Annotated in this window: 143 protein-coding genes, 2 tRNA genes, 4 pseudogenes and 1 riboswitch (1 of these 150 running past the window's edge); of the genes and pseudogenes, 59 read left to right on the top strand and 90 right to left on the bottom strand. The window is 70.0% G+C overall.

Going from position 1 to position 170156, the window contains the following annotated elements; all coding sequences use genetic code 11:
* Nucleotides 1-351: 351 nt before the first annotated feature.
* Nucleotides 352-1359, bottom strand: coding sequence for a stage II sporulation protein M (locus ACIPC1_RS29685; RefSeq protein ID WP_402522344.1), 1008 nt, complete (start codon nt 1357-1359; stop codon nt 352-354).
* A gap of 119 nt (nt 1360-1478) precedes the next feature.
* Here ACIPC1_RS29685 and ACIPC1_RS29680 point away from each other — a divergent pair, with 119 nt between their 5' ends.
* Nucleotides 1479-2486, top strand: coding sequence for an RDD family protein (locus ACIPC1_RS29680; protein ID WP_402522341.1), 1008 nt, complete (start codon nt 1479-1481; stop codon nt 2484-2486).
* A gap of 21 nt (nt 2487-2507) precedes the next feature.
* Here the strand turns inward: ACIPC1_RS29680 and ACIPC1_RS29675 are convergent, their stop codons facing one another.
* The 9 genes from ACIPC1_RS29675 to ACIPC1_RS29635 form a co-directional block, all read right to left on the bottom strand.
* The gene (locus tag ACIPC1_RS29675) at nt 2508-3122 is read right to left on the bottom strand and encodes a hypothetical protein (RefSeq protein ID WP_384383063.1); all 615 of its coding nucleotides are present in this window, start codon (nt 3120-3122) and stop codon (nt 2508-2510) included.
* A gap of 100 nt (nt 3123-3222) precedes the next feature.
* Nucleotides 3223-4680, bottom strand: coding sequence for an adenosylhomocysteinase (gene ahcY, locus ACIPC1_RS29670; RefSeq protein WP_402522337.1), 1458 nt, complete (start codon nt 4678-4680; stop codon nt 3223-3225).
* A 378-nt stretch (nt 4681-5058) separates the two neighbouring features.
* Complete coding sequence (locus ACIPC1_RS29665) at nt 5059-6036, bottom strand: cation diffusion facilitator family transporter (protein ID WP_402522334.1); 978 nt, start codon at nt 6034-6036, stop codon at nt 5059-5061.
* Nucleotides 6037-6148: 112 nt separating this feature from the next.
* Complete coding sequence (manA, locus tag ACIPC1_RS29660) at nt 6149-7300, bottom strand: mannose-6-phosphate isomerase, class I (protein WP_402522331.1); 1152 nt, start codon at nt 7298-7300, stop codon at nt 6149-6151.
* Nucleotides 7301-7389: 89 nt separating this feature from the next.
* The gene (locus ACIPC1_RS29655) at nt 7390-8517 is read right to left on the bottom strand and encodes an SIS domain-containing protein (protein ID WP_402522328.1); all 1128 of its coding nucleotides are present in this window, start codon (nt 8515-8517) and stop codon (nt 7390-7392) included.
* A gap of 30 nt (nt 8518-8547) precedes the next feature.
* Complete coding sequence (locus ACIPC1_RS29650) at nt 8548-8718, bottom strand: Trm112 family protein (protein WP_365442229.1); 171 nt, start codon at nt 8716-8718, stop codon at nt 8548-8550.
* Nucleotides 8719-8973: 255 nt separating this feature from the next.
* A complete protein-coding gene (locus tag ACIPC1_RS29645) occupies nt 8974-10338 on the bottom strand; it encodes a phosphomannomutase/phosphoglucomutase (RefSeq protein WP_402522324.1) in 1365 nt (454 codons plus the stop codon).
* 217 nt (nt 10339-10555) lie between these two features.
* Complete coding sequence (locus ACIPC1_RS29640) at nt 10556-12172, bottom strand: L-lactate permease (protein WP_402522322.1); 1617 nt, start codon at nt 12170-12172, stop codon at nt 10556-10558.
* Between the two features lie 182 nt (nt 12173-12354).
* The gene (locus ACIPC1_RS29635; protein WP_402522421.1) at nt 12355-12783 is read right to left on the bottom strand and encodes a DUF3499 domain-containing protein; all 429 of its coding nucleotides are present in this window, start codon (nt 12781-12783) and stop codon (nt 12355-12357) included.
* Nucleotides 12784-13238: 455 nt separating this feature from the next.
* Between ACIPC1_RS29635 and ACIPC1_RS29630 the strand changes: the two genes are divergently transcribed.
* Nucleotides 13239-13688, top strand: a complete 450-nt coding sequence (locus ACIPC1_RS29630) for a metallopeptidase family protein (RefSeq protein ID WP_402522419.1) — start codon at nt 13239-13241, stop codon at nt 13686-13688.
* 54 nt (nt 13689-13742) lie between these two features.
* On the opposite strand, the gene ACIPC1_RS29625 is transcribed toward ACIPC1_RS29630, so the two are convergent.
* The 3 genes from ACIPC1_RS29625 to ACIPC1_RS29615 all read right to left on the bottom strand — a co-directional run bounded on the left by ACIPC1_RS29625 (nt 13743) and on the right by ACIPC1_RS29615 (nt 19464).
* Nucleotides 13743-15227, bottom strand: a complete 1485-nt coding sequence (locus tag ACIPC1_RS29625) for a DUF5719 family protein (RefSeq protein WP_402522320.1) — start codon at nt 15225-15227, stop codon at nt 13743-13745.
* On the bottom strand, nt 15224-18907 hold the full coding sequence (locus tag ACIPC1_RS29620; RefSeq protein WP_402522318.1) for a glycosyltransferase: 3684 nt from the start codon (nt 18905-18907) through the stop codon (nt 15224-15226). The genes ACIPC1_RS29625 and ACIPC1_RS29620 overlap by 4 nt, the downstream gene beginning before the upstream one ends.
* Nucleotides 18908-19200: 293 nt before the next feature.
* Nucleotides 19201-19464, bottom strand: coding sequence for a WhiB family transcriptional regulator (locus tag ACIPC1_RS29615; RefSeq protein ID WP_003975777.1), 264 nt, complete (start codon nt 19462-19464; stop codon nt 19201-19203).
* 690 nt (nt 19465-20154) lie between these two features.
* On the opposite strand from ACIPC1_RS29615, the gene ACIPC1_RS29610 reads away from it, so the two are divergent.
* The 4 genes from ACIPC1_RS29610 to ACIPC1_RS29595 all read left to right on the top strand — a co-directional run bounded on the left by ACIPC1_RS29610 (nt 20155) and on the right by ACIPC1_RS29595 (nt 24172).
* Entirely contained in the window at nt 20155-20682 is a 528-nt protein-coding gene (locus ACIPC1_RS29610; protein WP_384383054.1) for a cysteine dioxygenase, read from the top strand.
* A 42-nt stretch (nt 20683-20724) separates the two neighbouring features.
* The gene (gene cofD, locus ACIPC1_RS29605) at nt 20725-21684 is read left to right on the top strand and encodes a 2-phospho-L-lactate transferase (RefSeq protein ID WP_384383053.1); all 960 of its coding nucleotides are present in this window, start codon (nt 20725-20727) and stop codon (nt 21682-21684) included.
* 65 nt (nt 21685-21749) lie between these two features.
* The gene (locus ACIPC1_RS29600) at nt 21750-23063 is read left to right on the top strand and encodes a coenzyme F420-0:L-glutamate ligase (protein WP_402522315.1); all 1314 of its coding nucleotides are present in this window, start codon (nt 21750-21752) and stop codon (nt 23061-23063) included.
* A gap of 107 nt (nt 23064-23170) precedes the next feature.
* Nucleotides 23171-24172, top strand: a complete 1002-nt coding sequence (locus ACIPC1_RS29595) for a DNA-3-methyladenine glycosylase family protein (RefSeq protein WP_402522313.1) — start codon at nt 23171-23173, stop codon at nt 24170-24172.
* 156 nt (nt 24173-24328) lie between these two features.
* Here ACIPC1_RS29595 and ACIPC1_RS29590 read toward each other — a convergent pair whose 3' ends face one another.
* Nucleotides 24329-25411, bottom strand: a complete 1083-nt coding sequence (locus ACIPC1_RS29590; RefSeq protein WP_402522311.1) for a sugar phosphate nucleotidyltransferase — start codon at nt 25409-25411, stop codon at nt 24329-24331.
* A 120-nt stretch (nt 25412-25531) separates the two neighbouring features.
* Complete coding sequence (locus tag ACIPC1_RS29585; protein ID WP_402522309.1) at nt 25532-26947, bottom strand: N-acetylmuramoyl-L-alanine amidase; 1416 nt, start codon at nt 26945-26947, stop codon at nt 25532-25534.
* Between the two features lie 139 nt (nt 26948-27086).
* On the opposite strand from ACIPC1_RS29585, the gene ACIPC1_RS29580 reads away from it, so the two are divergent.
* The 4 genes from ACIPC1_RS29580 (at nt 27087) to ACIPC1_RS29565 (ending at nt 33229) form a co-directional block, all read left to right on the top strand.
* Nucleotides 27087-27842 (top strand): TIGR03089 family protein, encoded by a 756-nt coding sequence (locus tag ACIPC1_RS29580; protein WP_402522307.1) that lies wholly within the window; start codon nt 27087-27089, stop codon nt 27840-27842.
* Between the two features lie 157 nt (nt 27843-27999).
* Nucleotides 28000-29325 (top strand): LCP family protein, encoded by a 1326-nt coding sequence (locus tag ACIPC1_RS29575; RefSeq protein ID WP_402522305.1) that lies wholly within the window; start codon nt 28000-28002, stop codon nt 29323-29325.
* A gap of 250 nt (nt 29326-29575) precedes the next feature.
* A complete protein-coding gene (locus ACIPC1_RS29570; protein WP_402522303.1) occupies nt 29576-31327 on the top strand; it encodes an LCP family protein in 1752 nt (583 codons plus the stop codon).
* A 357-nt stretch (nt 31328-31684) separates the two neighbouring features.
* Nucleotides 31685-33229, top strand: a complete 1545-nt coding sequence (locus tag ACIPC1_RS29565; protein ID WP_402522416.1) for an LCP family protein — start codon at nt 31685-31687, stop codon at nt 33227-33229.
* 64 nt (nt 33230-33293) lie between these two features.
* On the opposite strand, the gene ACIPC1_RS29560 is transcribed toward ACIPC1_RS29565, so the two are convergent.
* Nucleotides 33294-34322, bottom strand: coding sequence for a glycosyltransferase family 2 protein (locus ACIPC1_RS29560; RefSeq protein ID WP_384383045.1), 1029 nt, complete (start codon nt 34320-34322; stop codon nt 33294-33296).
* A 215-nt stretch (nt 34323-34537) separates the two neighbouring features.
* Between ACIPC1_RS29560 and ACIPC1_RS29555 the strand changes: the two genes are divergently transcribed.
* Nucleotides 34538-35899 (top strand): LCP family protein, encoded by a 1362-nt coding sequence (locus tag ACIPC1_RS29555; RefSeq protein ID WP_402522300.1) that lies wholly within the window; start codon nt 34538-34540, stop codon nt 35897-35899.
* A gap of 17 nt (nt 35900-35916) precedes the next feature.
* Here ACIPC1_RS29555 and ACIPC1_RS29550 read toward each other — a convergent pair whose 3' ends face one another.
* Nucleotides 35917-36465, bottom strand: a complete 549-nt coding sequence (locus ACIPC1_RS29550; protein WP_402522298.1) for an acyl-CoA thioesterase — start codon at nt 36463-36465, stop codon at nt 35917-35919.
* A gap of 119 nt (nt 36466-36584) precedes the next feature.
* Between ACIPC1_RS29550 and ACIPC1_RS29545 the strand changes: the two genes are divergently transcribed.
* Complete coding sequence (locus ACIPC1_RS29545; protein WP_402522295.1) at nt 36585-37859, top strand: LCP family protein; 1275 nt, start codon at nt 36585-36587, stop codon at nt 37857-37859.
* Between the two features lie 72 nt (nt 37860-37931).
* Here the strand turns inward: ACIPC1_RS29545 and ACIPC1_RS29540 are convergent, their stop codons facing one another.
* Entirely contained in the window at nt 37932-39089 is a 1158-nt protein-coding gene (locus ACIPC1_RS29540; protein WP_402522293.1) for an acyl-CoA dehydrogenase family protein, read from the bottom strand.
* A 207-nt stretch (nt 39090-39296) separates the two neighbouring features.
* On the opposite strand from ACIPC1_RS29540, the gene ACIPC1_RS29535 reads away from it, so the two are divergent.
* Nucleotides 39297-40640, top strand: coding sequence for a UDP-glucose dehydrogenase family protein (locus ACIPC1_RS29535; RefSeq protein ID WP_402522291.1), 1344 nt, complete (start codon nt 39297-39299; stop codon nt 40638-40640).
* A gap of 140 nt (nt 40641-40780) precedes the next feature.
* Here ACIPC1_RS29535 and ACIPC1_RS29530 read toward each other — a convergent pair whose 3' ends face one another.
* Nucleotides 40781-41281 carry a CGNR zinc finger domain-containing protein gene (locus ACIPC1_RS29530; RefSeq protein WP_402522289.1) on the bottom strand — a complete coding sequence of 167 codons (501 nt, stop codon included), beginning with the start codon at nt 41279-41281 and terminating at the stop codon, nt 40781-40783.
* Between the two features lie 82 nt (nt 41282-41363).
* Between ACIPC1_RS29530 and ACIPC1_RS29525 the strand changes: the two genes are divergently transcribed.
* Nucleotides 41364-41723 carry a VOC family protein gene (locus ACIPC1_RS29525; RefSeq protein ID WP_402522287.1) on the top strand — a complete coding sequence of 120 codons (360 nt, stop codon included), beginning with the start codon at nt 41364-41366 and terminating at the stop codon, nt 41721-41723.
* Between the two features lie 24 nt (nt 41724-41747).
* Nucleotides 41748-42137: a VOC family protein gene (locus ACIPC1_RS29520; RefSeq protein ID WP_402522285.1), complete on the top strand. Its 390-nt coding sequence runs from the start codon at nt 41748-41750 to the stop codon at nt 42135-42137.
* A gap of 6 nt (nt 42138-42143) precedes the next feature.
* Here the strand turns inward: ACIPC1_RS29520 and ACIPC1_RS29515 are convergent, their stop codons facing one another.
* The 4 genes from ACIPC1_RS29515 to ACIPC1_RS29500 all read right to left on the bottom strand — a co-directional run bounded on the left by ACIPC1_RS29515 (nt 42144) and on the right by ACIPC1_RS29500 (nt 46292).
* Nucleotides 42144-43310, bottom strand: a complete 1167-nt coding sequence (locus ACIPC1_RS29515; RefSeq protein ID WP_402522283.1) for a dipeptidase — start codon at nt 43308-43310, stop codon at nt 42144-42146.
* A 125-nt stretch (nt 43311-43435) separates the two neighbouring features.
* A complete protein-coding gene (locus ACIPC1_RS29510; protein ID WP_384383076.1) occupies nt 43436-44620 on the bottom strand; it encodes a dipeptidase in 1185 nt (394 codons plus the stop codon).
* Between the two features lie 5 nt (nt 44621-44625).
* Nucleotides 44626-45156, bottom strand: a complete 531-nt coding sequence (gene purE / locus ACIPC1_RS29505) for a 5-(carboxyamino)imidazole ribonucleotide mutase (RefSeq protein ID WP_402522281.1) — start codon at nt 45154-45156, stop codon at nt 44626-44628.
* On the bottom strand, nt 45153-46292 hold the full coding sequence (locus tag ACIPC1_RS29500; RefSeq protein WP_402522279.1) for a 5-(carboxyamino)imidazole ribonucleotide synthase: 1140 nt from the start codon (nt 46290-46292) through the stop codon (nt 45153-45155). Before ACIPC1_RS29500 ends, purE begins: the two co-directional genes overlap by 4 nt.
* A gap of 196 nt (nt 46293-46488) precedes the next feature.
* Between ACIPC1_RS29500 and ACIPC1_RS29495 the strand changes: the two genes are divergently transcribed.
* Nucleotides 46489-47031: a GtrA family protein gene (locus ACIPC1_RS29495; RefSeq protein ID WP_402522277.1), complete on the top strand. Its 543-nt coding sequence runs from the start codon at nt 46489-46491 to the stop codon at nt 47029-47031.
* Between the two features lie 29 nt (nt 47032-47060).
* Here the strand turns inward: ACIPC1_RS29495 and ACIPC1_RS29490 are convergent, their stop codons facing one another.
* Together ACIPC1_RS29490 and ACIPC1_RS29485 are read right to left on the bottom strand one after the other, a co-directional pair.
* Complete coding sequence (locus tag ACIPC1_RS29490) at nt 47061-48338, bottom strand: ATP-binding protein (RefSeq protein ID WP_402522275.1); 1278 nt, start codon at nt 48336-48338, stop codon at nt 47061-47063.
* Between the two features lie 200 nt (nt 48339-48538).
* Nucleotides 48539-49216, bottom strand: coding sequence for a response regulator transcription factor (locus tag ACIPC1_RS29485; RefSeq protein ID WP_037748267.1), 678 nt, complete (start codon nt 49214-49216; stop codon nt 48539-48541).
* Between the two features lie 490 nt (nt 49217-49706).
* Here ACIPC1_RS29485 and ACIPC1_RS29480 point away from each other — a divergent pair, with 490 nt between their 5' ends.
* Nucleotides 49707-51203 (top strand): oligopeptide:H+ symporter, encoded by a 1497-nt coding sequence (locus tag ACIPC1_RS29480; RefSeq protein ID WP_402522271.1) that lies wholly within the window; start codon nt 49707-49709, stop codon nt 51201-51203.
* A gap of 92 nt (nt 51204-51295) precedes the next feature.
* On the opposite strand, the gene ACIPC1_RS29475 is transcribed toward ACIPC1_RS29480, so the two are convergent.
* The 6 genes from ACIPC1_RS29475 to ACIPC1_RS29450 form a co-directional block, all read right to left on the bottom strand.
* Nucleotides 51296-52555 (bottom strand): hypothetical protein, encoded by a 1260-nt coding sequence (locus tag ACIPC1_RS29475; protein WP_402522414.1) that lies wholly within the window; start codon nt 52553-52555, stop codon nt 51296-51298.
* A 62-nt stretch (nt 52556-52617) separates the two neighbouring features.
* Complete coding sequence (locus ACIPC1_RS29470) at nt 52618-53709, bottom strand: hypothetical protein (RefSeq protein ID WP_402522412.1); 1092 nt, start codon at nt 53707-53709, stop codon at nt 52618-52620.
* Nucleotides 53710-53735: 26 nt separating this feature from the next.
* Nucleotides 53736-54791, bottom strand: a complete 1056-nt coding sequence (locus ACIPC1_RS29465) for a hypothetical protein (RefSeq protein WP_402522269.1) — start codon at nt 54789-54791, stop codon at nt 53736-53738.
* Nucleotides 54792-54902: 111 nt separating this feature from the next.
* On the bottom strand, nt 54903-55607 hold the full coding sequence (locus ACIPC1_RS29460; RefSeq protein WP_402522267.1) for an LPXTG cell wall anchor domain-containing protein: 705 nt from the start codon (nt 55605-55607) through the stop codon (nt 54903-54905).
* Nucleotides 55608-55810: 203 nt separating this feature from the next.
* A complete protein-coding gene (locus tag ACIPC1_RS29455; RefSeq protein ID WP_402522265.1) occupies nt 55811-56374 on the bottom strand; it encodes an ATP-binding protein in 564 nt (187 codons plus the stop codon).
* A 289-nt stretch (nt 56375-56663) separates the two neighbouring features.
* Complete coding sequence (locus ACIPC1_RS29450) at nt 56664-57032, bottom strand: STAS domain-containing protein (protein ID WP_385741189.1); 369 nt, start codon at nt 57030-57032, stop codon at nt 56664-56666.
* Between the two features lie 238 nt (nt 57033-57270).
* Between ACIPC1_RS29450 and ACIPC1_RS29445 the strand changes: the two genes are divergently transcribed.
* Nucleotides 57271-58167, top strand: coding sequence for an RNA polymerase sigma factor SigF (locus ACIPC1_RS29445; protein ID WP_402522262.1), 897 nt, complete (start codon nt 57271-57273; stop codon nt 58165-58167).
* Between the two features lie 381 nt (nt 58168-58548).
* Complete coding sequence (locus ACIPC1_RS29440) at nt 58549-60066, top strand: RICIN domain-containing protein (protein WP_402522260.1); 1518 nt, start codon at nt 58549-58551, stop codon at nt 60064-60066.
* 13 nt (nt 60067-60079) lie between these two features.
* Here the strand turns inward: ACIPC1_RS29440 and hutI are convergent, their stop codons facing one another.
* From hutI to hutU, 4 genes are all read right to left on the bottom strand, one after another.
* Nucleotides 60080-61285 (bottom strand): imidazolonepropionase, encoded by a 1206-nt coding sequence (gene hutI / locus ACIPC1_RS29435; RefSeq protein WP_402522258.1) that lies wholly within the window; start codon nt 61283-61285, stop codon nt 60080-60082.
* Between the two features lie 38 nt (nt 61286-61323).
* Entirely contained in the window at nt 61324-62658 is a 1335-nt protein-coding gene (locus ACIPC1_RS29430) for a formimidoylglutamate deiminase (RefSeq protein ID WP_402522256.1), read from the bottom strand.
* Complete coding sequence (locus tag ACIPC1_RS29425; RefSeq protein ID WP_402522408.1) at nt 62655-63857, bottom strand: allantoate amidohydrolase; 1203 nt, start codon at nt 63855-63857, stop codon at nt 62655-62657. The genes ACIPC1_RS29430 and ACIPC1_RS29425 overlap by 4 nt, the downstream gene beginning before the upstream one ends.
* 200 nt (nt 63858-64057) lie before the next feature.
* Complete coding sequence (gene hutU, locus ACIPC1_RS29420; RefSeq protein WP_402522253.1) at nt 64058-65737, bottom strand: urocanate hydratase; 1680 nt, start codon at nt 65735-65737, stop codon at nt 64058-64060.
* Nucleotides 65738-66136: 399 nt separating this feature from the next.
* Here hutU and ACIPC1_RS29415 point away from each other — a divergent pair, with 399 nt between their 5' ends.
* The 4 genes from ACIPC1_RS29415 to ACIPC1_RS29400 all read left to right on the top strand — a co-directional run bounded on the left by ACIPC1_RS29415 (nt 66137) and on the right by ACIPC1_RS29400 (nt 69301).
* Nucleotides 66137-67453, top strand: coding sequence for a diaminopimelate decarboxylase (locus ACIPC1_RS29415; RefSeq protein WP_402522406.1), 1317 nt, complete (start codon nt 66137-66139; stop codon nt 67451-67453).
* A gap of 359 nt (nt 67454-67812) precedes the next feature.
* Entirely contained in the window at nt 67813-68238 is a 426-nt protein-coding gene (locus ACIPC1_RS29410; protein ID WP_402522250.1) for a hypothetical protein, read from the top strand.
* The gene (locus tag ACIPC1_RS29405; protein ID WP_402522248.1) at nt 68238-68561 is read left to right on the top strand and encodes an AzlD domain-containing protein; all 324 of its coding nucleotides are present in this window, start codon (nt 68238-68240) and stop codon (nt 68559-68561) included. Before ACIPC1_RS29410 ends, ACIPC1_RS29405 begins: the two co-directional genes overlap by 1 nt.
* A 155-nt stretch (nt 68562-68716) precedes the next feature.
* Nucleotides 68717-69301 carry an O-methyltransferase gene (locus tag ACIPC1_RS29400; protein ID WP_402522246.1) on the top strand — a complete coding sequence of 195 codons (585 nt, stop codon included), beginning with the start codon at nt 68717-68719 and terminating at the stop codon, nt 69299-69301.
* 117 nt (nt 69302-69418) lie between these two features.
* Here the strand turns inward: ACIPC1_RS29400 and ACIPC1_RS29395 are convergent, their stop codons facing one another.
* The 5 genes and pseudogenes from ACIPC1_RS29395 to ACIPC1_RS29375 form a co-directional block, all read right to left on the bottom strand.
* On the bottom strand, nt 69419-70219 hold the full coding sequence (locus ACIPC1_RS29395) for a class I SAM-dependent methyltransferase (RefSeq protein ID WP_402522244.1): 801 nt from the start codon (nt 70217-70219) through the stop codon (nt 69419-69421).
* Between the two features lie 139 nt (nt 70220-70358).
* A pseudogene (locus ACIPC1_RS29390) lies at nt 70359-70670 on the bottom strand (Tn3 family transposase); the annotation flags it as partial.
* Between the two features lie 33 nt (nt 70671-70703).
* Nucleotides 70704-71273 (bottom strand): hypothetical protein, encoded by a 570-nt coding sequence (locus ACIPC1_RS29385; protein ID WP_402522242.1) that lies wholly within the window; start codon nt 71271-71273, stop codon nt 70704-70706.
* A 127-nt stretch (nt 71274-71400) separates the two neighbouring features.
* Nucleotides 71401-72240 (bottom strand): MurR/RpiR family transcriptional regulator, encoded by an 840-nt coding sequence (locus tag ACIPC1_RS29380; RefSeq protein ID WP_402522239.1) that lies wholly within the window; start codon nt 72238-72240, stop codon nt 71401-71403.
* Between the two features lie 101 nt (nt 72241-72341).
* A complete protein-coding gene (locus tag ACIPC1_RS29375; RefSeq protein WP_402522235.1) occupies nt 72342-73991 on the bottom strand; it encodes an aromatic amino acid ammonia-lyase in 1650 nt (549 codons plus the stop codon).
* 164 nt (nt 73992-74155) lie between these two features.
* On the opposite strand from ACIPC1_RS29375, the pseudogene ACIPC1_RS29370 reads away from it, so the two are divergent.
* Both ACIPC1_RS29370 and ACIPC1_RS29365 read left to right on the top strand, forming a co-directional pair.
* Nucleotides 74156-74291: pseudogene (locus ACIPC1_RS29370) on the top strand (ABC transporter ATP-binding protein); the annotation flags it as partial.
* A 118-nt stretch (nt 74292-74409) separates the two neighbouring features.
* Nucleotides 74410-74847, top strand: coding sequence for a hypothetical protein (locus tag ACIPC1_RS29365; RefSeq protein ID WP_402522233.1), 438 nt, complete (start codon nt 74410-74412; stop codon nt 74845-74847).
* 465 nt (nt 74848-75312) lie between these two features.
* Here the strand turns inward: ACIPC1_RS29365 and ACIPC1_RS29360 are convergent, their stop codons facing one another.
* Nucleotides 75313-76707: a cystathionine beta-synthase gene (locus ACIPC1_RS29360; protein ID WP_402522230.1), complete on the bottom strand. Its 1395-nt coding sequence runs from the start codon at nt 76705-76707 to the stop codon at nt 75313-75315.
* Between the two features lie 143 nt (nt 76708-76850).
* On the opposite strand from ACIPC1_RS29360, the gene ACIPC1_RS29355 reads away from it, so the two are divergent.
* The 3 genes from ACIPC1_RS29355 to ACIPC1_RS29345 all read left to right on the top strand — a co-directional run bounded on the left by ACIPC1_RS29355 (nt 76851) and on the right by ACIPC1_RS29345 (nt 80521).
* Nucleotides 76851-77873, top strand: coding sequence for an SGNH/GDSL hydrolase family protein (locus ACIPC1_RS29355; protein ID WP_384383015.1), 1023 nt, complete (start codon nt 76851-76853; stop codon nt 77871-77873).
* Nucleotides 77874-78223: 350 nt separating this feature from the next.
* On the top strand, nt 78224-79444 hold the full coding sequence (locus ACIPC1_RS29350) for an acetyl-CoA C-acetyltransferase (protein ID WP_384383014.1): 1221 nt from the start codon (nt 78224-78226) through the stop codon (nt 79442-79444).
* Nucleotides 79445-79738: 294 nt separating this feature from the next.
* The gene (locus ACIPC1_RS29345; RefSeq protein ID WP_402522403.1) at nt 79739-80521 is read left to right on the top strand and encodes a hypothetical protein; all 783 of its coding nucleotides are present in this window, start codon (nt 79739-79741) and stop codon (nt 80519-80521) included.
* A 110-nt stretch (nt 80522-80631) separates the two neighbouring features.
* Here ACIPC1_RS29345 and ACIPC1_RS29340 read toward each other — a convergent pair whose 3' ends face one another.
* Nucleotides 80632-80943 carry a hypothetical protein gene (locus ACIPC1_RS29340; RefSeq protein WP_402522226.1) on the bottom strand — a complete coding sequence of 104 codons (312 nt, stop codon included), beginning with the start codon at nt 80941-80943 and terminating at the stop codon, nt 80632-80634.
* A gap of 104 nt (nt 80944-81047) precedes the next feature.
* Here ACIPC1_RS29340 and ACIPC1_RS29335 point away from each other — a divergent pair, with 104 nt between their 5' ends.
* Nucleotides 81048-81278 carry a DUF4287 domain-containing protein gene (locus tag ACIPC1_RS29335; RefSeq protein ID WP_148008763.1) on the top strand — a complete coding sequence of 77 codons (231 nt, stop codon included), beginning with the start codon at nt 81048-81050 and terminating at the stop codon, nt 81276-81278.
* Between the two features lie 108 nt (nt 81279-81386).
* Here the strand turns inward: ACIPC1_RS29335 and ACIPC1_RS29330 are convergent, their stop codons facing one another.
* From ACIPC1_RS29330 to ACIPC1_RS29320, 3 genes are all read right to left on the bottom strand, one after another.
* Nucleotides 81387-82271, bottom strand: coding sequence for a Bax inhibitor-1/YccA family protein (locus tag ACIPC1_RS29330; RefSeq protein WP_402522224.1), 885 nt, complete (start codon nt 82269-82271; stop codon nt 81387-81389).
* Nucleotides 82272-82479: 208 nt separating this feature from the next.
* Nucleotides 82480-83655: a 4-hydroxybenzoate 3-monooxygenase gene (locus ACIPC1_RS29325; protein WP_402522222.1), complete on the bottom strand. Its 1176-nt coding sequence runs from the start codon at nt 83653-83655 to the stop codon at nt 82480-82482.
* Between the two features lie 197 nt (nt 83656-83852).
* Nucleotides 83853-83935, bottom strand: a tRNA-Leu gene (locus tag ACIPC1_RS29320).
* A 412-nt stretch (nt 83936-84347) separates the two neighbouring features.
* Between ACIPC1_RS29320 and ACIPC1_RS29315 the strand changes: the two genes are divergently transcribed.
* Nucleotides 84348-85118, top strand: a complete 771-nt coding sequence (locus ACIPC1_RS29315; RefSeq protein ID WP_402522400.1) for an ABC transporter ATP-binding protein — start codon at nt 84348-84350, stop codon at nt 85116-85118.
* Nucleotides 85119-85269: 151 nt separating this feature from the next.
* The gene (locus tag ACIPC1_RS29310) at nt 85270-87798 is read left to right on the top strand and encodes an ABC transporter permease (protein WP_402522220.1); all 2529 of its coding nucleotides are present in this window, start codon (nt 85270-85272) and stop codon (nt 87796-87798) included.
* 99 nt (nt 87799-87897) lie between these two features.
* Here the strand turns inward: ACIPC1_RS29310 and ACIPC1_RS29305 are convergent, their stop codons facing one another.
* The 8 genes from ACIPC1_RS29305 to ACIPC1_RS29270 form a co-directional block, all read right to left on the bottom strand.
* Nucleotides 87898-89187, bottom strand: a complete 1290-nt coding sequence (locus ACIPC1_RS29305) for a class I SAM-dependent methyltransferase (RefSeq protein ID WP_402522218.1) — start codon at nt 89185-89187, stop codon at nt 87898-87900.
* A gap of 272 nt (nt 89188-89459) precedes the next feature.
* On the bottom strand, nt 89460-90860 hold the full coding sequence (locus tag ACIPC1_RS29300; protein ID WP_402522215.1) for an NAD(P)/FAD-dependent oxidoreductase: 1401 nt from the start codon (nt 90858-90860) through the stop codon (nt 89460-89462).
* A 475-nt stretch (nt 90861-91335) separates the two neighbouring features.
* On the bottom strand, nt 91336-92289 hold the full coding sequence (locus ACIPC1_RS29295) for an exopolyphosphatase (RefSeq protein WP_402522213.1): 954 nt from the start codon (nt 92287-92289) through the stop codon (nt 91336-91338).
* Nucleotides 92286-92861 (bottom strand): DUF501 domain-containing protein, encoded by a 576-nt coding sequence (locus ACIPC1_RS29290; protein ID WP_402522210.1) that lies wholly within the window; start codon nt 92859-92861, stop codon nt 92286-92288. The genes ACIPC1_RS29295 and ACIPC1_RS29290 overlap by 4 nt, the downstream gene beginning before the upstream one ends.
* A 138-nt stretch (nt 92862-92999) precedes the next feature.
* A complete protein-coding gene (locus tag ACIPC1_RS29285; RefSeq protein WP_402522208.1) occupies nt 93000-93476 on the bottom strand; it encodes a septum formation initiator family protein in 477 nt (158 codons plus the stop codon).
* A 107-nt stretch (nt 93477-93583) separates the two neighbouring features.
* Nucleotides 93584-94870: a phosphopyruvate hydratase gene (gene eno / locus ACIPC1_RS29280; protein ID WP_402522206.1), complete on the bottom strand. Its 1287-nt coding sequence runs from the start codon at nt 94868-94870 to the stop codon at nt 93584-93586.
* 363 nt (nt 94871-95233) lie between these two features.
* A complete protein-coding gene (locus ACIPC1_RS29275) occupies nt 95234-95935 on the bottom strand; it encodes a transglycosylase family protein (protein WP_402522204.1) in 702 nt (233 codons plus the stop codon).
* 4 nt (nt 95936-95939) lie between these two features.
* Nucleotides 95940-96104: riboswitch (cyclic di-AMP (ydaO/yuaA leader) on the bottom strand.
* 195 nt (nt 96105-96299) lie between these two features.
* Nucleotides 96300-97244: a transglycosylase family protein gene (locus ACIPC1_RS29270; protein WP_402522202.1), complete on the bottom strand. Its 945-nt coding sequence runs from the start codon at nt 97242-97244 to the stop codon at nt 96300-96302.
* A gap of 580 nt (nt 97245-97824) precedes the next feature.
* Here ACIPC1_RS29270 and ACIPC1_RS29265 point away from each other — a divergent pair.
* Nucleotides 97825-99081, top strand: a complete 1257-nt coding sequence (locus ACIPC1_RS29265; protein ID WP_402522200.1) for a cytochrome P450 — start codon at nt 97825-97827, stop codon at nt 99079-99081.
* 196 nt (nt 99082-99277) lie between these two features.
* Nucleotides 99278-100489: a globin domain-containing protein gene (locus ACIPC1_RS29260; protein WP_402522198.1), complete on the top strand. Its 1212-nt coding sequence runs from the start codon at nt 99278-99280 to the stop codon at nt 100487-100489.
* 353 nt (nt 100490-100842) lie between these two features.
* On the opposite strand, the gene ACIPC1_RS29255 is transcribed toward ACIPC1_RS29260, so the two are convergent.
* The 8 genes and pseudogenes from ACIPC1_RS29255 to ACIPC1_RS29220 all read right to left on the bottom strand — a co-directional run bounded on the left by ACIPC1_RS29255 (nt 100843) and on the right by ACIPC1_RS29220 (nt 109093).
* Entirely contained in the window at nt 100843-101853 is a 1011-nt protein-coding gene (locus ACIPC1_RS29255) for a nucleoside triphosphate pyrophosphohydrolase (protein ID WP_402522397.1), read from the bottom strand.
* Nucleotides 101854-102089: 236 nt separating this feature from the next.
* Nucleotides 102090-102746 (bottom strand): SurA N-terminal domain-containing protein, encoded by a 657-nt coding sequence (locus ACIPC1_RS29250; RefSeq protein ID WP_402522196.1) that lies wholly within the window; start codon nt 102744-102746, stop codon nt 102090-102092.
* Nucleotides 102747-103052: 306 nt separating this feature from the next.
* Entirely contained in the window at nt 103053-103880 is an 828-nt protein-coding gene (locus tag ACIPC1_RS29245) for a glycoside hydrolase domain-containing protein (RefSeq protein ID WP_402522193.1), read from the bottom strand.
* Nucleotides 103881-104107: 227 nt separating this feature from the next.
* The gene (locus ACIPC1_RS29240; protein WP_402522395.1) at nt 104108-105619 is read right to left on the bottom strand and encodes a protein kinase; all 1512 of its coding nucleotides are present in this window, start codon (nt 105617-105619) and stop codon (nt 104108-104110) included.
* A gap of 17 nt (nt 105620-105636) precedes the next feature.
* Nucleotides 105637-106248, bottom strand: coding sequence for a hypothetical protein (locus ACIPC1_RS29235; protein WP_402522191.1), 612 nt, complete (start codon nt 106246-106248; stop codon nt 105637-105639).
* Between the two features lie 296 nt (nt 106249-106544).
* A pseudogene (locus tag ACIPC1_RS29230) lies at nt 106545-106881 on the bottom strand (SAM-dependent methyltransferase); the annotation flags it as partial.
* Between the two features lie 303 nt (nt 106882-107184).
* Nucleotides 107185-107919, bottom strand: a complete 735-nt coding sequence (locus ACIPC1_RS29225) for an HNH endonuclease family protein (RefSeq protein ID WP_402522188.1) — start codon at nt 107917-107919, stop codon at nt 107185-107187.
* 244 nt (nt 107920-108163) lie between these two features.
* A complete protein-coding gene (locus tag ACIPC1_RS29220) occupies nt 108164-109093 on the bottom strand; it encodes a hypothetical protein (protein WP_402522186.1) in 930 nt (309 codons plus the stop codon).
* 194 nt (nt 109094-109287) lie between these two features.
* On the opposite strand from ACIPC1_RS29220, the gene ACIPC1_RS29215 reads away from it, so the two are divergent.
* A complete protein-coding gene (locus ACIPC1_RS29215; RefSeq protein WP_402522393.1) occupies nt 109288-109866 on the top strand; it encodes a TetR/AcrR family transcriptional regulator in 579 nt (192 codons plus the stop codon).
* A gap of 158 nt (nt 109867-110024) precedes the next feature.
* On the opposite strand, the gene mfd is transcribed toward ACIPC1_RS29215, so the two are convergent.
* The 3 genes from mfd to ACIPC1_RS29200 all read right to left on the bottom strand — a co-directional run bounded on the left by mfd (nt 110025) and on the right by ACIPC1_RS29200 (nt 117303).
* On the bottom strand, nt 110025-113555 hold the full coding sequence (mfd, locus tag ACIPC1_RS29210) for a transcription-repair coupling factor (RefSeq protein WP_402522184.1): 3531 nt from the start codon (nt 113553-113555) through the stop codon (nt 110025-110027).
* 383 nt (nt 113556-113938) lie between these two features.
* Nucleotides 113939-116518, bottom strand: coding sequence for an ABC transporter permease (locus ACIPC1_RS29205; protein WP_402522182.1), 2580 nt, complete (start codon nt 116516-116518; stop codon nt 113939-113941).
* Nucleotides 116515-117303 (bottom strand): ABC transporter ATP-binding protein, encoded by a 789-nt coding sequence (locus ACIPC1_RS29200; RefSeq protein ID WP_402522180.1) that lies wholly within the window; start codon nt 117301-117303, stop codon nt 116515-116517. Before ACIPC1_RS29200 ends, ACIPC1_RS29205 begins: the two co-directional genes overlap by 4 nt.
* 503 nt (nt 117304-117806) lie before the next feature.
* Here ACIPC1_RS29200 and ACIPC1_RS29195 point away from each other — a divergent pair.
* A complete protein-coding gene (locus ACIPC1_RS29195) occupies nt 117807-119381 on the top strand; it encodes an MDR family MFS transporter (RefSeq protein ID WP_402522178.1) in 1575 nt (524 codons plus the stop codon).
* Here the strand turns inward: ACIPC1_RS29195 and ACIPC1_RS29190 are convergent.
* The gene (locus ACIPC1_RS29190; RefSeq protein WP_402522176.1) at nt 119344-119958 is read right to left on the bottom strand and encodes a hypothetical protein; all 615 of its coding nucleotides are present in this window, start codon (nt 119956-119958) and stop codon (nt 119344-119346) included. The two genes, ACIPC1_RS29195 and ACIPC1_RS29190, sit on opposite strands and share 38 nt — an antisense overlap.
* A gap of 88 nt (nt 119959-120046) precedes the next feature.
* Between ACIPC1_RS29190 and ACIPC1_RS29185 the strand changes: the two genes are divergently transcribed.
* The 3 genes from ACIPC1_RS29185 (at nt 120047) to ACIPC1_RS29175 (ending at nt 122589) form a co-directional block, all read left to right on the top strand.
* Nucleotides 120047-120277, top strand: a complete 231-nt coding sequence (locus ACIPC1_RS29185; protein ID WP_402522174.1) for a hypothetical protein — start codon at nt 120047-120049, stop codon at nt 120275-120277.
* Between the two features lie 171 nt (nt 120278-120448).
* Nucleotides 120449-120952 carry a DUF485 domain-containing protein gene (locus ACIPC1_RS29180; protein WP_402522172.1) on the top strand — a complete coding sequence of 168 codons (504 nt, stop codon included), beginning with the start codon at nt 120449-120451 and terminating at the stop codon, nt 120950-120952.
* Complete coding sequence (locus tag ACIPC1_RS29175; protein ID WP_402522170.1) at nt 120949-122589, top strand: cation acetate symporter; 1641 nt, start codon at nt 120949-120951, stop codon at nt 122587-122589. The genes ACIPC1_RS29180 and ACIPC1_RS29175 overlap by 4 nt, the downstream gene beginning before the upstream one ends.
* A gap of 145 nt (nt 122590-122734) precedes the next feature.
* Here the strand turns inward: ACIPC1_RS29175 and ACIPC1_RS29170 are convergent, their stop codons facing one another.
* The 4 genes from ACIPC1_RS29170 to ACIPC1_RS29155 all read right to left on the bottom strand — a co-directional run bounded on the left by ACIPC1_RS29170 (nt 122735) and on the right by ACIPC1_RS29155 (nt 128698).
* The gene (locus ACIPC1_RS29170; RefSeq protein WP_402522167.1) at nt 122735-123622 is read right to left on the bottom strand and encodes a cellulose-binding protein; all 888 of its coding nucleotides are present in this window, start codon (nt 123620-123622) and stop codon (nt 122735-122737) included.
* Between the two features lie 134 nt (nt 123623-123756).
* Nucleotides 123757-124767 (bottom strand): LCP family protein, encoded by a 1011-nt coding sequence (locus ACIPC1_RS29165; RefSeq protein WP_402522165.1) that lies wholly within the window; start codon nt 124765-124767, stop codon nt 123757-123759.
* 69 nt (nt 124768-124836) lie between these two features.
* Complete coding sequence (locus ACIPC1_RS29160) at nt 124837-127686, bottom strand: SUKH-4 family immunity protein (protein WP_402522163.1); 2850 nt, start codon at nt 127684-127686, stop codon at nt 124837-124839.
* A 7-nt stretch (nt 127687-127693) separates the two neighbouring features.
* Complete coding sequence (locus tag ACIPC1_RS29155) at nt 127694-128698, bottom strand: SMI1/KNR4 family protein (RefSeq protein WP_402522161.1); 1005 nt, start codon at nt 128696-128698, stop codon at nt 127694-127696.
* A gap of 227 nt (nt 128699-128925) precedes the next feature.
* Here ACIPC1_RS29155 and ACIPC1_RS29150 point away from each other — a divergent pair, with 227 nt between their 5' ends.
* Both ACIPC1_RS29150 and ACIPC1_RS29145 read left to right on the top strand, forming a co-directional pair.
* On the top strand, nt 128926-129429 hold the full coding sequence (locus ACIPC1_RS29150) for a YwqJ-related putative deaminase (protein ID WP_402522159.1): 504 nt from the start codon (nt 128926-128928) through the stop codon (nt 129427-129429).
* Nucleotides 129430-129533: 104 nt separating this feature from the next.
* Nucleotides 129534-130028 (top strand): SUKH-3 domain-containing protein, encoded by a 495-nt coding sequence (locus ACIPC1_RS29145; RefSeq protein ID WP_402522157.1) that lies wholly within the window; start codon nt 129534-129536, stop codon nt 130026-130028.
* 406 nt (nt 130029-130434) lie between these two features.
* On the opposite strand, the gene ACIPC1_RS29140 is transcribed toward ACIPC1_RS29145, so the two are convergent.
* Nucleotides 130435-131751, bottom strand: coding sequence for a sensor histidine kinase (locus ACIPC1_RS29140; RefSeq protein WP_384393872.1), 1317 nt, complete (start codon nt 131749-131751; stop codon nt 130435-130437).
* A 167-nt stretch (nt 131752-131918) separates the two neighbouring features.
* Here ACIPC1_RS29140 and ACIPC1_RS29135 point away from each other — a divergent pair, with 167 nt between their 5' ends.
* The 7 genes from ACIPC1_RS29135 (at nt 131919) to ACIPC1_RS29105 (ending at nt 137818) form a co-directional block, all read left to right on the top strand.
* The gene (locus tag ACIPC1_RS29135; RefSeq protein ID WP_402522155.1) at nt 131919-132794 is read left to right on the top strand and encodes a helix-turn-helix domain-containing protein; all 876 of its coding nucleotides are present in this window, start codon (nt 131919-131921) and stop codon (nt 132792-132794) included.
* A gap of 11 nt (nt 132795-132805) precedes the next feature.
* A tRNA-Gln gene (locus ACIPC1_RS29130) sits at nt 132806-132876 on the top strand.
* Nucleotides 132877-132994: 118 nt separating this feature from the next.
* Nucleotides 132995-134443 carry a bifunctional UDP-N-acetylglucosamine diphosphorylase/glucosamine-1-phosphate N-acetyltransferase GlmU gene (gene glmU / locus ACIPC1_RS29125; RefSeq protein ID WP_384393866.1) on the top strand — a complete coding sequence of 483 codons (1449 nt, stop codon included), beginning with the start codon at nt 132995-132997 and terminating at the stop codon, nt 134441-134443.
* Between the two features lie 213 nt (nt 134444-134656).
* Nucleotides 134657-135631, top strand: a complete 975-nt coding sequence (locus tag ACIPC1_RS29120; protein WP_384393864.1) for a ribose-phosphate diphosphokinase — start codon at nt 134657-134659, stop codon at nt 135629-135631.
* A 208-nt stretch (nt 135632-135839) separates the two neighbouring features.
* Nucleotides 135840-136421, top strand: coding sequence for a 50S ribosomal protein L25/general stress protein Ctc (locus tag ACIPC1_RS29115; RefSeq protein ID WP_402522151.1), 582 nt, complete (start codon nt 135840-135842; stop codon nt 136419-136421).
* 94 nt (nt 136422-136515) lie between these two features.
* The gene (pth, locus tag ACIPC1_RS29110) at nt 136516-137136 is read left to right on the top strand and encodes an aminoacyl-tRNA hydrolase (RefSeq protein ID WP_402522147.1); all 621 of its coding nucleotides are present in this window, start codon (nt 136516-136518) and stop codon (nt 137134-137136) included.
* Between the two features lie 172 nt (nt 137137-137308).
* The gene (locus ACIPC1_RS29105) at nt 137309-137818 is read left to right on the top strand and encodes a hypothetical protein (protein WP_402522145.1); all 510 of its coding nucleotides are present in this window, start codon (nt 137309-137311) and stop codon (nt 137816-137818) included.
* A gap of 59 nt (nt 137819-137877) precedes the next feature.
* Here ACIPC1_RS29105 and ppc read toward each other — a convergent pair whose 3' ends face one another.
* Nucleotides 137878-140610 (bottom strand): phosphoenolpyruvate carboxylase, encoded by a 2733-nt coding sequence (gene ppc / locus ACIPC1_RS29100; protein WP_402522143.1) that lies wholly within the window; start codon nt 140608-140610, stop codon nt 137878-137880.
* Nucleotides 140611-141035: 425 nt separating this feature from the next.
* Between ppc and ACIPC1_RS29095 the strand changes: the two genes are divergently transcribed.
* The 3 genes and pseudogenes from ACIPC1_RS29095 (at nt 141036) to ACIPC1_RS29085 (ending at nt 143445) form a co-directional block, all read left to right on the top strand.
* The gene (locus ACIPC1_RS29095) at nt 141036-142049 is read left to right on the top strand and encodes an acyl-CoA desaturase (protein WP_402522141.1); all 1014 of its coding nucleotides are present in this window, start codon (nt 141036-141038) and stop codon (nt 142047-142049) included.
* Complete coding sequence (locus ACIPC1_RS29090; protein ID WP_384385965.1) at nt 142046-142726, top strand: TetR family transcriptional regulator; 681 nt, start codon at nt 142046-142048, stop codon at nt 142724-142726. The genes ACIPC1_RS29095 and ACIPC1_RS29090 overlap by 4 nt, the downstream gene beginning before the upstream one ends.
* Before the next feature lie 102 nt (nt 142727-142828).
* Nucleotides 142829-143445 (top strand): annotated as a pseudogene (locus ACIPC1_RS29085) (Uma2 family endonuclease).
* Between the two features lie 31 nt (nt 143446-143476).
* On the opposite strand, the gene ACIPC1_RS29080 reads toward ACIPC1_RS29085, so the two are convergent.
* Nucleotides 143477-143839: a VOC family protein gene (locus tag ACIPC1_RS29080; protein ID WP_402522138.1), complete on the bottom strand. Its 363-nt coding sequence runs from the start codon at nt 143837-143839 to the stop codon at nt 143477-143479.
* Nucleotides 143839-144654, bottom strand: a complete 816-nt coding sequence (locus ACIPC1_RS29075) for a trans-aconitate 2-methyltransferase (protein ID WP_402522136.1) — start codon at nt 144652-144654, stop codon at nt 143839-143841. The genes ACIPC1_RS29080 and ACIPC1_RS29075 overlap by 1 nt, the downstream gene beginning before the upstream one ends.
* Nucleotides 144655-144772: 118 nt before the next feature.
* On the opposite strand from ACIPC1_RS29075, the gene ACIPC1_RS29070 reads away from it, so the two are divergent.
* Nucleotides 144773-145270, top strand: a complete 498-nt coding sequence (locus tag ACIPC1_RS29070) for a MarR family transcriptional regulator (protein ID WP_365445071.1) — start codon at nt 144773-144775, stop codon at nt 145268-145270.
* Here the strand turns inward: ACIPC1_RS29070 and ACIPC1_RS29065 are convergent.
* Entirely contained in the window at nt 145229-145996 is a 768-nt protein-coding gene (locus ACIPC1_RS29065; protein ID WP_402522133.1) for a LuxR C-terminal-related transcriptional regulator, read from the bottom strand. The genes ACIPC1_RS29070 and ACIPC1_RS29065 overlap by 42 nt on opposite strands.
* 256 nt (nt 145997-146252) lie before the next feature.
* On the opposite strand from ACIPC1_RS29065, the gene ACIPC1_RS29060 reads away from it, so the two are divergent.
* Together ACIPC1_RS29060 and ACIPC1_RS29055 are read left to right on the top strand one after the other, a co-directional pair.
* Complete coding sequence (locus ACIPC1_RS29060; protein ID WP_402522130.1) at nt 146253-146708, top strand: GNAT family N-acetyltransferase; 456 nt, start codon at nt 146253-146255, stop codon at nt 146706-146708.
* 98 nt (nt 146709-146806) lie between these two features.
* Nucleotides 146807-147544 carry an SAM-dependent methyltransferase gene (locus ACIPC1_RS29055; RefSeq protein WP_402522128.1) on the top strand — a complete coding sequence of 246 codons (738 nt, stop codon included), beginning with the start codon at nt 146807-146809 and terminating at the stop codon, nt 147542-147544.
* 96 nt (nt 147545-147640) lie between these two features.
* Here ACIPC1_RS29055 and galK read toward each other — a convergent pair whose 3' ends face one another.
* From galK to galT, 3 genes are read right to left on the bottom strand one after another with little or no spacing between them, the layout of a single operon-like run.
* Nucleotides 147641-148795: a galactokinase gene (gene galK, locus ACIPC1_RS29050; protein ID WP_402522126.1), complete on the bottom strand. Its 1155-nt coding sequence runs from the start codon at nt 148793-148795 to the stop codon at nt 147641-147643.
* On the bottom strand, nt 148796-149764 hold the full coding sequence (gene galE / locus ACIPC1_RS29045) for a UDP-glucose 4-epimerase GalE (RefSeq protein ID WP_402522124.1): 969 nt from the start codon (nt 149762-149764) through the stop codon (nt 148796-148798).
* The gene (gene galT / locus ACIPC1_RS29040; RefSeq protein WP_402522122.1) at nt 149761-150849 is read right to left on the bottom strand and encodes a galactose-1-phosphate uridylyltransferase; all 1089 of its coding nucleotides are present in this window, start codon (nt 150847-150849) and stop codon (nt 149761-149763) included. The genes galE and galT overlap by 4 nt, the downstream gene beginning before the upstream one ends.
* A 224-nt stretch (nt 150850-151073) precedes the next feature.
* Between galT and ACIPC1_RS29035 the strand changes: the two genes are divergently transcribed.
* A complete protein-coding gene (locus ACIPC1_RS29035; protein WP_402522119.1) occupies nt 151074-152774 on the top strand; it encodes a sodium:solute symporter family protein in 1701 nt (566 codons plus the stop codon).
* A 53-nt stretch (nt 152775-152827) separates the two neighbouring features.
* Nucleotides 152828-153181, top strand: a complete 354-nt coding sequence (locus tag ACIPC1_RS29030; RefSeq protein WP_402522116.1) for a hypothetical protein — start codon at nt 152828-152830, stop codon at nt 153179-153181.
* A gap of 78 nt (nt 153182-153259) precedes the next feature.
* Here ACIPC1_RS29030 and ACIPC1_RS29025 read toward each other — a convergent pair whose 3' ends face one another.
* Complete coding sequence (locus ACIPC1_RS29025) at nt 153260-153670, bottom strand: ATP-binding protein (protein ID WP_402522113.1); 411 nt, start codon at nt 153668-153670, stop codon at nt 153260-153262.
* A 248-nt stretch (nt 153671-153918) separates the two neighbouring features.
* On the opposite strand from ACIPC1_RS29025, the gene ACIPC1_RS29020 reads away from it, so the two are divergent.
* Genes ACIPC1_RS29020 through ACIPC1_RS29010 form a run of 3 tightly spaced genes read left to right on the top strand, consistent with a single transcriptional unit; the run spans nt 153919 to nt 155593 of the window.
* Nucleotides 153919-154770, top strand: coding sequence for a helix-turn-helix domain-containing protein (locus ACIPC1_RS29020; RefSeq protein ID WP_402522111.1), 852 nt, complete (start codon nt 153919-153921; stop codon nt 154768-154770).
* Nucleotides 154771-154779: 9 nt separating this feature from the next.
* Nucleotides 154780-154986, top strand: coding sequence for a DUF397 domain-containing protein (locus tag ACIPC1_RS29015; protein ID WP_402522109.1), 207 nt, complete (start codon nt 154780-154782; stop codon nt 154984-154986).
* Nucleotides 154987-155029: 43 nt separating this feature from the next.
* Nucleotides 155030-155593 (top strand): cysteine hydrolase family protein, encoded by a 564-nt coding sequence (locus ACIPC1_RS29010; RefSeq protein ID WP_402522107.1) that lies wholly within the window; start codon nt 155030-155032, stop codon nt 155591-155593.
* A gap of 19 nt (nt 155594-155612) precedes the next feature.
* Here the strand turns inward: ACIPC1_RS29010 and ACIPC1_RS29005 are convergent, their stop codons facing one another.
* Nucleotides 155613-156050, bottom strand: a complete 438-nt coding sequence (locus ACIPC1_RS29005) for a glutaredoxin domain-containing protein (protein ID WP_402522390.1) — start codon at nt 156048-156050, stop codon at nt 155613-155615.
* 188 nt (nt 156051-156238) lie between these two features.
* Here ACIPC1_RS29005 and ACIPC1_RS29000 point away from each other — a divergent pair, with 188 nt between their 5' ends.
* Nucleotides 156239-156634 (top strand): hypothetical protein, encoded by a 396-nt coding sequence (locus ACIPC1_RS29000; RefSeq protein WP_402522105.1) that lies wholly within the window; start codon nt 156239-156241, stop codon nt 156632-156634.
* Nucleotides 156635-156642: 8 nt separating this feature from the next.
* Here ACIPC1_RS29000 and ACIPC1_RS28995 read toward each other — a convergent pair whose 3' ends face one another.
* The 11 genes from ACIPC1_RS28995 to rsmI all read right to left on the bottom strand — a co-directional run.
* Nucleotides 156643-157347: a LuxR C-terminal-related transcriptional regulator gene (locus ACIPC1_RS28995; RefSeq protein WP_402522103.1), complete on the bottom strand. Its 705-nt coding sequence runs from the start codon at nt 157345-157347 to the stop codon at nt 156643-156645.
* Nucleotides 157348-157516: 169 nt separating this feature from the next.
* Nucleotides 157517-159406: a PQQ-binding-like beta-propeller repeat protein gene (locus ACIPC1_RS28990; RefSeq protein ID WP_402522101.1), complete on the bottom strand. Its 1890-nt coding sequence runs from the start codon at nt 159404-159406 to the stop codon at nt 157517-157519.
* A gap of 73 nt (nt 159407-159479) precedes the next feature.
* Nucleotides 159480-161453 carry a PQQ-binding-like beta-propeller repeat protein gene (locus ACIPC1_RS28985; protein ID WP_402522099.1) on the bottom strand — a complete coding sequence of 658 codons (1974 nt, stop codon included), beginning with the start codon at nt 161451-161453 and terminating at the stop codon, nt 159480-159482.
* A 265-nt stretch (nt 161454-161718) separates the two neighbouring features.
* On the bottom strand, nt 161719-163527 hold the full coding sequence (locus tag ACIPC1_RS28980; protein WP_402522097.1) for an ABC-F family ATP-binding cassette domain-containing protein: 1809 nt from the start codon (nt 163525-163527) through the stop codon (nt 161719-161721).
* Between the two features lie 69 nt (nt 163528-163596).
* A complete protein-coding gene (locus tag ACIPC1_RS28975) occupies nt 163597-164655 on the bottom strand; it encodes a peptidoglycan recognition family protein (protein ID WP_402522095.1) in 1059 nt (352 codons plus the stop codon).
* Between the two features lie 241 nt (nt 164656-164896).
* Nucleotides 164897-165796: a 4-(cytidine 5'-diphospho)-2-C-methyl-D-erythritol kinase gene (locus tag ACIPC1_RS28970; protein WP_402522387.1), complete on the bottom strand. Its 900-nt coding sequence runs from the start codon at nt 165794-165796 to the stop codon at nt 164897-164899.
* Nucleotides 165797-165798: 2 nt separating this feature from the next.
* Nucleotides 165799-166752 carry a 16S rRNA (adenine(1518)-N(6)/adenine(1519)-N(6))-dimethyltransferase RsmA gene (rsmA, locus tag ACIPC1_RS28965; protein ID WP_402522093.1) on the bottom strand — a complete coding sequence of 318 codons (954 nt, stop codon included), beginning with the start codon at nt 166750-166752 and terminating at the stop codon, nt 165799-165801.
* A 158-nt stretch (nt 166753-166910) separates the two neighbouring features.
* Entirely contained in the window at nt 166911-168239 is a 1329-nt protein-coding gene (locus ACIPC1_RS28960) for a ubiquitin-like domain-containing protein (RefSeq protein WP_402522091.1), read from the bottom strand.
* 140 nt (nt 168240-168379) lie between these two features.
* Nucleotides 168380-169252 carry a TatD family hydrolase gene (locus ACIPC1_RS28955; protein WP_402522089.1) on the bottom strand — a complete coding sequence of 291 codons (873 nt, stop codon included), beginning with the start codon at nt 169250-169252 and terminating at the stop codon, nt 168380-168382.
* 62 nt (nt 169253-169314) lie between these two features.
* The gene (locus ACIPC1_RS28950) at nt 169315-169743 is read right to left on the bottom strand and encodes a hypothetical protein (protein ID WP_402522087.1); all 429 of its coding nucleotides are present in this window, start codon (nt 169741-169743) and stop codon (nt 169315-169317) included.
* A 301-nt stretch (nt 169744-170044) separates the two neighbouring features.
* On the bottom strand, nt 170045-170156 hold the 3' portion of the coding sequence (rsmI, locus tag ACIPC1_RS28945; protein WP_402522085.1) for a 16S rRNA (cytidine(1402)-2'-O)-methyltransferase. It continues 746 nt past the right edge of the window; only the last 112 of its 858 coding nucleotides appear in the window; the start codon falls outside the window, past its right edge; its stop codon occupies nt 170045-170047.

The following is a 170156-nucleotide window of genomic DNA, read 5'->3' as shown; positions in this document are numbered from 1 at the left end:
TCTCAGGCTTTCCTCCGGGCGTTTCCCTTCGGTCTTGCGTTTCCGACTCTATCAGACCGTTTCCGGATCCGATTTCCTCGGTGCTTTCCAGGTTTCCGCTTTCGCGTTTCCCTTTCCGGCAGTTCCGACTTTATCAGAAGTTTTGGGCCGGATTAACCGGCATCCATTTCTGAATCATCGGGAGGGGCCTCTCGGAAATCGATGTTTCCAGAAGCAGGCAGACCCTAGACGGCTGCCGCTGGACTTGTCCAGTTCTAGGCAACTGTTCGAATCTACCTCCCCGTTCGTTCCGTGTCAACGGCTTTTTCGGGGCGAAGAGGAGACTAGCAGGTCAGCGAAGGTGGTCGCACATCAGGCAGCTGTCGGGACGGTGGCACTGCGCTCTGTCTCGTCGACGTCACCGGTTTCACCGGCCCGTGCCGCACGACCGCCCAGTACAAAGACGTACGCGAGGAAGGCCAGTTCAGCGGCGATTCCGATGCCGATGCGGGCCCAGGTGGGGAGGCCGGACGGCGTGACAAAGCCTTCAATGGCGCCTGAGACAAAGAGGATCAGGGCCAGGCCGATGGCCATACCCAGGGCGGCTCGGCCCTCTTCGGCGAGTGCCGTGCTGCGGGGACGAGGGCCAGGGTCGATCAGCGTCCAACCCAGTCGGAGGCCTGTGCCCGCGGCGACGAAGACGGCCGTCAGTTCCAGGAGCCCGTGCGGGAGGACAAGGCCCAGGAAGGTGTCGAGGCGGCCGGCCGAGGACATCAGGCCTATGCCGACGCCCAGGTTGAGCATGTTCTGGAACAGGATCCAGATGACCGGGAGACCCAGGAAGATGCCCAGGACCAGGCACATCGCGGCGGCCTGGGCGTTGTTCGTCCACACCTGGGCCGCGAAGGACGCGGCGGGATGGCTGGAGTAGTAGGTCTCGTACTGGCCGCCGGGACGGGTGAGTTCGCGCAGTTCGCTGGGGGCCGCGATCGAGGACTGGACCTCGGGGTGCGTACCGATCCACCACCCCAGGAGGGCCGCGATCACGGTGGACAGGAGAGCCGTGGGAACCCACCAGTGGCGCGAGCGGTAGACCGCGGCCGGGAAGCCGTGCGTCAGGAAGCGTGTGACATCACGCCAGGAGGCGCGGCGCGTGCCTGTCACGGCACTACGCGCGCGTGCCACCAGTTGGCTGAGGCGCCCCGTCAGCTGAGGGTCGGGGGCGCTTGACTGGATCAGGGAGAGATGGGTGGCGGTGCGTTGGTACAGGGCGACGAGTTCGTCCGCCTCCGCTCCGGTCAAGCGGCGTTGGCGGCGGATCAGTGCGTCGAGCCGGTCCCACTCGGCGCGGTGGGCGGACACGAAGACGTCGAGGTCCATCTGGTTTGCTGCTCCTCGGCTACTCGTCGTGAGTGTCAGCTTGTCGTACTGCGACGCGATGTGCCCTCAGCTTGGCAGACTGGACATTCGCAAGGCAGGCCAGGGGAAGGACGGCGAGCGTGAGTGAGCTAGTGACGGGCGAGGCGGTGGCGCTGGAGTTGCGCCCCGCGAAGCTCCCGAGCCGGACGCTGGCCGTCCTGCTGGATCTGATCGTGGCGACGATCGTCTATGTCGTCGTGACCATCGGCTTGGTGGCTTCGACGGGTGGACTGGACGAAGCTGCGCAGGTCGCGCTCTCGATCGCGTGCTTCCTTCTCGTTCTGGTGGGCGGGCCGATTGCCGTGGAGACCCTCAGCCACGGCCGTTCGCTCGGGAAGCTGGCGTTCGGGCTGCGGGTGGTGCGGGACGACGGTGGGCCCATCCGGTTCAGGCATGCGCTGGTTCGTGGTGCCGTCGGTGTGGTCGAGCTTCTGATGACGTTCGGGATCATCGCGTGCATCGCCTCTCTCGTGTCGGCGCGCGGGCGGCGGCTGGGTGACGTGTTCGCGGGGACCCTTGTCGTGCGGGAAAGGATCCCGGCCGGCCGTACGCTTTTCGTGCCTCCACCGCCGCCCTGGCTGACGGGTCGATTCGCCGCGCTTGATCTGTCCGCGGTTCCGGACGGTTTGTGGCTGGCCATCCGGCAGTACCTGACGCGGATGCGGCAGTTGGATCCGCAGGTCGGTGGGGCGATGGCGGAGCGGCTCGCCATGGATCTGGCCGCCCGTACGGGGACTCCGGCGCCGCCCGGAGTTCCACCGGCCGCATATCTGGCGGCCGTGGTGCAGGAGCGGCAGGCACGGGAGGTCCGGCGGTCCTTCGGTGGCGGGCCTGCCGTGGCTCTGTACGGCGGCCCGGGTGGACCGACGATCGGGATGCCGGGCGGGGTCGGACCTGCTCCCGTGCGACCGGGCACCTACCCCTATCCGTCGGTCGCTCCAGGAACTCCGTCCCCTCTCGCGACGCAACAGCAGTCGCCGCCACCGCCGCCGCCGGGTATGGCACCGCAGCCCGTTCCGCCACCGCCTGCCGCACCGCGGCACGACCAGGGCGGCCGCCCTTCTACCGGCTTCGCACCGCCCGCCTAGGTCCTGTCTGTCTGCACCTCGTCAGGTGAATACCGACGGGGGTGATTCGAGATGTTCCAGTTCGATGCCGGGTGCCGCGAGCACCACGTCTCCCGCGATGTGTACGGCGTGCTGCTCACCGGTGTCCAGGGCTGTGACCTGGTATTCGTCCACGGTGAGGGGGCCGTTGTCAGTGGCGTGTGTTTCTCTCGAGATCAAGGCCCAGGACTGGTCGAGGGTGCGTGGGGCCAGCACGGGGTCGGTGAAGGCGACGAGGCGTACGCGGGTCGCGGAGGCGGACGGGGCGAGGCGAAGGAGGCGGGCGGTGGCGACGAGGAACGCGGGAGAGGGGCCGGTGAAGGCGTGGGCGCGGACATTGCCTTCGGTGGCCTGCGTGCCTGCGGGATCGGTGCGGACCCAGGTGACGCCGTCGAGCGCGGCGCCGCGGACCTGCCAGCTCGCGGCGTTCAGTTCAAGACGGATGGGGCGGCCGAGGTCGTCGAGGGCGAGGTCGACGGAGCCTGCGTGGTCGCCGGAGGGGGTGGTGAGTTGGGAGACATAGCGCCAGCCGGAGGGGCCGGGCGCGCAGTGGAAGTGTTCCTCAGCCAGGGGGGTGTGATCGTGCGGATCATGGAGCGAATAACGGCCGCGGGGCATGGGAGTTCAGGTCCTCATCGGGGACAGGCCCCCGCCGCGGGGGCGAGGGCCTGCTGACATCCGTACGCCGAGCGGTGGTACCGCTGCTCGGCGGGGGAGCTCAGTAGCGGTAGTGGTCCGACTTGTACGGGCCCTCGACCTCGATACCGAGGTACGCGGCCTGCTCGGGGCGGAGCGTCGTCAGCTTCACGCCGAGCGCGTCGAGGTGGAGACGGGCGACCTTCTCGTCCAGGTGCTTGGGCAGCACGTACACGTCGGTCGGGTACTCCTCGGGCTTGGTGAACAGCTCGATCTGGGCCAGCGTCTGGTCCGCGAACGAGTTGGACATCACGAAGGAGGGGTGACCGGTGGCGTTGCCCAGGTTCAGCAGGCGGCCCTCGGAGAGGACGATGAGAACCTTGCCGTCGGGGAACGTCCAGGTGTGGACCTGCGGCTTGACCTCGTCCTTGACGATGCCCTCGATCTTCGCCAGGCCGGCCATGTCGATCTCGTTGTCGAAGTGGCCGATGTTGCCCACGATCGCCTGGTGCTTCATCTTGACCATGTCGGCGGCCATGATGATGTCCTTGTTGCCGGTCGTGGTGACGAAGATGTCGGCCTTGTCGACGACCTCGTCGAGGGTCGTGACCTGGAAGCCGTCCATCGCCGCCTGCAGCGCGCAGATCGGGTCGATCTCGGTGATGATCACGCGGGCGCCCTGGCCGCGCAGGGACTCCGCGCAACCCTTGCCCACGTCGCCGTAGCCGAAGACGACCGCGGTCTTACCACCGATGAGGACGTCGGTGGCGCGGTTGATGCCGTCGATCAGGGAGTGGCGGCAGCCGTACTTGTTGTCGAACTTCGACTTGGTGACGGCGTCGTTCACGTTGATCGCCGGGAACAGGAGGGTGCCGTCGCGGTGCATCTCGTAGAGACGGTGGACACCGGTCGTGGTCTCCTCGGTCACGCCGCGGATCTCCGAGGCGACCTGAGTCCACTTCTGCGAGCCCTCGGTGATGGTGCGGGTGAGGAGCTCGAGAACGACGCGGTGCTCGTCGGACTCGGCGGTGTCGAGGGAGGGGACCTTGCCGTCCTTCTCGAACTGGACGCCGTTGTGGACGAGCATGGTGGCGTCACCACCGTCGTCCAGGATCATGTTCGGGCCGCCGGTGGGGGTGTTCGGCCAGGTCAGGGCCTGCTCCGTGCACCACCAGTACTCCTCCAGGGTCTCGCCCTTCCAGGCGAAGACCGGGACGCCCTGCGGGTTCTCGGGCGTGCCGTTCGGGCCGACCGCGATGGCGGCGGCGGCGTGGTCCTGGGTGGAGAAGATGTTGCAGGAGGCCCAGCGGACCTCGGCGCCGAGGGCGACCAGGGTCTCGATGAGGACGGCGGTCTGCACCGTCATGTGCAGGGAGCCGGTGACGCGGGCGCCCGCGAGGGGCTGTGCCTCGGCGTACTCCTTGCGGATCGACATCAGGCCGGGCATCTCGTGCTCGGCGAGGGTGATCTCCTTGCGGCCGAAGGCGGCCAGGGAGAGGTCGGCGACTTTGAAGTCCTGTCGGTTGTCGACAGTCGTCATGTCGAGCTGCTCCTCGGGTTCGGGATTGGGGCGAGGTGGTACGGCTGGTCTGCGCGGCGGCGGGCATACGCGTGCCCCGCTGGGCACAGGAGTGCCCGGTGCGCGCAACGCAGTCCGTCGGAGGCCCTCTCTCCCTCGGCCGGTCCGCGATGGGACCGACCGACCGCCATCAGCAGCGACGTCTGGCTCAACCACCAAGCTACACCGGTGACCCCGGCCCTCCCCAGTCCGCGTACGACCGGGAAAGGCATGATCCGGCTGTGCCAACCGTGGCCGGTGCAGGTCAGAGGTATGGGTGAGGTCTGACGGGGCTCGCAGATCCGACGGAAAGGGGCCCACCTGTACTTCCGGCGGGCCCCAGGGACGTACGAGTGGAGATCAGTGCTCGGTGGGGTGTGCCGGGCCGCCCGGTGTTGCTTCTGGGTTCGGGCCCTTCGCCGCGTCGGCCTCGTTGTAGATGTCGGGCTCCAGGTAGATGACGCGGGCGATCGGGACCGCTTCCCGGATGCGGGACTCGGCGGCGTTGATCGCGGTGGCCACCTCGGCGGCGGTGTCGTCGTGCTGGACGGCGATCTTGGCGGCGACCAGGAGTTCCTCCGGGCCGAGGTGGAGGGTGCGCATGTGGATGATGCCGGTGACCGTGTTGCCGTCGACGATGGCTGCCTCGATCTTCTTGACCTCTTCGAGGCCCGCGGACTCGCCGAGGAGGAGGGACTTGGTCTCCACGGCGAGGACCAGCGCGATCAGGATGAGCAGGATGCCGATGCAGAGCGTGCCGATGCCGTCCCAGACGCCGTCGCCGGTGGCCAGGGCGATACTCACACCGACCAGCGCCAGGACCAGGCCCACCAGCGCGCCGAGGTCCTCCAGGAGCACGACCGGCAGTTCCGGAGCCTTGGCGTGGCGGATGAACTCCTTCCACGACTTCTGGCCGCGCAGGGGGTTGGACTCCTTGATGGCCGTCCGGAAGGAGAAGGACTCCGCGATGATCGCGAAGACGAGGACGCCCACCGGCCAGTACCAGGCCTCGATCTCGTGCGGGTGCTTGATCTTCTCGTAGCCCTCGTAGATCGCGAACATGCCGCCGACCGAGAAGAGCACGATCGAGACGAGGAAGGCGTAGATGTAGCGCTCGCGGCCGTAGCCGAAGGGGTGCTGCGGGGTTGCCTCGCGCTTGGCCTTCTTGCCGCCGAGCAGGAGCAGGCCCTGGTTGCCGGAGTCGGCGAGCGAGTGCACGGACTCGGCGAGCATCGATGACGAACCGCTGAAGAGGAACGCCACGAACTTCGCTACCGCGATCGCGAGATTGGCGCCGAGTGCCGCCACGATCGCCTTGGTGCCGCCTGAAGCGCTCATGTGCTCCTGCTGTCCCTTCGTACGCCGTCCAGGGCTTTGCCTGCCTTTTGCCAGTGGGCCATTGTTGCAGCCTGCTCCGACAACGGCGCGTCAGGCCGCCACAGTGGTCACATCAGGCCACTACTGTCGCGCGGAAAATCGTGCCAGGGCCGGACACTTCGGCCTTTTCGCCCGCCGGTACGAAGACGGACTGGCCGGGGGCGAGCGTGCTGCCGTCCGCTCGTACGGAACCGGCCGTGCACAGCAGGATCTGCGGGGTCGCGGCGGTGAGGTCGTGTGGGGCCGCGTCCTGGGGCAGGACATAGCGGGAGAGGCGGAACTCGTCGATGGGGGTCTCGTAGACCTCCTCGCCGTCGGGGGACGCCTCCGGGCGCAGTACGCCGGGGTCGCTCGCCTCGAAGCGGACGACGCGCAGGAGTTCGGGGACGTCGACGTGCTTGGGGGTCAGGCCGCAGCGCAGGACGTTGTCGCTGTTGGCCATGATCTCGACGCCCAGGCCGTTCAGGTACGCGTGCGGTACTCCCGCGCCGAGGAACAGGGCCTCGCCGGGCTGGAGTTGGACGTAGTTGAGGAGCATCGCGGCGATGACGCCGGGGTCGCCCGGGTAGTGGTGGGCGATCTCGGCGTACGGGGCGTAGGAGCCGCCGAGGCGGGCGCAGGCGGCCGCGGCCTCGGTGACCGTGTGGGCCAGGTCGTCGCGGTCGGCAGAGAGCAGCGCCGTGAGGACCTCGCGCAGGGCGGCCTCTTCGGGGTGGGCGCGCAGCAGGTCGACGTACGGCTTGAGGGAGTCGACATCCAGGCCCGCGAGCAGTTCGGCGGCCTCGGCGGGGGCGCGGAAACCGCACAGGCCGTCGAACTCGGTGAGGGCGCAGATCAGTTCGGGCTTGTGGTTGGCGTCCTTGTAGTTGCGGTGCGGGGCGTCGATGGGAATGCCGCGGCGTTCCTCGTCCTCGTAACCCTCTTGCGCCTGTTCGAGGTTGGGGTGGACCTGGAGGGAGAGGGGGGCTCCCGCGGCGAGGATCTTCAGCAGGAACGGCAGGCGGGGGCCGAACTTGGCGACGGCCGCGCGGCCGAGTTCCTTCTCGGGGTCCTCGTCGATGACCTCGGTGAGCGGACCGCGTTCGGTGCGCGAGGGTGCGCCCGGGTGGGCGCCCATCCACATCTCCGCCTGCGGTTCACCGGTCGGCGCCACGCCGAGCAGCCGCGGGATGGCGGTGGTCGAACCCCAGGCGTAGGGGCGGATGGTGTTGTCGAGGCGGTCCATGGTGTGTGCTTTTCTCCGTACGTACGCTGCTCAGCGGGCGTTTCTCACCACGCGGAGGTCCGGTGCGGGCTACCCCGTGTGCGTCAAGGTCAGGCGCCTGAGGCGAGCGCCAGGTAAACGGCGGCGAAATCCGTGATGGCGATCAGCTCGGCGAGGGTCTCGAGTTCGCCGCCCTCCTCGGGTTCGATTTCGCTGATCGCGGTGTCGTGGCTGAGGGCGAGTTCGCGGGCGGCCGGGGCGGCGGTGAGGCCGCCTGTCGGGCGGTCGCGCAGGAGCACCACGCGCGCGTGGATGGCCTGTTGCTCCTCCACGCGGTCGCGGAAGAAGTCGTCGGGGTCCGCGCCGGCGGCCAGCGCGCCGGCCAGCAGCGCGGTGTGCGCGGCGAGCGCCTCCGGCAACTCGGCGGTGAGCGCGGGGCGTCCGGCCAACTCGGCGAGCGCAGCGGCGAAGCGGCGGCCCGCCGGGCCCGCGGACGTGCCCTCGGTCCAGATCACTGGGAGCGCCTCGGCGAGTTCGGCGGCGAGGGTCTTGGCGGGGTTGCTGTAGGTCGCGATCGTCGGGCCGCAGCGCTCGGCGATACGGTCGAGGCGGTCGGCGACCTTCTGGACGGCCTCCGGGGGCGCGGTGAGCAGGCCGGTGCGGTCGAGGAGTACGAGCAGCGGGGTGAGCAGCGCCCACAGGACGCCGGGGGCGGACGCGGCCGCGACCTCCTCCCGCTCGTACGGGGTGGTTGCCAGCGGTACGAACAGGCCGTGCGCGCCGTCCACCGACTCGGGCAGCGGGGAGTGGGCGGGGGCCACGGCGGCGACGGTGCAGCCGCGCCGGTAGGCCTGTTCGATCAGGAGTGAGAGGCCGGGCTCATAGCCGTCCGGGGTGGCGATCAGGAGCAGGTCCACGGGGCCCGCCCAGCCGGGGAGCTCCCAGCGCAGGGCGCCCGCGTCCGCGGCGACGCCGGTCGGGCTCAGCCGGGTGACCGGGCAGCCGGCTCCGGCGAGGGTGCCGAGCAGGTCGGCGACACAGGTGGCGGCGGTGCCTGGGCCCGCGATCAGGACGGCGCGGGGGCGGCCGTCCGGTTTGAGCTCCGGGATGCCTGCCTCGGCGGCGTGCCGGGCGGCGGTGCGCACATGGGCGCCTGCCTCGGCGGCGCCCCTGAGGAGGCCGCGGCGGTCCGCCTGGGCCAGTGCCTCGGGAGCGTCGAACAGCGATTCGTCGAGCATGGGCGGCAGCCTCCGATCGCCGGGTCGTCGTTACGCGGGGCGGCGGGCCTCGTCGACGAGCAGTACGGGGATGCCGTCCCGGACGGGGTACGCGAGGCCGCAGTCGTTGCTCGTGCAGACCAGCTCGCTCTCCTGCTCCTTGAGCGGGGCGTGGCAGGCCGGGCAGGCGAGGATCTCCAGGAGGCCGGCTTCGAGCGGCATGGGGTGTCCTTCCGAACGGGTGGATGCGGCCTGGTCAGGGTACCGCTGTGGGCGGGGGCGCGGCGCTGGCCTGTGGGGGGGGCGCTGGGCCTGGTCGACGGGTGTGGGGCGCCGGCCGGGTGGGGATGGGGGTTTCGGGTTTCTCGCCCCCTCCGCCCCTACCCGACCCTTGTAGCTGGGGGCTGCCGCCCCCAGACCCCCGCTTCGCGCTGAACGCGCTCGTCCTCAAACGCCGGACGGGCTGAACGACCATTGTCAGCCCCTGATGATCTCCAGCACCTCGTCCCGTACCTTCGCCATCGTCGCCTCGTCGCGTGCCTCTGTGTTGAGGCGGAGCAGTGGCTCGGTGTTGGAGGGGCGGACGTTGAACCACCAGTCGGCGGCGGTGATCGTGAGGCCGTCGAGTTCGTCGAGGGTGATGTCCTCGCGGCCCTCGTAGGTGGCTCTGATCGCGGCGAGGCGGGCCTTCTGGTCGTCGACCGTGGAGTTGATCTCGCCGGAGGCGGCGTAACGGTCGTATTCGGCGACGAGCCGGGAGAGCGGAGCGTCCTGGCCACCGAGCGCGGCGAGGACGTGGAGGGCGGCCAGCATGCCTGTGTCCGCGTTCCAGAAGTCGCGGAAGTAGTAGTGCGCGGAGTGCTCGCCGCCGAAGATCGCACCGGACGTGGCCATCTCGGCCTTGATGAAGGAGTGGCCGACGCGGGTGCGGACGGGGATGCCGCCGTGCTCCCGTACGACCTCGGGCACCGACCAGGAGGTGATGAGGTTGTGGATGACCGTGCCGCCGGGGTGCTTGGCGAGCTCGCGGGCGGCCACCAGGGCCGTGATCGCGGAGGGCGGGACCGGGTCGCCCTGTTCGTCGACGACGAAGCAGCGGTCGGCGTCGCCGTCGAAGGCGATGCCGAGGTCGGCGCCCTCCTCGCGTACCCGCTTCTGGAGGTCGACGATGTTCGCCGGGTCGAGCGGGTTCGCCTCGTGGTTCGGGAAGGTGCCGTCCAGCTCGAAGTACATCGGCACCAGGTCGAGGGGCAGTCCGTCGAAGACTGTCGGGACGGTGTGCCCGCCCATGCCGTTGCCCGCGTCGACGACGACCTTCAGGGGGCGGATGGAGGCCAGGTCGACAAGGCCGCGGAGGTACGCCGCGTAGTCCTTCAACGTGTCACGCTGTGTGATCGTTCCCGGTGTGACGTCCGAGGGGGCCGGGGGGCCCGAGTCGAGCCAGGACTCGACGAGTTCGCGGATCTCGGAGAGGCCGGTGTCCTGTCCGACCGGGGTCGCGCCCGCCCGGCACATCTTGATGCCGTTGTACTGGGCGGGGTTGTGCGAGGCCGTGAACATGGCGCCCGGCAGGCCGAACGCGCCCGACGCGTAGTAGAGCTGGTCGGTCGAGCACAGCCCGATCTCGGTGACGTCGACACCGCGCGCCGCCGCACCGCGCGCGAAGGCGCGTGACAGACCGGGCGACGAGGGCCGCATGTCGTGCCCGATCACGATCGCCTCCGCGCCGGTCACCTGGACGAAGGCCGCCCCGAACAGCTCGGCCAGCGGCTCGTCCCACTGGTCGGGGACCACACCGCGTACGTCGTACGCCTTCACGAGCTGCGACAGATCAGCAGTCACGGCCAACCCTCCAGAAGTCCACTTAGGTCGCCTCAAACTACCTGTACGGACTGACAGTCCGGTGTGCTGCGGCTCAGCGGATGCGCATCCGTCACCTGGGGGCTTCTTTCGTCACCTGTGGGGACTCGTCCGTCACCTGGTGGTAACGCACCGCGTCACGGCAGCTCTCGTTCCGTCACGACAGCCGCCGTCGTTCCCGCAGGTGACCCTCGTTCTGTCAGGGCAGCATCCAACCCAGGACCGGCGTGCTCTGCCCCGCCACGATCAGGCACATGATCAGCAGCAGCCCGAGACTCCACGGCAGCACCTTGCGCAGCAGGTCGCCCTCGCGGCCCGCGAGTCCGACCGCCGCGCAGGCGATGGTCAGGTTCTGTGGCGAGATCATCTTGCCGAGGACGCCGCCCGAGCTGTTGCCGGCGGCGAGCAGTTCGGGAGACAGCCCCGACTCCCTGGCCGCGCTCACCTGGAGAGCACCGAAAAGGGCGTTCGCCGAGGTGTCGGAGCCGGACACGGCCACGCCGAACCAGCCCAGGACCGGTGACAGGAAGGCGAGTCCCGCGCCGGCCGCCGCTACGAAGTGGCCGATCGTGGCGGCCTGCCCGGAGAGGTTCATGACATAGGCGAGCGCCAGTACGGACGTCACGGTGAGGATCGCGAACCTCAACTCGTGCACGGTCGCGGCCCATTCCTTGACCGCCACGCGCGCGTGCACCCCGAGTACGGCGGCCGTGCACAGCCCCGCGAGCAGGACGAGCGTGCCGCCGGTCGACACCAGGGGCAGCGTGAAGACATTGCCGCCGACCGGTTCGCCGTCCGGATTGACCACGTCCAGGAAGGGCCAGTCGAAGACACGGGTCGCGCCGGCCAGCCAGTCCTTCACAACAGGGATCTGGGCGATGGAGAAGATGACCACGATCAGCGCGTACGGGGCGTAGGCGCGCACGACTTCGGGCCGCGGGTCCTCCTCGTCCAGGTCCTCGCTCCGTACGCCGGTCAGAACCGCCACCCGTACGGGCTCGGCGGCCGGCCTGCGCGCCCCCGGTACGGCGACGAGGGCGCCCGCGCCCACCAAGGCGGCCCCGATGTCGGCGAGTTGCGCGGAGACGTAGTTGGAGGCGGCGAACTGGGCGACGGCGAAGGCGGTTCCGCACACGAGGGCGGGCACCCAGGTCTCGCGCAGCCCGCGCCGCCCGTCGACCAGGAAGACGAGGACGAGCGGTACGACCAGGGCCAGCAGTGGCGTCTGGCGGCCTACTACGGAGGCGACGGAATCCAGGGGCAGGCCGGTGACTTGGGCGAGCGTGACGACCGGGGTGCCCATCGCGCCGAAGGCGACCGGAGCGGTGTTGGCGACGAGCGCGACCACCGCCGCGCGCACCGGGTCGAAGCCGAGCGCGACCAGCATCACCGAGCAGATCGCGACCGGGGCGCCGAAGCCCGCGAGAGCTTCCAGGAGGGCGCCGAAGCAGAACGCGATCACGAGCGCCTGGATGCGCGGGTCGTCGGACAGGCGCCCGAAGGAGCGGCGGAGGATGTCGAAGTGCTGGGTGCGGACCGTCATCCGGTACACCCACAGGGCGTTGACGACGATCCACAGGATGGGGAAGAGGCCGAAGACGGCCCCCTGAGCGGCGCTGGAGAGCGTCTGGCCGACCGGCATGCCGTACGCGAGCCCGGCAACCAGCGTGGCGGCCAGCAGGCCGATCAGTCCGGCCTGGTGGGCCTTCATGCGGACGCCGCCGAGCAGGATCAGGACGATGACGAGGGGCAGGGTCGCGACGAGGGCGGACAGGCCGAGTGAACCGGCCACGGGTTCCAATTCCTGGATGTACACGGGCACCTCCTCCGATTCCGCGATACGGAAAGCGGTTTCTCACGGGCGGAGGAATGGTCGTGTCCGCGACAAGTGCGCGTCAAGACCTCTGCACCGCCGGGTGAAACGTGCACGGAACGTGCACCGAGGGGAAGTCGCTCTCAGGGATAGGGGGTTCGGCCAGGCGAACAGGAGCGAGGAGCTCAGGAGTCGGGCGAGCGCAGCACCCGCAGATGGCCGCGGCGCGCGACCTCCATCGGGTCCACCGTGCGTGCGTTGCCGCCACCGGCCCCCGCGGCGCGCTGCTGCGGACGGGCTGCCTCGCGTACCGCGTTGGCAAGCGCTTCCAGGTCGTCACCGGTGGGGCGGGAGGGAGCGGAAGAGTCGGCGAGCCGGACAACCTCCCAGCCGCGCGGCGCGGTGAGGCGCGCGGAGTGCTCCGCACACAGGTCGTAGCAGTGGGGTTCGGCGTAGGTGGCGAGCGGGCCGAGGACCGCGGTCGAGTCGGCGTAGACGTACGTCAGCGTCGCGACGGCGGGGCGGCCGCAGGCGGTGCGCGAACAGCGACGTACAGGGCTCACGACGTTGGACGGTACCGCACTCCTGAGCGGGCCGCGACGACTCTCTCCCAGGTCACCCCACCGTGTCGTGCCGTGAGAACGCCCACATGGGCCTCCGTGCACCCGGCCCTGACCTGGGGCGACATCGGGCGCCGCGATGCCGAACAGACCTGAAACCGATTACCACTTGGTGCAAAACATGTCAATTGCCATGCCAGGGGCGGTCTTGGAGGATACGGAATCGAGCCAACCTTGGCTGGAACGATCATCCGGCGACATCAGGAGTGGTCACCGCGCATCATCCGGAACGGCCACGCGCACCATCCACAACGACGACGCATGACATCCGGAACGGCACGCGTGACATCCGGAACGGCCGCACCTGGCGTCCGGAACAGCCACGCGTCGCGTCCGGCACGTCACGGACCGGGATCCCGAGCGGCCGCGGGCAAGATCCCCGCGCCGCCGGAGGTCCGCCGCGTGGGGGTCGGGCGCACGCCTCTGACGAGGACTACTCTTCGTCAGTGATGGACAACCCCGTACCGCCCCGCGCCGCCGCACCCGGGCCCCGCCGTCGTGATCGCCATGGCAGGGGCATGCGTGGCCCCGTCGCGCCTCCCCAGGTGCCGCTCGCCGCGAGCCGTGCCGAGGCGTTCGCCGACCTGGTGCAGGACTCCGTGGAGCGGCTGGAGCGGCGCTGGCCGCAGCTCGCCGACATCGATTTCGTCGTCCTTGAGGTGCCCCGCCTGGAGGGCTCGGGAGACGGCTGGGCCGACGAGTCGGTGCCCCTGGGCGGCACGATCCCCGAGCGCGAGGGCCACCCCGCGCGCGTGGTCGTCTACCGGCGCCCCGTCGAGATCCGCACCAAGGGCCGTGACGAGCGTGCCGCCCTGGTGCACGAGGTCGTCGTGGAGCAGGTCGCGGAGGTGCTGGGGCTCACTCCGGAGACCGTGGATCCGCGGTACGGCGAGGACTGACTCCCCGGCGACCGGGTGCCACGCGCGCGCGGCACCCGCTTTTCTCCGGCCGGCCTACTTCTGCAGTACCGAGAGATCCTGTTCGGCCTCCGGGACCGCCACCGTTCCGTGGTCGTCCGGAAGGGTCTGGATGGTGAAGCCCGGGATGCCGTTCACGCCGGCGGTGAGCATCCGGGAGGCGTAGACGGAGCCTCCGGAGACCGGCTCGACGGTCAGCGCGTACGTCCCCTTGAGGCCGCTCGGGACCGGCGCCTCGATGTTCTGCGTCGTGCCGCCCTTGATGGTGAACGTCTTCGTCACCGCCGTACCACCCTCGCTGCCCGCGGACGCCGTGACCTTGACCTCGGCGGCTTCGCCCGGGGCGGTCAGGGCGAGGGTGGAGGCCTTGGAGGTGTTGTCGGCGACCGTCGCGCGCGTGCCCACCGGGCTGGTCGCCGGGATGAACGCGGTCTCCTGCTTGTCGCCCTTGCCGCGTACGACCTGCAAGGCGGCGACGACCGGGACCGAGGTGCCGGTGGGGGTGAGCACCAGGGAGCCCGCTTCGCCGCGCGTCAGGTCGCCGAGGTCGGCGGTGGCGGTCATGCCGGACTTCACGTGCAGGGTCTCGTTGCCCGCGGGCGTGATCAGGCCCGTGGGCGAGGCGAGGCGCACCTTCAGGTCGGCGTCGGTGGCGCCGGGCGCGAAGGCGACCAGTCGCACCTCCGTGGCGTCCTTCGGGATGCCGGGCAGCACGAGGCTGCCCGCGGGGTCGGTGGAGGCGGCCAGCCAGTCGCCGCCGATCTTGTCGTCCAGGGCCTGCACGGCGGCGCCGACGCGACCGCTGCGGACCGTGACGTGCACGGTGAGGTCCGCCTGCGGGTCGCCCGTCAGCGTGTTCAGGAGGAGCGCGTCGCTGGAGTGCGGCTGGACCGTGATGCCCTCGCCCAGCGTGGACTTGAGGGCGCCGTCCTTGCCGTACAGCTCGATGTCGACGACGGCGGCGGAGTCGTCCGGGTTGGTCAAGTGCACATAGTCGGTGCGGTCGTCGGCGGTGCTGGCGCCCGGGAACCAGAACTCGGTGTCCGGAGCGGTGCAGTTGGTGCCGAGCAGGCCGCGGCCGGTGCCCGCGGCGACCTGCGTGGTCTCCTGGACGGTCCAGCCGGGCGCGAACCTGCCCTCGGCGGTGCCGACCAGGGCGGGCGCCTCGGCACCGGAGTTGTCGCCGGTGGCCGGCTTGCCGGGCTCCTTGACCTCCAGGACCGGCTTTTCGGCCTTGTCGTCGGCGCCGCCGTCCGCCGATTCCTCGGTCGCGACCTGCAGTTCGGCCTTACCGCTGTCGCCCGTGCCCTCGGAGACGGGCGTGAAGGACGTGTACGCCGTCTCCGCGAGGTCGGAGGTGCTGGGCTGCGGGCAGAGCAGGCTGGTGCGCTCGACGGGCAGCAGCGCGGCCGCCTTCACGGCGGTGTCGTCCGACGCGTCCGGCACGCTGAGCACGGCGAAGCCGGTGACGGCGGCCAGCGCGGTCGTGCCGACGATCAGGGACAGGGTGGTGCGGTTCACTGCTGGCTCCCGTCGAGACGCTCACTGTCAGGGCCGTACGGCGGCTGCGGGGGCATCTGAGGCTGCGGGGGCTGCGCCGACGGGTCGTACGCGGGGTCGTAGCCCTGGCCGTTCGCGTCGTAGCCCTGGTTGTACGTCTGGTCGTACTGCGTCTGGCCGCCGTATGCGTACGGGTCGTACTGGCCGCTCTGGTAGGGGTCCGCCTGGTAGGGCTGCTCGTACGTGCCGGTCTGGTACTGCTGCTGGCCTTGGTACTGCTCGGCGCCGTAGGTGCCGTACTCGGCGGGCGCGTAGCTCGGGGTGTCCCACTCGCCGTACGCCTGCTGCTGCGGGACCGCGGCCGGCTCCAGTGGGACCTCCTCCTCCGGAGGAGGCAGGGTGCCGTCGTCCTGTGCGGTCTGCTCGGCCTCCGCCTCCGCCTGGGCGCGCAGACGGCGGGCGCGGCGGCCGTCACCCGTGACGTCCTGGGCGAGGACCTCCTCCTCTTCGGGGAGGTCGTCGTCGACGTCACGGCGGCGCCCGGGCAGGGCCATCACCACGAGGACGACGGCGAGGGCGCCCTGCGCCCACAGCCATGCGGTGTGGCTCAGCGGGGCCTCGAAGGTGACATCCAGCTTGCCGCCGCCGGTGGGCAGTTCGAAGCCCTGCGCCCAGCCGTCGACCGTGGTGCGGGTGAGCGGCTTGCCGTCCAGGGTCGCCGTCCAGCCCTCGTCGGCCGTGTCGGCGAGGCGCAGGATGCGGCCGTCGGCGCCGGCGGGGATGGTGGTGTGCAGTTCGACGGGTCCGGCGGCGATGGACAGCGGGTCGCCGGTCTTGGGGACGATGGCGGCGCGCGAGACCTGCCGGTCCACGCGCCACAGGGCGCTGCCGTCCCTCTGGCTGAGCCGGCTCAGGCCGGGCGTGGCGTCCAGGACGCTGGTCATTTCACGGGGCGCGCCCTTGTGGACGAGGACATAGCGCACGGCGAAGTCGCCGAGTTCGTCGGCCTGGTCGGCGCCGGAGCCGGCCACCAGGTTGGCGACGACCTTGTCCAGCTGCTCGTTCTCACCTTCCGCCGCCGCGAGTTCGGCGTCGCCGAGGCGGGCGCCGGAGCCGCGGACCAGGGTGTAGCCGACCTCGGCGGTCGACCTGCTGTCGAGGACGAGGGTGCGTGCCTGGTCGCGGGTGCCGCTCTCCTCGGCGACGAAGGCGGGCACCTGCACCGGGTCGCGGCGCTCCAGAGGCCCGTCGGCGCCGCCGATCATCCAGCCGGCCGCGACGAGCAGTGGCCCCGCGGCGGCGGTGAACGCGATCAGCACCGCCACCGGCTGGCGCCAGCCGAAGCTCTGTTCGGCCACGCGTGAGCGTGCCCCGTCGGCGCCGACCGCGGCGGCTGCGAGCAGCGCGAGGCCGTAGACGAGGGTCGCCGGGCCGGCCCAGGCGGAGCTGTTGGACAGTGCGGCGAAGACCATCGCCACCAGGGCGACGGCCCAGGCCGCCCAGATCCCCGCCTGGCGCTCGGTGCGCAGCAGGGCGGCCAGCGCGGCCAGGACGACGCCGATGAGCATCAGCCCACTGACGGTCCCGGGGCCGCCGGGGCTGGCGCCGAGCAGGTCGAGCGCGGACGCAGCGCCGGACCCGTACTCCAGACCGGCCTCCTTGAAGAAGCCGAACGGGAGCAGCGTCAGTGACCAGGGGGCGAGGACCAGCAGCGGGGTGCCGAGCTGGGCCAGGAAACGCAGTCCGTGGGTGGGGATCTCGTTCCTGCGCACTACGAGGAGTGCGATTCCCAGAACCAGCGCGATGGGCCACACGATCGGCGTGAAGGCCGTGGTGAACGTCAGCAGCAGGGCGTACGCCCAGGTGGCGCGCCAGCTGCCGCGCGCACCGGAGGAGTTCGTCAGCCCGCTTGCGGCGATGCCCGCGCGCGCGAGGAGCGGCAGCAGGATCGCGAGGACGGAGGTGCCGATGTGGCCGCTCGCGAGCGCGCCCGTGGCGGCGGGCAGGAAGGCGTACACGATGGACGCCCAGGCGCGCAGCAGGCGGGACTCGACGAGCGGCCGTGAGGCGAAGTACGCGGTGAAACCGGCCAGCGGTACGGAGGCCACCAGGAGCACGGTGACCGCGAGCCCGGTGGAGCCGAAGAGCAGCGAGGACAGCATCGCGACGAGCGCCAGATACGGCGGAGCCGTCTGTGTCCCGCCCGCGCCCACCGCGTGCCAGCCGTCGAGATAGCGCGACCAGAGCTCGGAGGCGTCGCCGGGTGCGGGCAGCAGCGCGCCGCCCGCGAGCGCCCCGCCGCCGACCAGCGCGCGGCAGGCGATGAGCGAGACGAAGAGCAGTACGACGAAGAGCACGGGTCCGGGCTTGCGCACGACGCGCTTGACCCGGCCGAACTGCTCGACCTCCAGGAAGTCGGCGTCGTCTCCGCCGGGCCCGGACTCGACCGCGCCGCCGTGCCGTCCGGCGCCGGTGGTGGCCTCGGGGTCGGAGCTGCCCACGAGGCTGCTCGCGGCCTGCTCGATGGTGGCCCGCACGGTGGCGCCCGGCGGCGGGAACAGCGGGCGCAGCTCGTCCTTGTCGACCTGCGGGCGGCCGCGCGTGCGGCGGCCCGCGAGGATCCGCTCGGGGCGCAGCAGCGTCCCGAGGAGCCCGCGGATCTCGTCGACGGCCTGTCCCGGGACCTTGCCGACGAGATACGCGACCGTGCGCAGCAGGGTGCCCAGGACCAGCCGGAACAGGATCCAGGGCAGCTCCGCGGTACGGGCGTTGACGAGGAGGGTGTAGGTGGCGCCCGCCTTGTCGACCTTGTGCGGGGAGGCGGCGGTGCGGCCCACGCAGTCGACGGTGCGGCGCTCGCGGGAGGAGGCCTCGGCATGTCGTACGACCGCTTCGGGGGCGACGAGGACGTTGTGCCCCGCGGACCGGGCCCGCCAGCACAGGTCGACGTCGTCACGCATCAGGGGCAGCCGGCGGTCGAAGCCGCCGAGTTCCTCGAAGACATCGCGCCGGATCAGCATTCCGGCGGTGGACACGGACAGCACCGGGTGTACGTGGTCGTGCTGGCCCTGGTCCTGCTCGCGGCGGTCCAGGCCGGTCCAGCGGCGGCCGGAGTGGGCGATGGTGACGCCGACTTCGAGGAGCGCCCGGCGGTCGTACCAGCCGCGGAGCTTGGGCCCGAGCACGGCGACTTCCTTGCCGAGCTCCGACTCGTTCTCCACGACCCGCAGCAGTTGCGACAGGGCGTCCGGCTCCGGTGCGCAGTCGTCGTGCAGCAGCCAGAGCCACTGTTCGGGCTCGCCGTACGGGAGCTCCGGCATGTCGTACGCGTCGTCGCGCCAGGTGCGGGTGACGGGGTCCCAGCCGCTGGGGCGCTTCAGGTAGGGCAGGTCGTCCGGGGTGAGCACACCGGCCGTGCGGGTGGCCTCCTCGACGGCCTGGCCGAAGCCGGTGCGCCGGGCGAGGTGCACCACGCGGTCGGCGCCGAGCGCCTCGGTGAGCAGCTGGGCGGAGTCGTCCGCGCTGCCGGTGTCGGCCGCCACCGCGTTCTGCACGGGGCGCTCCTGGCCGAGCAGCCCGGCGAGCGCCTCGGGCAGCCAGCGGGCGCCGTCATGGGAGACCAGCACCGCGGTCACCACGTGGCGCGGGAACTCAGGAGTGGCAGCGTCGTGTTGGCCTGCCGTATGGCTGTGCACGGACATCGAGGTACGGGCCCCGGTTCGATGGACTGCGGTGGACGCCTGTGCCCGCGGGGAGCAGTGGGACGTCTCGGACGGAGGCCCACACTAACGGCTGGGCAACACAGCGGCCCGCCGCCTGTGGATAACCCACCTGCGACGGGCCGTTCGTTACGTCTCGGTACGTAGGGATGTGCGCCTTCTGGCCGGACAAGGGCCCTCTTCAGGCAGCGTCGTTCACGCCTGGACGGCGGCCCTCTTCAGGCAGCGTCGTTCACGCTCGGACGGCAGCCTTCTTCAAGCAGCGTCGTCCAGGCTTAAACGGCAGCCTTCTTCAGGCGGCGACGTTCACGCTCGGACAGGCCGCCCCAGATGCCGAACCGTTCGTCGTTGGCGAGCGCGTATTCGAGGCACTCGGAACGGACCTCACAGGCGAGGCAGACCTTCTTGGCCTCGCGGGTGGAGCCGCCCTTCTCGGGAAAGAAGGACTCGGGGTCGGTCTGGGCGCACAGCGCGCGCTCCTGCCAGCCGAGTTCCTCGTCCGCGTCGTCGACCAGCAGTTGCTGCACCAGCTCGGTCATGTGCGCCCCTCGTCTGTCTTTCGCGTCCCCGTGATGCTGCCGTTACCGATTTCGGCTGAACGACACGAGTGAAATTACAAGTGTGCCGATCCGGGCCAGTCAAGCCGAGATCTGCTATTGGGCCCCTTATTCACTCTGCGGAACCAAGGCTATGCGGAAAGTGTTCAAATCGGCATAAACCCTGACGGCCGAAGGTGCCCAGGCCGGACCCCCGCCCCCTTCAGAGGGGAGGACGCCCAGGAGTTCGATCTCGTTCCGACGCGAACAACGAAGCGAACCGGATCACATTCGAATCACGGGCCCGCGGCGAGGATTGTGCGCCCGGTTGTGCGCCATGTGTCCGGGGCGGCTCCTGAACAAACCTTTCGCCTCACAGATGAACCGGATGTGGTGAAACATCTCCCACATGGCGGGCCCGAAGTTGACAGTCGAGGTGTGAACCGATGTGCTTGTGGGCATGCTCGCGAACTTGGCGCTCACCTCGACCCGCACTGCCGGGTCCCACGGTGCTGTCCCCGCTCGCTGTAGCTGTTGTTGCTGTTCCAGCTGTTGAGCCGTACCGCGCTCCAGCCGGCGCTCCGTAGCGGAGCGACCCCCCGCCCGCACCCGGGCGACACCCCCCGTCCGTGACCCGGGCGGAAATGGTCCGCGACACCCCAGCACTCTCCCGCCGAGGAACCACCGCACCCCATGAACAGCGACAGCGACCTCCAGATCGCCGGCGACATCCTCGAAGTACCGCATCTGCTCCAGCCGCCGCCCGAACACCCGTCCACCGTGGCCGAGTTCGCCGGCCTGGCGCGCTCCATCGCCGCCGACCGCTCCCAGTGGGAGCACCTCGTCCGGTACGACGCCACCTCGCGCTGGTACCACCGGCTCAGCACCGGGCCCGGCTACGAGGTGTGGCTGCTCTCCTGGGTGCCCGGACAGGGCAGTGGGCTGCACGACCACGGCGGCTCCTCCGGCGTACTGACCGTCCTGGACGGCACGCTGACCGAGCGCACGGAACGCGGCACGCGCGCGTTGGGCACCCGTTCGCAGCGGGTGTTCGCGCCCGGTTACGTCCACGAGGTCGTCAACGACTCCCTCGAACCGGCGGTGAGCCTGCACGTGTACTACCCGGGCCTGACCGAGATGCCGATGCACGCCGCCCGGTGCGCGGTCGCCGAACTCTCGGGTCCGCCCGCAGCCGAGTCTCGTACGGCTGAGGTCTCGTAACCGCCTGCCGTGTTGTCGTACCCGCCTGCAAGACTGATTCCCATGCGCATTGTGGTTCTGGCAGGCGGTATCGGTGGTGCCCGGTTCCTGCGTGGTCTCAAGCAGACCGCGCCGGACGCCGACATCACGGTCATCGGCAACACGGGGGACGACATCCACCTTTTCGGGCTGAAGGTCTGTCCTGACCTCGACACGGTGATGTACACCCTCGGCGGCGGCATCAACGAGGAGCAGGGCTGGGGTCGGGACAACGAGACCTTCCACCTGAAGGAGGAGCTCGGGGCGTACGGGGTCGAGCCCGAGTGGTTCGGGCTCGGCGACCGGGACTTCGCGACGCACATCGTGCGGACGCAGATGCTCGGGGCGGGCTTCCCGCTCAGTGCCGTCACCGAGGCGCTGTGCGACAGGTGGAAACCGGGCGTCCGCCTCATCCCGATGTCCGACGACCGTATCGAGACCCATGTCGCCGTCGACATCGACGGTGAGCGCAAGGCCATTCACTTCCAGGAGTACTGGGTGCGGCTGCGGGCCTCCGTGCCGGCCGAGGCCATCGTGCCGGTCGGCGCCGAGCAGGCCAAGCCGGCGCCCGGGGTGCTCGAAGCCATCGCCGAGGCGGACGTCATCCTCTTCCCGCCGTCCAACCCCGTCGTCTCCGTCGGCACGATCCTCGCCGTGCCCGGCATCCGGGAGGCGATCGCCGACGCGGGCGTTCCCGTGGTCGGCCTCTCCCCCATCGTCGGTGACGCGCCCGTACGCGGCATGGCCGACAAGGTGCTGGCGGCGGTGGGCGTCGAGTCCACGGCCGCCGCGGTCGCCGAGCACTACGGCTCGGGGCTCCTGGACGGCTGGCTCGTCGACACGGTGGACGCCTCCGCCGTGGAGCGGGTGGAAAGTGCCGGGATCCGCTGCCGGGCCGTGCCGCTGATGATGTCCGACCTCGACGCGACGGCGCAGATGGCGCGTGAGGCGCTGACGCTGGCGGAGGAGGTGCGGGCATCTTGAGCAGCACAGGGCTCCCTCCTGGGGAGGGGTTCGCGGGTGGTGAAGGTTCGGAGGGGTCCGCTGGGGTGGGTGCCTCCGGTGCCACACCCGGCTATCGGGTCTGGGCGTTGACCGGGCTTCCCGAGGTTCGCGAGGGCGATGACCTTGCCAAGTTCATCGCCTCGGCCGAGCCGGGGCTCGTCGACGGTGATGTGCTCCTCGTCACATCCAAGATCGTGTCCAAGGCGGAGGGACGGATCGTCGAGGCCGCCGACCGTGAGGCCGCCATCGACGCGGAGACCGTCCGGGTCGTGGCGCGCCGCGGAGCGCTGCGGATCGTCGAGAACCGGCAGGGGCTGGTGATGGCCGCCGCCGGGGTCGACGCCTCCAACACCCCTGCCGGAACCGTGCTGTTGCTCCCCGCGGACCCCGACGCCTCCGCACGCACGATTCGGGACGGGCTGCGGGACGCCCTCGGCGTGGACCTCGGTGTCGTGATCACCGACACCTTCGGGCGGCCCTGGCGCACCGGGCTCACCGATGTCGCCATCGGGGCCGCGGGCGTCCGGGTCCTCGACGATCTGCGCGGCGGCACGGACGCGCACGGCAATCCGCTGAGCGCGACCATCGTCGCCACCGCCGACGAGCTGGCCGCCGCCGGTGACCTGGTCAAGGGCAAGTCCGCCGGGCTGCCCGTCGCCGTGGTGCGCGGGCTGCCGCACGTGGTGTCCAAGGACGACGGGGAGGGAGCGCGGGCGATGGTACGGGGCGGGCGCGACGACATGTTCCGGCTCGGCACCTCGGAGGCCGTACGGGAGGCGGTGACCCAGCGGCGTACCGTACGGGCCTTCACCGACGAGCCCGTCGACCCCGGTGCCGTACGACGGGCCGTGGCCGCGGCCGTCACGGCGCCCGCGCCGCATCACACCACTCCCTGGCGATTCGTTCTCCTGGAGTCCGAGGAGTCCAGGACGCGACTGCTCGACGCCATGCGGGACGCGTGGATCGCGGATCTGCGGGGCGACCGGAAGGCCGAGGAGTCCATCGCCAAACGGGTGCGCCGCGGGGATGTGCTGCGCAACGCGCCGTACCTCGTCGTGCCGTGTCTGGTGATGGACGGGGCTCATGCGTACGGCGACATACGGCGGGACGGTGCCGAGCGCGAGATGTTCGTGGTCGCCGCCGGAGCGGGCGTACAGAACTTCCTCGTCGCGCTCGCCGGGGAGCGGCTCGGCTCCGCCTGGGTGTCGTCGACGATGTTCTGCCGGGATGTCGTACGAGAGGTGCTGGGGCTGCCGGAGGGGTGGGACCCGATGGGGGCGGTGGCCGTGGGGCACGCGGCGGCGGAGCCCAGGGCGCGGCCCGAGCGGGACGCCGGGGAGTTCATCGAGGTGCGGTGACCCGTACGTTCGGGGCGGGCGGAGCGCCTACTCTCGTACGGCATCCAGAGCATCCCGAGTTTCCCGAGCATCTCCAGGACCCCCCAAGACCTCATAGGACCTCATTCGTGGCCGGACGCTTCGCTCCTCGGCCGACGCGCACGACTGTGCGCGGCGGGCATGTCGTGGTGCCCGGTGGCGTGCCGCGGCCCGCGGCCGCACCCGGGCGCACGCGTATCTGGACGCCGCCCTGGCCTCTCGACCTCGGGCTCGTGCTCGGCCCGCTGCGGCGCGGACCGGGCGATCCCACCTTCCGTACGACGCCGGACGGGTCCGTGTGGCGGGCCTGCCGGACGCCCGCCGGGCCCGGGACGCTGCGGGTCGCGCTGCGCGGCGGGGTGGTTCACGGCGAGGCGTGGGGAGCGGGGGGCGAGTGGTTGCTCGACCGGCTCCCGGAGTTGCTCGGGGCGCTGGACGATCCGGAGGCCTTCGAACCGCGGCACCGGCTGGTCGCGGTCACCCGGCATCGGCGGCCGGGGTTGCGGCTGGCCCGTACCGGGCTGGTGCTGGAGTCGCTGATTCCGTCCGTGCTGGAGCAGAAGGTCACCACGGATGAGGCGTACCGGGCCTGGCGGTTGCTCGTACGGAAGTACGGGGAGCCGGCGCCGGGGCCCGCGCCGGAGCGGATGTACGTCATGCCGGCGGCGCGGACCTGGGCGTTGATTCCCTCCTGGGAGTGGCATCGGGCCGGGGTCGACAACAAGCGGGCTTCTACGATTCTTCGGGCCGTACGGGTTGCCGCGCGGCTTGAGGAGGCGGTGCTGTTCGACCCCGTGCGGGCGCAGGCTCGGCTGGAGTTGGTGTCCGGGGTGGGGCCGTGGACGTCTGCGGAGGTGGTGCAGCGCAGTCATGGGGCGGCGGATTCCGTCACCGTCGGGGATCTTCATCTGCCCGGCATCGTGGGGTACGCCCTGACCGGCGATCGTGACGCGGACGACTCCGTGATGCTGGCGTTGCTGGCGCCCTATGCGGGGCAGCGGCATCGGGCGGCTCGGCTGATTCTGTTGTCCGGGCGGGCACCGGCTCGGCGTGTGCCGAAGATGCCTCGGGGGGATATCGGACGGCTCTGAGCGGGGCGCGGGGCGGGCCGAGTGCTTTTCGCCCCGTCCGCCCCTGCCCGTCCCTTGTTCCTGGGGGCTGCCGCCCTCAGACCCCCGCTGTCGTCCTGAACGGCCTCGTCCTCAAACGCCGGACGGGCTGAAAATCTCCAGACCCGGCCGCCGGTGCTACTGGTCCGACGAGAAGCGGATCGAGCCCCCCGGGATCCTGGCGTCGCACCACACCCGTACACCCTCGCGGAGTTCGTTGTCCGGGCCGATCTCCGCGCCGTCGCCGATGACCGTGCCGGTGAGGATCGAGCGTTCGCCGATGCGGGCGCGGGCGCCGATGAGGGAGTCGGTGATGACGGCGCCGGGTTCTACGACGGCGTCGGAGAGGATCGTGCTGCCCGTGATGCGGGCGCCCTCGCCGATGTGCGCGCCCTCGCCGACGACCGTGCCGCCGGTCAGCTTGGCGTCCGGGGCGACGGTGGCGGTGGGGAGGACGAGGCGGTCGCCGCAGCGGCCCGGGACTGCCGGGGAGGGGGCGCGGCCGAGAACCAGGTCCGCCGAGCCCCGTACGAAGGCCTGCGGGGTGCCCAGGTCGAGCCAGTAGGTGGAGTCGACCATGCCCTGGAGGTGGGCTCCGGTGGCGAGGAGTTCGGGGAAGGTCTCGCGCTCCACCGAGACGGGGCGGCCCTCGGGGATCGTGTCGATGACCGAGCGGCGGAAGACGTACGCCCCCGCGTTGATCTGGTCGGTGACGATCTCCTCGGGGGTCTGGGGTTTCTCCAGGAAGGCGGTCACACGGCCGGTGGCGTCCGTGGGGACCAGGCCGAACGCGCGCGGGTCCTCGACACGGGTGAGGTGGAGGGAGACGTCCGCACCCGTCGTCTCGTGGGTGCGGACCAGGGCAGAGATGTCCAGCCCGGTCAGGATGTCGCCGTTGAAGATCAGGACCGGGTCGTCGGGGCCCGAGTCCAGACGGGAGGCCACGTTGCGGATGGCGCCGCCGGTGCCCAGTGGCTCCTCCTCGGTGACGTACTCGAGGTGGAGGCCGAGCGAGGAGCCGTCGCCGAAGTAGGGCTCGAAGACCTCGGCCAGGTAGGAGGTCGCCAGGACGACGTGTTCGACGCCCGCCGCCCTCGCCCGCGCCAGCTGGTGGGTGAGGAACGGGACCCCGGCCGCCGGAACCATCGGCTTGGGGGTGTGCACCGTGAGCGGGCGCAGTCTGGTGCCTCTGCCGCCGACCAGGAGGATCGCTTCTGTCACCTGTCGTCTCTGCTTCCTGCCGGGACCGGCCGAAGTGTGTTTCGGCCGGCCAGTGTATGCAGACCGTTCGATGGCGCTTTCGACTGCCGGCGGTGCGGTCCTCCCGTGCTGCCGGCCGTTCTACCTGCCCTGATACTTGGCCGCCGCCTTACGGGCCGTGCCGAGTTTGCTGTACAGCTGCCGGCCCGGGCACTCCGTGCTGAACCCGTCCCGATGGCCGGAGATCACGTTCAGTCGTACGTTCTTTCCTTTTTTGTAGAGATTGCCACCGCCGGACTTCAGATATGTCTTTCCGCGCGGATTGACCCCGAAGAGGCCGAGCTTCCATGCCGTGAGCTTCGCGATGGCGGTGACGGCGGATGCGGACGGCTTGCTCTTGCCGAAGCTGCCGAGGACGGCGATCCCCATGCTGTCGGTGTTGAAACCGAGAGTGTGTGCGCCCGTGACGGCCTTCGCCACGCCCCCGGCGCGGCCTTCGTAGATGTTTCCGCACTTGTCGACGAGGAAGTTGTAGCCGATGTCCCGCCAGCCGCTGCTCACTACGTGGTAGCGGTAGATACTGCGGATGACCGAAGGGACCTGCGAGCAGCTGTAGTTGTTGCCCGAGGCGGTGTGGTGCACGAAGGCGGCCTTGACCTTCTTCGAGTAGACGAAACCGCGCTCGCGCAGCTTCTCGTTCGCGCCCCAGCCCTTGCGCGTGATGATGCGCGGACGCGGGCCGATGTACGGCTTCACGCGCTGCTCACCCGGGCGCTCGGCGAGGAGTTCGCGCTCTGTCTCCTGCTGGGAGAGCGCGGGGATCACGTTCGGGGCGAGCTCGGGGATCTCGGTGGCGCTCGTGGGGTCGAGGCGGCCGGTGTCGACAGCGGCGTACCCGGCGTACGCGGCGGAGAGTGCGCCGGCTCGTGGGGCGCGCACCTGTGCGCCGGAGCGCGAAAGCCCCGGTTGTGCGTCGGTGTGGGGGGCGTCCGGCTGCGCGCCCACGGATGCGGCGTCGGCGCCGGGCGCGACAAGTTCGAGACGCAGCCCCCTGGGGAGCGGCGAATCGCCCGCTGTCGTCGCGCGCTCGTCCACCTCCGCCTGGACGCGCACCTCGACGCCGTCCGAGTCGCCCACCCACAGCGGCGCCGTGGATCCGCGCACCCGGCCCGAATCACCTTCGGCGGTGTCCGGGTCGGCCGCGTGTTCGTGGTTGTGCGTCTCGACGTCCTGCCAGCCCGACCAGTTGCCGGTGGCGGCGGCCCGGGTACGGACCTCGACTCGGCCGTGCAGTTCGCTGTCCGGATTGTCCCAGACGATGCCGACGAGCGAGAAGGGCCGTACGTCGCGTCGGGTGAGCCCTTGTTCGGGGGCGGCGGAGCCGAGGGCGCGCTCGCCGGTGAGCGGGACGAGCGGCAGCGACTGGGTACTGCCGGGGGCGGCGAGTTCGGACGTCACCGCCGATGGGCCGGCCTGCGCCGGAGCGGACAGGGCCAGCGGCAGGGCGAGAGCGGCCGCACAGGTGACGCTGACCGAGGAAGCAAGGAATCCATGCATGCCCCTGATCCTGGACATAGTCATACATATCTGTCTATCCGGGAATTGACGGACCGTCGGGCGTCACTCGTCCGAACCGGTGGCCCGGCAGGCCGGACCCGCACCCGCCGCACACCCTCACCCGCGTACCCTTGCCCGCGTGAACGCCACCGACCGCACCCCCGCCGACCTGCTGCGATCCGCGCTCGCCACGGATCCCGCGCGCCCCCTGGTGACCTTCTACGACGACGCCACGGGCGAACGGATCGAATTGTCCGTGGCCACCTTCGCCAATTGGGTGGCCAAGACCGCCAACCTGCTCCAGAACGAGCTGTCCGCCGAGCCCGGCGACCGGGTCGCGCTGCTGCTGCCCGCGCACTGGCAGACGGCGGTCTGGCTGCTGGCGTGCTCCTCGACAGGTGTCGTCGCCGATGTCGGGGGCGACCCGGCCGCGGCGGACCACGTCGTCGCCGGACCCGGCGAGTTCGAGGCCGGCCTCGCCTGCTCCGGCGACCGGATCGCACTGTCGCTCGCACCGCTGGGCCGGCGCTTCCCGACGCCACCCGCCGGGTACGCCGACTACGCCGTCGAGGTGCCGACGCAGGGGGACCGTTTCCAGCCGTACGCGCCCGTGGACCCGGAGGTGCCCGCGCTGATTGTCGCCGGGGCGGAGTACACGAGTGCGGAGCTCGTCGAGCGGGCGCGTGCTGATGCGCCCGCGCTCGGGCTCACGGGGCCCGGGTCCCGGATCCTGTCCGCGCTGCCGTACGACACCTGGGAGGGGCTCAGCGCCGGGCTGTACGCGGCGCTCGCGACCGGCGGGTCCGTGGTGCTGTGCCGTCATCTGGAGCAGTTGGGCGAGGATGCGCTGGCCAAGCGGATCGAGAGCGAGAGGGTTTCGGCGACGGCTCGGTGACGCCGTCGGTTGCCTACGGGCCGCCTGTGGCTGGTCGCCCGGTTCCCGCCCCCCGGGGTCATCCGTTCGGCCCATCAGCGCCCCGCCCCCACCCCCGCCCCACGCCATGGTCGTAGGAGCAGGACACGCTCGTACGCCATGAGGGGTGGACCCAGACGTGACCGACACCGCGGGCACGCCCTCCGGGGCGCCTGAGCAGACGGCCACTCCCGGCGCCCTGGGTCCCGGACTCGGCTCCACCCCCACCGGCGCCGGTGTCATACGTCGCCGCAGGCGCTGGCTGCGTCATACCGCGATCGGTGTCGCGGTCGTGCTGCTCGGGGCCGCGGGGACGGGCTGGGCGGCGTACGAGAAGCTGAACGGGAACATCACGGCGGACAACGACGCCGCGACCGAGCTCGCCCGGTACGAGAAGGAACGGCCCACCGCTCTGGTGCGCGGCGCGCAGAACATCCTGTTGATCGGGTCGGACTCGCGGGCCGGGGACGGCAACGCGCAGTACGGGCGGGACTCCGGCACCGAGCGGTCCGACACCACGATCCTGCTGCACCTCGCCGCGGACCGGCGCAGCGCGACCGCCGTCTCCCTCCCCCGCGACCTGATGGTGGACGTACCCGGTTGCCGCCGCCCGGACGGCACCCGCACCGAGCCGATGTTCGTGATGTTCAACTACGCCTTCCAGGCAGGTGGTTCGGCCTGCACGATCCGTACCGTCGAGAAGCTCACCAACATCCGCGTCGATCACCACATGGTCGTCGACTTCAACGGTTTCAAGGACATGGTCGACGCGGTCGACGGCGTCCGGGTGTGCCTGAAGGAGCCGATCGACGACAAGGAAGCCATGCTCAAGCTGCCCGCGGGCAAGGTGACGCTCAACGGCGAACAGGCCCTCGGTTACGTCCGCGCCCGCAAGAGCATCGGCGACGGCAGCGACACCGACCGGATGGACCGGCAGCAGGGCTTCCTCGGCGCGCTCGTCAACAAGGTGCGGAGCAACGACGTCCTGCTCAATCCCACGAAGCTCTATCCCGTGCTCGACGCGGCCACCTCCTCACTCACCACGGACCCGGCGCTGGCAAGCCTGCGCGGGCTGTACGACCTCGTGCGCGGGATGCGCGACATCCCCACGGAACGGGTGCAGTTCCTGACGGTCCCCCGGACGTCGTACGTCTACAACGCCAATCGCGACCAGCTCGTGAAGCCCGAGGCGGAGAAGCTCTTCACGCGGCTGCGGGCGGACGCGCCGGTGGCGGTCGCGAAGGATCTTCCGGAGGATTCAGCTGATTCCGCCGCAAAAAGCTCGTACGAGAGCGGGCGTGAGAGCAACGGCGAGGGCGACGGCGAGAGCCATGACGCGGACGCCTTCGATTACTCGTACGGGGACGGAAAACCAGGCGGAAAGGGACCCGGCGGAGCCCCGCGGACTCCCGACCCGGCGCCGACTTTCCGGGGGAACACGGCGGCCGAGGACGCGTGCGGGTAAAGCCCACGTCAAGGCAGGGAACAGTTGAGCTTAGAACTCTTTGAGAAATAGGGCGGATTGCCCAGTTGTAGGCAGGTGGAATTTCTCACTGTCGTCGCTTGACGCTGAACTGGGCGGATAGTGTGAGCGATCCGGTGCACCCGGCCTTCAGGTCTGTCCTGCGGTCGTGCACTGCTGGACCGAGTGACCGAGCGCCTTTATGTAGGGGGAAATAAGGCGCCGCGTGGCCCCGACGGAGGACTCAAGAACCGTGGACGCGCAAGGCCGTGGGCGGGCGGACGATATCGACCCCGCAGACCAGTGGGTACTCAACCCGAACACCGGCGACTACGAACTGCGACTGCGGCCTTCCGCACCGCAATCACCAGTCCCCGGTCCTCGCAGATCCGCCCGTGGCGCGGGTGCCGTCCCGACGGACAACCGCAGCGCACCGGTCCGGGAGCCCGGTGATGCGCCCGGCGGCGTTCCCGACACCGATGTGCCAGGGCCGCGCAGGCGCCGCGGTGCGCCTGCCGAGCCGCCTCCGGGGCGACGGCGGGGGCGTACCAAGCCGAAGAAGTCGAAGGCGAAGAAGATACTGCTGTGGACCGGCGGCACGATGGCCCTCGTGCTGGTCGCCACTTCCGCCGCGGGGTACTTCTACCTCAAGCACCTTGAGGGCAACGTCCAGACGACGGACGTCGGCAGCGCGGGCGCGAGCGGCTTCAGCAAGGACGAGGCCTTCAACATCCTCATCATCGGTACGGACAAGCGCACCGGCGAGGGCAACGAGGACTACGGAGACGCGGGCAGCGTCGGGCACGCCGACACCAACATCCTGCTGCACGTCTCCAAGGACCGCACGAACGCGACCGCGTTGAGTATTCCGCGCGACCTGATCGTCGATGTTCCGGACTGCCCGACCGTGCAGTCCGACGGCTCCACCAAGGTCATCTCGGGCACGACCGATGTCCGCTTCAACACCAGCCTCGGTCAGGACGGCCGGGACCCGGGCTGCACGATGCGCACGGTCAAGGAAGTCACCGGCATCACGGTCGACCACTTCATGATGGCCGACTTCAACGCCGTCAAGACGCTGACCACCGCGGTGGACGGCGTCGAGGTCTGTCTCGCCAAGGACGTCGACGACCCCGACTCACATCTCAAGCTCTCCGCCGGCAAGCACACGATCGAGGGTGAGACGGCGCTCGCCTTCCTGCGCACCCGGCACGCCTTCGGCAACTCGGGCGACCTCGACCGCATCAAGGTGCAGCAGCAGTTCCTGGCCTCGCTGATGCGCAAGATGGCCTCCAGCGACACCCTCACCAACCCGACCAAGCTGCTGAGTCTGGCCGAGGCGGCCACCAAGGCGCTGACCGTGGACACCGGTATCGGCAAGGTCAGCACGCTCAAGGACGTGGCCCTGGAGCTGAAGAAGGTGCCGACGAAGAACATCACCTTCCTCACGACGCCGGTCATCGACAACCCCGCCGAGAAGACCCCGGTAACGGTCGTCGTCCATCCGAACGATGCTCAGCCGGTCTTCGACATGATCAAGGACGACGTGTCGTTCACCGAGGTGGCGGCGCAGAAGAAGGAGGAGGCGGCCTCGGTCGCCGCCCGGCTCAAAGGCACCCAGTCCGCGGCCGCCGACGTCCGGGTCAACATCTACAACGGCGGCGCCCCCGCCGGCTCCGCACAGGAAACACTTAACTGGCTACAGAATGATGAGGGCGTGCTCAAGTCCAGCCAGCTCGGCAACGCCGAGGCGACGCTCAGCAAGACGACCCTCGAGTACTCGCCCGACCAGGCCGATCAGGCACGCAAACTGGCCGATCTCATGGGGTTGTCCGGCTCGGCGATGAAGCCTGGAAAGAGCGAGACGAACGACCAGGGTCTGCCCGCGATCGTGCTGACCCTGGGCAAGGACTTCAAGGGCGCGGGGGTGTCCATGACCGCTCCGACAACGGCGCCGGACACGGTCGAGAAGTCCACCGCGGACAAAACAGTGTGCGCCAGCTGATGACCTAACGGGTCCGTCAAGCGTCCAACAGGACGAGAGCGCGTCCGACTTGGGCGCGAGAAACGTTCAACTGGGCGCGGGACGGACCCGTTTGTCAGGCGCAGGGTGGGGAGGGGCAGGGAGATGGCGCGAAGTGGTGTGCGCGGAGAGGGAACACGCTCGAGCGGCCGGGGGGCCGGTGAGCACGGCTGGGACGACAGCCTGTACGACGGGAGCGGCGAGCCCGCTCAGGGGGCGGACGGCGACTCCGGTGAGCGCGCCGACAGTGCTCCGGTTCCGGGAACCGACGGTCGGACGGCCGAGGACACGATGGCCCTCACGCCGCAGGGAACCGACGGTCGGACGGCCGAGGACACGATGGCCCTCACGCCGCAGGGGATCGGCCTCGGCGACGGCGGACGTGGGGGCACGGCACGTCCGCGCCGCAGACGCCGGGTACTTCGCTGGTCGGCGATGGTCCTGGCGGTCCTGATACTTGGCACCGCGGGTGCCGGTTATCTCTACTACCAGCACCTGAACGACAACATCAAGAAGGACGACCTGAACATCGGCGACGCGAAGGACCGCGCCGCCGAGTCCGAGGCGAACGCGGCCGGCCAGACGCCGCTGAACATCCTGCTGATCGGTTCGGACGCCCGGGACACCGAGGAGAACCAGGAACTCGGCGGCGCGAAGGAGACGTTCGGCGGCACTCCGCTCGCGGACGTCCAGATGCTGTTGCACCTCTCCGCCGACCGCACCAACATGTCGGTGGTCAGCATGCCGCGGGACACGCTGCTGGACATCCCCAAGTGCACCGACCCGGACGACGGCAAGGTGTACGCGGCGAGCACCGTTCCCACCATGACCAACCAGACGCTCGGCCGCGGCGGTCCCGGCTGCACGGTGGCCACCTGGGAGAAGCTGACCGACATCCACATCGACCACTTCATGCAGATCGACTTCTCGGGTGTGGTCTCGATGGCGGACGCGATCGGCGGCGTCCCGGTCTGCGTGGACGCCAACATCGAGTCCAGGGACAGCCAGGGCCACGGCTCCGGGCTGAAGCTGGAGGAGGGCACCACGTACGTCAAGGGCGAGCAGGCCCTGGAGTGGCTGCGCACCCGCTACGGCTTCGAGGACGGCAGTGACCTGGCGCGCGCCAAGGCCCAGCACCAGTACATGAACTCGATGGTGCGCGAGCTGCGGGACAACGCCACGGTCTCCAACCCGACGAAGCTGCGCAGTCTCGCCGAGACGGCCACCAAGGCGCTGACCGTCGACAAGGGCCTCGGCACCGTGAAGGAGCTCTACGACCTCAGCAACGAGCTGCGGAAGGTCGAGCCGAAGCGGATCACGATGACCACCATGCCGAATCGATACGTCGGTGCGCGCGTGGAGCCCACGGACGACGCGGACAAGCTGTTCCGCCTGGTGCGCGAGGACATCGCGCTCGACGGCCAGGACAAGGAGAAGACGGCCGTCGAGGAGACTTCCTCGGATCCGGCCGCCGCGGACGACAAGATCGGCGTGGCCGTGCTGAACGGCACGCGGACGTCCACGCAGTCGCCGGTCAGCGGGCGCGCGAGTGAGGTGAGCGAGCTGCTGGTCGGCAAGGGCTTCACCCAGGCCTCGGCGGAGCAGACGGAAGCGACCGCCGAGGACAAGACGCTGATCCGCTATCCGAGCGCCGACCTGGAGGGTGACGCCCAGCGGGTCGCCAAGTCCCTGGGGATTCCGGTGAGTTCGGTGGAGAAGTCGACGAGCGTCTCGGGCGTCACGCTCGTGGTCGGCGCCGACTGGCGCGAGGGCACGACGTACAAGGCCGAGGCGGAGGACAACACGACGCCGGACACCGCGGAGGCCCTCAACGGCGCCGACGACAAGGCCTGTATGCACGTGAACCCGAACTACACCTGGTAGAGCACGAGTTGGGCCCCTCTCGACGAGACCTGTCGAGAGGGGCCCAACGCGTACGCCCATGGCCTCAGTTGGAGCTGAGCACCGCCGGACGCCGGGACGCGATGACCTTCTTCGCCAGCGACTTCGGGCTGGTGAGGAAACCCCAGCCCCACGACATGTGCATCGTCGCGAGGGCGAGCGGGATCTGGAGCCGCGCCTTCAGCGGCAGCCCCTTGCCCGTGAGCAGCGAGCCGAGCGCGATGGCCGCGAGGTAGCCGCCGGGGATCACGAACCCCCAGGGCGTCAGCGCCGCACCCACCACGACACCCGCCACGATCGCGCACACCGCGGTCGGCGGGGCGAGGTAGCGCAGGTTGATGGAGCCCTCGTGGAAGCGGGCGACGACATGGCGCCAGCGCCCGTAGTCCTTGTACTGCTTGGCGAGGGCGCGCATGGAGGGCCTCGGGCGGTAGGACACCCGCAGCTCGGGCGAGAACCAGATGAGGCCGCCCGCCTCCCTGATCCGGAAGTTCAGCTCCCAGTCCTGGGCGCGGATGAACTCCTCGTTGTAGCCGCCCTGTTGCTCCAGCGCCTCGCGCCGGAAGACACCGAGGTACACGGTCTCGGCGGGGCCGGCCTCACCACCCGTGTGGAAGACCGCGTTGCCCACCCCGATCTTCGAGGTCATCGCGGCGGCGACCGCGTGCTCCCAGTCGTTCTCGCCCTCGGCGTGCATGATCCCGCCGACGTTCTGCGCACCGGTCTCCGCCAGCAGGCGTACGGCCGTCGCGATGTAGTTGGGCGAGAGCATCCCGTGTCCGTCGACGCGTACGACGATGGGGTGGCTGGACGCCTTGATCGCGGCGTTCAGCGCGGCGGGGGTGCGACCGGCCGGGTTCGGCACGGTGTGCACGCGTGGATCCTCACGGACGAGCTCGGCGGCGATCTCCTCCGTACGGTCGGAGGACGGACCGATGGCGAGCACCACCTCCATCTCGCCGTCGTACTCCTGCGCCAGGATCGCTTGGACGGACCCGCGCAGATGCCGCTCCTCGTCGAGGACGGGCATGATCACAGAAACGGCGGGAGACCGCACGTCAGACTTCTCGCTCATCGGACGTCACGTTACCGCGAATGGGGGACACGGTCGCGCGCCGCCCTCCCTCCGAGCCGGGCCACAGATCGTATGGGCCTACGGTGCTCACGGATCCCACGGCCGGCCCTCGCGGAGGTGTTCCCCCCTTGCCCACGCCGCCCCGCTCTCCCGCACGCCCGCCAAGCCGTCGCCCGCAGCGTCCCCCCGTACGGCGCAAGAAGCCGCGTTGGGCCATGCGGGCGGTGACCACGCTCTCGGTGGTGGTGCTCGCCGCGGCGGGTATCGGGCACGCGGTGGTCACCGGGCTGGACGCGGACATCGCCCGGGTCGACCCCTTCAAGGACATGAAGAACCGTCCCGAGGCGGGCCACGGCATGAACGTGCTGCTGGTCGGCACCGACGGCCGGGACAACATCACGGAGGCGGAGCGGCGCAAGTACCGCCTGGGCGGCGCGCCTTGTCACTGCACCGACACCATCATGATCGTGCACATCTCGGAGGACCGGGAGCGGGCCAGTGTCGTGAGCCTGCCGCGCGACTCGTACGCCGAGGCGCCCGCGCACACCGACCAGACCACCGGCAAGAAGCACGGCGCGCACCCCATCAAGATCAATGCGGCGTACGCCGAGGGCGGTCCGCAGCTGACCGTGCGCACGGTCGAGAGCATGACCCACGTGAAGATCGACCACTATCTGGAGGTCGACTTCACCAGCTTCATGAAGACGGTGGACGAGCTCGGCGGCGTGGAGATCTGCACCGTGAAGCCGCTGAAGGACTCCTACACCGGACTCGACCTCCCCGCGGGCTCGCACCGGCTGACCGGCGGGCAGGCGCTCCAGTACGTCCGCTCCCGGCATGTCGACGGGGCCTCCGACCTCGGCCGGATGCAGCGCCAGCAGCAGTTCCTTGCGGCGCTGATCTCGCGGGCCACCTCCTCCGGGGTCCTGCTGAACCCGATGAAGTTCCGCGACGTCACCCGGGCCGTGCTCGGCTCGGTCCGCGCGGACAAGGGGTTCGGCACCGACGAACTGCTCGATCTCGGGCGGGCGATGCGGGACTTCTCGCCCTCCTCCTCCGAGTTCACGACCGTGCCGATCGGGCAGATGGGATACGTCGTCAAGGACGTCGGATCGACCCTGAAGTGGGACCCCGCCAAGTCGACGAAGCTCTTCCAGGCCCTGCGCGACGACAAGCCGCTCGCGGTGCACAAGCCGCGCAGCAACGCCCTGCGCGTCGACGTGGCGCCGCAGCAGATCCGTGTCCAGGTCGAGAACGGGACGGCCACGGCGGGCCTCGGCAAGCGCGTCGACAGCGCACTCGCCGCCACCGGCTTCCGTACGACCCACCAGCCCGTCAGCGCGAAGGACCGCACCCTGAAGCGCACCGTCGTCTGGTACGACCCCCGCTGGGACCGCTCGGCGAAATCCCTCGCCGCCGCCCTGCCCGGCAGTGAACTGCGCGCGGTCAAGGGGCGGGGGCCGCTGCTGAAGGTGACCGCGGGGGCGGACTTCAAGGAGGTACGGAAGGTGCGGGCCGACGATCCGCATCAAGGGGAGTTCGGGGTGACCACGGGCGATGAGGTGATCTGTCCGTAGTCCGTCGCCGACGAGGGTTACTCGTCCAGACCCTCCGCCGCACGCTGCTCGCGCAGCTCCATGATCGCGCGGCGCCGGGCCAGCCGGTGGGTGCGGCGGATCTGGGCCTCCTGGTAGCGGCGTTCGTCGCGCTCGGTCTCCGGGAGCACCGGCGGTACCCGGCGCGGCTTGCCGTCGGCGTCGACGGCGGCGAAGACAAGGTAGGCCGTGCCGACCTGCTGGGCCGGGGTGGACTCGTTCCAGCGCTCGGCCAGGACGCGGACGCCGACCTCCATGGACGTACGGCCGGTCCAGTTCACCTGGGCCTTCACGTGGACCAGGTCGCCCACGCGGACCGGTTCCAGGAAGGCCATCTCGTCCATGGAGGCGGTGACGGCGGGTCCGCCGGAGTGCCGTCCGGCCACCGCACCGGCCGCGTCGTCCACCAGTTTCATGATCACGCCACCGTGCACCGTGCCCAGAAGGTTGGTGTCGTTGTGGCCCATGATGTGGCTGAGGGTGGTCCGGGACGCGGAGGTCGGCTTGCCCGGAATATCGGATTCCGGGGTGGTGGCCTGGTCTGTCATGGCGTCCACCTTATGCCGGGGCCGCACAAAGTCCGCTTTGCATCAGATCTGCAACAGGCCTGGCATGAATCTGCTCACTCTCTTGTATGGCGCCCGGTGCGGCACTGCACACTGGCCGCATGAACGATTGGCCCGACGAGAACCGCAACGACCGTTACGGACGCGGCAGCGCCGGCTCGCAGCCCGAGAGCGCGCGCGTCATGCGGCAGGTCCGCCGTGGCCAGCCGGGCCCCGGTCAGTCCGCGCCCCCGTACAGCGGGGTCCCCCAGCAGCCGACGTACGTCGACGGGCAGGGGTACGGCGACCAGTACGACAACAGCGGCTACAACTCGGGCCATGTCTACGGGACGCCGCACGGCGGCGGTCCGCAGGATCCCGGCGGGCCGGGCGGCGGACGAGGTCCGCGCCGGGCGCCGAACTGGGGCCGCCGGATCAAGTGGACCGCCATCACGCTGGTCACGCTGCTCGTCGTGGTCTCCGTCAGCACGTACTTCTGGGCCGACTCCAAGCTCCACCGTGACGTGGATCTCTCCAAGGTCATCGACCGCCCCGAGGCGGGCCAGGGCACGAACTACCTGATCGTCGGTTCCGACAGCCGCGAGGGCATGACCGAGGCGGAGAAGAAGGATCTGCACACCGGCTCCGCCGAGGGCAAGCGCACGGACTCGATGATGATCCTGCACACCGGTGGCAACGGCTCCACGCTGGTCTCGCTGCCGCGTGACTCCAACGTCGAGATCCCGACCTTCGTGGGCTCCGAGTCGGGCAAGACGTACGAAGGCACGGGCCGCGAGGTGAAGCTCAACGCGGCGTACGCGGAGGACGGGCCCGAACTGCTGGTGCGCACCGTCGAGTTCAACACCGGTCTGCGCATCGACCACTACGTCGAGATCGGCTTCGCGGGCTTCGCGGACATCGTCGACTCGGTCGGCGGCGTGGAGATCGAGATCCCCAAGGGCGGCATGAAGGACACCAAGTCCGGCGCCGACTTCGAGGCGGGCAAGCAGACCCTCAACGGCGAGCAGGCCCTCGCGTTCGTCCGTACCCGCTACGCCCTCGCGGGCAGCGACCTGGACCGTACGAAGAACCAGCAGAAGTTCCTCTCGGCGCTGGCCAACCAGGTCGCGACGCCGGGCACCGTGCTGAACCCCTTCAAGCTTTACCCGACCATGGGCGCCGGCCTCGACAGCCTCATCGTCGACAAGGACATGAGCCTGTTCGACCTCGCCGACATGTTCTGGGCCATGAAGAGCGTCAGCGGCGGCGACGGCACGTCCATGAACATGCCGATCTCCGGCTCCACCGGCAGCAACCTCGTCTGGGACAAGGCGAAGGTCAAGACGCTCGTGGACGAGCTGAAGAACGACGAGAAGGTGACGGTGACGGGCGACTGAGCCCGGCCTCGCGGCGAAACCGGTGAAGGGCACCCCATGGGCATGGGGTGCCCTTCACCGGTTCCCGGCGCCCTACGGCAGGTTGCGGGCCATCACGATCCGCTGGACCTGGTTCGTGCCCTCGTAGATCTGGGTGATCTTCGCGTCGCGCATCATGCGCTCGACCGGGTAGTCGCGGGTGTAGCCGTAGCCGCCCAGCAACTGCACCGCGTCCGTGGTGACTTCCATCGCCACGTCCGAGGCGAAGCACTTGGCCGCCGCGCCCTGGAAGGTGAGGTCCTTGTCGCCGCGCTCCGACTTCGCAGCCGCCGCGTAAGTCAGCTGGCGGGCGGCCTCGATCTTCATGGCCATGTCGGCGAGCATGAACTGGATGCCCTGGAACTCGGCGATCGCCTTGCCGAACTGCTTGCGCTCCTGGACGTAGCCCTTGGCGTAGTCCAGGGCGCCCTGGGCGATGCCGAGGGCCTGGGCGGCGATCGTGACGCGGGTGTGGTCCAGGGTCTTCATGGCGGTGGCGAAGCCGGTGCCCTCCTCGCCGATCATGCGGTCGGCGGGGATGCGGACGTTGTCGAGGTAGACCTCGCGGGTCGGGGAGCCCTTGATGCCGAGCTTCTTCTCCGGGGCACCGAAGGAGACGCCCTCGTCGGACTTCTCGACCACGAAGGCGCTGATGCCCTTCGAGCGCTTCGTCGGGTCCGTGACCGCCATCACCGTGTAGTACTCGGACTCACCGGCGTTGGTGATCCAGCGCTTCACGCCGTTCAGGACGTAGAAGTCGCCGTCGCGGACCGCCTTCGTCTTCATGCCGGCCGCGTCCGAGCCGGCGTCCGGCTCGGAGAGGGCGTACGAGAACATCGCGTCGCCCTTGGCGAGCGGGCCCAGGTACTTCTTCTTGAGGTCCTCGGAGCCGGAGAGGATCACGGGGAGCGAGCCCAGCTTGTTGACCGCCGGGATCAGCGAGGAGGACGCGCAGACGCGGGCCACCTCCTCGATCACGATCACCGTGGCCAGCGCGTCCGCGCCCGCGCCGCCGTACGACTCGGGTACGTGCACCGCGTGCAGATCGGAGGCGACCAGGGCGTCCAGCGCCTCCTGCGGGAAACGGGCTTCCTCGTCCACCGCGGCCGCGAACGGTGCGATCTTCGCCTCGGCCAGCGAACGGATCGCGTCACGGAGCATGTCGTGCTCCTCGGACGGGCGGTACAGGTCGAAATCAGCCGATCCGGCCAAGGTCTCTCACGCTCCAAGGATGCGAATAAGGGTGCTGAACACTGTGACGGTGACGCTAACTACCGTTAAGTAACCCAAATTTTAGGGGCCTGCCCACCCCAGGGATACGTGAGCTTGGCGACAGAGGGAAAGTTGCCCGTTGAGGAGCCGTCGCATGCCCCCGTTATGCTCGGGCGCGCATCCCCCCTCGCACCCCAGGAGCACCCCATGGCCCTCAAGATCACCGTGATCGGCACCGGCTATCTCGGCGCCACGCACGCCGCCGCCATGGCCGAGCTCGGCTTCGAGGTGCTCGGGCTCGATGTCGTCCCCGAGAAGATCGAGATGCTCAAGCGGGGCGAGGTCCCGATGTACGAACCGGGTCTTGAAGAGCTGCTGCGCAAGCATGTCGCCGGGATCGAGGGGTCCAGCGGGCGGCTGCGTTTCACCATGGACTGGGCCGAGGTCGGGGAGTTCGGCGACGTCCACTTCGTCTGCGTGAACACACCGCAGAAGCACGGCGAGTACGCGTGCGACATGAGTTACGTCGATGCCGCCTTCGAGTCGCTCGCCCCGCACCTGCACGGCCCCGCCCTCGTCGTCGGCAAGTCCACCGTGCCCGTCGGCTCCGCGGCGCGGCTGGCCGCCCGGCTCGCGGAGCTCGCGCCCGCCGGTGAGGACGCCGAGCTCGCGTGGAACCCGGAGTTCCTGCGCGAGGGCTTCGCCGTCGGCGACACCCTGCACCCCGACCGCATCGTCGTGGGCGTACGCAGTGAGCGGGCCGAGAAGCTGCTGCGCGAGGTGTACACGACGCCGGTCGCCGCGGGGTCGCCGTTCGTGGTGACCGACTTCCCGACCGCCGAGCTGGTGAAGACCTCCGCGAACTCCTTCCTCGCGACCAAGATCTCCTTCATCAACGCCATGGCCGAGGTGTGCGAGGCGGCCGACGGCGACGTGGCCAAGCTGGCCGAGGCCATCGGGCACGACGACCGGATCGGGAAGAAGTTCCTGCGGGCCGGGATCGGCTTCGGCGGCGGATGCCTGCCGAAGGACATCCGCGCCTTCATGGCGCGCGCCGGTGAGCTGGGCGCCGACCAGGCGCTGACCTTCCTGCGCGAGATCGACTCCATCAACATGCGCCAGCGCGGGCAGATGGTGGAGCTCACGCGGCAGGCGCTCGGCGGCGGTTCGTTCCTGGGGAAGCGGGTCGCCGTGCTCGGTGCCTCCTTCAAGCCCGACTCGGACGACGTACGGGACTCGCCCGCGCTGAACGTCGCCGGGCAGATCCACCTCCAGGGCGGCCAGGTCACCGTCTACGACCCGAAGGGCATGGACAACGCGCGCCGGCTCTTCCCGACGCTCGGATACGCCGACTCCGCCATAGCTGCCGTACGCGGCGCGGATGTCGTACTACACCTGACCGAGTGGCGCGAGTTCCGCGAGCTGGACCCGGCGGTGCTCGGCGAGGCCGTCACGACGCGGCTCGTCCTGGACGGGCGCAACGCCCTCGACCCGGAGGTGTGGCGGCGGGCCGGGTGGACCTACCGGGCGATGGGGCGACCCACCGCGTAGTCATTCAAGGACGCCGATCCGGCCGAGGCTCAGTCGGCCGGATCGGCGTCGTCGTATATTCTCCACCGTCCCGCCCCTGGGCGTGGCCGGACGGGCTACTTCGCGCGGTACCGGCGCATCTTCGCGCGTGGCCGGACGGGCTACTTCGCGCGGTACCGGCGCATCTTCGCGCGTGCCCCGCAGACCGACATCGAGCACCAGCGGCCGCGGCCCGCCGGGGAGCGGTCGTAGTAGGCCCAGTGGCAGGTCGGGGCCTCGCAGGCCTTCAGGCGCGGCCAGGTGCCCTCGACGAGTGCCTCCGCGATCGCCGCCGCGACGCGGGAGGCGAGCGGGGTCGGATGGGCGGGGCTCAGGGCCGCGGAGCCGTCCGCGGCGGAGACGGTGACGAGCAGCGGGGCCGTCGCGAGCAGTTCGTCGAGCGGCGTCACCGCGCGGTGCGGGGGGTGGCCCGCATGGGCCAGGCATACGGCGCGCAGGGACTCCCGCAGCTCGCGGGCCGCCGCCAGCTCATGGTCCGCGATGCCGAAGTGGGCGCGTCCCTCGGCCGTGTCCAGCTTGTCGGTGCCCGACTCCAGGTCGACCGTGTTCACCAGGGCCTCCACCAGGGCCAGGCCCCCCGGTGCCGACGCTCTCTCACTCATGCTTGCGACGTTACCTCCAATGCGGGAGTATGCAGTAACCGTTACTGGTTGACCGCATCTATGGGTAACCCTGGAGGAAGTCATGGCTCTCGCCGAACTCGGTGTCGTCGTCCTGGACTGTCCCGACCCCCGCGCCCTGGCCGGGTTCTACGCCGAGGTGCTCGGCGGCACGGTCCGGGGCGAGGGGGACTGGGTCGACCTGGAGCTGCCCGGAGGACAGTCACTGGCATTCCAGGCCGCCCCCGGACACGTACCGCCGAAGTGGCCCGCGGGTGACGACTCGCAGCAGTTCCATCTGGACCTGACGGTGAGCGACCTGGACGCGGCCGAGAAGGGGGTGCTGGCGCTCGGGGCGCGGGTACTCGACGCGGAGGACCGGTCGCGCGGGTGGCGTGTGTACGCCGATCCGGCGGGGCACCCGTTCTGCCTCTGCGCCTGTTGAGACCGAAGGAAATAGGAGATAGCTGTGGAACCTGTCGCACGTTTGCGTTCCGTCGTACTCGACTGTCCTGACCCGCGCGCGCTCGCCGAGTTCTACGCGCGCGTGGTGGGAGGCACACCGCAGGGCGGGGACGACGACTGGGTTGTCCTACAGGTCCCGGACGGGCCGCGGCTCGCGTTCCAGCGGGCCCCCGGGTTCGTCCCGCCCGAGTGGCCGCGGGCCGACCGCAACTCACAGCAGTTCCATCTCGACCTCGACGCCGGAAGCACCTGGGAGGCCGTCGAAGCGGCCGAGAAGAAGGTGTTCGCCCTCGGCGCCCGGTCGTTGCACCAGGAGGACAAGGAGGACTTCCGGGTGTACGCGGATCCGGCGGGGCATCCGTTCTGCCTCTGCCGGATCGAGCATCCGCAGTAGGAGGACTCAGCCGTCGAGTTCCGCGATCTTCGCCGAGGACGGCTCGCGGCGCTGCTGGGCCGCGCGGGCGGTGAAGTCCGCGCTGCGCAGGACGCGTTGGACGTTGCCCCAGGTGAGCAGGGCGAGGTCGGTCTCGGTCCAGCCGCGGGTGAGGAGTTCGGCGATCAGGTGCGGGTAGCAGGACGCGTCGGCGAGGTCCTGCGGGTGGGCGGCTCCGGAGTCGTACGTCCCCGAGAGGCCGACGCACTCCGCGCCCGCGAGCGCGCGGACGTGTTCGAGGTGGTCGGCGACGTCCCGTACGGAGGGGCCGGTCTGCTCGGCGGTGAGCGGGACGAGGCACAGGCCCTTGGCGGTGCCCAGCTCGGTGAGGACGTCGTCGGGCAGGTTGGCCGGGTGGGGGCGCAGCGCGCGGGCCGCGGAGCGGGTGAACAGGACCGGGGCCTTGGAGGCCGCGAGGGCGCGGCTGATCGTGGCCTCCGAGGTGCCGGAGAGGTCGGCGAGCACGCCGAGGCGGTTCATCTCGCGGAGCACCTCCTCGCCGAACCGGGTCAGGCCCGTCCCGCTCGCCCAGGTCGTGCCGGAGAGGGTGAGGACGCGCAGGCCCAGCGCGTGCAGGTTGCGCAGGATGCCGAGCGAGTCGCCGAGCGCGCTCGCGCCGGCGGGCCCCAGGACGACGGCGACGCGGCCGCAGTGGTGGGCGTCGGTGATCTCGGCCGCGGTGTGGGCCATGCGCAGGCCCTCGGGGTGGGCCTGGACCACCGTCTGCACCAGGTCGAGCTGTTCCAGGGTCGCGCCGACGGCACGGTCCCCGGCGAGTCCCTCGGGCAGGTGCAGCGACCAGAACAGGGCGCCCACGTGCCCTTCCCGCATCCGCGGCACATCCGTGTCCACGGCGCTCTCGCCCAGCTCCAGGTCGAACCAGGGCAGGTGGCGCAGCGCCCAGGGCAGACCGCTGTAGCCGTCGGCGACGGGGTGGCCGGCGAGGAAGGCGTGCGCCCGCTCCAACGACTCGGCGCCGGCCTCCAGAAGGGCGCCTGCCTCCAGGACGGCGTCGGCCTCCAGGATGGTCTCCGTGGTGTCCAGTGGCAGCGGCTCGGACTCCGGCCAGACAGTCGGCCGGTCCAGCTCGCCCACCTCAGCGGTCGTGTGCAGTTCGTCCTGCAGGTCTGCCATGACGGGGCTCCGTTGGGTGGACGGGTGATCGCAGTACCGTCACCGTTGCACGGAGGCCCGGGGGCTTCCTGGTGGGTGGGGCGTTTGGGGGTACGCCCCACCCGGTACGGCCACCAGGAGGTGCCTCAGCCGTCCAGCTGCTCCAGCGTCGCGTTCGACGGTCCCCGCCGTGCCTGGAGGTCGCGGGCCACGTCCTCGGCCGCGCCCAGCACCCGTACCGCGTTCCGCCAGGTCAGCTTGGCCAGGTCGGCGCGGGACCAGCCACGGACGTACAGCTCGGCGATGAGGTTCGGGTAGCCCGACACGTCGTTCAGGCCGTCCGGGGTGAACGCCGTGCCGTCGTAGTCGCCGCCGATGCCGAGGTGGTCGATGCCGGCGACCTCGCGCATGTGGTCCAGGTGGTCCGCGACCGTCGACACCGTGGCGATCGGGCGGGGGTTGGACTCCTCGAAGACACGGTGGACCTTCATGCCCTCGGGGGTCGTGTCGAGGTGGTGGAAGCCGTTGGCGCGCAGGTTCTCGTCGGCCGCGGCCGTCCAGTCGACCGCCGCCTGGAGGACGAACTTCGGTACGAACGTCACCATCGCCACTCCCCCGTTGGCGGGCAGCCGCTCCAGGACGTCGTCCGGGATGTTGCGCGGGTGGTCGCAGACCGCGCGGGAGGAGGAGTGCGAGAAGATCACCGGCGCGGCGGTCGTGTCGAGCGCGTCGCGCATGGTCGTCGCGGCCACGTGGGAGAGGTCCACGAGCATGCCCTCGCGGTTCATCTCCCGTACGACCTCACGGCCGAAGGCCGACAGGCCGCCGACGGCGGGGTGGTCGGTCGCCGAGTCCGCCCAGGCGATGTTGTCGTTGTGGGTGAGGGTCATGTAGCGCACGCCGAGCGCGTACAAGCCCCGCAGCGTGCCGAGGGAGTTGTCGATCGAGTGGCCGCCCTCGGCGCCCATCAACGATGCGATACGTCCCGCACTCCGCGCCGCCTCCATGTCGGCGGCGGTCAACGCGGCCCGCAGGGCGGACGGGTGACGGTCGATCAGCTGCCGTACACAGTCGATCTGTTCGAGTGTCGCGGTGACCGCTCCCGGCAGGTCCGAGCGGACGTACACCGACCAGAACTGGGCGCCGACCCCGCCCGCGCGCAGCCGCGCCAGGTCCGTGTGCAGGTGGGCGCTCTGGTCGGTGGCGATGTCGCGGGCGTCGAGGTCGTAGCGGACCTGTTCGCGCAGTGCCCAGGGGAGGTCGTTGTGGCCGTCCACCACGGGGAACTCGGCGAGGAGTTCGAGGGCTTCGTCGAGCGACGGGGAGGTCATGGCGGTCACTTCCCGAAGCCGAAGCCGCTGCCCGCGCCCGCGCCCTCGACCTTGGTGCGCAGCCGCTTGCCCTTCTCGGTGGCCTGCTCGTTCAGCTCCTGCTGGAACTCCCGCATCCGGGCGAGGAGTTCCTCGTCGTGCACGGCGAGGATCCGGGCGGCCAGCAGGCCCGCGTTGCGGGCGCCGGCGACGGAGACGGTCGCGACCGGCACACCGGCCGGCATCTGCACGATCGAGAGCAGGGAGTCCATGCCGTCGAGGTACTTCAGCGGGACCGGGACGCCGATCACCGGCAACGGCGACACGGACGCCAGCATGCCGGGCAGGTGGGCAGCGCCGCCGGCGCCCGCGATGATCACCTTGATGCCGCGGCCGTCGGCCTGCTCGCCGTACGCGATCATCTCGCGCGGCATGCGGTGCGCGGAGACGACGTCGACCTCGTACTCGATCTCGAACTCGTCCAGGGCCTGCGCGGCGGCCTCCATGACGGACCAGTCGGAGTCCGACCCCATGACGATTCCAACGACAGGGCTCATTCGGTGATCGTGCCTCTCAGATATCCGGCTGCGTGCCGGGCGCGCTCCAGTACGTCGTCCAGGTCGTCGCCGTAGGTGTTGACGTGGCCGACCTTGCGTCCGGGCTTCACGTCCTTGCCGTACATGTGGATCTTCAGCTGGGGGTCGCGGGCCATGCAGTGCAGGTACGCGGAGTACATGTCGGGGTAGTCGCCGCCGAGGACGTTGGCCATGACCGTCCACTTGGCGCGCGGGCGCGGGTCGCCCAGCGGGAGGTCCAGGACCGCGCGTACGTGGTTGGCGAACTGGGAGGTGATCGCGCCGTCCTGGGTCCAGTGGCCCGAGTTGTGCGGGCGCATGGCCAGTTCGTTGACGAGGATGCGTCCGTCGGCCGTCTCGAAGAGCTCCACGGCGAGGTGGCCGACGACGCCGAGTTCCTTGGCGATGCGCAGGGCCAGCTCGCTTGCCTGGAGGGCCAGCTCCTCCGCGATGCCGGGGGCCGGGGCGATCACCGTGTCGCAGACGCCGTCGACCTGCTGGGACTCTACGACGGGGTACGCGACCGCCTGGCCGTGCGGCGAGCGGACGACGTTCGCCGCGAGCTCGCGCACGAAGTCGACCTTCTCCTCGGCGAGGACGGGGACTCCGGCGCGGAAGGGGTCGGCGGCTTCCGCGGGAGAGCGGACGAACCAGACCCCCTTGCCGTCGTAGCCACCGCGGACGGTCTTGAGGATGACCGGGAAACCGTCGCCCTCGGCCGCGAACGCGGCGACGTCCTCGACGTCGCTCACGATCCGGTGCCGTGGGCACGGCACACCGAGCTCGTCGAGCTTCGCGCGCATCACGCCCTTGTCCTGGGCGTGCACGAGGGCGTCGGGCCCGGGGCGGACGGGGATGCCGTCCGCCTCCAGGGCACGCAGATGCTCGATGGGTACGTGTTCGTGATCGAAGGTGATCACATCGCAGCCCCGCGCGAACTCACGCAGCGTGTCGAGGTCGCGATGGTCGCCGATGACGACATCGCTGACGACCTGCGCCGCGGAATCCTGAGGGGTGTCACTGAGGAGCTTGAACCTGATGCCGAGCGGGATGCCCGCCTCGTGTGTCATACGAGCGAGCTGCCCCCCGCCGACCATGCCGACTACCGGGAACGTCACCCCCCAAGAGTATCGGCCACGCCACGGCGGCCGGTTTCCGCTCCTGTGAGCCGCGATTTCCGGGTGGACGGCTGTCCGGGTGGGCGACCACTTTTCTTACCTGTGAGTTCTTACACAGGCGATGGCGGGGGCCGCTGGTTAGCATGGCTGGGTTGACATATCCGACTGACGGCGACCGACGGGGGCTTGCGACACCATGGGCAGTGGTTCTTCAGGACCCCCTACCAAGCAGCCTCGTAGCGCTGTGCGGCGCCGTGTCGACCGGCTCCTGAGGGAGATCGTCAAGTTCGGCGCGGTCGGCGGCGTGGGGCTGCTCGTCAACCTTCTCACCTTCAACCTGGTGCGCCACGGGACCGGTTTGCAGGTCGTCCGGGCCAGTGTGATCGCCACCGTCGTGGCCATCATCTTCAACTACATCGGGTTCCGCTACTTCACGTACCGCGACCGCGACAAGGGCGGCCGCACCAAGGAACTGACGCTGTTCCTGCTGTTCAGCGCGGTGGGGCTGGTCATCGAGAACGGCGTGCTGTACGTGGCGACGTACAGCTTCGGCTGGGACAGCCCGCTACAGAGCAACGTGTTCAAGTTCCTCGGCATCGGCGTGGCGACGCTGTTCCGCTTCTGGTCGTACCGCACCTGGGTGTTCCGCGCGCTGCCCGCGCGCGAGGCGGTGGCCAGTGCGGAATCGTTCCTCGAAGCCGAGCCCGGGCAGCGGCCCTCGCCCTCGCGCAGCACGTGAACTGAGCCGCGCCGCTTCCCGCGGCGCCGCTACCTGACCGTGGGCTCCGGCTCCTCGTCCACCAGGGGCTTCTTCAAGGGCGTACGGGACAGGAACAGGCCGAACACCGGCGGCTGCGCCTGAAGCAACTCCAGACGGCCCCCGTCGGCCTCCGCGAGGTCGCGGGCGACGGCGAGACCGATGCCCGTGGAGTTACGGCCGCTGATCGCGCGCTCGAAGATGCGGGCGCCGAGGTCGGCGGGGACGCCGGGGCCCTCGTCGGTGACCTCGACGACGGACTGGTTGCCGGTGACGCGGGTGCGCAGGGCGACGGTGCCGCCGCCGTGCATGAGGGAGTTCTCGATGAGCGCGGCGAGGACCTGGGCGACCGCGCCCGGGGTGCCGACGGCCCGCAGATGGCGTTTGCCCGAGCTGACGATGGCGCGGCCCGCGCTGCGGTAGGCCGGGCGCCACTCCTCCAGCTGCTGCTTGATGACCTCGTCCAGATCGAAGGAGACGGCGGAGCCGTTGCGCGGGTCGCGGGCGTTGGTGAGCAGCCGCTCCACGACGTCCGTGAGGCGCTCGACCTGCGTCAGCGCGATCGTCGCCTCCTCCTTCACCGTGGCCGGGTCATCGGTGAGGGTGATCTCCTCCAGGCGCATGGAGAGGGCCGTGAGGGGCGTACGGAGCTGGTGGGAGGCGTCCGCGGCGAGCCGGCGTTCCGCCGTGAGCATCCGTGCGATGCGCTCCGCGCTGCCGTCCAGGACGTCCGCGACGCGGTCCAGTTCCGGGACGCCGTACCGCTTGTGGCGCGGGCGGGGGTCGCCGGAACCGAGCCGTTCCGCGGTCTCCGCGAGGTCGGTGAGAGGGGAGGCGAGGCGGTTGGCCTGCCGTACGGCGAGGAGGACGGCGGCGATGATGGCGAGCAGGGCGACCGCCGCGATGATCAGCAGCGTACGGCCGACTTCCTTGGTCACGGACGAGCGCGGCTCCTGGACGGTGACCGTCTCGCCCTCCTCGCCCTTCTCTGTGTCGTGGGTGACCTCTCCGCTGGGCTTGGTCCCGATCTCGATCGGCTCCCTGCCCGGGATCCTGATCACGGCGTACCGCTCGTCCGTGACCTGGTCCTTCAGGATCTCCGCGGTGACGTCCTCGTGCCCGATGATCCGGCTGTCCACGATGCTCGCCAGGCGCAGCGCCTCGGAATCCACCCGCTCCTGGGCGCTGCTGCTGATCGTCCGCGTCTCGACGATCACGAGGGAGACGCCGAACACGGCGATCACGACGAGTACGACGGCGAGGGTGGACTGGATGAGACGGCGACGCACGGTGCCCTCCGGGCGGGTGGCTTTGCTTGGGGACCAGTGTGCCTTGACGCCGGGGTGGGCCGGGGCGAGGAGTTCCCGCCCCCGCCGCCCCTACCCGTCCCGTCCTCCTGGGGCTCCGCCCCGGACCCCGCCCCTCAAGCGCCGGAGCGGTTGGATCTCAGCTCTTCTCGAACTGGACTTGGCTCTTCTCGAAGCGGACTTCAGCTCTTCTCGAAGCGGAACCCGACGCCCCGGACCGTCGCGATGTAGCGAGGGTTGGCCGCGTCGTCGCCGAGCTTCTTGCGGAGCCAGGAGATGTGCATGTCGAGGGTCTTGGTCGAGGACCACCAAGTGGTGTCCCAGACCTCGCGCATGAGTTGGTCGCGGGTGACGACGCGGCCCGCGTCCCGGACGAGGACCCGCAGGAGGTCGAACTCCTTGGCGGTGAGCTGGAGTTCCTCGTCGCCCATCCAGGCGCGGTGCGACTCGACGTCGATGCGCACCCCGTGCGTGGCGGGCGGCTGCTGGGGCTCGGCGGCACCGCGTCGCAGCAACGCCCGGACACGGGCGAGCAGTTCGGCGAGCCGGAACGGCTTGGTCACGTAGTCGTCGGCGCCCGCGTCGAGGCCTACGACGGTGTCCACCTCGTCGGCGCGTGCGGTCAGGATGAGGATCGGGACGGTGTGGCCCTCGGCGCGCAGTCGGCGGGCCACTTCAAGGCCGTCCATGCCGGGCAGGCCCAGGTCCAGGACACAGAGGTCGATGCCGCCCTGAATGCCGGCGTCGAGCGCGGTGGGTCCGTCCTCGCGCACCTCGACCTCGTAACCCTCCCTGCGCAGGGCACGGGCCAGTGGCTCCGAGATGGACGCGTCGTCCTCGGCGAGCAGTACACGGGTCATGAGGTGATGGTAGTCCGCCGCGGACGACACTCGCGGGGTGATCGGCCTCCGTGATTCTTACCCGCGCCTGTGAGCAGGGTGGCCTGCGGCTGTGGGAGGCGATCTTGACGGCAACCTTCGAATGGGTGCCTGTGGTTCCATTGTCACCTGTGATCCATCTCTCAAGTCCTTCCATATGCCACATTGGCATGTCGTATGGTGACCAGACGCCTGTAGCACCACGGGGACCTTTGGCCAGCATTTGACGCTGAAGGTCTCTTTTGTGTGCGGGCTGGTATTCGCCAGCCTTGAAAGGAATGACCTGTGGCCGGGCCCGAGCGCACCGAAGCGTGAAGGGCGTGGATCCCGGTGGTCGGCCTCCATCGCTTCGCAATCCGGAGCGGACTTCCCCGTGGGCGTGGGGACGGACGGCCGGAACCCGCCGGTGCCGGCCGCCCCCACCGGGCGCGCGACCCCACTTCCCGCGCGTCCCGACCAGCAAGGAACGACCATGGCGTCCAGCCTGACGAAGGGCTCGACAGAACCGGGCACCCCCGGTTTCGAGCACACCTTCTTCGGCCACCCCCGCGGACTGGCCACTCTCTTCATGACCGAGATGTGGGAGCGTTTCTCCTACTACGGCATGCGGGCCCTGCTCCCGTTGTACCTGGTGGCACCCGGTGGCCTGCACCTGAGCGCGACCACCGCGACCGCGATCTACTCCGTCTACGTGTCGATGGTGTACCTGCTCGCCCTGCCCGGCGGCTGGTTCGGCGACCGGGTCTGGGGTCCCCGCAAGACCGTCGCCGTCGCCGGCGGCGTCATCATGCTCGGCCACCTGACGCTGGCCCTGCCGTCGTCGGGCACCTTCTACGCGGGCCTCGGCCTGGTGGCGATCGGCTCGGGTCTGCTGAAGGCCAACATCTCGACGATGGTCGGCCATCTCTACGACGGCCCGGACGACCCGCGCCGCGACGGTGGCTTCACGGTCTTCTACATGGGCATCAACCTCGGCGCGTTCGCCGCGCCGCTGATCATCGGCACCATCGGTGAGAACGTCAACTGGCACCTGGGCTTCGCGCTCGCCGCGCTCGGCATGGCGATCGGTCTCGGCCAGTTCCTGATCGGCAGCCGCAACCTCGCCGAGCGCTCCACCGTGGTCCCGACGCCGCTGTCCGCCGCGGAGAAGTCCTCGACGCTGCGCAAGGCCGCGATCTGGGCGGGCATCGCCGTCGTCTTCTACGCCGTCGTCGGCTCCACCGGTCACTACACGCTGAACTGGATCCTGGTTCCGCTGACCCTCCTCGGCGTGATCATCCCGATCATGGTCCTGGTGCGGATCAAGCGCGACAAGGACCTGGACCGCGCCGAGCAGTCGAAGATGTCCGGCTACATCTGGTTCTTCGTCGCCGCCGCCGTGTTCTGGATGATCTACGACCAGGGCGGTTCGACCCTGTCGATCTTCGCCGACGGCTCGGCCGAGAACACCGTCCTCGGCTGGGATTTCCCGGTCTCCTGGTACCAGTCGGTGAACCCGGTGCTGATCATGGCGCTGGCCCCGGTCTTCGCCTGGTTCTGGCTGGCGCTGAACAAGCGCGGCAAGGAGCCGAGCACCATCGTGAAGTTCGCGTCCGGTCTCGTGCTGGTCGGCGCGTCGTTCTTCGTCTTCCTCGCCCCGCTGTCCATCGCCGACGGCGGAGCCAAGGCCGCCGCGATGTGGCTGGTCGCGATCTACTTCGTGCAGACCGTGGGTGAGCTGCTGCTCTCCCCGGTCGGCCTCTCCGTCACCACGAAGATGGCTCCCGCGAAGTACGCCTCCCAGATGATGGGCGTCTGGTTCCTGGCCGTCACCGCCGGCGACGCCACGACCGGTCTGCTCTCCATCGCCGGGGTCGACCTGAACAAGATGGGCATCGTCGCCCTGGAGGCCACGCTCGCCGTGATCGCCGGTGTCGCGGTGTGGATGTACCGCAACAAGGTCAAGGAACTCATGGGCGACGTCCGTTGACGTACGCCGCCGTCTGAGTCCGTCGTACGGAGGGCCACCGCACCACTGGGTGCGGTGGCCCTTCGGCGTTTCCCGCGCACGGGCGGGGAACCTCAGGGCACGCGCCGCCGCCCCGGCATGAACGTGAACACCGCTCCGCCGAGCAGGACGGCCGTCCCCGCGACCAGCCCGAGGGCCTTCAGGGCGCTGTGGCCCTCGGCGCCCGTCTCCGCGAGGCCGCCACCGGACGACGTACCGCCTGCGGAGCCTGCGGAGTCGCCCCCTGAAGCTCCTGAGCCTCCTGCGGCGCCGCTCGCCTGTTCGGTGGTGTCCAGGGTCAGCGAGACCTCCGTCTTCGACGGGGTGCAGGTGGTCGTCGTGCCGAGCGCCTCCACCGTCAGCACGCCCGGCGAGAGGGTCGACTCGCCGGTCGCTCCGGGCTTGTAGGTGCCCGTGAGGTCGGCGATTTCCATCGGGTCGCCCGTCTTGATCGGCTCGGCGTTGGTGGGACCTTCGACATGGACGCTGCCCGTGTCGGAGCCGCCCAGGGTGACCTCCATGGAGGGCTTCACCGAGTCCGCGGGGATGTCGGCCGGGCTGTCCATCACGGACCCCTTGAACTGAACCGTGAGGTCGTAACTCCCGCCGTTCTTGCTGGCGTTGATCTGCACGGGGGACGTGGCGTTCTTGTCTCCGATGGGCGTCTTGCAGGCGTAGGCGACGGAGACTTCCCTGCCGGTGAAGTCGGTCTGGCCGTCGTCGCCACCGGTGGAGCCTCCGGTGTCGCTCCCCCCGGTCTCGCTCCCGGTCGGCGTCGGTGTCACCGTCGGCTCGCCGCCCGTCGTGCCGCCCGAAGTGCCCCCGCCCTCCGTCACCTTGATCGTCGCCGCCGGCTTCACCGTCTCCTTTGGGGCGCACTTGGTGTCCGTCGAGATCGGCTTGCTGACATTGATGTCGTACGCGTCCGGCGTCAGCGTCACTTCACCCGCCGTCGTCAGTTTCAGCGTGCCCGTCATGTCGGACAGCTTCATGTCGCTGTTCTTGGGGATCGCCGGGTTCTGCCGAGGGCCCTCCATCGCGATGTCGGCCGTCTGCGCGCCGGCCGCCTTCAGCGTGCCGGTCGGCTGGACCGTGTCCTTCTCCAGATCGAGGATGTCCGGGTTCTTGGACGCGGCCTGGACGAACTTCCAGGTGATGGTGACCTCGTCGCCCACCTTCGCCTCGGCGGGAGCGGTGATGTCCGCCTTCGTCGTGCCCTCGACCGGCGGCAGACCGGAGATCGCGGGCGGGATGCACTCCGTCAGGTACGACACCTCGGCGGCCTGCGCCGGGACCGCGGCCACCCCCAGCAGGATGCCCGCGCCGCCGAGCATCAGCGCGACCCCGGCCGCGCTCGCTCTCCGTCCCGCCGGCGGTACCACTCTCCGTTGCCTGCTCACGTGTTGCCCTTCCTCGTGGGGGTCGTCGGACTGTTCTCGTGCGGTGCGGAGAGCTGACCGGCCGCCGGGTTCCCCGGACCGCTGTCCGGGGTGAACCACGGAAGGGGCCGCGTCGAGGTCGGGTTCGGCGTCGGGGTCGTTCGGGATCCGGGTGCCGAGGACGCGCTCAACCTCGGCATGCGGTACGTGAGTTGGGGAAGCCGCGGACTCCTGCGACGGGGACCGCGACCGGCGGACCTGCGCGGCCGCAGCCGGTCCACCGCGGCCATCCCGACGCGGAACACCGCGGCCGGTACGACCACACCGAGCAGGATCCAGAAGAGCGTCACACCCCAGGGGCGGCCCACGCCCCACGGCTGCTCGGCGAGCATCTTCCCGCCGTACTTCAGCGAGACCGTGTAGTCCCCGTGCGCCCCGGCCGCGACTTCGACGGGGAGTTCGATCCGTGCCCGCTTGCCAGGTGCGATGGTGCCGCGCCACTGCTGTTCCTCCCACTGCGGGGCGAACACGCCGTGGGAGGTGCCGACTTGGAAGACGGGGTCCTTGACGGCAGCGGTACCGACGTTGCCGACCGTGAAGACGAGCGTGCGGGAGGGCGGGGCGCCGAAGGAGGTGAGCAGCCCGCTCGATCCGTCGAGTCGGGTGTCCGTGAGCACCGAGAGCCGTGCGCCGCTCTCCTCCTCGGGCAGCGGCTCGACCGAGTGCCCCGCGACCATGAAGATGGCGTCCGCCTCCGCCTTCTCCCCGGTGACCGTGGCGACATGCACCACGCACGGGCACGGCTCGGGCGGCTCGGCGACCGGCAGCTCCTTGCTGAAGTCGCCCTTCGCATCGGTGGTGACGGCCCGGCCGTCCGCGTTGGCACAGGAGTTGGTGCCGCCGATCACACCTCGGGACGGCGCCGACTGGCCGCAGATCAGCATCATCAGCAGTGTCTTCGGCCGCCATCCGGCGCCGGTGACGGTGATCGAACCCCCCGTCCCGGCCTGGGACTTGGACAGCCTGACGGAGGGTTTGTCCGCGCCGGCCGCGGGCGCCCCCACGAGGGTCGTCACGAGGAGCGCGAGCACCGCCGCCAGCACCGTCATCCGTACCCTGCCGCCCACGACTCCGCTCACGACACCGCTCCCGTCAACTCGACTTCCGTACGCGGCTGTTCACACACCTCGCCGGTAGGCGTACGGCGCCCGACGCGACGCCCGAAACGCGGTACAGCACCTGGCACGCGACGCCCGGACCGCCGTACATCACCCGGCACGCGACGCCCCGGAGGCCGTACACCACCCGTCGTACGACGCCTGTGACGCCGTACGACGAGAAGCGCGGCGACCGCCACGAGCGAGCACCCGATCCCCGCCACCGCACCCCAGGGCACGAACCGCACCGACGCGGACGCCGTGTCGCGTGCCCCGCCCGCCGCCGTGACCGTCAGTCGCACGTCGACCGCGTCCAGTGCGGGGGTGTCGCGCCACGGTTCGCCGAGGGTGACGCGGCGGCCCGGCAGGAGTTCGACGGGCAGGGTGCGCGGGGCGCGGTCGAGGAGCTCGCCGAGAGCGCCGTCGGCGTGGACGGCGAGTTTCGGGGTGAGGACGGTGGTGCCACGGTTGACCAGCTCGTACGAGATCCGCCCCGCACGCACGGTGACGTGCTCGACGGTGAGCGCCGACAACGCCGGTCCGGCCACCCGTAGTTGGACCCGGACCGCCGAGGACCGGCCGTCGTCGCCGCTCGCGACGATCGCGCCGGGATGGTCGCCGGGCACCGCCCCCGCCGGGACGCTCAGTGTGAAGGGGACGTCGGCGCGGGTGTGTGCGGGGACGCGTACGGACAGCGAAGCCACCGGGGTCCGCCTTCCGTTCGTGCCGCCCGCGAAGTTGATCCACCCGCCCGCGTCCGCCGCCTTCTCCCGGATCGTGAACCCGCCGTCCGCCGTGTTGTCCGCGTCCGCGCCGCGCAGCTTGACGGTGACCGGCTCGGCGCCCGGATTGAGCACGGATACCGAGTCCTGGAGGACCGTGCCGGGCACGCCCTCCGCGTAGACGTACGGCCGCCCCTCCGGCGCGTTCGCGGACGGCACGACGGACCAGCCCGCGTCGGCCACGGCGACGGGTACGGCGCTCAGCAACAGCACGGCGGTCAGGCCCAGTAGACGGGGTACGGCGTAGGGCATCAGCGGCTCCCGTTCAGAAGGGGCGGCGCGGCGGGGGTCCCTCCAGGCATACGGCTCCGGGGGAGCCTCGTTGAGGGGCGGCGGTCGGGCGACGGGTGGGCGTACGCGTTCTCAGCGGCGTACCGCCTGATGCCTGCGCGTCAGCCACAGCACGCCCGCGGCGCCCGCGAGCAGCACCGTGCCGCCGAGCGTGCCGAGGGCGATCGCGGAGTCCTCGGGGCCGGTCTGCGGGAGTTCGCCGCCGGAGTCCGTGCCGCTCTGGGACTCGCCCGAGGTCGAGCCGCCGCTGCTTCCGCTCGCGGCCGCGACGTCGAGGGTGAGTGAGGGCCCGGGGTCGTTCGAAGGGGTGCAGGTGGTCGTCGTGCCCAGTGCCTTGATGGTCAGGACGCCCGCGGTGAAGGTGACCTCTCCGGTCCCCTTCGGGGTGTAGGTGCCGCTCAAGTCACTGATCTTGATGGGGGTGTTGGCGGGGATCGCGGCCGCGTTGGCCGGGCCGCTCACGGCCACCGTGCCGCTGTCCGCGCCGCCCACCTGGATCACGGCGCTCGGGCTCATCGCCCCCTTGCCCAGCTCCACCGGGCTGGACGAGACGCCCTTCTGCCAGGACATGGTGAGCTTGTAGGCGCTGCCGCTCTTGACGCTCTTGATGTCGATGGGCGAGACGGCGCTCTTGTCGCCGATCGGCGTCTTGCACTGGTAGTTGACGTCCACCACGTCGGCGTGGGCGGCGGGGGCGGCCATCAGCACCGCGGAGCCGGCCAGGGCCGCGGCGAACGCGAGCGCGGCGGTTCGTTTCTGGTACGTCCGGTACGACACCTCGGGGCCTCATTCCTGACTGGATATCTGACGGAACATCAGATCGGCCGTCAAGGTACGCCCGGGGACTTGTGGAGGGAAGACAAAGCGCGCGCCGGATGTGAGGAGATCCGGCGCGCGAGCGGTGGCATACCAGTCAGTGTGCGAATGAGGATGTGAACCGCGGGTAACCCAAGGTCGGAGTTACCGGGTGGGCCGCAGCGCTATGCCGGCGCCCCGAGTTCGGCCCAGACGGTCTTGCCCACGACCCCCGGGGTCCGCACGACCCCCCAGTCCAGGCACAGTCGCTGCACGATGAACATCCCGTGACCGCCCGGGCGCCCGGCGCGGTGCGGGGTGCGGGGGGCGGGCTGGCCGGCGCCACGGTCGGAGACCTCGACACGGAACACCTTCCTGTCGCACGCGATCCGGAGCTCTTCCGGGCCCTCGGCGTGCAGACAGGCGTTGGTGACGAGTTCGGAGACGACCAGGAGGACATCCTCGGCGGCGGCGCGGCGGTCGGCGCTCTCGGCGGGCAGCCAGCCCCACGCGTGCAGCGCCTGGCGGGCGAAGTCGCGAGCGAGCGGCACGACGCCGCTCTGGCCGTCGAAGCTCAGCCTGCGGGCCTGGCGACCCGAAGGGGTCCCGGTGCCGCTGCTGCCGTCGGTGCCTGCGGAGGAGGCGGGGGCGTCGCCTGGGGACGCGCCCGTGCCGGACACCGCGGAAGCGCCGCCGTCGCCCGACTCCGGGCCGCGGTCTCCCGGCGGGTAAGGCCGGGTGGTGCTCATCAGCGCTTCACCTCACCGATTCACCAGTTCACAAATCAAGACTCAGCACTCAGTACGTTGATCGAGGGGCCCACCCGCCACCGACCGGTTTCCCTGACCGGTCCGCGACGTGGCCGCCACGGTGACGGCCGACATTTCCAGGATGTCTCCTGCCCGGCCGAACCGTCCGAACACCCAATTATTCGACCCGAAACCTGTGACGCGCGTAACCCGACGATCACACTGGGACATCCGGGGCATCACTTCAAGACGATCCGCCCGCCCCTTGAGACGATCCACCCGCCCCGCCCTAGTCGGCCAAGGCCGCGGCGAGGGTGTCGTGGACCGTGAAAACGGCCTCCGCCCCGGTGATCTCGAAGACGCGGGCCACCACCGGCAGCATCGCGGCGAGATGGATCCCGCCACCCGCTTCCTCGGCCTTCAGCCGGGCGCTGAGCAGCACGTTGAGCCCGGTGGAATCACAGAACTCAAGGCGTGAGCAGTCGACGACCAGCCGCGCGTACCCCTTTTCGAGGCAGTCATCGAGTGGCTCACGCAACAAATCGGCCGTGTGGTGATCGAGCTCACCCGCGGGAGTCACGACGGCACTGAGGCCCTCTTCCCGCACTTCGACAAGAAGTCGGCCCGACTGGGCGCTGCCGACTGTCCCGCGGTCCATGCCGTCTCTCTCCTGAGCGTCGTGACTGCTGATATAGGCACTCGAACACTACGCCTTCTCTACACACCCCGACACCCGAACAACCGCCACGAATCGGACATTTAACTACTAAGCACACTTGCGACAACCGCGTGCGAGCGGGTAGGGCTAGTAGCGACACCTATTCGACACGACCGGCTTCGGAGGCGCCGCACACCGCAGTGCACGCATTGGCATCGGCGGCCTTATGCCGAGAACCATGGAGGACACCATGTCACCCCGGCTCGACGAATCGCATACCCAGACGGCGACGTCGGCATCCCTTCCGGAACACTCTCGCTCCCTCGTCGGGCTGGAGGGACTTCCTGAGATCCCCCGCTTCGACCAGGTGGGGCCGGTGGACGCACGGGCCCTGTCCAAGACCCTCTTCGAGCGGCTGGAGTCCCTCGAAGAAGGCACCTACGAATACTCGTACGTCCGCAACACGCTGGTCGAACTCAACCTCGCGCTGGTCAAGTTCGCCGCCTCTCGGTTCCGCTCCCGCAGCGAGCCGATGGAGGACATCATCCAGGTCGGCACCATCGGCCTGATCAAGGCGATCGACCGCTTCGAGATGAGCCGCGGCGTCGAGTTCCCCACCTTCGCGATGCCGACCATCATCGGCGAGATCAAGCGCTTCTTCCGCGACACGTCGTGGTCGGTGCGCGTACCGCGCAGACTGCAGGAACTCCGCCTCGACCTGGCCAAGGCGGGCGACGAACTCGCCCAGAAGTTCGATCGCGCCCCGACGGTGGGAGAGCTGGCGGAGCACCTGGGCCTCTCCAACGAAGAGGTCGTCGAAGGCATGGCCGCCTCGAACGCCTACACGGCGAGTTCGCTGGACGCCCAGCCCGAGGAGGACGACTCCGAGGGCGCGCTCACGGACCGCATCGGCTACGAGGACCACGGGCTCGAAGGCATCGAGTACGTGGAGTCCCTGAGGCCGCTGATCGCCGAACTCCCCTCCCGCGACCGCCAGATCCTCTCGCTCCGCTTCGTCGCCAACATGACGCAGTCCGAGATCGGCGACGAACTCGGCATCTCCCAGATGCATGTCTCCCGGCTGCTCTCGCGCACGCTGGTGCGGCTGCGCAAGGGGCTGACCGTCGAGGAGTGACGGTGCCGCAGCGGTGACCGCGTCCGGCAGCTGTGACTACGGCCCGCGCCCCGGTGGTTGGGGGGCGCGGGCCGTAGTCACAGCTTGGCGGCGGGCCATGGTTACCCTGGGAAACCTCTTTCCCCACCAGTTGCCTTCCACCACTATGAGCATCCCCGTGACCGCCGGTACGCCAGAACCCCGGCGGGCCTAGAACGCGGGGTGCGAGGAGGCACGGGGATGGCTGGGTCCGGCCGGACCGACGGACACGGCGGGTACAGCGGGTCTGACGGGTCTGATGGATTCGACGAGTACAGCGAGTCCGACGGGTCTGATGGGTCTGACGGAGACGGCGCGTACGACGGATCCGACGGCTCAGGCTCCGGTAGCGGTAGCGGTGGCATGTACTCCACGGCGTCCGACGCGCAGCTCACCGAACTGCTGCGCGCCGACACCCCGACGGCGTACCCGGCACTGCGCGAACTGCGCCTGCGCCACCGGCCCGCGGTCCTCTCGTACGCCCGTCTGTGCACCGTCGGCGAGTCCGCCGCACGGCAGTTGACGGCTCAGGCGTTCGCGCTCGCCACCCGCGAAACGGCACGCGGCATCGACCCGCGGGGGCCCTGGCGCCACCAACTACTGCTCCTGACAGGCAGGGTGGCCGCCTCCTGGGCCGCGCCCCTGGACCACCGCGCGAGCCGCCTCGATCCGGGTCTGCTCGACCGGCTCCGCGAGTCGGACGGTGCCGAGGGGCCCGTACCGCCGATGCTCGACGCGTTCCAGTCGCTCCCGAGCCGCGTCCAGGGCCTCATCTGGTACGGCATCGTGGACGAGGAGCCCGACGCCAGGACCACGGCTCTCATCGGGGCCGTGCCGCAGGACGTGACGTACGGCAAGCAGCCCGCGTTCCAGGCCCTGCGCCAGGCCTGTCTCAAGACCCGCCTCGCCCGCTCCGGCAGCCCCCGCTGCCAGGACTTCCGCCGGCTGATCGAAGAGGCGGCACACCCCGAGAACCCGCGCTACAGCCCTGACTTGAACGCCCACATGGTGCACTGCGGGCACTGCGCCGCCGCGTACGAGGAGCTGGGCGCCCTGCGCGACACCCCACGCACGGCACTGGCCGAGGGACTGCTGCCGTGGGGCGGCGGCGCGTACGTCCTGGGCGCCTCGGGTAGCAGGGCCCCGGCGGCCCGCGGCGCGGCTTCGGCGTCCTGGCCGCCCTCCCGGCGCCTCGTCCTCGCCTCAGCCGCGCTCGGCGTCGCGCTGGCGCCGCTGCTGCTGTACCTGCTGACGTCGGGCGGATCGGACCCGGGCCAGGCGGTGAGCACGGTGGGCACACCGGCGGCGCCACCCCCGGTGACGGTGACCGCGACAGTCTCGGTGACTCCGCCGCCGTCCCCCACTCCTACGACCAAGTCCCCATCCCCCACGCCCACTTCGTCACCCTCGAAGACACCCACGCCCTCGAAGACGCCGAAGCCGTCACCGACCCCGCACCCCCCGAACAGCACCTACGCCCAGGTCGTGAACGTCGGCTCCGGACTCTGCATGGACGTCCGTGACGGCGCCATGAGCCTGGGCGCGGACGTCGTCGCGGCCGGCTGTACCTCGGCCCGCACCCAGTTGTGGCGTGTCGACGCCGGGCGCGGCGTCCTCCAGTCGTACGCCGACGGCCGCTTCTGCCTGGACAGCCGCGGTGGCACGGACAAGGGCATCGGCGTCTGGGAGTGCACGGCCGCCGACGACTACGAGCCCAACGGCAAGAACCTGCACTTCACGGTGGACTCGCGCGGCAGGATCAGCGCGGACATCTTCCCGGGCTTTGCGGTCACGCCGTTCGGCGACCGGCTCATGCTGATCCGGGACGGGGATGTGGACACCGACGAACAGCGGTGGCAGGCCGGCGCCACCGCCGGGTGACCGGCTCCACCGGTCAGACGACCGGAACCCCGCGCCGCCAGACCTCCGACACCAGGGGCACGCCCGGCCGGTAGGCGAGGTGGACATGGCTCGGGGCGTCGAGGAACGCCAGGTCGGCGTAAGCCCCCGGGGTCAGCGCGCCGATGTCCGTACGCCGCAGGGCCCGGGCTCCGCCCGCCGTGGCCGACCAGAGGGCCTCGTCAGGCGTCATCCCCATGTCCCGTACCGCCAGCGCGATGCAGAACGGCACGGACGAGGTGAAGGACGAGCCCGGGTTGCAGTCGGTGGAGAGGGCCACGGTGACGCCCGCGTCGAGCAGCCGGCGGGCGTTCGGCCACTGGGCACGGGTGGAGAACTCGGCGCCGGGGAGCAGGGTCGCGACGGTGTTCCCGCCGGCCAGGGCGTCCACGTCGGCGTCCGTGAGGTGCGTGCAGTGGTCCGCGCTCGCCGCGTCCAGTTCGACCGCGAGCTGGACGCCGGGGCCGTAGGACAGCTGGTTGGCGTGGATGCGCGGGTGCAGGCCCTTCGCCTTGCCCGCCGTGAGGATCGCGCGGGCCTGGTCGCCGTCGAAGGCGCCCTTCTCGCAGAAGACGTCGATCCAACGGGCGTACGGGGCACAGGCGTCGAGCATCTCGCCGGTCACCAGGGCGACATACGCGGCCGGGTCGTCGGCGTGGTCCGGCGGGACGATGTGCGCGCCGAGGTAGGTGACCTCGTCGGTGTGCGCCGCCGCGATGCGCAGTGCTCGTGCCTCGTCCTCGACGGTGAGGCCGTAGCCCGACTTCGTCTCGAAGGTGGTGGTGCCCTGGCTCAGGGCCTCGCGGAGGTAGCGCGTGAGGTTGCGTTCCAGGTCCTCGTCGGAGGCGGCGCGGGTGGCGGCGACGGTGGTGCGGATGCCGCCGGCCGTGTAGCCGCGGCCCGACATACGGGCGTTGAACTCCTGCGTGCGGTCGCCCGCGAAGACGAGGTGCGAGTGGGAGTCCACGAAGCCCGGGATCACCGCCCGGCCCCCGGCGTCGACCCGATTGTCAGTGGCGGGTGCTTTTCTTGAATCACCGGTCCACGCGATGCGGTCGCCGTCGATGACGAGCGCCGCGTCCTGGATCAGACCGAGGGGAGACCTGTCACCGAGGGAGGGATCGTTGGTGACCAGACTGGCGATGTTGGTGATGACGGTGCTGGTGCCGGTCGTGGCGTTGGCGTCGGTGGTGCTGCTCATGGCGTCCTCGTGGGGGCTCGGGCTGCGGTGGGCGGTCGTCAGGCGCGCAGGGCGTCCACAGCGTCCGCGAGAGCTGTCGGCACATCGGGTACGAGGGTGTGCGCGCCGTCCCGTACGACGTGCCGCCCGCCCACGATCGTGTGGCGTACGTCAGCCGCAGTCGCGGCGAATACGGCCGTCTCGGCGCCGAGACGCGGCACCGGTCCCGCTGTCCTGACCGAGTCGAGGGCGATCGTCGTGAAGTCGGCGAGCGCGCCCGCCTCCAGGCTGCCCGCGCCCTCCCAGCCCAGGGCCGCGTGGCCGTCGGCGGAGGCGGCGCGCAGGAGCGCGGCCGCCGTCCAGTGGCCGCGGGTGCGGGTGCGCAGGCGCTCGTTCAGCTCCAGGGCGCGGGCCTCTTCGAGGAGGTCGATGACGGCGTGGCTGTCGGAGCCGAGGGAGAGCGGCGAGCCCGCTTTCTGAAGGGCGACCGCGGGGCCGATGCCGTCGGCCAGGTCCCGTTCGGTGGTCGGGCACATACAGGTCCCGGTCCCGGATCCGTCGATCAGGGAGATGTCCTGACGGGTGAGGTGCGTGTTGTGCACGCCGGTCGTGCGCGGGCCGAGGACGCCGTGGTCGGCGAGCAGTTGGGCGGGGGTGCGGCTGTGCGCGGCCTGGCAGGCGTCGTTCTCCGCCGTCTGTTCGGACAGATGCACATGCAGCGGGGCCCGCCGTTCCTCGGCCCACCGCGCCACCGTCGCCAACTGCCCGGCCGGCACGGCCCGTACGGAATGGATGGCCGCACCGATCCGTGCGTGATCACGGTCCTTGAGAAGTGAAGAGCGTTCCGCCCAGGCGTCCACGCTGCCGTCGGAGAAGCGGAGCTGGTGCCGGTTCGGGGGCTGTCCGAAGCCCGCGGAGACGTAGGCGGTGTCGAGGAGGGTGATCCTGATCCCGGCCTCGCCCGCCGCCGCGATGAGCGCCTCACCCATCGCGTTGGGGTCGGCGTAGGGGGTGCCGCCCGGGGCATGGTGCACGTAGTGGAACTCGCCGACGGCCGTGACCCCGGCGAGCGCCATCTCCGCGTACACGGCGCGGGCGAGTGCGTGGTAGGTGTCCGGGGTCAGCCGGTCCGCGAAGGAGTACATGAACTCGCGCCAGGTCCAGAAGGTGCCGGAGCCGACCTGGACGGTGCCGCGCAGGGCGCGGTGGAAGGCGTGGCTGTGGGCGTTCGCGAGCCCGGGGAGGGTGAGGCCGCGGAGGATCTCGGCGCCGGGGGGCGGGATGTCGACGCCGGTGCGGACGGCGGTGATGCGGCCGTCGTGGACGTCGAGAGCCACGCCCGGCTCGACGTTGGTGTCGAGCCAGGCGTGTTCCAGCCAGTACGTCTGCGTCACCTGCGGACCAGCCCTTCGAGTACGTCGGCGAGTGCGGTCACCCCGGCCACGCAGTCGTCCTCGGCGGCGTACTCGGCCGGGGAGTGCGAGACACCCGTGGGGTTGCGTACGAACAGCATGGCGGTCGGGACGGTCCCGGAGAGGATTCCGGCGTCGTGTCCGGCGCCGGTGCCCAGGACGGGGACCCTCAGGTCCGCCTCCTTGCCCAGGATGCGGGCGAGCTCGTCACGCAGGGCGTGTTCGAACTCGACGACGGGGGTGAACGACTCACGGACGACGTCGAGTTGGACGCCCTGCGCCTCGGCGTATTCGCGGGCCGCCTTCTCGATGCCGGTGACGACCGTGTCCAGGCTCGCCTGGTCGGCGGCGCGGGAGTCGAGCCAGCCGCGGACGAGGGAGGGGATGGCGTTCACCCCGTTCGGCTCGACGGCGATCTTGCCGAAGGTGGCGACGGCGCCGGCGAGTCGGGCCTCGCGGCGGGCCGCCAGGACGGTCTCCGCATACGACAGCATCGGGTCCCGGCGGTCTGCCAGCCGGGTGGTGCCGGCGTGGTTGGCCTCGCCCCGGAAGTCGAACCGCCAGCGGCCGTGCGGCCAGATGGCGCTCGCGATGCCCACGCGGTCGCCGGAGAGGTCGAGGGCGCGGCCCTGTTCGACGTGCAGCTCGACGAAGGCCCCGATGCGGGCGAGCCGCTCGGGGTCCGAGCCGATGGTGCCCGGGTCGTACCCGGCCCGCTCCATGGCCTGCGGCAGTGTGATGCCCTCGGCGTCCGTCAGGCGGTGCGCCTGCTCGACGGTGAGCTGTCCGGCGGCGAGCCGCGAGCCGACGCACGCGAGCCCGAACCGGGCGCCCTCCTCGTCACCGAAGTTCACGATGCCGAGGGGCCGGGTGAACTCCACGTGCCGTGCGCGCAGTTCGTCCAGCGCGGCGAAGGACGACACGACCCCGAGGGGCCCGTCGAAGGCCCCGCCGTCCGGCACGGAGTCGAGGTGGGACCCGGTGACGACGGCGTCCCCCGCCGCCGGGTCGCCGAGCCAGGCCCACTGATTCCCGTTCCGGTCGATCTCATGGGCGAGCCCACGAGCCTCGGCCTGCGCCCGAAACCAGGCCCGGCAGTCGAGGTCGGCACCGGTCCACGCGAAGCGCCGGTAGCCACCGGAGGCGGGGTGCCGACCGATGGGCTTCAGGTCATGCCACATCTCGTGGAAGGAGGCAGCGCCGGCCGGTCCGGGCCGGCCGGAGGGCTGGGCATGGTTGCCGGCCGCAGCCGCTCCAGCCTGTGCGCAGTCGTTCCGCAGGGCGGAACGGGCGGGCACAGCCGGGCCCGCGGGCGGCGACGAGGCGTCCGCCCCCACCGGGGGGTTGCCGCCCCGCGCCGCGGGCGCGCCTTCTCGCTGGGTCACGCGGACTCGCCTTCCCGCATGGGGATCCGCACACCGCGCTCGTCCGCCACGGACTCGGCGATGTCGTAGCCCGCGTCCACGTGCCGGATGACTCCCATCCCGGGGTCATTGGTCAGGACCCGGCGGATCTTCTCGCCGGCGAGCTCGGTGCCGTCGGCGACGGTGACCTGGCCGGCGTGGATGGAACGGCCCATGCCGACGCCGCCGCCATGGTGGATGGACACCCAGGACGCGCCCGAAGCCACGTTCACCATGGCGTTCAGCAGCGGCCAGTCGGCGATCGCGTCGGAGCCGTCGAGCATGGCCTCGGTCTCGCGGTACGGCGAGGCGACGGAACCGCAGTCGAGGTGGTCGCGGCCGATGACGAGGGGCGCCGCGAGCTCACCGGAGGCGACCATGTCGTTGAAGCGCTCGCCGGCCTTGTCGCGCTCGCCGTAGCCGAGCCAGCAGATACGGGCGGGCAGGCCCTGGAAGTGGACGCGCTCGCCGGCCAGCTTGATCCAACGGTGCAGTGACGCGTTTTGACTGGATTCAGCCTCCGGGAAGAGGTCGAGGATCGCCTTGTCCGTCTTGTGGATGTCCGAGGCCTCACCGGAGAGGGCCGCCCAGCGGAAGGGGCCCTTGCCCTCGGAGAAGAGCGGCCGGATGTAGGCGGGGACGAAGCCGGGGAAGGCGAACGCCCGCTCGTACCCGGCGAGTTGGGCCTCGCCGCGGATCGAGTTGCCATAGTCGAAGACCTCGGCACCGGCGTCCATGAAGCCGACCATCGCTTCGACGTGACGCGCCATGGACTCACGGGCGCGGGTGGTGAACCCGGCCGGGTCCTTCGCCGCGTACGAGGCCATGTCGTCGAGGTCGACGCCGACGGGAAGGTAGGCCAGCGGGTCGTGGGCCGACGTCTGGTCGGTCACGATGTCGACGGGGGCGCCCTCGGCGAGCATCCGCGGGAGCAGTTCGGCGGCGTTGCCGAGCAGGCCGATCGACAGCGGACGGCGGGCGTCGCGCGCCTCGACGGCGAGCTGGAGGGCGTGCTCCAGAGAGTCGGCCTTCACGTCGAGGTAACGGTGCTCGATGCGGCGCTCGATGGCCCGCGGGTCGACGTCGATACAGATCGCGACGCCGTCGTTCATCGTCACGGCGAGCGGCTGGGCGCCACCCATGCCACCGAGACCGGCGGTCAGGGTGATCGTCCCCGCGAGCGTGCCGTTGAACTTCTTCGCGGCGACGGCGGAGAACGTCTCGTACGTGCCCTGGAGGATGCCCTGCGTGCCGATGTAGATCCACGAACCGGCGGTCATCTGCCCGTACATGGTCAGGCCGAGGGCCTCAAGGCGCCGGAACTCCTCCCAGTTCGCCCAGTCACCGACCAGGTTGGAGTTGGCGATGAGGACGCGCGGGGCCCACTCGTGGGTCTGCATGACGCCGACGGGGCGGCCGGACTGGACGAGCATCGTCTCGTCCTGCTTCAGGGTCCGCAGGGTGCGCACCATGGCGTCGAAGGAGCGCCAGTCACGGGCGGCCTTGCCCGTGCCGCCGTAGACGACGAGCTTGTCGGGGTGCTCGGCGACCTCGGGGTCGAGGTTGTTCTGCAGCATCCGCAGGGCGGCTTCCTGCTGCCATCCCAGGGCACTCAGTTCCGTACCGCGCGGCGCTCGTACGGGGCGGGGTCCTGACATGGTCTGCCTCCTAAGCGGACTGTTGCCGTAGATATTCACATCCTGACTTCTTGAATAGAGCTAGTCAATAGCCGCATAGCCAAGCGCGGCCACGCCGTGGATGTTTGGCTGGTACGTATGGGCGCAGACAGGGGCAGGGCGGGGAATCCGGTGAGCAACGACATGCACGGAGCAGACGGCGCAATCGGGGCTGCGGACTCTTCGGACCATACGGGCGGCGATGCGTCCGGGGCAGCGGACTCCTCGGGCCGTACAGGCGGCGATGCGGACGGGGCAGCGGACTCCTCGGGCCGTACAGGCGATACGGACGCAGCGGCGGGCCCTTCAGGCCGAACCGGCGATACGGATGCAGCGGCGGGCCCTTCGGGCGGTACAGGCGATACGGACGGCGATCGCGTCCTGCGACGCGACGATGCCGTCCGGGCCGCCGTCGAGCAAGGTCTCCTCACGCCGGGGACCCCCATCGTCGCCCTCCTCGACGTCCCCGGCATCCGGGCCTCGGCCGCCGCCCTGCGCGCCGCCTTCGACGCGGTGACCGCTCCCGGCACGCCCGTGCTGCACGCGTTCGCGGTGAAGGCGACCCCGCTCGTGCCCGTGCTGCGGCTGCTGCGCGAACAGGGCATCGGCGCCGAGGTGGCGAGCCCCGGGGAGCTCGCCCTCGCCCGGGCGGCCGGAGTGGCACCGGCGCAGACGGTCCTCGACTCCCCCGCCAAGACACCCGCCGAGCTGAGGGAGGCACTGGCGCTGGGCATCGCCGTCAACGCGGACAACCCGCAGGAGCTGGACCGTATCGACGCCCTGGTACGGTCCGCGGCGACCCGATCTCCCCTCGGAATCCGGGTGAACCCGCAGGTCGGCGGGGGTTCCATCGAGGCGCTGTCGACGGCCACGGCGACCTCCAAGTTCGGGGTCGCGCTGCGGGACGAGGGGGCGCGGGAGTGGATCGTGCGGGCGTACGCCGACCGCCCCTGGCTGACCCGGCTGCACGCGCACACCGGGTCGCAGGGCATCCCGCTGTCGCTGATGGCGCAGGGCGTGGCGGAGACGTACGCACTGGCCGAGGAGATCAACCAGTACCTCGGGCGGCGGCAGATCGACACGATCGACATCGGCGGCGGGCTGCCGGTCAACTTCGGTTCCGACGCCACCGCCCCGACGTACGCGCAGTACGCGCGGCTGCTCGCCGGGGTGGTGCCGGGGCTGTTCGACGGGCGGTACGGGCTGGTCACCGAGTTCGGGCGGTCCCTCCTCGCCAAACACGGGACCGTGATCGCGCGGGTCGAGTACACGAAGTCCGCCGGGGGCCGGGCGGTCGCGGTCACACACGCGGGCGTGCAGATCGCCGCCCGCACGGTGTATGCGCCCGCGTCCTGGCCGCTGCGGATCGCGGCGTACGACGCGAAGGGGCGCCCCAAGGCCGGCCCGGACGTCGTCCAGGACATCGCAGGCCCCGCCTGCTTCGCGGGGGACCTCCTCGCCGAAGGGCGCGCGCTGCCGCTGCTCGAACAGGGCGACTACGCGGCCGCGTTGGACACGGGCGCGTACTACTTCGCCCACCACTACGCGTACAACTCCCTCGCCCGGCCGGGCATCTACGGCTTCGCGCCGGACGGCCGGGGCGGCGTCCGCTTCGCCGTCGCACGCAGGCCGCAGACCCTCGACGAGATCGTCGCGGAGTCGGGCGGGGCGCGAGCTTCGGCGCTCACGGGGCTCTGAGCAAGGCGGCTGAAGTCCCCTGCGGTTCAGCAGTGCCCTGAGGGGCGCGGGGAACTGCGCGACCAGCCACAATGCCGCCGCAGACGATCGACGGCACATCCCGGCACATCTGGTGGAGCACCTGGCGCGCCCCGTTTGAGTGCGGCGTGGTGCAGCCACCGGCGCACGGTGGATGCGGAGTTGGTGTCGGTGATCCCGCGCGCGGTCAGCTCGGCGGCCAGCTCCGGGCATGACCAGCGCGACAGCGGCGGGCCGGTCGTGGCGGGCAGCTGGCAGGCCAGTGCCTTTGCCTCGGCGACCTGCACGGGAGCGAACCGGACGGGACGCGCCATCTGCCTTTCGGTCTGACTGTCCCCGACGTGCTTGGGCGAGGCTGGCGCAGGGCGCTCGGCATTCACCTGATGAACGACGAAACCGTGGCCTTCGCCATGGCCCAGCAGGGCATGGGCCGCCAGAAAGTCACGTATTGGGCCTGCGGGCTGGGCATCTTGGTGTGCCGGCCCACCGGTGCCCTGCTGGGGTCAGCGGTGGGTTCGGTCATGCGGGACACGGATGCCTTCGGGTTCGACGCAATGTTCCCTGCCGTGATCTTTGCGCTACTCCTCCCAGCACTGCGGGATGCCGGAATCCGCCGTCCCGCCATCCTCGGCGCCGCACTTGCGGTGCTGAGCGTCCCGTTCCTACCTGCCGGGATCCCGGTGCTGGCCGCCCTGGCCGGGCTCGTGGTCTACAGGTGCTCGACGGACGCAACCACGGGTGCGACTACGAAGAAGGAGGCATCCTGATGCCGACCGCGACTCAGTTGCTCGCCGCGATGCTGGGACTCACAGCGGGGACTTTCCTGCTTCGGCTTTCCGGGCCGCTACTGAGGGCCAGGATCAACTTTCCGCAGCGCGCGGAGAAACTGCTGGAGGCGTCGGCCACCGTGCTCCTGAGGGCAATGGTGACCGTTACCGCACTGACCCAAGGGGCCGGCGCCGCCGGGGTTGCCCGCCCGGCCGGGGTGCCGCTCGGCGGACTACTGGCCTGGCGCAAGGCTCCCTTCCTGGTGGTCGTTCTCAGCGCCGCCGCCACGGCTGCCGTGCTCCGGCTGGTTGGCATTGAGTGAGGTGCGGCTGGTCAGGGCACGGCGTGCATCGCTCTCCCTACCGGGCCGATTGATCTGACGTGCGGAGACATCACGGTCTCAGGGACTGGCCGGGAGCCGCTGAAGGGGCGGCAAAAGGTGTTGCGGGGCAGGCACAGCGGCTGCATGATCCCCGGATGGACGACACGCCGAGCCGATTCCCGGCTTCTCTACCGGCCCTGCGTGCTGCGGCGCGCGAAGCGGGTTTCACCATGTCCTGCGAGGAGCGCACCGGCAGCTTGCTGGCCGTTCTTGCGGCTGCCCGTCCAGGTGGCCGCATCCTCGAACTCGGCACGGGTGCGGGCGAGGGCACCGCCTGGCTTCTCAGCGGGATGGACAGCGCTTCTCATCTGGTCACGATCGAACTCGATGAGACCGTGCAGAAAGTCGCCCGCGAGCAGCTGCGGTCCGACCCACGGGTGACCTTTGTGGCCGGAGACGGCGGCGAATGGCTGCAGAACTATGACGGGGAACCGTTCGACTTGGTGTTCGCGGACACCTGGCCCGGCAAGTTCACGCACCTGGAACAGGCCTTGCAACTCGTGGCCCTTGGCGGAACGTACCTGATCGACGACCTCGCCCCGCAGCCTGGCTGGCCAGAAGACCACGCCGCCGCGGTCAAGCGCCTCCTGACCGACCTGGAAGAACGAGAGGACTTTCACTCCGTCCGCATGGCCTGGGCGAGCGGGCTCCTTATGGCGGTGCGGTCAGCCCGGCCTTGAGAGCGTTCAAGAGCGCGAAGACCGTCAGGTGATCAGGCTGCCTCGCCCTGTTCACCACCGCGCTTCTGGCCCACCACCTCACCGTCGGCGGGTCTTTACCGCCAGCACCGCGCCGGGCTACTTGTCTGCGACGATGAGTCGCGCTCGTCGCCGGTGCCGCCACTCCCCGGTCGGTGCGTGGTGCAGGAACTCCTGGCGCATCCGCTCCATGAACTCCGGACCATGGCGGAGAGCCGTGGCTCGTAGTGCCCCGGCGGCAGCAGTGGTCATTGCCTCCCACAGCGCCGCCGCGTCGGTATGCGTCATCTCGAACGCCACAAGTTCGTCGCGGCGGATCGTCGCACCGGCCGCGGTCACTGCCGCTGCAAGGCTCTTCTCCCAACTCCTCTCCCTGACGGGGGCATGCCCGGCCAGCAAGAGATCCGCCAACCCCCACGGATCGGTGGCATCCGTCTCATAAGGCCAGAAGGCGACAGCCAGCCGACCGCCTGGTGTCAATGCCCGCACCCAGTCGGCGATGGCCTCGTCCGGGGCCGGCAACTGATGCAGGCCGAACACCGAGACGACCGCGGCGCACGCTGCCGACCAGGCAGGATCCAGCACCGCGGCATTCTGTACGACAGCCCGCGCCGCCGACCACGGGACCGCACGTTGCTCAGCACGGCTGATCATGCCGGGTGAGATGTCGATACCGACGATCTCGCGGCCCGCGAACCGGCCGGCCAGCAGCGGTAGTTCCGGGAAGGTACCGCAGCAGGGCACCAGGATCGGTCCGCCGGGCAACTCTGTGTCGGCTATCGCCTCGACGGTCGCCACTACCCACGGACGGAATCGCGGTACGAAATACTCCTCGTACCTGCCCGCCACCTCATCCCAGTTCCGCGCCAGTAGCGCCGCGTACTCGTCATCATCGGCCACACCTGATCTTCTACGACTGAGAGTCACCGCTCAAGCGGTACCTCATGGATTGGGACAGAGCCTGGTCTCAGTGGCCACCACCAGGCCGCCCGTCTCGGCCGCCGCCACCTGGGCCCTACGCGTCCTGCCCTTCGCCGCACATCACCGCGGTAAGCATCGCCGTCCGCTTGGGCTCCGGAGTCCGCTCCAACTTCGGCGCCTTGGTACCCAGCCCGTAGCGAGCCAACACGGAGAGCCGGTTCGGCGGGACCTTGTCCAGCTTCACCCGTCCCAGCTGGAACGCGGCGATGTCGTCGACCCGCTGGAGCGCGTTCTTCATCGCAGTGCCGGTGGTCCGCGTCGGCGGCCGACACGTCCGCTCCAGCTCCGAATACGGCTTGCCCTCCGGCGTCTTGAGCGTGGCCGCCAGATCGCCGGGCAAGGCTGGGTCCGCCCGCCGAGCCGCCTTGGCGAACCAGCGGCCCGGCCCAGCCAGGGCCGGCCGTCAGTGGCGCCGCGCTCCGCCGGGCGCGGCGTCCCCGGCCGCCACACCGGTGGCCCGGCAGGCCTTGACCGGCTTGCCCGCGGGGCCGCCCGCACCCCTGCCCAGCCAGTCGACGCGCACCCAGATCAGCTCCTGCCCGGCGCGTTCGCGGCGCCCGAGCCAGCCGGCCTTCAGCCACAGGCCGACGCCCACGCCGGCGAGCAGCATGCCGCCCGCGGCGGGCACCGCGAACGAGCTGCCCAGCGCGGCCACGAAGGCGAGCAGCAGCCACCAGCGGTGCCCCCGGCGCCAGTTCCGTACGGTCACCGCGCGGTCCTGGAGCACATCGTGCTTGCTGGCGCGGGCGGCGGAGCGGGCCAGTTCGGCGTACCGCTTCCTGCGCCGGTACGCCACCACGACGGCCGCGACGATGAACAGCACCGCCCCGGCCATGACCCCGATCCGGCGGCCGGTGATCCCCGGCAACACCACGCCGATACCCGCCGCGAACACCCCGCACCACCACAGCGGTGCGGCGCCCGCTCTCACGACGACAGCCACTCGGGCCAGTCCCTGCCCTCCGCGCCCCACGTTCCGCCTCCTTGTGCGTCCCAGTTCTCCGGGCGAGCACGCTAGCGAGCGAAGGTGAGACGAACCTGAGAAGTACGGCGGCTCAACCAAACCGTGACTACTCCAGGCCCACTCCGTCCAATCCGATCTACTCCACGAAGAGTCCCCGGGCGGCCGCCCGCGCGTCGAACTCCTCAAGGCGCGCCTGCGCGTCCGGCAGGTCGTCGCACATCGCCTCCAGCAGGACGCGGCCGAGCAGCATCGGGGCGCAGGCCGTGTCGAAGGCGAGACCGGTACCGACGGCGGCCGGAAGCAGCAGGTCCGACACCTTCGCCACCGGCGCGAACGCCGAGTCCGCGACCGTCACCACCGTCAGGCCGGCCGCCTTGGCGTACGCCAGCGAGTCCACCACCTCGCGCGGATGCCGGGGCAGCGCGAAGCAGAGCAGTGTCGTGGCCCCGGCGTGCACGGCCGCGTCGATGCGGTCGTGGAGCATCGTGCCGCCCTCGTGCAGCAGCCGTACGTCGGGGTGGACCTTGGCGGCGAAGTACGCGAAGCCGTACGCCTGGGAGGCGGCGGCGCGCAGACCGAGCACGGGCAGCGGTCTGCTCGCAGCGAGGAGCCGCCCGGCACGAGCCACCGGGCGCGGGTCCGCCAGCACCTCCGCCAGGTGCTTCAGGTTCTCGATCTCGGCCTCGACGGCCTGCTGGTACTCGTTGTACGAGGCGGAACCCGCGCTCTGCTCGGCGGGCGCGACCTCGCGCAGGTGCTTGCGCAGCGCCGGGTAGCCGTCGAAGCCGAGCGCGACCGCGAAGCGGGTGACGGACGGCTGGCTGACCCCGGCGAGTTCGGCGAGCTCGACGCTCGACAGGAACGGCACGTCGGCGGCGCGCCGCACCATGCTGTGCGCGATCCGCCGCTGGGTCGGCGTCAGCCGGTGTCCCTCGAAGAGCGCCTGAAGCCGCGCGGCGGGACCGTCCGTCGTCATACCGATACTCCCGTCAACACCCGTGATCCCATCGGCACTTGCGTCCGCACCCGCGTCGGTACCTGCGTCGGCACCCGCGTCGGCACCTGCGTCCACACCGCTCATGACGCGCTCCCCCTCCAGATGTCCGTGAACCGGTCGAGCAGTGCGGCCGCCGCGCCCACGTCGTCGGTGAGCGGCCGGTCGGCGTGTTCCGGGTCGAGCACCGACTCGGCGAGCTCCAGCGCCCGCCCGGCCGGCAGCTCCGGATCCGGCCTCAGCTGGCGCTGGCGCAACGCCCGTACGGCGGCGACGAGTTCGCAGCCGACGACGAGACGGTACGCACCGCACGCCCGCAGGGTCTGCCGTGCGGCGAGCGAGGCGAAGCTGGCCTGTTCCTCGACGCCCCGGGAGAGTACAGCGTGGCCGAGCGAGGCGGGCGCGGAGAAGGCCCGCAGGTCACCGAGGGCGGCCGCGGCGGCGTACTCCAGGATCATCACGCCGGAGGACGCGGGTTCGCTGTCGGCGAGGAAGGGGCGCAGGCGGGTGTAGGCGGGTTCGTTCAGGGTGGAGAGCCGGGAGGTCGACAGGCGGGCCACCTGTGTGACGGCCAGCCTGAAGTGGTCGAGGGCGAGGGCGAGTTGGGCCTGATAGAAGCCGCCGTGGTGGTAGGCGGCCATGTCCTCGGGGGAGATCAGGGGGTTCTCGGCGGCGGCGTTGATCTCGACGGTGAGGACGCCCTCCAGTGCGTCCGCCGCGTCCTGCGCGGGCCCGTGGATCTGCGGCACGCAGCGGAAGCCGTACGGGTCCTGGATCCGCCCGAGCGGTGGCACCGGCCGGTCCGCCGCACCGATCAACTCCCGCATCCGCCGCGCCACTTCGACCGACCCGCGGTGCGGCCGCGCCGCGTGCACGGGCGCCGCGTACGCCTCGTGCGAGCCGTCCACCGCGATCAGCGAGAGCGCGGCGACAACCTGCGTCGCCCCGATCAGCCCACGCAACTCGTCCAGGGCCAGGGCGGACTGCCCGAGGGTGAGCGCGTTACTGCTGATGAGCGCGAGGGCGTCGTTGTTGTCGAGGGGCTGGGGCTCGGGGCCCACCCCCTCAGCAGGGCGCCCCCCTGAGGACCGTCTCTTTGAAGACCGTCCCTCTGACCGTCCCTCTGAAGACCGCCCGTCGGGGCGCCGCCCCTCGGGTGACCATCCGGCACCCACCTCAGGAGACCGTCCGACACCCACCCCGGAGGACCGCCAAGGATGCTCCCCCGCCAGCGCCAGCCCCACCTGCGCCAGCGCCGCGATATCCCCCGTACCCACGGATCCGAACTCGTTCACCACCGGGTACACCCCGGTCTCCAGTGCCTCGCACAGGGCCGTGACGACGGTGGGCCGGAGCCCCGCCCCGCCCGCGAGAAGCTGATTGGCGCGTACGGCGAGCATCGCGCGGACCTGCCGGGCGGGCAGCTCCTCGCCGATCGCCCCGGCGTGGCTGCGCAGGAGACGCAGACCGTGCCCCGCGGCGGACGCCGTCGGCACATCCTCGTTCCGGTTGGCGCCCACGCCGGTGGACCGCCCGTACACGCGCCCGCTCGCGGCGATCTGCCGGGCCGCGTCCCAGGATTCCTCGACGCGCTTCATCGCCTCGGTGCCGGGAACCGGCCGCGCGGCCCCGTCGGCGAGCCGGACGATGTCGGCAACACCCGTGCTACAGCCGTCCAGCACCACGAGACCGGGGTTCACCCCACTCGGCACGTCCACATTCCGAGACGACATAGAGCGCAAACTCCCTCACTCCGAACACTGGATCTCGCCTGACGGCCATAAGTAGCCGACGATCAACGCCGGACCGTTGACCTTTGGCAACCTATTCAGGCATAGAGAACTCTGCATGACGATATGCAGACCGAGCAAGGGGCACCGCATCATCACGCCGCACAATCCAGTTCGACTCGGTCAACAAGCGCTTCCCGAATGGCACCACAGCAGTCCACGCGCCCTCCCCGCGGATACCGGAAGGCGGCGTGACCGTACTCGCCGGATCCTCCGGTCAGGGACAGGACGACGACCCTCCGGCCCCCGGCACGGGCCGGCCGCATAGCCGGAGCCCGATGCGGCGACGGGGCGCAGCTCCCTGCGAACAGGGGGGCTAACCCCAGTGTCACGGGGCCGTCGGCTCCCTAACGTGGACACCATGACCGGTATGGAAACCCACGGCGACGCCGAACTGAAGAAGGAACTCGACGCCACCTTGCACGCACGCAAGGAACTGGGCGAAGAGTACGAGTCCGCCTTGGTCGACTCGTTCCTGGAGAAGGTCGAACAGCGCTTTGACAGCGTGGTCGACCGCCGGGTGCGCCGCCAGCTCGCGGAAACGCAGATGGTGGTGGCCCGCGGAGAGCGCACACCCCAGTCCAGTGACTCCTTCGGCGAGCGCTTCGGCTTCGGGATCGTCTCTCTCGTCCTCGCCATCCCCCTGTCCGGGATCGGCGGCGGCGTCGCGGAGCTGCCCGGCCTCCTGGTCGCCTGGGGCGGCATCGTGGGGGTCAACATCGTCCAGGCCGCGCGTCTCCACCCGAACTTCTTCAGCAGGCGCCGCAAGTCCTCCCAGAACAGCGACTGGGAGACCTGAACCGCCTGTGAGGCAACGACGGCAGCAGCCATCAATTGAGGAACCACGACGGCGAGCAACCAGGTCCGCGAGAGCGGCGCCGGTTTAGGCGCAAAAAAGGGCCCGGCACCTGAGTCAACAGGTGCCGGGCCCTTCGAAGCTTGCGCGGGGACCGCCGCACCCCCGATACCGGGGGGCGGGACGACGGCGGTCCCCGCGAGGGACGCGAGCCGGGTCAGGGCCGGGCTACGCGTCCGTGGCGTCCATGGAGGTCCGGGAGCCGCTCCGGAGGTCCTTGACGCCGTTTTGGTGTCGGCCGGGGCGGGGAGCCGCTCCCGCCCTTGCCGACATCCACCAATGTGCCGGATCCGTGTTAAGCCGGTGCTGCGCGGACGTGACGCGCTCGTACCACTTCCGCGAAGTTCCCTCCCGAAAGCGCCGCTCAGAAGCATTCGCCCAGGTCGGCCCGGATGCCGCCCCGGTCTGTCACTGCTTCGACCCGCCCTTGGCGAGGAAGGACAGCAGGTCCTGGCGGCTGACGACCCCGGTGGGCTTGCCCTCGACGAGGACGATCGCGGCGTCGGCGACGCCGAGCACGGACATCAGGTCGCCGACCGGCTCACCGGAACCGACCTGCGGCAGCGGCGCCGACATGTGCTTCTCCAGCGGGTCCTCCAGGGAGGCCCGCTTGGTGAACAGCGCGTCGAGCAGCTCCCGTTCGACGACGGACCCGATGACCTCGGCGGCCATCACGTCCGGGTGCCCGGCGCCCGGCTTGACGATCGGCATCTGCGAGACGCCGTACTCGCGGAGCACCTCGATCGCCTCGCCGACGGTCTCCTCCGGATGCATGTGGATGAGCGTCGGGATGCGGCCGTGCTCCTTGTCGTTGAGGACGTCGGCGACGCGCGCGTTCGGCCCGGTGTCCTCCAGGAACCCGTAGTCGGCCATCCACTCGTCGTTGAAGATCTTGCTGAGGTAGCCGCGCCCGCTGTCCGGCAGCAGCACGACCACGACGTCGTCGGGCCCGAGCCGCTCGGCCACCCGCAGCGCGGCGACGACGGCCATGCCGCAGGAACCGCCGACGAGCAGCCCCTCTTCCTTGGCGAGCCGGCGCGTCATCTGGAAGGAGTCCTTGTCGGACACGGCGACGATCTCGTCGGCGACGGACCGGTCGTACGCGGTGGGCCAGAAGTCCTCGCCCACGCCCTCGACCAGATACGGCCGCCCGGAGCCGCCGGAGTACACGGACCCCTCGGGGTCGGCGCCCACGACCTGCACCCTGCCGTCACTGGCGTCCTTCAGGTACCGCCCGGTCCCGGAGATGGTGCCGCCGGTGCCCACGCCCGTCACGAAATGGGTGATCCTCCCCTCCGTCTGCTCCCACAGCTCGGGGCCGGTGGAGTGATAGTGCGAGAGGGGATTGTTGGGGTTGGAGTACTGGTCGGGCTTCCACGCGCCGGGCGTCTCACGCACGAGCCGGTCGGAGACGTTGTAGTACGAGTCCGGGTGCTCGGGGTCGACGGCGGTGGGGCAGACGACGACCTCGGCCCCGTACGCCCGGAGCACATTGATCTTGTCGGTGCTCACCTTGTCGGGGCACACGAAGATGCACTTGTACCCCTTCGTCTGCGCCACGATGGCGAGCCCGACTCCGGTGTTTCCGCTGGTCGGCTCGACGATCGTGCCCCCCGGCCGGAGGGCTCCGCTCTCTTCCGCGGCCTCGATCATGCGCAGGGCGATGCGGTCCTTCACGGACCCGCCGGGGTTGAAGTACTCAACCTTCGCGAGGACGGTCGCCTGGATGCCCGCGGTCACGTTGTTGAGCCTCACCAGCGGGGTGTTGCCGACGAGGCTGATCATCGAGTCGTGGAATTGCACCGTTGTCTCCGGAGCTGTGTTTCAAAAGGGATGGTCCCGTCAGCGTAAGGCGTCGGATGACCGTTCACGCACCGTTGAGATTGGAGAACGGCCTTCACGGGGCAAGCACTGGATGTACGGCTATGAGGAGGTGACGGCGACGCATGGCGGGTATGTCGAGGGCGAGGGTGGCCCGGCGGATCGCGGCGGGCGCTGCGTACGGCGGTGGCGGGATCGGTTTGGTGGGCGCGGCCGCGGTCGGCGTGCTGCTGGCCGAGGTACAGATGGCGAAACGAGTGGTGGGCAACGGACACACACCGCACGCGCCGCGCGGTGAGGGCCTGTACGGGTACGGATACGCCGGGCAGGACGGTCCGCCGCTGCGGCTGACCATGCTCGGGGACTCCACGGCCGCAGGGCAGGGTGTGCACCGGGCCCGGCAGACGCCGGGGGCGCTCATCGCGTCCGGGCTCGCGGCGGTGGCCGAGCGTCCGGTGGAGCTACGGAACGTGGCGCTGCCCGGGGCCCAGTCCGACGACCTGGACCGCCAGGTAGCGCTGACCCTCGCGGACACCTCACGGGTACCCGATATCTGCGTCATCATGATTGGCGCGAACGATGTGACGCATCGGATGCCGCCGACGCGTTCCGTGCGTCATCTGTCCTCGGCGGTACGGCGGCTGCGCACGGCCGGTGCGGAGGTCGTCGTGGGGACCTGTCCCGACCTGGGCACGGTCGAGCAGGTCCAGCAGCCGCTGCGGTGGCTGGCGCGCCGGGCCTCGCGGCAGCTTGCCGCCGCGCAGACGATCGGTACGGTCGAGCAGGGCGGTCGTACGGTGTCGCTGGGCGACCTGCTGGGTCCCGAGTTCGCGGCGAATCCGCGCGAGCTGTTCGGCCCCGACAACTACCACCCCTCGGCCGAGGGGTACGCCACCGCCGCGATGGCGCTCCTCCCGACGGTCTGCGCCGCCCTCAGCCTCTGGCCTGCGGAGGAGGAGCGGCCGGACGCCTCCCGTCGTGAGGGCTTCCTGCCGGTCGCCCGCGCGGCGGCGGAGGCGGCCTCCGAGCCCGGCACCGAGGTGACGGCCGCGATGCCCACCGGCCCCCGCGGCCCCTGGGCCCTCCTCAAACGCCGCCGCCGACGCCGCGTCCCGGCGACCGACCCGACACCGGCACCTTCGGCGTGAGCAGGGGCGTTTTTTCGCCCCCTCCGCCCCAGACCCTGCTCCTCAAACGCCGGAGGGGCTGGAATTCTTCAGCCCGTCCGGCGTTTGAGGACGAGGCCGTCCAGGCCGAAAGCGGGGGCCTGGGGGCGGCAGCCCCCAGATACGGGACGGGTAGGGGCGGAGGAGGCGAAAGAAGCCGGCCGCACCCCCGATGCAGGGCGCCCCGCCAGTGAAAGGCGCCCCCGCCAGGAAAAAGCAAGCGCTTAGAAAAGTGCGGCCCGAGTCACACCCCCACCCCCGTGACCTACACCGTACGTACGAGTAACTTCGCAAGAAGCATGCCCAACCCCCGTACGCCAATGGAGCCGTCGATGCCCGAAGCCGTGATCGTCTCAGCCACCCGCTCCCCGATCGGCCGTGCCTTCAAGGGCTCCCTGAAGGAGGTGCGCCCCGACGACCTGACCGCCACGATCATCGAGGCCGCCCTCGCCAAGGTCCCCGAGCTGGACCCGAAGGACATCGACGACCTGATGCTCGGCTGCGGCCTCCCCGGCGGCGAGCAGGGCTACAACCTCGGCCGCATCGTCGCCGTACAGATGGGCATGGACCACCTCCCGGGCTGCACCATCACCCGCTACTGTTCGTCGTCGCTCCAGACCAGCCGCATGGCCCTGCACGCCATCAAGGCGGGCGAGGGCGACGTCTTCATCTCGGCGGGCGTCGAGATGGTGTCGCGCAGCATCAAGGGCTCGAGCGACGGCCTTCCCGACACCCAGAACCCCTTCTTCGCCGAGGCGCTGGCCCGTACCGCCGCCGTGGCCGCCAGCGAGGGCGCGAGCTGGCACGACCCCCGCGAGGACGGTCTCGTCCCGGACGCGTACATCGCGATGGGCCAGACCGCCGAGAACCTGGCCCGCCTCAAGGGCGTCACACGCCAGGACATGGACGAGTTCGGCGTCCGCTCGCAGAACCTCGCCGAGGAAGCCATCAAGAACGGCTTCTGGGAGCGGGAGATCACTCCGGTCACGACGCCGGACGGCACGGTCGTCTCCAAGGACGACGGCCCCCGTGCGGGTGTGACGCTGGAGGGCGTCCAGGGGCTGAAGCCGGTCTTCCGCCCCGACGGGCTCGTCACGGCCGGCAACTGCTGCCCCCTGAACGACGGCGCCGCCGCCCTCGTGATCATGTCCGACACCAAGGCCCGCGAGCTCGGCCTGACCCCGCTCGCCCGCATCGTCTCGACCGGCGTCACCGGCCTCTCCCCCGAGATCATGGGCCTCGGCCCGGTCGAGGCGTCGAAGCAGGCTCTGAAGCGCGCCGGCCTCACCGTCGACGACATCGACCTGTTCGAGATCAACGAGGCGTTCGCCGCCCAGGTGATCCCGAGCTACCGCGACCTGAACATCCCGCTGGACAAGCTGAACGTGAACGGCGGCGCCATCGCCGTCGGCCACCCCTTCGGCATGACCGGCGCCCGCATCACCGGCACGCTCATCAACAGCCTCCAGTTCCACGACAAGCAGTTCGGCCTGGAGACGATGTGCGTCGGCGGCGGCCAGGGCATGGCGATGGTCATCGAGCGCCTCAGCTAGGGCGGCTCAGTACCGTCCCTGTCACGGGAGTTGAACCCAGCGTGACCGAATCGGCCCGGATCCCTGTACCCGCAGGGACTCTGGGCCGATTTGTGATCCAATCCCCCCCAAGATGTGACCTATCTCCCTCCGGAGAGCGATTTACGCAGGTCAGAGCCGTTGCGCGACTAAACACCAGGCCCAAAGTCCTGTCCCTTTCGTGACGTTACGCACTGACAGCGGGATAGTCCGCCCTTCAAGCTGATGTAGGAAGTCGGGGGTCGACTTTGAACCGGGAGTACGTCAGTGAGCGCCATGCCGATTGCTTTGCTGCTCACCACGGCCGCCACCGCGGTCGTGGGCGTCGCCGTTCTGCGCACCCTTCAGGGACTGCGCCGGCAGGTCACGGCCCTGCACACCGAACTCGCCGCGAACCGCGCCACGGCCGCGAGAGGCCTCGTGCCCGCCGCCCGCGCGGCCGCGGACACGGACGAGATACGCGCTGCCGTGACCGAGGCGCTCGCCGAGGAGCGGGAGCGGGAGCTTGCCGAGGCGCGGGCGTTCTGGGCCGCCCAGGAGGCGCGTGACGCCTCCGATCTGCCCTCGCTGCTCGGCCTGCCCGACGGCGAACCGTTCCTGCCGCGCCACTCGGACTTCGTCGGCCTCGAGTACCTGGAGCCGGTGCCCGAGCCGGGCCCGGACGCCGACGACTTCGCCGGGGACTCCCCCGAACTCGCCGCGGCCCGCCGCCGCCACCCCTCCCACCCGGACTTCATCCCGGTGCAGTCACCCGTCGTGAACGACCATGAGCGCACGGTGGCCTGCCTGGAGGAACTCGCCGAGTCCGGCACGGCACTGGCCGACGTCCGCCCCGGCCCGCTCGGCACCCTCGACGTCTACGTCTTCGCCGACGGTACGACCCTGTGCATGACCCCGGGCCACCGCGAGACCGCGGAGCAACTGGCCGCGGCCCTCCACGCGGGCGCCACCCCGGTCCTCCTCGGCGGCTCCGGCGTCTCGGGCGCGTACGCACTGACATTCGCGTGCGGCGACGAGAACATCTACATCCTGGCGGACCGCGTCATAGCGTCCCTGTAGGAGCCGCGAGCCGTACAAGGCAAGGGTGACGAGCCGTACGAAGCACGAGCCGCGAGCCGTACGACGTAGCGGCCACGAGCCGTACGAAGTCTCCTCCGCGCCGGAGTCGATCAGACTCCGGCGCGTTTCTGCGCCGCCGCCACAAGCCCCACCGCTTCCGCGAGCTCCCGCTCGTCTTTCAGTACGAGCGCCAAATCATGCGCGGCGACCATGATTTGGTCGGCGGCGGCGAACATCCCCGCGTCCGGCATCTCTCGGGGCTCCCCGGACGGGTCCTCCACACGCTGGGCCCACCGTGCCAACTCCCTGGCCAGGCCCAGTGCCTCGGCGGCGGCCCCGCGCTGCAGCCGGCTCTGCGGCGCGGCCCGCAGCCGGTCGGCGAAATGGTCCACGGCACGGGTCAGAGGCGTCGTATCAAGCACGCGGCGAGCGTACGCGCCGCAGCAGGACTGTTGCCAACGACCCAACCCTCAGGCACGGTGGCCTGAAGGACCGGCTTACATCCCCATTGCGTCCGGAGGCGCCGATGTCCCAAGTGTTCTCCCAGGAGACCCACCGCAACCTGCTCGCCCGCATCCCCCATTGCACCGGTCGTGAGATCTCCGACTGGCTGCGCACCGTCGACGAAGGCCCCGCGCTCTTCCGCTTCGAGGAAAAGGTCAGCTGGCTCCGCGCCGAGCACGACCTCGCATACGGCCATGCCAAGGCGATCATCCACGAGTACGACCTGAGGAGGGCCGCGCGCAAACTGCTCTGAGCGCGCACCACCGAGACGGCAGGCATCCGCATGACAAAGGGCCCGCGAACCGGTGGGTTCGCGGGCCCTTGAGTCACTGACGACCGGCGCTGCTACCGGTCGGCCCGACTAGTCGTCACCGCTGAAGATGGCGACCAGCCGCAGCATCTCGACGTAGATCCACACAAGGGTCATGGTCAGGCCGAACGCGGCCAGCCAGGCCTCCTCGCGCGGCGCACCGTACGCGATGCCGTCCTCGATCTGCTTGAAGTCGAGGGTGAGGAAGAACGCGCCGAGGATGATCGCGATGATGCCGACGATCGCGCCCAGCGGGCCCATGCTGCGCAGTCCGCCGTCCTCGACCCCGCCGAAGGCGACGAGCAGCAGGTTGACCGCCATGACCAGGATGAAGGCGATGGCGATGGCCATACCGATGCGCGCGTACCGCGCGGTCACACGGATCCAGCCCGCCCTGTAGACCAGCAGGGTCGCGCCGGACACCGCCATGGTGCCGAGCACCGCCTGGAAGGGCGCGCCCGACCACTGGCTGTTGTACATCTCGCTGATGACCCCGAGGAAGACGCCCTCGAAGGCGGCGTAACCGAGGATCAGTGCGGGCGAGGCCTTGCGCTTGAAGGTCTGCACCATCGCCAGGACGAAGGCGATGAGGGCGGAGCCGATGGCGAGCCCGAAGCTGGTGCTGGTGACCGGCAGCAGGGCCCAGGCCAGGATGGCGCCGACGGCGACGGTGCCGAGCGTCATGCCCGAGCGCATCACGACGTCGTCCATCGTCATACGGCCGGTGGTGACCGGAGCCTGCGGCGGAGCGCCGTGCTGGAGGTCCTGCTGTGCGTAAGGGTTCTGCGCGTACGGATTGCCGCCGCCCTGCTGGGCGTACGGGTTGGCCTGCGTGCCGACAGCGGGTCCCCCGGCCTGCGGCGCCGCGTTGAATCCCGCGTAGCCGTTGTCGCGGCTGAAGCCCCGTCGCGAGAAGACCGGGTTGCTGCTCCTCATTTCACTCCTCCATGGCCACCGTGCGTGGCGTTGGCTCAAGAGTAATAGGTAGGCAAAGGGAAGAGCCTAGTGCTTGGGGAGGATCTTTCCCTTGCCGTGACGCGCAACACGCTACGTGCTGGCCTCATTCCCTGCGACGGAGCCCCCAATCCATGACCGACCCGGGACACGACCGAGACCGGCCGATGATCGGACCGAAGGATCCGGGTCAGTCCAGGGGGAACCCGGTGTACCCGTCCGCGAGGTCGGTCTCGGCCGCCCGCGAGCCGACGATCCGCTCAAGACGGGCGAGTTGGAGCCGGTCCTCGAAGGGGGTCGCGTCGGGGGCGCGGTGCAGCATGGTCGTCATGTCGTACGAGAACCGCTCGGCCTGCCAGACCCGGCGCAGGCAGGTCGCCGAGTAGGTGTCGAGCAGTTCGGCCGATCCGGTGTCCCGGCGCCGGACCAGGGCGCGGGCGAAGGTGACGACGTCGCCGACCGCGAGATTGAGTCCCTTGGCGCCGGTGGGCGGCACGATGTGCGCGGCGTCCCCGGCGAGGAAGAGCCGCCCGTGTCGCATCGGCTCGTGGACGTAGCTGCGCATCGGGGTGACGGACTTGGCGGTGATGGGCCCACGCCGGAGCTGCCACCCGTCCTCGGTCTCGAACCGCCGCTCCAGTTCGTCCCAGATCTCCTCGTCGCCCCATGCCTCGGCGTCCGTGCCCTCGGGCACCTGGAGGTAGAGGCGGGAGACGGTGGGCGAGCGCATGCTCAGCAGGGCGAAGCCGCGGTCGTGGCGGGCGTAGACGAGCTCGTCGTGCGAGGGCGGGACATCGGCGAGGATCCCGAGCCAGCCGAAGGGGTACGTCCGCTCGAAGACGCGCGAGAGATCGGCGGGCACGGCGTTCCGCGCGACCCCCCAGAATCCGTCACACCCGACCACGTAGTCACACTCGAGCACGTCCTCGCGCCCCTCGTGGGTGAACCGGATCCGCGGCCGGTCCCCCTCGACCCCCTCCACCTCGAGCGCCTCGGCCTCGAAGAGCAGCGGTCCACCCTCCTTCAGCTGGAGGGCGATGAGGTCCTTGCACACCTCGGTCTGCGCGTACACCATCACGGAGCTGCCCCCGGTGAGCCCGGGGAAGTCGACGCGATGCCGTCGGCCCTGGAACCGCAGCTCGATCCCGTCGTGCCGCAGCCCTTCCCGGTCCATCCGCTCCCCGGCCCCAGCGGCCCGCAGCACGTCGACGGTCCCCTGCTCCAGGATCCCGGCCCGCTGCCGATGCTCCACGTAGGCCCGGTCCCGGCTCTCCAGGACCACGGACTCGATCCCCGCGTTGTGCAGCAGCCGCGCCAGCAACAGCCCGGCCGGCCCGGCCCCGATGATCCCGACGGTGGTACGCATCGGCACGCCCCTTCGCGTTCCTCAGATCACTTGCGTTCGTCCAGTGAAATTTCCTTCACCATTTTCTTCTCCTGAGTCTCCGACTGCGTACGTCCTCTGTCAACAGACTCGAATTTCAACAGACCCGACCAAAGGTCAGGTGGGGGGAGGACTCCTCACCCCGTCGTGACCCGCGCCTGTGTCGCAAGTGCGGGAGGTGCCCGGAACCGGACTTGAACCGGTACGCCCGCGAGGGGCAGCGAGGTTTAAGCTCGCCGTGTCTGCATTCCACCATCCGGGCAGGCCATGGGCTCCGCATCGAGGTTTCCCGAGCCTATCGGGGCTCACCCCCCGAACTTCGGTCGGTCGGACCGAAGTTGTCTTATTTTATTGATGTCTGAGGGCCCATCAGCACCCGGTACGGACCATCCGCACATGCCAGATAGCCTTTCGGGTGACTTCCGGCGCCGCATACGGAATGACGGAATTTCACCGTCCGAACATCCGGCCCGCACAGCAGCTGTCACCGGCGCTCTCAGGGACGGTCCTCATCCCCAGGTATGACACGGGCGCTCGTGGTGCGACCGAAGTCGCCCCAGGAACCGGAACAGCGGGTGACTACACGGCCCGAAACAGCCGGGACGATGGACACACGTCCCCGGAAATCGTCGTCGTCGTCCCGACAGGAGCACCCTCCCGTGACCACCCCTCCCGTGACCGCCACTCGCACCGCCGACCGGGCCACCACGGTGGCCGCCCGTGCCACGGAACTGTCCAAGGTCTACGGACAGGGCGAGACCCAGGTGATCGCCCTCGACCAGGTCACCGTCGACTTCCGGCAGGCCGAGTTCACCGCGATCATGGGTCCCTCGGGGTCCGGCAAGTCCACGCTGATGCACTGCGTGGCCGGACTGGACTCGTTCTCCGCCGGCTCCGTGCGCATCGGCGAGACGGAGCTCGGCTCCCTCAAGGACAAGCAGCTCACCAAGTTGCGCCGGGACAAGATCGGCTTCATCTTCCAGGCGTTCAACCTGCTGCCGACCCTGACCGCCCTGGAGAACATCACCCTCCCGATGGACATCGCGGGCCGCAAGCCCGACAAGGAGTGGCTGAACACGGTCATCGAGATGATCGGCCTCGCCGACCGCCTGAGCCACCGACCCTCCCAGCTCTCCGGCGGCCAGCAGCAGCGCGTCGCCGTCGCCCGCGCGCTCGCCTCCCGGCCCGACATCATCTTCGGCGACGAGCCGACCGGAAACCTCGACTCCCGCGCCGGCGCGGAGGTACTCGGCTTCCTGCGCAACTCCGTACGGGAGTTGGGGCAGACCGTCGTCATGGTCACCCACGACCCGGTGGCCGCCGCGTACGCCGACCGCGTCATCTTCCTGGCCGACGGCCGGATCGTCGACGAGGTGCTCAAGCCGACCGCGGACGCCGTCCTCGACCGGATGAAGCAGTTCGACGCGAAGGGCCGCACGAGCTGACACTCGCCCCCCTGCCCGCCCATCCGGCCGCGCACCCGTCGCGCCGTCCCAAGGGCAAGGCCGCGCACCCGTCGCAACCCCCCAAAGACAGGGCCGCGCACCCGTCGCGCCGACCCGAAGACTTCCTACCTCCCTGGACTGAGACAACCCCATGTTCCGTACCGCCTTGCGCAACGTACTCGCGCACAAGGCCAGGCTCCTGATGACCGTGCTCGCCGTGATGCTCGGCGTGGCGTTCGTGTCCGGCACCCTGGTCTTCACCAACACCATCTCGGACGCCTACCAGAAGAGCTCGGCCAAGGGCTTCGACCAGATCGACGTCGTCATCGAGCCGGAGTACCAGGACGACACCGGCGACACGGTCGGCAAGGAGCAGAAGCTCACACAGGAGCTGCTCGACAAGACCGCCGCGGTCCCGGGTGCCGCCTCCGCCGTAGGCGTCGTCAACGGCTTCACCGCCATAGCCGACAAGGACGGCAAGCTCGTCGGCAGCGGCTTCCAGTCGCGGGGCGGGAACTACTGGGAGGACAAGGACCCCCGGTATCCGCTGACCGGCGGCAGCGCCCCGCGCGGCCCGAACGAGGTCGCGATCGACTCCGAGACCGCGAAGCGGGCCGGGTACAAGGTCGGCGACACCGTACGGCTGTCCGTCGACGGACCCGTCCTCACGCCCACCGTCACCGGCATCTTCACCACCGACGACGGCAATGTCGCGGCCGGCGGCAGCCTGGCCCTCTTCGACACGGCCACCGCGCAGAAGCTCTTCGACTCGGTCGGCAGCTACGGCGAGATCGATGTGAAGGCGGCGGCCGGCACCAGCCAGACCGCCCTGCGGAACCAGCTCGACAAGTTCGTACCGAAGGACATCGCCTCCACCACGACCGGCGAGAAGGCCGCCGCCGACCAGGCCGAGCGGATCTCCTCGGCGATGAGCGGCATGAAGACGGGCCTGCTGGTCTTCGCCGGCATCGCGCTGTTCGTCGGTACGTTCATCATCGCCAACACCTTCACCATGCTGGTCGCCCAGCGCACCAAGGAACTCGCGCTGCTGCGCGCCGTCGGTGCCTCCCGCAGGCAGGTCACCCGGTCCGTACTCGTCGAGGCGTTCTTCGTCGGCGCGGTCGCCGCGGTCTCGGGTCTGGTCGCGGGCATCGGCATCGGCGCCGGGATGCGCTCCCTGATCGGCACGCTCGGCGCACCCGTACCGGACGGCCCGCTGGTGATCTCGCCGGGCACCGTCGCCACGGCCCTGATCGTCGGCATCCTCATCACGATGCTCGCCGCCTGGCTGCCGGGCCGCCGCGCGGCGAAGATCCCGCCGGTCGCCGCGATGAGCAGCGTGCACGCGCAGGCGACCACGAAGTCCCTGGTCCTGCGGAACACGATCGGCGCCCTCTTCGCGGGGGCGGGCATCGCCGTCGTGCTGTACGCGACGACCATGAGCGGCTCGGACGGCCAGGCCCCGATGGGTCTCGGCGCGGTCCTGCTCATCCTCGGCGTCTTCATCCTCACGCCGCTGCTGTCCCGCCCGCTGATCGCGGCCGCCTCCCCGGCGCTCCGTATCTTCGGGGTCTCCGGCAAGCTCGCCCGCCAGAACTCGGTGCGCAACCCGCGCCGCACCGCCGCGACCGCCTCGGCGCTGATGATCGGTCTGACCCTGATCACCGGGATGACGGTGATGGCTGGCAGCCTGCAGAAGTCGATCGACAAGATGGCCAGCTCCGCGATCAAGGCGGACTACGTCGTCTCGATGGCGAACGGCCGGCCGCTCTCGCCGGACGTCGAGAAGACGCTCGCCGGCCTCGACGGGGTCACGGACACCAGCGCGCTGCGCAACTCGCCCTCGCGCATCGACCAGAAGTCCGAGTACCTGACGGGCGTCAACGGCGCGTCCATCGCCAAGCTCACCGAGCTCACCCTGGACGAGGGCTCGTTCACGGTCGGCGGGACCCAGGTCGTGGTCGACGACCGCACCGCCGAGTCGCACGGCTGGAAGGCCGGTTCGAAGTTCACCGTCTCCTACGAGGACGGCAGCAAGCAGCAGTTGACGGTGGCCGGCGTCTACGAGGGCAACGAGATGATCTCGGGCATCATGCTCGACAACTCGACGCTCACCCCGCACACCACGGACGCCTTCGACATGCAGGTCATGCTGAAGACGGCGAGCGGCGCGTCGGACGCCACGAAGAACAGGATCGAGAAGGCCCTCGGCGACAACCCGGCCATCCAGGTCCAGGACAAGAAGGACATCTCCGACGGCATCGCGAGCATCTTCACCCTGATGCTGAACATGCTCTACGGCCTGCTCGCGATGGCCGTCATCGTCGCCGTCCTCGGTGTCATCAACACCCTGGCCATGTCGGTCTTCGAGCGCTCGCAGGAGATCGGGATGCTCCGCGCGATCGGCCTCGACCGCAAGGGCATCAAGCGGATGGTCCGTCTGGAGTCCCTGGTCATCTCGCTCTTCGGCGGTGTACTGGGCATCGGCCTGGGCGTGTTCTTCGGCTGGGCCGCCGGTGAACTCCTCGGCAGCAGCATGCCGACGTACGAACTGGTCCTGCCCTGGGCCAGGATGGGCTTCTTCCTGCTCCTCGCGGCGGCGGTCGGCGTACTGGCCGCGCTGTGGCCGGCACGGCGGGCGGCCCGCCTGAACATGCTGTCGGCCATCAAGTCCGAGTAGCGGTACGCGAGATGGGGCCCCGTCCGGCGATCGGACGGGGCCCCTTTCTCGTACGGGATCAGGCTTTCTCGTATGGGATCCAGCCTTCCTGTACGGGGATCAGTTCCAGGTGCGCGCCCGCAGCGGCATCCCGGACGCCCCCGAAGCCTCCGGCGTCCTGACCGCCAGTACCTGGTTGACGCTGATGCGGTTGCGCTCGAAGGCGAGGGCGGAGGCGGCCATGTACAGCCGCCAGACGCGGGCCCGGCCGGGACTGGTGAGCCGCACGGCACGCCCCCACTGCGCTTCCAGGTTGGCGACCCAGCGGCGCAGGGTGAGGGCGTAGTGCTCGCGGATCGACTCGACGTCGCGGACCTCGAAGCCGGCCCGCTCCAACTGGGTCACCGTCGTCCCGACCGGCGCGAGTTCGCCGTCCGGGAAGACGTACGCGTCGATGAACTCGTCGACGTGGTACGCCGATTCGTCCCGGCGCGGCGGGCGCGCGATCTGGTGGTTGAGCAGCCGCCCGCCGGGCCGCAACAGCCGGTGCAGCACCTCGGCGTACTCCAAGTACCGTTCGGCGCCCACGTGTTCGGCCATGCCGATCGAGGAGATGGCGTCGAACGGCCCGTCCGCGACATCCCGGTAGTCCTGCACCCGGATCTCCACCCGGTCGGTCAGCCCCTCCTCCGCGACCCGCTTACGGGCGTACGCGGCCTGCTCCTGCGACAGGGTCACGCCGACCACGCTGACGCCGTACTCACGGGCGGCGTGGATGGCCATGGAACCCCAGCCGCAGCCGACGTCGAGGAGCCGCTGCCCCGCCTTCAGGTCCAGCTTGCGGGCGATGAGGTCGAGCTTGTCGCGCTGCGCGTCCTCAAGAGTGGCTTCCCCGGACTCCCAGTAGGCGCACGAGTAGACCATCGACGAGCCGAGGACTACCTCGTAGAAGTCGTTGCCCACGTCGTAGTGGTGGCTGATGGCCCGCCGGTCGCTGCGCTTGGTGTGCAGGTGACGGCGCCTGCGCACCTCCTCTCCGGGCGGGGCGGGCGGCAGCGGCCCGACCAGCCTCACCAGCCCGCGCAGAGCGGCACGTACCTCGGGGTCCCGCAGCGCCTCCGCCGAGCTCCTGGCGTCCTCTCCCCGCTCCCACACGAGCCCGGAGATCAGGCCGAGGGCGGTGTAGAGGTCGCCCTCCACGCCGAGGTCCCCGGCGACCCACGCCCGGGCGAGACCGAGTTCCCCCGGCTTCCACAGCAGCCGACGTACAGCCCGTCGATTCCGTACGACGAGTACGGGGGCGGCGGGCGGCCCTGCCTCCGAGCCGTCCCAGGCGCGGATACGCAGCGGGAGCGGGGCTCCCAGCAACTGTTCGACAAGGCTCTTGAGCCGCAGCGCGGCGTCCTGCATGGCGCACACCTCCGTGACGACACTCCCGAACGCTCCAACACCCACGTAAACACCAACATGCTCTTCGTGCAGTCCCTCTTCCGCGTTACGGCTTCGCAAAATAGGTGCAGAGACCATGCTTTCGACGTCGAAGGGGGCGGTGCTTTTATCGCCGGTACGGCGGGCGCGGAAACGCCGAAGGGGCCTCCCGCACCACGGATGGCGGGAGGCCCCTTCGGGGCGTTCGGCGTTCGGCGTTTGTCGTTCGGCGTTTGTCGTTCGGCGACCGGAGGTCAGGAGGCCTTGGCCTTCTCCTCGGTCTTGGCAGGTGCTGCCGCGGCCGCGGCAGCACGGGCGGGCGCCGGCTTGGCGGCCTCGTAGAACTCCTCGCGAGGAGTCTCCATGGCACCGAGCGAGACGACCTCGCGCTTGAGGAACATCGCGAGCGTCCAGTCCGCGAAGACGCGGATCTTACGGTTCCACGTCGGCATGGCGAGACCGTGGTAGCCGCGGTGCATGTACCAGGCGAGACGGCCCTTGACCTTGATCTTCACCTTGCCCATGACGATCATCGCAACGCCCTTGTGGAGGCCGAGCCCGGCCACCGCGCCCTTGTTGGCGTGCGCGTACTCCTTCTGCGGGAAGCCCCGCATACCGGAGATCACGTTGTCGCCGAGCACCTTCGCCTGCCGCAGCGCGTGCTGCGCGTTCGGCGGGCACCAGGCGTTCTCGACACCGGCCTTGCGGGAGGCCACGTCCGGCACCTGGGCGTTGTCGCCCGCGGCCCAGATGTAGTCCGTGCCCTGCACCTGAAGGGTGGTCTGGGTGTCCACGTGACCGCGCGGGCCGAGCGGCAGACCGAAGCGGGCCAGGACGGGGTTCGGCTTGACGCCGGCCGTCCAGACGATCGTGTGGGAGTCGACCTCGAGGCCGTTCTTGAGCACGACGTGGCCGTCGACGCAGGAGTCCATGGAGGTGGAGAGGTAGATCTCCACGCCCCGGCTCTCCAGGTGCTCCTTGCCGTACAGGCCGAGCTTCGGGCCCACCTCGGGAAGGATCTTGTCCGCCGCGTCGACGAGGACGAAGCGCATGTCCTCACGGGACACGCTGGTGTAGTACTTCGACGCGTCGCGGGCCATGTCCTCGACCTCGCCGATGGTCTCCGCACCCGCGAAGCCACCGCCGACGAAGACGAAGGTGAGCGCCTTGCGGCGGACCTCCTCGTCCGTGGTCGAGTCGGCCTTGTCGAGCTGCTCCAGGACGTGGTTGCGCAGGCCGATGGCCTCCTCGATGCCCTTCATACCGATGCCCTGCTCGGCGAGGCCGGGGATCGGGAAGGTGCGCGAGACCGCGCCCATCGCGATGACGAGGTAGTCGAAAGGCAGCTCGTACGCCTCACCCACGAGGGGGGCGATCGTCGCGACCTTGCGGTCCTGATCGATGGTGGTCACCCGACCGGTGAGGACCTCCGCCTTGGGCAGCACGCGTCGCAACGGGACGACGACATGCCGAGGGGAGATGCTGCCGGCGGCGGCTTCGGGGAGGAAGGGCTGGTAGGTCATGTACGACCGGGGGTCGACAACCGTGACGGTCGCCTCTCCGTAGCGCATCTTCTTGAGAATGCGCCGAGCTGCGTACAGGCCTACGTACCCACCGCCTACTACGAGGATCCTGGGACGCTCCGTGGTGCTCATGCCATCGAGTATCCACCTGCCCCAGGGGGGTCGCTCGTGAGCCCCTTCACAAGCAAGGTCCGACCCTCTGCTACACTGCGCCGCCCACGTGACCGAGGTCATGTCGCCACGGGGGAACCCGCGTCCGGTTCGGACCGTTGTCAACACCGCGTGAGCTGCCACTCCGTCACCGCGAGGGTCCCGCGAACGGGCCGGAGCAGCCCCCGTTTCACACGCCCGAAACACGCCCCGAACGCTCCCGTGAGCACCCTCCCCCGCCCGGTGAGCCGCCCCGAAGGGCCAGAGGAACGAAATCCTCGCCCAACAGGACCTTTTTCCTTGTGAAGAACTTCACGAACTTTTCCGGCGGCGTGTCGCCGAGGCGTTTTCCGGACCCCTCAAGTGCGCTCATACGTTGTTCGACCTGCTCAGGAGAGGCCGAGCACACGGCTACGCGACCGCCCACGCGACCCCGTCGGGCAGCGCGGGCGATGCGCTACTCGAGCTCTTCCGCCGCTTTCCACGCGATCCCGTCGAGAATGTCGTGCTCGCTGACCACGACCTCCGCCGCGCCGATCCGCTCCATGATCGCGAGCAGTACGAGGGCGCCGGCGGCGATGACGTCGACACGGCCCGGATGCATCGAGGGGATCGCGGCGCGTTCGGCGTGCGTCGAGGTCAGCAGCGACTCGGTGATCTCGCGGACCCGGTCGTAGGAGACCCGGGAGTGGTGGATGGCGGCCGAGTCGTACTCGGGAAGGTTCTGCGCGATCGCCGAGACCGTGGTGACCGAGCCTGCCAGCCCGACCAGCGTGCGCGCCTCACGCAGCGGCACGGTCCGCTCGGCGAGATCCAGGGCCGCCTCGATGTCGGCACGGATCGCCTCGACCTCGGCGGCCGTCGGCGGGTCACTGACCTTGCCGTCGTGCACGAGGTGGCGCTCGGTCATCCGTACACAGCCGATGTCGACGGACGCGGCGGCACGCACCTGGTCGTCGCCCACGACGAACTCCGTGGACCCGCCGCCGATGTCCACGACCAGGTACGGCCTGGCGAGGTCGTCCCGGCCGGTCAGCTCCTTGGTCGCGCCGGTGAAGGAGAACTCCGCCTCCCGGTCACCGGTGACGACCTCGGGCTCCACGCCCAGGATGTCCAGCACCCCGCGCACGAACTCGTCCCGGTTCTCGGCGTCACGGGAAGCCGAGGTCGCCACGAACCGCACCCGCTCAGCGCCGTGCTCCTTGATGACCGCCGCGTACTCACGGCAGGCGGCGAAGGTCCGCTCCAGCGCCTCGGGGGCGAGCCGCCCGGTCCGGTCGACGCCCTGACCGAGCCGGACGATCGTCATACGCCGGTCCAGGTCGACGAGTTCCCCCGTCGCCGGGTCCGCGTCGGCGACGAGCAGGCGGATGGAGTTCGTACCGCAGTCGACGGCGGCGACACGGGTCACTTGGCGGCCTCCTCTTCGGCGAGGGAGGGGTGGGCTCCGGGCTGATGAGTGGTCTCGGGTGACGGGACCACGCAGGCCCCCTTGCGCCACCACTCCGGCAGCATCGCGATGGCCTCGTCGCCCAGCGGGTTCACGCCGGGCCCCGCCGCCAGCGAGTGGCCCACCAGCACATGCAGGCACTTCACCCGGTCCGGCATGCCGCCCGCACTGGGGAAGCCCTCCAGGACCTCGATGGAGTCACGCCGGGCGATGTAGTCCTCGTGAGCGGCGCGATACGCGGCGGCCAGCTCGGGATCGCTCGCCAGCCGGTCCGTCATCTCCTTCATGACCCCGTTGGCCTCCAAGGTGCCGATCGCGGAGGCGGCACGCGGGCACGTGAGGTAGTACGTCGTCGGGAACGGCGTCCCGTCGGGAAGTCGGGGTGCCGTCTCCACCACGTCCGGCTGACCGCAGGGACAGCGGTGCGCGATCGCGCGCAACCCGCGCGGCGGTCGCCCCAGCTGCTGCTTGAAGGCCTCGACATCCGCGTCGGTCGGCTCGGTGCGCGGGGTGGGCGGCGGTGGCGTTTCCATGCCGTGAGTCACATGTCTTTCTGGTCAGTCAGTCAAACGGTCAGTCAGTCAAACGGTCAAACGGCCGGTCTGCCGCTTCAGTCAGCCGATCGGTCGGGCGGTCCGCCGGTGAACTGGCCGATCGGCCGATCGGTTCGTTCAGCGGCCGTCGGCGTCGGCTCTGTCCACGCCGTCCCACACGTTCGCGTACCAGGGACGGTCGGCCGCCCCCTGGTCGACACGGGACTGCTTCGCCGCGTCCGGGTCGATCACGATGTAGCCGGTCTCCCCCGGCATCACATAGTGCAGCCGGTCCCGGATCTGCTGCTCCGCGTACGCGTCGTCCTGCCAGCGCGCCTTGAGGTCACGCAACTGCTCGACCCGCGCGCGGGCCTGCTCCCGCTCCCGCACCAGGTCGGAGACCTCGGCGCGCTGGGACACGTACTGCCTTATGGGGTACGCGAGGGCCACCACCAGCGAGCACAGGACAAGGGCGAGGAGCGCCGCCCGCCCGGTGAGCCGCGAGCGGCGGGCCTGCCGCTTGGTCTGGGAGCGGTAGACCCGGGCCGCCGTCTGCTCGCCGAGCAGCTTCAGCCTGGTCGCGGTGGAGAACCGGTCCCGGTCCTTCACGGCCATGAGTCCCGCCTCCCCGATACGTCCCTGCCAGCACGTGCGTACGTCCCCGCACACGGTACGGGACCGAGTACGGGGACGTACGTACGACGCTTCCTACGAGGCCCGGCTCAGCCCTTGAAGCGGGGGAACGCGCTGCGGCCGGCGTACACCGCGGCGTCGTCGAGGATCTCCTCGATGCGCAGCAGCTGGTTGTACTTGGCGACGCGGTCCGAGCGGGCCGGGGCGCCGGTCTTGATCTGACCGCAGTTCACCGCGACGGCGAGGTCGGCGATGGTGGTGTCCTCGGTCTCGCCGGAGCGGTGGGACATCATGCACTTGAAGCCGTTGCGCTGCGCCATCTCGACGGCGTCCAGGGTCTCGGTCAGCGAGCCGATCTGGTTGACCTTGACGAGCAGGGCGTTCGCGGAGCCCTCCTCGATGCCGCGGGCCAGCCGCTCCGGGTTGGTGACGAAGAGGTCGTCGCCGACGATCTGGACCTTGTCGCCCAGCTTGTCGGTGATGACCTTCCAGCCGGCCCAGTCGTCCTCGTACAGCGGGTCCTCGATGGAGACCAGCGGGTACGCGGCGACGAGCTCCTCGTAGTACTCGGTCATCTCGGCGGCCGAGCGGGACTTGCCCTCGAACTCGTACTTGCCGTCCTTGTAGAACTCGGACGCGGCGACGTCGAGCGCGAGCCCGATCTGCTCGCCGGGGATGTAACCGGCCTGCTTGATGGCCTCGATGATGAGGTCGAGCGCGGCGCGGTTGGACTCCAGGTTCGGGGCGAAGCCGCCCTCGTCGCCGAGGCCGGTGGACAGGCCCTTGGTCTTCAGCACCTTCTTGAGGGTGTGGTAGACCTCGGCGCCCCAGCGCAGCGCCTCGGAGAAGGACTCCGCGCCGATCGGGGCGATCATGAACTCCTGGATGTCCACGTTCGAGTCGGCGTGCGACCCACCGTTCAGGATGTTCATCATCGGAACGGGCAGCAGGTGCGCGTTCGGGCCGCCCAGGTAGCGGAAGAGGGGCAGGTCGCTGGCCTCGGAGGCGGCGTGCGCGACGGCGAGGGAGACGCCGAGAATGGCGTTGGCGCCGAGCGAGCCCTTGTTGTCGGTGGCGTCCAGGTCGAACATCGCCTGGTCGATCAGGCGCTGCTCGGTGGCGTCGTAACCGACGAGCTCCGGGCCGATCTGCTCGATGACGGCGAGGACGGCCTTCTCGACACCCTTGCCGCCGTAACGGTTGGGGTCACCGTCACGCAGCTCGATGGCCTCGAAGGCTCCGGTGGAGGCGCCGGACGGGACGGCGGCACGACCGGTGCTGCCGTCATCGAGGCCGACCTCGACCTCGACGGTGGGGTTCCCTCGCGAGTCGAGGATTTCCCGGGCTACGACGACGTCGATGGACGGCACGAGCATCTCCTTCAGAATGTGACGCGGGTACGCGGGACTGTGGCAGCCCCGCGTAGATGAGCCTAACCGGCTCCGAGGGATCGGCCAGCCGGTCTACCCCCTCTTGTGCAGAACTGAGAGCACATATTGTTCCCGAACGGAACAAAAAGGCGGGGAAGAGGGTGACGATGGCGGGACCGGTGCCGGAAATGAAAAGCCCCGCCCCGGTGCGTACGGGGGAACACGCACCGGAGCGGGGAGCCCGTGGGGGACGGGGGTGACCCACACGAGGCCTTCAGTATGGAGACCACGTATGGGAGCGGGCTGTGGTTCAACTGCGAGCTACCTGTCAGTCGCCGGCCGACCGCCGTCGGCCGACGACCCCGGCCGTCAGCTGAGGTGCAGCTGCTGACCCGGGTAGATGAAGTCCGCGTCGTCGATGATGTCCTTGTTCAGCTCGAACAGCTTCTGCCAGCCGCCCTTGACGTTCTTCGCCTCGGCGATCTCGCTGAGGGTGTCGTCCTTCTTCACCTTGTACTCGCCGTCACCCTTCTTGACCGTCTTACCGGTCGGGGTCTCGACGGTCTCCTTCTTGGCGGTCTCCCGCTCCGAGGAGCGCGAGGCACGCTGCTCGTCGGTCCCCGAGCTCGGTGCACTCGGCGTGCTCGGCGTGCTCGGCGTGCTCGGCTGCGAAGGGGTGGTGCTGCCGGCGTCGTTCGCGGCGTTCGACAGGCCCGTGCCGCAGGTCGGCCAGGCGCCCTTGCCCTGAGCGGCGAGAACCTTCTCGGCGACGGATATCTGCTGGGACTTGGAGGCCTGGTCGGCGGAGGAGGCGTACGAGCTGCCGCCGTACGCGGACCAGGTGGAGGAGGAGAACTGCAGGCCGCCGTAGTAGCCGTTGCCGGTGTTGATGGACCAGTTGCCACCGGACTCGCACTGGGCGACGGTGTCCCACTCGGAGGTGGTGGCGGCGGAGGCGGTGCCGGCCGCCATCAGCGGAGCGGCGACGGCGACGCCGGTCACTCCGGCGAGCGTGGCGATACGGGTGACCTTGGACGGGCGACGGTGCTTGCCCTTGCACGAACGCAGCATGAAGTGATCCCCTCACCGACGCCTACGAGGTGAGCTGTCGGGTTCGGGCGGGTGAGTGCCCGGTCGCGCACCCTTCGGTGCACGGCTTCACCCCAAGCCACTCCCGGTCAACTACCGGGCGCGGCGCTTACCTTGGGTCCCCCGCTCCTGCCTACGGCGCTTGACGCGACGACTGTTCCCGTACGGCCGCTGGCAGGATTCGGCGTTGCGACCGTCGGGGCTCACTGTGGCGAGCGGTCACGACCGTAGGCAGGCGATCGGCGGAATATCAAAGACGATCAGGGGGTCTGAGATCCATCTCTCATTCTCACCAAACTGGACATTCCATGGCGAACCATGACGCGAACTCCCGCTGCTTTTCACCCTATTCAGCACCAACTGCCAGGCTCTGACCGGGGAGGATGAGGTCCGCGTCGGCGCCGACCGTCTCCTTGTTCTCGTCGTACAGCTGGGTCCATCCGCCGTCGAGGCCAAGGGCGTCGGCGATGACCGAGAGGCTGTCGCCGGCCTGGACGACATAGGAGCCGTCGACGACGGTGCGGGCCGTGTCGGAGTCACGTGAGGCGTGCCGCCCAGAGGCGGCGTCGTCCGTACCGCCGTCGGTCGCACCCTCGGTGGCGGTGTCACCACGGTGACGCCCGGCGGTCGCCTCGTCCTCGGGCGCACTCGAAGAATCGTCGGCCTGGGCGGACTTGTCCGATTCATCACTGTTCGTGGCGCTTGGGTCGGCGCTCGCGCTCGCGCTCGCCTCCGGAGCGCCGGAGTTGGTGGAGCTTCCGGTGTCCTCGGTTGCGTCCGCGGAGGGCGAGGCGGACGGGGAGGCGGACGGGGAGGCGGACGGGGAGGGACTGGCCGATGCGGACGGGTCCGCGGAACCGGGCGTGGCCGACGGCGAGTCGGCCGCCACGCCCGTGTCGACCTCCACCGAGGCGGAGTCCTTGCTGAGCCCGGAGAGGGGTCCGCAGGTGGGCCAGGCGACAAGCCCCCGGCCGTCGAGGATCTTCTCGGCGACGGCTATCTGCTGCGAGCGGCTGGCCTGGTCGGCGCTCGGGGCGTACTCGAGGCCGCCGTAGTTCTCCCAGTCCCACTGGGTCACATGCAGCCCGCCGTAGTACCCGTCACCGGCGTTGTCGCTCCAGGCGGCACCCGTCTCGCACTCCGCGACGCGGTCCCAAGTAGTGGTGTCGGCCGCGCTCGCACTCGCGGCACCGAGCAACGGGATCGCGATCGCCGATCCGGTCACTCCTGCCGCAACAAGGAGAGCCGGGGCCTGACGGGGGCGACGATGGCGGCCGTTCCCGGAGAGCATGCGGAAGCCCTTTCATGTGACAGCAGGTGACTACAGCGACATACGGCGACGCCAGCCGACGTCTGCGACGCATGATCCGCGCTGTTCGTCGAACGTATCCGCACGCGAACGCTTGTCACAAGTCGATGCAGCGTAGATCACGTGAAGATCACAATGTTGATAGATCGTCAGCTTTCCGCAACCCCCGAACCGCCTCAGGCCCGCTCGGCGGACAACTGGAGCGGAGCCGTGAACTCCACTGGAACCGTACGCAATCCATGCATAATGAGCCCACCGCGTCGGTGCAAATCGGCGGAATCCCTTGCGAGTTGGAGGCCGGGAGGCGGGTGGTCCGGCCTCCCCGGCGCAGGGAGGCGGGGTACGCCGAATTCGGTGAGGTATGCAGGGCCACGGAGTGTCACGAAACGAGTCGGCCGCAGACCCGGCACTGGGTTTGGCTACTGCCGCGCCCACGTGCCCTCAGCGGCCACACTGCGGACCACGGACGCCGGGGCGGCAAGGCATGGGCGCACCAGTTGAAGGGAAATTGCACAATTCGGCGATCTCACCCGCGCAACACGGCGCCCGGTACCGTCAGCCCGTGAACGCCCCCCATAACAAACCCGAACTCTTCACCTGGGAGTTCGCCACCGACCCCTACCCTGCCTACGCGTGGCTCCGCGAGCATTCGCCCGTGCACCAAACCACGCTCCCCAGTGGGGTGGAGGCCTGGCTGATCACCCGGTACGCGGACGCCAAGGAGGCTCTCGCCGACCAGCGGCTCTCGAAGAATCCCGCCCACCATTCCGAAGACGCCCACGGCAAGAGCAAGACGGGCATCCCCGGCGAGCGCAGCGCCAACCTCATGACCCATCTGCTCAACATCGACCCGCCGGACCACACGCGGCTCCGCCGACTCGTCTCCAAGGCGTTCACACCCCGCCGGGTGGCCGAATTCGAGCCCAGAGTCCAAGAGTTGACCGACCAGCTCATCGATCAGTTTGCGCATACCGGAAGCGCCGACCTCATCCACGAGTTCGCCTTCCCCCTCCCCATCTACGCCATCTGCGACCTACTCGGCGTCCCCCGCGAGGACCAGGACGACTTCCGGGACTGGGCGGGGATGATGATCCGGCACGGCGGTGGGCCCAGGGGCGGTGTCGGGCGGTCCGTGAAGAAGATGCGCAGCTATCTCGCCGAGCTGATCCAGCGCAAGCGGGAGGCGCTCTCGGACACCCCCGGCCCCGGCGAAGACCTCATTTCCGGGCTCATCCGCGCCTCCGACCACGGCGAGCACCTCACCGAGAACGAAGCAGCAGCCATGTGTTTCGTCCTCCTGTTCGCAGGTTTCGAAACGACATTGAACCTGATCGGCAACGGCACGTACGCGCTGCTGCGCAATCCGACACAGCGAGCACTACTACAGAAGTCGATCGAGCACGGAGATCAGGAACTGCTCGACACAGGCATCGAAGAACTCCTTCGTTACGACGGCGCGGTCGAACTCGCCACTTGGCGCTACGCAACCGAGCCCCTCACGATCGGCGGACAGAGAATCGCTTCCGGTGACCCCGTGCTCGTGGTCCTCGCCGCTGCCGACCGTGACCCGGCTCGTTTCCACGAGCCGGACACACTCGACCTCTCCCGCCGGGACAACCAGCACCTCGGATACGGACATGGCATCCACTACTGCATCGGCGCACCGCTCGCCCGCCTCGAAGGCCGCACCGCGCTGGCCACCTTGCTGCGCCGTCTACCCGATCTTCAGCTTGCCGCCGACCCCGCGGACTTGCGCTGGCGTGGCGGCCTGATCATGCGCGGACTGCGGAACCTTCCTGTGGAGTTCACGTCTGCCTGACGCAGGCTGACCAGCCCGGCTCGGAACAGCGGAAGAGTACGGAAGCGGTACGCACGGGGGCAGGAGGCTTGGGCGAGCGCCCTCAGCCAACGGTACTCAGCGATCCCCTCTCGGTCTCTCACCCTCTTCACCCCGAGCTGTCCGGAAATCACCTGCTGTTTGACTTCGTGGCTCGGCAAGTCCCTACAGTCGCGAAGTGGACCCCGAAATACTCAGATCCAGCTTCGCGGTCGTCGAGAGACGGGCCGAGTTCGCGGTCAAGTACTTCTACTCGCATCTGTTCCGGCACAACCCGGACGTACGCGGGCTGTTTCCGCTGGACTTTCCGGAGGACATGGAGCGGCAGCGGGACCGGCTGTTCGCGGCGCTGACGTATGTGATGGAGCGGCTGGGGGATCCGGCACTGCCGGGATACCTGCGGGAGTTGGGGCGGGATCACCGGAAGTACCTGGCGGAGCCGGACCATTACGCCGCCGTGGGGGCCAGTCTGATCGCCGCGTTCACCTTCGTCGCCGGGTCGGCGTGGAACACAGAGGTCGAGAAGGCGTGGGCCGAGGCGTACGGGGCGATCGCCAATGTCATGCTCCAGGGCGCCTGGGAGTCGCAGCAGGACGGTGAACCGCCCTGGTGGGACGCCGAAGTCGTGGCCCGGACCCGGCACGGTGACGATCTCGCCGTACTGACCCTGCGGCCCGACCGGCGGCTGCGCTTCTCCCCCGGCCAGTACGTCAGCGTCAACACCCCGCATCTGCCGGGCATCTGGCGGCCGTACTCGCTGGGCAACGCGCCCCGCGCCGACCACACCGTCGACCTGCACATCAGCCGGGTCGAGGGCGGGGTGCTCTCCACCGCCCTGGTCCGGCAGACGCGGGAGGGGGACATCCTGCGGCTCGGCGCGCCCTGCGGCGGGATGACCCTGCGGCCACCCGTCGAGCGGCCGCTGACCTTCATCGCGGCCGGTACGGGGTGGGCGCCCGTCAAAGCGCTGCTTCAGCAACTCGACGCCACGCACGAGGCCCGGCTCTTCCTCGTCGCCCGGGACACCTCCTATCTGTACGACCGGTCCGCCGTCGAACGACTTCAGGCCCGACTTCCGCTGCTCTCCGTCACGTTCATCACCCCTGCGCCCGGCCGGCCCAAGGCGGAGGCGACCGAGCGGTTGCTGACCGCGCTGGGCAACCGCGCGGGCTGGGAGCGGCACGAGGTCTATCTGGCCGGTCCGCCCAGGCTCGTCGAGGAGATCGGCGACGAGCTTCCCGGGCTGGGCACTCCGGCCGAGCGGATCTTCCACGACGTCCTGGCGCCGACCGCCGAGGACCGCACCCGGCCGCTGGGCACGGCGGAATGGCTGCTCGACCGTCCCCAGCCGGCCTGGCACAACCCGTCGGGCCGCGCACCGAGCGCGTGAGCGCGTGCCCCCGTGCCCCGGCGCCGGGGGCGGACCTCACACCTCGGCGGGTGGCTCGGCTCCGGCGCCCCGCATCCCCGGCGGCTGGCTCAGACGCGGCCGACCGCACCCCGGCGGGTCACTCGACTCCCGCCCGCAACCCCCGCGAGTCGCCCCACTCCGCCCGCCCCCATCCCCGCCGGCTGCCCCGGCCCCGACCGACCGCACCCCGGCGGGTCACTCGGCACCGGCCCGCGCCCCGGCGGGTCACTCGGCACCGGCCCGCGCCCCGGCGGTTCACTCGACTCCGACCCCCAACCCGGCGGTTCACTCGACTCCGACCCCCAACCCGGCAGGTTGCTCGGCCCCGCCCCTCACCCCTCCCCGGGTCGCTCCGTCGCGCGGATTGCGTCGCGGTAGGCGCGGGCCGCCGTTCGCAGTGCTGTTTCCGGGTCCACACCCTCGGCCTCGGCGCGGGCGGCTATGGCCAGCAGCTCGTATCCGACGCCTTCTCCTCGGGGGAGTTCGACCTCAAGTCCTGCCGTGCGCACCCGGGATGCCAGCTTTGCCGCCAGGGCCAGGCCCGGCTGGCCCAGTGGGATCCCCTCTGTCACGGACGTCCGGCGCTTCTCCTCGGCCTTGGTGCGCAACCAGTGCTCCTTGACCTCCTCGGGGGTCGTGGCGGTCTCGTCGCCGAAGACGTGGGGGTGGCGGTGGATCAGCTTCGTGACGATGCCGCCGACGACGTCGTCGATGGAGAAGGGGTCGTCCTCGTCATCCGGACCGCCTTCCTCGGCGATCCGGGCGTGGAAGACGACCTGGAGCAGGACATCGCCGAGTTCCTCCCGCAGCTCGTCCCGGTCGCCCTCCTCGATCGCCTCGACGAGCTCGTACGCCTCCTCGATGCCGTACTTCGCCAGGCCCTCGTGGGTCTGCTGGGACGACCAGGGGCACTCGACCCGAATGCGGTCCATGACCTGGACGAGGTCGAGGAAGCGGGCGCCCGGCAGGTCGTACGAGGCGGGGAGCAGCTCCAGGTCCGGCATCTGTATGCGGCCGGAGCCCGCGAGCCGGGACAGCCCGTCGGTCAGCCGGGGCTCACCCTCACCGGTGGCGACGACGACCACGGTGCGGCCGCCGGCACAGGCGTCGATCAGTTCCTGCGCGTTCGGCGCCGTCTCGTCGACGGTGATGCCCGCCTCGCGGAGGTAGGGCAGCTGCGGGTGCGCGCCGTCCGCGCACAGCACCTGGTCGGCGCCGCGCAGCGCCTGCCAGGCGGGCCAGGACAGCAACCCGGGGGCGACGCGGTGGCTTGTGGTGAGCAGGACGATACGGCCGGGGGCGAGGGCATCGGTGCCGGGCGCGGGGGCAGCGGCGTCGGGCACCTGGGTACCTGTGCCGGGCACCTGGGTACCGGTGCCGGTCGCGTCCGGGCCGCCGTCGAAGCTGTTTGCGTTCACCCCTCGAACGTAACCCACGCCGCCGACCGCCCCGCCAGTTGTCCACAGGCCAGGCGGCCACCCCGCCCGTCCCGAGGTCGGGCGGCCGCACGACACCGGCAGCGGGCCCGGACGGGGAACCGTTTATCCACAGCCCCGGCCCCGCAGCTCCGGGCTGTCCGTTACGCCGTCTCCGGCGTCTGGGCCGCCGTAATCTCCCGCAGCCACGGCGTCTTCACGTCGACGCGGCTGCTCTTCTGGACGTCCCAGGCGCCGTAGCGCGGGTTCAGGTCGACGTCCATTTTCTTGGAGGCCTCGGACATCGCCTTCCAGAAGGTGGTCTGGCCCTCGGTGGTGTTCATGTCGGCGCCGATCGCAGCGGCGAGCTTCTGGGCCTCGATCTCGGTGCGGAGGCTGTCGTCGAGACGCTTGGGCGCCACCCCGTACTGCTGCAGCCAGGCCGACTCCAGCGCCTTCGCGCCGCCCGCCTGCTGCTCCAGGGACGTACGCAGTTGCTGGGTGTCCTTGCGGGTGACGCTCACGCCCGCGTTCTTCGCGGCCTCGTCGAGGACCCGGTCGAGGACCAGGGTGTGCAGGGTGTCGCGGGTGAGGCTGCTGGTCTGGGAGACGGCCTGCTTGTACTGGGCCTCGTCCGTGGAGGCGGCGCGCTGCGCCGTGCGCACCTCGTTCACGCGGCTCTCCAGCTGCGCGACGGTGATCCGCTGCCCGCCGACGACGGCCGCGGCACCGGGATGCGCCTCGCTGCCGCAGGCGGTGAGAAGGGGAGCCGCGGCGACGATCGCGGCGGACAGGACGAGCGCGGTGCGGCGGCGGTGCAAGGAAGCCTCCCGAGGAGATTGTGCGGCGGTGCACAAAGTCTTGCGGTGATCGATGGTAGGCAGTGGCCCAGCTCTCGGCCACCCATTCGACCAACGATTCGCAAGCAGTTCAGGCACCGCCGCACCAGCACGTCGTCCTGAGCCCGCGTCCGGGGCCGGTGTCTGGAACCGATGTCTGGATCCGATGTCCGGAGCCCGTGTCCGGAACCGGTCCCTTGAGCCCGCACCCTGAGCCCGCGCCCTGCGCCCTGCGCCCTGCGCCCATGACTTGAGCCCATGACTTGACTCCGCCCCCGAAGCGCGTCGTCAGCCGGTGATCGCCACCGGCGCGTCCCACGCGTTGCGGTCCACGGTGATCGTGTAACCGCCGCGGGTCTCCTTGCTGTTCACCATGTACTGGTGGGCGCGGCTGTGGTTGGTCCACAGGCTGGCCGCGAAGGGCCAGTCGGTCGTGGTGCTGTTCTGCTTGTCCCACAGGGCGTACCACATGTTGCCCGGCAGGTCCGTACGGTCGGTCTCGACGGCGATGGCCTTGGCGCTGGAGCTGGAGAAGCCGTAGTAGCCGGAGCGGTAGATCTTGCCGCGCAGGGCCTTGTCGAAGGCGCGCACGTACGTCAGTACCGCCTTGTTGCAGGCCGTGTTGGTGATGTCGTACGCCTCCATGTCCAGGTAGATCGGGCTGCCGGCCTTCATACCCAGGGCGGAGGCCTTCGTCACGGCGTCCGCGGCGTCGGTGGCGCCGAGTGAGGCGGCGGTGGCGGCGGTGATCTTCTCGGGGCTGGAGCCGGTCTGGCAGGGCGGCTGGGCGCCGACGTACAGCGGGATGAGTTTCCAGCCGACCGTGCTGACCGACTTGACCCAGGAGGCGGTGAGGTTGGGCTGGGCGCAGCCGCGGTTCTTGCCGCCGATGTAGACGGCGGCGGCGCCGTAGAGGCCGCCGTGCCAGGCCTTCATCGCGTTGAGGGAGGGCGCGGTGCAGGCGTCGAAGGCGCGGCCGGTGTACGTCCGCTGGGCGGGCCATGTGGTGGCCGCCAGCGAGTTCTGCGCGGCGAACCCGGCTCCGGCGACCACGGCAACACCGGCCGTGGCCCATGCCACGTATCTGCGCTTCTTGGACTGACGATGGTTGGACATGCGTGACCCCACCCCTAGTTGTGTTCAGGTTGTTCTTGGTGCTTGGCAGTTCTCTGGGCGCTCTGGTTGCGCTCTGGTTGTGTGCCAGCTTTGCGTCCGCTGCGACACGGAGGCGGATCGCACGGTATCCGGTGCCGCACCCGCGTTCGGAAAACCCCGGGCCCTGATCATCACAAGAATCGGCCAAGCCGGCGCAAAACCGTCCGTGTTCTCACCCGGTGCGTCCTCTATCCGCGCACCTGCCCCAGCCACTGCAAGGTCCGCCGGATCTCCGCCACCATCGGATACCCGGGCCCGCACAGGCGTTCCACGTCGTGCATCAGCCGGACCAGTGTGTCGTGTGCGGCGCCGCGGTCGCCGAGCGCCAGCAGCAGGTGGCCCATGCGACGGCGGACTTCGAGAGAGATTTCGGGGTCACCGGCGACGTACTGGTTCTCGTAGTACGGCAGCAGCGCGCGGTACTCCGCGAGCGCGGCGGCGGGTTCGCCGAGCTGTTCGAGGCACTGGGCGGCCTCGTAGCGGAAGCGCAGGGACTGCGGGTCGGACTGGCCCGCCTCGCTTGCCCGTTCGTCGGCGAGACGGCGCAGTTCGGGCAGCGCGCGCCGGTACTGGCCGTCGTCCATGAGCGTGGCGGCGTACTGCTTGCGCAGGGTGCGTACGACGGCGGAGTGTGCGCCGTGCTCGGCGGCGGCCGCCGGGAGGATCGCGCCGAGGATGTCGACGGCCTGCGTGATGCGCCCTTCACCGAGGAGACGCTTGACCTCGTCGACGGCGCCCACGACGTCCGGCCTCTCCGCTTTCTCCACCGCGGGCGCGGCCTGTGGCTGGGGAGCGGGCGTGCGCGCACGGTCCGGCCAGGGGGCGTGCGGGCGCAGGAAGGGGCGCATGGGGTCAAGTGGGGCGCCGGTGGGCATGCCACGCGCCGGTAGCAGCGGGAGCAGTTGCTCGTACGCCTCCTGCGCGGACGCCGGCCGGTGCTGGGGGTCCTTGGAGAGCAGGCGCAGGACGAGGTCCTCCAGGGCGGGCGGGACCTCGGCACGCAGTTGGCGCACCGGGAGCGGCGGCTCGTAGAGGTGCCGGTGCAGGACACCGAGGGCGGTCGAGCCCGAGAACGGCACGTCTCCGCTGAGGAGTTCATGGAGGAGCACGCCGAGTGCGTACAGGTCGGTGTACGGGCCGACCGCGCCGCCCATCGCCTGCTCGGGTGCCATGTAGGCGGGGCTGCCGATGGGTGAGCCGGTGTGGGTGAGGCGGGTGGTATCGGTGTCCATGACGGAGGCGACCCCGAGGTCGAGGACGGTGACCGTGCCGTCCTGCTTGACCATCACGTTCCGCGGCTTCAGGTCGCGGTGGACGATCGGGACGGCGTGCACGGCGCTCAGCACGGCGCACAGTTGCGCGGCGACCGCGACGGCCCACTGCCAGGGGTAGGGGTCGTGTTCGGCGAGGTGGTCGGAGAGGTCGGCCCCGTCGATGTACTGCATGACGAGGAACAGCTCCTCGCCCTCGCTGCCCGCGTCGTGCACCGTGACCAGGCCGGGGTGGTCGACCTGCGCGGTGACGCGGCACTCGCGCACGAAGCGGCGGCGCAGCTCGTCGGCCTCCTGGCCCGCGACCTTGTCGGGGCGCAGCAGTTTGACCGCGACACGTCGGTCCAGGCGCTGGTCGTAGGCCGTCCACACCTGGCCCATGCCGCCCTGCCCGATGAGCGTGGACAGTTCATAGCGGTCGGCGACCATACGCTTTGCCGCCACGCTCACCGGCCGTCCTCGGGGTTGCTCTCGTGCTTGCGCAGGTAGTCGCTGAGCTCGTCGAGTTCGGCGCGCACCTGGTCGATCCGGGCGGGCGCGGGGCGCTGCGGCGGCGCGTGCGGCGGGACGGGAGTGTGCGGCGGGACGGGAGTGTGCGGCGGAACGACGGTGTGCGGCGCGGGAGTCGGCGGTATCGGCGTCTGTGAGCGCGTGGCGGCGTACGGGGAAGCGGCCTGGGGGTAGCCGTATCCGGCTACCGGCGGCCGCTGGGGTATGTAGCCGGGGAACGGGGGCCCCTGACGGGGGTGCTGGATGTCGGCGATCAGGAAGTGCACGGAGGCGAACGCGCCGAGCAGCAGGATGACGGCCAGCGCGACGTCGGTCCTGGCGTCCTCCTCGGGCAGCGAGCCGATCACGGCGAGACCGCCGATCGCGAGAGGCAGACTCACCCAGGCCAGCGCCCAGTCGAACCACTTGCCGCGCAGCACGGCCACCCTGAACAGCGGGACGCACGCGAGCAGCCCGCAGGTGAGGAATCCGGCAGCGGCGATCAGCACACGGAGGGTGATGACCGTGCCCGAACTACGGGAGGGCGGCGCCGCGCCGTGGCCGTACATGACTTCTCCCGGTGACCTGATGAGGACGGACTGATGAGGAAGGACCGACAAGTTCGAAGTCCGAGCGTATAGGCCGACAAGGACAACCGGTCCCGGGTTGTACCGAACCGTTGCCGGGCTGATCGGATCGCCCGCACGGCGGGAACTCGACGAGCGCGCAACCAGGCGCTCACCTGCCACACCGCTGCGTGCTAACGGGTGCTCAACGGGTACTCAGAGGGCTGCCCAGCCGGTGCGTAGCCGGGCGCGTAATTGGGTGCTCAGTGCGGTGCTCGGGCGGGTGCTCGGGCGGGTGCTCAGTCCGGTGCTCGGGCGGGTGCTCCGTCTCCGTCGGGTGCGATCGTGCCGTCCGTCAGACCGTCGTGCATGCCGCGCACGAGCTGCTCGCCGAGGCGGCCCGCGCGCCTGAGCGCGCCCTCGAACTCGGCGCCCCCGCGTGCGAGTTCACCGACCGTGATGAGCGGCCAACGCACGGACGGCGCGTATGTCGGCGCAGGGTGGGGTCAGATCGGCGGTCAGGCGCAGGGTCGAGCCGCCGCGCTCGTGTACGGCCTCGAACCCCTCGCTTCCGGCGCCCGCGCCGGGCGGCGGCAGATGGCGGGCGGGGGCCAGGTCGACGTCGTCGTCGAGGAGTTACGACTACAGCCCCGTGCTCGTCCTCGGCGAACAGCACGTAGTCGGGGAGGTCGGTGGCGATCCGGCCGTAGTGCGCGTTGCCGACCGGGTCGTGGAGCAGGAACTCCGGCCAGGTGGTGGCCATCCCGACCACCTGACCGAGCATCTCGGGTCGCTCGGCGAATCTCGACACCTTCAACTGCATGGGAGGGACGGTAGGGCGGCGCCGGTCCACAACGAAAGGGTTGACGCCTGCCTCAGACGCCCGGCCGTGGTCGCCCCACTCAAGCGCCAGGCCATATGGCGTTTCCGGCGATGCTCTCAGTTCGCGTGAAAGCGGGCCGGTGCGTCCGTCGGGTTGCCGCCGGACGGTATTTTCTGGTCGGGGCAGCTTGCGAGCACCCGCTGCATCGCGGATTTCTCGCTGCTGGTGACCCACAGCTCGTACTTCTTCTTGACGGCCACCTGGGCGGCGACATACGTGCAGCGGTACGCCTTGTTGGGCGGGAGCCAGGTCGCCGCGTCGCCGTCGCCCTTGCTGCGGTTGGTACTGGAGTCGACGGCACGGAGGTTGAGCGGGTCGTTGGCCAGAGCTATCCGCTTGCTGGCGTCCCAGTACTTGGCGCCCTTCTGCCAGGCGTCCGAGAGCGCGATGACGTGGTCTATGTCCACCAGGCTGCGACCGCGGGTGAACGTCACGTCCTTGCCCGTGTAGTGGTCCGGGTTGAGCACCCCGGAGGACACCTTGCAGTCGCCATCGCTGAACTTCACGTCATCCAGGTCCCGTTTGAGGATGTCGTCGCGGGTGTCGCAGTCATTGGAGTCCGTGTCGGCCCAGGCCGTGCCGAACTTCTCCCTGGTGTAACCCGTCTTGGGCGCACGCCCCTTGACGGTCAGTGAGTCCACGGCGGTAAGAGCGGCGCCGCCCGCCACCGTCTCCTCCGGGCCCGCGGCTCCGTCCTCGGGCTCGACCTTGCAGCCACTGACACCGAGGCTGACGCCCACGACGAACACCATCAGCGCGGACCCCGCACCCCCACCCCGCAGTCGCGCCACGACACTCTCCCCTTGTCTAGGACCTGTACGAACTGTCTAGGACTTGTACGAACGCGTGTCCCCTGGCCCCACGGTAACGGCCCGAATGTTCGCGCCATACCCGCCCTCAACGGGCAAGAGGTGCACACCGGGTGCATCGGGTGCATGGCCGGCGCGAGCCACCTCTGAAAGGACCTCTGGATGAGCGTCTTCGGGCCCCCTCCCGTCTCCCCTCTTTTCTAGGCGTCAGTCTCCCCAGTCCCCGTCAAACCTTCCCAATTCCCAGCGTCGTCTCCGAAGGCAGCAGCCCCGAGCCCAGCACCGCGACCCAGAACTCACCCAGAAGTCCGGCGAGTTGTCCCACGGCGTCGGGCCCGAGCGCCTGCCAGGGGGCCGCGGCCAGTTCGTCCGTGTGCTGTTCGACCTGGCGCCGCAGCTCACGGCCGGTGTCAGTGGCGGTACCCGTCTCGGTCAGCAGGCCGCGCCCGACGAGCCGTTGGCGTGCGGCGGCCCATTCCTCGGGGCTCCACCCACGGCTCTCGAAACGCTCCACGGAGGCCGCGCCGATCGCCGCAAAGGAGACGAGGGACTCGACGGGGTCCAGCCCCGCGACAAGCAGGGCCGCAAGATGGCCGTCTCCCCGGTGCTCACGCAGGATCGTTGCCGCGTGCCACAGCTGGAGATGCGGAGCCTTCGGCCATGCCAACTCCTCGTTGGCGGCGGCCAGTGGGCGACCTGCGGTGTTCGCGGCCTCGGCTGCGCGGCGGGCCAGCGAGGCGGCCTGCGCCAGTTCGGGACTGGATATGCGCTCGCCGAATATCGCGCGGTAAGCCCGGTCGACAGCCCGCTCCCGTGCCCTCAGCACCTGCTCAGCAGTCGCTGTCCGCCACGCGGAGTCCATGTGTTCGCTGACCATGCGTGGGCTGAAGCTGTAGAAGGCGGAGGTCACGCGCCCGCTCCCGGTCTCCCCCAACGGGGCAGCGCGGTAGGGGAAGTAGCTCGGCCAGCGCTCCTCGGTCCCGTACCCGAGCGCGGCCGCCTCCTCGAAGGCCTCCGGTGCGTAATAGAGCACGGCGTGCAGCGGCTCCAGCAGGTGCCACATCTGGCGCACCCGGTCGAGTTCGACCCGGCCGTGTTCGACGCGGTCACCTTCCACCGCGCCACGCTTGCTCGCCTCACTGACGTTCTCAGACATGACCCACCCCCTCGCCCCGCACCGACCGTCGCGATGCGCCCCACAACTTGACACTGACAAGATTGCCCGAGCCCCCACAACTTGTCAATGCCTAGATTCCGCGTACGCTGCTGACCATGGCCCCTGCCGACACCAACGCGAGTAGCGATACCCCCAACCGCGCCGACACCGACACCGACACCGATGCCATCGCCATGACCAGCGACGGCCCCCGCCCGTACCACCACGGCGACCTGCGCCGCGCGATCCTCAATGCCGCGCTCGACGTCATCAGCGCCGACGGTCCGTCCGCGCTGAGCCTGCGTGACCTGGCCCGCCGCGCCGGCGTCTCGCACGCGGCGCCGGCCCACCACTTCAAGGACCGCACCGGCCTGCTCACCGCGATCGCGGCCGAGGGCTACGCGCTACTGGCGGCCACGCTGTCGGAAGCCGCGGATCTCAAGGACGTGGGCGTCCGCTACGTACGCTTCGCACGCGAGCACCCGGCGCACTTCCAGGTGATGTTCACGCCGGAGCTGCTCCGCACGAACGACCTGGAGCTGACCACCGCCCGGGCCCTGGCAGGCGAACACCTCCGCACCGCCGTCTCCGCGGTCCCGCCCGAGGGCCGCGGCGTCGACCCCCGCCTCGCCGGAGTCGCCGCCTGGTCCCTGGCCCACGGCTTCGCCACACTGCTCCTCGGCCACAACCTGGACGACCCGGTCGGCGACCAGGATCCCGAGGAGGTTTTCCGCACGCTGTCGGAAATGCTGTTCCGCCCCAAGTCAGCCTGACCGGCTTGGCCTTGGCCCGAACCTGTTAGCCCTTGGCCTTGAAATCGGGCTTGGTCCTGACGCCGATGTCAGGGTTCGACGATCCCTCCGATCCGCACCTCTGCCTCCGCCTCAACACCCACCACGGGACCCTTACGCCCCCTAACCCCTCGTAACCCCTACGACCCGAGGATCGTCGCCAAGAACTCCCCGGTCCACCCCAGCAACTCCCGCCCCACCAACGGCTTTCCCCCCACCTTGGCCGTCTTCGGGCGCGGTACCAGCAGCTGATGTGCGGTGGGCTTGATGACGGTGCCCGGGTACAGCCGCTTCAGCCGCAGTTCCTGGGACTCCCTCAACTCCGCGGGTGCGAAGCGGATGTTGTTGCCCTGGAGGACGACCTCGCCGACTCCGCAGGCGCGGGCGAGCATCCGCAGGCCCGCGACGAGCAGCAGGTTCTCCACCGGCTCAGGCAACTTGCCGTAGCGGTCGACGAGTTCCTCGCGTACGGCCTTGACGTCCTCCTCCGTGTTGGCGGAGGCGATGGAGCGGTAGGCCTGGAGACGGAGCCGCTCGCCCGGCGCGTAGTCGTGGGGGACGTGCGCGTCGACCGGGAGCTCGATCCTGACCTCCAGGGGCGGCTCTTCCACGACGCCGCCTTCCAGGGAGGCCCGGTAGTCGGCGACCGCCTCGCCGACCATGCGTACGTAGAGGTCGAAGCCGACGCCCGCGATGTGGCCCGACTGTTCGCCGCCGAGCAGGTTGCCCGCGCCGCGGATCTCCAGGTCCTTCATGGCGACGTACATGCCCGCGCCCATCTCGGTGTGCTGGGCGATGGTCGCGAGGCGCTCGTGCGCCGTCTCGGTCAGGGGCTTCTCCGGCGGGTACAGGAAGTAGGCGTATCCGCGCTCACGGCCTCGGCCGACCCGCCCGCGCAGCTGGTGCAGTTGCGAGAGGCCGAAGTTGTCGCCGCGCTCCACGATCAGCGTGTTCGCGTTGGAGATGTCGATGCCGGACTCGACGATCGTCGTCGACACGAGTACGTCGAACTTGTTCTCCCAGAAGTCGACGACCACCTGTTCCAGGGACGATTCCGACATCTGACCGTGGGCGGTGGCGATGCGCGCCTCGGGGACGATCTCGCGGAGGCGGGCGGCCGCGCGGTCGATCGACTCGACGCGGTTGTGGATGTAGAAGACCTGGCCCTCGCGCAGCAGTTCGCGGCGGATCGCGGCACCGATCTGCTTCTCCTCGTACGGGCCGACGAAGGTCAGCACCGGGTGGCGTTCCTCCGGCGGGGTGGTGATCGTCGACATCTCGCGGATGCCGGTCACGGCCATTTCCAGCGTGCGGGGAATGGGGGTGGCCGACATCGTCAGTACGTCCACGTTGGCGCGCAGCTTCTTCAGCTGCTCCTTGTGCTCGACGCCGAAGCGCTGTTCCTCGTCGACGATGACCAGGCCCAGGTCCTTGAACTTGGTCTCCGCGGAGAAGAGCCGGTGGGTGCCGATGACCAGGTCCACCGAGCCCTCGCGCAGGCCCTCCAGGACCGCCTTCGCCTCCGTGTCCGTCTGGAAGCGGGACAACGCCCGTACGTTGACCGGGAATTGGGAGTAGCGCTCGGAGAAGGTCCCGAAGTGCTGCTGCACCAGCAGCGTGGTGGGCACGAGCACCGCGACCTGCTTGCCGTCCTGTACGGCCTTGAAGGCGGCGCGGACCGCGATCTCCGTCTTGCCGTAGCCGACGTCGCCGCAGACCAGACGGTCCATCGGGACCGTCTTCTCCATGTCGTCCTTGACCTCGGCGATGGTGGTGAGCTGGTCGGGGGTCTCCGCGTACGGGAAGGCGTCCTCCAGCTCGCGCTGCCAGGGCGTGTCGGGACCGAACGCGTGCCCGGGCGCCGCCATCCGCGCCGAGTACAGCTTGATGAGGTCCGCGGCGATCTCCTTGACCGCCTTCTTCGCCCGCGCCTTGGTCTTCGTCCAGTCCGCGCCGCCGAGCCGGTGCAGGGTCGGGGCCTCGCCGCCGACGTACTTGGTGATCTGTTCCAGCTGGTCGGTGGGGATGTAGAGGCGGTCGCCGGGCTGGCCGCGCTTGGCGGGGGCGTACTCGACGACCAGGTACTCGCGGGTCGCGGCCTGGACGGTGCGCTGCACCATCTCGATGTAGCGGCCCACGCCGTGCTGCTCGTGGACGATGTAGTCGCCCATCTCCAGCGTCAGCGGGTCGATGGTCTTGCGGCGGCGGGCCGGCATCCGCACGCCGTCCTTGCCGGCCGCCTTCGCGCCGGAGAGGTCGGTCTCCGTCAGGACGGCGAGCTTGAGGGCCGGGTCGATGAAGCCGTAGTCGATCGAGCCGCAGGAGACATGGACGATCGAGGGGCTGATGTCGGCCACATCGGTGTCCAGCCGGGCCGCGATGCCCTCGCCGCCCAGGACCTCGACGGTGCGGGCGGCCGGGCCGTGCGCCTCGGTGACGTACACCGTGCGCCAGCCGTCGGCCAGCCAGCCCTTGGTGTCGGCCAGCGCCCTGGCCGTGTCGCCGCGGTAGGTCTCCGGGGCGTGCATGCCGAGCTTCAGGGTGTCCGCGTCGAGCTCGTCATCGGCGGCGAAGGGCGACACCGACCACCACATCATGTCCAGCTCGCGCGCCCGGTCCCGTACGTCGGCGATGGACCACAGGGACGCCGCATCGACGTCGATGGGTGCCTCGCCGCCGCCCGCGGTCGCCGCCCAGGACGCCTGGAGGAACTCCTGCGAGGTCGCCACCAGGTCCGAAGCCCGCGTCCGCACCCGCTCCGGGTCGCACACGACGGCCATCGAGCCCTCGGGCAGTACGTCGATCAGCAGCTCCATGTCGTCGACCAGGACCGGAGCCAGCGATTCCATTCCCTCTACGGCGATACCCTCGGCGATCTTGCCGAGCAGCTCGCCCAGCTCCGGGTGCTCCTCCGCCAGCCGCGCCGCCCGCTCCCGTACCTGGTCCGTGAGCAGCAGTTCACGGCAGGGCGCGGCCCACAGCCCGTGCGCGGCGACCTCCAGCGAGCGCTGGTCGGCGACCTTGAAGTAACGGATCTCCTCGACGTCGTCGCCCCAGAACTCCACCCGCAGGGGGTGCTCCTCGGTGGGCGGGAAGACGTCGAGGATGCCGCCGCGGACCGCGAACTCGCCGCGCCTCTCGACCAGCTCGACCCGGGAGTACGCGGCTGCCGCGAGCGCTTCGACGATCTCACCCAGGTCGGCGCTCTGGCCCGTGCGCAGGGAGACCGGCTCCAGGTCGCCGAGGCCCTGTACCTGCGGCTGGAGCACGGAGCGGATCGGCGCGACGACGACCGAGACCGGGCCGGTCTCCGGGTCGTCGGGGCGCGGGTGCGCCAGGCGGCGCAGTACGGCCAGGCGGCGGCCCACCGTGTCCGACCTCGGGGACAGCCGCTCGTGCGGGAGTGTCTCCCAGGCGGGGTACTCCACGATTCCCTCCGACGGGAGGAGGGAACGCAGCGCGGCCGCCAGGTCCTCGGCCTCGCGGCCCGTCGCCGTCACCGCCAGTACGGTACGGCCGGCCTCACGGGCCAGTGCCGCCACCGCGAAGGGACGGGCCGCGGGCGGGCCGACCAGGTCGATGTGCATCCGGTTGCCGTCGCCGGCGGCCTTCACCGCTTCCCTGAGGGCGGCGTCCTTGACGACGGCGTCGAGCAGACCGTGCAGGCTCATGAAGGGCTTCCATCCCGGGGAGTGGGCAACGCGAACGACCCGACACGTGTTCCGGGCCGGGGTCCTCCAGCGTACGTCGGCGCTGCGCCGGCTGTGGGGTCGTGAGGTACCCGGGGTGGGCGCGGGCGTCCCCCGGGGGCTCCACCCCCAGACCTCCGTATCGCGCTGAACGCGCTCGTCCTCAAACGCCGGACGGGCTGAAAACCTCTACCCCCGACCGGGGTGAAAGATCTCAGCCCCGGCCGGGAAACATTCAGCCCCGGACCTCAAAAGCATCCGGCATGACTCGGGCCCGGTGGCCGGAGGACACTCCCTCCGGCCACCGGGCCCACTCCCCCGCGACCCCCGTACGCGGTGGCTATTGGGTTGATTCGGATGGTCGACTATTCGGTGGCGATCGCGTTCAGGACGTTCATCCGCCCCGCCCGGAACGCCGGGATGAGGGCGGCGAAGAGGCCCACGAACGCGGAGCCGATGAAGACGGCGATGATCGTCGGCCAGGGGATCTCCAGGATCTTCAGGCCTTCCAGCGCCAGCAGCTTCTGGGCGGTCGCGCCCCAGCCCATGCCCAGCCCGAGCCCCAGGAGGGCGCCGAAGAGGGCGATGACGACCGACTCCATGCGGATCATGCGGCGCAGCTGGCGGCGGGAGAGGCCGATCGCCCTCATGAGGCCGATCTCACGTGTGCGCTCCACCACCGACAGGGCCAGGGTGTTCACGACGCCCAGGATCGCGACGATGATCGCCAGGGCCAGCAGCCCGTAGATGATGTTGAGGAGCTGGCTGATCTGGTCCTTCATCGCCTCCTTGTAGTCGGTCTGGTCGCGGACCGTGTACTGCGGATAGTCGTGCAGCGCCGACTTCAGCGACTTGTAGGCGGCCGCTTCCTGGCCGTCCTTCGCCGAGGCGAAGACCATCTCGTCGAGGGGCATCTTGTCGGCGGGGACGTACTTGGCGAGCGTGTCGATCGACGTGTACATCGCCCCCGCGTCGATGACGACATCGCTGCTGGTGATCGCGCGGACCGTCAGCTGCGCCTCGGAGCCGTCCTCGAAGTCGACGCCGATCTTGGACCCGAGCGTGATGCCGTGGTCCTTGGCGAACGTCTCGTGCACGGACATCGAGTTGGGCTTGTAGGCGTCCGCGAGATTGCCGGCGACCGTCTTGGTGGCCAGGTCCTGCGCGTACGACGGATCGGCCGCCGTGATCGCCGTCTTCTTGAGGGTCTCGCCGTCGGGAGTGGTGAAGTCACCCTTGGTCCACTTGTACTCGGTGACCCCCTCAAGTCCCTCCGTCGCCTTCACGGCCTGCACCGCCTGCGGGGTGATCAGCTGCCCGCTGTCGGACTGGATGATGAAGTCCGTGCCGACGGTCTTGTCGAGCTGGTCCGTGGCAGAGGCCACCATCGAGGAGCTGACCACGGAAAGGCAGGCGACCAGCGCGAGGCCGATCATCAGGGCCGCGCCGGTGGCGCCGGTGCGGCGCGGGTTGCGCAGCGCGTTGCGCTCGGCCATCCGTCCGACCGGGCCGAAGGCGCGCAGCACCACCACGCTGAGCACGCGGACCACCACCCCCGCGAGCAGCGGGCCGATGATGACGAATCCGATGAGGGTCAGCACCACACCGACACCGAGGACCAGCGAACCCTCGCTCGCCTTGTCGGCCGTCGACGCCGCGTAGAGCGAGGCGACTCCGGCACCGGTGAGGACCAGGCCGATCAGACCGCGTACGAGGCCGGCCTTGCCGTCGGCCGGCGTACCGGCGTCGCGCAGCGCGGCCATCGGCGAGACCTTGCCGGCGCGCCGGGCGGGTACGTACGCCGCGAACACCGTGACCAGCACGCCGAGGAGGAGCCCGGCCACCGGGGTCGTCCAGGCGATGGTCAGGTCGGACGTCGACAGCTGCATGCCCACGGAGCCCATGAGCTTCATCAGCCCGACGGCGATGCCGACGCCCGCGCCGACCCCGAGCACCGAGCCGAAGAAGCCGAGCAGCAGCGACTCGACGAGCACCGACAGGTTGACCTGCCTGCGGGAGGAGCCGATGGCGCGCATCAGGCCGATCTCGCGGGTGCGCTGGGCGACCAGCATCGAGAAGGTGTTGATGATCAGGAAGATGCCGACGAGGAAGGCGATCCCGGCGAAGCCGAGCATCGCGTACTTCATCACGCTCATGAAGCTCTCGACGTCCTTGGCGTTCGCGTCCGAGAGCTCCTTGGCGGTCTGCACCTGGTAGCCGCCGCCGAGTTCGGCCACAACGTTCTGCTTCAGCTGCGCGTCGGTGATGCCGGAGGCCGCGGTGACATTGACGTTCGTGTAGACGTCGGACTGTCCGACCAGGGTCTGCTGGGCCGTCTTGGTGTCCAGGTAGAAGATCGCGGCACCGGGGTTGGTGACGGTGAAGTCGGCGATCCCGGAGATCTTGGCGAGGTGGGTGCCGACCGCGCTGATGACACCGATCTCGTCACCCAGCTTCAGGTGGTGCTTGTCGACGGTGTCGGCGTCGACCATGACCTGGTCCGCGGACTTGGGCGCCGCACCGGAGACGATCTTCATGGTGCGGGCGTCGTTGCTGTTCCAGCTGCCGACGATGGTCGGTGCGCCGCTGGAGGGCGACAGGCTGTCCTTGTCGGCGTCGACGACCGTCACCGAGGTCGAGAAGACGGTGCCCTCGGCCGACTTCACGCCGTCGGCCTTCTGCACCTCGCCGACCACGGCGGCGGGTATGACGGGCGGCCTGCCGTTGTCGGACTGGGTCTCCCCGGTGTCCGAGGCGTCCTTGGCGCTGACCGTCACATCGGAGGAAGTGGCCGCGAACAGCTTGTCGAACGTCGTGTTCATCGTGTCGGTGAAGACGAGCGTGCCGCAGACGAACGCCACCGACAGCATGACCGCCACGGCCGACAGTGCCATCCGCCCCTTGTGCGCGAAGAAGTTGCGCCTGGAGGTCTTCATGACAGTCATGACGTACGCCCCCGGGCGTCGAAGTCCTTCATACGGTCCAGGACCTGATCGGCCGTCGGCTGGTGCATCTCGTCGACGATCCGGCCGTCCGCCAGATACAGCACGCGGTCCGAGTACGAGGCCGCCACCGGGTCGTGCGTGACGATCACGATGGTCTGGCCGAGCTCGTCCACGGAGCGCCGCAGGAAGCCCAGCACCTCGGCTCCCGCACGGGAGTCCAGGTTTCCGGTCGGCTCGTCACCGAAGATGATCTCGGGCCGGGCGGCCAACGCCCGCGCCACGGCGACACGTTGCTGCTGTCCGCCGGAGAGCTGGGTCGGCCGGTGCTTGAGGCGGTCGGCGAGCCCGACGGTCTCGACGACCTGGGCCAGCCAGCCCTTGTCGGGCTTGCGGCCGGCGATGTCCATCGGCAGCGTGATGTTCTCGAGCGCGTTCAGCGTCGGCAGCAGGTTGTACGCCTGGAAGATGAAGCCGATCCGGTCCCGGCGCAGCTGCGTGAGCTTCTTGTCCTTGAGCCCGGTGATCTGGGTCTCGTCGAGGTAGATCTGCCCGCTCGACACGGTGTCGAGCCCGGCGAGGCAGTGCATCAGCGTGGACTTGCCGGACCCCGAGGGGCCCATGATCGCGGTGAACTGGCCCCGCGCGATGTCCACGTCGACGTTGTCGAGGGCGACGACGCGAGTCTCACCGGACCCGTACGCCTTCACGACCTGCCGCGCTCGCGCGGCAACGGCCGTACGCCCTCCAGTGCCCCCGTGCCTGGGAATGGTTACAGCCGAAGTCACGGTATGTCTCCTAAGTCGGTCAGCGGAAAAGCCACTGAGGTGGTGCGTGGATGACTCGCTGAGGTGGTGCGTGGACAATCCGCGTGAACTGGCCACGTGGATGGGTCACTTGAACTGGCCACGTGGATAAGTCACTTGAACTGGCTACGTGGATGAGTCTGCTGGCCGGAGGGGGTCCGGCGCGCTGGTGCCCGGACCCGTCTTGTGCTGGGGAAAACCCCACCCCCGAAGGTGCGGTCCGCCTCCTCGGGCAGTGCCGTCGCACTGCCCTCAGCGGCATAAAGCCAGGTTAAGGAAGCACCCCGCCCCGTCTCGTCCTCCGCCGGTACGAGCTCGCCCCGAGCCTTGGTAAGGAGAGACCCCTAGGGGCAGTCCACCCTCCGGTGGAGTACGCCTCAGGGTCGCCTCCACCCTCGGACCGGGCCCAGCGTCCGCCCTGCCGCGACGGGAAGGTCAAGTGGCAGAGTGTCCCCGACAGATAGATGCAAGGGGAAAGGAATCCAGTGGGCCGTGCCCGACCCGCGATACCCGACGCCGCCCAGCACCCCGGTACCGGCGGCGGTACCGACAAACGCGGGGCCGTCGTCGCCGCCCTCATGCTCTCGATGGCGCTGGCCGCACTCGACGCCACCGTCGTGTCGACGGCCGTCCCGCAGATCGTCGGCGACCTGGGCGGTTTCTCGGTCTTCTCCTGGCTGTTCTCGGGCTACCTGCTGGCCGTGACCGTCACGCTGCCCGTCTACGGCAAGCTCTCCGACGCCTTCGGCCGCAAGCCGGTGCTGGTCGCGGGCTCCGTCCTCTTCCTTGTCGGCTCACTGCTCTGCGCCACCGCCTGGAGCATGGCCGCGCTCATCGCCTTCCGCGTCATCCAGGGCCTGGGCGGCGGCGCCCTCCACGGCACGGTGCAGACACTCGCCGCCGACCTCTACCCGCTCAAGGAACGCCCCAAGATCCAGGCCAAGCTGTCCACGGTGTGGGCGACCTCGGCGATCGCGGGCCCCGCGCTCGGCGGTGTCATCGCGGCGTACGCCGACTGGCGGTGGATCTTCCTCATCAACCTGCCGATCGGCGCAGTCGCCCTGTGGCTGATCGTCCGCCACCTGCACGAGCCCCGGCGCGAACCGGCCCCCAAGCCCCGCATCGACTGGGCCGGCGCGCTCGGCGTCTTCGCCTGCGGCGGCGTCCTGCTGACCGCGCTGGTGCAGGGCGGGGTCGCCTGGGACTGGCTGTCGGCACCGTCAATCGCCCTGTTCGGTACGGGACTTGTGCTGGTCACGGTCGTCGTGGCCGTCGAGCGACGGGCCGCCGAACCGATCATCCCCGGCTGGGTGTGGCGGCGGCGCACCATCGCCGCGGTGAACCTGGCGTGCGGCGCGCTGGGGCTGCTCATGGTCGCCCCGACGGTGTTCCTTCCCACCTACGCCCAGGCGGTCCTCGGCCTGGCCCCGATCGCCGCCGGATTCGTGTTCTCCGTATGGACGTTGAGCTGGTCGCTGTCGGCGGCGCTCAGCCAGCACGTCTACCGCCGCATCGGCTTCCGCAACACCGCGATGATCGGTATCGGCACGGCGACCGTCCTCCTGCTGGCCTTCCCCTTCCTGCCCTACCCGGGCGAACCCTGGCAGCCGACTCTCCTCATGCTGCTGCTCGGCGGCGCGCTGGGCCTCTTCCAACTCCCCCTGCTCGTCGGCGTCCAGTCGAGCGTCGGCTGGGCCGAACGCGGCACCGCCACCGCATCCGTCCTCTTCTGCCGCCAGACCGGCCAGACCGTGGGCGCCGCGCTGTTCGGCGCCATCGCCAACGGGGTGCTCGCCACGCGGCTCGGCGGGGCGGGCGATCTTGACTCGGTGACCCGCACCCTGGACTCGGGCGCGCCCGGCGAACAGGTGCGCCACGCGGTCGCCGAAGCGGTCCACGCCGTCTACCTCGGCGCGGCGATCGCCGCCGGACTCGCCTTCCTGGTCCTGCTGTTCGTGGCACCGAGACACTTCCCGGTACTGACGCACGACGAGGGAACGCAGGACACCGAGGGCACGGAGGTCACAGATCCGTCGCCTGCTCCACGTGGCGCACCTTGATGAACTTCTTCCCGAACTCCCCGTACGCCTCCCTGAGGATGGGCCCTGCCTTCGCGGCGTCGTCCACGCCCACGAGGACGAAACCCGCCTCGTCCGCGGCGACTTCGCGCAGCGAGAAGGTGCCGTCCCAGCGGTGCATGTCCTCACCGATCTCGCCGACCAGGGCCTCCAGCTCCACCTTGGTGGTTTCCGTGTCGTACAGCCGCAGCGTCACACCCTTTTCGGCGGCGCCGCAGAGGTCGGAGTCGAACTCCTCGGACGGGATGCGGTAGACGTCCGCGGCCCGGTCGTCCGTGTCGACGGTGAGACCGGTGAAGACGCCGGAGTAACGCGCCTTGCCCAGCCGGTCGACGTACGCCAGCACCCGGAACAGCGGGGTGTCGTCCGGCGGCCCGACCCCGGGCCCCGGCCCGGGGAGACTGCCCACCGGCCGCGTCCCGACGCACACGGTGGGGGAGGCGCCCGACGCGCTCCCGTCGTCGCCGGCGTCCGCGCTGGACCCCTGAAGCAGGACGAGTGCCAACGCCCCCGCCACGGCGGCACCCGTCGCGCCCTTGGCCTCACCGAGCTTCTTCACGTGGCCGCCCCTCCCCACGATTCCCCTTCCCCTTCCCCTTCCCACCCACATCCACATCGGCTCGGTACTGAGACGCCGAAGACGCCGGATGCGTTCGAGCTCTCACCGGGATTCCGCCTGTCCCGCCGGGAGTTGGTCGGCACGGGCGGCCCATCCCGCGCAGGTCGTGGTCCCGCCCCCGGGACCGTACGACGGTGAAGTTCACGCTCCCGGCGGGCGGCGCCGGATCATTCACCGGGCCGACCACCGCCTGGAGTTCGCGGCGGCGCTCGACGACGACGAGGTGCCGCCGCCGGTGTTGCTGGTCCAGTCCAGGTGAAGGGCCTGCGCCTCGGACGCCGGTGGGGCGAAAGACGCGAGCGCACACCGACCGACCACGCGGTTCACCGAAATCCCCACACATCCCGACTACGTACGAGTAGCGTGCGTCGCCCGCACCCCCGGCTCCCTGCGGTCCGCACCGGACCCGAGCCACGCAAGGAGAAACGGGATGTCCGACCCGTACTCGTCCCCGCACCCGCCCCCGGAGCCCCAACGACCACACCAGTACCCGCATCAGCACCCCTACCAACAGCCGCACAATCCCCCCATCCACCCCAACTCCCCGCCCTCCCAGTCCCACCTCACTTACCCCTGGCAGCCACCGCCCCCCGAACCCGCGAGACGGCGACTGCCGCGCCACCACGCGCTGGGCCGGCACAGCGACATGCGCGTGCTGCGGACCGCGTACCGCCGACAGCGGCGTGTGGCGACGCTCACGGCGCTCGGCTACTTCGTCCTCTTCCTCCTGCTGTCCGCGTACGCGCCCGGCCTGATGACCAGCAAGGTGTCCGGCGGCCTGTCGACGGGCCTGCTGCTCGGCCTGCTCCAACTACCCGTGACCTGCCTGGCGATCGGGCTGTACGAGTACACGGCGCGCCGGAGTGTCGACCCGCTCGCGGACCGGATCCGCAGACAGACCGAGCTGGACGCCAGGCGGGAGGCCGCACGATGACCGGATTCAGCAGTTCGGCGCAGGCGATGTCGCTGGTGGCGTTCACGACGGTGGCGACGATCACGCTGCTCCTGTGCGTGCTGACCGGACCGGACCGCGACGACCTGGACGAGTTCTACACGGGGTACCGGTCGCTGTCGCCGATGCGCAACGGCCTTGCCATCGCCGGGGATTACATCTCGGCGGCGACGGTACTGAGCGCGAGCGGCGTCATCGCGCTCGCCGGGTACGACGGGGTCGTACTGGCGTTGAGCGTCTGCCTCTCCCTCGTGCTGCTGATGTTCCTGCTGGCCGAACCGCTGCGCAACGCCGGCCGGTTCACCATGGGGGACGCGCTCGCACGGCGGATGCCGGGGCGCGCGGTGCGCATCACCGCGTGCGCCACGACGATCATCGCGCTGCTGCCGCTGATGCTGGTCCAACTGGCAGGCTCCGGCGACCTGTTGGCCTTCATCCTCGGATTCTCCGGCGACTCGCTCAAAACAGGCTGCGTCATCGGACTTGGCATGCTGATGATCAGCTACGCGGCCGTCGGCGGCATGAAGGGCACCGCACTCATCCAGATCATGAAGATCGTGATGCTGCTCGGCTCGGGTGTCGTCGTCGCCGCACTCATCCTGAACCGGTTCGACTGGAATCCGGGCGCGCTGCTGGACTCGGCGGCGCAGGGCAGCGGCGTGGGGCCGGCGTTCCTGAAGTCGGGACTACAGTTCTCGCAGGGGCCCAACCCCCGCCTGGACATGATCAGTTCAGAGCTGACCGTGGTCCTCGGCGGCGCATGTCTGCCGCACGTCACCATGCGTATGTACACGGCGAGGAGCGCCCCGCAGATACGCCGCTCGATGTCCTGGGCGGTGCCGTGCGTGGCGCTGTTCGTCCTCGTCATGACGGTCATCGGCTTCGGCGCCACGGCCCTGATCGGCCGTGCGTCGATCGCCGCAGCCGACCCGCAGGGCAACACGGCCTACCTGCTGGGCTCACGGGCGGCATTCGGCACCGACGTCTCCACGGCCGAGACCCTGCTCTTCACCACCGTCACCACGGCGATCTTCCTGACCCTGCTCGCCTCGGTCGCCGGAATGATCCTGGCCTGCGCCAACTCCCTCGCCCACGACCTGTTCGCGCACGCGCGGCTCTTCCGAGGGAACCGCCGCCACTCGGACGAGCTCTCGCCGCGCCGCGAGATGCTCCTGGCCCGGGTGTCCGCCCTGGCGGTCGGCGCCTTCGCCGTCCTCCTCGCCACCTTCGTCCAACACCGCAGCCTCCAGCCGCTGATCACCCTCTCCTTCTGTCTGGGCGCCTCCGCCCTCGCACCTGCCCTGATCTGCACCCTCTTCTGGCGCCGCTACACCCGAACCGGCCTCCTCGCCACCCTCATCGGCGGCACCCTCACCGTCCTCCTCCTCATCCCCGGCACCAACCTCGTCTCCGGCACCCCCACCTCCGCCTTCCCCGACGCCGACTTCAACTGGTTCCCGTTCACCACGACCGGCCTCGTGTCGATCCCGCTGGGGTTCGCCTACGGGTGGCTGGGCACGGTCGCCTCCGGAAGGAGGAAGGCGCAGGAGCAGCGGAGGCAGTACGACGCGGTGGAGGGGTGGATTCTGGCGGGGGCGGTGCGGAGGGAGAACCATTGAGAGGCCCACCCCCCAACAGACCGAGACGGGCGGGTGGGCGGGAAACACGCCGCGAAGCGGCGAAGCAGGGCACGCCCGGCGGACGGAGCCCGAGCAGCAACCCCGCCGCGGAGCGGCGGGGAACCCCCGCCAAAGCAAGGCGCAGCTACTCCGCCGGGGCCCGCCCCGTCAGCGCGGTAAGGCTCGTCCGTACGTGGTCCATATGGGCCCGTACGTCATCCCACTGCTCACCGTGCTCCCGCAGCACCCGCTCGGTCTCCCGAGCGATCCGATCCTCCCGCACCCGCGCCTCCGCCAGCACCTCGGCGGCCCGCGCCCCCGCGTCCTCCTGCCCGTGCCGCGCCGACTCCTCGGCCTCGGCAAAGGCCCGCTTGGCCTCGGACAACGCGGCCTCGGCGCGCGCGACCCGCTCCACGTGGTGCGCGTCGAGCGCGGCCTCCCGGTCGGCGGCGGCCCGCTCGGCCTCCTCCCAGCGTTCGGCGTGCTCCTTCTCCTGGTCGGCGAGCAGCCCCTCCGTCCGCTGCCGCACCTCCCGGAGCGCGGCCAGCGCCTCACCGCGGTTCTCCTTGATGTCGCGCCGGGCGGAGATCCGCATCTCGTCGGCCTCGGCACGGGCGGCGAGGAGCCGCTGCCGGACGCGTTCCTCGGCCTCGCCGCGCACCTCGTCGGCGTATGCCGCCGCGGTCTCCCGCATCTGCCGCCCCGCGGCCTCGGCCTCGTCGACGGTCCGCTGGGCGTCCCGGCGCGCGGTGTCCCGTACGGCCGCGGCCTCCTCCTCGCCCAGCTCGAAGATCCGCCTGGCGCCCTCCCCGAGCGTCTCGTACGTCTGCGGGACGAGCCGCGCCACGACCTCCCGCAGCCGCTCCGCCTCCGCGTCCATCTCCTTGGCCAGCACGGTCAGCCGGGCCGCCCGTTCCCACGCGGCGTCCCGGGCCCGGGAGAGCCCCGCGGCGTACGCGTCGACCTGCTCGGGACGGTAACCACGCCCCCGTACGGCCATGAAACCGTGCGGCGCCTCCGATGCGCTGCTCATCCTTGAACCCCTCTCCGCCGGACACACACGAAATGACGAACGACTTATGACGAACGATTTCGCGCACATCTTGATGGATCACACGGAAGTGTTCATAACGCGACACTCCGCCCATCCATCCGGTCAAGGGTGCGTCATTTGAGGTCAGAAGCCGGAATCGGGGTGTCGTCGCGGAGTGCGGAGAAGAGCTGTTCGGCCTTCGCGGAGTCCCACTCGACGACATCACCGACCCCGTCGACGGAGGTCTCCTCCCCCACCGGAACGGTCGTCGTGGCCCCCTCGCCGTCCGCCAGGTCCTTCATCCGCAGCCCCATCTGCGCCAGATCCCGCACCCCGGTCCCGTCGTCCACCGTGAGCGCGTCGAAGGAAGCCCCCAGCCAGGGAATCAACCGCCACGGCGGCACCACCACGGCCGGGCTCAACGCCTTGTCCGCGACCGCACTCACCAACTGCCGCTGGCGCTTCACCCGTCCCAGGTCACCCAGCGGATCGGAGTACCGCGCACGGACGTACGCCAATGCCTGCGTCCCGTTCATCCGCTGGCACCCAGCGTCAAAGTCGGCCCCGGACTTCGTGTCATGCAGCCCGCCCTTCGCCACACAGATCGTGACGCCGTCGAGCGAGTCGACCACGTCGACGAAACCGAGGAAGTTCACCTCGGCGTAGTGGTCGAGGTTCAGCCCGGTGGCCTGTTCGACGGTGCGGGTGAGGAGTTTGGCGCCGCCGAGCGCGTACGCCGCGTTGATCTTGTTCTGCCCGTGCCCAGGGATGTCGACGTACGAGTCCCTGGGGAGGGACACCAGATACGGTCCGCTCTTCCCGTAGTGCAGCAGCATGATCGTGTCGGTGTTGAGCACGTCGTCATTGCCGACGTGCAGTTCCTTGCGCTGTTCGGGGGTCAGCTCGGAACGGCTGTCGGACCCGATCAGCAACCAGTCCGCACCGGGGTCCGCCCTCGGCCGGTCCGCGTACGTGTCGAACGCGTCGGTGTGCCGCAGCCGCGAATCCCCCCAGAAATACAGGCCGATGGCGTACGCGACGACGCACAGCACAAGGGTCAGCAGGGTCAGCGCCAGCCGCTTGGGCCACCGACGCCCTCGGTTGCTCCCGCGCCTGCGCTCTCGCCGTTCGGGCCACGTACTCATGACCGCATGATCGAGGCGCCCGACCCGTCGCGCAGGTCGAGCGCCTCATTCGTACGTACCTCAGCGGGCCTACAGCAGCCCGTCCCACATCTGTTCCAGCAGCACCGACCACCAGCTCTCCGGCGACCCGAGGGCCGCCGGGTCGAGGGAGGCGAGCTGGGCCTGGAAGTCGACGGTCCAGCGGCCCGCCTGCTCCTGGTTCAGCCCGAAGCGCAGCCGCCACATCCGGCCGAGCAGGGCCAGGCAGCGCGCGAACTCGGGCAGCCCCGTGTTCACGAACTGCGGCGGCACCGTAGCACCGCCCGGACCTGCCTCGACCGGCACGGCCACGATGTTCGCCGTGCCGTACTGGACACAGATCGCCTTGCCGAAGTCACTGCCCATCACGAGGTACGAGCCCGCGTCCGAGGCCGGCTGCACCCCGCGCTCCATCGCCAGCTCCGCCAGCGTCGGCACCGGCCGGCCCGGCTGGGCCTGCGCCCAGAAGAACGGGCCCATGTCGACCGGAAGCCCGGCCACCACGAGCGTGTGCGCCACGACGTTCGGCACACCCTGCCGCGACACCGCCACCTGGTCGAACCGGAACACCCCCGGTCCGAACGCCGCGGCCAGCTCCTGCCCGATCGCCTCCGGCGCGATCGGCGGCGCGGGCTGCACCGGCGGAATCGGCGCCCGCACCGGAGCGGGCCGCGCCGGCCCGTCCGCCACCTGGTGCAACTCCCCCTGATGCGCGAGCAGTTGCCCCATTCCCTGCTGACGGCTCGCATGATCCGTGCCGTACGGGGCGATGCTCGTGATCCGCGCCTGCGGCCAGGTCTCCCTGATCATCCGCGCGCAGTACGCGCCCGGCAGCTCACAGGACTCCAACTCCGTGTGCAGCTCCAGCACCTGCTGCGGCGGCACGTTCATCGCCCGCAGCTCATGCAGCATCTGCCACTCCGGATGCGGCGTACCCGGCGCCGAACGCCGGATCAGCTGCTGCTCGGAACCGTCCTGCGCGCGATACCGCAGTACGGCCTGATACCCGGGCCCGACGGTCGGCTGCCCCGTCTGCGGATAGCCGTACGCCGGCGGCTGCTGACCGGAGTTCCCCGGCTGACCCGGCAGAGGCTGCCCGGCCATCGGCTGCTGACCGGGCAGCGGCTGGGGCGCGCCCGGGGGCATGCCGGGGGCGTGCGGGGGCGGCGGTGCGCCGGGCCCCCCGACCGGCGGACCCGAAAGCATGGTCGCGGCGTAATGAACAGCGCCGGGAGGCGTACCACCGGGAGGGTTCGGTGCCCCAGGAGCACCAGGAGCGCTGGGCACACCGGGCGCACCGGGCGCGCCCGGAGGCTTCGGAACACCCGGCGGCTGAGGCGCGCCGGGCCCCCCGACGGGCGGACCCGACAACATCGTCGCGGCGTGATGGAGACCACCACCCGGAGCATTCGGCCCCCCGGGAGCACCGGGCGCTCCCGCCCCCGCAGCTCCCGCAGACCCTCCAGGTCCCGCAAGCCCTCCAGGCCCCGCAGGTCCCTCGGGCCCGTTCGGACCGAGCTGCGACACAAGCTGAGTCGGCACATACCCGCCCGCGGGCGCGCCCGGCGCACCGGGCCCGGACGGCGGAGGCACATTCCCCGGCCGCGCGCCCGGCACTCCCGGCGCACTAGGCGGAGGCGGAGCACTCGCCGCACCCCGGGCACCCCTCGGAGGCTGCGCCTTGCTGGTCGCGGCGTCGGCGATGTCACTGGCGTTGGCAGGCAGGGGGTGCGAAGGCGCCGCGGGCGGCGTACCAGGAGCACCCGGAACCGGCGGTCCACCGGCCGACGGCGCACCCGGAACTCCACCCGACCCCTGCGGAAACCCATACGCGGGCGCACCCGGAGCAGGCGCCCCCTGCGGCCCACCCGGAACCGGCGGCGTCCCCGGAACACCACCCTGCCCCTGCGGAAACCCATACGCAGGCGCACCCGGAGCAGGCGCCCCCTGCGGCCCACCGGGACCCTGCGGATAGCCGTACGAGGGTGCGACCGGCGGAGTCGTGCTCCGGGGAGCACTCGGACCCTGCGGCGGGTGGGGGTCGTCGACCGCCGGAGCCATCGCCGTACGCGGAAGTTGGCTGCCCCCGGACATCAGGGCGGTCTTGGCATCCGGCGGCGGGGTTCCGGCGTCGTCGACGTCGGTCAGCGGCGGCGCGAAGACGGTCGCCGGCAGCGGTACGGAACGGTCGTCGCCGCCAACGTCCGCGTTGGTGTCGGTCCCGGCCCACGGGGTCACGTCGACGGGCGCACCGGGCGCCCCCGCGTCCTGACGGCCACCTGCCGCGGGCCACGCCTGACCCCCACCGGGAACCGAGGGGGGCGCACCCGGCGCGTAGTGCGCCGGAGGCGCATCGGCCGGCGGCGCGTCAACGGGGGCCGGCGAGGACCCGTTCGGCACCCCGCCCCCGGCAGCCGCACCGTGCACGCCCGCACCCACACCGTGCGCCGCCGCAGCCGCACGAGACCCGACCCCGTCGGAGGGCGCGCCCGAGGGCCCACCCGGCGCCCCCGTCCGCCGATCCGGAATCCCCAGCTTGTCCGCGGCCTCCTGCAACCACTCAGGGGGACTCAACAAGAAGGACGTCTGGTTCAGATCGACACGAGCCGCAGGGGCCGGCGCCGTCTCCGGAGCCGCGTCCTGCGCGCCGTACTGCTCCTCGTACCGGCGGATCACCTCACCCACCGGCAGCGAGGGCCACAACGTGGCCTCACCGCTGTCGCGGGCGATGACGAGCCGCTGCGCACCCCCGTCGGAACGCGGACCGTCCACACGGTCCTCGGCCCACACCACGAACCCGAGTTCGAACTCCCGTACCCGCACCTCACGGTGCTGATACGCGACCACGTCCCCGTTGATCCACTCTTCCGCGCGCTCCTGCGCCTGCGCGAAGGTCACCATCGAACGCTCACTCCCCCACCGAAGTCGCGGACGCCACCGCATCGACGGGAACGGCCCGCGCGAAACCGCCGTCCACCATCAGGTTCGCCACCGTCTCCAGCTCCGGCGGATTACCCGCGAGCCGGGACAGGAACTGGTCGAAGTCATCGCCACAGGGCAGCAGCAGCCGCTGCACCCGCTCCGCCGGCGGCCAGGCGTCCTGGTCGCGGACATCGTCGTACGCGCAGAACCAGACCGACCCGACCCCGTCGCCCTTCACCTTCACGGCGAGCAGACCGCCCTGCACGAAACCGACGCACAGGTAGTCCTTGGTCAGATGGTCACGCAGGCACTTGTTGATGTAGACGAGGTCATTGAGCGAGGCCTCGTCACGCACCGTGAAGAACGGCTGGTCCACCAGGAGGCCCAACTCGGCGTCCAGCGCGGCGCCCACCGGCGCACAGCCCCCGGCCGCCTTCAGGAAGGACCGATACGCACCCGGCAGCCGGTAGCCAAGGTCCTCCTCGACCCCCTGCACCTGCTGCTCCGTCACCGCGACCGAGGACTTCGGCAACCCGAAGTGCGCGGGCCACGTCTCCTGCAACGGCCGCGTACCCCGCTTGTCATGGTCCACGAGCGCGGTCGACAGCCCCCCGTGGTGCCGCAGCAACGCCTTCACGTCGACGGGCACGAGTTCCAGCCGCCGCGTGCCCGGCACGTGATGCCAGGTCCAGCCGTGCGGGGTCGCCACCGCGGGAATCGTGTCCCACAGGTCGTGTCCGGAGGCGGCGAGCGCGGCGTTCGCGGAGACATAGTCCGTGAGCCGCAACTCGTCCACGCCGAAACCCTCAGGGGGCTCGGCAATCTCCGCGGCGGCACGCGCGTACGCCGAGAAATCGGGATAGCCGTACTCGTCGACCCGCACACCTCTGGGGTGGCGGGCAGCCCGGACCGGGTCCGGGAAACGTACGACCTGCCCGGCGTATGCCGCGTTCGGCGGCGCGGCTTGCTGCCCGAGCCGACCTGTCGTCATGGCGGTTGCCCCCTGCGGCGTCGTCAATAGCGGTATGGATCGCGGATGTCGACAGCCTATGCGGTCGTACGGCACCGGTCACCGGGCCTCCGGTTCCGTGACCTGCCGTCACCTCGCCGTGACGGTGCGACGAAGACCGGGCGTGTCGCGGAGCCCCAGCTTCCCCACCCGCCACGCCATTTGGCAGTCTGTCTCCGCACCGGGGGATGCACGGGAGGGAAACGATCATGAATGCGACTCATACAGGCACGTCCGGGGACCCGCGGGTCGGCTGGAGCAGCGACGAGACACCGCACGTCCCTACCCTCCTGCACCGCCGCGACGGCATACTCCCCACCGTCGCCGCCGCCCTCTCCGTACGCGGCGAGACCCTCACCGGCACCGCCGCACGCGGCGACCAGCCACCTGCCCTCCACCCGCTGGTCCAGGACTTCCTCGACACCCTCGCCAACGCACAGCGCGACCGTTTCACCGGCCGCTGCGCCGAGGCGATCCTGATCTCCCGTCACATCGCCTCCGTGGACGCCGCCCGCAGCAAGCGCGCCGCACGCAAGCCACTGACCAACGGCGAGGCCCGCAAGGCCCTCAAGCAGGCCAAGCTCACCGCCCGCCACATCCGCGAGGACGGCGACCCACTGCACGGCAGCTTCGCCGCGCCCTGTCGCTCCTGCACAGCCCTCAGCGACCACTTCGGCGTCCTCATCGTCGACCCGACGGCACCCGACGCCTGAACTCCCCGCGCCCCGCGCACGTACCAACGGTGATGACGCCCGTCTCCGTCCCCACCAGGGTCCTACGACCCCGCCTCCCCGACCCTCGACGAACTGAAGGGCAGATGCACGCCGACCGCACCTCCACCACACGCTTCCCCGTCCCCGTGGACGCCGCGCTGCGCTCCGCCGGGTGGCAGCCCGGGCACTGGGACATAAAACAGGCCGAGTACTGGGCCGACGCCCTGCGCGGGCACGAGTCGTCGGCCGGGCACCAGCACGCGGTCTTCCCTGCGGCAGTGGAGGCGTGGGCGGAGTTCGGCGGGCTCCACGTCACCTCGTCCGGACCCGGCCGCCAGAACGCCCCCGCCGCCCTCCACTTCGACCCGCTCCACGGCCTCCACCTGGCCCGCACCCTCGGCGACCTCGGCCGCGCCCTCGACACCGAGGTCTGCCCCCTCGGCGAGGAGTCCGACAACCGCGCCCTCCTCGCCATCGACGCGGAGGGCCGCGTCTACGCCCTCGATCACACCGGCGACTGGTTCCTCGGCCCGGACATCGACACCGCCCTCAACACCCTCCTCACAGGCACCGCCCCCACCCGCCTGACCACCGCCTAGCCGACGCCACCAGGGCCGGAGGAATTTCTTCGCCCCCTCCACCCCTACCCATCCCTTGTCCCTGGGGCCTACCGCCCCCAGACCCCGCATCGGCTCCAAGGTCTCCCACCGGGCCGGGACTGAAGAGCTCAAGGACCGCCGGGCCGGAACCGAAAAGCATTGCCGCCGCCCCACGACCCGCACCCGCCGGACGGCGGAAGGGGGCGTGCCGGTACGTCCAGATGCCCGTCGCGTACGCCCGCGTCACCGGACCCCCACACCCTTGCCCGACGTCTGATCCGTCGGCGACGGGCGGGACCTACCGGCACGCCCCCGACCCACCCACCAGACGACACCGGCACAGGCACACGCACCGGACGGCAAACGCACCCGCACCGAACACCGCACACGGCCCCCGCACCACCCGTCACCCACCACCCCCCGCCGGAATCACCGCCGACACCCGAAACCCCCCGGCATCCGTAGGCCCCGACACAAAAACTCCCCCCAACGCACTCACCCGCTCCTTCATGCCCAGCAACCCATTCCCCCCACTGGGCAGATGCACGGACGAAGCCGCCCCCGGCTCCGGCGGACACTCGTTCTCCACCTGCATCGCGATCTCCGAAACCCGGTGCGCCAACCGCACATGCGTCTTCGCACCGGCCGCATGCTTGTGCACGTTGGTAAGGGCCTCCTGAACAACCCGATACGCGGTCTGCTCGACCTCCCCGGCGTACCCGGGCGAATCCCCCTCGACCGACAGATCGACCACCATCCCGGCCGCCGCCGACTGCCCGATCAGCTCATCGAGCTCCGCGAGCGAGGGCCCGTCCATCGCATCGTCGGCGACCCGCGACGCCGCGGCCGCCGCCGCCACAGCCACCGCGGCAAGAGGCATCGAACGGTCCCGCGAATCCACCCCGCCCCCCGTACGCAGCACACCCAGCATCTCCCGCAGCTCGGTCAGCGCCTGACGCCCCATGTCCCCCACGAGCGCCGCGTTCTTGACGGCCTTCTCGGGATCCTTCCGGGCAACGGCCTGAAGGGCAGCGGCATGCACAACCATCAGACTCACCCGGTGCGCGACCACATCGTGCATCTCACGAGCAATCCGCGTCCGCTCCTCGTTACGCGCCCACTGCGCCCGCTCCTCCGCCCGCTCCGCGAGCAACTGCAACTCCCGCTCCAGCGAGTCCGCCCGCTCCCGCAGGCTCTCCATCAGCCGCCGCCGCGCACCGACGTATAGCCCGAGGAGTACGGGCGGAGCGTTCATCCCCAGAGCGGTCGCGATGGAAATGAAGGGGACGAACCAGTTCCCCATGGGCACGTCACCACTCACCACAGCCTGGTGCGCCCGTACGTACGTCACGATGAGCATCCCGGCGAAGGACATCAACGCCAGCGACCCGATGATCCGCCGCGGCAGCTCGGACGCGGCCAGCGTGTACAGCCCGACGAGCCCCATCAGGAAGCCCATCTGGGCGGGCGTGATGGCGATCGACACGAGGACGACGGCGATGGGCCACTTCCGCCGCAGCAACAACGTGAAGCCGGCGACCAGCCCGAACCCCACCCCGACCGGAACCGGCAGGCCCGCGTCATGGGCGAACGCGATCCCCTCGATGCCGGACTCGGCCGCAGACACCCCCGCGAGACCCGCGTCAAGTACCGCACTACGCCACCTGACCCACCACCACGGCCCGGTCCCGGCCGCGGTGTGCTCTTCCCCCGTCGTGGTCATGCCTCCAGCCTACGGTCGCCACCCGCCCCTTTTCCGGTGAGTTTCGCCTACTGGCCTACACCACACCCCGCAATCGAACAGAAGCGAAACCCACCAGAATCCCTCGAACTGCTGAATCGATCACCGTTCGACCCCGGAGGCTCACATTCCGCCCGGACGGTATGCCTATGGCACACGCACAGGGCAAGTACGCGGATTTCGAGGGGCTGCGGGAGCGGGCGGTCGCGTTGCGACGGGCGGGACTCAGCCGCCGCCAGATCCGCGACCGGCTCCACGTCGACAACAACGACATCCTCAACCGACTCCTGGAGGGCGAGCCGCCCCCGGAGTGGACCAAGCGCCCGAACGCGAAGGACGACGTCCGCGGGCGAGCCCAGGAGCTACGGCTCCAGGGCTGGACCTACGACCAGATCCAGGTCGAGCTGGGCTGCTCGAAGAGTTCGATCTCGCTATGGGTACGCAATCTGCCGAAGCCGGAACGGAAAACGCGGACCCGGGAGGAGGCGTCGGCGATCGCCAAGCGCGGATGGGAGGCAACGCTTCAGAGGCGGGAGGAAGAACGCCAGCAGACCAAGCGCCTGTCAGCCGGGGAGATTGGCACCATGACCGACCGAGAGCTCTTCCTCGTGGGCGTCGGCCTTTATTGGGCCGAGGGATCCAAGAGCAAGCCATATCGCCGACAGGAGCGCATCACCTTCGTGAACAGCGATCCGAACATGATCACAGTCTTCCTGGCCTGGCTGCGCCTGCTGCGAGTTGAACAGGAGCGCCTCAGGTTCTCGGTACAGATCCACGAAACCGCAGACGTGCCGACCGCCGAGAAGTTCTGGGCGCACCACGTCGGTATCGAGCCGGCCGAACTCCTCAAGACCACGCTCAAGAAGCACAACCCAAGCACGAACCGCAAGAACACCGACGACAACTACTACGGCTGCCTACGCATCGACGCGCGAGGCGGAGCTGACTTGTACCGTCGCATCGAGGGCTGGTGGTACGGCATAGTGTTGTCCGCACGCGAATCCGATGGATTGAATCGGACATAGCAGACGAACTATCCCGGGTCGTCTAATGGCAGGACAAATGGTTTTGGTCCATTGAATGAGGGTTCGATTCCTTCCCCGGGAGCTCACAGCACGCGGGCCCTGACAGTCAAGTCAGGGCCCGCTCCCATGTCCCCCCTGAAACCCCCCGGTATCCTGCGGATGTCCACACCCCAGCCATCCGAAGCCGAAGGGCATACCCCGTGAGCGCCAATCGCCCGGCAGCCGTCGTCGTACTCGCAGCGGGTGAGGGCACCCGTATGAAGTCGGCCACACCCAAGGTTCTGCACGAACTGTGTGGCCGTTCCCTGGTGGGACATGTGCTCGCGGCAGCGGGCGAGTTGGAGCCCGAGAACCTGGTCGTCGTGGTGGGTCACGCCCGCGAGCAGGTCGTCGCGCACCTGGGCGGGATCGACCCCGGCGTACGCACCGCCGTACAGGCGGAGCAGAACGGCACCGGGCACGCGGTGCGGATGGGCCTGGAGGAGCTGGGCGGCGGCGTCGACGGCACGGTGGTCGTCGTCTGCGGCGACACTCCCCTGCTCACCGGGGAGACGCTGAGGAACCTCGCCGCGACCCACACCACGGACGGCAACGCGGTCACCGTGCTGACCGCCGAGGTCCCGGACGCGACCGGCTACGGCCGCATCGTCCGCGACGACGTCAGCGGCGCGGTCACCGCGATCGTCGAGCACAAGGACGCCAACGCGTCCCAGCGCGCCATCCGTGAGATCAACTCGGGTGTCTTCGCCTTCGACGGGCAGCTCCTCGCGGACGCCCTCGGCAAGGTGCGTACGGACAACAGCCAGGGCGAGGAGTACCTGACCGACGTCCTCGGCATCCTGCGCGAGGCCGGGCACCGCGTCGGCGCCTCCATCGCGGGAGACCACCGCGAGATCGCCGGGATCAACAACCGCGTCCAGCTCGCCGAGGCCCGCCGCATCCTCAACGACCGGCTGCTCACGCGGGCCATGCTCGCCGGGGTGAGCATCATCGACCCGGCCTCCACCTGGGTCGACGTCGCCGTCACCTTCGAGCGGGACGCGATCGTGCACCCGGGCACCCAGCTCCAGGGCGCCACGCATCTCGCGGAGGGCGCCGAGGTCGGCCCCAACTCCCGCCTGAAGGACACGAAGGTGGGCGCGGGGGCGCGGGTCGACAACACCGTCGCGGACAACGCCGAGGTGGGCCCGCAGGCAAGCGTCGGGCCGTTCGCGTATCTCCGCCCCGGCACCCGCCTCGGTCTCAAGGCCAAGATCGGCACGTACGTCGAGACGAAGAACGCGACGATCGGCGAGGGCACGAAGGTCCCGCACCTGTCGTATGTGGGCGACGCGACGATCGGTGAGTACACCAACATCGGTGCCGCCAGCGTCTTCGTGAACTACGACGGGCAGGACAAGCACCACACCACGGTCGGTTCGCACTGCCGTACTGGATCGGACAATATGTTTGTGGCGCCTGTCACCATCGGGGACGGCGCCTACACCGCGGCGGGGTCGGTCATCACCAAGGACGTACCGGCCGGTTCGCTGGCCGTGGCCCGTGGCCAGCAGCGGAATATCGAGGGTTGGGTGGCGCGCAAGCGTCCGGGAAGTGCCGCCGCGAAGGCCGCCGAGACCGCCTCCCGGGAGCCGGAAGGCGAAGCCTGACCGGAAACCGGTGCGTCCTGCACGGCGTACCGTGATAAACGCACATCCGCACACCCCCAGCTGAGAAGACCTCTCCTAGTAGCTGTTAGTAGCTCCTAGTAGCCGTAGTGCCTCTCGCGGCAAGCTCGCACGCGGCTGACTCGTGCGAGTCGGTCATATGCGGCCGAGAAGTCCTCTCGCACCCAGCTGAGACACCTCTGAGGAGACAGTGCTGTGACCGGGATCAAGACGACCGGCGAGAAGAAGATGATGTTCTTCTCCGGCCGCGCCCACCCCGAGCTTGCCAAGGAGGTCGCCCACAGGCTGGGGGTCGGTGTAGTCCCGACGAAGGCCTTCGACTTCGCCAACGGCGAGATCTACATCCGCTACGAGGAGTCCGCGCGCGGCGCCGACTGCTTCCTCATGCAGAGCCACACGGCCCCCATCAACAAGTGGATCATGGAGCAGTTGATCATGATCGACGCTCTGAAGCGGGCCTCCGCGCGGAGCATCACCGTGATCGTGCCGTTCTACGGTTACGCGCGGCAGGACAAGAAGCACCGCGGGCGTGAACCCATCTCGGCGCGGCTGATCGCCGACCTGTTGAAGACGGCCGGTGCCCACCGCATCCTCACGGTCGATCTGCACACCGACCAGATCCAGGGCTTCTTCGACGGCCCGGTCGATCATCTCTTCGCGCTGCCGATCCTCGCGGACTACGTGGGTGCGAAGGTCGACCGCGCCAAGCTGACCGTCGTCTCCCCCGACGCCGGCCGGGTGCGCGTCGCCGACCGCTGGTGCGACCGTCTCGACGCTCCCCTCGCGATCGTGCACAAGCGCCGCGACAAGGACGTCGCCAACCAGGTCACCGTCCACGAGGTCGTCGGTGATGTGGAGGGCCGTGTCTGTGTCCTGGTCGACGACATGATCGACACCGGCGGCACGATCTGCGCCGCCGCCGACGCCCTGTTCGCGCACGGCGCCGAGGATGTCATCGTCACGGCCACGCACGGTGTGCTCTCCGGCCCAGCGGCCGACCGCCTGAAGAACTCCAAGGTCAGCGAGTTCATCTTCACGGACACTCTGCCGACCCCGGGCGAGCTGGAACTCGACAAGATCACGGTCCTGTCGATCGCGCCGACGATCGCGAACGCGGTCCGCGAGGTCTTCGAGGACGGCTCGGTGACGAGCCTCTTCGAGGAGCAGTAGACCCACGCTCCACCGGTCGATCCCGTAGGTCCCGTAGATCGATTTCTGATACGGCCTCCCCGCCCAGTAAGCTGTCACAGTTGCTCGGCGAGGGAGGCCGTACCGCTTTACGAGGCGGGTACGGCGGTCCGTTATCGACGCGCTCTTCGTAGCAGGCCGATGTTCGGCCGGGTGACCACCTTCCCCATTTGATCTACGAGGAGTGAACATGGCCGACGTCAAGCTCGCCGCCGAGACCCGCACCGAGTTCGGCAAGGGCGCCGCCCGCCGTATCCGTCGCGAGAACAAGGTTCCTGCCGTTGTCTACGGTCACGGTGCCGAGCCCGTCCACGTCACGCTTCCGGGTCACGAGCTCCAGCTCGCTCTGCGTAAGTCGAACGTCCTGCTCACCCTGGACATCGAGGGCAAGACCGAGCTGGCGATCCCGAAGGCCGTCCAGCGTGACGCGATCAGGGGTTCCCTCGTGCACGTCGACCTGCTCACCGTGAAGAGCGGCGAGAAGGTCACCGTCGAGGTCTACGTCCACACCGAGGGCGAGCTGGCCCCGGGTGCCTTCCTGCTCGAGCACGTGCTGAGCACGCTGACGGTCGAGGCCGAGGCCACGCACATCCCCGAGTCGGTCACCGTCTCCATCGCGGGCCTTGAGGCCGGCGCCGCCATCCTCGCCAAGGACATCCCGCTCCCCGAGGGCACCACGCTGGTGATCGACGAGGACGCGGTCGTCCTCCAGGTCCTGGCCGCCCAGGCGGAGGAGGCCTCCGCGGACGAGGCCGAGACCACCGAGGCCTGATCCCTCACCGGGTCATGGCTTTCCGTCAGCCGCCGTTCCCCAGGGAGCGGCGGCTGACGCGTATCAAAGACAGCGCGCCGCCTGTCAAGGACACATGGGAGACACGGACGTGACGACGACGACCGACGACGCAGCCGCCCCCTGGCTGGTCGTGGGGCTCGGCAACCCCGGGCCCGAGTACGCCATGAACCGGCACAACGTGGGCTTCATGGTGGCCGATCTGCTGGCGGGGCGGATCGGCGGCAAGTTCAAGCGGGCCGGCAAGGCGCAGGCGCAGGTGATCGAGGGGCGTATCGGCCCGCCGGGGCCGGCGAATCGCCGGGTGATTCTGGCCAAGCCGATGTCGTACATGAATCTGTCCGGTGGTCCGGTGAACGCGCTGCGCGACTTCTACAAGGTGCCGCTCGCGCACGTCGTCGCGATCCATGACGAGCTGGACATCGATTACGGCGTGCTGCGTCTCAAGTTCGGTGGCGGGGACAACGGCCACAACGGGCTGAAGTCGATGACGAAGGTGATGGGTCCGGACTACCACCGGGTGCGGTTCGGTATCGGGCGTCCTCCGGGGCGTATGCAGGTCGCGGATTTCGTTCTGAAGGACTTCGCGTCGGCGGAGCGCAAGGAGCTCGACTACCTGGTGGACCGTGCGGCGGACGCTGTGGAGTGTCTGGTGATCGACGGGCTGGAGCGGGCGCAGAGTTCGTACAACTCCTGAGCCTCCGGCGCTCGCGGGCGTCGAAAGGTTCGTACAAGTCCTGACCGTCGGCTCTCGCGGGCGTCGAAAGGTACGTACAAGTCCTGACCGTCGGCTCTCGCGGGCGTCGAAAGGTACGTACAACTCAGGACTTGTCCCCTGCCTGAGTTGACCAGGCGCATGGCCATGGCCAATGATCCCCGCCATGCCCGCCGCCACGTCAGGTCAGAGCTCCCGCCAGAACGCTTACGTGGCGCTGCGGTTCGGGCAGCTCGCGACGATGGGTACGGTCGCGGCGCTGATCCTGATCGCGGGTGTCTGGGGTTCCTGGGGCACGGCGCAGCACGTGATGCTGAGTCGGGGCCGGGAGCAGGGGACGATGACGGTCACGGCGTGTTCGGGCGAGACCTGCACGGGGCCGTACTCGCCCACGTCGACGGGATCGGAGGCGCGGGCCCGGGTCTCCATCGAGGAGTCGGTGGCGGTGCGGAAGGGCGGGGTCTACTCGGTCACCGTGAAGCCGGGCACCAGTGACGTGGTGCGCTCGGGGCCGGCCGGACTGCTCTACTCCTGGGTTCCCTTCGGTGGCGCGCTGCTGCTCGCCGCGGTGGTGGTGGCGGGGGGTCTGCGGCTGACGCGGGTGGCGTGGGCGCTGGCGGCGGCGGGGTTCGTGCAGCTGACGGTGACGTTCCTGGCCTTGTGAACTCATAGCGATGCCCCCGTGTTCGTACGAACACGGGGGCATCGTCGTCCGAACGGCGATCAGCCGGTGTTGCGCAGCCCTGCCGCCACACCGTTGACGGTCAGGAGGAGCGCTCGCGACAGCAGCGGATCCGTTGGGGAGCCGGCCGCCGCCTCGTCGCGCTGGCGCTTGAGCAGGGCGACCTGGAGGTAGGAGATCGGGTCCAGGTAGGCGTCGCGGATGGAGAAGGTCTGCTGGAGGACGGGGTTGGTGTCCAGCAGCTTTTCGCCGCCCGTGATCCGCAGCACCTCGCGGACGGTGAGCTCGTGCTCGGCGCGGATGCCGTCGAAGACGTGCTTGAGGTCGTCCGGCACCAGGGTGTCCACGTAGTGCGAGGCGATCCGCAGGTCGGTCTTGGCAAGGGTCATCTCGACGTTGGAGAGGAAGTTGCGGAAGAAGTGCCACTGCTCGTGCATCTCGTCGAGCACGGTGTCCAGGCCCGCCTCGCGCAGTGCCTTCAGGCCCGAGCCGACTCCGAACCAGCCCGGCACGATCTGCCGTGACTGGGTCCAGCCGAACACCCACGGGATGGCGCGCAGGCCGTCGAGCGAGACGCCCGAGCCGGGGCGGCGGGAGGGCCGCGAGCCCAGGTGCAGGTCGGCGAGCTGGTCGACCGGCGTGGAGGCGAGGAAGTACGTCGGCAGGTCGGGGTCCTCGACGAGCTTGCGGTACCTGGTGTGCGCCGCGTCGGAGACGACGTCCATCGCCGCGTCCCAGCGGGCGAGTGCCTCGTCGGACTGGCGCGGGGAGGTGTGCAGCGCAGATGCCTGGAGGGTGGCCGCGACGGTCAGTTCCAGGTTTTCGCGGGCCAGTGAGGGCACCAGGTACTTGTCGGAGATGACCTCGCCCTGCTCGGTCACCTTGATCTCGCCCTCCAGGGTGCCCCAGGGCTGCGCGAGGATCGCGTCGTGCGAGGGGCCGCCGCCGCGGCCGACGGTGCCGCCACGGCCGTGGAACAGCCTCAGCCGCACCCCGTAGCGGTGGGCGACGTCACGCAGGCGGCGCTGGGCGCGGTGGATCTCCCACTGGCTGGTGGTGATGCCGCCGAACTTGGAGGAGTCGGAGTAGCCGAGCATGACCTCCTGGACGTCTCCGCGCAGCGCGACGAGGCGCCGGTAGGAGGGGTCGGAGAGCATGTCCTCCAGGATGGTGTCGGCGGCCTTGAGTTCATCCGTCGTCTCCAGGAGGGGCACGATGCCGATCTTCGCCCAGTTGCCGTGCAGGTCGAGGAGTCCGGCCTCACGGGCGAGTACGGCCGCCGCGAAGACGTCGTCGGCGCCCTGGCACATCGAGATGATGTACGACTCGATGACCTCGGGTCCGAAGATCTTCAGGGCCCGCTTGATCGTCTGGAACACGCCCAGGGTCTTCTCACCTGCCGCGTCCAGCGGAGCCGGGGTCGGGGCCAGCGGGCGCCGGGACCTGAGCTCCTTGGCGAGGAGCTTGGTGCGGTAGTCGCGGGGCATGTCGGCGTAGCGCCAGGATTCCTCGCCGAGGCGGTCGAAGAGCTGGCCGAGGGCGTGGTGGTGGGCGTCCGCGTGTTCGCGTACGTCCATGGTGGCGAGCTGGAGGCCGAAGGCGGCGAGGGTGCGGATGGTGCGGTTCATGCGGCCGTCGGCGAACAGTGCGCCGCGGTGCTCGCGCAGTGAGCTCTGGATCTGGACGAGGTCGTGGAGGAGTTCGGCCGTGCCGAGGTAGTCGCGTCCGTCCACGTGGGGGGTCCCGGTGGCCAGTCGCTTCTTGGTGTTCTCCAGCTTCTGGCGGATGCAGGTGGCCTTGAGCCGGTAGGGCTCCTCGGCGTTCAGCCGCTTGTAGCGGGGGCTGATCTCGGGGAGCCGCTCCAGGTCGGTCTGGAGGGAGGCGAGCAGCTCTTCGGTGGCGCCCGTGTACCTGATCGAGTTGGAGAGGAAGCCGCGGAGTTCGTCGATCAGCTCCAGGGCGTCGTTGATGCCGTGCTCGTGCTGGAGGATCAGGACGTCCCAGGTGACGTCGGGGGTGACGTTCGGGTTGCCGTCGCGGTCGCCGCCGATCCAGGTGCCGAAGGTGAGCGGCCTGGTCTCGTCGGGGAGGGTCACGCCGACTCGCTCAAGCTCGGCCGTGAGGTCTTCGAGTACGTCACCTACGGCGCCGGCGTGCAGTTCGTCGAGGTAGTAGATGGCGTTGCGGGCCTCGTCGGCGGGCTCGGGGCGTACGACGCGCAGCTCGTCGGTCTGCCACACCAGGTCGATGTTCTCGGCCAGGCGGGTGTCGTAGCGGCGGCGGTCGGCCTCGATGACCGGGGTCTCCAGGAGGGCGGCGATGCGGCGCAGCTTGTTGAGGACGGAGCGGCGTGCGGCCTCGGTGGGGTGGGCCGTGAACACCGGGCGGACGTTGAGGTTCTTGACCGTCTCGCGCAGGTGGTCGGGGTCGGCGTCCTTGAGGCGGTCGGCGGTGCGGGCGAGGAGGCCGCCCTCGGCGGCGCGCTTGGCGCGCAGTTCGCGGCCGCGGTGCACCTGTTCGGTGACGTTGGCGAGGTGGAAGTAGGTGGAGAAGGCGCGGACCAGCTTGGCCGCGGTTTCCAGTTCGGTGCCGCGCAGCAGTTCGGCGGCGGCCTCGCCGTCCTCGCGGGTCAGTCGGCGGACCTTCTCGACAAGTTCGAGAAGCTCGGGTCCCTCCTGGCGGACCAGGGTCTCGCCCAGCAGGTCACCCAAGCGGCGGATATCGGCGCGCAGCTCGCTGCTGGTCGTCGTGGTCTGGTCGTCGGCACTGCTCACAGGTGCGGCTCCTTGCAGTGTTGAAGCTCATCTGAAGAGTGAAAGTTCGTCTGAAGCTCGTCTGGGAGGGAACCCGGGTGGCGACCGCGCGGCGGGTGCCGCTTAGGAACGTGGCATCCGGGAATTAATCAGAACGGACCGCGCTGTCCGACCGACTCCAAGGATAGGTGTCCACAGGGACGCGCAGGCTCTCGGGCTCTTGCCGCCGAGCGGCGCGCTGCCATACTTACGACGCCGTAGGTTACGGAAGCGTAGGGAATGCCGTCGGACAGAGGGAGGACCCTGGGCCCCGTATCCCGGTACCGGGAGGGCTGGAGGCTCCGGGGATCCGTTCCCCGAACGTCCGGCCCACCGCTCCCCGGTATCCGGCTCTCTCCCTCACCCCGGACAACCGTCTCCACCCTCGAACCCCACAGGGGACACCCATGACCACGAGCTCCGATGTGATCGACGACGCCCCGCAGGCGAACCATGACTCCCCGCTTCCACCCGCCACGCTGGGCGGTGAGAAGAAGGGGTCGCTCGAACAGTTCGCGCTTCTCCTCTTCATCGTCGTCCCGTTCCTCGCCCTGGTGGCCGCGGTGCCGCTGGCCTGGAACTGGGGAGGAGTGAGCTGGCTCGACCTCGGCCTGCTCGTCTTCTTCTACTACCTGGGTTGCCATGGCGTCACGATCGGCTACCACCGCTACTTCACCCATGGCGCCTTCAAGGCGAAGCGCCCGCTGCGGATCGCACTGGCGGTCGCCGGTTCGATGGCGGTCGAGGGGCCGGTGGTCCGCTGGGTCGCCGACCACCGCAAGCACCACAAGTTCTCCGACGCCGAGGGCGACCCGCACTCGCCGTGGCGTTTCGGTGAGACACTTCCGGCGCTGATGAAGGGCCTGTGGTGGGCGCACATCGCCTGGATGTTCGACGAGGAGCGCACTCCGCAGGACAAGTACGCACCGGACCTGATCAAGGACCCGGCGATCCGTGCGATCTCGCGCCACTTCATCTACTACACGCTGCTCTCCCTCGCTCTGCCCGCGCTGATCGGCGGTCTGGCGACGATGTCGTGGCGGGGCGCGTTCACCGGCTTCTTCTGGGGCTCACTGGTCCGGGTGGCGTTGCTGCACCACGTCACCTGGTCGATCAACTCGATCTGCCACGCGGTGGGCAAGCGCCCCTTCAAGTCGCGTGACCGTTCGGGCAACGTGTGGTGGCTGGCCGTCCTGTCCTGCGGTGAGTCCTGGCACAACCTGCATCACGCCGACCCGACCTCTGCCCGGCACGGTGTGGAGCGCGGTCAGCTGGACTCCTCGGCCCGGATCATCCGCTGGTGCGAGCAGTTCGGCTGGGCCTCTGACGTGCGCTGGCCGTCACGCTCGCGCATCGATTCCCGCCGGAATACGGACGAGTCGGACTCCCCGCGCAAGACGGAAACCGCTGACGCGGCATGATTGACGGCGTGGCGACCGACTCCAGCAGCACCCCGAGCAGTAACGAAAAACCGCGGCGCGCTCGCCGCACCCGCATGACCGGCGCCGAGCGTCGTCAGCAGCTGCTGGAGATCGGTCGCACCCTTTTCGCGGCCAAGGGTTTCGAAGGCACGTCTGTCGAGGAGATCGCGGCGAAGGCCGGCGTCTCCAAACCGGTGGTGTACGAGCACTTCGGCGGCAAGGAGGGCCTGTACGCGGTGGTGGTGGACCGCGAGATGCGCCGCCTGCTGGACATGGTGACGAGCTCTCTCACGGCAGGTCACCCCCGCGAGCTGTGCGAACAGGCCGCCTTCGCGCTCCTCGACTACATCGAGGAGTACACGGACGGCTTCCGCATCCTGGTCCGTGACTCCCCGATCCCCCAGTCGACCGGGTCCTTCGCCTCCCTGATCTCGGACATCGCCACCCAGGTCGAGGACATCCTGGGCCGCGAGTTCAAGAGCCGCGGCTTCGACTCCAAGCTCGCGCCGCTGTACGCCCAGGCCCTCGTCGGCATGGTCGCGCTGACGGGGCAGTGGTGGCTGGACGTCCGCCGCCCGAAGAAGGCGGAAGTGGCGGCCCACCTGGTCAACCTCGCCTGGCACGGCCTGGACGGCCTGGAGGCGAAGCCGCGACTGATAGGCCACCGCAAGAGCTGAGGCGCGACGGTCGGGCTCGTCACCCTTTGTGATGACGCTGGTCAGTTCCCCCCGCTACGGTGGACACGCAGGCCCAGAATCCCGCTCATGGGAGGAACCACCATGACCGCCGAGCACGAGCCTGAGCACGAGCACGAGCAGGGCTCCCGCTGGCCGGTGCCGCCGCAGGACGGGTACACCGTGGACGACCTGTTCACCCTGCCCGGCCTCCCGCCGCACACCGAGCTGATCGACGGGAGCCTTGTTTTCGTGGGTCCGCAGCGGGATTTCCACAGCACCATGATTGATCTCTTGGTGGCCGGCCTTCGTCGCACAGTTCGCGGCCGGCCCCTTAAGGTCCGCCGCGAAATGACCGTCATCCTGGACCAACGCAACGGTCCCGAACCCGATGTGTCGGTCGTCCGCAGCGAAGCCGTCACCGGCTTGGAGCAGACCCGGTTCCAGGCCGAGGACGTGGTGCTGGCCGTCGAGGTCGTCTCCCCGGACTCCGAGCCCGCGACCGGGATGCCAAGCCGCGGAAGTACGCCGCCGCGGGCATCCCCCACTTCTGGCTGGTCGAGATGTCCGAAGGGAACCAGCACCCGGTGGTCCGGACCTACGAGCTCGACCCGGTGAGCAAGACGTACGCGATCACCGGCATCCACCACGAAAAACTCGAGCTCAGCGTCCCGTACGACATCGACATCGACATCACCCTGGACGCCCTCAAGCAGCTGTGACCGTCCGCCGAGAATGCGTGGGCGCCCTACGTCAGTCCGTCGGCTCCAGGAACTCCAGCCGGTTGCCCACCGGGTCCTCGGAGAAGAAGCGGCGGTGGCCCGGGAGGTCGTCGTCCCAGGTGACGGGTGCGTGGTGGGCTTCGAGTCGGGCGGCGTACGCCTCGATGTCGTGGACCCGCAGCCCCGGGTGCGCCTTACGGGCGGGCCGGAAGTCCGCCTCTACCCCGAGGTGCAGTTGCACGGCCCCCGCCTGGAACCAGCAGCCCCCGCGCGCCGCGAGCACCGGCGGCTTGGGGATCTCGGTCATGCCGAGGGCGTCGACGTAGTACGTGCGGAGGCGGGGCTCGCTGCCGGGTGGGGCGGCGAGCTGGACGTGGTCGACGGCGGTGAGCATCAGTGGGCCCGCCTGGCCACGGCGAAGATGCGGCGGAACGGGAACACCGTGCCGTGTTCCGTGGCCGGGTAGGCCTCGCGCAGAGCGGCCCGGTACTCGGCGACGAAGGCCTCCGAGTCCGCCGCCCCCAGCTCGGTGAGGATCGGTCGCAGTCCTGTCCCCTTCACCCAGTCCAGGACCGGGTCCTCGCCCTCCAGTAGATGGAGGTACGTGGTCTCCCAGACGTCGGCCGTGCAGCCGAGGGCGGTGAGGTGTTCGAGGTAGGCGGCCGGGGTGTGCACGGCGTCGTCGTGGCGCAGGGCGTCGGCCAGGCGGTTCTTCCAGCGGGCGGAGTGGGCGAGTTCGCGCATCAGCCGGTGGCTGGGGGCGTCGAAGTTGCCGGGCACCTGGAAGGCGAAGGTGCCGCCGGGCGCCAGGCCCGTCACCCAGGCGGCGAAGGAGTCGGTGTGCCCGGGGACCCACTGGAGGGTGGCGTTGCTGATGATCAGGTCGTACGGGGCTGAGGGCGTCCAGGTCCGGGCGTCACCGGTGGCGAAGTCGAGGCGGCCGCCGCCGGGGGTGGGGCCCGCGAGTGCCGCGGCCTTGGCCAGCATCTCCGGGGAGTTGTCGTAGCCGGTGATGTGCGCGGCCGGCCAGCGTTCGGCGAGCAGGGCCGTGACGTTGCCGGGTCCGCAGCCGAGGTCGGCGATGCGGGCGGGGGTGCGGGGCAGCGCGGGGACGCGGGCGAGGAGATCGGCGAAGGGGCGGGCGCGGTGGTCCGCGTGGCGGAGGTACTGGCTCGGGTCCCAGGTGGGTGCGGTGGGGGTGGCGGGCATGGGTGGGCCTCCTCGAAGTCGCGGTGAAGTGATCACTTCGGGCCGGTCTCCAGCCTCACACCCCAACTATCTTGACGTCAAGAGACTTCACGTCGACACAACCACTACACTGATCGTCATGGAGGACGAGGTCGATCGGCTGGTCGGAGCGTGGCGCCGGGAGCGCCCTGACCTCGACGTGGAACCGCTCGAGGTGCTCAGCCGGGTGAGCAGACTGGCCCGGCACCTGGACCGCGCCCGCAGGCTGGCGTTCTCCGAGCACAGCCTGGAGCCCTGGGAGTTCGACGTCCTGACGGCGCTGAGGCGCGCCGGAAACCCGTACCAGCTCTCCCCCGGCCAACTGCTCACCCAGACCCTCGTCACCTCCGGCACGATGACGAACCGCATCGACCGGCTGACGAAGAAGGACCTGGTGGAGCGGCTCCCCGACCCCACCGACCGCCGGGGCGTGCTGGTACGCCTCACGGACGAGGGCCGCGACCGCGCCGACCAGGCACTGGCCGGCCTGCTGGAGCAGGAGCGCGCGATCCTGGCGGAACTGAGCAAGGCGCAGCGTGGCGAACTCGCGGGCCTGCTACGCCAGTTGACCGCCCCGTTCGACAACATCCCCGGTTAGGTCGACGGGCCCGACCCCCGCACGGCGGGCGAGCGCGACGGCCGCGAGGGTGGAGTGCACGCCCAGCTTTCCCAGCACGTTCTGCATGTGGGTGCGGACGGTGTGCGGTGAGAGGAAGAGCCGCTCGGCCACCGCCTTGCGTCCCAGCCCGGCGACCATGCACCGCAGCACTTCCCGCTCCCTCGGCGTGAGCGACTCGACGAGCCGTTCGCTCTCGGTGCGGTGTTTGCGGGCGGCGGTGAGTTCCCGCAGTACCCCGGTGAGCAGGGCGGGCGGAAGATGGGTCTCGTCGCGCAGCACACCCCGTATGACGGTGAGCAGCCGCGACAGCGAGCAGTCCTTGGCGACCCAGCCCGAGGCGCCGGCCTGGAGCGCGAGCGCGGCCCGGCGCGGATCGTCCTTCTCGGCGAGCACGACGATCCGTACGGTCGGCTGTCCGGTCCGGACACCCGCGACGAGCGAGATCCCGTCCACGAGCCCGTCCTCGTTGCTCGCCTGGACGGGCACCGCCGGACGCATACCGGGCAGATTGCCGCCCAGGTCCGCGTCGACGAGCAGGACGTCGAATCTGCGGCCTTCCGCCGCCGCCCGCTCCAGGCAGCGCAGCGCGGCTGGCCCGCTGCCCGCGGCGGACACGTCGACGTCGGGCTCGGCCGCGAGGGCGGCTGCGAGCGACTCGGCGAAGATGCGGTGGTCGTCGACGACCAGTACTCGGATGCGAACCACTGAAACCCCCACTGTCGGGGGACGACCGGTGCGGGTACGGCGCCCGAAATGATCCCGAGACCGCATCTGCGACTCGGGAGGCGGGGTGCCGCAGCCGCACGGCCGCCGCCGTGCGTAACTGCTACCCCCACTTCGGGCGTCGTACCCGACTGTCTCGCCCCCTGATCAGCACCGGCCCCCACCGGCGCTGTTCACAGAGTAAGGCCGGGGGCCTGGAGGGGAAGGCAATTCACAGAACTGCTTGGCCGACCCGTTTATGGTGGGACTTATGTTTCGTATGGAGACAGGAGACGACAAAGAACGCCGCGATCTGCTCCGCAGGAGACTGCTGGATGCCAACACGGCGGCGTCTCCCGTCCTCCGCGCCCTCCGCGGAACGCCGGGTGAACGCGAAGTTCCGCTCCACGTCTGGGCGTTGGACGATGCGGGTGCCCTCGCGGGCGGCCTCGTCGGCCACACCTGGGCCGCCTGGCTCCACGTGACCTACCTCTGGGTCGACGACCTCCACCGCGGCACCGGCCTCGGCTCCCGCCTCCTGTCCGAGGCCGAGCGCATCGCCCGCCACGACCGCGACTGCGGAGCCGCCCGCCTGGAAACCTGGGACTTCCAGGCCCCCGACTTCTACAGGAAGCAGGGCTACGAGGTGGTGTGCGCGATCCCGGACTATCCACCGGGGGTCACGGAGTACACGCTGACGAAGCGACTGGGCTGAGCAGGGCGGTTTTCGCCCCTTCTGCCGTTGTCCCCTACTCGTTCATCGGCCGGGTAAAGCAGATGCGATGAGCGTCCGACGCTGTCACGCTGCGCGCCATGAACCGCGAAATGATCTCTCAGCTGTCACACGCCGATCATCCGATCAACAGCCCCCTTGACGATGAGTCGGTGCGCCGGCTGCTCCATCGAACCGTTGATCGGGGGGATGAACGCGTACTCGACCTCGGCTGCGGGGAGGCGGCCTGGCTCCTACGTGCCCTGACCGCTCATCCGAATGTGACCGCCGAGGGTGTGGACAACTCAGCCGAGCTCCTGGCCAAGGCCCGGAGGGAAGCGGCCGGTCTGGGAGTCGACCGACGGCTCGTACTTCACCACCAGGACGCCACGGAGTTCGCGTCCCCCCGCCCCTTCGACGCAGTGCTCAGCGTCGGTGCCACCCATGCCTTCGGCGGTCTCCTGCCCACTCTCGACGCTGCCCTCAGGCACCTCGCCCCCGGCGGCAGCGTCCTGGTCGGCGATGCCTACTGGGAGTGCGAGCCCACGGCCGCAGCCCGCGAGATGTTGGGCGAGTACGAGGACCTGGCGACCACCATGGACCGCGTCGTCGCCCACGGCTGGACCCCCGTTTTCGGGCACCTCAGCACACGCCAGGAACTCGACGACTTCGAGTGGTGCTGGACCGGATCCCTGGCGACGTGGGCGCTCGACCACCCCGAGCACCCCGACAGCGCCGAGGTTCTCGCCGTTGCCTCCACCCACCGCTCGCAATGGCTGCACAGCTACCGCGACAGCTTCGGCTTCATCACCCTTGTCCTACGCCGAACCCCCGAGTGACCGGTGCGGGTGGCGGGCCAGGCTGCCCGGAACACCCGCACGGCTCCCCTGTTGTCGCCCTGGCTGACGGTCAGGGCGACAACGGTGTTGGAATAATCAGCCCACCCGCCGCGCCCCCGCCGAAGGCACCGCCGGGAACACCCGCGGCGCCGTGAAGCCCGCCTCGGCGAACGCCTCCTCCACCGCCTTGGTGACGCTCTCCGCATCCCCGGACTCCACGAGCACGATCGCCGATCCCCCGAAGCCGCCGCCCGTCATACGGGAGCCGAGCGCCCCGGCGGAGTTGGCCGTGGTGACCACGAGGTCCAGCTCGGGGCAGGAGATTCGCAGGTCGTCCCGCAGGGAGGTGTGTCCCTCGGTGAGGACGGGCCCGATCGCGCGGACGTCACCGGCGTCCAGCAGGCCGATGACCCGCTCGACCCGGTGGTCGTCGGACACGACATGGCGTACGTACCGGCGTACGCGCTCGTCGGACAGGCGCGCGAGGGCCGCGTCGAGCCCCTCGTACGCGACATCCCGCAGATGCGAGACGCCGAGCAACCGCGCGCCCTCCTCGCACCCTTCACGCCTCTCTGCGTACTCCCCGTCGCCGAGCGCGTGCTTGACGCGGGTGTCGACGACCAGGAGGGACAACCCCTGGGAGGCGAGGTCGAAGGGGACCTGGCGGATGGTCAGGTCGCGGCAGTCGAGGTGGAGGGCGTGACCGTCCGTGCAGCACGCGGACGCGGTCTGGTCCATGATTCCGCAGGGCACGCCGACGAAGTCGTTCTCGGCGTGCTGGGAGAGCTTGGCCAACTCGGGCCGGGTGAGGCCGAGTTCGTACAGGTCGTTGAGGGCGAGCGCGATCACGACCTCCAGTGCGGCCGAGGACGACAGGCCCGCACCGGTCGGGACCGTGGACGCGAGGTGCACGTCCGCGCCGGTGACCGAGGTGTGGCCCGCCTCGCGCAGCGCCCACACCACACCGGCGGGGTACGCGGCCCAGCTGGTGTTCGTCAGCGGCGCGAGCCTGTCCAGGTGCAGCTCGACGACGGGGCCCTCGATGTCCGCCGAGTGGAGCCGGAGCACACCGTCGGTGCGCCGCGACACCGCTGCCACCGCTGTGTGCGGCAGCGCGAGGGGCATCACGAACCCCTCGTTGAAGTCGGTGTACTCGCCGATCAGGTTGACCCGGCCGGGAGCCGCCCAGACGCCCTCGGGGGCAGCCCCGTACAGCGCCTCGAAACCCTCGCGAACCTCGTGAACCCCCACCTACTGCCCCTTCGCGATGTGCTGCGCGAACGCCCAGGCATCCGCGACGATCCCCGCGAGATCCGCACGGGACGGGTTCCAGCCGAGCCGCTCGCGGGCGGTCGCGGCCGAGGCGACCAGCGCCGCCGGGTCGCCGGCCCGGCGCGGGGCCAGGACCTCGGGGATCGGGTGCCCGGTGACCTGACGGACGGTCTCGATGACCTGGCGTACGGAGAAGCCCTCTCCGTTGCCGAGGTTGCAGATCAGGTGTTCGCCGGGCGTGGCCGCCTGGACCGCCAGCAGGTGCGCCTCGGCGAGGTCGGCGACGTGGATGTAGTCGCGTACGCAGGTGCCGTCCGGCGTCGGGTAGTCGTCGCCGAAGACCGAGATCGCCTCGCGGCGGCCCTGCGCGACCTGGAGCACCAGCGGGATGAGATGCGTCTCGGGGTCGTGCCGCTCGCCGTAACTGCCGTACGCGCCCGCCACGTTGAAGTACCGCAGGGACACCGCGCCCAGGCCGTGCGCCGCTGCCTCGCCGGTGATCATGTGGTCGACGGCGAGCTTCGAGGCGCCGTAGGGGTTGGTCGGCTTGGTCGGCGCGGACTCGACGATCGGCACCTCCTCCGGCTCGCCGTACGTCGCCGCGGTGGAGGAGAAGACGAGCCTGCGGACGCCCGCCTCGCGCATCGCGCCGAGCAGCGCCATGGTGCCGCCGACGTTGTTGTCCCAGTACTTCTCCGGCTTCACGACGGACTCGCCGACCTGCGAGAAGGCGGCGAAGTGGAGGACGCCGTCGTAGGACGGGTCCAGCCACTTGGCGGCGTCGCGGATGTCACCCTCGATGAAGGCCGCCCCCGCGGGGACGCCCGCGCGGAAGCCGGTCGAGAGGTTGTCGAGGACCGTCACCTCATGGCCGGCCTCGATCAGGTGCTGCGCGACCACGCTGCCTACATAGCCCGCGCCACCCGTGACCAGGTACTTCCCACTCATGAACTCGCTACCTCTCGCAGTCGCTGAGCCGCGGACTCCGGCTGGATGTCGTTGATGAACACGCTCATCCCGGACTCGGATCCCGCGAGGAACTTCAGCTTGCCGGAAGTGCGGCGGATGGTGAAAAGCTCCAGGTGCAGTGCGAAGTCGTCGCGGTTGACGCCTTCGAACTCCTCCAGCGAGCCGAAGGGTGCCTGGTGCCAGGCGGAGATGTACGGCGTCGCCGACTCACCCACGCCTTCTTTCCCCCCATCCCGCCCATCGAAGATCCGGTCGAAGCGCCTCAAGAGTTCCAGATAGACCTGGGGGAACTCTGTGCGCGCGCCCTCGTCCAGGCCGAGCAGGTCCGGCACGCGACGGCGGGGGTACAGGTGGACCTCGTAGGGCCAGTGGGCCGCGTACGGCACGAAGGCGATCCAGTGGTCGGTCGACAGGACGATCCGCGAGCCGTCCGCCACCTCGCGGGCGACGACCGTGTCGAAGAGGTTCTCACCGCCCGTCGCCTCCTTATGAGTTGCCAGTGAACGCAGCATCAGCGCGGTGCGCGGCGTGGTGAACGGGTAGGCGTAGATCTGCCCGTGCGGGTGCCCCAGCGTCACACCGATCTCGGCGCCGCGGTTCTCGAAGCAGAAGACCTGCTCGACGGAGGGGAGGTGGGAGAGCTCGGCCGTCCGGTCCGTCCACGCGTCGAGCACCAGGCCCGCCTGCTCCTCCGTCAGGTCGGCGAAGGAGGAGTCGTGGTCGGAGGTGAAGCAGACGACCTCACAGCGGCCGGAGTCACCGGCCAGGGAGGGGAAACGGTTCTCGAAGACGACGACGTCGTACGAGGAGTCCGGGATCTCGCTCAGCCGTTCGCCCTGGGAGGGGCACAGCGGACACTCGTTCGCCGGCGGGTGGTACGTGCGGCCCTGGCGCTGCGAGGCGATCGCGACCGAGTCGCCGAGCAGCGGGTCGCGGCGTACCTCCGACGTGGTGACGATCGGGTCGAGCGGACGCCTGTCGACCGCGTCGCGCACCGTGTCGTCGCGCGAGTCGTAGTAGATGAGCTCACGACCGTCGGCCAGCCGGGTCGAGGTCTTCTTCACCGTGGAACTCCCCATCCGCCCTCATCAAACATAACCAAACACAATGAACCACAAAACACCATCCACGTCAACATCACAATCAAACAAAGGACACCACGGCGGGTGTTCAGTTCTTGTAGGTGGAGGCGTAAGTTCCGTTTGGATCAGTTCCATCACCATGCGTTGGATCAGTTCACCCACCACGCGCAACGACCGGATCAGTTCACGCAACGAAGCGAGTTCTTATGCAGTCCCCCACACACCTGGCTGCGCCGGGCATCGACCTGGCCGCTGAGCTCCGGCTCCCCACGAACGCACTCGACTACACGATCCTCGCCATCTACTTCGTCGTCGTGCTGGGCATCGGCTTCGCAGCCCGGCGCTCGGTGAAGACGAGTCTCGACTTCTTCCTCTCCGGACGTTCGCTGCCCGCCTGGGTCACCGGCCTCGCCTTCATCTCGGCCAACCTGGGCGCCACCGAGATCCTGGGCATGGCCGCCAACAGCGCGCAGTACGGCGTCTACACGGTCCACTGGTACTGGATCGGCGCCATCCCGGCGATGGTCTTCCTCGGCCTCGTGATGATGCCCTTCTACTACGGCTCGAAGGTCCGGTCGGTCCCGGAGTTCCTGCTCCTGCGCTTCGACAAGTGGGCCCACCTGCTCAGTTCGATCCTGTTCGCCTTCGCCGCGATCCTGATCGCGGGCGTGAACCTCTACGCCCTCGCGATCGTCGTGGAGGCGCTGCTCGGCTGGCCGCAGTGGGTGGCGATCGTCGTCGCCGGCATCTTCGTCCTCGCGTACATCACCCTCGGCGGTCTGTCGTCCGCGATCTACAACGAGGTGCTGCAGTTCTTCGTCATCCTCGCCGCGCTGATCCCGATCGTCGTGCTCGGCCTGCAGAAGGTCGGCGGCTGGAACGGTCTGACCGACTCGCTCGACAAGAGCCACGGCACCAACTTCACGACCGCCTGGGGCGGCACGGGCATCGGCAGTGACAACCCGCTCGGCGCCAACTGGCTGACCATCGTCCTCGGCCTCGGCTTCGTGCTGTCCTTCGGCTACTGGACGACGAACTTCGCGGAGGTGCAGCGCGCGCTGTCCGCGAAGAACCTGAGCGCGGCCCAGCGCACCCCGCTCATCGCCGCGTTCCCGAAGATCTTCATCGTCTTCCTGGTGATGATCCCGGGGCTCGTCGCGGCCGTCCTGGTCCCGAAGATCGGCACCAGCGGTTCCGACCTCCAGTACAACGACGCGATCCCCTATCTGATGGAGTCGCTGCTCCCCAACGGAGTCCTCGGCATCGCGGTGACGGGCCTGCTCGCCGCCTTCATGGCGGGCATGGCGGCGAACATCTCGTCCTTCAACACGGTGTTCACGACGGACATCTGGGCGAGGTACGTCGCGAAGGACCGCGAGGACGCGTACTACGTCCGGTTCGGCCGCCTGATCACGGCGGTGGGCGTCCTGGCGTCCATGGGCACGGCGTTCCTGGCCTCGTCGTTCTCGAACATCATGAGTTACCTCCAGACCCTGTTCTCCTTCTTCAACGTGCCGATGTTCGTCGTCTTCATCGTCGGCATGTTCTGGAAGCGGGCGTCCGTGAAGTCGGGCTTCTGGGGTCTGCTGGCGGGCACCACGGCGGCGATGGTGAACTACTTCGTCATCTACAAGCAGGGGATCATCGACATCCCCTCCGACCAGGGCGCCAACTTCGTCTCGGCGATCGCCGGCTTCGTGGCCGGTGCGGTGGTCATGGTCGCCGTCACCCTCTTCACCGCCCCGAAACCGTCGGCGGAACTCCAGGGCCTGGTCTACGGCACTACCTCCCCCGGCATGACCGAGCCGGCCGCCGAGGGCGACGACGCCTGGTACCGCAAGCCGGCACTGCTGGGCTGGGGCGCCGTGATCCTCGCCGCGCTCTGCTACATCCCGTTCTCCTTCTGACCCCCGGAGGCCGACCAACCATGACCGAGCTGACCGCCGGAGGCTGAGAGACCATGACAGACAACCCGCAGCACCCCGATCGCCCCGATCACTCCAGCGAGGCACTCCAGCGCGAGATCACCGAACTGGAGCGCAAGTCCGAGACGGCCGCCCGCCTCTTCGACATCCGCCGCATCATCGGCGGCCTCTTCGTCCTGTACGGCATCATCATCACGATCGCCGGCATCGTCGCGTCCGACGCCGACATCGACAAGGCCGAGGGCATCAACATCAACCTCTGGACCGGCCTGGGCATGCTCGCCCTCGGCCTGTTCTTCCTGGCCTGGCTCTGGCTCCGGCCGGTTGCTCCGCCGGTGGATGTGGAGCAGTTGTTGCCGGACGCCGAGAAGGGGCATCCGTCGGAGTAACGCCGTTACGCGGGGCCGGAGTTCGCTGTTCGGGACCCCGGCCCCGCGTACGGTTTTCTGCCCTTTGTGCCCAGCGAGCTACGCGGCAGCAAGGTCACACCACACGTACTTGCCGGTGTCGCCGCCCTGCCTCAACGGATGCCAGCCCCAGTTGTCGGCGCACGCCCGGACCAGGGCGAGGCCGCGGCCCGCTTCCGCGTCGGAGGCCACCACCGTCAGCTCGTACGGGGGCGGTTCGGGGCTCGCGTCCCACGCGCCGATGCGGAGCACTCCGTTTCGATGGTGCAGGCGCAGGGCCGCGGGGCCCTTCGTATGCCGTACGGCATTGGAGACCAGCTCCGCCGCCAGCAACTCGGCGACGTCCGCGAGGCGGATCAGGCCGTGCATCGTGAGGACCAGCCGGACGGTACGGCGACAGACGGTCACCGCCCGGGGGTCGTGGGGGATGTGGAGTACGTACTCCCAGGGTTCGTGTGTTGTTTTTGGCATGCGTGAACTCCGGTTGAGGTGAGGGGGGTTGAGGGGTCGCTGCGGGTAGCGGGCGGTGGCAGTTTCATCGCCGTCATGGCATGACGGGGTGGTGCGCTTCCGGGGTCCCGGGGTTCCGCAGTGTGTGCGTCGCGTCACTGACGGTAGGGTAGGAATTCCTACCCTCGCAAGGGGCTCGCGTAATCTGGCACCCGAACGGGGAGTCCCAACCTCACCTGCTCTCAGGTTCGTTGAGGAGGCAACACCGGATGACGATGCGGAACCAGCCCACGGCGCGACAGGTGCGCCTGGGCTCCGAGCTGCGCAAGATGCGGGAGGCCGCGGGCAAATCAGCGCGGGAGGTAGCGGGGCTGCTCGGCTCCAGCTCGACCCACATGAGCCAGATCGAGGCCGGCAGCTCAGGCATCAGCGAGGAGCGTCTGCGCAGGCTGGCGGCTCACTGCGCCTGCGTGGACACGGAGTTGATCGAGGCGCTGGTGGCGATGACGACCGACCGTACCCGTGGCTGGTGGGAGGAGTACCGAGGTGTGCTGCCCACCCCGTTCCTGGACCTGTCCGAGCTGGACCATCACGCGGCCTTCCGGCACGACGTGGCGGTCATCCACGTGCCGGGGCTTCTCCAGACGGAGGACTACACCCGCGCCCTCTTCTCGTACATGGCGCCAGAGCTTCCCCGAAGCGAGGTGGATCCGAGGGTGAGCCATCGAATGCGGCGACGCGTGGTCATCGAGCGGCCCGACCCGATCACGTACGAAGCCGTGATCCACGAGGCGGCACTGCGCATCCGAGTAGGCAACCGCTCTGTGACACGGGCCCAGTTGGAGCGCATCCTGGAGTTCTCGGACGCGGAGCACATCACAGTCCGGGTCATCCCGTTCGACCTGGATGACTTCGCGGGCGCCGGTAGCGCGATGGGATACCTGGGTGGCCCCGTGCCCCGCCTGGACACCGTCGTACGCGACGCACCACACGGCACCGCGTTCGTCGATTCCGAAGCCCAACTGGCCCACTTCCGAACACTCTTCCGTAAAGTTGAGGCGGCATCGCTGAGCCCCGGACACTCACGCGACTTCATCCGGAAGATGGCCAAGGAACTGTGAGGTGACGTCATGACCGCCCCCGCCAACTGGCAGAAGTCCTCTTTCTCCGGCGGCGGAGAAGGCAACGACTGCCTGGAACTGGCCGCCACCGGCGCCCGCTCCATCCACCTCCGCGAAAGCGACACCCCCACCACTCACCTCACCACCGCCCCCGCCCCCCTGGCGCACCTCCTCCACCACATAAAGTCCGGCACCCTCGCCGCGCCCACGACGTGAAGTCGGACTCGGTCTGTTTCCCGGCGACGAAGGGACGGCAAGCATGGCGAACACCGCACTCCTCGTGATGGACGTCCAACGGGACATCGTTGGCATCGCCGACGACGGCTCGGGATACCTGCCGCGCCTGCGCCGGGCGATCGACGGGGCCCGCGCGGCGGGCATCCCCGTGATCTACGTGGTCATCGGGTTGCGGCCGGGCAATCCAGAAGTCAGCCCGCGCAACCGGGTGCTCACCAACGCCGTGCGGGCCGGTCTCTTCACCGAGGGCGACCCCGGCACCGAGATCCACCCCGACATCGCGCCCCAGCAGGGCGACGTCGTGGTCACCAAGAGGCGGGGAAGCGCGTTCTCGGGCAGCGACCTCGACTTGGTACTCAGGGCTCGCGATATCGACAGCCTTGTTCTCACCGGCATCGCCACCAGCGCTGTAGTGCTGTCCACTCTGTGGCGCGCCATCGACCTGGACTTCGACCTCACCGTCCTGGCGGACGGCTGCCTCGACACCGACCCCCAGGTGCACACGATGCTCATCGAAAAGCTGTTCCCGCAGTGGGCAGATGTCATCACCGTCGAGGACTGGCTCAAAGCCCTCGCACCGCGATAACGGGAGGCACCGCTTCCGATCACGCGGGAGGGAAGAGCTGTTCGCGCACCCAAGCGGGATCAGGGTTGACATGTGGCCGACCCGCCACGACGACGGTCGGCACGGTCTCATTGCCGTCGTTGGCTGCCCGCACCGCTGCCGCACCGGCCGGGTCACGCCAGATGTCGACCCAGTGCAACTGGCGGGCGCTACGGCCCAACCGGATGCGCAGCCGCAGACAGTACTTGCAGCCCGACCGCCAAAAGACGACCGGCCGGCCGTCGACCGCGCTGCGGCGTTGTGCCTCCAGCGCACTGATCGACCTCGGGAAGATCAGAGGCGAGTTCATGCCTGCGAGCAGCACGAACACCAGCAGGAGGGCTGCGGCGGCAACGGGGCTCCCCTTGACGACTTGCGCAGTCGCAACGGCTGAACCGCAAAGCACAAGCAGCACCGGCAAGATCCAAGCACGCATCATGATGACGCAGGCTATCGGTGAGCCGAAACGCCCCTCGAACCAGGCCGCATGTCCAGCGAATCCCCAGCCGGGCAAATCCGTTCGGGAAACCGTTCGCGATCGTGGCACCATGTGCGGCATGACGACGAACCGAAAGGCCCATGCCGCGTAGACGGCCAGGGCACATCCGGACCGGCACCGCCCGCCATATGGCACCTGCCGCAATGCCGGTCATCGACGGCTTGTCCGCACGCGCACTTTCCGAGATCTTCCGTCTCGAGCGCACCCGCAATTACCTGCAGCCGGGAGACGTCCGCACAGCCCTGCGCTTGTGGAAGGACTACGTCCGCCGTCCCGAGCGCCAACTGTGGCACGACCACGAGTGGGGCAACGTGCACTGGTACTGCTGCGGCAACCCTCTCGAAGCCCGCGCTCTCCTCGACACCGTGATGCGGGCCATGTCATCCCGAAGCGCCCGCGAACTCCGCCAGATCATCAGCCGGTCCGACGCCGTCTGGAACCGGCCGTCACCGAGATCGTCGCCGGTTCCCCAGAACCGGGGAGCGCGCGGGACGCGCCGCCCCGGCCAGGACCCCGCGTGGTGACGACACGGCTACCGCAGATCCTGCGGGACGTCGGCGAACGACGGCGTCACCGGCCCCGCCCGGTCCAGCAGCCCCGTGCGGGCCGCCAGGGCCGCCGCCTCCAGCCGGGATCCCACTCCCAGCTTCATCAGCACCCGCTGGACATGGGTCCGTGCGGTGGACGGCGCGATACCCATGCCGGCCGCGATGAGTCGCGTGTCCTCGCCGTCCGCGACCCGCACCAGGACCTCCACCTCCCGCGGCGTCAGCATCTGGAGCAGGCGCTGACCCTCGTCGTCGGGCTGGGCCGCCGGGTTGAGCAGTTCGCTGAAGGCGCCCTGGAGCAGTTGTGGGGCGACGGCCGCCTCCCCGGCCCTCGCCTTCATGATCGCGCGCTCGACGCCCTCTATGCGCTCGTCATGACGTACGTATCCGGAGGCGCCGGCCGCGAACGCGGCTGCGATGCCGCGTGGGTTCGGGACCGGGCCCAGGACCAGGACCGCCACCTGTGGGCGCTCCTTCTTGATCTTCACCACCGGATCGAAGATTCCCGGCTCGTCGGGTGTCGCCGTACCGATCAGGCACACCTCGGGTGCCCTGGTGATCACCAGCTCCGCCGCCCCCGCGGCAGGCGCCGCAGCGGCGAGCACCCGGTGCCCGCGCAGCTTCAACGCCGAGGCCAACGCCTCGGCGAGCAGACGGTGGTCGTCGACCACCATGAGCCGCACTCCCATCGAGCAACCCCCCAGTTCCCCCAAGCATCCCCACTGGTTCCCCGTGGATTAGGAGCCCCCCGGCTCTCCATCCACCGGAAGCTACACGCTTGTTCGACGTTGCGCTTCCCCTACTGGAGAGAAGTGCCCCGGATTACCGAAATTCCTCGTATTCGGGAGTGATGAGGGGTTAAGAGTTACTCGGTCCGAACCCGAGTGCCGTGTACTCCTTGTCGTCCGCGGAGTACGGCTTGGCGATCAGGTCCTTGCCCATGAAGAGGCGGCCGCTGGTGAACAGCAGCTCGGAGCTCTTGGGGACCATGGAGCTGATGGCGCTCAGGACGCTGTCGGAGGCCGGGGTCTCCAGCAGCGTCGTCTGCTTCAGCGACGTACCGTCCACGGAGATGACCTGCGGGCCCTTGTCGACCGAACCGTCCCGGTAGGCGAGGATGTTCCCGCCGTCCATGCGGATCGGGAAGATCTCGTTGCCGTCGCCCGCGTCGATCCTGTCGCCGGTGGTCTTGCCGGTGGCCAGCGAGAAGGAGACGATCTCGTTGGTCTGGGTGTACTCGGCGGTGCCGTCGTGCTGCTTGGTCGGGACGTAGAGCTTGTCGTTGCCCACCGCGATCGCCTTGCAGGCGTACACCTCTCCGACACCGCAGTCGTGGGCGTACTTGCCGTCCTCCAGCGTGATCTTGATGCGCAGCTTGCCGTTGTCGTCGAGTGAGAAGACGTCCGTGGCACCGGTGACGGTGATGTCGGCGGAGTCCACGCCGAAGACGACGGGCTTGGTGGAGATCACCTTGGCGTTGTCGATGCCCTTGGGCAGCTTGTAGGTCCACTTCACGCTGCCCGACGCCGGGTCGAGCAGTTGGACCTCGTACGTCTCGCTGCCGTAGTCACCGCACTTGCGGACCGCGACGAGCTGTTCGCCGCCCGCGTAGCCGACGTCCGTGCAGGTGTCGACCTTCGGCTGCCACAGCACCTCGCCGGACTTCACCTCGAAGGCGGCTCCGCCGTCGTAGCCGCCGCCGACCGCGACGGTGGTGCCGGAGATGGTGACTTCCTCGAACGCCACCTTCCGGCCACTGCTCTCGGCGCTCTTCGACCAGAGCTGCTTGCCGGTGTTCAGGTCGAAGGCGGTGACCTGCGTGCAGTCCTCGTGATCGCCCTTGCTGTTGCGCTCGGCCTCCTCCGAGACCACCGCGGCGATGCCGTCCTCGGTGACCTCCCGCGAGCCCGCACAGGTCTGGCCGGACAGCGGAAGCGTCCACTTCTTGCTGCCGGTGTCCGGGTCGTAGCCCACGATCTCGTTGAGACCGCTCTTGGCGTACACCGAGTCGGTGAGCCAGGAGCCCACGACGCTGTCGATCTGGTCGTCCTTGATCTCCGGCGCGGGCACCTGGAGAAGGACTCCGGCGCTCGGGTCGGCGGGGGCCTTCTCCTTGCCTCCGCCGCCACCCGGGGTGTCCTCCCCCTTGTCGTCGTTGCCGCCGGTACCGCCCGTCGTACTCGAGGAGTTGTTCTTGCTGTCGTCCTTGCCGGAGGAGTTCGCGTACCAGACACCGCCGCCGATGATCAGCGCGACGGCCGCCACAGCCGCCACGACGATGACCACCGAGCTGTTGGACTTCCGCCCACCGCCCCCGACTTGGGGCACCGGCGGGTAGGGCTGCTGCTGCGGATAGCCGTACGGGGGCTGCTGCTGGGGGTATCCGTAGCCCGGCTGCTGACCGCCTGCCGGGGGCGTGGGCGGCGGGGTCTGCGGATAGCCGTACGGCTGCTGCGGCGGGGTGGGCGGAGCCGGCTGGCCCGCCTGCGGATAGCCGTAGCCGGGGCCCTGCACGGGCGGCGGAGGCGTCGGGGCGCCGAATCCACCCGGAGGCGGACTCTGGGGCGCGCCGAAACCACCCGGGGGTGGGTCCTGCGGTGCGCCGAAACCACCCGGAGGCGGGTCCTGCGGTGCGCCGAAACCACCCGGAGGCGGGTCCTGCGGTGCGCCGAAACCACCCGGAGGCGGGTCCTGGGGCGCACCAAATCCACCCTGCGGGGGCTGGTTCGGGGGCGGCGGCTGGCTCATGACGTGGATACCTCGGTTGTCCGGACGAAGGAGGAGACGGGAGGGGAGACGGCAGCGGAAGAGGAGAGCCCGGTCACTCGCCGAACGCCAGCATCAGCTTCTCCTTCTCGTCGCCCGTGCCCGTGAGCCGGGTCGTGGAGATGTAGAAGCGCCCGTCCACATAGTCGATCGCCTTCGAGTAGAAGCCGCTCTCGATATCTGCGGTGCCCTGCGGGTTCTGCAGCAGCTTCGTGGACTTGTGGCTGCTGCCGGTCGTCGGGATCGACACGACCTGGCCACCGGCGTCGTACGACGGCTGGACGTAGGCGATGAGATTCGTGCCGTCCATCTTCAGCGGCAGCATCGTCTCGTCCGCCGGGGACTTGACGCGCCACTTCTCCTTGCCGGTTGCCAGGCTGATCGCGACGATCTCGTTGGCGCCGGTCGTCGCCTCGGTGGGCAGGTAGAGGGTGTCGGCGTCGGCGGCCGTGCCCGTGCAGCCCTGGAGGTCACGGGTGAGGATGGCCCAGCCGCACTCGGGCGCGAAGGACTCGTCGACGTCGACCTGGGAGAGAAGCGTGCCGTCGCTCTTCAGCGTGGAGACGTTCCACTGATCCTTGTCCTCGTTGGTGAGGTAGAGGACGACGGGGTCGACGGAGTAAGTACGCGCGACCGTCCAGCCCTTGGGGATCGTCTTGGTCCACTTGACCTTGCCGGTCGCCGGGTTCAGCTCCTGGACCTCGTCGTGCTCGTTGTCGGTGCTTGCGCCGCAGGAGGAGACGGAGAGCAGTTTGGCGCCGCCGGTGAACGCGGCGGGGTAGCAGGACTGCCCGTACTTCTCCTTGTCCCAGAGCTTCTTGCCGGTGGCCGCGACGTACGCGGTGCCCGACATCGAGCGGCCGACCATCAGGGTGTCGCCGACGAGGGAGAGCGCGATGGACAGCGCGCTGTCGAAGAGCCCGCCGTCGGCGACCTCCGCGGTCCAGCCCTTCGCACCGGTGGCGAGGTCGATCTCCTGGAGCTGGTTGCACTTGGCGCTGTCGCTCGCACCGCTCATGTAGGCGATGACGACCTTGTCCGCGGACGTCTTCTGCGGGGTGACCGCGCAGATCTTCTGCGGGAACGTGAGCGCGTCCCAAGCGGGCTGCCCGTCACCGACGTTGTACGCGAAAACCTGCTTGTACGCCGCCTTCACCGCGACCTTGTCGGTGACCCACTGGCCGGGGGCGTCGGCGCCGGAACCGGGCGCGTCGGGCGCCTCCTTGTACCAGAGCACCTTCGACTCACCTGCCTGACGGCCCTCGTTGAGGTTCTCGGGGTCATCGCCGCCGTCGCCGCTGCCGTCGCCCGGGTTGACCGGGGCGGCGGAGCCCGTCGCCTTGCCGTCGTCGCTCTTCTCCGCGACCGGCTTCTTGCCCTCGTCGTCACCGCCGCTGCTGACGGCGAACACGGTGCCGCCGATGACGAGCAGCGCGGCCACCGCGGCGCCGATGATCGCCGCGGGCCTGCCCTTGAAGGGGCTCCTGGAACCGCCGCCGGGAGGCGGCATGCCCGGTGCGCCCGGGTACTGCGCCTGCGGCGGATAGCCGTAGCCGGGCTGCTGGCCGTAGGGACCTTGGCCGTACGGGCCCGGCTGCTGCGGCTGGCCGTACGGGCCCGGTTGGCCGTAGGGGGCGGGCTGTTGGGGGTATCCGTAACCCGGCTGGGGGGCTCCGGCGGGCGGCGCCTGCGGGGGCGCGGGGGCGTGCGGGGGTTGCGCGGGCGGAGGCGGAGCACCCTGGGGCGCTCCCTGCGGCGCACCCGAAGGCGGACCCGGGGGCGCACTCGAAGGCGTACCCGGAGGTGAGTTCGGCGGCGAACTCGGCGGTGTACTCGGGGACGCGCCGAAACCGCCCTGCGCACGAGGATCCTGAGGCGGGCCGAAACCACCCGCTCCCGACTGGTCCTGAGGCGGGCCGAAACCACCTGCCCCCGACTGGTCCTGAGGCGGACCGAAACCACCCGCCCCCGGCTGGTCCTGCGGTACTCCGAAGCCGTCCTGCGGCGGCTGATTCGGCGGCTGACTCATCAGCGCGTCCCCCTCTTCACTGATGTGGCGCCCCACCGGCGGCGCTGGATTCCCGCTGCACCCGGTGGTTCTCAGACTTTTCTCAGACGGCTCTTTCTATCACTGTGACGGCCCCTGACACCGGGCCGGTGCTCCTCCTGTTCCCAAGGGAGGACCGGCCCGTAATGGGGTCGTTACGCGCCTTCACGTGCCCTTCACGCCCTGCGCGCACGGCGCACGCGCACAGCGCACGCGCCCGGCTTGCGCAGCCGGTTACGCGTTCCGGTTACGCGTCCTCCGCCAACTCCATCCAGCGCAGCTCCAGCTCATCGCGCTCCCCGACCAACTCCCGCAGCTCGGCGTCGAGTTCGGCGACCTTCGCGAAGTCCGTGGCGTTGTCGGCGATCTGGGCGTGCAGCTTGGCCGTCTTCTCCGAGACCTTGTCCAACTGCCGCTCGACCTTCTGGAGTTCCTTCTTGGCGGCGCGGGCGTCCGCGGACGAGGCGGCCTTGGCGGTGGGCGCCGGCGCGGAGGCAAGTACGGTGGCGGCCACGACCGCCTCCATCTTCTTGCGCCGCTCCAGGTACTCGTCGATCCCGCGCGGCAGCATCCGCAGCGTGGCGTCACCGAGCAGCGCGTACACGTTGTCCGTCGTCCGCTCGATGAAGAACCGGTCGTGGGAGATCACGATCATCGACCCGGGCCACCCGTCGAGCAGGTCCTCGAGCTGGGTGAGGGTCTCGATGTCGAGGTCGTTGGTGGGCTCGTCGAGGAAGAGGACGTTGGGCTCGTCCATCAGCAGCCGCAGGATCTGAAGCCGCCGCCGCTCACCACCGGACAGGTCCCCGACGGGCGTCCATTGCTTGTCCTTGTTGAAGCCGAACGTCTCACAGAGCTGCCCCGCGGTCAGCTCGCGCCCCTTGCCGAGGTCGACCCGGTCGCGTACCGCCTGCACGGCCTGCAACACCCGCCAGGTGGGGTCGAGTTCGGCGACCTCCTGGGAGAGGTAGGCGAGCTTGACGGTCTTGCCGGTGATGATCTGTCCGGCGGTGGGCTGCTTCTCGCCCTCGCTGCGGGCGGCCTCGGCCATGGCCCGCAGGAGCGAGGTCTTGCCCGCGCCGTTGACGCCGACGAGGCCGACCCGGTCTCCCGGGCCGAGGTGCCAGGTCAGATGCTTGAGCAGCACCTTGGGCCCGGCCTGGACGGTGACGTCCTTGAGGTCGAAGACGGTCCTGCCGAGCCGGGAGCTGGCGAACTTCATCAGCTCGGAGCTGTCCCGCGGCGGCGGCACGTCCGCGATCAGTTCGTTGGCGGCCTCGACGCGGAAGCGCGGCTTGGACGTACGGGCGGGCGCGCCGCGCCGCAGCCAGGCCAGCTCCTTGCGCACCAGGTTCTGCCGCTTCACCTCCTCCGTGGCGGCGATCCGCTCACGCTCGGCGCGCGCGAAGACATAGTCCGAGTAGCCGCCCTCGTACTCGTACACGTCGCCCTTCTGCACATCCCACATACGCGTGCAGACCTGGTCCAGGAACCAGCGGTCGTGGGTGACGCAGACGAGAGCCGAGCGGCGTTTGCTCAGGTGGCGGGCGAGCCAGGAGATGCCCTCCACGTCCAGGTGGTTGGTCGGCTCGTCGAGGATGACCAGATCCTGGTCCTCGATGAGGAGCTTGGCCAGCGCGATACGGCGCCGCTCGCCGCCGGACAGCGGGCCGATGACGGTGTCGAGCCCCTGCGGGAAGCCGGGCAGGTCGAGACCGCCGAACAGGCCGGTCAGTACGTCCCTGATCTTGGCGTTGCCCGCCCACTCGTGGTCGGCCATGTCCCGGATGACCTCGTGCCGGACGGTGGCCTCGGGGTCGAGGGAGTCGTACTGCGTCAGGACGCCGAAGGTCAGCCCGCCGGAGTGGGTGACCCGTCCGGTGTCGGCCTCCTCCAGCTTGGCGAGCATCCGGATGAGGGTCGTCTTCCCGTCGCCGTTGCGGCCGACCACGCCGATACGGTCTCCCTCGCTGACGCCGAGGGAGACCCCGTCGAGCAGTGCACGGGTGCCGTACACCTTGCTGACGGACTCGACATTGACCAGGTTGACGGCCATTTCTCTCCTGACAAGGGGGACTCAGCCTCCCAGCCTAATGTGCGCCGACCGGTGACCGATCCCCGCAGGTCAGCGTGACGCAGCCGCGCGGACCTCGGTGAGGAGGTCGTACATCGTCTGTCCGGGGCAGTCCGTCTGGAGCCAGTCGCGGTGGCCGCCGACGGTGGTCACGTCCTTGGTGACGCCGTTGACCGGGTTGACGAAGGTGACCTTCGCCTGGGGGTCCAGGCCCTTGAAGCGGGCGATCACCTTGATCAGCCGGGTCAGGGACGCCTTGGCCGCGTCCGTGGGGGCCTGTTCGACCAGGGTGCCGATGAGGGCGATGCCGAGGTTGCCGGAGTTGTAGCCGGAGGTGTGGAAGGCGGTGACGAGCTTGCCGTCCGCGTCGAAGGCCGGGACGCCGTCGTCGCCGGAGTAGCGGCCCTCGTAGATGACACCCGCCTCGTCGATGAGGAAGTGGTAGCCGATGTCGCCCCAGTCGAGGGTGACCGCGTGGTACTCGTAGATGGCCCGCACGGTCGCCGCCGGGTCCGGGTCGGCGTTCGGGGTGTCGGTGTGGTGGACGGTGATCGTCTGCAACGGGTAGTACGTCTCGGGCGAGTTGACCTTCCCGTCCTTGTACCGCTTGGACTCGTCGGCGCCCCAGGCCGGCCGCGACAGATACCCGACGCCACGCACCCGCGTCGTCTCCGACGGCACCTGGAACGTCTTGTCGGCCCCGCCGGTGGTGTCGATCGCCAGCGACCGCACCCCGCTCGCGCCGTCCGGCGCCTTCACCTCGTACGCGGTGGCGTCCCCCGCCGCCACCAGCGCCGTACCGCCGTCCTCGACCGTCGCGCATCCGCCGCCCAGCGCCTGCCACTCGCCCGACGTCGCCGCACCGTCCGTGAACCGGATCCCGGCACCGTCCTGCGCGCCGGCCCAGCGGAGGCCGACGTACGAGATGGCGAAGTCCGCGGTGGCCTCACCCGTACCGGTGGCCGCGTCGGTGCGGGTCGCCGGGAACGTCTCGGCCTTCGTACCCGAGTCGACGTCCTGCGTGCCGCTCGGCTCGTCGGACTCGGTCGCCGCGAAAACGACCGGGGTCAGAGCGGCGGCGGCGGCCACGCCACCGGCGGCCCCGATCACGCCACGACGGGAGAGAGAGCGCTTCCGGCGGTGAGCAGGGGTGGGGGGAGGGGGAGTTGCTGACACGGGGGGGTGCCTTCCATCGTGACTCGGTCAAGTGCTTGAGGTTGATCAACTGTCCGACATCCCCTTCCCCATCTTCGCCGCCCCAGGCCGCGGCAAGGTCAACTCCGCGTACAGGCTGGGCAAAGGCGCACCGCGCAGTCGCCTTCCCGGGTCGACGACGAGGCCCCGGGCCGGGTCAGCGCCCGAGCACCGTGGCACCCGGCGCCGCCCCCGACGCCGTGCGCACCGTCCGGCAGGTGCCGGAGGCCGACAGCGCGCGGGCCACCTCGGCCGCCGCATCCGGGTCGGGTGCGAGGAACGCCGTGGTCGGGCCCGAACCGGAGACGAGTGCGGCGAGGGCGCCGGCGGCTCGGCCGGCCGCCAGGGTGTCGGCGAGCTCCGGGAAGAGGGAAAGGGCGGCGGGCTGAAGGTCGTTGGAGGCGGTGGACGCGAGGGCGGCGGCGTCTCCCTTCGCGAGAGCGTCGAGCAGTTCCTGGGAGGCGACGGGCTCGGGGATCCGTACGCCCTCGTTCATCCGGTCGAACTCCCGGAACACCGCCGGGGTGGACAGCCCGCGCCCGGCCATCGCGAACACCCAGTGGAAGGTCCCGCCGACCTCCAGTGCCCGCAGCCGCTCCCCCCGTCCGAGGCCCAGCGCCGCCCCGCCCACCAGGCTGAACGGCACGTCGCTGCCCAACTCGGCGCAGATGTCGAGGAGTTCCTCGCGCGAGGCGTTCGTACCCCACAGGGTGTCGCAGGCGAGCAGGGCGCCGGCTCCGTCGGCGCTGCCGCCCGCCATGCCACCCGCGACGGGGATGTCCTTGGCGATGTGGAGGTGGACGGCGGGGTCGATGCCGTACCGGCGGGCGAGCTCGACGGCCGCGCGGGCGGCCAGGTTCGTCGCGTCGAGGGGAACCAGGTCGGCGTCGGGGCCGGTGCAGGTGACGCGCAGCTCGTCCGCCGGCGTCACCGTGACCTCGTCGTACAGGCCGACGGCGAGAAAGACGTTGGCCAGGTCGTGGAATCCGTCGGGGCGGGCGCCGCCCACCGCGAGCTGGACGTTGACCTTGGCGGGGACACGCACGGTCACGGGCACGGTCACTTTGCCGTGGACTCCTTGTTCTCGGCGACGTTCTCAGCGACGTTCTCAGCAATGCGGTTCTCGGCGGCACGGTTCTCGCCGACGTTCCCGCCGACACGGTTCTCGGCGATACGGGCGAACTCCTCGACGGTCAACGACTCGCCGCGGGCCTGCGGGGAGACACCGGCCGCGACGAGCGCGGTCTCGGCGGCGGCGGCGGAACCCGCCCACCCGGCGAGGGCGGCGCGCAGCGTCTTGCGCCGCTGCGCGAAGGCGGCGTCCACCACCGCGAACACCTCACGCTTCGTGGCCGTGGTCCTGACGGGTTCGGTGCGCCTGGTGAGCGACACAAGCCCGCTGTCGACGTTCGGCGCGGGCCAGAAGACGTTGCGCCCGATGGAACCCGCGCGCTTCACGTCCGCATGCCAGTTGGCCTTCACCGACGGGACGCCGTACACCTTCGAGCCGGGCGGAGCCGCGAGCCGGTCGGCGACCTCGGCCTGCACCATCACCAGCGTGCGCTCGATGGTCGGGAAGGTGTCGAGCATGTGCAGCAGTACGGGAACGGCGACGTTGTACGGCAGGTTCGCCACGAGTGCGGTGGGGGCGGGCCCGGGGAGCTCCCGTACCTGCATCGCGTCGGCGTGCACGAGGGAGAAGCGGCCGGCGCGGTCCGGCATGCGCGCGGCGATGGTCGCGGGGAGCGCTCCGGCGAGTACGTCGTCGATCTCCACGGCGATGACCCTGTCCGCTGCTTCCAGCAGCGCGAGGGTCAGCGAGCCGAGCCCTGGGCCCACCTCGACGACCACGTCGTCGGGGCGGACGCCGGCGGTGCGGACGATGCGGCGCACCGTGTTCGCGTCGATCACGAAGTTCTGGCCGCGCTGCTTGGTGGGCCGTACGCCGAGGGCTCCCGCGAGTTCGCGGATCTCGGCGGGGCCCAGGAGGGCGTCGGGGGTGGGGCTGGTCACGGACCAAGGGTACGGGCTGGAGATTTCCAGCCCGTCCGGCGTTTGAGGACGAGCGCGTTCAGCGCGAACGGGGGTCTGGGGGCGGAGCCCTCAGGAACAAGGGACGGGTAGGGGCGGCGGGGGCGACCGCATCTATCAGCGGCTCCGCCGCGGGCCCCTCACCCACCCAACCGCGCCCCACAATGCGGCCAAGGACTGGCCCCCCGCCGTACGTACAGCTTCTTCGCGCGGAAGGTCTGTTCCGCCGCGGGGGCGTCCTGGGGCCGTCCCGCGCCGCCGAGGCCCTGCCAGGTCCGGGTGTCGAACTGGTAGAGCCCTCCGTACGTACCGGAGGGATCCACCGCCCCGGGCCGCCCCCCGGACTCACAGGCCGCGAGCCCGGACCAGTTCAGGTGATCGGCCCCGCCGACGGACGTGGGCATCGGCTTCGTACCGACCCTCACCAGCTGCGCCCGCGGCTCCCGCACCACCTCGGAACCGACCAGCCGCGGCTTCTGCTTGACGCCGTTGACGGTCCGCAGGAGATACGTGACCCGCCGGGCCCCCGGCTGCCCGGCCCGCTCGACCACCTCGGTGCCCCGGAACAGCGAGGGATCCCGGGTCCGCTCCACGGCGAACGGAATCGACTCCTCGCGGACCTCCTTGCTCCCGGTGACCCGCATGACGGTGACGGTCTGCCCGTCGCGGGGGAAGCTGCCGGGTGCGACGGAGGTGGTGTCCTGCCCGCGGAGTGTGATCCCGGCCTGGTCGAGGGCCTCGCGCACGGTCGCCGCGTTCGTACGGATCGTCCGCGCCCGCCCGTCCGCCATGATCGTCACGGTGCGCTCGGTGCGGACGTGGAGGGTCAGCCCGGCCCGGCCGATCCGCTGGGAGCGCGAGGTCGACACGTACGCCCCTTCCGCGCGCACCCCGAGCTGCCGGAGCGCCCCGTCCACCGTGTGCGCCGTCGTCCACACCTGGCGCCGTTGCCCGTCGAGGGTGAGGTGCACGGGGCGGCCGTAGTGCACGGCGACCTCGTCGCCGGTCGCGAGCGCCGTACCGGGGGCGGGCGCGACCACGTCGTGCGCCCCTACGTCGACGCCCTCGTCGGCGAGCAGTTCGGTGACGTCGTCCGCGAAGGTGTGCAGCGTGCGCGGCTTCCCGTCGACGGTGAGCTCGATCGCCTTGTCGTTGGCGACGAAGGCGGAGGTGCCGCCGGCCAGGAACGCGACCACCAGCGCCTGCGGGAGCAGCCGCCGCAGGGAGTCGGGGCGCTCGCCGGTGCTCTTGTGCCGGGCCGCGCGCCGGGCCTCGGCACGTCCGCCGGGCCGCGGGGCGGCCTGCCGGGGCAGCCGGGGCTCGGTGGGGAGGTCGGCCACGGGCGTGTACGCCCCGTAGGCGGGCGCGTACATGTCCTCGTAGACGCCGCCATCACGTCCGTACGGCGGCTCGTACGGCGTTCCTGCGGTTCCTGTGGTTCCGTACGTCTCGTACTGCGAGTTGCTCACGACGACACGCTCCAGGAGAGTCCGGATCGGGCGACCAGAACCTAGCGGAGCGGTCGTCACTCTCCAAAGCAACGCGGCTACGCTGTGTCGCGACACTGCCCTGAGGTAGAGCCCGGAAGAACCCCCGGAAGCGTTATTCGTCAGTAATCAAACGCACGGGCTGTGTTCGCGGAGATCGAGGTCGCGAGCACGTCCTCGTCGATGCCCCGCACCGCGGCCATGGCGCGCACCGTGACCGGAATGAGATACGGCGCGTTAGGCCGTCCGCGGTACGGCGCGGGGGTCAGGAAGGGCGCGTCGGTCTCCACCAGGACGAGCTCCAGCGGCGCCACGGCGAGCGCGTCGCGCAGCGGCTGGGCGTTCTTGAAGGTCATGTTGCCGGCGAAGGACATGAAGTAGCCGGCGCGGGCGCACACCTCGGCCATCGCGGCGTCGCCGGAGTAGCAGTGGAAGACGGTCCGCTCGGGAGCGCCCTCCTCCTTGAGGATGCGCAGCACGTCGGCGTGGGCGTCGCGGTCGTGGATGACCAGGGCCTTGCCGTGCCGTTTGGCGATCTCGATGTGGGCCCGGAAGGACCGCTCCTGGGCGTCCTTGCCCTCGGGGCCGGTGCGGAAGTGGTCGAGCCCTGTCTCGCCGACGCCCTTGACCTGCGGCAGAGCGGCCAGCCGGTCTATCTCGGCGAGCGCCTCGTCCAGCGCGGCGGCACCGCCCGGCGCCCGCTCGCCCTGCCGGGACCAGCCGTCGGGGTCGCCGTGCACGATGCGGGGCGCCTCGTTCGGGTGCAGCGCGACCGTGGCGTGCACGGCGGCGTACGCGGCAGCCGTCTCGGCCGCCCAGCGCGAGCCCTTCACGTCGCAGCCGACCTGAACGACGGTCGTCACCCCGACCGACGCGGCCTTGGCGAGGCCCTCGTCCACCGTGCCGGACTGCATGTCGAGGTGGGTGTGCGAGTCGGCTACGGGCACGCGCAGCGGCACGGGGAGGGGCGGGGCTTCGGTCGTCCGGGAGGGCATACCCCGATTCTACGAAAGGGGCATGCCCGTTCTCACCCTGATTCCCTGCCAGGGGCGCCTGGTCAGCCGGCCTTGCGGTGCGCGAAGGGGTGCAGCAGATCCGAGAGGTGCCAGTGGTGCGTTTCCTTGGAGACTTCCCCGGTCTCCCCGAGGGTCTCGTCACGCGCCGCCTCGAGCTTGCGCCCCGGCTGGGTCCGCTGCTGGAGGCGCTGGAGGGACTCCTGGACGGAGGACACCTGGCCGGCGCGCATGATGCGCACCACGTGGTTGTCGCAGTTCAGGCAGGTGGGGCGGCTCAGCGGCGACGGCACGACGCGGCCGTCCGCGACGTACATCACGAACTCGGCGCCTTCGGCGTCGTGGTGGTGCTCAATCTCGTACGACTGCTCCCACCCGTGCCCACAGCGCATGCAGGCGAAGGAATACGACTCGTTGACGACGGCGGTTGCCGCTGCGCTGCGGGGACCGGTCTGTCCTGCGATCTCACTCATGCCAGCTCCTCTGTCCGCTGGACAAGCGCCTCCGGCTGGCGGAGGCGGAGGGACGGTGCGTCCCTTCAATCAGTGGACGCTTCTCCCGGCGCGAGTGCACGAGACCTGTCGAGTGTTGGAGCCGTCTTGGCCTTTCCTTGCCACAACGCTCCTGGTGGGGGGCCTGTGCTTTGCCTTCAACAGTAGCCCTTTGCCCGCTTATGGGGCAGTGCCGGCAGCGTGCTTGTGACGGCCTGCGGAGCGGGCTCTTCCGGAACGTTTCCGATGGTGCCCACGGGACCGACGAGGTACCGCTCCGGACCTACGAGGTACCGCTCCGGGCCGCGTTCTTCGCCGCGACCACCGCGTCGAAGACCTCCCTCTTCGGAAGCCCGGCCTCCTCCGCCACCACCGCGATCGCCTCCTTGCGCCGC

The organism is Streptomyces sp. NPDC087263, assembly GCF_044744645.1.
GTDB lineage: Bacteria > Actinomycetota > Actinomycetes > Streptomycetales > Streptomycetaceae > Streptomyces.
The sequence above is the reverse complement of the archived record's forward strand: the minus strand, read 5'-3'. Positions and strand labels throughout refer to the sequence as shown.

What these genes read in the sequence shown, in the direction of transcription:
- ACIPC1_RS29555 (WP_402522300.1), top strand. Translation starts at nt 34,538, where the DNA reads ATGCGGGCGGTGACCACGCTCTCGGTGGTGGTGCTCGCCGCGGCGGGT.
- ACIPC1_RS29515 (WP_402522283.1), bottom strand. Translation starts at nt 43,310, where the DNA reads ATGGCAGACCTGCAGGACGAACTGCACACGACCGCTGAGGTGGGCGAG.
- ACIPC1_RS29305 (WP_402522218.1), bottom strand. Translation starts at nt 89,187, where the DNA reads ATGCAGGACGCCGCGCTGCGGCTCAAGAGCCTTGTCGAACAGTTGCTG.
- ACIPC1_RS29090 (WP_384385965.1), top strand. Translation starts at nt 142,046, where the DNA reads ATGATTGACGGCGTGGCGACCGACTCCAGCAGCACCCCGAGCAGTAAC.
- ACIPC1_RS29215 (WP_402522393.1), top strand. Translation starts at nt 109,288, where the DNA reads ATGACCAGCGACGGCCCCCGCCCGTACCACCACGGCGACCTGCGCCGC.
- eno (WP_402522206.1), bottom strand. Translation starts at nt 94,870, where the DNA reads ATGCTCGTGCCGTCCATCGACGTCGTCGTAGCCCGGGAAATCCTCGAC.
- ACIPC1_RS29685 (WP_402522344.1), bottom strand. Translation starts at nt 1,359, where the DNA reads ATGGACCTCGACGTCTTCGTGTCCGCCCACCGCGCCGAGTGGGACCGG.
- ACIPC1_RS29375 (WP_402522235.1), bottom strand. Translation starts at nt 73,991, where the DNA reads ATGTCGTCTCGGAATGTGGACGTGCCGAGTGGGGTGAACCCCGGTCTC.
- ACIPC1_RS29525 (WP_402522287.1), top strand. Translation starts at nt 41,364, where the DNA reads ATGGCTCTCGCCGAACTCGGTGTCGTCGTCCTGGACTGTCCCGACCCC.
- ACIPC1_RS29630 (WP_402522419.1), top strand. Translation starts at nt 13,239, where the DNA reads ATGGACAACCCCGTACCGCCCCGCGCCGCCGCACCCGGGCCCCGCCGT.
- ACIPC1_RS29310 (WP_402522220.1), top strand. Translation starts at nt 85,270, where the DNA reads ATGTTCCGTACCGCCTTGCGCAACGTACTCGCGCACAAGGCCAGGCTC.
- ACIPC1_RS29470 (WP_402522412.1), bottom strand. Translation starts at nt 53,709, where the DNA reads ATGACGGTGCTGGCGGCGGTGCTCGCGCTCCTCGTGACGACCCTCGTG.
- purE (WP_402522281.1), bottom strand. Translation starts at nt 45,156, where the DNA reads ATGAGCCCTGTCGTTGGAATCGTCATGGGGTCGGACTCCGACTGGTCC.
- ACIPC1_RS29455 (WP_402522265.1), bottom strand. Translation starts at nt 56,374, where the DNA reads ATGAGCACCACCCGGCCTTACCCGCCGGGAGACCGCGGCCCGGAGTCG.
- ahcY (WP_402522337.1), bottom strand. Translation starts at nt 4,680, where the DNA reads ATGACGACTGTCGACAACCGACAGGACTTCAAAGTCGCCGACCTCTCC.
- ACIPC1_RS29585 (WP_402522309.1), bottom strand. Translation starts at nt 26,947, where the DNA reads ATGCATGGATTCCTTGCTTCCTCGGTCAGCGTCACCTGTGCGGCCGCT.
- ACIPC1_RS28985 (WP_402522099.1), bottom strand. Translation starts at nt 161,453, where the DNA reads ATGAGTCAGCCGCCGAATCAGCCGCCGCAGGACGGCTTCGGAGTACCG.
- ACIPC1_RS29300 (WP_402522215.1), bottom strand. Translation starts at nt 90,860, where the DNA reads ATGAGCACCACGGAGCGTCCCAGGATCCTCGTAGTAGGCGGTGGGTAC.
- mfd (WP_402522184.1), bottom strand. Translation starts at nt 113,555, where the DNA reads ATGAGCCTGCACGGTCTGCTCGACGCCGTCGTCAAGGACGCCGCCCTC.
- ACIPC1_RS29335 (WP_148008763.1), top strand. Translation starts at nt 81,048, where the DNA reads ATGTCCCAAGTGTTCTCCCAGGAGACCCACCGCAACCTGCTCGCCCGC.
- ACIPC1_RS29115 (WP_402522151.1), top strand. Translation starts at nt 135,840, where the DNA reads ATGGCCGACGTCAAGCTCGCCGCCGAGACCCGCACCGAGTTCGGCAAG.
- ACIPC1_RS29530 (WP_402522289.1), bottom strand. Translation starts at nt 41,281, where the DNA reads ATGAGTGAGAGAGCGTCGGCACCGGGGGGCCTGGCCCTGGTGGAGGCC.
- ACIPC1_RS28955 (WP_402522089.1), bottom strand. Translation starts at nt 169,252, where the DNA reads ATGCCCTCCCGGACGACCGAAGCCCCGCCCCTCCCCGTGCCGCTGCGC.
- ACIPC1_RS29620 (WP_402522318.1), bottom strand. Translation starts at nt 18,907, where the DNA reads ATGTCCGTGCACAGCCATACGGCAGGCCAACACGACGCTGCCACTCCT.
- ACIPC1_RS29035 (WP_402522119.1), top strand. Translation starts at nt 151,074, where the DNA reads ATGCAGTCCCCCACACACCTGGCTGCGCCGGGCATCGACCTGGCCGCT.
- ACIPC1_RS28950 (WP_402522087.1), bottom strand. Translation starts at nt 169,743, where the DNA reads ATGAGTGAGATCGCAGGACAGACCGGTCCCCGCAGCGCAGCGGCAACC.
- ACIPC1_RS29655 (WP_402522328.1), bottom strand. Translation starts at nt 8,517, where the DNA reads ATGCTCGACGAATCGCTGTTCGACGCTCCCGAGGCACTGGCCCAGGCG.
- ACIPC1_RS29355 (WP_384383015.1), top strand. Translation starts at nt 76,851, where the DNA reads ATGGCGGGTATGTCGAGGGCGAGGGTGGCCCGGCGGATCGCGGCGGGC.
- ACIPC1_RS28990 (WP_402522101.1), bottom strand. Translation starts at nt 159,406, where the DNA reads ATGAGCCAGCCGCCGCCCCCGAACCAGCCCCCGCAGGGTGGATTTGGT.
- hutI (WP_402522258.1), bottom strand. Translation starts at nt 61,285, where the DNA reads ATGAGCAGCACCACCGACGCCAACGCCACGACCGGCACCAGCACCGTC.
- ACIPC1_RS29205 (WP_402522182.1), bottom strand. Translation starts at nt 116,518, where the DNA reads ATGACTGTCATGAAGACCTCCAGGCGCAACTTCTTCGCGCACAAGGGG.
- ACIPC1_RS29240 (WP_402522395.1), bottom strand. Translation starts at nt 105,619, where the DNA reads ATGGTCGCCGACCGCTATGAACTGTCCACGCTCATCGGGCAGGGCGGC.
- ACIPC1_RS29140 (WP_384393872.1), bottom strand. Translation starts at nt 131,751, where the DNA reads ATGACCACGACGGGGGAAGAGCACACCGCGGCCGGGACCGGGCCGTGG.
- ACIPC1_RS29440 (WP_402522260.1), top strand. Translation starts at nt 58,549, where the DNA reads ATGTACTCCACGGCGTCCGACGCGCAGCTCACCGAACTGCTGCGCGCC.
- ACIPC1_RS29220 (WP_402522186.1), bottom strand. Translation starts at nt 109,093, where the DNA reads ATGTCTGAGAACGTCAGTGAGGCGAGCAAGCGTGGCGCGGTGGAAGGT.
- ACIPC1_RS29030 (WP_402522116.1), top strand. Translation starts at nt 152,828, where the DNA reads ATGACAGACAACCCGCAGCACCCCGATCGCCCCGATCACTCCAGCGAG.
- ACIPC1_RS29510 (WP_384383076.1), bottom strand. Translation starts at nt 44,620, where the DNA reads ATGACCTCCCCGTCGCTCGACGAAGCCCTCGAACTCCTCGCCGAGTTC.
- ACIPC1_RS29450 (WP_385741189.1), bottom strand. Translation starts at nt 57,032, where the DNA reads ATGGACCGCGGGACAGTCGGCAGCGCCCAGTCGGGCCGACTTCTTGTC.
- ACIPC1_RS29445 (WP_402522262.1), top strand. Translation starts at nt 57,271, where the DNA reads ATGGAGGACACCATGTCACCCCGGCTCGACGAATCGCATACCCAGACG.
- ACIPC1_RS29325 (WP_402522222.1), bottom strand. Translation starts at nt 83,655, where the DNA reads ATGCGTACCACCGTCGGGATCATCGGGGCCGGGCCGGCCGGGCTGTTG.
- ACIPC1_RS29650 (WP_365442229.1), bottom strand. Translation starts at nt 8,718, where the DNA reads ATGCCGCTCGAAGCCGGCCTCCTGGAGATCCTCGCCTGCCCGGCCTGC.
- ACIPC1_RS29465 (WP_402522269.1), bottom strand. Translation starts at nt 54,791, where the DNA reads ATGCCCTACGCCGTACCCCGTCTACTGGGCCTGACCGCCGTGCTGTTG.
- galE (WP_402522124.1), bottom strand. Translation starts at nt 149,764, where the DNA reads ATGAGTGGGAAGTACCTGGTCACGGGTGGCGCGGGCTATGTAGGCAGC.
- ACIPC1_RS29245 (WP_402522193.1), bottom strand. Translation starts at nt 103,880, where the DNA reads ATGTCCAACCATCGTCAGTCCAAGAAGCGCAGATACGTGGCATGGGCC.
- ACIPC1_RS29180 (WP_402522172.1), top strand. Translation starts at nt 120,449, where the DNA reads ATGTCCGACCCGTACTCGTCCCCGCACCCGCCCCCGGAGCCCCAACGA.
- ACIPC1_RS29560 (WP_384383045.1), bottom strand. Translation starts at nt 34,322, where the DNA reads ATGAGCGAGAAGTCTGACGTGCGGTCTCCCGCCGTTTCTGTGATCATG.
- ACIPC1_RS29155 (WP_402522161.1), bottom strand. Translation starts at nt 128,698, where the DNA reads ATGACGACAGGTCGGCTCGGGCAGCAAGCCGCGCCGCCGAACGCGGCA.
- ACIPC1_RS29235 (WP_402522191.1), bottom strand. Translation starts at nt 106,248, where the DNA reads ATGTACGGCCACGGCGCGGCGCCGCCCTCCCGTAGTTCGGGCACGGTC.
- ACIPC1_RS29495 (WP_402522277.1), top strand. Translation starts at nt 46,489, where the DNA reads ATGGGCAGTGGTTCTTCAGGACCCCCTACCAAGCAGCCTCGTAGCGCT.
- cofD (WP_384383053.1), top strand. Translation starts at nt 20,725, where the DNA reads ATGCGCATTGTGGTTCTGGCAGGCGGTATCGGTGGTGCCCGGTTCCTG.
- manA (WP_402522331.1), bottom strand. Translation starts at nt 7,300, where the DNA reads ATGGACCGCCTCGACAACACCATCCGCCCCTACGCCTGGGGTTCGACC.
- ACIPC1_RS29405 (WP_402522248.1), top strand. Translation starts at nt 68,238, where the DNA reads ATGCCGACCGCGACTCAGTTGCTCGCCGCGATGCTGGGACTCACAGCG.
- hutU (WP_402522253.1), bottom strand. Translation starts at nt 65,737, where the DNA reads ATGTCAGGACCCCGCCCCGTACGAGCGCCGCGCGGTACGGAACTGAGT.
- ACIPC1_RS29565 (WP_402522416.1), top strand. Translation starts at nt 31,685, where the DNA reads ATGGCCCTCACGCCGCAGGGGATCGGCCTCGGCGACGGCGGACGTGGG.
- ACIPC1_RS29145 (WP_402522157.1), top strand. Translation starts at nt 129,534, where the DNA reads ATGCACGCCGACCGCACCTCCACCACACGCTTCCCCGTCCCCGTGGAC.
- ACIPC1_RS29070 (WP_365445071.1), top strand. Translation starts at nt 144,773, where the DNA reads ATGGAGGACGAGGTCGATCGGCTGGTCGGAGCGTGGCGCCGGGAGCGC.
- ACIPC1_RS29025 (WP_402522113.1), bottom strand. Translation starts at nt 153,670, where the DNA reads ATGCCAAAAACAACACACGAACCCTGGGAGTACGTACTCCACATCCCC.
- ACIPC1_RS29160 (WP_402522163.1), bottom strand. Translation starts at nt 127,686, where the DNA reads ATGGTGACCTTCGCGCAGGCGCAGGAGCGCGCGGAAGAGTGGATCAAC.
- ACIPC1_RS29550 (WP_402522298.1), bottom strand. Translation starts at nt 36,465, where the DNA reads ATGACAGACCAGGCCACCACCCCGGAATCCGATATTCCGGGCAAGCCG.
- ACIPC1_RS29615 (WP_003975777.1), bottom strand. Translation starts at nt 19,464, where the DNA reads ATGACCGAGCTGGTGCAGCAACTGCTGGTCGACGACGCGGACGAGGAA.
- ACIPC1_RS29105 (WP_402522145.1), top strand. Translation starts at nt 137,309, where the DNA reads ATGATCCCCGCCATGCCCGCCGCCACGTCAGGTCAGAGCTCCCGCCAG.
- ACIPC1_RS29015 (WP_402522109.1), top strand. Translation starts at nt 154,780, where the DNA reads ATGACCGCCCCCGCCAACTGGCAGAAGTCCTCTTTCTCCGGCGGCGGA.
- ACIPC1_RS29135 (WP_402522155.1), top strand. Translation starts at nt 131,919, where the DNA reads ATGGCACACGCACAGGGCAAGTACGCGGATTTCGAGGGGCTGCGGGAG.
- ACIPC1_RS29005 (WP_402522390.1), bottom strand. Translation starts at nt 156,050, where the DNA reads ATGATGCGTGCTTGGATCTTGCCGGTGCTGCTTGTGCTTTGCGGTTCA.
- ACIPC1_RS29020 (WP_402522111.1), top strand. Translation starts at nt 153,919, where the DNA reads ATGACGATGCGGAACCAGCCCACGGCGCGACAGGTGCGCCTGGGCTCC.
- ACIPC1_RS29095 (WP_402522141.1), top strand. Translation starts at nt 141,036, where the DNA reads ATGACCACGAGCTCCGATGTGATCGACGACGCCCCGCAGGCGAACCAT.
- ACIPC1_RS29055 (WP_402522128.1), top strand. Translation starts at nt 146,807, where the DNA reads ATGAACCGCGAAATGATCTCTCAGCTGTCACACGCCGATCATCCGATC.
- ACIPC1_RS29425 (WP_402522408.1), bottom strand. Translation starts at nt 63,857, where the DNA reads ATGTGGCATGACCTGAAGCCCATCGGTCGGCACCCCGCCTCCGGTGGC.
- ACIPC1_RS29675 (WP_384383063.1), bottom strand. Translation starts at nt 3,122, where the DNA reads ATGCCCCGCGGCCGTTATTCGCTCCATGATCCGCACGATCACACCCCC.
- ACIPC1_RS29285 (WP_402522208.1), bottom strand. Translation starts at nt 93,476, where the DNA reads ATGGCCGTGAAGGACCGGGACCGGTTCTCCACCGCGACCAGGCTGAAG.
- ACIPC1_RS29330 (WP_402522224.1), bottom strand. Translation starts at nt 82,271, where the DNA reads ATGAGGAGCAGCAACCCGGTCTTCTCGCGACGGGGCTTCAGCCGCGAC.
- ACIPC1_RS29185 (WP_402522174.1), top strand. Translation starts at nt 120,047, where the DNA reads ATGCGTTCGAGCTCTCACCGGGATTCCGCCTGTCCCGCCGGGAGTTGG.
- ACIPC1_RS29665 (WP_402522334.1), bottom strand. Translation starts at nt 6,036, where the DNA reads ATGAGCGCTTCAGGCGGCACCAAGGCGATCGTGGCGGCACTCGGCGCC.
- ACIPC1_RS29080 (WP_402522138.1), bottom strand. Translation starts at nt 143,839, where the DNA reads ATGCTCACCGCCGTCGACCACGTCCAGCTCGCCGCCCCACCCGGCAGC.
- pth (WP_402522147.1), top strand. Translation starts at nt 136,516, where the DNA reads ATGGGAGACACGGACGTGACGACGACGACCGACGACGCAGCCGCCCCC.
- ACIPC1_RS29345 (WP_402522403.1), top strand. Translation starts at nt 79,739, where the DNA reads ATGCCGATTGCTTTGCTGCTCACCACGGCCGCCACCGCGGTCGTGGGC.
- ACIPC1_RS29380 (WP_402522239.1), bottom strand. Translation starts at nt 72,240, where the DNA reads ATGACGACGGACGGTCCCGCCGCGCGGCTTCAGGCGCTCTTCGAGGGA.
- ACIPC1_RS29535 (WP_402522291.1), top strand. Translation starts at nt 39,297, where the DNA reads ATGGCCCTCAAGATCACCGTGATCGGCACCGGCTATCTCGGCGCCACG.
- ACIPC1_RS29010 (WP_402522107.1), top strand. Translation starts at nt 155,030, where the DNA reads ATGGCGAACACCGCACTCCTCGTGATGGACGTCCAACGGGACATCGTT.
- ACIPC1_RS29610 (WP_384383054.1), top strand. Translation starts at nt 20,155, where the DNA reads ATGAACAGCGACAGCGACCTCCAGATCGCCGGCGACATCCTCGAAGTA.
- ACIPC1_RS29475 (WP_402522414.1), bottom strand. Translation starts at nt 52,555, where the DNA reads ATGCTCGGCGGCGCGGGCATCCTGCTGGGGGTGGCCGCGGTCCCGGCG.
- ACIPC1_RS29350 (WP_384383014.1), top strand. Translation starts at nt 78,224, where the DNA reads ATGCCCGAAGCCGTGATCGTCTCAGCCACCCGCTCCCCGATCGGCCGT.
- ACIPC1_RS29150 (WP_402522159.1), top strand. Translation starts at nt 128,926, where the DNA reads ATGAATGCGACTCATACAGGCACGTCCGGGGACCCGCGGGTCGGCTGG.
- ACIPC1_RS29400 (WP_402522246.1), top strand. Translation starts at nt 68,717, where the DNA reads ATGGACGACACGCCGAGCCGATTCCCGGCTTCTCTACCGGCCCTGCGT.
- ACIPC1_RS29480 (WP_402522271.1), top strand. Translation starts at nt 49,707, where the DNA reads ATGGCGTCCAGCCTGACGAAGGGCTCGACAGAACCGGGCACCCCCGGT.
- ACIPC1_RS29075 (WP_402522136.1), bottom strand. Translation starts at nt 144,654, where the DNA reads ATGCCCGCCACCCCCACCGCACCCACCTGGGACCCGAGCCAGTACCTC.
- ACIPC1_RS29545 (WP_402522295.1), top strand. Translation starts at nt 36,585, where the DNA reads ATGAACGATTGGCCCGACGAGAACCGCAACGACCGTTACGGACGCGGC.
- ACIPC1_RS29365 (WP_402522233.1), top strand. Translation starts at nt 74,410, where the DNA reads ATGACCGGTATGGAAACCCACGGCGACGCCGAACTGAAGAAGGAACTC.
- ACIPC1_RS29060 (WP_402522130.1), top strand. Translation starts at nt 146,253, where the DNA reads ATGGTGGGACTTATGTTTCGTATGGAGACAGGAGACGACAAAGAACGC.
- ACIPC1_RS29290 (WP_402522210.1), bottom strand. Translation starts at nt 92,861, where the DNA reads ATGGAAACGCCACCGCCGCCCACCCCGCGCACCGAGCCGACCGACGCG.
- ACIPC1_RS29485 (WP_037748267.1), bottom strand. Translation starts at nt 49,216, where the DNA reads ATGACCCGTGTACTGCTCGCCGAGGACGACGCGTCCATCTCGGAGCCA.
- ACIPC1_RS28980 (WP_402522097.1), bottom strand. Translation starts at nt 163,527, where the DNA reads ATGGCCGTCAACCTGGTCAATGTCGAGTCCGTCAGCAAGGTGTACGGC.
- ACIPC1_RS29170 (WP_402522167.1), bottom strand. Translation starts at nt 123,622, where the DNA reads ATGAGCAGCGCATCGGAGGCGCCGCACGGTTTCATGGCCGTACGGGGG.
- ACIPC1_RS29275 (WP_402522204.1), bottom strand. Translation starts at nt 95,935, where the DNA reads ATGCTGCGTTCGTGCAAGGGCAAGCACCGTCGCCCGTCCAAGGTCACC.
- ACIPC1_RS29165 (WP_402522165.1), bottom strand. Translation starts at nt 124,767, where the DNA reads ATGAGTACGTGGCCCGAACGGCGAGAGCGCAGGCGCGGGAGCAACCGA.
- ACIPC1_RS29270 (WP_402522202.1), bottom strand. Translation starts at nt 97,244, where the DNA reads ATGCTCTCCGGGAACGGCCGCCATCGTCGCCCCCGTCAGGCCCCGGCT.
- ACIPC1_RS29000 (WP_402522105.1), top strand. Translation starts at nt 156,239, where the DNA reads ATGGCACCTGCCGCAATGCCGGTCATCGACGGCTTGTCCGCACGCGCA.
- ACIPC1_RS29175 (WP_402522170.1), top strand. Translation starts at nt 120,949, where the DNA reads ATGACCGGATTCAGCAGTTCGGCGCAGGCGATGTCGCTGGTGGCGTTC.
- ACIPC1_RS28995 (WP_402522103.1), bottom strand. Translation starts at nt 157,347, where the DNA reads ATGGGAGTGCGGCTCATGGTGGTCGACGACCACCGTCTGCTCGCCGAG.